Origin of the sequence: Planococcus beigongshangi (assembly GCF_016820495.1) — a bacterium.
GTDB lineage: Bacteria > Bacillota > Bacilli > Bacillales_A > Planococcaceae > Planococcus > Planococcus beigongshangi.
Genome location: NZ_JADHDU010000001.1, coordinates 517,783 through 748,468 on the forward strand (window position 1 = coordinate 517,783; position 230,686 = coordinate 748,468).

General features: G+C 47.0%; 222 protein-coding genes, 1 tRNA gene, 1 pseudogene and 4 other annotated features (1 of these 228 cut by a window edge). Of the genes and pseudogenes, 180 read left to right on the plus strand and 44 right to left on the minus strand.

Features of this window, described 5'->3' with window-relative positions:
- A protein-coding gene (locus IQ294_RS02395) for an ATP-dependent Clp protease ATP-binding subunit (RefSeq protein ID WP_203332741.1) crosses the window boundary here: on the plus strand, positions 1 to 1,006 show its 3' portion. It extends 1,076 nt beyond the left edge of the window; only the last 1,006 of its 2,082 coding nucleotides appear in the window; its start codon lies beyond the left edge, outside the window; it ends in the stop codon at positions 1,004 to 1,006.
- A 31-nt stretch (positions 1,007 to 1,037) separates the two neighbouring features.
- On the opposite strand, the gene IQ294_RS02400 is transcribed toward IQ294_RS02395, so the two are convergent.
- A complete protein-coding gene (locus IQ294_RS02400; RefSeq protein WP_203332410.1) occupies positions 1,038 to 1,223 on the minus strand; it encodes a DUF2929 family protein in 186 nt (61 codons plus the stop codon).
- Positions 1,224 to 1,411: 188 nt separating this feature from the next.
- Between IQ294_RS02400 and IQ294_RS02405 the strand changes: the two genes are divergently transcribed.
- The 7 genes from IQ294_RS02405 to opp4C all read left to right on the plus strand — a co-directional run bounded on the left by IQ294_RS02405 (position 1,412) and on the right by opp4C (position 9,758).
- Positions 1,412 to 2,344: a beta-ketoacyl-ACP synthase III gene (locus IQ294_RS02405; protein WP_203332411.1), complete on the plus strand. Its 933-nt coding sequence runs from the start codon at positions 1,412 to 1,414 to the stop codon at positions 2,342 to 2,344.
- A 26-nt stretch (positions 2,345 to 2,370) separates the two neighbouring features.
- A complete protein-coding gene (fabF, locus tag IQ294_RS02410; RefSeq protein WP_203332412.1) occupies positions 2,371 to 3,609 on the plus strand; it encodes a beta-ketoacyl-ACP synthase II in 1,239 nt (412 codons plus the stop codon).
- Between the two features lie 265 nt (positions 3,610 to 3,874).
- A complete protein-coding gene (locus IQ294_RS02415; RefSeq protein ID WP_203332413.1) occupies positions 3,875 to 4,921 on the plus strand; it encodes an ABC transporter ATP-binding protein in 1,047 nt (348 codons plus the stop codon).
- The gene (locus IQ294_RS02420; RefSeq protein ID WP_203332414.1) at positions 4,918 to 5,928 is read left to right on the plus strand and encodes an ABC transporter ATP-binding protein; all 1,011 of its coding nucleotides are present in this window, start codon (positions 4,918 to 4,920) and stop codon (positions 5,926 to 5,928) included. The genes IQ294_RS02415 and IQ294_RS02420 overlap by 4 nt, the downstream gene beginning before the upstream one ends.
- 27 nt (positions 5,929 to 5,955) lie before the next feature.
- On the plus strand, positions 5,956 to 7,710 hold the full coding sequence (gene opp4A / locus IQ294_RS02425) for an oligopeptide ABC transporter substrate-binding protein (protein WP_203332415.1): 1,755 nt from the start codon (positions 5,956 to 5,958) through the stop codon (positions 7,708 to 7,710).
- A gap of 152 nt (positions 7,711 to 7,862) precedes the next feature.
- Positions 7,863 to 8,828, plus strand: coding sequence for an oligopeptide ABC transporter permease (gene opp4B, locus IQ294_RS02430; RefSeq protein WP_203332416.1), 966 nt, complete (start codon positions 7,863 to 7,865; stop codon positions 8,826 to 8,828).
- A 12-nt stretch (positions 8,829 to 8,840) separates the two neighbouring features.
- Positions 8,841 to 9,758 (plus strand): oligopeptide ABC transporter permease, encoded by a 918-nt coding sequence (gene opp4C / locus IQ294_RS02435; RefSeq protein WP_203332417.1) that lies wholly within the window; start codon positions 8,841 to 8,843, stop codon positions 9,756 to 9,758.
- Positions 9,759 to 9,801: 43 nt separating this feature from the next.
- On the opposite strand, the gene trpS is transcribed toward opp4C, so the two are convergent.
- Positions 9,802 to 10,788, minus strand: coding sequence for a tryptophan--tRNA ligase (trpS, locus tag IQ294_RS02440; protein WP_203332418.1), 987 nt, complete (start codon positions 10,786 to 10,788; stop codon positions 9,802 to 9,804).
- A gap of 46 nt (positions 10,789 to 10,834) precedes the next feature.
- Positions 10,835 to 11,046: a binding site (T-box leader), on the minus strand.
- A gap of 42 nt (positions 11,047 to 11,088) precedes the next feature.
- Entirely contained in the window at positions 11,089 to 11,430 is a 342-nt protein-coding gene (locus IQ294_RS02445) for a DUF3899 domain-containing protein (protein ID WP_203332419.1), read from the minus strand.
- Positions 11,431 to 11,669: 239 nt separating this feature from the next.
- Between IQ294_RS02445 and IQ294_RS02450 the strand changes: the two genes are divergently transcribed.
- The 10 genes from IQ294_RS02450 (at position 11,670) to pepF (ending at position 23,674) form a co-directional block, all read left to right on the plus strand.
- Positions 11,670 to 13,406 (plus strand): ABC transporter substrate-binding protein, encoded by a 1,737-nt coding sequence (locus tag IQ294_RS02450; RefSeq protein ID WP_203332420.1) that lies wholly within the window; start codon positions 11,670 to 11,672, stop codon positions 13,404 to 13,406.
- A 195-nt stretch (positions 13,407 to 13,601) separates the two neighbouring features.
- On the plus strand, positions 13,602 to 14,537 hold the full coding sequence (gene opp3b / locus IQ294_RS02455; RefSeq protein WP_203332421.1) for an oligopeptide ABC transporter permease: 936 nt from the start codon (positions 13,602 to 13,604) through the stop codon (positions 14,535 to 14,537).
- Positions 14,537 to 15,556: an oligopeptide ABC transporter permease gene (opp3C, locus tag IQ294_RS02460; protein WP_203332422.1), complete on the plus strand. Its 1,020-nt coding sequence runs from the start codon at positions 14,537 to 14,539 to the stop codon at positions 15,554 to 15,556. Before opp3b ends, opp3C begins: the two co-directional genes overlap by 1 nt.
- Positions 15,557 to 15,571: 15 nt before the next feature.
- Positions 15,572 to 16,627, plus strand: a complete 1,056-nt coding sequence (locus IQ294_RS02465; protein ID WP_203332423.1) for an ABC transporter ATP-binding protein — start codon at positions 15,572 to 15,574, stop codon at positions 16,625 to 16,627.
- Positions 16,627 to 17,565, plus strand: a complete 939-nt coding sequence (locus IQ294_RS02470; protein ID WP_203332424.1) for an ABC transporter ATP-binding protein — start codon at positions 16,627 to 16,629, stop codon at positions 17,563 to 17,565. The genes IQ294_RS02465 and IQ294_RS02470 overlap by 1 nt, the downstream gene beginning before the upstream one ends.
- 105 nt (positions 17,566 to 17,670) lie before the next feature.
- The gene (locus IQ294_RS02475) at positions 17,671 to 18,879 is read left to right on the plus strand and encodes a putative glycoside hydrolase (protein WP_203332425.1); all 1,209 of its coding nucleotides are present in this window, start codon (positions 17,671 to 17,673) and stop codon (positions 18,877 to 18,879) included.
- 363 nt (positions 18,880 to 19,242) lie between these two features.
- Positions 19,243 to 19,638, plus strand: coding sequence for a transcriptional regulator SpxA (gene spxA / locus IQ294_RS02480; RefSeq protein ID WP_008429739.1), 396 nt, complete (start codon positions 19,243 to 19,245; stop codon positions 19,636 to 19,638).
- A gap of 257 nt (positions 19,639 to 19,895) precedes the next feature.
- The gene (mecA, locus tag IQ294_RS02485; RefSeq protein WP_203332426.1) at positions 19,896 to 20,555 is read left to right on the plus strand and encodes an adaptor protein MecA; all 660 of its coding nucleotides are present in this window, start codon (positions 19,896 to 19,898) and stop codon (positions 20,553 to 20,555) included.
- Between the two features lie 160 nt (positions 20,556 to 20,715).
- Positions 20,716 to 21,819, plus strand: a complete 1,104-nt coding sequence (locus IQ294_RS02490; protein WP_203332427.1) for a competence protein CoiA family protein — start codon at positions 20,716 to 20,718, stop codon at positions 21,817 to 21,819.
- Positions 21,820 to 21,865: 46 nt separating this feature from the next.
- Positions 21,866 to 23,674, plus strand: a complete 1,809-nt coding sequence (pepF, locus tag IQ294_RS02495; protein ID WP_203332428.1) for an oligoendopeptidase F — start codon at positions 21,866 to 21,868, stop codon at positions 23,672 to 23,674.
- A 297-nt stretch (positions 23,675 to 23,971) separates the two neighbouring features.
- Here the strand turns inward: pepF and IQ294_RS02500 are convergent, their stop codons facing one another.
- From IQ294_RS02500 to IQ294_RS02510, 3 genes are all read right to left on the minus strand, one after another.
- A complete protein-coding gene (locus IQ294_RS02500; RefSeq protein ID WP_238942595.1) occupies positions 23,972 to 24,769 on the minus strand; it encodes a ClpXP adapter SpxH family protein in 798 nt (265 codons plus the stop codon).
- On the minus strand, positions 24,766 to 25,164 hold the full coding sequence (locus IQ294_RS02505; protein ID WP_203332429.1) for a globin domain-containing protein: 399 nt from the start codon (positions 25,162 to 25,164) through the stop codon (positions 24,766 to 24,768). Before IQ294_RS02505 ends, IQ294_RS02500 begins: the two co-directional genes overlap by 4 nt.
- Before the next feature lie 104 nt (positions 25,165 to 25,268).
- Positions 25,269 to 25,868 (minus strand): CYTH domain-containing protein, encoded by a 600-nt coding sequence (locus IQ294_RS02510; protein WP_203332430.1) that lies wholly within the window; start codon positions 25,866 to 25,868, stop codon positions 25,269 to 25,271.
- Positions 25,869 to 26,259: 391 nt separating this feature from the next.
- Here IQ294_RS02510 and yjbM point away from each other — a divergent pair, with 391 nt between their 5' ends.
- From yjbM to IQ294_RS02525, 3 genes are read left to right on the plus strand one after another with little or no spacing between them, the layout of a single operon-like run.
- Complete coding sequence (gene yjbM, locus IQ294_RS02515) at positions 26,260 to 26,937, plus strand: GTP diphosphokinase (protein WP_203332431.1); 678 nt, start codon at positions 26,260 to 26,262, stop codon at positions 26,935 to 26,937.
- Positions 26,934 to 27,740, plus strand: a complete 807-nt coding sequence (locus IQ294_RS02520; protein WP_203332432.1) for an NAD kinase — start codon at positions 26,934 to 26,936, stop codon at positions 27,738 to 27,740. The genes yjbM and IQ294_RS02520 overlap by 4 nt, the downstream gene beginning before the upstream one ends.
- A complete protein-coding gene (locus IQ294_RS02525) occupies positions 27,737 to 28,615 on the plus strand; it encodes an RluA family pseudouridine synthase (RefSeq protein ID WP_203332433.1) in 879 nt (292 codons plus the stop codon). Before IQ294_RS02520 ends, IQ294_RS02525 begins: the two co-directional genes overlap by 4 nt.
- On the opposite strand, the gene prpE is transcribed toward IQ294_RS02525, so the two are convergent.
- Positions 28,608 to 29,345, minus strand: a complete 738-nt coding sequence (gene prpE / locus IQ294_RS02530; RefSeq protein WP_203332434.1) for a bis(5'-nucleosyl)-tetraphosphatase PrpE — start codon at positions 29,343 to 29,345, stop codon at positions 28,608 to 28,610. The genes IQ294_RS02525 and prpE overlap by 8 nt on opposite strands.
- A gap of 99 nt (positions 29,346 to 29,444) precedes the next feature.
- Here prpE and mgtE point away from each other — a divergent pair, with 99 nt between their 5' ends.
- Positions 29,445 to 30,815, plus strand: a complete 1,371-nt coding sequence (gene mgtE / locus IQ294_RS02535) for a magnesium transporter (RefSeq protein WP_203332435.1) — start codon at positions 29,445 to 29,447, stop codon at positions 30,813 to 30,815.
- Between the two features lie 78 nt (positions 30,816 to 30,893).
- Complete coding sequence (gene fabI / locus IQ294_RS02540) at positions 30,894 to 31,664, plus strand: enoyl-ACP reductase FabI (RefSeq protein ID WP_203332436.1); 771 nt, start codon at positions 30,894 to 30,896, stop codon at positions 31,662 to 31,664.
- 59 nt (positions 31,665 to 31,723) lie between these two features.
- Here the strand turns inward: fabI and IQ294_RS02545 are convergent, their stop codons facing one another.
- From IQ294_RS02545 to IQ294_RS02555, 3 genes are all read right to left on the minus strand, one after another.
- Entirely contained in the window at positions 31,724 to 32,158 is a 435-nt protein-coding gene (locus tag IQ294_RS02545; protein WP_203332437.1) for a GNAT family N-acetyltransferase, read from the minus strand.
- On the minus strand, positions 32,159 to 32,677 hold the full coding sequence (locus IQ294_RS02550) for a YjcG family protein (protein WP_203332438.1): 519 nt from the start codon (positions 32,675 to 32,677) through the stop codon (positions 32,159 to 32,161).
- 123 nt (positions 32,678 to 32,800) lie between these two features.
- A complete protein-coding gene (locus IQ294_RS02555; protein WP_203332439.1) occupies positions 32,801 to 33,523 on the minus strand; it encodes an alpha/beta hydrolase in 723 nt (240 codons plus the stop codon).
- Between the two features lie 112 nt (positions 33,524 to 33,635).
- Between IQ294_RS02555 and IQ294_RS02560 the strand changes: the two genes are divergently transcribed.
- From IQ294_RS02560 to IQ294_RS02580, 5 genes are all read left to right on the plus strand, one after another.
- Positions 33,636 to 34,220: a phosphatidylglycerophosphatase A family protein gene (locus IQ294_RS02560; protein ID WP_203332743.1), complete on the plus strand. Its 585-nt coding sequence runs from the start codon at positions 33,636 to 33,638 to the stop codon at positions 34,218 to 34,220.
- A gap of 121 nt (positions 34,221 to 34,341) precedes the next feature.
- Entirely contained in the window at positions 34,342 to 35,334 is a 993-nt protein-coding gene (locus IQ294_RS02565; protein WP_203332440.1) for a TAXI family TRAP transporter solute-binding subunit, read from the plus strand.
- A gap of 81 nt (positions 35,335 to 35,415) precedes the next feature.
- Positions 35,416 to 35,940 (plus strand): DUF1850 domain-containing protein, encoded by a 525-nt coding sequence (locus tag IQ294_RS02570; protein ID WP_203332441.1) that lies wholly within the window; start codon positions 35,416 to 35,418, stop codon positions 35,938 to 35,940.
- On the plus strand, positions 35,930 to 37,963 hold the full coding sequence (locus IQ294_RS02575; protein ID WP_203332442.1) for a TRAP transporter permease: 2,034 nt from the start codon (positions 35,930 to 35,932) through the stop codon (positions 37,961 to 37,963). The genes IQ294_RS02570 and IQ294_RS02575 overlap by 11 nt, the downstream gene beginning before the upstream one ends.
- A gap of 122 nt (positions 37,964 to 38,085) precedes the next feature.
- Positions 38,086 to 38,158, plus strand: a tRNA-Val gene (locus tag IQ294_RS02580).
- 126 nt (positions 38,159 to 38,284) lie between these two features.
- Here IQ294_RS02580 and IQ294_RS02585 read toward each other — a convergent pair.
- Complete coding sequence (locus tag IQ294_RS02585) at positions 38,285 to 38,995, minus strand: thermonuclease family protein (RefSeq protein WP_203332443.1); 711 nt, start codon at positions 38,993 to 38,995, stop codon at positions 38,285 to 38,287.
- A gap of 143 nt (positions 38,996 to 39,138) precedes the next feature.
- Entirely contained in the window at positions 39,139 to 39,282 is a 144-nt protein-coding gene (locus IQ294_RS02590; RefSeq protein WP_203332444.1) for a hypothetical protein, read from the minus strand.
- A 123-nt stretch (positions 39,283 to 39,405) separates the two neighbouring features.
- Between IQ294_RS02590 and IQ294_RS02595 the strand changes: the two genes are divergently transcribed.
- The 6 genes from IQ294_RS02595 to IQ294_RS02620 all read left to right on the plus strand — a co-directional run bounded on the left by IQ294_RS02595 (position 39,406) and on the right by IQ294_RS02620 (position 45,721).
- On the plus strand, positions 39,406 to 40,329 hold the full coding sequence (locus IQ294_RS02595; protein WP_203332445.1) for a Gfo/Idh/MocA family protein: 924 nt from the start codon (positions 39,406 to 39,408) through the stop codon (positions 40,327 to 40,329).
- Positions 40,330 to 40,353: 24 nt separating this feature from the next.
- Complete coding sequence (locus tag IQ294_RS02600) at positions 40,354 to 41,742, plus strand: aldehyde dehydrogenase (RefSeq protein ID WP_203332446.1); 1,389 nt, start codon at positions 40,354 to 40,356, stop codon at positions 41,740 to 41,742.
- Positions 41,743 to 41,804: 62 nt separating this feature from the next.
- A complete protein-coding gene (locus IQ294_RS02605) occupies positions 41,805 to 42,500 on the plus strand; it encodes a response regulator (RefSeq protein ID WP_203332447.1) in 696 nt (231 codons plus the stop codon).
- Positions 42,484 to 43,857: a sensor histidine kinase gene (locus IQ294_RS02610; protein ID WP_203332448.1), complete on the plus strand. Its 1,374-nt coding sequence runs from the start codon at positions 42,484 to 42,486 to the stop codon at positions 43,855 to 43,857. Before IQ294_RS02605 ends, IQ294_RS02610 begins: the two co-directional genes overlap by 17 nt.
- A complete protein-coding gene (locus IQ294_RS02615; RefSeq protein ID WP_203332449.1) occupies positions 43,854 to 44,567 on the plus strand; it encodes a PepSY domain-containing protein in 714 nt (237 codons plus the stop codon). The genes IQ294_RS02610 and IQ294_RS02615 overlap by 4 nt, the downstream gene beginning before the upstream one ends.
- 512 nt (positions 44,568 to 45,079) lie before the next feature.
- The gene (locus IQ294_RS02620) at positions 45,080 to 45,721 is read left to right on the plus strand and encodes a PepSY domain-containing protein (RefSeq protein WP_203332450.1); all 642 of its coding nucleotides are present in this window, start codon (positions 45,080 to 45,082) and stop codon (positions 45,719 to 45,721) included.
- Positions 45,722 to 45,756: 35 nt separating this feature from the next.
- Here the strand turns inward: IQ294_RS02620 and IQ294_RS02625 are convergent, their stop codons facing one another.
- Complete coding sequence (locus tag IQ294_RS02625) at positions 45,757 to 47,328, minus strand: ATP-binding protein (protein WP_203332451.1); 1,572 nt, start codon at positions 47,326 to 47,328, stop codon at positions 45,757 to 45,759.
- A gap of 103 nt (positions 47,329 to 47,431) precedes the next feature.
- Between IQ294_RS02625 and IQ294_RS02630 the strand changes: the two genes are divergently transcribed.
- The 10 genes from IQ294_RS02630 (at position 47,432) to IQ294_RS02675 (ending at position 61,877) form a co-directional block, all read left to right on the plus strand.
- Entirely contained in the window at positions 47,432 to 48,484 is a 1,053-nt protein-coding gene (locus tag IQ294_RS02630; protein WP_203332452.1) for a M42 family metallopeptidase, read from the plus strand.
- A gap of 14 nt (positions 48,485 to 48,498) precedes the next feature.
- Positions 48,499 to 49,959, plus strand: coding sequence for a UDP-N-acetylmuramoyl-L-alanyl-D-glutamate--2,6-diaminopimelate ligase (locus tag IQ294_RS02635; protein WP_203332453.1), 1,461 nt, complete (start codon positions 48,499 to 48,501; stop codon positions 49,957 to 49,959).
- A gap of 105 nt (positions 49,960 to 50,064) precedes the next feature.
- On the plus strand, positions 50,065 to 51,633 hold the full coding sequence (locus tag IQ294_RS02640) for a peptide chain release factor 3 (RefSeq protein WP_203332454.1): 1,569 nt from the start codon (positions 50,065 to 50,067) through the stop codon (positions 51,631 to 51,633).
- Positions 51,634 to 52,383: 750 nt separating this feature from the next.
- The gene (locus IQ294_RS02645; protein ID WP_203332455.1) at positions 52,384 to 55,443 is read left to right on the plus strand and encodes an efflux RND transporter permease subunit; all 3,060 of its coding nucleotides are present in this window, start codon (positions 52,384 to 52,386) and stop codon (positions 55,441 to 55,443) included.
- 149 nt (positions 55,444 to 55,592) lie between these two features.
- Positions 55,593 to 56,678 carry an SDR family oxidoreductase gene (locus IQ294_RS02650; protein ID WP_203332456.1) on the plus strand — a complete coding sequence of 362 codons (1,086 nt, stop codon included), beginning with the start codon at positions 55,593 to 55,595 and terminating at the stop codon, positions 56,676 to 56,678.
- A gap of 217 nt (positions 56,679 to 56,895) precedes the next feature.
- Positions 56,896 to 57,666, plus strand: coding sequence for a TerC family protein (locus tag IQ294_RS02655; RefSeq protein WP_203332457.1), 771 nt, complete (start codon positions 56,896 to 56,898; stop codon positions 57,664 to 57,666).
- Between the two features lie 220 nt (positions 57,667 to 57,886).
- Positions 57,887 to 58,636, plus strand: a complete 750-nt coding sequence (gene sigI, locus IQ294_RS02660; protein ID WP_203332458.1) for an RNA polymerase sigma-I factor — start codon at positions 57,887 to 57,889, stop codon at positions 58,634 to 58,636.
- On the plus strand, positions 58,636 to 59,871 hold the full coding sequence (locus IQ294_RS02665) for an anti-sigma-I factor RsgI family protein (protein WP_203332459.1): 1,236 nt from the start codon (positions 58,636 to 58,638) through the stop codon (positions 59,869 to 59,871). Before sigI ends, IQ294_RS02665 begins: the two co-directional genes overlap by 1 nt.
- Positions 59,872 to 59,992: 121 nt before the next feature.
- Complete coding sequence (locus tag IQ294_RS02670; protein WP_203332460.1) at positions 59,993 to 61,342, plus strand: TrkH family potassium uptake protein; 1,350 nt, start codon at positions 59,993 to 59,995, stop codon at positions 61,340 to 61,342.
- A gap of 91 nt (positions 61,343 to 61,433) precedes the next feature.
- Entirely contained in the window at positions 61,434 to 61,877 is a 444-nt protein-coding gene (locus IQ294_RS02675; protein WP_203332461.1) for a MarR family winged helix-turn-helix transcriptional regulator, read from the plus strand.
- 174 nt (positions 61,878 to 62,051) lie between these two features.
- Here IQ294_RS02675 and IQ294_RS02680 read toward each other — a convergent pair whose 3' ends face one another.
- Positions 62,052 to 62,732, minus strand: coding sequence for a hypothetical protein (locus tag IQ294_RS02680; protein WP_203332462.1), 681 nt, complete (start codon positions 62,730 to 62,732; stop codon positions 62,052 to 62,054).
- Between the two features lie 61 nt (positions 62,733 to 62,793).
- Positions 62,794 to 63,402, minus strand: coding sequence for a CPBP family intramembrane glutamic endopeptidase (locus tag IQ294_RS02685; RefSeq protein ID WP_203332463.1), 609 nt, complete (start codon positions 63,400 to 63,402; stop codon positions 62,794 to 62,796).
- A gap of 189 nt (positions 63,403 to 63,591) precedes the next feature.
- On the opposite strand from IQ294_RS02685, the gene IQ294_RS02690 reads away from it, so the two are divergent.
- From IQ294_RS02690 to IQ294_RS02710, 5 genes are all read left to right on the plus strand, one after another.
- Entirely contained in the window at positions 63,592 to 63,780 is a 189-nt protein-coding gene (locus IQ294_RS02690; RefSeq protein ID WP_203332464.1) for a hypothetical protein, read from the plus strand.
- A gap of 21 nt (positions 63,781 to 63,801) precedes the next feature.
- Entirely contained in the window at positions 63,802 to 64,737 is a 936-nt protein-coding gene (locus IQ294_RS02695; protein ID WP_203332465.1) for an AAA family ATPase, read from the plus strand.
- Positions 64,673 to 65,893 (plus strand): DUF58 domain-containing protein, encoded by a 1,221-nt coding sequence (locus IQ294_RS02700; protein WP_238942596.1) that lies wholly within the window; start codon positions 64,673 to 64,675, stop codon positions 65,891 to 65,893. The genes IQ294_RS02695 and IQ294_RS02700 overlap by 65 nt, the downstream gene beginning before the upstream one ends.
- Entirely contained in the window at positions 65,890 to 67,104 is a 1,215-nt protein-coding gene (locus IQ294_RS02705; RefSeq protein ID WP_203332466.1) for a DUF4129 domain-containing protein, read from the plus strand. The genes IQ294_RS02700 and IQ294_RS02705 overlap by 4 nt, the downstream gene beginning before the upstream one ends.
- Positions 67,105 to 67,313: 209 nt before the next feature.
- On the plus strand, positions 67,314 to 68,201 hold the full coding sequence (locus IQ294_RS02710) for an NAD(P)-dependent oxidoreductase (RefSeq protein ID WP_203332467.1): 888 nt from the start codon (positions 67,314 to 67,316) through the stop codon (positions 68,199 to 68,201).
- A gap of 17 nt (positions 68,202 to 68,218) precedes the next feature.
- On the opposite strand, the gene IQ294_RS02715 is transcribed toward IQ294_RS02710, so the two are convergent.
- Positions 68,219 to 68,680, minus strand: coding sequence for a YkyB family protein (locus tag IQ294_RS02715; protein ID WP_203332468.1), 462 nt, complete (start codon positions 68,678 to 68,680; stop codon positions 68,219 to 68,221).
- 166 nt (positions 68,681 to 68,846) lie between these two features.
- On the opposite strand from IQ294_RS02715, the gene fadH reads away from it, so the two are divergent.
- The 14 genes from fadH to IQ294_RS02785 all read left to right on the plus strand — a co-directional run bounded on the left by fadH (position 68,847) and on the right by IQ294_RS02785 (position 86,733).
- Entirely contained in the window at positions 68,847 to 69,614 is a 768-nt protein-coding gene (fadH, locus tag IQ294_RS02720; RefSeq protein WP_203332469.1) for a 2,4-dienoyl-CoA reductase, read from the plus strand.
- A 99-nt stretch (positions 69,615 to 69,713) separates the two neighbouring features.
- Positions 69,714 to 70,163, plus strand: a complete 450-nt coding sequence (gene cbpB, locus IQ294_RS02725) for a cyclic-di-AMP-binding protein CbpB (protein ID WP_203332470.1) — start codon at positions 69,714 to 69,716, stop codon at positions 70,161 to 70,163.
- A gap of 55 nt (positions 70,164 to 70,218) precedes the next feature.
- On the plus strand, positions 70,219 to 71,697 hold the full coding sequence (locus IQ294_RS02730) for an MDR family MFS transporter (protein WP_203332471.1): 1,479 nt from the start codon (positions 70,219 to 70,221) through the stop codon (positions 71,695 to 71,697).
- Complete coding sequence (gene ccpC, locus IQ294_RS02735; RefSeq protein WP_203332472.1) at positions 71,687 to 72,562, plus strand: transcriptional regulator CcpC; 876 nt, start codon at positions 71,687 to 71,689, stop codon at positions 72,560 to 72,562. Before IQ294_RS02730 ends, ccpC begins: the two co-directional genes overlap by 11 nt.
- A gap of 67 nt (positions 72,563 to 72,629) precedes the next feature.
- The gene (gene dapD / locus IQ294_RS02740) at positions 72,630 to 73,343 is read left to right on the plus strand and encodes a 2,3,4,5-tetrahydropyridine-2,6-dicarboxylate N-acetyltransferase (protein WP_203332473.1); all 714 of its coding nucleotides are present in this window, start codon (positions 72,630 to 72,632) and stop codon (positions 73,341 to 73,343) included.
- A 10-nt stretch (positions 73,344 to 73,353) separates the two neighbouring features.
- Positions 73,354 to 74,469, plus strand: coding sequence for an N-acetyldiaminopimelate deacetylase (locus IQ294_RS02745; RefSeq protein WP_203332474.1), 1,116 nt, complete (start codon positions 73,354 to 73,356; stop codon positions 74,467 to 74,469).
- A 534-nt stretch (positions 74,470 to 75,003) separates the two neighbouring features.
- Positions 75,004 to 77,367 (plus strand): DUF8725 domain-containing protein, encoded by a 2,364-nt coding sequence (locus IQ294_RS02750; RefSeq protein WP_203332475.1) that lies wholly within the window; start codon positions 75,004 to 75,006, stop codon positions 77,365 to 77,367.
- Entirely contained in the window at positions 77,364 to 78,296 is a 933-nt protein-coding gene (locus tag IQ294_RS02755; RefSeq protein ID WP_203332476.1) for an ABC transporter ATP-binding protein, read from the plus strand. The genes IQ294_RS02750 and IQ294_RS02755 overlap by 4 nt, the downstream gene beginning before the upstream one ends.
- On the plus strand, positions 78,296 to 79,135 hold the full coding sequence (locus tag IQ294_RS02760) for an ABC transporter permease (RefSeq protein ID WP_203332477.1): 840 nt from the start codon (positions 78,296 to 78,298) through the stop codon (positions 79,133 to 79,135). The genes IQ294_RS02755 and IQ294_RS02760 overlap by 1 nt, the downstream gene beginning before the upstream one ends.
- A 12-nt stretch (positions 79,136 to 79,147) precedes the next feature.
- The gene (locus IQ294_RS02765; RefSeq protein ID WP_203332478.1) at positions 79,148 to 80,551 is read left to right on the plus strand and encodes a DUF8809 domain-containing protein; all 1,404 of its coding nucleotides are present in this window, start codon (positions 79,148 to 79,150) and stop codon (positions 80,549 to 80,551) included.
- A gap of 18 nt (positions 80,552 to 80,569) precedes the next feature.
- The gene (locus tag IQ294_RS02770; protein WP_203332479.1) at positions 80,570 to 81,562 is read left to right on the plus strand and encodes an AAA family ATPase; all 993 of its coding nucleotides are present in this window, start codon (positions 80,570 to 80,572) and stop codon (positions 81,560 to 81,562) included.
- Positions 81,559 to 82,419, plus strand: a complete 861-nt coding sequence (locus tag IQ294_RS02775) for a DUF58 domain-containing protein (protein WP_203332480.1) — start codon at positions 81,559 to 81,561, stop codon at positions 82,417 to 82,419. Before IQ294_RS02770 ends, IQ294_RS02775 begins: the two co-directional genes overlap by 4 nt.
- 11 nt (positions 82,420 to 82,430) lie before the next feature.
- Complete coding sequence (locus tag IQ294_RS02780; RefSeq protein WP_203332481.1) at positions 82,431 to 84,167, plus strand: vWA domain-containing protein; 1,737 nt, start codon at positions 82,431 to 82,433, stop codon at positions 84,165 to 84,167.
- Positions 84,148 to 86,733: a VWA domain-containing protein gene (locus tag IQ294_RS02785; RefSeq protein WP_203332482.1), complete on the plus strand. Its 2,586-nt coding sequence runs from the start codon at positions 84,148 to 84,150 to the stop codon at positions 86,731 to 86,733. Before IQ294_RS02780 ends, IQ294_RS02785 begins: the two co-directional genes overlap by 20 nt.
- A 50-nt stretch (positions 86,734 to 86,783) precedes the next feature.
- Here IQ294_RS02785 and IQ294_RS02790 read toward each other — a convergent pair whose 3' ends face one another.
- The 6 genes from IQ294_RS02790 to IQ294_RS02815 form a co-directional block, all read right to left on the minus strand.
- Positions 86,784 to 87,995, minus strand: a complete 1,212-nt coding sequence (locus tag IQ294_RS02790) for an MFS transporter (protein WP_203332483.1) — start codon at positions 87,993 to 87,995, stop codon at positions 86,784 to 86,786.
- 209 nt (positions 87,996 to 88,204) lie between these two features.
- Complete coding sequence (locus tag IQ294_RS02795; RefSeq protein WP_203332484.1) at positions 88,205 to 89,281, minus strand: ABC transporter substrate-binding protein; 1,077 nt, start codon at positions 89,279 to 89,281, stop codon at positions 88,205 to 88,207.
- Between the two features lie 2 nt (positions 89,282 to 89,283).
- Positions 89,284 to 90,090, minus strand: a complete 807-nt coding sequence (locus IQ294_RS02800; protein ID WP_203332485.1) for an ABC transporter permease — start codon at positions 90,088 to 90,090, stop codon at positions 89,284 to 89,286.
- Positions 90,074 to 90,892 carry an ABC transporter permease gene (locus IQ294_RS02805; protein ID WP_203332486.1) on the minus strand — a complete coding sequence of 273 codons (819 nt, stop codon included), beginning with the start codon at positions 90,890 to 90,892 and terminating at the stop codon, positions 90,074 to 90,076. Before IQ294_RS02805 ends, IQ294_RS02800 begins: the two co-directional genes overlap by 17 nt.
- Positions 90,882 to 91,988: an ABC transporter ATP-binding protein gene (locus IQ294_RS02810; RefSeq protein ID WP_203332487.1), complete on the minus strand. Its 1,107-nt coding sequence runs from the start codon at positions 91,986 to 91,988 to the stop codon at positions 90,882 to 90,884. The genes IQ294_RS02805 and IQ294_RS02810 overlap by 11 nt, the downstream gene beginning before the upstream one ends.
- A gap of 16 nt (positions 91,989 to 92,004) precedes the next feature.
- Positions 92,005 to 92,544 carry a helix-turn-helix domain-containing protein gene (locus tag IQ294_RS02815; protein WP_203332488.1) on the minus strand — a complete coding sequence of 180 codons (540 nt, stop codon included), beginning with the start codon at positions 92,542 to 92,544 and terminating at the stop codon, positions 92,005 to 92,007.
- Positions 92,545 to 92,854: 310 nt separating this feature from the next.
- Here IQ294_RS02815 and IQ294_RS02820 point away from each other — a divergent pair, with 310 nt between their 5' ends.
- Together IQ294_RS02820 and IQ294_RS02825 are read left to right on the plus strand one after the other, a co-directional pair.
- Positions 92,855 to 93,151, plus strand: coding sequence for a hypothetical protein (locus IQ294_RS02820; RefSeq protein WP_203332489.1), 297 nt, complete (start codon positions 92,855 to 92,857; stop codon positions 93,149 to 93,151).
- A gap of 67 nt (positions 93,152 to 93,218) precedes the next feature.
- Positions 93,219 to 93,878 carry a potassium channel family protein gene (locus IQ294_RS02825; RefSeq protein WP_203332490.1) on the plus strand — a complete coding sequence of 220 codons (660 nt, stop codon included), beginning with the start codon at positions 93,219 to 93,221 and terminating at the stop codon, positions 93,876 to 93,878.
- An 890-nt stretch (positions 93,879 to 94,768) separates the two neighbouring features.
- Here IQ294_RS02825 and rnjA read toward each other — a convergent pair.
- Together rnjA and IQ294_RS02835 are read right to left on the minus strand one after the other, a co-directional pair.
- Complete coding sequence (rnjA, locus tag IQ294_RS02830; RefSeq protein ID WP_203332491.1) at positions 94,769 to 96,436, minus strand: ribonuclease J1; 1,668 nt, start codon at positions 96,434 to 96,436, stop codon at positions 94,769 to 94,771.
- Positions 96,437 to 96,438: 2 nt separating this feature from the next.
- The gene (locus IQ294_RS02835; RefSeq protein WP_203332492.1) at positions 96,439 to 96,651 is read right to left on the minus strand and encodes a DNA-dependent RNA polymerase subunit epsilon; all 213 of its coding nucleotides are present in this window, start codon (positions 96,649 to 96,651) and stop codon (positions 96,439 to 96,441) included.
- A gap of 287 nt (positions 96,652 to 96,938) precedes the next feature.
- On the opposite strand from IQ294_RS02835, the gene IQ294_RS02840 reads away from it, so the two are divergent.
- Positions 96,939 to 97,709 (plus strand): Cof-type HAD-IIB family hydrolase, encoded by a 771-nt coding sequence (locus IQ294_RS02840; protein WP_203332493.1) that lies wholly within the window; start codon positions 96,939 to 96,941, stop codon positions 97,707 to 97,709.
- Positions 97,710 to 97,751: 42 nt separating this feature from the next.
- Here IQ294_RS02840 and def (IQ294_RS02845) read toward each other — a convergent pair whose 3' ends face one another.
- Positions 97,752 to 98,318, minus strand: coding sequence for a peptide deformylase (gene def, locus IQ294_RS02845; protein WP_203332494.1), 567 nt, complete (start codon positions 98,316 to 98,318; stop codon positions 97,752 to 97,754).
- A gap of 147 nt (positions 98,319 to 98,465) precedes the next feature.
- Between def (IQ294_RS02845) and IQ294_RS02850 the strand changes: the two genes are divergently transcribed.
- The 6 genes from IQ294_RS02850 to IQ294_RS02875 all read left to right on the plus strand — a co-directional run bounded on the left by IQ294_RS02850 (position 98,466) and on the right by IQ294_RS02875 (position 105,369).
- A complete protein-coding gene (locus IQ294_RS02850) occupies positions 98,466 to 99,110 on the plus strand; it encodes a YkyA family protein (protein WP_203332495.1) in 645 nt (214 codons plus the stop codon).
- A 256-nt stretch (positions 99,111 to 99,366) separates the two neighbouring features.
- Positions 99,367 to 100,479, plus strand: a complete 1,113-nt coding sequence (gene pdhA / locus IQ294_RS02855) for a pyruvate dehydrogenase (acetyl-transferring) E1 component subunit alpha (RefSeq protein ID WP_203332496.1) — start codon at positions 99,367 to 99,369, stop codon at positions 100,477 to 100,479.
- A 3-nt stretch (positions 100,480 to 100,482) separates the two neighbouring features.
- On the plus strand, positions 100,483 to 101,460 hold the full coding sequence (locus IQ294_RS02860) for an alpha-ketoacid dehydrogenase subunit beta (protein WP_203332497.1): 978 nt from the start codon (positions 100,483 to 100,485) through the stop codon (positions 101,458 to 101,460).
- 28 nt (positions 101,461 to 101,488) lie between these two features.
- On the plus strand, positions 101,489 to 102,871 hold the full coding sequence (locus tag IQ294_RS02865) for a dihydrolipoamide acetyltransferase family protein (protein WP_203332498.1): 1,383 nt from the start codon (positions 101,489 to 101,491) through the stop codon (positions 102,869 to 102,871).
- Between the two features lie 4 nt (positions 102,872 to 102,875).
- The gene (lpdA, locus tag IQ294_RS02870) at positions 102,876 to 104,285 is read left to right on the plus strand and encodes a dihydrolipoyl dehydrogenase (protein WP_203332499.1); all 1,410 of its coding nucleotides are present in this window, start codon (positions 102,876 to 102,878) and stop codon (positions 104,283 to 104,285) included.
- A gap of 241 nt (positions 104,286 to 104,526) precedes the next feature.
- Positions 104,527 to 105,369: a polysaccharide deacetylase family protein gene (locus tag IQ294_RS02875; RefSeq protein WP_203332500.1), complete on the plus strand. Its 843-nt coding sequence runs from the start codon at positions 104,527 to 104,529 to the stop codon at positions 105,367 to 105,369.
- 924 nt (positions 105,370 to 106,293) lie between these two features.
- Here the strand turns inward: IQ294_RS02875 and IQ294_RS02880 are convergent.
- Positions 106,294 to 107,763, minus strand: coding sequence for an aminotransferase class I/II-fold pyridoxal phosphate-dependent enzyme (locus tag IQ294_RS02880; protein ID WP_203332501.1), 1,470 nt, complete (start codon positions 107,761 to 107,763; stop codon positions 106,294 to 106,296).
- Positions 107,764 to 107,896: 133 nt separating this feature from the next.
- Here IQ294_RS02880 and IQ294_RS02885 point away from each other — a divergent pair, with 133 nt between their 5' ends.
- Complete coding sequence (locus IQ294_RS02885) at positions 107,897 to 108,862, plus strand: NAD(P)H-dependent flavin oxidoreductase (protein WP_203332502.1); 966 nt, start codon at positions 107,897 to 107,899, stop codon at positions 108,860 to 108,862.
- Positions 108,863 to 108,875: 13 nt separating this feature from the next.
- On the plus strand, positions 108,876 to 109,154 hold the full coding sequence (locus IQ294_RS02890; RefSeq protein ID WP_203332503.1) for a UPF0223 family protein: 279 nt from the start codon (positions 108,876 to 108,878) through the stop codon (positions 109,152 to 109,154).
- Positions 109,155 to 109,201: 47 nt separating this feature from the next.
- Here the strand turns inward: IQ294_RS02890 and IQ294_RS02895 are convergent, their stop codons facing one another.
- Positions 109,202 to 109,822 (minus strand): YktB family protein, encoded by a 621-nt coding sequence (locus IQ294_RS02895; protein WP_203332504.1) that lies wholly within the window; start codon positions 109,820 to 109,822, stop codon positions 109,202 to 109,204.
- A gap of 164 nt (positions 109,823 to 109,986) precedes the next feature.
- On the opposite strand from IQ294_RS02895, the gene IQ294_RS02900 reads away from it, so the two are divergent.
- Together IQ294_RS02900 and IQ294_RS02905 are read left to right on the plus strand one after the other, a co-directional pair.
- Entirely contained in the window at positions 109,987 to 110,181 is a 195-nt protein-coding gene (locus tag IQ294_RS02900) for a hypothetical protein (RefSeq protein WP_203332505.1), read from the plus strand.
- 87 nt (positions 110,182 to 110,268) lie between these two features.
- Positions 110,269 to 111,060 (plus strand): inositol monophosphatase family protein, encoded by a 792-nt coding sequence (locus IQ294_RS02905; RefSeq protein ID WP_203332506.1) that lies wholly within the window; start codon positions 110,269 to 110,271, stop codon positions 111,058 to 111,060.
- 39 nt (positions 111,061 to 111,099) lie between these two features.
- On the opposite strand, the gene IQ294_RS02910 is transcribed toward IQ294_RS02905, so the two are convergent.
- Positions 111,100 to 111,285 (minus strand): DUF5325 family protein, encoded by a 186-nt coding sequence (locus IQ294_RS02910; RefSeq protein ID WP_203332507.1) that lies wholly within the window; start codon positions 111,283 to 111,285, stop codon positions 111,100 to 111,102.
- Between the two features lie 109 nt (positions 111,286 to 111,394).
- On the opposite strand from IQ294_RS02910, the gene typA reads away from it, so the two are divergent.
- Together typA and IQ294_RS02920 are read left to right on the plus strand one after the other, a co-directional pair.
- Positions 111,395 to 113,242 carry a translational GTPase TypA gene (gene typA, locus IQ294_RS02915; protein WP_203332508.1) on the plus strand — a complete coding sequence of 616 codons (1,848 nt, stop codon included), beginning with the start codon at positions 111,395 to 111,397 and terminating at the stop codon, positions 113,240 to 113,242.
- Between the two features lie 23 nt (positions 113,243 to 113,265).
- Positions 113,266 to 113,592: a YlaH-like family protein gene (locus IQ294_RS02920; protein WP_203332509.1), complete on the plus strand. Its 327-nt coding sequence runs from the start codon at positions 113,266 to 113,268 to the stop codon at positions 113,590 to 113,592.
- Here the strand turns inward: IQ294_RS02920 and IQ294_RS02925 are convergent.
- From IQ294_RS02925 to IQ294_RS02935, 3 genes are read right to left on the minus strand one after another with little or no spacing between them, the layout of a single operon-like run.
- Positions 113,586 to 114,035, minus strand: coding sequence for a hypothetical protein (locus tag IQ294_RS02925; RefSeq protein WP_203332510.1), 450 nt, complete (start codon positions 114,033 to 114,035; stop codon positions 113,586 to 113,588). The genes IQ294_RS02920 and IQ294_RS02925 overlap by 7 nt on opposite strands.
- Positions 114,035 to 114,238, minus strand: coding sequence for a YlaI family protein (locus IQ294_RS02930; RefSeq protein ID WP_203332511.1), 204 nt, complete (start codon positions 114,236 to 114,238; stop codon positions 114,035 to 114,037). The genes IQ294_RS02925 and IQ294_RS02930 overlap by 1 nt, the downstream gene beginning before the upstream one ends.
- A gap of 12 nt (positions 114,239 to 114,250) precedes the next feature.
- On the minus strand, positions 114,251 to 114,757 hold the full coding sequence (locus IQ294_RS02935; protein WP_203332512.1) for a peptidyl-prolyl cis-trans isomerase: 507 nt from the start codon (positions 114,755 to 114,757) through the stop codon (positions 114,251 to 114,253).
- A 167-nt stretch (positions 114,758 to 114,924) separates the two neighbouring features.
- Here IQ294_RS02935 and IQ294_RS02940 point away from each other — a divergent pair, with 167 nt between their 5' ends.
- The 3 genes from IQ294_RS02940 (at position 114,925) to pyc (ending at position 119,947) form a co-directional block, all read left to right on the plus strand.
- Positions 114,925 to 115,206 (plus strand): Fpa/YlaN family protein, encoded by a 282-nt coding sequence (locus IQ294_RS02940; protein WP_203332513.1) that lies wholly within the window; start codon positions 114,925 to 114,927, stop codon positions 115,204 to 115,206.
- Between the two features lie 118 nt (positions 115,207 to 115,324).
- Positions 115,325 to 116,491: an FtsW/RodA/SpoVE family cell cycle protein gene (locus IQ294_RS02945; protein ID WP_203332514.1), complete on the plus strand. Its 1,167-nt coding sequence runs from the start codon at positions 115,325 to 115,327 to the stop codon at positions 116,489 to 116,491.
- A 15-nt stretch (positions 116,492 to 116,506) separates the two neighbouring features.
- Positions 116,507 to 119,947 carry a pyruvate carboxylase gene (gene pyc / locus IQ294_RS02950; protein WP_203332515.1) on the plus strand — a complete coding sequence of 1,147 codons (3,441 nt, stop codon included), beginning with the start codon at positions 116,507 to 116,509 and terminating at the stop codon, positions 119,945 to 119,947.
- Between the two features lie 36 nt (positions 119,948 to 119,983).
- Here the strand turns inward: pyc and IQ294_RS02955 are convergent, their stop codons facing one another.
- Positions 119,984 to 120,895: a COX15/CtaA family protein gene (locus IQ294_RS02955; RefSeq protein WP_203332516.1), complete on the minus strand. Its 912-nt coding sequence runs from the start codon at positions 120,893 to 120,895 to the stop codon at positions 119,984 to 119,986.
- 343 nt (positions 120,896 to 121,238) lie between these two features.
- On the opposite strand from IQ294_RS02955, the gene cyoE reads away from it, so the two are divergent.
- From cyoE to IQ294_RS02990, 7 genes are all read left to right on the plus strand, one after another.
- Positions 121,239 to 122,156, plus strand: a complete 918-nt coding sequence (gene cyoE / locus IQ294_RS02960) for a heme o synthase (RefSeq protein ID WP_203332517.1) — start codon at positions 121,239 to 121,241, stop codon at positions 122,154 to 122,156.
- A 47-nt stretch (positions 122,157 to 122,203) separates the two neighbouring features.
- Complete coding sequence (coxB, locus tag IQ294_RS02965) at positions 122,204 to 123,295, plus strand: cytochrome c oxidase subunit II (protein WP_203332518.1); 1,092 nt, start codon at positions 122,204 to 122,206, stop codon at positions 123,293 to 123,295.
- 33 nt (positions 123,296 to 123,328) lie between these two features.
- On the plus strand, positions 123,329 to 125,218 hold the full coding sequence (locus IQ294_RS02970; RefSeq protein ID WP_203332519.1) for a cbb3-type cytochrome c oxidase subunit I: 1,890 nt from the start codon (positions 123,329 to 123,331) through the stop codon (positions 125,216 to 125,218).
- Positions 125,205 to 125,831: a cytochrome (ubi)quinol oxidase subunit III gene (locus IQ294_RS02975; RefSeq protein WP_203332520.1), complete on the plus strand. Its 627-nt coding sequence runs from the start codon at positions 125,205 to 125,207 to the stop codon at positions 125,829 to 125,831. Before IQ294_RS02970 ends, IQ294_RS02975 begins: the two co-directional genes overlap by 14 nt.
- 1 nt (position 125,832) lies before the next feature.
- Positions 125,833 to 126,165, plus strand: a complete 333-nt coding sequence (gene ctaF / locus IQ294_RS02980) for a cytochrome c oxidase subunit IVB (protein ID WP_203332521.1) — start codon at positions 125,833 to 125,835, stop codon at positions 126,163 to 126,165.
- Between the two features lie 205 nt (positions 126,166 to 126,370).
- Positions 126,371 to 127,294 carry a cytochrome c oxidase assembly factor CtaG gene (gene ctaG, locus IQ294_RS02985; protein ID WP_203332522.1) on the plus strand — a complete coding sequence of 308 codons (924 nt, stop codon included), beginning with the start codon at positions 126,371 to 126,373 and terminating at the stop codon, positions 127,292 to 127,294.
- A 72-nt stretch (positions 127,295 to 127,366) separates the two neighbouring features.
- Complete coding sequence (locus IQ294_RS02990) at positions 127,367 to 127,828, plus strand: DUF420 domain-containing protein (protein ID WP_203332523.1); 462 nt, start codon at positions 127,367 to 127,369, stop codon at positions 127,826 to 127,828.
- Between the two features lie 47 nt (positions 127,829 to 127,875).
- Here IQ294_RS02990 and ytvI read toward each other — a convergent pair whose 3' ends face one another.
- Positions 127,876 to 128,931 carry a sporulation integral membrane protein YtvI gene (gene ytvI, locus IQ294_RS02995; protein ID WP_203332745.1) on the minus strand — a complete coding sequence of 352 codons (1,056 nt, stop codon included), beginning with the start codon at positions 128,929 to 128,931 and terminating at the stop codon, positions 127,876 to 127,878.
- Positions 128,932 to 129,080: 149 nt separating this feature from the next.
- Complete coding sequence (locus IQ294_RS03000) at positions 129,081 to 129,446, minus strand: YugN family protein (RefSeq protein ID WP_203332524.1); 366 nt, start codon at positions 129,444 to 129,446, stop codon at positions 129,081 to 129,083.
- Between the two features lie 141 nt (positions 129,447 to 129,587).
- On the opposite strand from IQ294_RS03000, the gene IQ294_RS03005 reads away from it, so the two are divergent.
- On the plus strand, positions 129,588 to 130,652 hold the full coding sequence (locus IQ294_RS03005; RefSeq protein ID WP_203332525.1) for a CAP domain-containing protein: 1,065 nt from the start codon (positions 129,588 to 129,590) through the stop codon (positions 130,650 to 130,652).
- A gap of 6 nt (positions 130,653 to 130,658) precedes the next feature.
- Here IQ294_RS03005 and IQ294_RS03010 read toward each other — a convergent pair whose 3' ends face one another.
- Positions 130,659 to 131,141 (minus strand): PaaI family thioesterase, encoded by a 483-nt coding sequence (locus IQ294_RS03010; protein WP_203332526.1) that lies wholly within the window; start codon positions 131,139 to 131,141, stop codon positions 130,659 to 130,661.
- Positions 131,142 to 131,214: 73 nt separating this feature from the next.
- Here IQ294_RS03010 and IQ294_RS03015 point away from each other — a divergent pair, with 73 nt between their 5' ends.
- Positions 131,215 to 131,661, plus strand: a complete 447-nt coding sequence (locus IQ294_RS03015; RefSeq protein WP_203332746.1) for a YlbF family regulator — start codon at positions 131,215 to 131,217, stop codon at positions 131,659 to 131,661.
- A 359-nt stretch (positions 131,662 to 132,020) separates the two neighbouring features.
- Here IQ294_RS03015 and IQ294_RS03020 read toward each other — a convergent pair whose 3' ends face one another.
- Positions 132,021 to 132,926 (minus strand): glycerophosphodiester phosphodiesterase family protein, encoded by a 906-nt coding sequence (locus tag IQ294_RS03020; protein WP_203332527.1) that lies wholly within the window; start codon positions 132,924 to 132,926, stop codon positions 132,021 to 132,023.
- Between the two features lie 161 nt (positions 132,927 to 133,087).
- Between IQ294_RS03020 and IQ294_RS03025 the strand changes: the two genes are divergently transcribed.
- Positions 133,088 to 133,360 carry a YlbG family protein gene (locus tag IQ294_RS03025; RefSeq protein WP_033541048.1) on the plus strand — a complete coding sequence of 91 codons (273 nt, stop codon included), beginning with the start codon at positions 133,088 to 133,090 and terminating at the stop codon, positions 133,358 to 133,360.
- On the opposite strand, the gene IQ294_RS03030 is transcribed toward IQ294_RS03025, so the two are convergent.
- The gene (locus IQ294_RS03030; RefSeq protein ID WP_203332528.1) at positions 133,361 to 133,741 is read right to left on the minus strand and encodes a DUF7147 family protein; all 381 of its coding nucleotides are present in this window, start codon (positions 133,739 to 133,741) and stop codon (positions 133,361 to 133,363) included.
- Between the two features lie 82 nt (positions 133,742 to 133,823).
- On the opposite strand from IQ294_RS03030, the gene rsmD reads away from it, so the two are divergent.
- Genes rsmD through IQ294_RS03045 form a run of 3 tightly spaced genes read left to right on the plus strand, consistent with a single transcriptional unit; the run spans position 133,824 to position 135,953 of the window.
- Positions 133,824 to 134,399, plus strand: a complete 576-nt coding sequence (gene rsmD / locus IQ294_RS03035; RefSeq protein WP_203332529.1) for a 16S rRNA (guanine(966)-N(2))-methyltransferase RsmD — start codon at positions 133,824 to 133,826, stop codon at positions 134,397 to 134,399.
- On the plus strand, positions 134,392 to 134,871 hold the full coding sequence (gene coaD, locus IQ294_RS03040; protein WP_203332530.1) for a pantetheine-phosphate adenylyltransferase: 480 nt from the start codon (positions 134,392 to 134,394) through the stop codon (positions 134,869 to 134,871). The genes rsmD and coaD overlap by 8 nt, the downstream gene beginning before the upstream one ends.
- Positions 134,872 to 134,927: 56 nt before the next feature.
- On the plus strand, positions 134,928 to 135,953 hold the full coding sequence (locus IQ294_RS03045) for a SepM family pheromone-processing serine protease (RefSeq protein WP_203332531.1): 1,026 nt from the start codon (positions 134,928 to 134,930) through the stop codon (positions 135,951 to 135,953).
- On the opposite strand, the gene IQ294_RS03050 is transcribed toward IQ294_RS03045, so the two are convergent.
- Positions 135,926 to 137,140: a nucleotidyltransferase gene (locus IQ294_RS03050; RefSeq protein ID WP_203332532.1), complete on the minus strand. Its 1,215-nt coding sequence runs from the start codon at positions 137,138 to 137,140 to the stop codon at positions 135,926 to 135,928. The genes IQ294_RS03045 and IQ294_RS03050 overlap by 28 nt on opposite strands.
- 127 nt (positions 137,141 to 137,267) lie before the next feature.
- Between IQ294_RS03050 and IQ294_RS03055 the strand changes: the two genes are divergently transcribed.
- From IQ294_RS03055 to pyrE, 39 genes and pseudogenes are all read left to right on the plus strand, one after another.
- On the plus strand, positions 137,268 to 137,801 hold the full coding sequence (locus IQ294_RS03055) for a YceD family protein (RefSeq protein WP_203332533.1): 534 nt from the start codon (positions 137,268 to 137,270) through the stop codon (positions 137,799 to 137,801).
- Positions 137,802 to 137,825: 24 nt separating this feature from the next.
- Positions 137,826 to 138,002, plus strand: a complete 177-nt coding sequence (gene rpmF / locus IQ294_RS03060; RefSeq protein ID WP_033541041.1) for a 50S ribosomal protein L32 — start codon at positions 137,826 to 137,828, stop codon at positions 138,000 to 138,002.
- A 267-nt stretch (positions 138,003 to 138,269) separates the two neighbouring features.
- Positions 138,270 to 139,022 carry an enoyl-CoA hydratase/isomerase family protein gene (locus IQ294_RS03065; RefSeq protein ID WP_203332534.1) on the plus strand — a complete coding sequence of 251 codons (753 nt, stop codon included), beginning with the start codon at positions 138,270 to 138,272 and terminating at the stop codon, positions 139,020 to 139,022.
- 195 nt (positions 139,023 to 139,217) lie between these two features.
- Positions 139,218 to 140,567: an acetyl-CoA carboxylase biotin carboxylase subunit gene (locus IQ294_RS03070; RefSeq protein WP_203332535.1), complete on the plus strand. Its 1,350-nt coding sequence runs from the start codon at positions 139,218 to 139,220 to the stop codon at positions 140,565 to 140,567.
- Positions 140,564 to 140,779, plus strand: coding sequence for an acyl-CoA carboxylase biotin carboxyl carrier protein subunit (locus IQ294_RS03075; RefSeq protein WP_203332536.1), 216 nt, complete (start codon positions 140,564 to 140,566; stop codon positions 140,777 to 140,779). The genes IQ294_RS03070 and IQ294_RS03075 overlap by 4 nt, the downstream gene beginning before the upstream one ends.
- Before the next feature lie 30 nt (positions 140,780 to 140,809).
- The gene (locus tag IQ294_RS03080; RefSeq protein ID WP_203332537.1) at positions 140,810 to 142,360 is read left to right on the plus strand and encodes an acyl-CoA carboxylase subunit beta; all 1,551 of its coding nucleotides are present in this window, start codon (positions 140,810 to 140,812) and stop codon (positions 142,358 to 142,360) included.
- A 248-nt stretch (positions 142,361 to 142,608) separates the two neighbouring features.
- A complete protein-coding gene (locus IQ294_RS03085) occupies positions 142,609 to 143,469 on the plus strand; it encodes a ketopantoate reductase family protein (protein ID WP_203332538.1) in 861 nt (286 codons plus the stop codon).
- Positions 143,469 to 143,849: a DUF3397 family protein gene (locus tag IQ294_RS03090; protein ID WP_238942639.1), complete on the plus strand. Its 381-nt coding sequence runs from the start codon at positions 143,469 to 143,471 to the stop codon at positions 143,847 to 143,849. Before IQ294_RS03085 ends, IQ294_RS03090 begins: the two co-directional genes overlap by 1 nt.
- Positions 143,850 to 143,994: 145 nt before the next feature.
- Positions 143,995 to 145,571, plus strand: a pseudogene (gene bshC / locus IQ294_RS03095) (bacillithiol biosynthesis cysteine-adding enzyme BshC).
- Between the two features lie 148 nt (positions 145,572 to 145,719).
- A complete protein-coding gene (gene mraZ / locus IQ294_RS03100; RefSeq protein ID WP_203332748.1) occupies positions 145,720 to 146,151 on the plus strand; it encodes a division/cell wall cluster transcriptional repressor MraZ in 432 nt (143 codons plus the stop codon).
- 21 nt (positions 146,152 to 146,172) lie between these two features.
- Positions 146,173 to 147,111, plus strand: coding sequence for a 16S rRNA (cytosine(1402)-N(4))-methyltransferase RsmH (gene rsmH / locus IQ294_RS03105; protein ID WP_203332539.1), 939 nt, complete (start codon positions 146,173 to 146,175; stop codon positions 147,109 to 147,111).
- Positions 147,112 to 147,122: 11 nt separating this feature from the next.
- Entirely contained in the window at positions 147,123 to 147,485 is a 363-nt protein-coding gene (gene ftsL / locus IQ294_RS03110; protein WP_203332540.1) for a cell division protein FtsL, read from the plus strand.
- Positions 147,482 to 149,719, plus strand: a complete 2,238-nt coding sequence (locus tag IQ294_RS03115) for a penicillin-binding transpeptidase domain-containing protein (protein ID WP_203332541.1) — start codon at positions 147,482 to 147,484, stop codon at positions 149,717 to 149,719. Before ftsL ends, IQ294_RS03115 begins: the two co-directional genes overlap by 4 nt.
- A gap of 23 nt (positions 149,720 to 149,742) precedes the next feature.
- Positions 149,743 to 150,711: a phospho-N-acetylmuramoyl-pentapeptide-transferase gene (gene mraY, locus IQ294_RS03120; protein ID WP_238942598.1), complete on the plus strand. Its 969-nt coding sequence runs from the start codon at positions 149,743 to 149,745 to the stop codon at positions 150,709 to 150,711.
- Positions 150,712 to 152,073: a UDP-N-acetylmuramoyl-L-alanine--D-glutamate ligase gene (gene murD / locus IQ294_RS03125; RefSeq protein ID WP_203332542.1), complete on the plus strand. Its 1,362-nt coding sequence runs from the start codon at positions 150,712 to 150,714 to the stop codon at positions 152,071 to 152,073. It begins immediately after the preceding gene.
- Between the two features lie 135 nt (positions 152,074 to 152,208).
- Positions 152,209 to 152,994 carry a cell division protein FtsQ/DivIB gene (locus tag IQ294_RS03130; RefSeq protein ID WP_203332543.1) on the plus strand — a complete coding sequence of 262 codons (786 nt, stop codon included), beginning with the start codon at positions 152,209 to 152,211 and terminating at the stop codon, positions 152,992 to 152,994.
- Positions 152,972 to 153,697: a DUF881 domain-containing protein gene (locus IQ294_RS03135; RefSeq protein WP_203332544.1), complete on the plus strand. Its 726-nt coding sequence runs from the start codon at positions 152,972 to 152,974 to the stop codon at positions 153,695 to 153,697. Before IQ294_RS03130 ends, IQ294_RS03135 begins: the two co-directional genes overlap by 23 nt.
- A gap of 16 nt (positions 153,698 to 153,713) precedes the next feature.
- Positions 153,714 to 154,430 (plus strand): DUF881 domain-containing protein, encoded by a 717-nt coding sequence (locus IQ294_RS03140; protein ID WP_203332545.1) that lies wholly within the window; start codon positions 153,714 to 153,716, stop codon positions 154,428 to 154,430.
- Between the two features lie 2 nt (positions 154,431 to 154,432).
- On the plus strand, positions 154,433 to 154,795 hold the full coding sequence (locus IQ294_RS03145; protein ID WP_203332546.1) for a small basic family protein: 363 nt from the start codon (positions 154,433 to 154,435) through the stop codon (positions 154,793 to 154,795).
- Between the two features lie 105 nt (positions 154,796 to 154,900).
- On the plus strand, positions 154,901 to 156,202 hold the full coding sequence (gene ftsA / locus IQ294_RS03150) for a cell division protein FtsA (RefSeq protein ID WP_203332547.1): 1,302 nt from the start codon (positions 154,901 to 154,903) through the stop codon (positions 156,200 to 156,202).
- Positions 156,203 to 156,701: 499 nt separating this feature from the next.
- Positions 156,702 to 157,883, plus strand: coding sequence for a cell division protein FtsZ (ftsZ, locus tag IQ294_RS03155; protein WP_203332548.1), 1,182 nt, complete (start codon positions 156,702 to 156,704; stop codon positions 157,881 to 157,883).
- A gap of 287 nt (positions 157,884 to 158,170) precedes the next feature.
- Positions 158,171 to 158,839: a YggS family pyridoxal phosphate-dependent enzyme gene (locus IQ294_RS03160; protein ID WP_203332549.1), complete on the plus strand. Its 669-nt coding sequence runs from the start codon at positions 158,171 to 158,173 to the stop codon at positions 158,837 to 158,839.
- The gene (locus tag IQ294_RS03165; RefSeq protein ID WP_203332550.1) at positions 158,839 to 159,303 is read left to right on the plus strand and encodes a cell division protein SepF; all 465 of its coding nucleotides are present in this window, start codon (positions 158,839 to 158,841) and stop codon (positions 159,301 to 159,303) included. Before IQ294_RS03160 ends, IQ294_RS03165 begins: the two co-directional genes overlap by 1 nt.
- A gap of 25 nt (positions 159,304 to 159,328) precedes the next feature.
- Positions 159,329 to 159,595 (plus strand): YggT family protein, encoded by a 267-nt coding sequence (locus tag IQ294_RS03170; protein WP_203332551.1) that lies wholly within the window; start codon positions 159,329 to 159,331, stop codon positions 159,593 to 159,595.
- A 62-nt stretch (positions 159,596 to 159,657) separates the two neighbouring features.
- Positions 159,658 to 160,443 carry a YlmH family RNA-binding protein gene (locus IQ294_RS03175; RefSeq protein WP_203332552.1) on the plus strand — a complete coding sequence of 262 codons (786 nt, stop codon included), beginning with the start codon at positions 159,658 to 159,660 and terminating at the stop codon, positions 160,441 to 160,443.
- A gap of 93 nt (positions 160,444 to 160,536) precedes the next feature.
- Positions 160,537 to 161,058: a DivIVA domain-containing protein gene (locus IQ294_RS03180; RefSeq protein WP_203332553.1), complete on the plus strand. Its 522-nt coding sequence runs from the start codon at positions 160,537 to 160,539 to the stop codon at positions 161,056 to 161,058.
- A gap of 55 nt (positions 161,059 to 161,113) precedes the next feature.
- Positions 161,114 to 161,325, plus strand: a binding site (T-box leader).
- Positions 161,326 to 161,368: 43 nt separating this feature from the next.
- Positions 161,369 to 164,131 (plus strand): isoleucine--tRNA ligase, encoded by a 2,763-nt coding sequence (ileS, locus tag IQ294_RS03185; protein WP_203332554.1) that lies wholly within the window; start codon positions 161,369 to 161,371, stop codon positions 164,129 to 164,131.
- Positions 164,132 to 164,316: 185 nt separating this feature from the next.
- Positions 164,317 to 164,793, plus strand: a complete 477-nt coding sequence (gene lspA, locus IQ294_RS03190) for a signal peptidase II (RefSeq protein WP_203332555.1) — start codon at positions 164,317 to 164,319, stop codon at positions 164,791 to 164,793.
- Complete coding sequence (locus IQ294_RS03195; protein ID WP_432419942.1) at positions 164,793 to 165,725, plus strand: RluA family pseudouridine synthase; 933 nt, start codon at positions 164,793 to 164,795, stop codon at positions 165,723 to 165,725. Before lspA ends, IQ294_RS03195 begins: the two co-directional genes overlap by 1 nt.
- Before the next feature lie 188 nt (positions 165,726 to 165,913).
- Positions 165,914 to 166,453, plus strand: coding sequence for a bifunctional pyr operon transcriptional regulator/uracil phosphoribosyltransferase PyrR (pyrR, locus tag IQ294_RS03200; protein ID WP_203332751.1), 540 nt, complete (start codon positions 165,914 to 165,916; stop codon positions 166,451 to 166,453).
- A 17-nt stretch (positions 166,454 to 166,470) separates the two neighbouring features.
- On the plus strand, positions 166,471 to 167,760 hold the full coding sequence (locus IQ294_RS03205) for a solute carrier family 23 protein (protein ID WP_203332556.1): 1,290 nt from the start codon (positions 166,471 to 166,473) through the stop codon (positions 167,758 to 167,760).
- A 126-nt stretch (positions 167,761 to 167,886) separates the two neighbouring features.
- Positions 167,887 to 168,756 (plus strand): aspartate carbamoyltransferase catalytic subunit, encoded by an 870-nt coding sequence (locus IQ294_RS03210; protein ID WP_203332752.1) that lies wholly within the window; start codon positions 167,887 to 167,889, stop codon positions 168,754 to 168,756.
- Positions 168,757 to 168,759: 3 nt separating this feature from the next.
- The gene (pyrC, locus tag IQ294_RS03215) at positions 168,760 to 170,040 is read left to right on the plus strand and encodes a dihydroorotase (RefSeq protein WP_203332557.1); all 1,281 of its coding nucleotides are present in this window, start codon (positions 168,760 to 168,762) and stop codon (positions 170,038 to 170,040) included.
- Positions 170,037 to 171,131 carry a carbamoyl phosphate synthase small subunit gene (locus tag IQ294_RS03220; RefSeq protein WP_203332558.1) on the plus strand — a complete coding sequence of 365 codons (1,095 nt, stop codon included), beginning with the start codon at positions 170,037 to 170,039 and terminating at the stop codon, positions 171,129 to 171,131. The genes pyrC and IQ294_RS03220 overlap by 4 nt, the downstream gene beginning before the upstream one ends.
- The gene (gene carB, locus IQ294_RS03225; protein ID WP_203332559.1) at positions 171,124 to 174,312 is read left to right on the plus strand and encodes a carbamoyl-phosphate synthase large subunit; all 3,189 of its coding nucleotides are present in this window, start codon (positions 171,124 to 171,126) and stop codon (positions 174,310 to 174,312) included. Before IQ294_RS03220 ends, carB begins: the two co-directional genes overlap by 8 nt.
- Positions 174,309 to 175,076: a dihydroorotate dehydrogenase electron transfer subunit gene (locus tag IQ294_RS03230; RefSeq protein ID WP_203332560.1), complete on the plus strand. Its 768-nt coding sequence runs from the start codon at positions 174,309 to 174,311 to the stop codon at positions 175,074 to 175,076. Before carB ends, IQ294_RS03230 begins: the two co-directional genes overlap by 4 nt.
- Positions 175,073 to 175,987 (plus strand): dihydroorotate dehydrogenase, encoded by a 915-nt coding sequence (locus IQ294_RS03235; RefSeq protein WP_203332561.1) that lies wholly within the window; start codon positions 175,073 to 175,075, stop codon positions 175,985 to 175,987. The genes IQ294_RS03230 and IQ294_RS03235 overlap by 4 nt, the downstream gene beginning before the upstream one ends.
- Positions 175,984 to 176,676 carry an orotidine-5'-phosphate decarboxylase gene (pyrF, locus tag IQ294_RS03240; protein WP_203332562.1) on the plus strand — a complete coding sequence of 231 codons (693 nt, stop codon included), beginning with the start codon at positions 175,984 to 175,986 and terminating at the stop codon, positions 176,674 to 176,676. Before IQ294_RS03235 ends, pyrF begins: the two co-directional genes overlap by 4 nt.
- Entirely contained in the window at positions 176,676 to 177,305 is a 630-nt protein-coding gene (gene pyrE / locus IQ294_RS03245; RefSeq protein WP_203332753.1) for an orotate phosphoribosyltransferase, read from the plus strand. Before pyrF ends, pyrE begins: the two co-directional genes overlap by 1 nt.
- Before the next feature lie 103 nt (positions 177,306 to 177,408).
- Here pyrE and IQ294_RS03250 read toward each other — a convergent pair whose 3' ends face one another.
- On the minus strand, positions 177,409 to 178,020 hold the full coding sequence (locus IQ294_RS03250; RefSeq protein ID WP_203332563.1) for a GntR family transcriptional regulator: 612 nt from the start codon (positions 178,018 to 178,020) through the stop codon (positions 177,409 to 177,411).
- A 191-nt stretch (positions 178,021 to 178,211) separates the two neighbouring features.
- Between IQ294_RS03250 and garR the strand changes: the two genes are divergently transcribed.
- From garR to IQ294_RS03305, 11 genes are all read left to right on the plus strand, one after another.
- On the plus strand, positions 178,212 to 179,102 hold the full coding sequence (gene garR / locus IQ294_RS03255) for a 2-hydroxy-3-oxopropionate reductase (protein WP_238942599.1): 891 nt from the start codon (positions 178,212 to 178,214) through the stop codon (positions 179,100 to 179,102).
- Between the two features lie 75 nt (positions 179,103 to 179,177).
- Complete coding sequence (locus IQ294_RS03260) at positions 179,178 to 180,548, plus strand: four-carbon acid sugar kinase family protein (RefSeq protein WP_203332754.1); 1,371 nt, start codon at positions 179,178 to 179,180, stop codon at positions 180,546 to 180,548.
- Positions 180,549 to 180,609: 61 nt separating this feature from the next.
- A complete protein-coding gene (locus tag IQ294_RS03265; protein ID WP_203332565.1) occupies positions 180,610 to 181,449 on the plus strand; it encodes a class II fructose-bisphosphate aldolase in 840 nt (279 codons plus the stop codon).
- 41 nt (positions 181,450 to 181,490) lie between these two features.
- Positions 181,491 to 182,834 carry a GntP family permease gene (locus IQ294_RS03270; protein WP_203332566.1) on the plus strand — a complete coding sequence of 448 codons (1,344 nt, stop codon included), beginning with the start codon at positions 181,491 to 181,493 and terminating at the stop codon, positions 182,832 to 182,834.
- A gap of 182 nt (positions 182,835 to 183,016) precedes the next feature.
- On the plus strand, positions 183,017 to 183,343 hold the full coding sequence (locus tag IQ294_RS03275; RefSeq protein ID WP_203332567.1) for a PadR family transcriptional regulator: 327 nt from the start codon (positions 183,017 to 183,019) through the stop codon (positions 183,341 to 183,343).
- A gap of 2 nt (positions 183,344 to 183,345) precedes the next feature.
- Positions 183,346 to 184,014 (plus strand): DUF1129 family protein, encoded by a 669-nt coding sequence (locus tag IQ294_RS03280; RefSeq protein WP_203332568.1) that lies wholly within the window; start codon positions 183,346 to 183,348, stop codon positions 184,012 to 184,014.
- A 739-nt stretch (positions 184,015 to 184,753) separates the two neighbouring features.
- Positions 184,754 to 185,016 (plus strand) — a binding site (T-box leader).
- A gap of 50 nt (positions 185,017 to 185,066) precedes the next feature.
- Entirely contained in the window at positions 185,067 to 186,710 is a 1,644-nt protein-coding gene (gene metG, locus IQ294_RS03285) for a methionine--tRNA ligase (RefSeq protein WP_203332569.1), read from the plus strand.
- Positions 186,711 to 186,857: 147 nt separating this feature from the next.
- Positions 186,858 to 187,289: a hypothetical protein gene (locus tag IQ294_RS03290; RefSeq protein WP_203332570.1), complete on the plus strand. Its 432-nt coding sequence runs from the start codon at positions 186,858 to 186,860 to the stop codon at positions 187,287 to 187,289.
- A gap of 62 nt (positions 187,290 to 187,351) precedes the next feature.
- The gene (locus IQ294_RS03295; protein WP_203332571.1) at positions 187,352 to 187,813 is read left to right on the plus strand and encodes a helix-turn-helix transcriptional regulator; all 462 of its coding nucleotides are present in this window, start codon (positions 187,352 to 187,354) and stop codon (positions 187,811 to 187,813) included.
- A 55-nt stretch (positions 187,814 to 187,868) separates the two neighbouring features.
- Positions 187,869 to 188,174 carry a hypothetical protein gene (locus tag IQ294_RS03300; RefSeq protein ID WP_203332572.1) on the plus strand — a complete coding sequence of 102 codons (306 nt, stop codon included), beginning with the start codon at positions 187,869 to 187,871 and terminating at the stop codon, positions 188,172 to 188,174.
- A 16-nt stretch (positions 188,175 to 188,190) separates the two neighbouring features.
- Positions 188,191 to 188,634, plus strand: a complete 444-nt coding sequence (locus IQ294_RS03305) for a hypothetical protein (RefSeq protein ID WP_203332573.1) — start codon at positions 188,191 to 188,193, stop codon at positions 188,632 to 188,634.
- Between the two features lie 47 nt (positions 188,635 to 188,681).
- On the opposite strand, the gene IQ294_RS03310 is transcribed toward IQ294_RS03305, so the two are convergent.
- Complete coding sequence (locus IQ294_RS03310; RefSeq protein WP_203332574.1) at positions 188,682 to 189,269, minus strand: hypothetical protein; 588 nt, start codon at positions 189,267 to 189,269, stop codon at positions 188,682 to 188,684.
- A gap of 139 nt (positions 189,270 to 189,408) precedes the next feature.
- Here IQ294_RS03310 and IQ294_RS03315 point away from each other — a divergent pair, with 139 nt between their 5' ends.
- From IQ294_RS03315 to IQ294_RS03345, 7 genes are all read left to right on the plus strand, one after another.
- Positions 189,409 to 190,299, plus strand: coding sequence for a peptidase MA family metallohydrolase (locus IQ294_RS03315; protein WP_203332575.1), 891 nt, complete (start codon positions 189,409 to 189,411; stop codon positions 190,297 to 190,299).
- A gap of 116 nt (positions 190,300 to 190,415) precedes the next feature.
- The gene (locus IQ294_RS03320; RefSeq protein ID WP_203332576.1) at positions 190,416 to 191,333 is read left to right on the plus strand and encodes a DMT family transporter; all 918 of its coding nucleotides are present in this window, start codon (positions 190,416 to 190,418) and stop codon (positions 191,331 to 191,333) included.
- A gap of 64 nt (positions 191,334 to 191,397) precedes the next feature.
- Entirely contained in the window at positions 191,398 to 192,735 is a 1,338-nt protein-coding gene (dsdA, locus tag IQ294_RS03325; RefSeq protein WP_203332577.1) for a D-serine ammonia-lyase, read from the plus strand.
- Positions 192,736 to 192,762: 27 nt separating this feature from the next.
- Positions 192,763 to 193,062 carry a hypothetical protein gene (locus IQ294_RS03330; protein ID WP_203332578.1) on the plus strand — a complete coding sequence of 100 codons (300 nt, stop codon included), beginning with the start codon at positions 192,763 to 192,765 and terminating at the stop codon, positions 193,060 to 193,062.
- On the plus strand, positions 193,059 to 193,367 hold the full coding sequence (locus IQ294_RS03335; RefSeq protein WP_203332579.1) for a TIGR04104 family putative zinc finger protein: 309 nt from the start codon (positions 193,059 to 193,061) through the stop codon (positions 193,365 to 193,367). The genes IQ294_RS03330 and IQ294_RS03335 overlap by 4 nt, the downstream gene beginning before the upstream one ends.
- Positions 193,368 to 193,382: 15 nt before the next feature.
- Positions 193,383 to 193,587 (plus strand) — a binding site (T-box leader).
- Positions 193,588 to 193,637: 50 nt separating this feature from the next.
- Positions 193,638 to 195,329: an arginine--tRNA ligase gene (gene argS, locus IQ294_RS03340; RefSeq protein ID WP_203332580.1), complete on the plus strand. Its 1,692-nt coding sequence runs from the start codon at positions 193,638 to 193,640 to the stop codon at positions 195,327 to 195,329.
- A gap of 394 nt (positions 195,330 to 195,723) precedes the next feature.
- Positions 195,724 to 196,104: a hypothetical protein gene (locus IQ294_RS03345; protein WP_203332581.1), complete on the plus strand. Its 381-nt coding sequence runs from the start codon at positions 195,724 to 195,726 to the stop codon at positions 196,102 to 196,104.
- A gap of 219 nt (positions 196,105 to 196,323) precedes the next feature.
- Here the strand turns inward: IQ294_RS03345 and IQ294_RS03350 are convergent, their stop codons facing one another.
- The 3 genes from IQ294_RS03350 to IQ294_RS03360 form a co-directional block, all read right to left on the minus strand.
- Positions 196,324 to 197,001, minus strand: a complete 678-nt coding sequence (locus IQ294_RS03350) for an amino acid ABC transporter permease (protein WP_203332582.1) — start codon at positions 196,999 to 197,001, stop codon at positions 196,324 to 196,326.
- A 253-nt stretch (positions 197,002 to 197,254) separates the two neighbouring features.
- Complete coding sequence (locus tag IQ294_RS03355) at positions 197,255 to 198,100, minus strand: transporter substrate-binding domain-containing protein (RefSeq protein ID WP_203332583.1); 846 nt, start codon at positions 198,098 to 198,100, stop codon at positions 197,255 to 197,257.
- A 176-nt stretch (positions 198,101 to 198,276) separates the two neighbouring features.
- Complete coding sequence (locus tag IQ294_RS03360) at positions 198,277 to 199,941, minus strand: Rqc2 family fibronectin-binding protein (RefSeq protein ID WP_203332584.1); 1,665 nt, start codon at positions 199,939 to 199,941, stop codon at positions 198,277 to 198,279.
- Between the two features lie 132 nt (positions 199,942 to 200,073).
- On the opposite strand from IQ294_RS03360, the gene gmk reads away from it, so the two are divergent.
- The 12 genes from gmk to IQ294_RS03420 all read left to right on the plus strand — a co-directional run bounded on the left by gmk (position 200,074) and on the right by IQ294_RS03420 (position 212,370).
- Positions 200,074 to 200,703: a guanylate kinase gene (gene gmk / locus IQ294_RS03365; protein WP_203332585.1), complete on the plus strand. Its 630-nt coding sequence runs from the start codon at positions 200,074 to 200,076 to the stop codon at positions 200,701 to 200,703.
- On the plus strand, positions 200,703 to 200,927 hold the full coding sequence (rpoZ, locus tag IQ294_RS03370) for a DNA-directed RNA polymerase subunit omega (RefSeq protein ID WP_203332586.1): 225 nt from the start codon (positions 200,703 to 200,705) through the stop codon (positions 200,925 to 200,927). The genes gmk and rpoZ overlap by 1 nt, the downstream gene beginning before the upstream one ends.
- Positions 200,928 to 201,001: 74 nt before the next feature.
- Positions 201,002 to 202,207, plus strand: a complete 1,206-nt coding sequence (coaBC, locus tag IQ294_RS03375; protein WP_203332587.1) for a bifunctional phosphopantothenoylcysteine decarboxylase/phosphopantothenate--cysteine ligase CoaBC — start codon at positions 201,002 to 201,004, stop codon at positions 202,205 to 202,207.
- On the plus strand, positions 202,197 to 204,593 hold the full coding sequence (priA, locus tag IQ294_RS03380) for a primosomal protein N' (protein ID WP_203332588.1): 2,397 nt from the start codon (positions 202,197 to 202,199) through the stop codon (positions 204,591 to 204,593). Before coaBC ends, priA begins: the two co-directional genes overlap by 11 nt.
- Positions 204,594 to 204,610: 17 nt before the next feature.
- The gene (gene def, locus IQ294_RS03385; protein ID WP_203332589.1) at positions 204,611 to 205,120 is read left to right on the plus strand and encodes a peptide deformylase; all 510 of its coding nucleotides are present in this window, start codon (positions 204,611 to 204,613) and stop codon (positions 205,118 to 205,120) included.
- Complete coding sequence (gene fmt, locus IQ294_RS03390) at positions 205,117 to 206,049, plus strand: methionyl-tRNA formyltransferase (RefSeq protein ID WP_203332590.1); 933 nt, start codon at positions 205,117 to 205,119, stop codon at positions 206,047 to 206,049. Before def (IQ294_RS03385) ends, fmt begins: the two co-directional genes overlap by 4 nt.
- Positions 206,046 to 207,392, plus strand: a complete 1,347-nt coding sequence (gene rsmB / locus IQ294_RS03395; RefSeq protein WP_203332591.1) for a 16S rRNA (cytosine(967)-C(5))-methyltransferase RsmB — start codon at positions 206,046 to 206,048, stop codon at positions 207,390 to 207,392. Before fmt ends, rsmB begins: the two co-directional genes overlap by 4 nt.
- Before the next feature lie 39 nt (positions 207,393 to 207,431).
- Positions 207,432 to 208,181, plus strand: a complete 750-nt coding sequence (locus IQ294_RS03400) for a Stp1/IreP family PP2C-type Ser/Thr phosphatase (RefSeq protein ID WP_238942640.1) — start codon at positions 207,432 to 207,434, stop codon at positions 208,179 to 208,181.
- A gap of 2 nt (positions 208,182 to 208,183) precedes the next feature.
- Positions 208,184 to 210,163, plus strand: coding sequence for a Stk1 family PASTA domain-containing Ser/Thr kinase (gene pknB / locus IQ294_RS03405; protein ID WP_203332592.1), 1,980 nt, complete (start codon positions 208,184 to 208,186; stop codon positions 210,161 to 210,163).
- A 14-nt stretch (positions 210,164 to 210,177) separates the two neighbouring features.
- The gene (rsgA, locus tag IQ294_RS03410) at positions 210,178 to 211,074 is read left to right on the plus strand and encodes a ribosome small subunit-dependent GTPase A (RefSeq protein ID WP_203332593.1); all 897 of its coding nucleotides are present in this window, start codon (positions 210,178 to 210,180) and stop codon (positions 211,072 to 211,074) included.
- Positions 211,067 to 211,732 carry a ribulose-phosphate 3-epimerase gene (gene rpe / locus IQ294_RS03415; RefSeq protein WP_203332594.1) on the plus strand — a complete coding sequence of 222 codons (666 nt, stop codon included), beginning with the start codon at positions 211,067 to 211,069 and terminating at the stop codon, positions 211,730 to 211,732. Before rsgA ends, rpe begins: the two co-directional genes overlap by 8 nt.
- On the plus strand, positions 211,729 to 212,370 hold the full coding sequence (locus IQ294_RS03420) for a thiamine diphosphokinase (RefSeq protein ID WP_203332595.1): 642 nt from the start codon (positions 211,729 to 211,731) through the stop codon (positions 212,368 to 212,370). Before rpe ends, IQ294_RS03420 begins: the two co-directional genes overlap by 4 nt.
- A gap of 338 nt (positions 212,371 to 212,708) precedes the next feature.
- Here IQ294_RS03420 and rpmB read toward each other — a convergent pair whose 3' ends face one another.
- Positions 212,709 to 212,897, minus strand: a complete 189-nt coding sequence (gene rpmB / locus IQ294_RS03425) for a 50S ribosomal protein L28 (RefSeq protein ID WP_203332596.1) — start codon at positions 212,895 to 212,897, stop codon at positions 212,709 to 212,711.
- Positions 212,898 to 213,117: 220 nt separating this feature from the next.
- On the opposite strand from rpmB, the gene IQ294_RS03430 reads away from it, so the two are divergent.
- The 17 genes from IQ294_RS03430 (at position 213,118) to IQ294_RS03510 (ending at position 230,426) form a co-directional block, all read left to right on the plus strand.
- A complete protein-coding gene (locus IQ294_RS03430) occupies positions 213,118 to 213,480 on the plus strand; it encodes an Asp23/Gls24 family envelope stress response protein (protein ID WP_203332597.1) in 363 nt (120 codons plus the stop codon).
- Positions 213,481 to 213,498: 18 nt separating this feature from the next.
- Complete coding sequence (locus IQ294_RS03435) at positions 213,499 to 215,151, plus strand: DAK2 domain-containing protein (protein WP_203332598.1); 1,653 nt, start codon at positions 213,499 to 213,501, stop codon at positions 215,149 to 215,151.
- Between the two features lie 198 nt (positions 215,152 to 215,349).
- The gene (sdaAB, locus tag IQ294_RS03440) at positions 215,350 to 216,012 is read left to right on the plus strand and encodes an L-serine ammonia-lyase, iron-sulfur-dependent subunit beta (RefSeq protein WP_203332599.1); all 663 of its coding nucleotides are present in this window, start codon (positions 215,350 to 215,352) and stop codon (positions 216,010 to 216,012) included.
- Between the two features lie 17 nt (positions 216,013 to 216,029).
- Entirely contained in the window at positions 216,030 to 216,929 is a 900-nt protein-coding gene (gene sdaAA, locus IQ294_RS03445) for an L-serine ammonia-lyase, iron-sulfur-dependent, subunit alpha (protein WP_203332600.1), read from the plus strand.
- Complete coding sequence (recG, locus tag IQ294_RS03450) at positions 216,919 to 218,961, plus strand: ATP-dependent DNA helicase RecG (RefSeq protein ID WP_203332601.1); 2,043 nt, start codon at positions 216,919 to 216,921, stop codon at positions 218,959 to 218,961. The genes sdaAA and recG overlap by 11 nt, the downstream gene beginning before the upstream one ends.
- Positions 218,962 to 219,051: 90 nt before the next feature.
- A complete protein-coding gene (gene fapR / locus IQ294_RS03455) occupies positions 219,052 to 219,636 on the plus strand; it encodes a transcription factor FapR (protein WP_203332756.1) in 585 nt (194 codons plus the stop codon).
- Complete coding sequence (gene plsX / locus IQ294_RS03460) at positions 219,633 to 220,625, plus strand: phosphate acyltransferase PlsX (RefSeq protein ID WP_203332602.1); 993 nt, start codon at positions 219,633 to 219,635, stop codon at positions 220,623 to 220,625. Before fapR ends, plsX begins: the two co-directional genes overlap by 4 nt.
- The gene (gene fabD / locus IQ294_RS03465) at positions 220,622 to 221,557 is read left to right on the plus strand and encodes an ACP S-malonyltransferase (protein ID WP_203332603.1); all 936 of its coding nucleotides are present in this window, start codon (positions 220,622 to 220,624) and stop codon (positions 221,555 to 221,557) included. Before plsX ends, fabD begins: the two co-directional genes overlap by 4 nt.
- Complete coding sequence (gene fabG / locus IQ294_RS03470) at positions 221,554 to 222,300, plus strand: 3-oxoacyl-[acyl-carrier-protein] reductase (protein ID WP_203332604.1); 747 nt, start codon at positions 221,554 to 221,556, stop codon at positions 222,298 to 222,300. Before fabD ends, fabG begins: the two co-directional genes overlap by 4 nt.
- 40 nt (positions 222,301 to 222,340) lie before the next feature.
- The gene (locus IQ294_RS03475) at positions 222,341 to 222,577 is read left to right on the plus strand and encodes an acyl carrier protein (protein ID WP_033543709.1); all 237 of its coding nucleotides are present in this window, start codon (positions 222,341 to 222,343) and stop codon (positions 222,575 to 222,577) included.
- A 134-nt stretch (positions 222,578 to 222,711) separates the two neighbouring features.
- Positions 222,712 to 223,467: a ribonuclease III gene (rnc, locus tag IQ294_RS03480; protein ID WP_203332605.1), complete on the plus strand. Its 756-nt coding sequence runs from the start codon at positions 222,712 to 222,714 to the stop codon at positions 223,465 to 223,467.
- A 3-nt stretch (positions 223,468 to 223,470) separates the two neighbouring features.
- Positions 223,471 to 227,019: a chromosome segregation protein SMC gene (gene smc / locus IQ294_RS03485; protein ID WP_203332606.1), complete on the plus strand. Its 3,549-nt coding sequence runs from the start codon at positions 223,471 to 223,473 to the stop codon at positions 227,017 to 227,019.
- Between the two features lie 15 nt (positions 227,020 to 227,034).
- Positions 227,035 to 228,051, plus strand: coding sequence for a signal recognition particle-docking protein FtsY (gene ftsY, locus IQ294_RS03490; protein WP_203332607.1), 1,017 nt, complete (start codon positions 227,035 to 227,037; stop codon positions 228,049 to 228,051).
- Positions 228,052 to 228,118: 67 nt separating this feature from the next.
- Complete coding sequence (locus IQ294_RS03495) at positions 228,119 to 228,442, plus strand: putative DNA-binding protein (RefSeq protein ID WP_203332757.1); 324 nt, start codon at positions 228,119 to 228,121, stop codon at positions 228,440 to 228,442.
- A gap of 12 nt (positions 228,443 to 228,454) precedes the next feature.
- Positions 228,455 to 229,813: a signal recognition particle protein gene (gene ffh / locus IQ294_RS03500; RefSeq protein ID WP_203332608.1), complete on the plus strand. Its 1,359-nt coding sequence runs from the start codon at positions 228,455 to 228,457 to the stop codon at positions 229,811 to 229,813.
- A 93-nt stretch (positions 229,814 to 229,906) separates the two neighbouring features.
- Entirely contained in the window at positions 229,907 to 230,179 is a 273-nt protein-coding gene (gene rpsP, locus IQ294_RS03505; protein ID WP_033543714.1) for a 30S ribosomal protein S16, read from the plus strand.
- 13 nt (positions 230,180 to 230,192) lie between these two features.
- Positions 230,193 to 230,426, plus strand: coding sequence for a KH domain-containing protein (locus tag IQ294_RS03510; RefSeq protein ID WP_203332609.1), 234 nt, complete (start codon positions 230,193 to 230,195; stop codon positions 230,424 to 230,426).
- Positions 230,427 to 230,686 lie beyond the last annotated feature (260 nt).

The window sequence follows — 230,686 nt, forward strand, 5'->3', positions numbered from 1 at the left end:
GCGCTTGCTGCGGGAAGAAGTGACCGAAGAAGAAATTGCAGGGATCGTAGCGCGGTGGACTGGAATACCGGTGACGAAGCTGGTGGAAGGTGAACGTGAAAAGTTATTGCGGCTTGATGACACACTTAAAGAGAGGGTGATTGGACAGGATAAAGCTGTCGCCCTTGTTACAGAAGCTGTCTGGCGTGCGCGTGCAGGCATAAAAGATGAACAGAAGCCGATTGGTTCATTCATATTCCTGGGCCCTACAGGTGTCGGAAAAACAGAACTGGCGAAATCCTTAGCTGCAAACCTGTTCGACTCGGAAGATCATTTTATCCGCATCGACATGTCGGAATATATGGAAAAACACAGTGTCTCCCGTCTGGTCGGAGCGCCTCCAGGCTATATCGGTTATGAGGAAGGCGGTCAATTGACGGAAGCTGTCCGAAGAAACCCTTATTCGGTTGTGCTGCTGGATGAAATCGAAAAAGCCCATCCGGATGTCGCGAATATACTATTGCAGATTCTCGACGATGGACGCATCACCGACAGCCAGGGAAGACTTGTCAACTTCTCGAATACCGTCGTCATTATGACGTCGAATATCGGTTCTGCGCATATACAGTCGAATAGCGATGAACATGATATAGAAGATATCGTCATGATGGAACTGCGAAAACATTTCAAACCTGAACTGCTGAACCGGATAGACGACATCGTCATTTTCCACGCGCTCGATAATAGCCACTTCTACCATATAGCGAAGAAAATGATCAATGAATTGGCGCAACGCCTGCAGCAGCAGGACATCACGCTCGAAGTGGATGACTCAGTGATTCAATATGTCCTCGAGGCGGGGACAGATCCGTTATTCGGTGCGCGGCCGCTGAAAAGATTTATTCAGCGCGAGATTGAAACGCAGATTGCACGTGAACTGATCAAAAGTGAAATTATGCCGAATACAGTGATGCATCTTGAAATGGCAAAAGACAAACAATTGAAGATAACAAAAAAAGAAGCATAGGCCAAGGTGGCCAATGCTTCTTTTTTTTGAATTAATGCTTCTCCGGAGCTGGTGATTCCGGGATGATGGCACTGATGACGAAAACCAGGACGGATACAACGAGGGACATATATAATCCCGTCATAAGATTAAAATCTACGTTTTGAACTGCACTTACTACATAGTTCAGTGTTGTGATCAATAAAGCTGACCAGAAAAAAGTTCCGATAAATTGCATCTGTTTCACCTCTGCATAAAATGTCTAGATTAATCATAGCATAGCTTCGTGTTTCCAGAAAGAAAGTTTCCTCTTTATTGAAAGAATTTGTCCGAAATATGTCGGCTGCTTGAAATAAGAACTCCAATGACGTATTATTAATACCAGGTACTAAATCCATAAAAGTTTAGTGAAAAGAGGGAAAATATATGAATGCAGGCATAATTGGAATTGGACGATGCCTCCCCGATAAGATACTGACGAATTTTGAACTGGAGCAGCGTTTGGATACATCCGATGAATGGATCCGGACAATGACGGGAATTGAACAGCGCCGAATTGCGGAAGATGAGCAAAATACCTCCCACATGGCGCGTGAAGCGGCACGACAGGCTATTGCGGATGCCGGAATCGACCCTGCTGAAATCGGTTTGATCCTTGTCGCCACTGTTACTCCGGATCAGCCGTTTCCTTCTATATCATGCATGATCCAACAGGAAATCGGCGCAGTGAATGCCGCTGCGATGGATATATCGGCCGCCTGTACGGGTTTTATGTACGGCATGGCCACGGCTAAACAATTCATCGAATCGGATGTCTATAAATATGTATTGGTAATCGGAGTCGAAAAGCTTTCAAAAATCACAGACTGGGAAGACCGCAATACAGCCGTACTTTTCGGAGACGGAGCTGGAGCAGCGATTCTCGGGAAAGTCTCTGAAGGAAGAGGGATCCTGTCATTTGAACTGGGCGCTGACGGAAGTGGCGGTAAACACCTTTACCAGGAAGAATTCCTCGTAATGAACGGGCGTGAAGTTTTTAAGTTCGCCGTACGCCAGATGGGTGAATCAGCAGAAAATGTCATAAAAAAAGCTGGACTTGTGAAAGAGGAAGTTGATTTCCTGATCCCGCATCAGGCGAACATCCGCATAATGGAGGCATCCAGGCAGCGTCTGGAACTGCCGGTAGAAAAAATGTCCAAAACCATTCATAAATATGGCAACACATCAGCCGCTTCGATTCCGATCTCCCTCGTGGAAGATGTGGAAGAAGGCCGGATCAAAGACGGCGATGTGGTCGTCATGGTCGGATTTGGCGGAGGATTGACTTGGGGCGCCCTTGCAATGCGATGGGGCAAATAATCAGAAATGCGAAAGGAACGATTGGAATGGCGAATCGCCGTGTTGTAATTACAGGAATTGGAGCGGTCACACCGCTTGGAAACAATATTGAAACAACCTGGGAAGCCATCAAAGAGGGCAAGTCTGGCGTAGGACCCTTAACCAGATTAAATCCGGATGACTATTCAGCTAAAATTGCAGCAGAGATAAAAGATTTTTCCATCGAAGATTATATTGAGAAGAAAGAAGCCCGGAAAATGGATCGCTTTACACATTATGCGCTGGCAGCTTCCATCATGGCGATGAAGGATTCAGGTATTGAGCTCAGTGAAGAATCAGCTCTCAGAACCGGCGTATGGATCGGTTCCGGCATCGGCGGTATGGAAACGATCGAAAATCAGATGAATGTATTGAATACACGCGGCGTTCGCCGGATCAGCCCATTCCTGATTCCGATGATCATTCCTGATATGGCGTCCGGCCAGGTATCGATCTATTTTGGAGCTAAGGGCATCAACTCTTGTTCAGTGACCGCCTGTGCTTCAGGCACGAATTCAATCGGTGACGCTTTCCGCGTGATTCAGCGAGGAGATGCGGATGTCATGATCTCAGGAGGAGCTGAAGCGCCTATCACTCAATTATCCGTGGCTGGCTTCACGGCAAATACGGCACTTACAACCAATCCGGATGTCAATACTGCTTCTCGTCCATTTGATAAAAATCGTGATGGCTTTGTCGTCGGCGAAGGAGCGGGCATTGTCATCCTCGAAGAATATGAACAGGCGAAAGCACGCGGAGCCAAAATTTATGCGGAAATCGTCGGCTATGGTTCTACAGGGGATGCCCATCACATTACTGCTCCTGCACCAGGCGGCGAAGGAGCTGCCCGCGCCATGGATCAGGCTCTGCAGGATGCAGGCATCGATAAAACATTGATCGGCTATATCAATGCCCACGGGACGAGCACACCGTATAATGATTTATTTGAAACCACTGCAGTTAAAACTGTTTTTGGTGAACATGCCTATAAACTTGGCATGAGCTCCACTAAATCGATGACTGGGCATCTGCTGGGGGCGGCTGGCGGCATCGAAGCCATTTTCACAGCTCTTGCATTAAAAGAGGGCATCATGCCCCCAACGATAAATTATGAAACACCAGACGAAGAACTTGACCTGGATTATGTGCCGAATAAAGCACGAAAAGCTGATTTCAATTATGCGATGAGCAATTCATTAGGGTTTGGCGGACATAATGCATCCCTGGTCTTTAAAAAATATGAGTAAGAAAAAAGGTATCCTGCAATCAAAGCAGGATATCTTTTTTTTGATATTCTGTTAGATTTTCTCAGAAACAATACGAATAAATAAAAAATTATAAAAATTATATAGGTCTTGAAACCTTGTCGTCACAAGGATTTCTACTCTTAAATCATTTTAAATTGACAATAAATTTTTAAAATTTCAAAAAAGCCATTGATTATGTAATGTTTTTGTAATAAACTTTATGGAAGTTGAATTAACAGAAAAAAAAGAATCTTGAGGTGTTCGCATGACAGCAAAAAATATAACAGACAGATCAACACCCCTTCTACAGGTAGAGAACCTTCAAACAGGTTTTAAAATAGACGGTGACTTCTACAATGCAGTGGAAGGTGTTTCGTTTAACGTAAACCGTAAACAGATTGTTGGTGTAGTGGGAGAGTCAGGATGCGGCAAAAGCGTAATGTCACTTTCCATCATGCAGCTGCTGCCACAGGGAATCGGAAAGATCCGTGGCGGAGAAGTGAAATTCGAAGGACAGAACATATCAGAGCTATCAGATAAAAAGATGAATGAAATTCGTGGTAAAGATATTTCAATGATTTTCCAGGAACCGATGACATCCCTGAATCCAGTGTTCACCATCGGCTATCAGATCGAAGAAGTTATTTTGAACCATGAAAAGATCTCGAAAAAAGAAGCACGTCTCCGTTCAGTGTCATTGCTGAAAAGTGTAGGTATTCCACGGGCAGATAAAATCGTTGAGGAATATCCGCACCAATTATCAGGAGGTATGCGGCAGCGGGTCATGATCGCCATGGCGATCGCCTGCCAGCCGAAACTTCTGATTGCAGATGAGCCGACGACAGCACTTGACGTGACGGTCCAGGCGCAGATCCTGGATCTGATGAAAGGCATCCAGGAAGCAAATGACATGGCAATCATCCTGATTACTCACGATTTAGGCGTAGTTGCTGAAATCTGTGATGAAGTGCTTGTTATGTATGCGGGTAAAATCGTGGAAAGAGCGACTGTCGAGGAATTATTCAATAATCCAAAACATCCGTACACAGATCTTTTGATGAAGGCCATTCCGCGGATGGACGAAGATGTTGAAGTGCTGGCAACGATCGATGGTCTGGTTCCATCGGTCATGAATATGCCGCAAGTCGGCTGCCGGTTCGCTAACCGCTGCCCGGCGGCAATGCCCGAATGTCTGACAGTGACACCGCAACTTGGCGAAGTCGGGGTCAACCACGAAACTGCCTGCCTGCTTTATGAAAACAGCTGGCCGGCAGATGCCAAATCTCAAAGAGAAGGAGCGTCCATGGCATGACAACCAGAGACTTTATACAAGACAGAATTGACAGCCTCGAGAACCGGGACGTCCTCCTCGAGGTCCAGAATCTAAAAACATATTATCCCGTGACCGGCGGTTTTTTCAAAAGAACCATCGGGCACGTCAAAGCGGTAGATGATGTTTCATTCACCATCCGAAAAGGCGAGACACTCGGTCTTGTTGGTGAATCAGGCTGCGGTAAGTCGACGACCGGAAGAACCGTTCTCCGGCTGATGAAACCGACAGGCGGCAAAATCCTTTTTGAAGGAAAGGAAATCACGAAAGTTTCGGGATCGAAGCTCCAAAGAGCCCGCCGTGATTTCCAGATGGTTTTCCAGGATCCTTATGCTTCTCTCAATCCGATGCAGATGGTCGGCGATATCATCGCTGAACCGATTCTCAACTATGAGAAACGCGACAAGAAAGAGCTGGAGAAGGAAATAAAAGCTTTACTTACCAGGGTTGGACTGCCGGAAGCGGCATATTATAAATACGCTCATGAATTTTCTGGCGGCCAGCGTCAACGTATCGGGATTGCCCGTGCACTTGCGTTGAATCCAAAATTGATTGTGGCGGATGAGCCGGTTTCGGCACTCGATGTTTCCGTCCAGTCGCAAGTATTGAATCTGCTGAAAGAGTTGCAGATTGAATTCGATCTTACTTATCTGTTTATCGCACACGATCTCAGTGTCGTAAAACATATGAGTGATCGAATCGGAGTCATGTATTTGGGCAGCCTCGTAGAGGTTGCTTCAAATAGAGATTTGTACAAGGAGCCGTTGCATCCTTATACACAAGCCTTGATTTCTGCGATCCCGGAACCAAATACGGCGATCAAGAAAGAAAGAATTGTGCTGGAAGGGGATGTTCCAAGTCCGCAAAATCCTCCTACCGGCTGCCCGTTCCATACGCGGTGCCCGATGGCAATGGAGATCTGTTCGAAAGAAAAGCCTCCATTGAAAGAAGTGCGACCAGGACATCATGTAGCTTGCGTCTTGTATTAAATCAAAAAAAGTTATAGGGGGAAAATCATGAAGAAGAACAAATCGTTATTATGGCTTTTCGCTTTGATTCTCGTCCTGTCTGCATTCCTTGCAGCATGTGGCGGAGATGACGAAGAGGCGACACCAGCAGACACGGAAACAGAAACTGAAACAGAAACAGAAACAGAAGAAGAGGGCGATGGCGCAGCTGAAGGCGAGCCACAACAAGGCGGAACTTTAGTTTACGGTATCGATGCTCCACCTGAAGGATTATTCTCTTCTGCTTTCTACGGTATCGCTACTGATGCTGAAGTAATTGCTCTTTTCGATGAGCCGCTTATCGACTACAACGAAAACTTGGAGCCAGTTCCAAACGTAGCTTCATGGGAAACTGAAGACAATAAAGTCTTTAACTTCACATTCGAAGAAGGCGTAAAATGGCATAACGGCGAAGAACTTACAGTAAATGACTGGGTTTTCGCACTTGAAACAATCGCTGATCCGGATTATGACGGTCCCCGTTATACGAACGTTCAAACAATCGAAGGCGCTGAAGCATTCCGCGCTGGAGAAGCAGATTCCATCTCAGGGATCGAAGTTGTTAGCGATTATGAAATCACGATCACTTTTGATGAAGCACGTGTAAACAACTTGACTAACCTTTGGGCTTACCCGCTTCCAGAAGCAGCTATGGGCGATATCCCTGTAGCAGAAATGTCAGCTTCTGAGTTTGTAATCACAAACCCAATCGGAATCGGGCCTTTCAAAGTTGATAAAATTGTACAAGGTGAATCTGTAGAATTCTCTAAAAACGAAGACTATTGGAATGGCGATGTAAATCTTGACAAAATCGTCTTGCGCGTAGTTGACAACTCTTCTGTTGTTGGTGCTTTGCAAAACGGTGACATCGACATGATCTCGCTTCAGCCAGTATCTGGTCCAGAAGTTGAGCCATTGGAAAACGTTGAAATCACAACATATCCTGGCCTTTCTTACTACTATGTAGGATTCAAGCTTGGTAAATTCGACAACGCAACACAAACGATCTCTGAAGAACTTCCAAAATATCAGGACAAACAGCTTCGTCAGGCTATGATGTACGCTCTTAACCGTCAGGAATGGGTTGACGCATTCTTCTTCGGTTATGCAAACGTAGTAAACGCTCCAGTACCAAGCTCTCACTGGAACTCTGCTGATGACAGCGAATTGAACACGTACGAATACGATCCAGAAAAAGCGATGGAATTGCTTGATGAAGCTGGTTACGTAGATACAAACGATGACGGTTTCCGTGAAGATCCAAATGGTGAAGAATTTGTTGTTAAATTCTCTCACTATGCTACTGGTAACCCAACGTTCGAATCTCGTGCACAAGCTATCACTCAATACTTCGAAGAAGTCGGACTTAAATCCGAACTTGAAATGGTAGAAGTTAACTTGTACTATGACATGATTGAAAAAGATGATCCATCAATCGAAACATTCTTCGGCGGATGGGGAACTGGCGCAGATCCGGATCCATCAGGACTTTGGAAATCTGACCAGCTTTGGAACTACCCTCGTTACAACAACCCTGAATCGGATCAATTGCTTGACGATGCTTTGAACATTGACATCGTTGGTACTGATCAGGACAAACGTGCTGAATTGTACATCGAATGGCAAAAAATTGTCAACGAAGATCTTCCAATGCTTTACATTGCAGAGCTTGAAGAAATCGTTGCTTTGAACAAACGCGTTGGCGGAATTGAATTTGACGTTTCTGGTCAAAACAACCCGGCTGAGTGGTTCGTAACTGAATAATACCAGTACCAAACCTTCAACGATGGGCTGATTACAGCCCATCGTTGAAAAATTATATAAGGCTCTTATGCACGGTAAGGGACGTTTGGCACAAATTACTCTTACCGTGCCGAAGAGTGCAGCAGAGAACTTTACAGACAAGGAGAGTATATATGTTAAAATATTCAATCAGAAGATTACTTGGAATGATTCCTATGCTCATCCTTATTTCCATAGTGGTTTTTACATTGGCAAAACTTATGCCTGGTGATTCGTTGAGCGGTGAAATCGATCCGAATAACACAAACCCTGAGTATATTGCGGAAATGAGAGAAAAGCTTGGCTATAACGATCCATTGCCTGTTCAATATTTTAATTGGATCACTGGCTTTGTACAGGGGGATTTCGGTAAGTCCACAAAATACAAGAGACCGGTATTTGATGTAATTATGGAGAAAATTCCCAATACATTATTCCTGGGAATCATGTCTTTGATCATTACATATATTCTGGCCTTCATGATGGGGATGTATTCCGGGCGAAAACCTTATACACTCGGTGATAATGCCATTGCCGGCATAAACTATATCATGCTCGCTATTCCTTCATTTGTAGCTGCTGTGTTCGCTATCTATTTCTTCGCTTTCAACCTGAACTGGTTCCCATTCGGTGGTTCAGTGGACATCCTGGTAGAAACGGGATCGGCTGAATATTACTTGAGCAGACTGCACCATGTGCTCTTGCCGGCACTTGTCCTTGGAGCGATGAGTACGGCGTCGTATACCCAATTCCTGCGTAATGATATCATTGAAAACTCGCGTAAGGATTTCGTACGTACAGCCAGAGCAAAAGGGACGCCGATTAAAAAGATTTACAATGTCCACATTTTGCGTAACTCAATCATTCCTTTGGTGACATTCCTTGGATTTGATTTTGCTGCGTTAATCGGTGGAGCTATCATTACTGAAACGATATTTACATACCCTGGCATCGGGATGCTGTTCCTGGATTCAGTAAACGTTCGTGATTATCCGACATTGATGGCTTTAACAATGCTTTTGTCATTCCTGACATTGGCAGGGAATTTAATCGCAGACTTACTGTATGGAATCGTGGATCCACGAATCCGTCTGGAATAGGAGGAAGCAGAAATGGCATCATCTAATACAATAACCCAACAGCAGAAGCCGGAACGCAGCTTGTCTCCGTGGCAGATTGCGCGCAGGAAGTTCCTAAGAAATAAATTGGCAATGATCAGTACAGTGTTTATCATTATCGTAACGGCATTATCTTTTGCAGCACCATTTCTCGCACCATTCTTATCACCGCTTCCGGATGTGGCGCGGGTCAATATCGGTTCAATGAATATTCCACCGAACAGTGAGCATATACTCGGGACGGATAAAAGTGGACGTGATGTATTAACCAGATTGTTCTACGGTGGCAGGATTTCATTATTGGTAGGCTTCAGTGCTACATTAATGGTAATTACACTGGGGACATTGGTCGGCTCCATCGCTGGTTTCTTCGGTGGATTTGTCGACAATATCTTGATGAGATTCACGGATTTTGTCCTGAACTTCCCATTCCTGGTATTTGTTATCGTTTTGAATACGATTCTGCGCGATACGATCGACGGAGTATCCGTATTGATCATCGTTATCGGTGTTCTTAGCTGGGGTGGCGTTGCCCGTCTTGTACGAAGCAAGGTATTGGCGGAAAAAGAGAACGAGTATGTTCTTGCAGCATTATCGATCGGCTGTTCACCATTGAAAGTTATCCGCAAACATCTATTGCCTAACGTTATGTCAACCATCATCGTTCAGGCGACGTTGATCTTTGCAAGTATGATTGTAGTGGAATCAGCCTTAAGTTACCTGGGCTTCGGGGTTCCGCAATCCGTTCCGAGCTGGGGCAATATGCTGTCTTCAGCAAACGAACCGGATGTCCTTCAAGGCAAGCCATGGATCTGGATGCCACCCGCATTGGTTCTGACATGCACAATCCTTTCCATCAACTTTATCGGTGAAGGTTTGAAAGATGCTATGAACCCAAAATCATTGAGATAATAAAAAAGTTCCGCACATTTACTTGTGCGGAACTTTTTTCTATTCAGCGCTTTCTGCCAAGCCCCATCGCATTTTCCATCTTATTCAGCGTTTTGTTTGCCAATACCGATGCTTTTTCGGCACCTTCATCCAAAATGCGGTCAAGCTCGTCTGATTTCAACAGCTGGGCGTAGCGTTCCTGGATCGGAGCAAGGTGTTCGGTCACAGCTTTGGCAACTGAGGCCTTGAAATCCCCGTATCCTTTCCCTTCGTATTTTGCAACCAACTCTTCAATCGATTCACCGGTCAAAGCTGCTTCGATCGTCAGCAGGTTAGAGACACCCGGTTTGTTTACGGGGTCGAATCGAACTATCCCTTCTGAATCCGTAACTGCACTCTTGATTTTCTTCTCGATTGTTTTCAGATCATCAAGCAAGGTGATGATGGCTTTTTTATTGTCATCCGATTTACTCATTTTTTTCGTCGGATCCTGCAGTGACATGATGCGTGCCCCGTGTTTCGGGATACGGATCTCAGGGATCGTCAGCACATCATTGTATTTCTTATTGAATCGTTCGGCAAGGTCACGAGTCAGCTCGATATGCTGTTTCTGGTCATCACCGACAGGAACGATATTTGTCTGATAAAGCAGGATGTCCGCTGCCATCAACGGCGGGTAAGTCAGAAGGCCGGCAGAGACGGAGATATTCTTCTGGGATTTGTCTTTATACTGGGTCATCCGTTCAAGTTCACCGATGGTGGCAATACACTGGAGCATCCAGCCGGCCTGAGCGTGAGCAGGAACCTCTGATTGAATGAACAGCGTCACTTTATCGGGATCGATGCCGACTGCCAGATAAAGTGCGGCCAGCGCTTTAATGTTTTTACGAAGTTCCAGCCGGTCTTGCGGCATGGTGATTGCATGCTGATCGACGATGCAGAAAATGCAGTCGTATTCGTCCTGAAGCTCTGTGAATTGTTTGAACGCCCCAATGTAATTTCCAAGTGTTACCGTACCTGTAGGCTGAACGCCTGAGAAAATTCTGTTCATCTGTATTTTCCTCCTCATAATAAAAAAAACACAGCATGCATCCCTGCGAAGGGACGAAGCTGTGTTTCCGTGGTACCACCCTAGTTGCCGTTTAAGGCCACTCTTCTTCTATAACGTGAAGATGACGGAACAAGCTACTCGAAGTTCACCCGTTCAGCTCGAAAGCCCATTCAATGAATCCCTCTGCCTGTTTCCACCAGCCACAGACTCTCTATTATAGAAGGAACTCCATTTACTCTTCTTTCTCATCGCTTACTATATTGTTTTCATTATAGTATAAGCTGGAAACGAATTGCAATATTACGATTCATAAATAACGAGTGAAATGCCCATCAGCAAAATGGTCACAACTCCAATCAGAAGGAGGGGGACGGCGGAAAAGGGAATAATTTCAGAAGGCAGGCGCATTTCATCGTCTTCCAATGTCGTTTTCTTTTGGAAGAACTTCCTCATACTCACGGTAAAGATATCAAACGCCCCAGTCTGGACTACGAATATCCAGGCTCCGATAAACACCAGTACGCCACCGTATACAAATGATGTATTAATATACGATAAAAGCGACAAGTTTTCCGGACGGATTAAGATCGTCAGAAAAATTGCTAACTGGACTATTAGGATCCATATAAATGTTTTTTTCAAGTTGACACTCTCCTCTTGTTGATTGTAAAAGGAATTCAAAAAAAAATCAAAAAATATTGAAGTTTTTTTAAAAATGTTAATCGCTTACAAACTTAATATTCGCGCCATTTCCGCTGTAATATTTGTCATGATTTTAATATAAAGTTTTCTGACATTTAAAAAAACACTGTACAAGCCTTCTAGAATATGTATAATAAACAGTGTACCAATTTTTCAGAAAATTTAAGGGGGACAACTAAGTGAAGAACAGCAAGTTATTTTGGCTACTAGGCCTTGTTCTTGTTCTAGGCATGTTTCTAGCTGCATGTGGCGGCGGAGACGAAGCTGAGGAAGAAGGAACAGACACACCGACAGAGACAGAAACTCCTGCAGAAGGTGAAGGAGAATCAGAAGGAACTGAAACAGCAGGCGAGCCTGATGCTGAGCAAGTTCTTAACCTTGTTGAAAGCGCGGATATCCCAACAATGGATTCAGCAATCGCTGAAGACGCTGTAGCTTTCAATATCTTGAACAACGTTAACGAAGGTTTATTCCGTCTTAACGAAGAAAACGTAGCGATCCCTGCTTTAGCTGAAGGCGAGCCGGAAATCTCTGAAGATGGCTTGACTTACACATTCAAATTGCGTGATGCTAACTGGTCTGATGGTACACCAATCACAGCAAATGATTTCGTATTTTCATGGCAGCGTGCTCTTGACCCTGCTGTAGGATCACCTTATGGTCCATATATGATGGCCGGCACAATCGCTGGTGCTACTGAAGTATCTGAAGGCGCAGACCCATCTACACTTGGAGTTGTTGCTGAAGATGACAAAACTCTAGTGGTAACACTTGAGCGTCCGACTCCTTACTTCATGTCATTGATGGCGTTCGGAACTTTCTACCCGCAAAATGAAGAATTCGTAACTGCTCAAGGAGCAGATTACGCACAGACTTCTGAAAACCTTCTTTATAATGGACCGTTTGTATTGTCAAACTGGGACATTACACAAGGTGGCGGCTGGACAATGGAGAAAAACCCAGAGTATTGGGATGCAGAAACAGTTACTCTTGAAACAATCAACGTAAGTGTAGTAAAAGAAACAGCTACTGCTATCAACTCATATGACACTGGCGACATCGACCGTGCAGGTCTTTCTGCAGAGTACGCTTTGCAGCGCGGTGAAGATCCAGACGTTGTTAAAGAACTTGAACCAACATTGTTCTACTTGAAATTTAACCAAGAACGTAACGGTGAAGAAACACCACTTGCAAACGTAAACATCCGTAAAGCACTTTCTATGGCTTTCAACAAACAAGATTTGGTTGATGTAGTATTGGCTAACGGTTCACTACCTGCAAACTATTTGGTACCAACTGAGTTCGCATTCACTGAAAATGGAGAAGATTTCCGCGAAGTAAATGGCGACTTGACTGAATTCAATGCAGAACAAGCTAAAGAATTCTGGGCTACTGGTCTAGAAGAAATTGGCGAAACAGAAGTGACTCTTGAGTTGCTTGGAGGCGACAGCGAACTTGCTGGTAAAATGGACGCTTACTTGAAAGATCAAATGGAAACTAACCTTGAAGGTTTGACTGTAAACCTTAAAGCTGTACCATTTGCAGTTCGTCTTGAACTTGATGAATCACAGGACTACGACATCCAAAACTCTGGCTGGGGCCCTGACTTCCAGGATCCAATGACATTCATCGACTTGTTCGTTACTGGATCTTCTCATAACTTGATGTCTTATTCTAACGAAGAATTCGACAGCTTGGTTGAGCAGGCTAAAGGCGAATTGGCTACAGATTTGGAAGGGCGCTGGCAGGCAATGGCTGACGCTGAAAGAATCCTGATTGAAGAAGATGCAGCAATCGCACCGATTTATCAGCGCGGTTTGATGTCACTTCAAAAACCATATGTAAAAAATATCATTTCTCACCCATTCGGTGGAGATTATAGCTACAAATGGGCTTACATTTCAGGTAAAGAGTAAGACAACTTAATGTCACTGGAGTAAAAAGAATAGCAAGAGAGTATATCGATACTTCGGTTTGATATACTCTCTTTTCTAATGCAGGAAAGTTCACCGAAAATTTTCCCTTTTCTGCTAAATTTGAAAGTAAAAGTTTTAGTTTTCTTTGGAAAATTAAGCTTATATAATAGAATTATTCTATTTTGGAGGTGCACCATGGCACGATATATCGGTAAAAGAATGTTTTATATGTTAATTACGTTAATCCTGATTGCCACTTTTACATTTTTCCTAATGAAAATATTACCTGGTTCCCCTATTGCTTCCGCAGATAGATTATCTCCTGAACAAAGGGCAATCGTTGAAGCTTCTTACGGTCTTGATCGCCCCCTTCCGGTTCAATATTTTGACTACATGTTCGGTTTGGTGCAAGGAGATCTGGGAGTCTCCATCAACCAGTTTAAAGGTGCCCCTGTTACGGATATCATCCTTAACCGTATCGGACCTTCAGCGCAAATCGGATTCCAGGGTATGCTATTCGGCACCATAATCGGAATCTTGTTTGGAATGATCGCAGCCGTCAAGCAGAACAGCTGGATAGATTACACCAGTACGACTGTGGCGATCATAGGTATATCGATACCATCCTTCGTATTCGCTTCACTGCTCCAATATTGGCTGGCGGTGGAATGGCAGCTCTTCCCAGTAGCTTTCTGGAAAGATGGATTCATGTCCAGTGTCTTGCCGTCGTTGGCGTTAGCAATGTTCCCGTTAGCTACTGCAGCACGTTTCATCCGTTCAGAAATGATCGAAGTGCTGGGTTCCGATTACATTACGCTGGCAAAAGCTAAAGGGGCCAGCGGTTCTGAAATCGCATTCAAACATGCTTTCCGAAATGCATTGATCCCATTGATCACGGTTCTTGGACCGATGGCGGTCAGCATTTTGACAGGATCACTTGTTGTGGAACAGATTTTCGCGATTCCAGGGATTGGTGAGCAATTTGTCACTTCAATCATCGTTCAGGATTTCTCGATCATCATGGGTACAACGATGTTCTTCTCAATCTTTTTGATCCTGGTAATTCTATTAGTGGATATTTTGTACGGTGTAATTGATCCTCGTATCCGTCTTTCAGGAGGTAAGAATTAATGACCCAAAATCATGAAAAATTGCCTCAAGGATCTTTTGAAAGAATTCCAAGAGATACCAAGCAGGCAGAACGTATTTCTAAACCCAGTGTCAGCTTCTGGCAAGATGCATGGCGCAGACTTCGGAAAAATAAAGGAGCCATCTTCAGTATCATCCTATTCGGATTGATCGTAATCATGTCTCTATTGGGGCCAATCATCAGCCCTTATGAACCAAATGCTCAGACAATCACGCATGCCAACCTTCCACCAAAAATTCCGGTGATTGAAAAACTGGGAATCTTTGACGGTGTCGGTGAACTTGGCGGTAAAGAAGTGGATCTGTATGAACTAAAAAATGTCGATCAGAATTATTGGTTCGGAACTGACGGCCTCGGCCGTGATATGTTCTCCCGTGTCTGGAAAGGTACTCAGGTTTCCCTGTTCATCGCTTTTGCTGCAGCAGCAATTGATATGGTGATCGGGGTAGTCTATGGGGGGATTTCAGGATACTTTGGCGGCCGTGTGGATGATGTCATGCAGCGGATCGTCGAGATCCTTTCAGGTATTCCAAACCTGGTAGTGGTTATTCTATTCATCATGATCATGGACCCAGGGATACTCGCCATCATCATCGCACTGACCATAACCGGTTGGACCGGTATGTCACGGGTAGTGCGTGGCCAGGTTCTGAAATATAAAAATCAGGAATTCGTTCTGGCAGCCCGCACATTAGGTGCTTCTGACGGACGGATTATCTGGAAACATCTGATGCCAAACGTTTTAGGTGTCATCATCATCAATACAATGTTCACGATTCCTGGAGCTATTTTCTTCGAAGCATTCCTGAGTTTCATCGGACTTGGTTTGCAGGCTCCGGATGCTTCACTTGGAACACTCATCAATGATGGGTATAAATTGATCCAGTATCAGCCGCATATCTTAGCGATTCCTGCATTTGTATTGAGTTTAATCATGATTTCATTTAACTTGATCGGTGATGGACTCCGCGATGCGCTCGATCCTAAGATGAAAGATTAAGGAGGAAAGCCGAAAATGGAGAAAATTCTACAGATAAAAGACCTCGAACTTTCCTTTAATACTTTTGGCGGGGAAGTTAAAGCAATTCGAGGTGTAAATTTCGATCTATATAAAGGTGAAACTCTGGCAATCGTTGGGGAATCAGGTTCCGGTAAATCCGTAACTTCTAAATCCATCATGCGTTTATTGCCTGAAAGTTCAGCTGAATTTAAAAACGGGGAAATTCTTTTTGGCGGCAAAGACCTGACCAAATTGTCCGATAAAGAGATGCAGAAAATCCGCGGAAAAGAGATTTCAATGATTTTCCAGGATCCGATGACTTCTTTGAATCCGACTATGCCGATAGGCAAGCAGATTACTGAACCGTTATTGAAGCACCAGAAAATCAGTAAACCGGAAGCGCGCAAAGTGGCAATCGACCTTTTGCGCCTTGTCGGAATGCCGAAACCGGAACTTCGCATGAAACAGTATCCGCACCAATTTTCCGGGGGACAGCGCCAGCGTATCGTTATCGCGATTTCACTTGCCTGCAACCCGCAAATTCTGATTGCGGATGAGCCGACAACAGCTCTTGATGTAACGATTCAGGCGCAGATTCTGGAATTGATGAAAGATCTGCAAAAGAAAATCGATACTTCCATCATCTTCATCACACACGACCTTGGTGTTGTAGCAAACGTGGCAGACCGGGTAGCCGTCATGTATGGCGGGAAAATCGTTGAGATCGGAACAGTGGATGAAATTTTCTACAATCCACAGCATCCTTATACTTGGGGTCTCCTAAGCTCGATGCCATCACTTGATACTGACGAATCAAAACTATATACGATTCCTGGAACACCACCAGATCTTTTGGATCCTCCAAAAGGAGATGCATTTGCACTTCGCAGTGAATATGCGATGAAGATCGATATGGAGATGGATGCACCATTTTTCAAAATCAGCGACACGCATAAAGCGGCTACATGGCTGCTGCATCCGGATGCTCCTCAAGTTGAGCCTCCGCTAAGTGTCATTGAAAGAATGAAAAAGTTCCCGGGAAGCCGCTATTATGAAGGGAGCGCAAATTGATGGCTGAGAAATTACTTGAAATCAAAAATTTGAAACAGCATTTCAATGTCGGCAAAGCAAACGAAGTAAAAGCAGTCGACGGCATCTCTTTTGATATTTACAAAGGAGAAACTCTTGGCCTTGTTGGAGAGTCGGGATGTGGCAAGTCCACAACCGGCCGTTCCATCATCCGCTTGTATGATGCCACTGATGGCGAAGTATTATATGAAGGCGAAAGCGTACATGGCAAGAAGTCGAAAAAGGAATTGAAGAAATTCAACCGCAAAATGCAGATGATTTTCCAGGATCCCTATGCTTCATTGAACCAGCGGATGAAAGTCATGGATATTATTGCTGAAGGCATTGATATCCATGGTCTGGCGAAAGATGCAAAAGAACGCGAACAAATGGTTTTTGACCTGTTGAAAACTGTCGGCTTGAACAAAGAACACGCTAACCGTTATCCACACGAATTCTCGGGTGGACAGCGCCAGCGTTTAGGGATTGCCCGCGCACTGGCTGTAGACCCGGATTTCATCATTGCTGATGAGCCGATCTCGGCACTGGATGTTTCCATCCAGGCGCAGGTAGTAAACCTGCTGAAAGAACTGCAGGAAGAAAAAGGCCTGACGTATCTTTTTATCGCCCATGACCTTTCGATGGTTAAATACATTTCAGACCGTATCGGCGTTATGTACTTTGGCAGAATGGTGGAACTGGCACCAGCTGAAGATCTTTACAATAATCCGATGCATCCATATACTCAATCCCTGCTTTCAGCCATTCCGCTTCCAGACCCGAATTACGAACGCAACCGCGTGCGTAAATCATATGATCCTGCTTCCCATAATTATGCGGAAGGCGAGGATGTCCGGATGAGAGAAGTTTCTCCAGGGCATTTCGTGGATTGCTCTGAACGTGAATTTGAAGCTTTGAAAGCTGGTATTATAAAAGGATAGGAAATGGCAATGCCACTTAGTGGCATTGCCATTTTTTTGTTTCATTTTGTCAAAATGATGATAAAATAGAAGGAGAAAGACAACTGAGAGGGTGTAATCGCGAATATGAAGAAATTTAAGATGGCTGCAGCAACGGCTTTGCTTTTTAGTGGGCTGGCAACTGGGACGGCACTCGCTGCAGAGGAACAGGCACAGGATTTTACCACACGTACATATAATGCTGTAGAAATTCCATCGGAAGTTCTGGCAAGCTCACAATTATTCAAGTACAGCTCAGGTTTGAATTTTGAATACCCTGATGCAGTCCGTGGAATTTTCGTTACCGGGCATTCAGCAGGAGGGGCGCGTTTTGAAAGTCTTATCGATTTGATCGGCAGTTCAGATTTGAATGCCATGGTCATTGATATCAAAGAAGATTTCGGCTATATGACTTACGTACCGGAAGAAGGATCGAAACTGGCGGAATATGAAATCGGGCAACCCTATATCAAAGACCCGCGTGCAATGCTGGAGCGTTTGGAACAGGAACAGATTTATCCGATCGCCCGGGTTGTCGTCTTTAAGGATTCGGCACTCGCCGAAAGAAAACCGGAATGGTCATTCGTGGATGGCGGGGCCATCTGGAAGAACGGCAGAGGTGAATCTTTCGTCAATCCTTACATGCAGGAAGTTTGGGATTATAATGTAGAAATTGCAATTGAAGCAGCAAAAATGGGCTTCAAGGAAATCCAATTCGACTATGTGCGTTTCCCGGAAGGATTTGAGAACCGTGCGGATACGCTTCAATATTCAAAAGGTGAATATGGCGGAGATGAATATGACGGCACACAGAGCCGTGTAGCGGCCGTTACCGATTTCGTGGCATATGCCCGAGAGCAGCTGGAACCGTATGACGTAGATGTATCTGTCGATATTTTTGGCTATTCCGCTACTTTACCGGAGGCACCAGGCATCGGGCAGAACTTCTCGATGATTTCCGAAAACGTGGACGTCATTTCTTCGATGATCTACCCAAGCCACTGGACATCTTACTTCGGTATTGCAAAACCCGATTTGGAACCCTATAACTTAGTGGCAGAGTATTCAAAAGTTGAAAATGCAAAACTCGCTGAACTTGAGAATCCTCCGGTATCACGGCCATGGCTGCAGGACTTTACAGCTTCCTATCTGGGTGCAGGTAATTATCTGAGATACGGCAAAGCTGAAGTGGAAGCGCAGATAAAGGCGTTGAATGATAACGGCATCGACGAGTTCCTGCTTTGGAATGCCGGCAATTCCTATACACCAGGGGTAGACTATACGCCATTGGATTAAATCGGGAAGAGACTGATTTTTTTATCAGTCTCTTTTTTTATGGAACTTTCCAGTCTTTGAAACGTACTATATAATAGAAAGATTATTTTCAAGGAGTAAAATCTAATTGAGAATATTATTTTTTATATATTGGGTTTAACTGTTAAAAGGAACGGGTAAAATTAGGATATAGAAATTAATAGAAAAGACCAATTATAGCCATAATGTGACAAGTATACAGCATATTTTCTATAAATATGCGATTTCTATATTCAAAGAAAGATAGATATTGTATAATGATTGTAAAGCTTCTAAATTATATTCATTCTAATTTAGTAACAGCAAACGAAATTCCCCTAATCCGAAAGGAAGTGTTCAATTATGATGGTTACGCTATTTACTTCCCCAAGCTGTACGTCATGCCGAAAAGCTAAAGCGTGGTTGGAAGAACATGATATTCCATATACAGAACGCAATATTTTCTCTGAACCTTTGACAATCAGTGAGATAAAAGAAATATTACGTATGACTGAAGATGGCACAGATGAAATCATCTCTACCCGTTCTAAAATCTTCCAGAAGTTGAATGTTGACGTGGAAAGCCTTCCACTGCAACGTCTATACGAATTGATCCAGGAACATCCTGGTTTATTGCGCCGGCCAATCATCATGGACGAAAAAAGACTCCAAGTCGGTTATAACGAAGATGAAATCCGCCGGTTCCTACCTCGTAAAGTGAGAGCATATCAATTGCTTGAAGCACAGCGAATGGTGAACTGAAAATAAGCTGAAAGCTGTCCGGCCTTTATGTCAATTCATAATGGATCTGTGGCAGCTTTTCTCTATTCATTTGTATTAAAAGTCTTGCAATTCTAACTTATTTGGACTACACTCGTAAATAATTATCTGCCCTTGGATTTTTGGCATCAAGCATTTACTTTCTCATATAGTTCAAAACGCGATATAATAAGTAGAGCAACACACCGCACGGCTTATGAGGAAGATCCTCTGGTCCAATTCGAAAGGAGAGGTGTAAAATGGAAATAGAACGCATTAATGACAACACAGTAAAATTTTACATTTCCTATCTCGACGTTGAAGAACGTGGGTTCAGCCGTGACGAAATATGGTTTAACAGAGATAAAAGTGAAGAGCTTTTCTGGGAAATGATGGATGAAGTCAATGAAGAAGCAGAATTTGTCATGGAAGGCCCACTTTGGATTCAAGTGCAGGCACTGGATAAAGGGCTGGAAGTGACAGTTACACGTGCCCAACTTACAAAAGACGGCCAAAAACTGGATATGCCGGATGATATAGAAGAGCGCCGCAAAATGTTCAGCAGCGATGATGCAGCAGGAGAAACGGATTTTGATGAGTTTGAACCTGTCTTCAATGAACCGGATACAAAATCCTTGCAGTACAGTTTTGTATTCTCTGAAGTTGACGAACTGATTCCGTTATCACGCCGCCTGCAGTATGTGCCGCTTGAAACTGCTCTCTATCATTTTGAAGGGAAATATTTCCTGCATGTAAGCTTCGATGAAATTCTTCATTCTGAAGATGACATAAAAGATCATATGAGTGTATTCACTGAATATCTCCAGAGTTCACCTGTTACCATTCATCGTCTCGAGGAATATGGTAAAGAAATATTCAAAGAAGATGCATTGGCGAATGTTCATCATTACTTCGCTTGATGGCAACTTTATAAAAGAATATCTATATCTATAAGGCCGGAAAGGAAAATTAACTGTTTTCTTTCCGGGCTTTTTTATTTTGCCTAGATGTATGTCTAGTTAACTGAAAAATCAATATTGTTTTATATGCCACTGTACTTCTATAATAGAAGAAAAGGGAGTGAGCGGTATATTAATCGCCAGGACAGAAGACGGAGCGCTAATCTATTTGAATGAATCCATGAACCGTAATATTTTGAAAAAAATGCGACTGACCGAGGAATTCCAATGTCCGGATTGCGGCAATACAGTGCTTTTGAAAATCGGCGATGTGAAGATACCGCATTTTGCACATAAATCGCTGTCCACGTGCGGATCCAGTGAACCGGAATCTGAACTCCATCTCAGCGGGAAGATGGTGTTGCACCAATTTTTTTCTGATCAAAAAATAGCCGTTGAACTTGAAAAATACTTACCGGTTATCCGGCAGCGGGCAGATTTGTTTGTGGACAATTCTACTGCGATCGAGTTTCAATGCAGTTCGATTGCATCGTCTGAAGTAAAGCGCAGGTCTGCTGCTTATCGGAGCCAGGATATCCGGTTTACCTGGATAAGCGGAAGCTCTGAAAAAAGAGGGAATGCCATTCAAATTATCAAGCTGATGGATTTTCAGAAAGAAATGCTGGTCGATCACAAAGGGACCGGTCATCTATTGCTGCTGAATCCAGGTGAACAATATTTTTATTATTATTCGAATCTGTTTCCGATCAGCGGCAACCGATGGGTGGGGAAAGTCTCGGCATTGCCGGTCAGCAGGCAAACCTATCCTTTTGCTGTTCCGAAACCCCTCAATCAGCAGGATTTTAAAACAGTGTGTACTGCCTATGAATCTGCAAAAGCAGCTTTTGTCCGTTCACAGCTGTTTGCCAAAAACCGCTACCAGAACCCCTTCTGGCAGCTGTGCTATAACCTTGGCTTCGATAAGCGGAATCTTCCTTCGACGGTCGGCGTGCCTGTCTTCGGTTCTGACTGCATAGCGGAACATACCGTCATCTGGCAATTAAAAATGATCCAGGCATTGAAGGGCGGAAAGTGTCCAGCAGAACTTAGCTCCTCAGGCAGCATAAAGCTGCACAGGAATGGGACAGCCCATCAATTACAGAGAGTTTTGGAGGCCTATACAGGATTTTTGGAGGAAATGTCCTCAAAAAATAATAAGGCTCAAAAGCAAGAGGAACTTTTATATCTTATCTATTGCAAAACCGTTCGAAAATTGAGAAAATGAGAGGTAGTTCGACTCCCGAAAGAGAAGGACAGAGGAGGAAAAGATAATGGCCAATAAATTATTGAAACGAGATGAAGTACCTGCTGAATTGACTTGGAAGCTGGAAGATATATTCGCTTCAGATGAAACGTGGGAAAGCGAATTCAAAGAAGTGGGGACTCTGGCTGAAAAGGCGGAATCATATAAAGGGAAACTGAAGGAAGGGGCAGATGCTCTTTTTGAAGTTTTGACCTATAAGGACGAATTGTCTGAGCGTGTAAGAAGATTGTATACATACTCCCATATGCGCTACGATCAGGATACGACAAACGCAAAATATCAAGCGATGGATAGCCGGATGAAGGCCCTGTATGCAAAAATTTCTACAGGCCTGTCGTTCCTGACGCCTGAAATCCTGGATCTTGATGAAGAGATCCTGAACAACTATGTGGAAAATCATGAAGGTTTGAAATTATACAAGCATGCGCTTGATGAACTGAATGCGATGAGGCCGCATGTCCTGCCGGCAGAACAGGAGTCCCTGCTTGCCCAGTTATCGGAAGTGGTGAGTTCTCCTTCTGAAACATTCGGCATGCTGAATAATGCAGATTTGGAATTCCCGGAGATCAAGGATGAAAACGGGGAAAGTGTTCAAATCACCCATGGCAATTACATCCGCTTCCTGGAAAGCGACGACCGCCGAGTGCGGGAAGATGCATTCAAAGCGGTCTATGCGACTTACGGCAAATTCCTCAATACCTTTGCCTCTACTCTGGCCGGCACGGTAAAACGGGACAATGTGAATGCGCGTGTCCGCAATTATGACTCAGCGCGGCATTCCGCCCTGTCGGATGATCATATCCCGGAGAGTGTCTATGATAACCTGGTGGGTACGATCAACAATAACCTGCATCTGCTGCACCGCTATGCGGCGCTCCGCAAAGAAGTGCTCGGCCTTGATAAAGTCCATATGTGGGATATGCACACACCGCTTGTCAAAGAAGTCGAGATGGAGATCCCTTACGAAAAAGCGACAGGGATGATGCTGAAGGGCTTGGCTGCGCTGGGTGAGGAATATACCGGTATCGTGGCAGAAGGCATTCAGAACCGCTGGGTGGATGTACTTGAGAACAAAGGAAAACGGAGCGGTGCCTATTCATCAGGCGCTTACGGCACAAACCCTTATATTCTCATGAACTGGCAGGATAATGTCGAGAACCTCTTCACTTTGGCCCATGAATTCGGCCATAGCGTCCACAGTTATTATACGCACGCAACGCAGCCTTACGTATACGGCGATTATTCGATCTTCGTGGCAGAAGTCGCTTCCACGACAAACGAAGCTTTACTGAATGAATACATGGTCAATGCGGCTGAAAGTGATCAGGAGCGCATCTATCTATTGAATCATTGGCTGGACGGTTTCCGTGGTACGGTTTTCCGCCAGACGATGTTTGCGGAGTTTGAACATGCCATCCATAAGATGGACCAGGACGGCGAAGCGTTGACAGCTGAGCGCCTGACGGAGGTCTATTATGAGCTGAATAAGAAATATTTCGGTGAAGATGTGGCAGTGGATGAGGAAATCGGCATGGAATGGGCCAGAATTCCACATTTCTACTACAATTACTATGTATTCCAATACGCTACAGGGTTCAGCGCGGCTACAGCACTCAGCAAAGGCATTCTGGAAGAAGGCCAGCCGGCGGTGGAACGTTACATCAATGAATTCCTTAAAGCCGGCAGCTCCGACTATCCGATAGAAGTACTGAAAAAAGCCGGTGTTGATATGACTTCTTCTGAACCAGTGGAAGAAGCCTGCAAAGTATTTGAAGGAAAACTGGCAGAACTTGAAAAATTACTGCTGAATAAATAATGGATCTGGAGCAGTCACTGAAAATAGTGGCTGCTTTTTAATTATCTTGAAATAGTTAAATTCATATAATAGATAGAGCCAATATGACAAATTTGTGAATTCACTTGTGAATTATTGCATAAACAATTATTCCGTGATAAAGTAAGGTTGTGAAATAAATCACATACAAACATACACCCCTTTGTTTGAGCGTGAACATTTCTCCCATCCCCTTTGTGTAATAAGAAACGCCTGCCGGACGTGGCAGGCGTTTTCTTTTGGATAAAAATAAGCACGGTGCCGATTCAGGCACCGTGCTTATTTCGCTTTCCATAAAGTTTCATTGGCCAGTGGAATACGTTCCACTTTTTGTTGAAGCATCTGCTTTTTCAATTCGCGTTCAGCCGTTTCCGGTGAGATATTGTAAATGGAAGCAATTTCCCTTGTCGCAATAGTCGTGTATTTCGTAAATAATTTCTCCAGGGGAGGAGGTGCCTGTCTATTCAAAGTTTCATTGCCGAGCATTTCCTGAAGAATCGTAAGATAGACATCGTATGAATGCAGTCCGGAAATCTTGACGCCTTCGTCTTCAATGCATTCATTGAAAAAGACGATGCTTGGCACTTCGGTTATTTCCATTTCACGTGTAATCTTGAGATCACATTGAAATGCTTTGGCTGTATGGACAGAATGAAAATCTTTCTTGAATTCAACCTGATCCAATTTGGCTTCATCTGCAATCTCCAGCAGGACTTCATAGGAAGAAACGTCCTTGGTCTGAAGGAAAAGATGCTCCTGCAATTTATGGAGAAACTGGTTCCCGGCCCGCTTGCCTTGAAGCTCAGCTGCTTTGACGGCTACTGATGCAAGCACAGGATGTGCCAGGCTGTCGGTTTCGACTGCCGAAGTTTTATACTGGCTGTTAAGGTTCAGAAGCTTGGTGCTGAGTACCACGCGCATCGAGAAATAATGGCCATATTCAATCTGCAGCTTGCGCATCACGGATTGAAGCTCCCAGCATTCCATGTTGAGGGGATCTAAGAACACGTATAATTCCATCGGTTTTAAAGGAGCCGGGCTGTCATAGATCCCTTTTGCCAAATCCAGGTTATTCAAACCATTTCCTCCTCACTGTCCGGTTCGTTGACCATGTGGTGAGCAGTCAAGACCAACCGATTATAGAAGGTTTCACGGAATTGCCCTGTCAGTCCTATTTCATCCATTGCCTCACTCATGCATTCGAGCCAGGCCTGTGCCCGCTCTGGTGTTATCGGAAATGGATGGTGTCTTGCCTTGAGCCGGGGATGTCCGTGCTCTTCCGAATATATATTGGGTCCGCCTAAATACTGGGTAAGAAACTGTTTTTGCTTTCTTGCAGTTTCTGATAGATCATCAGGAAAAATCGGCTTTAGCTTTGGATGCATAGCGACACGGGCATAAAATGCGTCCACTAATCGGGACAGCCGTTCCGCACCGATTTCATCGTACGGAAGTAAGGGTTTTCCAGTCATCATTATGTCTCCTTTGCTGTAGCTGTAAACCCATTCTATCAACGAGTCGGAAATATCTCAAATAGTTCGCTTTTCTGATTTCCAAATTATGGTCCTAAATACTTTTATTCAATAATTTTTTTTGCTGGCTGCTCTGTTGCAGCTGTCATGAAGCGCGCAATTTTTTTGTCTGTCGGACGCACGGGAATGCCATGATCCTGCAAGAGGGAGGTGAACTTCTTTTTGCCTTCCGCATAGTCGGTTACCTCGTATTCCATTTCAAAATCCTCCATATCCAGGTATTCGGAATGGTCGAATACGAGCAATCCGTTTTCATATGGGAATTCGATGCGGTGTGTAGTCAGGTTCCCAAGCAGCTCCAACTGTCTGGAGAGGATGCCCATCTCTTTCAAAGCGGCCGCAACTTCCGGTGCTTCAAAGCTCCTGAGTTCAATCAGCTCCTCCGCCTGTTTCCGGGTAAGCTGATCCGTTATTTCATAATAGCCGGTTTCGGCCGGCGTCTTTAATGTGCATTCGAAGCCATCTTTCTTTTTGCGGATGCGCAATGCCGATTTCTGTTGACGCAACAGAAAATCCGCTGTATCAAAATAATAATTGATTTGTTCTTTTGCATCGTCTGCCGTATATCCGAAAAAAGCCGACAACCGGTGATATTCCTCTTTGGTCAATAAATTCTTGAATTCAATTTCCAGTTCTTTCGACAAGTCCAGCACCTCACTTGAATTTATTATGGGATAATCCGGGTCAAACTGCAACGAATGACACTGCTGTGTTAAAATATGTCTATATAAGTTGAAAGATATAGCCGATATTCCGCAAAACAGCTTCGCTTTCCTGGCTGCTCGCAAAGAGCCGGCCGAACTGCCTTCGGCCAACTCTTAGCTAACTCGGACCTTCGTTTGAGTGGGTGCCGGGCGCTACGCTGGTACTGTAAGGATTCTTATCTGCTTCCCTTCATATTCAGAAGTGGACCTAAGCGAAGGCGCGGCTCCGGACTGGGTGGAGCATAATCTTTGCACTGTCCAAAACGCCGAAGCGGTATTTATTAATTTGTTACAATAAAAAACGCAAAGATACAGAAGTGGGGGACCGGTTATGGGACAATGGGATCGATTTTTAGCGCCTTATAAGCAGGCTGTTGATGAATTGAAGATAAAATTCAAAGGTATGCGGAGACAGTATGAAACAGACAATACAAATTCGCCGATCGAGTTTGTGACCGGCCGGGTCAAACCGATTGCAAGCATCTATGATAAATCACTGGAGAAAGGGATACCTTTTGAACCTTCGGATGAATTGGCCAAAGAATTGCCCGATATTGCCGGAATCCGGATGATGTGCCAGTTTGTCGGAGATATCGAGACGGTCGTATCGCTGCTGAGAAAGCGGAATGATCTTAGGATTGTGGAAGAAAAAGATTATATTTCCCGTGAAAAACAGAGCGGCTACCGCTCCTATCATGTCATCGTCGAGTATCCTGTACAGACCATCAACGGGGAGCAGCTGATCCTTGTTGAAATCCAGATCCGCACATTGGCGATGAATTTCTGGGCATCGATCGAGCATTCATTGAACTATAAGTATAAAGGTGTTTTCCCGGAAGAAATCCAGCACCGGCTTCAGCGTGCTGCAAAAGCCGCATTCCAGCTGGATGAAGAGATGTCGCAGATCCGCGACGAAATACAGGAAGCCCAGGCTTATTTTACAGAATTCAAAGAATCGCCGGGCACTCATTTTCCAAGGGACCAAGAAGGAGGCAGAACACAGAGATGAAATTTTTCATTATGTCGAGAAGTGATGACCTTTCAAATGAATTGATGGATAAGGCCCGAGCCTACCTGAATGATTTTGGCATGGAATGGAATGAAGAAAATCCGGATATCGTCCTTTCCATTGGCGGAGACGGGACCATGCTGCATGCCTACCACAAATACTCGAATCAATTATCGACGGTCGCTTTTGTCGGGATACATACGGGGCATCTTGGTTTCTACGCTGACTGGAAACCGATCGAGATTGAAAAACTCGTCCTGTCGATAGCAAAAAAAGAATATGAAGTCATTGAATATCCGCTGCTCGAAGTAAGCATCCATTACCGCAATAAAGAAGAGCCGGCTGTCTATCTGGCGATGAACGAATCCACTGTGAAATCGCCCGATGTCACACTTGTCATGGATGTCTTCCTGAATGAAAGCCATTTCGAACGCTTCCGCGGCGACGGACTCTGCATGTCTACGCCTTCCGGCAGTACGGCATACAATAAAGCGCTGGGCGGCGCAATCATCCACCCATCACTGGAAGCCATGCAATTGACTGAAATGGCATCGATCAATAACCGGGTTTTCAGGACAGTGGGTTCACCACTTGTGCTGCCGTCTCACCATCGCTGTGCGCTGCGTCCGGTCAAGGCACCCGATTTCATGGTGACGGTCGATCATCTTCAATTGCTCCATAAGGATGTGCGTTCCATCGAATACCGGGTGGCTGACCAGAAAGTCCGATTTGCACGTTTCCGCCCATTCCCGTTCTGGAGACGCGTGCACGATTCCTTTATCGACAGCGGGGAATACAAATGAAACCTTTTGAACTGACTTATACCGCCTCAGGCAATAGCCTGCTCCGGGAAGCGCTCCATGGATGGGGCATTTCAAAACGGACGCTGGCTTCCGTAAAATACGGTGGCGGCCAGATATTGGTCAACGGCAGGGAAGTGACGGTCAGGCATCCTCTCGAAACCGGGGATGCCGTGACCGTTATTTTTCCGTTGGAGGAGTTCGGCAAAGGGCTGCAGGCGGAATCCGGCGAATTAAAAATTATCCATGAAGATGATGCCTTGCTGATTGTCGATAAACCGCCTTTGCAGAATACGATTCCATCACGCGAGCATCCGAACGGCAGCCTGGCGAATATAGTCGCCGGCCATTTCGAGGATCATCAAATACCGGCGACCTTGCATATTGCAACCAGGCTGGACCGCGATACAAGCGGACTTGTCTGCATCGCGAAAAATCGCCACATCCACCATATGCTGTCATTGCAGCAGCAGGAAAAGAAGATGACGAGACGCTATGACGCATTGGTGCATGGCCAGGTTGAATCCGGAAAATTCGTCATCACAGCGCCTATTGGCAGAAAAGATTCGAGTATCATAGAAAGAGAAGTGCGGCCTGATGGGCAATTTGCTGAAACTGAAGTTGAACTGATCCATGCGTATCCGGATTACAGCCATGTCCAGTTGAAACTTAATACGGGACGTACCCACCAGATCCGCGTCCATCTCGCCCATATCAGCCATCCCCTTGTCGGTGATGATTTATACGGCGGAAAGAGAGAATTGATGAACCGCCAGGCACTTCATTGCCGTGAGCTTCAAATGATCCATCCAGTTACCGGCGAAGCACTTGTTTTCGAATCGCCGAACAGGGAAGACATGGCTGGCCTGATCACGTGAAGCGGTGGAAGCGATCCGGCTGATATGGCTGTTTTGAATCGACTGCTACCAACTCCTGTTCCGGAAAACGGAAAGCTGTTAAAGAGCCGCCGAACACACAGCCGGTATCCACATTGACAGTGCGGTTTACAAAATACGGTTTTTCTGTAGGCGTATGGCCATATACAATCCAAGGATCACCGCCATAGGATTTCGCCCAATCGCGCCGGACGGGCCGGCCGTCGGCATGGAATTTTCCGGTTATATCTCCGTACAGGGTGAAAACCTCGATTTTGCGCGTGACAGGCACATCGATCATGTGCTCTTTCAGTCCGGCATGGGCTACAATGAGGTCGTCACGCAATACCTGATATTGAGGCAAATCTTCATAAAACCGAATATAGCGCTTCCTGAATTTCTCCTGCCCTTTTTTTGGCAATGCCTGCCATTCGGCTAACGTCACTTCAAGGCCGTGGGCGATCTGGACCGAATTACCCTTCATGAACCGGTAAAGTTTATTGCAATGATTCCCCGGGGAATAGTACAGGATGCCCTGGTCCTGCCTTCTGAATAATAAGTCCAGTACTGCAAGGGAATCAGGGCCCCTGTCCATGGCATCTCCGACAAAAGCGGGCTGTCTACCTTCCGGGTGGGTGTGGATGCCGTTATTGAATTCATAGCCAAGTTTTTCAAGCAATTCCATGAGCTCTTCAAAACAGCCGTGGATATCTCCGATAATATCAAATTTCATCTCTTACACCTCATTATTGAAAATTTACTGTACATACTATTAGTGTAACGTATAGAATACCAAAGCGGCTTGTCGTAAATTCGAAAGGAGGGAGCGCTTATGCTGGAAGAAAAAACGATGCGGGATGATGAACTTGATGAAGAAATGCTGATGCGTTTCCTGGAGCGTGGGGAAGTGGAGGAGTTCAGGGAAGAGTTCCTGTCCCATCACCCTTACGACCAGTCGGGATTTTATGAAAATGCAGATCTCAAAACACGCCGGCAGCTTTATGAGTACCTGTCCCCTAAGGAAATGGCGACTCTTTTCGAGGCGATCGAACTGGACGATGATGAATACGAAGATCTGTTCAAGGAAATGAATTCCATGTATGCTGCAGATCTCCTGTCATTCATGTACAGGGATGACGCGGTGGATGTGCTTAATAATTTGACGAAAGATCAGGTCGCGAGCTATTTGACGATCATGCCGAAAGAGTCGGCAAGAGAGATCAAGGACCTGCTCCATTACGAAGAGTATACGGCCGGTTCGATCATGACGACTGAATTCGTAGCCATACCGAAGAATTCCACTGTGCGGTCGGCGATGAATATCTTAAGGAACGCCGCACCGGATGCTGAAACGATCTACTACGTCTTTGTCATAGACGATGAAAAGCGGCTTGCGGGAATTGTAACGCTGAGGGATCTGATCATCGCTGAGGAAGATACATTGATCGAATCCATCATGAACGACCGTGTCGTGAGTGTGTCGGTCGGGGAAGACCAGGAAGAAGTTGCGCGCATGATCAAGGACTATGACTTCCTGGCAATGCCGGTTGTCGATTTCCAAAACCATCTTCTTGGCATCATCACAGTCGATGATATCATCGACGTACTTGATGAAGAGGCTTCAGACGATTATTCCAAGCTTGCCGGTGTTACGGATATGGATAATTTTGATAAAGGTCCGCTCAGCGCAGCAAAGAAAAGGCTGCCCTGGCTTATTCTGCTGACATTTCTGGGGATGCTGACAGCCAATCTGATGGGAATGTTCGAAGCTACATTAGATCAGGTGGCCCTCCTTGCAGTATTCATCCCGCTGATTGCGGGTATGGCAGGGAACAGCGGGACTCAGGCTCTGGCAGTAGCAGTACGCGGTATCGCTACAGGCGATATCGAAGAAGAAAGCAAGATCAAACTCTTGTTCCGTGAAGCGGGTACCGGCCTCATCACAGGCCTTGTCTGCGGGACGGTCGTTGTCGGCCTCGTTTATTTCTGGAAAGGCGAATTGCTGATCGGGCTTCTTGTCGGAACCGCAGTGGCAGGCTCCATTTTCGTGGCCACACTTGCGGGTTCATTTATCCCGCTGCTGATCCACCGGATGAAAATCGACCCGGCGGTAGCATCGGGTCCGTTCATCACTACGCTGAACGACATCATTTCGATATTGATCTACTTGGGACTGGCTACAACTTTCCTGAGCAACCTCTAGAAAAGTGCAAATTGCACTTTTCTTTTTTATGATGTAATATTAGTACCAGGTAATAAAAAGAGCTCAGGGGGAATAAAAATGACGATTTCATTGAAAGGCAAAACTTTCGTAATCATGGGAGTGGCCAATAAACGCAGTATTGCATGGGGAATTGCCCGGTCACTTGATCAGTCCGGAGCAAACTTGATCTTTACATATGCAGGCGAACGTTTTGAAAAATCCGTCCGTGACCTGGTGGCGACACTGGAAGGGAATCATGATATCATCCTGCCTTGCGATGTAACAAGTGATGAAGACGTGGAAAAATGTTTTGCTTCCATCAAAGAGCAGGTTGGTAAAATTGACGGTCTCGCACACTGCATCGCCTTTGCAAAAACGGAGGAATTGGCTGGCGATTTTTCGGAAACTTCAAGAGAAGGGTATCTGCTGGCGCAAAATATCAGCGCCTATTCTTTGACGATCATTTCAAAATATGCGAAACCGCTGATGACAGATGGCGGCAGCATTGTCGCGCTGACTTATATCGGAGGCGAACGCGTTCTGCCGAACTACAACGTCATGGGTGTTGCAAAAGCGGCTCTTGAAATGTCCGTCCGTTATTTGGCAGCTGATCTCGGCAAACTCGGCATCCGCGTCAATGCGATTTCTTCTGGCCCGATCCGTACCTTATCATCCAAAGGAGTCAGCGACTTTAATTCCATCCTGCATGAAATCGAAGAAAAAGCTCCGCTTCACCGCAACACGACACCGGAAGAAGTCGGCGACACCGCCGTTTTCCTCTTCAGTGAAATGTCACGCGGGATTACAGGCGAGACAATCCACGTCGACAGCGGGTATCACGTTCTATAAAGAGAAAACTCTTTTATAAAAATGAAAAATCCAGTCCTTTTCAACAAGGACTGGATTTTTTATGCGTGAAGATTCTTTTCCATTGAACGGTGCGGTATTCCGGCATCGAGGAATTCGGGAGAAGTCACCGTGTAATTCAGTTTTTCGTAGAAAGGGATGGCGTAGGATTGGGAATTCAATTTTAGGACGGCCATTCCTGCTGAACGGGCATATTGCTCCATCGCTTCCATCATCAGGACCCCGACATGCTGTCCCCGGAATTCGGATAGTACAGATACCCGTTCGATTTTGCCGATGCCCTGTTCAATTTCACGGATTCGGCCGGCAGCTATCGGCTGCTCCAGGTTATAGCCCACAAAATGAACTGCATCATCATCATACTCATCCATTTCAAGATGCAGTGGCACTTGCTGCTCATCTACAAAAACTTTTCGCCGGATATCAAAAGCCTGTTCTTTTTCCAGTTCGCTTTCAACGCGTTTGACCTTCTGCAATTATTGCTCATCTCCAGTCAGGCGGAAAGTGTCATAGACAGTCCATGACCCATCCTCGAGTTTATAGAGGAGGTGAAAACGGTCGATGGTTTCTTCGTGATCGATGCCGGCCATTTTCATCTGGCCGAAAATATCCGAATGCTCGGAGTCGGACAATTTCTGCGCAATTGTGATGTGAGGCACGAATGAATAACGCGGCATACCGCCGAAGAAATCGGAATGCAGGTCTTTATGGATGGACAGGATCTCTTCAGTCGGTTCCACTTTAAAGTAAAGCGTGTTTGTAACCGGAGAAAATGAGCTTACACGAGTTGCATGCAATGTGAATGGCTTATGGCGTTTCGCCACATTTGCCAGTTCTTCTGTAATCGCTTTGATCTCTGTATCATCTGCCTCGAACTCATCCTTTAAAGTTATATGAGGTGTGATCAGCTCATAATGAGGATCATAACGTTTGCGGTAAGAATTGGCGATGTCCTGCAATTGTTTTGATGGAAATGCTGCAATACCGTATTTCATTCAAAAAACCTCCTCTTAAATTATCTATCATTTCTTATTACAGTATAACAAAAGAAAGCTGGAAATTGCGAATGCGTTTACAAAGCGCTGTGGTGTCCCGCGAAAAATAAAATAGATCCGAGGCTACATGCCGAAGTTTTGGAGCAAAGCCCGTTTGAAATCCGGCTGCCAGTATTTCCATGTGTGGTCGCCCTCAAACTCATCATAGAATACCGGAAAAGATTTTTCCTTCATTAACTGATGGAGTTCACGGTTTGGTTCAAGGAAATCAGCTGTTTTACCCGAAGTCAATTTCACTTCCGTTTCGCCCGTTCCGATCACATGATAGACCGTAAAGGCGTTGGCCGAATTGAAATTCGAAACGGCCTCCATCAATTCAGGCCCGACTTTCGGAGACTGGAGAATGACACGGCCAAAGATATTCGGATATTTCAAAGCGCCCATCAGACTGACCGTCGCGGCCAAAGAGTCGCCGATCAGCGTACGGCCCATTCCGACTTGGTAAGTCGGATACTTTTCATCGAGATACGGAACGAGTTCATGAGCCAAAAACCTTAAATAGGCTGCATGCCGGGAACCAGCCGGTTCGTATTTATTGTTGCGGTCTTCTACGTTCTTGTAAGGGATGCCCACGAAAATGATATTTTCAATTTCCCGGTTCTCCAGCAGTTCGTCAACCACGCGGGGAACTCTTCCCAATTGGAAATAATCTTTGCCGTCGGAAGCGATCACCAGGCTGTATTTATATAAAGGTGAATAATTATAAGGAAGATACACCAGCAATTGCATATCTTCCTGTAATTCTTCACTGAAAATCGTAATATCCTCTACATTCCCTTTGTTCATGGTAGTGCCTCCTCGATGTGTATTGTATAAAAATTGTATCACATTCAGACTGCAAGGTATAATGGAGGAGCAACCATCAAATACAGAAAGAGGGGATTTTGATATGAAGGGAATGGATGGCGGGAATTTCCGGGTACATTCGGACGAAGTGGCGAAAGCGGCGCATGATGCGCTGGAAAAACGCGGGGTCACAATAGAAGGAATTGCTGAAATCGTATTTGAAATGCAGGAGCCTTATAATGAGGGCCTGAAAATGTCCCACTGTATAGAATCGGTGGAAAGCGTACTGAAAAAAAGGGAGATGCAGCATGCACTTCTAGTGGGCATTGAACTGGATGTTCTGGCGGAACAAGAAAAATTGTCCCGACCGCTGCAGCAGATCATCGATACGGATGAAGGGCTGTTCGGCGTCGATGAAATGATCGGCCTAGGTGCCGTTTTGACATACGGCAGCATAGCTGTTACGACATTCGGTCATCTGGATAAAAATAAAGTCGGAGTCATTAAAAAACTTGATACAAAAACAGGAGGCCAGGTACATACTTTCCTGGATGATCTGGTGGCAAGTGTGGCAGCCTGTGCCAGTGCGCGGATTGCCCATAGGCAACGGGATCTTGAAGAAGCCGGAAAAGACTTCAAGGATATTACTGCGGACCAAACGGCACCTGAAACACATGTGGAAGGAACAACGACATGAATCCGTGCCAGCAGTCCTTTGAAAACGGTTACTAAATTCAAATTTGATTGACACTTGGATAGAAAGTCATGGTATCATGGATTTAGAAACACGAATAATTACGATAAGGGGAGGTCAAATTATGTTGAAAAAGAAATTTGGTTTAGTCATGGGATTGACGCTTGCAGGGTCAGTATTTCTTGCTGGATGCGGTGACGATTCTGCTGACACAGATTCAGGGGAAAACGGTGGAGAAAGCGGAGGTTCTGAAACTCCGGAATTCGTCAGTATCCTGACTGGCGGAACCACGGGAACATATTACCCGCTTGGGGGAGCAATGGCTCAAATTATTGAAGACGAAACAGGCATCGATACTACTGCTGAAGTTTCGCAGGCATCTGCGGCGAATATGACAGCGCTTGCTGACGGCACTGCCGAAATCGCATTCGTTCAGACGGATACAGCTTTCTATGCATCTGAAGGAACGAATATGTTCGACGGTGAAGTCATCGATACGGTTTCTGCCATCGGTGCACTTTATCCTGAAACCATCCAGTTGGTTACAACTGCGAACTCTGGAATCACTTCTTTCGATGACCTTGCAGGAAAATCCATTTCTGTCGGAGCTCCTGGATCAGGAACTTACATCAACGCGGAGCAGCTTCTTGAAATCCACGGGATGACGATGGATGACATCAACGCTCAAAACCTCGACTTCGGTGAATCACAGGAAAGCCTTCAATCCGGCCAGATCGATGCTGCGTTCATCACTGCAGGGACACCGACAGGCGCTGTTGAAAGCTTGGGCGCGACTGCTGAAGTAGTGATCGTACCAGTCGAGAAGGACAAAGCGGATGCATTGATCGAGAAATATCCATATTATGCACACGATACGGTGCCATCAGGCATTTACGGTTTGACGGAAGAAGTTCCGACTGTATCCGTACTGGCTATGCTTGTTGTTCAAAATGAACTTTCTGAAGATGCTGTTTATGACATTACAAAAGCCATCTATGAAAATACCGATAAAATTCAGCATGCCAAAGCGGAATTCATCAAAGCTGAAACGGCACTTGATGGTATCGGAATCGATATCCACCCTGGTGCACAGAAATATTTCGATGAAGTAAATTAATAAGGCTTTACAACATAATTGACGATAAGGCGCAAGCTTTATCGTCGTTATTTGTTTAGATTCTACGGAGGAGAATGGATTATGCGATTAATTTCCAGACAATATCTTCTTCTGATTCTGTTTGTCCTCATTTTAATCAGCTCCGCATTGATCTTTATCCCACTAAAAAGCAGTATTACTTTTATCGAAAGTGACACAGGACACCTTGCAGCTTATTCACTATTGACTCAGCCCCGATTTCAGATAAAATATACACATTCCATACATTTATCCGACGTTGTCGAAAGTTTTGAAGTTTTGGATGACAATACATTGAAGCTGGTTGAACTTGAATACGAGGATTTTAATATCGGAATGCCTTCCAATGCTGGGGAAGGGGAAGTTTTCATCGAAGAAAACGGCAAGTATTACATAAAGAATATGGACAGGCGACTGCCGGAATTCCGAATGTTGATCGGCGATGTCGATGCCGGATTGTTTTTGATAAAAAACAACAGAGAATATGATTTGAAAAAGACACTCGTCAGAGGGGAAACCTATATATTCCGAATTCAGCGGCTGTCATTTTTCGATCGATTAAAAGGAGTGAATATTGATGAGCAATAAATTACCGCCGGAAGAAAGAGAAGAGATGAAATTGCCTCCGGAAGATGATACATACATTTCAGAAGAAAAACAAAAAGAGATCCTGCAAAAATATGACCCGGAATCAAATACCCGCGATTTAGCAGGCATTATAAAATATGTGGTATTCTTCGGTCTTTTGGCATTCTCATTATTTCAGTTATATACCGCAATCTTCGGGCAATATACAGCCTATATCCAGCGTTCCATCCATCTTGGATTCGCGTTATCGCTAATATTCCTGCTGTTTCCCGCCTTTAGGAGAAAAGGGATCAAACATACAGTTGCCTGGTATGATTATATTCTAGCCCTTCTGGCAATCGGAGTCGGTGCTTATTGGCCGATCATGTATCAGGATCTGGTATTCCGTATTGGACGGGTTAGTGAACTGGATTTAGTTGTCGGTATATTGGCAACTCTATTGGTGCTTGAAGCGACACGTCGGGCGGTTGGCTTACCTATTACAATCATTGCTTCGAGTTTTCTTGTGTATGCGTTTTTCGGCCCTTATTTCCCGGGCTTTCTGCGCCACCGCGGGCAGGATATCGACTCACTCGTCCAGTTGATGTTCTTTACGACAGACGGCATTCTCGGTACTCCACTCGCTGTTTCTTCCACATTCATTTTCACATTCCTGCTTTTCGGGGCATTCCTCGTTAAAACAGGTGTAGGACAATACTTTAATGATCTGGCTGTTTCCTTTGCGGGACACTTGATCGGTGGGCCAGCAAAAGTGGCGATATTCTCAAGTGCCCTTCAAGGAACGATATCAGGGAGTTCGGTTGCAAACGTAGTGACTTCAGGTTCCTATACGATTCCTATGATGAAAAAACTTGGTTATAAAAAGGAATTTGCCGGAGGAGTTGAAGCGGCTGCGTCTACAGGAGGTCAGCTTATGCCCCCGATCATGGGTGCCGCTGCATTCCTGATGGTTGAATTCATCGGCGGTATCACTTATTGGGAAATCGCAAAAGCCGCTGCAATTCCAGCTTTACTATATTTCACAGGTATATGGATCATGACACATTTCGAAGCAAAACGGATCGGTTTGAAAGGGCTTCCGAAAGAGGAACTTCCTGATCGAAAAGAAGTATTGAAAAAGATTTATCTGCTTCTTCCAATTGTGGCGATCATCGTATTCCTGTTGATCGGTGTGCCTACGATGCAGGCTGCACTTTATGGTATTGTCCTGACTATTGTTGTCAGTGCATTTGATAAAGAAACCCGCATCAATTTTAAAGATATGATCGATGCACTTGTAGACGGTGCCAGAACAGCCCTGGCTGTCGCAGCAGCAACAGCTGCTGCAGGTATCATCGTCGGGGTAGTCGTAAAAACAGGTCTCGGTCTGAGTTTAGCGAACGGCCTCGTTTCAGCCTCAGGAGGAAATGTATTATTGACATTGTTCTTCACGATGCTTGCAGCAATCGTCCTTGGAATGGGCTCGCCTACAACAGCGAACTACGTCATTACATCGACAATCGCAGCACCGGCAATCATTACTTTATTGATGCTGGAATATCCTGAGGGAGCAGCTGTGCCGATCGTTGTCGCATTGTCAGCACACTTATTCGTGTTCTATTTCGGCATTATCGCCGATATAACCCCTCCAGTTGCGCTCGCCGCATTTGCAGCATCAGGCATCTCGGGCGGGGAACCGATTCGAACAGGCGTCACAGCAGCAAAACTTGCGATTGCAGCGTTCATCATTCCTTATATGTTTGTTCTGTCACCGGAATTATTGATGATCGATACGACTGTTCCAGAAATAATACTGGTTCTCATAACTGCAATATCGGGAATGATTGCTATAGGAGCAGGAATGATTGGTTTTTGGTATCGCAAACTAGTATGGATTGAACGAATCATACTTGTAGCAACTGGTTTAGCTCTGGTCTATCCGGAAGGGTATTCAGACATAATCGGAGCAGTAGTATTTATCATCATGTTCGCGATCCAATGGTTGGGACGCGAAAAGAAAGCACCAAAAGTGAAAGAAGCCTGAAAAAGCGCCTGAAAACTCTGGTTAGAGTTTTCAGGCGCTTTTATTTTGAAATAAGATTTTTTAAAGAGGAGTATTGACTTTATTCGCTAGGGCGCTATAATTAGAAATGTCCTAGTAATTGCGATTCCTTAGCTCAGCTGGGAGAGCGCTACCTTGACAGGGTAGAGGTCGCTGGTTCGAGCCCAGTAGGAATCATTGGGTGCCAAACCCACAGCAGGTTTTAGGAACAGAATCTGCTTTGAAAAAGCCGTCACTTTCGGGTGCCGGCTTTTTTCTATGGATTTTTATCCATCCATCCATTCAAATTCTTTTATTGACCCTTTATTGACCCGCACTCCTGAAACCGTTATCCCGCGCCTCCTGTTCCGAACAGAACCATTCTTCGGGATTGGTTTGCTCATAAGAAGGGCTGCCGGGCATGTGATAGATTTTATCCCCTTGTCGGTTGATGTTTCCCTTGATATTGCAGTCCCCGGAATCTTGGCCGGTATCCGACTTTTCTTCTGTATTGAAAGCGTTACTGTCGAACCCGCGGTCAGTAACGTAATTTTCAGATTCCCAAACACCCAGATTTTGATCTCTGGCCTCTTGTTCTGCCTCTTCGAATTCAGCCTGATAACGGGTGTTTGGAGGGAAGACATAGGCAACGCGCGCGAGGCCGGATGCCAGCAGCTGCTCCTGTATACTTTCGCCGTCAGCATAAATATATGCGAGGAGCCGGTCATAATCATCATAATGATCCCCTTCATCCAATTCGATCGTTACGTCACCTGCTTCGAGAAGCCTTCGATTTTCTTCAGTTGCTTCCTTTCCGAGAGGCTGCTCACCGAAACGGGGATGGTTGGTCTCCGGTGTATCAATCAATAAATAACGCACAGTCGTTTCTTCGCCTTCGTACATGATGCGGATGGTATCGCCGTCAATCACCGACAGGACTTCTGCCGGAATGCGGCCACCTTCCGTTTCCGAAGTTTCGAATAGAGTGCAGCCGGAAAGCAATAAAGTTAAAAGGATGAATGCTGCCATTCTCATTAAATCACCTCTTTCATTATTCCAGTATATTGTTCGTATGATATAGATTCAATATTGACAACAGCAAAACGCCTTTTTCAATGACTGGATTGAAAAAGGCGTTTTTATGTAGGCTCTCGACGGGATGCGTATTGTCCGCTCAATTAAAGCTGAGACTCCATTTCCTGATTCTGCTGTCCGTAATACAGGAATGCTTCCTCTTCCATATCCTGGATTTTCTCTTTGTTCAATCCAATTTCCAATTCACCGCTGAATACAGGTTCCCACCAATTCGTGTTTTCACTCATAATAATTTCCTCCTTTTTTAAATAGCTGGTTTAATTGTTTGACTATTCCATACCCTTAAAGGTTACACTAATAAACAGATAGACTGAAAAATAAGCCTTATGGCCTTATGGGAGAGGAAATCCATGATATCGATAGCGATAATAGGTGCGGGAATAGTAGGCGAACGCATCATCAGGCAGATTCAGCAAGGGAAAGGCGTAAACATTGCAGCTGTTTATGATGAAGATCCAGCTCGTCTCCAGCATCTGAAAGAGAGCTACAATGTACCGGTTTCAGCCTCCCTTGATGAAGTTCTTTACTCGGATGCTGATTGGGTATATATTGGAACTCCGCCGGCATCGCACGCTTCAATAGCCCGAAAAGCGGCGGATGCCGGATTGAACATTCTGAGTGAAAAACCATTGGCGCATGATGTTCAGGCCGGTGAAGAGATGGTCGCGTCAATCCATAAAAATAAAGTAAGTTCGGCCATGCATTTTCCGTTGATGTACAGTGCTCCAGTCCATGAGATGGCAAAGCGTGTAAAAAACGGAAGCATCGGTGACATCCGCCGGATTGAATTGCAGACCGTATTTCCGGTTTGGCCGCGTCCGTGGCAGCAAACAACGTGGATCGGATCCAGGTTGGAGGGGGGCTTTGTGCGGGAAGTATTTCCGCATTATCTGCAATTGATCGAAAGGATTTTCGGCACGATAGAAATTACCGCCCATGACGTCACGTATCCGGACGATCCGGAACTTTGTGAAACAGACCTTACCGCTCTGGGAAAAGTGGACGGGCGGGTGCCGCTCCTGTTGAATGGATTTAGCGGTGTCGGCCAAAAAGAATTGCTGCAATTTAAAGTCTATGGCAGTAAAGGCGTCCTGACTCTGGAGAATTGGTCACGCCTGTTTTTAACTGAAGCGGACAGCGACCGCATCGAATTGCTCGATTTTGAAAACGTACCGGGCCTGTTTGAAGAGCTGAAGACCATGTCGACCGCTTTGGTGCCGTTTGAAGAAGGCTTGGCTGTCCAGCGCCTGATCGATCAGCTGGTCAGCGAATAAACTACTATTACAGGAGGCTATTCGATGAATTTTAATGCCCATGATGTTGAACGCATGATACAGGAACAACGTAATTTCTACTATACAGGTGCGACACGCCCGACGGATTTCCGGAAAGCGCAACTGGAAAATCTGAAGCAGTCGATCCTGGCAAATGAAGAAATCATTATTGAAGCACTTGAACGTGATCTCGGGAAAAGTGAGTTCGAAGCCTATGCGACTGAAATCGGTTTTGTCCTCGACAGCATCGGCAATATGCAGAAGAATCTGGAAGACTGGATGGAGCCTGAAAAAGTGAAAACACCGATTCATCTGCAGCCGGCCAAAAGTTTCATCATCCGCGAACCTTATGGCTCTGTACTGATCATCGGCCCCTTCAATTATCCATTCCAGTTGGTGATGGAACCGTTGATCGGTGCCATTACAGGCGGAAATTGTGCGGTTGTTAAGCCATCTGAAACGACACCGAATGTAGCCCGTGCTATACGGATTGTTCTCGAAGAGGCATTCCCGACCTATTACGTCCGGGTTGTGGAAGGGGAGCGCGAAGAAGTCACTGCGTTAATCCATGCATCATTCGACTATATCTTCTTCACAGGCAGCGTTAAAGTCGGCAAAGTTGTCATGAAGGCAGCTTCAGAGAGACTGACGCCTGTGACGTTGGAACTTGGCGGGAAAAGTCCGGCGATTGTCGATCAGACCGCGGATATCGATCTAGCCGTGAAGCGTATCGCATGGGGCAAATTGATGAATACGGGCCAGACTTGTGTGGCACCGGATTATGTCTGTGTCCATGAAAAGGTCAAAGACGAATTCTTGAAGAAATTAACGAAAACCATCAGTTCGTTTTACGGAAAAAATGCGCAGGCAAGCCCTGATTACGGGCGGATTGTTTCCACTTCGCATTTTGACCGCCTGGCTGAGCTGATTGAAAGCGAATCGGAAAATATCATTTACGGCGGGAAGACGGACCGTTCGAATCGTTATATCGAACCGACAGTCCTGGATAATATCAATTGGAACAGCCCCTCCATGGAAGATGAAATTTTCGGGCCGATCCTGCCGGTCATCACCTACGAGGACCTGCCATTGCTCCTTCGCCAAATTCGTCAGCTGCCGAAACCGTTGTCAGCCTATATGTTCTCTGAAAATGAACGGGCTATCAACTTCTTCCTAGAAGAGCTGCCGTTCGGCGGCGGATGCATCAACGACACCGTATCACATGTGGGAAGTGCGCACCTTCCGTTCGGTGGAGTCGGACCTTCCGGCATGAATTCCTACCACGGTAAGTATAGTTTTGAAACATTCACACATGCGAAGTCGATTTTGAAGAAATCAACGAAGATTTCAACGAATATCCTATTCCCACCGTATAAAAACAGAGTGAAATATGTGCGGGGATTATTGAAATAAGCGGCCTGCGGGTCGCTTTTTTCATTTTGTACCTGCTAAGATGATTCTAAGAGGTGATTGGAGTGGCAGAACGCATTTTAATTATTGAAGATGAAAAGAATATCGCCCGGGTTCTGGAATTGGAACTGAATTATGAAGGCTATGAAACAGCTGTTGCACATACGGGATCGGAAGGGCTGATCAAGTTCCGGGAACAGGAATGGGATTTGGTGCTCCTGGATTTGATGTTGCCTGAAATACACGGATTGGACGTGTTGAAACGGATCCGTTCGTCCGAAGAAAAATTGCCGGTGATCCTGTTGACTGCCAAAAATGATGTGAAAGATAAAGTGGCAGGTCTCGATCTTGGAGCCAATGACTATGTCACAAAGCCCTTTGAAATCGAAGAACTGCTGGCCCGGATCCGCGCTAACCTGCGTCTCAAAAGCAATGGCAATTCAGAAAAGCATCGGTTCCATGAACTGGAACTGGATGAAATTTCGCGTGCCGTCACAAGAGGCGGGAGACAGATCGAACTGACTCCGCGCGAATTCGATCTTTTATTGTTTCTGATGGCGCATCCGAAACAGGTGCTGACGCGTGAGCAGGTCTTGAATGCAGTCTGGGGTTATGATTATTTCGGCGATACGAACGTAATAGATGTATATATCCGGTATTTGAGAAAGAAAGTGGATGCAGGTGAAAGGACGACTTATATCCAAACGGTCCGCGGTGTGGGTTACGTGTTAAAGGAGCAGGACAATGAAGCTGCGAAATAGGATCCATATCTATTCCACATTCCTGACACTGGTGATCCTCATCATCCTTACGGCTGTCATTTATTTTTCATTCAGTTCACTGACATACTCGACGGAAGTCGAAGAACTTGAATCGGTCAGCGATGCACTGCTCCGCACCTACAACAGCAGCCAGGTTTCGGATCCCAACGAAGTGCTGAGGGGCTATGTCCCGGTACTCGGCATGATAACGGTGAGAGACAGTGACCGGAATGTCCTCGAGCTGATTCAAAAACCCGAAATCACCGAGCAGCTTCCGGAGCGATTGGATGGACGCTCCGGCACAGTCGTTGTGGAGGGGGAACGATTCGCCTATACACATTCCCCGATAATCTGGTCAGACGGCACCGTGGCAGAAATGCAGATTGCAAAATCTCTGCGGGAAGTGTCCGGGAATATGGACACATTGCGGCTAGTGCTCGCCATTGCGGTGCTGATTGCCATGATCCCGGTGATCGTATCCGGCGCGGTGCTGGCAAGAATCGTCACCGGCCCGGTAACCGCTCTGACCGACACGATGAGGAACATCCAGAAAAGCGGCAAATTCGAGAAGCTGCCGATTTCCGAGCAATCCAATGACGAGATCAATCAGATGGGTATGACGTTCAATGAAATGATGGCGTTGCTGGAAGTAAACTATCTGAAGCAGGAGGAATTCGTCTCCAATGCATCGCATGAATTGAAAACGCCGCTGACGATCATCGGCAGTTACGCCAAACTTCTGGAGCGCCGCGGGCTGGAGGATCAGGCAGTGGCGAAAGAAAGCATCGCTGCGATCCGCACAGAGACCGACCGGATGACCAGCATGATCGAACAGTTCCTGCTGATTGCCAGGAGAAATGAAACATCGCCGGTTTATCAGGAAGTGGAGCTTGGCGATTTCCTATCGGGAACAGTAGCCGCTTTTAATCAGGCATACAGCCGGGATTTTCTGCTGGAAGTGGAAAACGGGCCATTGACGGTATCGACGGATCCCGTAAAGCTGAAGCAATTGCTTTACATCATTCTCGATAACGCCAGGAAATACAGCAGCGACCGGATTGAAGTCATTGCGAAATTCGACGGGACGGCCATCATCCAGATCCGCGATTACGGAGAAGGCATCCCGAAGGAGTCGCTTCCATATATATTCGACCGCTTTTATCGTGTCGATAAAGCCCGCAACCGTGAGACTGGGGGATTCGGGCTGGGACTGGCACTCGCGAATCAATTGGCTGACATCATGAAGTTGAAATTGGAAGTCGAAAGCATCGAGAAATTGGGTACGACAGTTTCCATTGTATTCTCATCAGATTTTAATGTTCCTCCCTTAGAATTGAATCAGGAGGGATCGAGATGAAAAAATGGATTGGCATACTGGCCGCATCAGCGATTCTGAGCACCGCGATCGTGTTCTTCCTGCTTAATTCCGCCAACAACACCGACCGGCTGACCGAAGCGGAAGCAATGGAAAAAGTCGTTGCACTATACGGAGGGACTGCTGAGAAAGCGACCGTATCAGGAAATGAAATCCTTGTCGAGTTCACAAATGGCGAAGGGCGTTACAGTGCTGCAGTCGCCCGAGATTCTGGACATGTCGCTTCAATGGAAATGGTCGAACAGACAGGGCCTGCAAAAACTGTAACGGAAAAGCAAGCGGAAGAAATCGCTTTGGCGGAAGTCCAAGGAAAGATAAAAGAAACCAGTTACCAGAAGGGTCAAAATGAGTTTGAAGTGAAAGTGGAAAGCGAAACTGAAATCTCAACCCTTCTGATTTCAGCGGACTCAGGAGATATCAGAAAAATATCTTCGGAAGAAATCGCAAAAGCTGATCCTGCACCTGAAAACCAGCCGGCTCCACCTGAAGCCGGCAAGGTCATTTCAGGCAACGAGGCAATTGCCATTGCCAGACAGACGCTGGACGGTGAAGTGCAGGAAGTTGAATTTATCGAAACACAGGACGGCGGCTATTATCTGGTGGAAATCGAAAACGACGCCACAGATCAGGAAGCGACCATCCAAATTCACGCAATCCGCGGAGATACCATGACAGTCGACTGGGATGATTGATAAGCGAAAAGCGACGGCACCCGTTCAGCTCTGACAGGCATAAGACAGAATAGCAGAGCGGCGCCCTTTGCCGCATAGCTGGGCTGGCTTATGACCCGAAGAGCTGGGTCGCCGGAGTCTGGACATAGAAAAGCGACGGCACCCGTTCAGCTCTGACAGGCATAAGACAGAATAGCGGAGCGGCGCCCTTTGCCGCATAGCTGGGCTGGCTTATGACCCGAGGAGCTGGGCCGTTGGAGTCTGGACAATAGAAAAGCGACAACGGCCGTTCAGCGCCGACAGGCTTAAGATGAACTTCCGAAGCGGCGTCTTTTCGGCCGCGCAGGAAGGGCAGCTTAAGTCCGAGGAGTTGGCCAGTTGGAGTCTGGACAATAGAAAAGCGACGGCACCCGTTCAGCTCTGAACTATGTGAAAGTCTTCATGAACTTCTCATTAAATTCTAATCTTGCTCTTAGCGACCACTCAGAATCGGGGGCTATGATAAAGATAGAACAATAAGAGGAGGAAAAAACATGAAGAAAATCATTTTAATCCCGGCAGCAGCAGGCATCTTGGCATTTGGAGGAATCGTTCTGGCGAATACGGATTCGAATACAGGTGCAAACCCGGCAACAACCGATTCACAGGAGATGAACACAGCTCCATCAACACCGCAAAAAGAGGCTTCCAAAGAATTGATCGGATTTGAGAAAGCGACATCGATTGCCCTTGGCATTGCTGAAGGCAAAGTGACGGACGTCGAATTAAGTGAAGACGGCGGACGCCAGGAATACGAAATTGAAATCCATACAGCGGAATATGAATATGATTTTGATATCGATGCCTTTACAGGTGAAGTGCTGGAACAGGATCGTGAGCGGTTGGACAAAGGCATAAAAGGGAAAGATGCTGTAACACAGAACAACGCAAATACAGGTCAGACAGACAATAAAGTCGGAGGAACTGCTGAGGCACCTGCCATTCCTGCCGATAAAGCTAAAGAAATCGCCTTGAAAGAAACAGATGGCGGCACGATTACTGACTTTGAGCTCGACAGTGATGACGGCCGCAGCTATTATGAAATCGAAATCGCCAAAGGCAATATGGAATACGAACTTGAAATCAACGCTGCAGATGGATCCATCATCGAATTCAAAATGGATGACGACCGTTAAAAAGCAATCAAAAAAAGAGCCCCCGGGCTCTTTTTTTAGTTTACCGGCAAAATCACTTCGACGATTGTCCCTTTTCCTGTTTCACTTGAGATCACCAATGAGCCGCCGTGGTCCTGGATGATTTTTTGTGAAACGAGTAAGCCGAGACCCGTACCACTGTCCTTCGTGGTATAGAAAGGTTCATAGATCCGCTTCAATCCCTCTGGAGAAATACCGCTGCCGTTGTCGGTGATCTTAACGGAAATCATCTTATCCGATGAATGGAAACCGGACAGGTTGATCGACCCTTCAGGCGGCATCGCCTCGATTGCATTTTTCAGCAGATTGATGAACACCTGTTTGAGCGCATGTTCTTCGCCGGATATCTTGAAGTCTCTTTCACTGTTCCACTGCTCGGTAAACTGGATACCTTTCAAATTGAATTCGGAACTGAACAATAAAATGATGTCACTGACGAGCTTCCGCAGGCTCAACTCCTTGATTACGGGAGCTTGGGGCTTGGCCAGCACAAGAAATTCACTGATGATCAAATTGATCCTTTCAAGTTCCGACTGGATGAGCTTTGTATATTGCGGGTAAGGATGCGACGGATCCTGCTGAATGATTTGGATGAAGCCGGAAATGACCGTCATCGGGTTGCGGATTTCATGGGCGACACCGGCGGCAATCTCTCCCGCAAGTTTCAGCTTTTCACTTTGGAGGAGCCATTGCTCCGATTCCTTCTGATATGTTATATCGCGTGAAATGAGTGACGTCGCAATGACATTCTGCTGTTTATCGAAAATTGGGCTGAGCGTAAGATGTGCATGGAAGGAAGTACCGTCCCTCTTCATGTCGACAGTATCATGAAGGGTGATGCTGTGGCCTTCTTTCAGTTTCTTCACTTGCTGTTCTGCGATATTTTTCTTTTCTGCCGGATACGGCTGGATCACTTTTCCGTAGGAATCTTCAGCTGACCAGCCATACAGTTTTTCGAACGCAGGGTTGATGGCGATCACCCGGTTTTCTGTATCGAACACTGCCATTGCGTCTCCGGCCGTCTGGAAGAATAATTGCAGATAACCTTCACGTGAAATAAGCGCTTCTTCCATAGATTTATGGCGGTCCTGCATTTGCTGCCACAGCCTGCTGAAAAAGAATGTGTGGAAAAATGTGAACAGGACGATGACTGTAAGGAACGTTAATATGGACAGATTATCATATTGAATCGGCGCTGTTTTTTCGAGCTGTCCAAAAAAGAAAATAAGCACAAGCACTTCGATGACGGTGGCGCTCAGTAAAAGGAGCATCGCACGCAATTCATTCAACAATGCAGCAGCGATCAGCGGAATCGTAAAATAGATCAAGGTGATGGCTGATATGGACTCGATATTCAGGATCAGCAGGTAGATATTCATCGCATATAATAGAAGGGAACGAAGAATACGATCGCTATAATTCTTTTTTGATATCAGCAGCAGGAGATAGGTGCCTAGACCGAAAGCGGGGGCAATCCCTGATTCGTTGAATGAGAATACTGCATTTAGACTAATATGGAAAAGGGTGGCAAAGCCGAATAGATGCAGAATGAATAAATTCTTCAGGCGGTTCGTGTTTGGTTGATTCATAAATGCACCTCTGGTTTCCGTCGATTACTTAATAATACTATAGTCGGGACTGTCCGAGAACGTCCGATTTTGATATGATTAAGCTATTAAGGGGGCTTTACGCATGACATATCAATGGGATTCAAAAGAAACGATTAAGTTATTGGGTGACTTGACAAGCATTCCTAGCCCTTCCGGGTATACAATGGAAATAATGGAGTCGATCAGAAAAATGATGGACAGCTGGAACGTCGAGCACATCACCACAAACAAAGGCGGCGTCATCGCCACCATCAAAGGAGAAAACGATGAGCGGCACAGATTATTGACGGCGCATGTGGATACGCTCGGTGCCATGGTCAAAGAGATCAAACCGTCCGGCCGCCTGAAACTTTCGCTTGTAGGAGGCTTCACTTTCAATGCGATTGAAGGGGAAAATTGCCTCATACATACAGCTTCCGGAAAAGTCGTCTCAGGTACGATCGTATTGCATCAGACGACTGTACATGTCTATAAAGATGCCGGCACTGCTGCGCGGACTGCAGACAGCATGGAAGTTCGGATTGATGAGAAAGTGTTTTCGGCAGACGCAGTCAGGGAACTTGGAATTGAAGTGGGGGATTTCATCTCATTTGACCCGAGGTTCACTGCTACAGACTCCGGATATATAAAATCACGCCACCTGGATGATAAAGCGAGTACAGCATTACTCCTTCAATTGGTGAAATACTTCAGCGGCTCATCAGAAAAGCTGCCTTACACAACGCATTTTTATATTTCAAATAATGAAGAAATCGGTTTTGGCGGCAATTCCAATATCCCACTTCAGACTGAAGAATATATTGCGGTGGATATGGGAGCGATCGGAGATGGCCAGGAATCCGATGAATATACAGTGTCCATTTGTGCAAAAGATTCAAGCGGGCCCTATCATTACGGATTGACCCGCCACTTGGTCGACCTTGCAAAAGCCAATGCGATTGCGCATAAAGTGGATATTTATCCGTACTACGGATCTGATGCTTCGGCAGCGATCCGCGCAGGGTACGATGTGAAACATGCATTATTCGGTCCGGGAATAGAAGCTTCCCATTCCTATGAACGGACTCATACAGATTCATTAAAAGCCTCGGCCGCATTGCTTTATGCTTATGTAATGTCACCGCTGGTTTCCTGATTAGGAGGATTTTCATGAATAGCAGGGAGTTACTCGGAAATATTCCTTATAAATTGATATCAGGTGAACTGCCTGAAAAAATTGAACATATCACAATGGATTCCCGGGATGCAGTTCCTGGATCTTTATTTGTCTGCATAGAAGGTTACACAGTGGATGGGCATGACTATGCCGATCAGGCGACCAAATGTGGCGCAACGCTGATTCTTTCAGAAAAGCCGATCGCCATCGACGGTCCGGCAGTGCTTATTGTCGATGACACGGTACGGGCCTTGGGGCAATTGGCGGCGAAATTCTATGATTATCCTTCAAAAGCCATTGAGATGATCGGCGTAACCGGTACAAACGGAAAAACGAGTGTGGCGGGTATGCTTCATGCAATGCTGATGAAGTTAGGTGAGAAATCGGCTTTGACTGGAACAATCGGCTTCGATCTGAACGGGGAGATGCATCCTTCCGCCAATACGACGAGTGATGCGCTGACGACCCAAAAGATGATTGCACAGGCGAAAGACGCAGGCTGTTCCCATATGACGATGGAAGTTTCATCCCATGGTCTGGTGCTGGGACGGCTTGCCGGGGTGGAATTCAATACAGCAATTTTTACAAATTTGACCCACGATCACCTCGACTTCCATGGAACGATGGAGGAATATGGGCATGCTAAAGGTTTGCTGTTTTCCCAATTGGGCCAGGATTTGAGCGAGAAGAAACGGGCTGTGCTGAATGCGGATGATCCTTGGTCCGATCAGTTTGCCAAAATGACTTCACATCCTATTTATACTTACGGCATCGAAAAAGATGCCCGGTTTAAAGCGGATGATATTTCCATGGATCAATCCGGCACAACATTCCTGTTGAATTGCCCGGAAGGTGAATATGAGGTTTCCATGAAATTACTCGGCCGGTTCAATGTATCGAATGCACTGGCGGCCATTACGGCTTTATATGCCGAAGGATATGCATTAGCTGATATTCTTTCTGCCCTTGCGGCAATCGATCCGGTTGAAGGGCGCATGCAGAAAGTGGAAATCGATGCGCCGGTGACGGTCTTCATCGATTACGCCCATACTCCGGACGCCATTGAAAAAGCATTGGCGGCTGTGTCCGGTTTTGAAAGCAATAAAACCATTTTCCTTGTCGGAACCGGTGGCAACCGCGATAAATCGAAGCGGCCGGATATGGCGAAAAAAGCTTCTGCTGCAGGATATGTGGTTCTGACAACGGATGATCCTCGCGATGAGCCTTATGACAGTATTCTGAAAGATCTGGAAGTGGGCATGACCCATTCCAATTATGCCTGCATTGGGGACCGGGAAGAAGCTGTCAGACATGCGATACAGCAATCCGAACCAGGCGATATCATTATTCTGGCCGGCAAAGGCCATGAAGATTACCAGATAATCGGGTCTGTAAAATATCCGCACAGCGACAAAGAGATCGCTCTTCAGGAAGCGTTGAAAAAGTATAGCTGAAAAGAGGCCGCTTGCGGCTTCTTTTTTATGGGACAGGACAAAATCTCTTGTTTTTTCGGGGTCCCTTCTCTAATATGAAGAGAGTAGATTAAAGGAGCGTAAATTATGTCAGTACAAATTAAAAACGAAATAGAAAATAGAAGAACGTTTGCAATCATCTCCCACCCGGATGCCGGGAAAACGACTTTAACGGAGAAACTGCTGTTATTTGGAGGCGCTATCCGTGATGCGGGTACCGTCAAAGGGAAAAAAAGCGGTAAATTTGCCACATCAGATTGGATGGAAATTGAAAAGCAACGGGGGATTTCCGTAACTTCGTCCGTCATGCAATTTGATTATGATGACCACCGCGTCAATATTCTGGATACGCCCGGACACCAGGATTTCAGTGAAGATACTTATCGCACATTGATGGCAGTTGACAGTGCCGTAATGATCATCGATGTGGCAAAAGGAATCGAGGCGCAGACGGTAAAATTGTTCAAAGTCTGTAAAATGCGCGGTATTCCTATTTTCACATTCATCAATAAGATGGACCGTCAAGGTAAAGAGCCGCTTGAACTGATGGAAGAATTGGAAGAAGTTCTCGGCATCCAGTCGTATGCGATGAACTGGCCGATCGGTATGGGGAAAGAGTTTCTCGGAATCTATGACCGCTTCAACAAACGGGTGGAACCTTTCCGGGAAGAAGGCGAAAGATTCCTTCCAATCGATGAATCAGGTGAACTGGCAGTCGATCACAAGATGAAGCTAAGTTCTTATTACACGCAAGCGATGGAAGATATTCAATTATTGAACGAAGCCGGTAACGAATTTTCATTTGATCGGGTTAAAAAGGGAGAATTGACGCCTGTATTCTTCGGAAGTGCATTGGCTAACTTCGGGGTCCAGACTTTTCTGGAGACATATTTACAGTTTGCGCCATCACCACAGCCAAGAATGACACAGGAAGAAGATTATGTCGATCCCGTTGAAACACCATTTTCCGGTTTTATCTTTAAAATCCAGGCGAACATGAATCCGGCCCACAGAGACCGAATTGCATTTGTCCGCATCGTTTCAGGCAAGTTTGAAAAAGGGATGAACGTGACCCTTTCAAGAACCGGAAAATCTTTCAGGCTGTCACAGACGACCCAATTTTTAGCGGATGACCGTGAAATGGTTGCTGAAGCTGTTGCCGGGGATATTATCGGTCTGCATGATGTCGGGAATTATCAAATCGGCGATACGATAACAAGCGGGAAGAAATTCCAGTTTGAGAATCTTCCACAGTTTACACCGGAACTATTTGTAAAAGTGAGCGCCAAGAACGTTATGAAACAAAAGCATTTCCATAAAGGGATTTTGCAGCTTGTGCAGGAAGGTGCCATCCAGTATTACAAAACGCTTCATATGGAAGAAGTTATTCTGGGGGCAGTCGGCCAATTGCAGTTTGAGGTTTTCGAGCACCGGATGAAAAACGAATACAACGTTGAAGTCCGAATGGAGCCGATCGGTTCGAAAATTGCAAGGTGGATCGAAAATGAGGGAGACGTCAAAGAATCTATGTCGAGCAGCCGTTCCATGCTTGTGAAGGACCGGTACGATAATTATGTATTCCTCTTTGAAAATGATTTTGCTACACGCTGGTTCCAGGACAAGAACCCTGGCATCAAACTATACAGTTTATTGTAAAAATCAGCTATTAATTAAATGAACTTCTTCAAGATTTTTAGAACCTGCCGTATGGCGGGTTTTTTTAATATATAAGTTGAACTAAATACTCTGCAGAAGTCGATATTCCGCAAAACAGCTTCGAAGATCTGGCCGACGCCTGCGAGGCCGGATCTTTGCGACGAAGTGCGCAGCACTGGTGGAGCACGGTTCTAAGCAATTTGGGTTTTCTCTATCGAGTAAATCTCCTCACTTGGACTGGTCGCTTGGGAGTCTTCGCTGTTTTACTCCTTATCTTCGAAATCCTTCTAGAATTGAAGTGGTTTCCGTAAGCCCACTCGAACCGAGGTCCGAGTGCAATACACCCCTTTGCCTGTTTTAGAGGAGTCTCCGGTTTTCTTGCATTTCAAGAAAGTGACTCCAGCGAAGGAGCGCCGCCGGACCGGCTGGAGCAATAAGCCGAGTGCTCTTCTCGGCTTATTGGGGGATGGAAGGTCGCCATACATGGATGGCGCACCTTTGCGACGAGCGCAGCGGTGGAGTATAATCTTTGCACTGTCCAAAGCGACGACTCGGCAGATAAATGTCGTTTCTTTAATTCAATTTAGTATAGAAGAAAACTATCTGCAGATGCTTATATAAAAATTATGCAAAAATGAATCATTTGTTCACATTTCCTTATTTTTTAGCCTATATGAATGGTTTAAGTTTGCGGTGGAAGGCAGATTTTCTTATGATAAAAGAACGAAGTTACAGAGAGGGTTTGACACCATGCATATAAGTGATTTTTCGATTAGAAGGCCGGTTTTGACGGCTGTCACCATGTTTTTAGTGATTATTTTGGGAACCATTTCGTTTCTCCGTATACCGGTTACGCTGATTCCGGAACTGAATCCGCCAATCGGGGTCGTGGTGACAAGTTACCAGGGAGCAAGTCCGACAGAGGTAAATGAAAAGGTCACCAAGCCTTTGGAAGCCAATCTGTCTACATTGCCTGGTATAGAGTCGATTCAATCGATTTCCCAGGAAGGGTCGAATTTCATTCTTCTGGAATTTGACTGGTCCACTCAAATAAATGACGTGCAAAGTGATATTCTGCAGCGCATCGATCAAACACCGGTGCCGGATGAAGCCGGGACACCGCGGTTCCTAAAATTCGATCCATCCCAATTTCCAGTTTTGCAATTGTCGCTTCGGGCAGTTGAATCTGATGTTGATGTAAGGGTGCTGGCGGAGGAATTGGAAACGGAATTGCTGCAGACTGAAGGTGTGGCTAACGTTAACATTTCCGGTACTTTAATAGAAGAAATACTCATTTCTCTTGACCAGGAACAACTCGAAGAAAATGGGCTTCAACAATCCGATATCATCCAGGTGATCCAGGGAAGCAATATTTCACTTCCAGGTGAGCCGATCGACAGTGAGGATGGACGAAACCTGACAACCCGGATCATCAGTACATTGAACAGCCCCGAAGAGATTGCGGATCTGGTTGTGACAGTAAATCCCCTGGATGGGGAAAACCTGACAATCGGGGATGTAGCAGAAGTGACGCTGGGTGAGCGTGAAAGCAGCAGTGAGACCCGTGCCAACCAGGAACCTGCAGTCCTTTTGTCGGCTCTTCAGGAATCAGGTGCAAATACAGCAGATGTATCGTCAGCATTCCAGGAGCGGCTGAATGAGTTGCTGGAAGAAGAGAGGTTCAGCGACGTTGAAGCGGATATTCTTTTTGACCAGGGTGATTACGTCAAGCTTGCAGTAGGGAATATTGGTCAGACCCTTATTTTCGGGGGCATCTTTGCCATGCTGGTCCTATTCTTCTTCCTGCGTGGCGTGAAAAGCCCGATCATTATCGGCATAGCCATTCCTTATTCAGTGATCGTAACTTTTGTCCTGATGTATTTTGCCGACTTTGCGCTTAATATCATGACTTTGGGGGCTCTGGCTCTAGGGATCGGGATGCTTGTGGATAACGCTATCGTCGTCATTGAAAATATCGAACGGCATCTCGCCATGGGCAAAAATTCCAAAAAAGCGGCTTCTGATGGCTCGAAGGAAGTGGCCGGGGCAATCACAGCTTCTACACTGACGACTGTCGCAGTATTTGTCCCTGTCATTTTCATCTCCGGGCTGATCGGCGAGATATTCTTCGAATTCGCTTTGACGATTTCATTCAGCCTGTTTGCATCATTGGCAGTGGCTTTGACCGTCATTCCGATGCTTGCTTCCAGAATGCTTGAAAAACCGAAAGCGAATATCGAGGCACGCAAGAGAAGGTCGAAGGGGCTTAAAAACTTTGAGAGATCTGTCAGGTGGGCGCTGCGTCACCGCGCCATTGTATTGCTTGTCACTTTGATATTCCTTGTTGCCGGAGCTTTCGGAGTATCTCAGGTGGGAACGGAATTTCTGCCTGCTACTGATGAAGGGTTTGTCAGTGTCTCAGTCGAACTGGAGAATGGAGCTTCCACTGCTGCTACTGATGAAGTTGTAACCATGATTGAAGAGGAACTTCAGACTGAGGAAGACGTGGATGTCTACGTCAGTCTGGTGGGCACTTCACAGCAGGGACAAGCACAGGGGTCAGCAGAATCCAATGTGGCGGAAATTTATATCAAGCTCGTCGATCTGGCTGATCGGGAGCGTTCAGTTTTCGAATTTGTCGATGATGTCCAGCCGGAAATCATAGAAAAAGTGGGAGAACGGGCAGAAGTTGGCTTTAACCTTCAAACTGCAGCCGGTTCTTCACCGAATACGCTGACATTCACCGTTACAGATACGGATCCAGTGAGACTGGATGAGTCCATTGAAAAGATCGATGAAGCACTCAGCAACTTATCGACAGTCACTGAATTGACCACTGACCGTGATGAGACCATCGATGAAATTCTGGTTACGATCGACCGGGAGGCAGCAACTGAATACGGGATGGCCCCGGTCCAGATTGCACAAACGGTGAACAATATTACCCGAGGTGTTCAGGCATCCCAAGTGATCACTGAACAAGATGAAGTGCTTGGCGTTTTTGTGGAGATCGGTGAAGAATATCGCGATAGTTATGAGAAACTTCAGCAACTGCGCCTCCGTACCCCTTCTGGAACGTTTATCGAATTGCAGGAACTGGCCAATATTGAAATTGCCAAGGGTCCCGTTAGTATTCAGCGGGTTGACCAGGCTGGCAGTGTATCATTCACCCTGCAGCATCAATCTGACGTAACCATGGGAGATATGTCACGTGAAGTCGACGAAGCTCTCGAATCATTGAATCTTGATGAAGGGACGATGATCTCTTTTGGCGGAGACCGTGAACTTTTTGACAATGCGATAAATGATATGATCATGGCGGTTATACTCGCAGTGATTCTTGTCTATCTGGTAATGGCTGCTCAGTTCGAGTCCTTCAAGTATCCATTTGTCATCATGTTTACCGTTCCTTTGATGGTCATTGGTGTGGCAATCGCCTTATTTGCCACTCAAACACCTATCAGTATCACCGCAGTCATCGGGATCCTGGTGCTGGTGGGTATTGTCGTCAATAACGGAATCGTGCTTGTCGACTATATCAATAAACGGAAAGAAAGCGGAATGGAATCGTTTGATGCCATTATTACTTCCGTCCGTGACCGATTGCGGCCGATTTTAATGACGGCCCTGACAACAATCCTAGGGCTTGCGCCGCTTGCAGTCGGCATCGGTGAAGGAACGGAGATCAATCAGCCGATGGGGATAGCGGTTATCGGCGGTCTGATCAGTTCAACATTCCTGACGCTCTTTGTCGTACCGATTGTCTATAGCCTGTTTGATAAGGAAACAAGGTCGATGAACAAGAAGTGAGTGGAGGTCAGCCGCATCAGGAGCAAGGCTCGTGATGCGGCTGGCTTTTTCTTTTTGCCATTTTTATTGGAATATTTAGTATAATGGAAGCTGTAGGAATAAAATGGATTCGAAAAACAGACAAGCTCAATATGATAGGGGGAATCGGCGTGACCGAAGTGGTATTTACTGGCTTTCCAGGTTTTATTGCAAGCCAGCTTATCCGAAAATCGATCCAGGAACATAGGGAAGACGGAATCACAGCGATTATATTGGCATCTGAACGCATTAAGGCTGAACAGGAAGCGGAACGGATCCGACGGGAAACCGGCTGTCCGCCCATCCGCCTCATGGACGGAGATATTACGAAGCCGGGTTTGGGGCTGCAGCAGGAAGATCTGGCGTTCTTACAGGACAGCAAAATCATTTTCTGGCATTTGGCAGCAATATATGATCTGGCGGTGCCACAGGACCTGGCCTGGAAAGTGAATGTTGAAGGGACGAAACATGTAAATGCTTTTGTTGCGGAGCTTTCGGGGTTAGAGCGCTATATGTATTTCAGTACAGCCTACGTCGCCGGAAAACGGGAAGGTGTGCTGCGGGAAGATGAATTGATCCGCCCCGAGAAGTTCAAGAATCATTATGAAGAAACAAAATTCGAAGCGGAGCTATTGGTCGAATCGATGAAGGCGGATCTTCCTGTGACGATCATCCGCCCGGGTATCGTACGGGGACATTCCAAAACCGGCGAAACCATCAAGTTCGACGGGCCTTATTTTTTCCTGAATATGATTGACCGGATCCGTAATATGCCGGTTATTCCCTTTATCGGAAAAACTTCTTCCTATATAAATGTTGTGCCGGTTGACTATATTCTGGAAGCTTCCATGTATCTCAGCAAATTGGAGGCAGCAGCAGGAGAAACGGTCCATTTGACGGACCCCAATCCTCATCCGGTGGAAGAAGTGTACAGGTCCATGGTTTATCATCTGGCGGGTAAAGTTCCAAAAGGCCGTTTGCCGAAGCAGCTTGCGACGGTCGGCCTGAAAAGCAAACCGGTGAGAAAGCTCCTCGGAGTGGAATCGGAAACGCTGGATTACATGGACTGGCCGGCTTCATTCGATACCGCAAATGCAGAACGGCTGTTACAAGGAAGCGGCATAAAATGTGCTGATTTCCTGGAAACCATGCCGGCGATGGTCGCTTTTTACGAACTTCATAAAACTGAAAAAAAATATCATATCCCGATACAATAAAACTATGCATTTTAAAAAAAGGTGCTATAATCTAGGTACAACTAAATTTACTTTGACGTATGTCAAAGGGGAGTAGCTGTAGGGAAACCTATTTCACAGTCGTCAAGACATGGTTAGTAGCCATCGGTTGTGATAGCGATTTTAATTGCTTAGCGAGACCTTTGCCTTTTATTAGGCAGAGGTCTTTTTTGCTGGCAAAAATTAGGAGGAAGAGAAGATGGACACAGTTTTATTGGAGTATGGATGGGTACTGCTTGTGCTGATTGGGCTTGAGGGTTTACTGGCTGCGGATAACGCGGTCGTAATGGCAGTGATGGTGAAACATTTACCGAAAGCTCAACAAAAGAAAGCTCTGTTTTATGGTTTGGCAGGAGCGTTCGTCTTCCGCTTTGCCGCATTGTTCATGATTACGCTGCTGGTTAATATTTGGCAGATCCAGGCACTCGGAGCGGCATATCTTTTGTTTATCTCCTTTAAACATATCTATGATCAGCGAAAAGGACAGGAGCATTCGATTGAACCTGAAGCGACAAAAGGTTCCGGTTTCTGGATGACAGTGCTGAAAATTGAACTGGCGGACATCGCGTTTGCCATCGATTCCATGCTGGCTGCTGTCGCATTGGCTGTGACGCTTCCGCATTTGAATGTCCTCGGACTGGAAGATATCGGGGGCATCAACTCCGGACAGTTCCTTGTCATGCTTGCCGGTGGTCTGATCGGTGTCGTCATCATGCGTTTTGCCGCTCATAAATTTGTGCGATTGCTGGAGAAGTATCCTCAATTGGAAACCGCGGCATTCGTCGTTGTGGGATGGGTCGGCGTCAAATTGCTCGTCATGACACTGTCGCACGATAAGCTTGGCTATTTGCCGCATGATTTCCCCCACTCAACACCTTGGACGATCATCTTCTGGACTGTCCTGGTCGGAATCGTCGTTGTTGGAGCATTGGTCGGAATGAAAAAGAACAAAGAATCTGAAGCAAGTTAATGGATGAAAGGACACCTTCAATTTGAGTGAAGGTGTCCTTTTTCTATTGCGAAAGATATCCAGTATAAATTCACGCCTCCCCGTTCATGACCCCCACAAAATGGAATGGCCCATTCGAATCATATCAATGAATGCAGAGGGTGAAACTGTTCTTTCTTTTCAATTTTTCTTTTTCTGGTTACACTGAGAATATTGAAGTTGAAGAGAAGAGGTGAACCCGATGCTGTTGACTGTATTGTCCGGATATTTCGGCCGTGAAGAAAAGAATAATGCTGAATTATTGGCGGTGCAGGCTCAGAGCGGGGACCAGGAAGCGCTGGACTATCTACTGCGCTCCTATTCACCTTTTATGAAGAAGACGGCGGGCCAGGTCTGCAAAAGGTTCATCAATGACCATGACGAAGAGTACAGCATTGCATTATCCGCTTTCCACGAGGCTGTAAATGGATTCAACCGTGAAAAGAACGCTTCTTTTCTGACATTTGCCCATATGGTTATCCGCCGGCGGGTCATAGATTTCATCAGGAAAGAAGTCCGGCACAATGATTTTCCGCACGATTTCCAAGGGATATCGGAAAAAGATGAACCGGGCTATGGCATCGAAGCCACGGTATCGGTCAAACGATATTCCGAGCAGCAGCAGGCTGTTGCCCGGGCGGAGGAAATAGCTGAATATGAAAAGGTGCTATCGGATTACGGAATGTCATTCAAGGATCTGGTGAAAGTTTCCCCGTCCCATGAAGATGCCAGGGTGACGGCGATACAGATTGCACAATTGGTGGCTGAAACCGAGGAGTACCGGGAATTTCTCTTGAATAAAAAAAAGTTGCCGGTCAAAGAGATCGAACAGCTGGTCGAAGTATCAAGAAAAACTATTGAGCGTAACAGAAAATATATAATTGCGATCGCATTATTACTGATGAGCGATCTGCATTATTTAAAGGATTATTTGAAGGGGCGATTACGCTGATGAGGATGCAAAAAGGCTTGTGCATTGTATTGAATGATAAGTCTTCCATTTTTCTGGGACCCAGCGGCGAATTCGTCGAAGGGAAACCGGTCGGTGAGATGGCTGTGGGAGATCAGGGCTATTTCTATCCAAGGCAGGCTGTTGCCAGGAAAAAAAGGCAGATGTTGAATCCGGTAATGGCCCCGGTCATTGCAGCGTTGGCGGTTGCTGCTTTATTCCTTTCGGTGCTGCTGCCGGAACCGGAAGCCTATGCCTATGTCCAGGTTCAAGTGAATCCTGGCATTGAACTAGGGATAGACGATGACTGTAAAGTCATTTCGGTCCGTGGGCTGAATGAAGATGGAAACGAAATGATCGAAAGGCTGCCTGAATGGGAGGATCATCCGCTTGAAGAGGTTCTCGGCACTGTGGTCAGCCTTTCGTTGAAGAAAACTACGGATGAAATTGTCATCACGACGGTAGCCAGTGAAGAAGACAGACTGGCTGATGAGGCAATCGCTGATTCGGTTTTGGCGATCTCTGCAAAAGCAGTGACGGAAAATATCACTGTAAGGCTGAAAGAAGCATCCAAAAAGCAGTGGAGAAGCTCTGTTGAAAAGCAGATACCTGTAGGGCAGATGATCAGTCATTCAGAAAAGCTACAGAAGAAAGAGATGAAAAAAGAGAAGATGGAACAGCCCTACCCGGTGAAGGAACCGAAACCCGCCGCTGATGAATCCCAGCAAAAAGGTCAGAAAGCGGATGGTCGATCCGAGAATGAAGATAAGCCTGCCAAAGGGGCTGAAGATAACAACAGCAATGCAGGAGAAAAAGATGGCAGCAAGAAAACACCTCCTGCAAAAGAAAAACAGGCTCCGCCAGGTCAGGACAAACGCAAAGAAACACCTGCAGCGGATAAAGGCAATCCGAATCCGCCAGGTCAGGATAAACGCACCACCGTGCCAGGCCAGGATAAAAAGCCGGTTCCTCCGAAACAGCCTGCCGGTAAAGGCAAAGGGGAGGCTCCTGGCCAGCAGAAAAAGAAAGAGGATAACGGAAAAAATAATGGCAATAACGGAAACGGCAATTCTCCGCAGAAAAAAGGTCCGGAGAAAAAGCCGGAACCGGCAAAACCGAACGGTAAAAATGATTCCGGAAAGCAAGGTCCGCCTTCAGACAAGGGCAATAAGGACAAACCCGGCAACAATGCGGGGAACGACAAAGCCAACAACAAAAATGGCAATGACAATCAATAAACAGCAGATAATTTCTTCTGCTGTTTTTTGCTTTAAAAAAGGAATTTCCAAATATCCTATCTTTTTTTATCCAGTTTCACTAGAATAAGAAGATAATCGAAGTCGAAAGGATTTCCTGCATATGAATAAATCATTTTTAAAAATCCGGAATTTGACGCCTGCAAGGGCAATCGCGGCTTATTATTTTGCCGCCATCAGTATTTCATTCCTATTATTAAGGCTTCCTGGAGTCCATCAGGAAGGAGTCAGCATTCCTTTGATCGATACCTTATTTACAGCAATCAGTGCCGTTAGCGTTACGGGGTTATCTGTTGTTAATCTGTCGGAAACCTATACGGTGTTCGGCATCGTCCTGATTATGGTCATCCTTCAGCTGGGTGGAATCGGCATCATGTCGATCGGTACGTTCTTCTGGCTGCTGCTCGGCAAACGGATCGGCCTCCGTGAACGTCAATTGATCATGGTCGACCACAATCAGCTGTCGATGGCTGGTGTTGTCAAATTGATCCGCAATATCATCAGCATCCTGCTGCTTATCGAACTCGTAGGGGCGATCATCCTTACGCTCTATTTCACGCAATTTTACCCTACTTTCAGTGAAGCGCTGCTGCACGGTGTTTTCGCATCTGTTACAGCGACGACGAATGGCGGATTTGATATTACCGGCAATTCGATGATACCGTTCGTCCATGATTATTTTGTGCAGATCATCACGATGATCCTCATTATTCTGGGTGCAATCGGATTTCCTGTGCTGATAGAGCTGAAGGAATTTCTATCGAATAAAAATAAGAACTTCCGGTTTTCCCTGTTCACTAAAATCACCGTCAGCACGTTCGGGATTTTATTGGCGATCGGAACACTTGGCATCCTGATCCTTGAATCGTTCAAAGCTTTCAAGGAAATGTCGTGGCATGAAACGCTGTTCGCTGCGATGTTCCATTCAGTATCCTCGCGTTCAGGCGGTTTGGTCACTGTCGATATCACTCAGTTTGATGAAGCCACGAATGTTTTCATGAGTGTCCTGATGTTTATAGGGGCGTCACCAAGTTCAGCCGGCGGAGGGATAAGAACCACTACGCTGGCGATTGCGATTCTGTTCCTGATCAATTTTGCAAAAGGCAAGAACACCATTCAGATTTTCAAACGTGAAATTCAGCTGATCGACGTATTCCGTTCTTATGCGGTGATCATCCTTGCGGGCTTCATGGTCATCGTTTCTTCCATGATTCTATTCATCACTGAACCGGAGGCAACTGCCATTGAAATCCTATTTGAAATAACAAGTGCCTTCGGAACTTGCGGAATGTCCCTTGGCCTGACGGATGATCTTTCTTCAATCGGCAAGATGACGATCATGGTCCTGATGTTCATCGGGAGAGTCGGGCTGATCTCATTCCTGTTTACGATCGGCGGTAAAACGGACCCGACGAAGTTCCATTATCCTAAAGAACGTGTGATCATCGGGTAATCGCGAATAAATTCATGGGGATGTGAATTTATTGAAAAAAGGGCTATAATCTTACTTATAGCATTTTAATAAGTGGAAAAGAGTGGATCGTATGAACGAAGAAATCAGGAAATCATTAAAGCTATTTATCGTCATGTCACGCGCCCATAAAGCCATATCAGAGCAGACCAACCAGTTTTTTCAGGCGAACGGATTGAATCCGACAGAATTCGCTGTGATGGAACTGCTTTATCATAAAGGCAAACAGCCTCTTCAGAAAATTGGCGGTAAAATTCTGCTGGCCAGTGGATCGATCACCTATGTCATCGATAAACTGGAAAAACGCGGTTATATTTCACGGGTCAACTGCCCGACAGACCGCCGGGTGACGTATGCGGAGATTTCAGAAGAAGGAAAAGAATTCATGGCAAACATTTTTCCCGAACACGAACAGCACCTGCACGAATTGACAGGCGCTCTCTCTTCGGAAGAAAAAGATGAAGCGATAGAATTGATGAAAAAATTAGGGCTATCCATTAAAGATCTTTCTTATTAAACAGAAAACGGCCGACCTGGAATTCCAGGTCGGCCGTTTCCGCTTTTCTTGTTGTCCAGACTTCAACGGCCAACTCCTCGGACTTAAGCTGCTCTTCCTATGCAGCAAATAGCGCCGCTTCGGAAGTTCATCTTAAGCCTTTCGGAGCTCAACGGCCGTTTCCGCTTTTCTTGATTATTTAGCTGAAATGGTTTTACCCATGCTCAGGAAGTCTTCCGTTGCATCAGCTTCGGTAAGATCAAAAATGGTAAGACGGACAATCAGGTCTTCTTTTTCAAAGACGGCGCCGGTTACTTTTCCGTTATCCGTTGGAATTTCAGCCACCGTGGAGTTCATGAAATCCGCTTCATCAAGTGCAGGCAACTCTGTCAGCTCAGCGTCCTGATTCGAAGCTTTTAGATTTTCAAGCATCATTTCTTCCATGAAAGCAAAGTCAGAATCCTCTTTGCTGAATGTTTCCACCCGCATGGACAGGGCATCGTTTTCGCTGGCGAAAACCAGATCTTTATTCGGTTCTTCTGCTGTCAGCTCATAACCAGGCAATAAATAAAGTTCATATGTGCCTGCATCACTTGTCGTCAATGTACCTTCGGCCATTGCAATATTCTCTTCTGCAGGTTCTGCGCTTTCTTCTTCGGCAGGCTCATCGGCAGAGGATTCCTCTTCCGCATCTTCTGTTTCCTCAGCGCTGTCTTCAGCCGCATTGTCCTCAGCACCGGTCGAATCAGTTTCTGTCTGTTCCGTTTCAGTCTCAGTCACAGGGTCCGTATTTTCAGTTGCTTCATCGGTCCCACAGGCAGCCATAAAACCGCTGACTGCCAGAATGGATGCTGCAAAAAATAATTTCTTAGCCATTAAAAATTCACTCCCTTTTCAAAGTAGACGCATGAAGCTGCTGAATGTTTCATTTTTATTATCAGAACGGGAAAATTATAAATACTAGAACAAGCAGCAGCAGGTGCGCGATGATCAGCATAGGCATGCTTTTTTTCTTTTCGTAGAGATATCCTAAAATAATTCCGACGGTGATGCCAGCGAAAATTCCCGGCCAGAAATCAGCCAGCCAGAAAGTCAGGCCAAACAAGACCGCGCTGACTCCGATTGCGGCATAAGCGGGCATGTATTGTTTCAGCTGCTGCTGTACGAAGCCTCTCCAGAACAATTCCTCCCCGGGAACAACGATAAACATCAATAGCAATAAATGCCATACCGATTCCGGGGTGTACGAGGACAGGAAGCCGTCAATCGAATTTGCGGCGCTGGCACTGAGGACCCAGACGAGATGATAGCCCCCGAGCAGGATCGCGTACATTGCAACAGCTGCCAGCAGGCCATAAAGAAACGATTGCCAGGTGCGAAGTTCTTCTTTGATCTCACTGAACATCGTGGCGGCGGACATCAGAACCAATATCGCAAAGGTATACATATACCAAAAGATATCGGCATCCTTGAACGCCAGGTTGTACAGCCCGAAAGCGATGGGCAGCATATAAATAAGTTTGTGTTTCGCCAGGAAACGAAGCATGAAAATATCCTCCTATAATTAAAAAAAGACAGACTTTACCGATTATTTTAATTTTTGGTAATGTTGTGGCGGCAGGCTTGCTGTATAATGGACATGATGGGACTGTGTTCTTCATCTGAAAACTCTGTTTCAGTTATGTATTATAGCAGACTTCTTACGCTGACAAATATACAAAAGGAGATTTACAAAATGACAGACTACAATGAATTATTAGATCGATTGAAAACCGGGGAACTTGAATCTTTAACTGTAGAAAAAGAAGATTTCCTGGATTTTCGGTCAGTCTTGATCGGGCGCGAAGATTTTAAGCATTTCCGTGGAGAGGCATTTCACCATGGAACGACGATTTATAAATATACTGAAGAGCCAAGTAAATGAATTTGATAAGGGGTGCTGAGAATGGGGAATTTGACAGAGGTAAAAAAGCATTTGAATGAATTGGTGGTTGGACGCGAGAAAGAAATCGACTTCATGTTGATCGCATTGATCCAGCAGGGCCATGTCCTGCTTGAAAGTGTGCCGGGCTCAGGTAAGACCTGGATGGCAAAAGCATTTGCCGGATCGTTTAACGGCCTTTTTCGCAGGCTGCAATTTACACCGGATGTACTGCCGTCGGATGTTACGGGAATCCGTTTTTTCAATCCGCAGACACAGGACTTCGAACTGCGTCCGGGTGCGGTGATGACGAATATACTATTGGCTGATGAGATAAACCGTGCGACGCCAAGAACTCAATCGAGTTTACTGGAATCTATGGAAGAAAAGCAGGCGACGATCGACGGTGAAACACTCCAGCTGCCAGAACCATTCATGGTCATTGCCACACAGAATCCGGTTGAATCACAGCAAGGGACTTTTCCGCTTCCTGCAGCCCAGCTGGACCGTTTCCTGTTCCGTCTGGAAATAGGCTATCCTGATTACGATGAGGAAATGAGCATCCTGAAAAATTTCAGGGGGAACGTATCGCATAAAAAAGAAATCCGGAGCATTGCATCCATAGATGATGTCGCCGCTTGGTCAAAAGCGGCAGCGCAGGTGACAGTCCACGAGGATGTCGAACGGTATATTTTGAATCTGGTACGGTCAACCCGCGAGCATCCAGCGATCGAACTCGGACTCAGTTCGAGGGCAGCACTTGCCCTTGTTCATGCAGCGCAGGGCAAAGCGTATCTGGATGGCCGTGATTTTGTCACGCCGGATGATGTCAAATACATCCTCGAACCGGTCGCTGTCCATCGTCTTCTTCTGACAGTCGAGGGAATGCTCGTCCATGAACCTGAAAAGCTGCTGCGGGAAATTTCCGCATCTGTCGAATCCCCGGTCGAGGCTTACTGAAATGGTGTGGGTCCGGCATGATTATGGCATGAAAAACATGAGATGGGCTTTTGCCTTCCTGTTCGGGATCTTCGTATCCTTCCTGGCTCTGATGCAATTTTCCGCAGCGGCTTTGATCGCTTTTATCATGGTGGTCATCGTACTGCAATTGCTTTACTTCCAAAGGATCGGGAATAAATTGCACTTCAAGAATAGTAAAAGCAGGAAACGTGTACTGAACGGCGGAGACTCTGAATGGGAATTGGCCTTTGATAATAAAGGGCTTCCGATTTGGGGCGGAAATTTAAAAATATGGTTTACCGATACGGTGCTGCCATCAGGCAAAGAGGCGGGAAACTTTACGGAGCTCATCGAAATCGATATTCCGTTTACAGTCGGGCATAATGAGGTGATTGCATTAAAGGTCCCGCTTACCGGCAGCAGAAGAGGTTTATCACGCATCAAAAAAATGGAGCTGTCGGTTCCGCATCCGTTTGGCGCAGGCCTGCTGGTGCTCGAATACGCGCCGATGATCCTGCAGGAACAGCTGGTTTATCCTAAGCTGCGCAAATTCCAGTTCCGATATGCACCGTCCAAACAAAAACCGGGACAGTTCAATTTGCGCCATTCACTTTTTGATGATCCCTTCCAGCCGATCGGCACACGCGATTATGTGCCGACGGATCAATTCAACCAGATCCATTGGAAAGCGAGTGCACGGATGCAGACCTATCAGACGAAAGTGTATAACCATGTGGCAAATGAAGCGATGTTCTTCTTGCTGAATGTCGCTGACCGGTATTCGTCGATTTCGAATCTGGAGGAACGGATCGAGGAACTTGCGTCCTATATTGAAAATTGCTTCGCTGAAGGGGTTCCGTATGCAGTGGCGATCAATGTCCGATCAGCAGGAAAGACTCCTTACCTTTATCTGCCTGCTGGAGAAGGGAAAAAGCAAAGGCAGAATGCTCTCGAACTTCTTTCGATCGTATCAAAGAACAACTCGACGATGCCTTTCAAATCGATGCTTGCCCACCTGGATCTGCATACAGAGTTGCCATACACGACATATCTGATGACCGATGACGTGGAAAGCATCCGTAACTTCATTCCGAAATGGAGCAGGAAGACAGAGTTGAAGATTTTAGGCAATACGGAAGGGCGGGTGTCGGCATGACAGCAAGAATTTCGTCTGCTTCGTCCTATGTCCTTGATGCTTTTCTGATTTCATTCATCCTGCTGTTCCTGGAAGGGGGCAGTTCAATTCCGCTCGCTCTTATCTGGATGACAGCAGTTATCCTCACAGCCATAACTGCTGTATGGATCAGCTGGGGGAAACCCTATAATCCGATGCCCGCCATGATTGCAGGGGCTGTAATCATGCTGGCTTCAATCGCAGTCGGAGTCGATCTCGGCATCGTGCTGGTATTGACAATCCTTTCTTTATACCGGCTGCATGCCAGATTTTCAGAGATCAAAGACAGCAGCAGCGGAGAAGGATCTTTTCTCACTTTTTATCTGATGATCATGACGGCCGCATTAATAATTACACTTGTCAACCGGAATACCGATCCGCATAACCTGATCTGGGGACTGGCGATTGCTGCAATCATCTTCTATACGGCATCAAAGCTCCATTTCCGATATATGCAAGCCAGAAAAGACGGCGCGAAACTAAAGGATGCATTAGCCGCTGCAGCCGGAATTACGTTTTTTGCCGGTGGAATTGCTGCCTTCGTCTATCTGGTGGCGGATGAAGCGCGATACCTAGCAGGCGAAGCCCTGGGCATTCTCATTGCCATCGTATTCTGGCCATTCAGGGGTGTATTTGACTGGGGACTCAACATCCTGATCGACAATAAACCGGAGGAAGTGGAAAGTTCAGGGAATGTGGAAACAGCCCCTGTGGAAGCAACTGTGTTTCCGGAATCCGAACCGCTGGAATTCAATTATCCGATTGGTACCGCTGTTGTCGTCGCCCTTCTTTTGATCGGCGGGTTTATCTTGATCCGCAGAATCCGGGGGGATAAAACGTTTGAGAAGAAAGAGGCGCCTATTGCAGAAATAAGCCGCTTTTCATCAGTTGAAGAAACGGTTGAAGATGAAGTTTCCCGGTCGAACGGGACCTACTCGATGGTCGATATCCATGAAATCCGCCAGGCTTACCGGAATTTTGAATCTCATGCTACAGCTTCGGATCATGGGCGGATGCCGCACGAAACAGTAAGGGAATGGGCAGAGCGGATAGGACTTCCATTTTCAAGTTCATTTTTCAGCACTTATGATAAAGTAAGATATAGTGACGGGCAGATAGCTGCCAGTGAAGCCACTCCCTTCCTTCATGAACTGGAAATTGCAAAAGAAAAAAATTTTAAGAAACAGGTTTAAGTCCATCTGCAAGTGGGCATACTAGTAAAGAACACAGCAACATTCTCATTTCCCCCTTTTGTGGTCGATCCTGAAACATGGATCGGCTTCTTTTTTGTCTTTTTTAAAGGGTGAATGATTGGCGGAAGCATTCGCTTTTCTTCATTATATAGTGAATATACAGAAGATTTTTGCTACACTGAAACTAAGTAAGGAAAAGGGGGATACATATGAAAGTCGGTTTTATCGGAACGGGAGTAATGGGCAACAGCCTGGTTAAGCATTTGCTGGAAGGCGGGCATACTGTCTCGATTTATACGCGTACGGCTTCGAAAGCGGCAAATCTGCTGGAGGCCGGGGCAACCTGGAAAGAATCTCCTGGACTTCTGGCAGCGGATGCGGAAGTGATTTTCACGATGGTGGGATATCCGTCAGACGTGGAAGAAATCTATTTTGGCGATAACGGCATCATTGAAAATGCTAAGGAAGGTACGGTATTAGTGGATTTGACAACGTCGAAACCCGAGCTTGCCCGCACAATTTTTGAAGCTGCCCGCAAAAAAGGGGTGAGTGCACTGGATGCACCTGTATCCGGAGGGGATATCGGAGCACGTAATGGATTATTGTCCATCATGGTCGGAGGAGAACAGGACACATTCAAGAGCATTCAGCCTTTGCTTGACCTGTTCGGCGGGAATATCGTCTATCAGGGGCCGGCTGGCTCAGGTCAGCATACAAAAATGTGCAATCAGATCATCATCGCTTCCAATATGATGGGAGTGTGTGAATCCATGATCTATGCATTGAAGGCAGGGCTTGATCCGGAATCTGTCCTATTGTCCATTTCTTCCGGCGCAGCAGGATCCTGGTCGTTATCGAACCTGGCACCGAAAATGATATCACGTAACTTTGAGCCTGGCTTCTATATCAAGCATTTCATCAAAGATATGCGGATTGCAGCCGAAGAGGCGGAAATCATGGGACTTGAACTGCCATCCCTCCAGTTGTCGCTGCAGCTTTTTGAAAGTTTGGCAGAAAGAGGATTCCAGGATAAGGGTACCCAGGCGCTGATTGTGGAATATGAAGAAAACAATATGGAAAAGCCAGAGATTTCTTGATCCCTGGCTTTGCCGAATTAATCGAAATATGATTTTTTAGGTGAATAGAATCTGTTCATTTCGCGCGGTTCATAGGACTTGGAAGTTTTCATCACTGCAGATTCCTTTTTAACGGGTTGAAGTCCGGTCAATTCGCTAAGAATCTCCTTGGCAGAGCGCAGGTTCATCCTGCTTGCGGGATTGCGGTAGGATTCATCCAGATGGCCCAAATGCTGAAGATTTTCAAAGTCTTCTTTTTTGGGCAGCATATGGAAATAGTAATCGCCGCATTTTACGAGGACAGAAGATTGCTGTTGACTTTTTCGGGGGTTTTTACTGAAGTGAAGCCCTAATTTCTGAGCGCGGTCCTGGAGAATCATTTTATTCAATGCTTCTTTTTTCAAGGCATATAAATACTGATTGTCCGATGCAGTCTTTGCGTGCCGGTTGACCGTAAAGATTGCCTGAGAAATTTCGTGGTCCGATCTGGAGTTTGGCATGGGTTCATTCCTTTCAACTATTATTCACTAGCATAAAACATCTTCATTATATCAAAATTTTCTATCAATGTGTAGCACGGGGCTATATAAATCCTGTGTTTCAGCACATTTCTTATCAGGTATCATGCTTCTTGAAATACACAATAAGGTAAAGGGAGGAAATAAGATGTTCCAGGGTCAAACGATTATTATAACGGGTGGTTCAAGCGGTATGGGTTACCATATGGCGGAAAAATTCGCTTCTGAGGGCGCCAATGTCGTCATTACTGGCAGGGATATGGAGAAATTGAATGATGCCGTGAAAAATATGGCGGATTCAAAAGGCAATGTGGAAGTTTTCCAGATGGATGTACGGGAGCCGGAGCATGCGAAAGCGATGGTAAAATTTGCCCATGAAAAATTTGGACGCATTGACGGGTTGATCAATAACGCTGCCGGAAATTTCATCGTACATGCCGAAAAGCTTTCACCGAACGGCTGGAAGTCAGTAGTCGATATCGTTCTCAATGGAACCTTCTTTTGTTCGCATGCGGTGGGTAATTATTGGATCGATCAGGGCGCCAAAGGCAATATTTTAAACATGCTTGCCACCTATGCATGGAACGCCGGAGCAGGAGTTGCCCATTCAGCAGCAGCGAAAGCGGGCGTAATGTCACTCACCCGGACACTTGCTGTGGAATGGGGCACACAATTCGGAATCCGTGTAAACGGCATTGCACCGGGACCTATTGAGCGCACCGGCGGAGCCGATAAATTATGGGAGTCTGAAAAAGCGGCGAAACGCACGCTTGAATCCATCCCGCTTGGCCGCCTCGGCAAACCGGAAGAGATTGCGGAACTTGCTGCCTTCATCATGTCGGATAAAGCGTCCTATATGAACGGGGAAATCGTCACGCTGGACGGCGGTCAATGGCTCAACAAATTTCCTTTTTAAGTAAAAATGGTTTCTTTTAAATAGTTTCAGGTTTGGTGATGTGTTATGATGAAATCGGAGTGATTAGCGTCGGTTTGTGATGCAAAAGGAGTAGAGTGCATGATTTCATTACCAAGCAAAGACTTTCTTGAAACTCAAATAGAAGAATACATTATATCGTCTGAAAAAGTTGCACACGTCCAGTTAGGGAACAGCGCCGAGCATGCATTGCTTGTATTGACCAAAACGGGTTATTCGGCAATTCCGGTCCTGGATATGAAATACCGTTTCAAGGGCCTGATCAATACGCAGCGCATCACCGAATCCATTTTAGGTCTTGACCATATCGAGTACGAGAAATTACCGGAGATCAAAGTCCAGGAAATTATGCAGACCGATATTCCATTGATAAATATCAACGAACGATTCCAGCGTGCACTGGACCTGCTCATCAACCAAAACTTTCTTTGTGTTGTCGATGAAGACGGGATGTTCATGGGAATTTTGACGCGTCGCGTTGTATTGAAACAATTGAAAAAACAGATCTATCAAATCCGAAATAATCAATGAACGAAAGGCCTCACAGGAAGAGGCCTTTTTTGTGTCATGAAAGAGGTAGTGAATTATGAAGACGACTAACCGTCCCCTTGTTTTGGCAGCGGTCATGCTGGCGATGTCCGTCGGTGCTGTCGAAGCGACGATTGTGGCTACAGCCATGCCGAGCATCGCGGCTGACCTTGGAGGCTTCTCAAAATACAGCTGGGTGTTTTCCGCCTATCTGCTGATGAATACTGTAACCGTCCTGATTTATGGAAAACTGTCGGATATTTTCGGCCGCAAACCGATTTTTGCTTTTGGCATCATCCTTTTTCTTTTCGGTTCCCTGATGTGCGGCCTTGCCGATTCAATGGATCAATTAATCTTTTTCCGGCTGATCCAGGGAATGGGCGCAGGGGCCATGCTGCCGATAGCGACGACTATCGTGGGAGATATCTATTCAGCTGAAGAACGTGCAAAAATCCAGGGATACCTTTCCAGTGTCTGGGGCATATCAGCTGTGTCGGGACCGGCAATCGGCGGAGTCCTCGTCGCAACTGTAGGCTGGGAATATGTTTTCTGGGCCAATATTCCGCTGGGCATCCTCGCGCTTTTGGGTGTGCTGATTTTCCTGCAGGAACCGAAGAAAAACGGCAAACCGGTAATCGATTATACCGGGGCATCATTGCTGACCGTCGGATTGGTCAGTCTGCTTTATTTCCTTATTGAAGGAGGTGTCGGTTTCAAATGGCTATCGCTGACTGCAGGCATCCTGCTGTTGACAGCCGTCATTTCACTCGCTTTGTTCGTTTGGGTCGAGCGCCGGGCAAAGGATCCGATTATGCCTTTTGATATCTGGAAAAATAAAACGATTCTTTACGCCAATCTCGTGTCACTTGCGACAGGCGTCATCCTCATAGCCGTTTCAAGTTATTTGCCGACTTACGTGACCGGTGTCATGGAGCAGCCTGCTGCAATCGCTGGATTCACTTTGACTGCCATGTCAATCGGATGGCCGATCGCCTCGACAATGGCCGGACGGCTGCTGATCCGATATGGAAATTTCCGTATCTCTCTTGCCGGCGGAATTTTTCTTGTTACGGGCGCATTGTTATTTGTTGCCATGCGTCCGGAAGCGGGCCCGTGGTGGGCAGCGTTATCAAGTTTTGTTATTGGTATCGGAATGGGCTTGACGAGCACTTCGTTCATCGTTTCGATCCAGAGTGCTGTAACTTATGAGAAACGCGGCGTCGCGACGGCTTCGAATATGTTCATGCGGAATCTCGGCAGCACAATCGGAGTGGCGCTTCTTGGTACAGTGTTGAATACATCATTGTTGAATTATTTTGCCAAGAGTGGAGAAGGTTATGATCTTGACTCGATCAATTCACTTTTGACTGTTGACAGCCGTGAAGGGCTGGGGGCTGACACGCTGCACTACCTGCAGGAGGGTCTGTCATTGGCGCTGCAAAACGTCTATACGGTAATGGCCGCATTTGCCCTCATCAGTATCCTGCTGATTTTTGGGCTTCCACGGGGTAAAGGGGAGAGAAAAAATGTCGAATGAAGAAATGATCATAAAAATCCTGGCTGAAGAAGGCAATATGAGAAAGGCTTCTGAAAGGCTTTTCCTGTCTCAGCCTGCGTTATCCCAAAGATTGCAATCCATCGAAAAGGAATGGGGGCAGCAATTATTCATCCGATCCCAAAAAGGATTGACCCCCACGCCTGCCGGGGAGCTGGTCATCGATTATGCCAATGACATGCTGCAGCGCAAAGAGGAAATTTTTGAAGTGCTCCATACCCTGACATCGAAAGTCCATGGCACATTGAAGATTGCCTGTGCAACGATTATCGGCCAGAACTGGCTGCCGAAAGTGCTGAAGGATTTTGTCACGCTTTATCCGCATGCCAAAATCCAATTGATCACCGGATGGAGTTCCGAAATTACACGGGCGCTCTATGAAGGTGAAGCCCATGTGGGGATTGTGAGGGGCCATACAGATTGGAAAGGGAAGAAGATCCATCTGTTCCGGGATACCTTATATCTGGTCGACAAGGAAATCGATTCATTGGAAGAAGTGCTGGAGACCGAACGGCCATTTATCCAATTCAAAAGTGATTCCAATTATTATGAAGAAATTCAGCACTGGTGGCAAAAGCATTTCGCTTCCAATCCGAAACGGCAGATCACCGTGGACCAGATTGAAACATGTAAACAGATGGCAGTGAATGGGATTGGCTATGCCATTCTGCCTTCCATCACATTGAACGGCACCGAAGATGTCCATACAGTTCCTTTGGTGAACAATGAAGAGGAGCTGGAATTGACACGGGACACGTGGTTGATTGGCTATGATTCCGCCTTTGATTTGCGTCAAGTTGCCGCATTTGTTGAAATTGTTCAAAAGCATGCCGCTTTATTGAGGTAGAGTGATGAATTTTCCATCTGTATCCGTTATAATTACAACATCAACTATAGAAAGAGGTTCTTGACTAATGAAACAAATGGATGCCAATGAAATCATTTCGTACATACAGAATGCAAAAAAATCAACACCCGTAAAAGTTTACGTAAAAGGGGAAGGTGTAGCCTCCCTGAATTACGGTGAATCGGCAAAAGTTTTCGGTGAAGGCGCGCATGCCACAGTTTTCGGCGAATGGGCTGATCTTGAAAAAGCTTTGAAAGACAATGAAAATGCGATTGAGGATTATGTAGTTGAAAACGATCGCCGCAATTCAGCGATTCCAATGCTGGACCTGAAAGGCATCAACAGCCGCATCGAACCGGGGGCATTTATCCGTGAAAACGTGGACATCGGCAATAACTGCATCATCATGATGGGGGCTGTCATCAATATCGGCGCTGTGATCGGCGACGGGACAATGATCGATATGGGTGTGATCATGGGTGGCCGTGCAACGGTCGGTAAGAATTGCCATATCGGAGCAGGTGCAGTGCTTGCGGGCGTTATCGAGCCGGCATCAGCGACACCGGTTATCGTGGAAGACAATGTAATGATCGGAGCTAACGCTGTTGTTCTTGAAGGCGTACGCATCGGTGAAGGGGCAGTGGTAGCAGCAGGCGCCATCGTCATCGAAGACGTACCGGCAAACTCAGTAGTAGGCGGCACACCGGCACGTGTTTTAAAATTGATGGATGAAAAAACACGTTCGAAAACGGAAATCAAACAAGAATTGCGTCAGTTATAAGGGCTCGGATATGGACCTTATTGAAATCAGACGTGAACTGCATGCGATACCGGAAATCGGATTCCGGGAATTCAAAACGCAGCAATATCTTTTAAAACTGATCCGGTCGATGCCTCAGGAACGTTTGGAAATTGTTGAATGGAAGACAGGACTGGCCGTGAAAGTGAGGGGCTATGATGCAGACCGGCTGATAGCCTGGCGAACGGATATTGACGGCCTGCCGATCGAAGAGCAAACAGGTTTGGCGTATCGTTCGCTTCACGAAGGCTATATGCACGCCTGTGGACATGACATCCATATGGCGAATGCCATCGGATTGCTTCGGCAGCTGGTGGAAAAGCCGGTGAAACAGGATGTGCTAGTGATTTTCCAGCCGGCGGAGGAAGGTCCGGGCGGCGCATTGCCGTTCAGGGACTGGCTGAAAACCGAGCGTCCGGATTTATGGCCGGACCAAATTTTTGCGATGCATATTGCACCGGAACTGCCGGTTGGAACGGTTTCGACCAGACCTGGTCTGCTGTTCGCCAATACATCGGAATTGTTCATCGATCTGCATGGCAAAGGCGGGCATGCGGCATTTCCGCATCATACGGAAGACATGGCTGTAGCGGGCGCCAATCTTTTGATGCAGCTCCAGACGATTGTCAGCCGCAATATCAACCCGATGGATTCTGCCGTGCTGACTGTCGGGAAATTTACAGCCGGCACAGTGCAGAATATTATCGCGGAGCATGCGCGACTGGAAGGCACGATCCGCACATTGAATAATGAATCGATGCAGAAGGTGAAGGAACGTATTGAAGCGATCTGCAAAGCGGTGGAAATCGGTTTCAATTGCCGCATTTCGATCGATTACGGGGCTTCCTACAGGGAAGTTGAAAATAATGAAGCGCTGGCTGAAGATTTTCTGGATTTTGCCGCATCAGCTGACGGCATTGCTGCTGTCCGTGCAGTTGCCGCGATGACAGGCGAAGATTTCGGCTACTTCACAGAACAGATTCCTGGATTGATGTTTTGGGCAGGCGTGAATTCGGAGTTCGGTCTTCATCATGCGAAATTGAATCCCGATGAACGGATCCTTAACTTCATGCCTCTGTTTATCCATCATTATTTCAGCAATCTTTAAAACGGACAGCACCCTGCTGTCCGTTTTTTTCAGGTTGTCGAGAAAGAGGTAAAGGTGAGTAATCGATATTGCGCAAAACAGCTTCGCTTTCCTTGAGGCTTGCACTGAGCTAACTCGGACTCGGTGCCCTTCGCCCGAGTGGATCTCAGCCCTTCGTCGGCATTCGCCTGCTCCCTTGGGAGTCTCGCTGTTTTGCTCCATATCTCAGAGTCACTTTCTATAAAGAGAGAGCCTAAATATTTTGGTTTCTGAGAAAAATATCCTTATTTTTCTACAGCTATAAAATGTAGCAGCAGGCGGCGACTCCTGCAGGATTCAGAGCGAGTCCTGAGACCCCGCAGGAGCAAAGCGACGGCTCCCTGCGGAACGCGTCCGTCTGTCTCTGCACCGCTGCGCTAGCTTCGAGACATGAAAAGATTTGCAGCGAAATGATTAAAGAAGAGTATGTTTTTTAACAGCTTTTTATTTTGTATCAGAAGGAACTATTCGATAGGTCAGGCGTACTAATCTATAGATAGGTAAAGGAGGTTCAGCATGGAAAGAAAATTCGTATACGCCCTTATTATTTTATTCGCATCCATATTATGCACTTTTCCCATACAGGCATTGGCCGAAGCTGACATTACTATAGATGCTGAAGCGGGTTTTCAAAACAAGGTGAAAGCCGATAAAGGTGTTCCGATCCGAATCACCGCCACCAATAATGGCAAAGCGTTTACGGGAGACCTCGTCCTGGATTATTCCGAAAGCTACAGCATCGGCTCAGGAGTGAGTGTGCCGCTTGACCTTGCTGCGGGGGAAACGAAGACCATCCAGCTCTCAATGCCGGGGCTGATGGATAATGTGTACGCGGGCGGGCCGAACACTCAGACGATTTTTCTGTATGAAGGCGGCTGGGAAGAAGGGCAAGCCACCGATTTTAAAGGAAGAAAATCGCTGCAGCCGAATTATTTTAGTCAGGACACTCTTTTTATCGGTGTGCTGACAGACAATGCTGACCGCTTGCGCGTCTTGAATGAACTGCTGTCTTCCGGTACTGGACCGGGCAGTGAGCTTTTCTTTTTTAATCAGGATGATCAGCTGTCTTTGCCTGCAGATGTGCTTGCTCTCGACAGCCTGGACTATCTCATCATCGACGAGTATCCCTTCAGTGATCTGCCGGCAGCCAGTCAAGCAGCGGTGGAAAACTGGGTTTTACAGGGAGGCAACCTTATTATCGGAGCAGTGGGCAATATGGAAGCGGCGGCAGGGAACCTTGCCCCGCTGTTGCCGCTTGATCTTTCAAATCCTGCAGATAAAAGTGTTCCAGGGTTTGAAAATCCTTTTGCCGTATACGGCGCTACATTAAAAGAAGGGGCCCAGCCGGTGCTTATTGAACAGGATCAAATATTTGCCGCGCAAAATGCTGTAGGTTCAGGATCTATCATACAAACCGCATTTTCAATCGGTGATGAGCCGGTCGTTTCACAGGAAGGCTACGGCGCATTTCTGTTATCGCTGATGGACTCTCAACAGGTGCCCATGCCGAATTATCAAGGTGAATCCATCAAACAGAGGATAAGCTATGAAATTGGGACGGCCAATGAATTATTCGAAAGTTTTGCAGTGTCACGAACGGCCATGTTCCTCATCATTCTTGTGTATCTCATTTTAACTGTACCTGTGCTCTATCTTTTCCTGAAGAAAAAAGACAAACGTGAATTAGCCTGGCTGGCGATTCCAGCTTTTGCGGTACTAGCGTCGATCGGTATTTTTGCTGCCGGAGCGAAAGACCGGATCGGCAATCCGCAAATCCAGCAGACGGGATTTTTTGAAGTGGATAGGGACGGAGGATTGAATGGTTACTACATGAATACATTGCTGTCAAACCGCGGTGGGGATTATAAATTCACAGCACCTTCAACTACGACGATGTCTGCAACTGCAGGCAATCAATTCGCTGGCGGCAATACACATAATAATGCGATTCTGGAAAAATCTGTGGAACACTCAGCGTTGACAGTACGGGATATGCGCTATTGGTCAGTAGCTTCCATAATAGGGGAGTCTTATATCAAGGAAAGCGGAGCGTTCGATATTCAATTGATGGTGGAAGATGATGTGTTGAAAGGCACTGTCCGAAATGATTTTCCATTTGCAGTCCATGATGCCGCGATTTGGTCCGGGACCCGGTTAATTGCTTTAGGTGATCTGGCTCCGGGGGAAGAGGTGCAGGTGTCTGAACAGCTGCAAACGGATTTCCTTCCTTCGATTTCACCGATTGGCCAGATGATGGCCGGGCAGCAGCCGTTGGCGAATCAGGAGGATCTGATTGAGGAGAGAAAACAGAGTGCGCTGAGGATGGCGCATGAACATCTGAGCCGGAATGGAAGTTTACCTTATGTCATTGCATATACGAATGATGCCATCATACCTGTCCAGCTCGACAATCAGGATGCCAAAGTGTCGGCAGTCCATCTGCTGGCCGAAAGCTTTGAACCGGATGTGGATTTTGCTGGAGACTTAAGCTTAAATTCCGAGAACTTTAATGTGGAGATCACTACGGCAAGCGCTCAGGGCTATTTTCATGAATATCCGGATACACCGGGTTTCATAGGTTTGGAAACAGGCGAATACCTGATTGAATATCAGCTTCCTGCTGCTTTACGGGAAGCAGATGCTGATTGGTCGGAATTTAATGTGTCCACAATGGCTTCGGATGTCAGTTACTCCATTTTATCCGGGGCAAGCGGGGAGTATGAAGAGCTGCCGAATGGATCAGGGGAAAGTCTGGATAACGGCACTGATTATATATCTGAAGATGGAACGATTGAAATTATGCTGAAAGTGGACAGCCGCACAGGGTATGCTGAAATCAATCTGCCGAAAATAGAGTTGAAAGGAGTGGCGGGCCCATGATCGAAATCAAAGGATTGACGAAGAAATACGGATCTTTCTATGCGTTGAAAGGTTTGGATCTGACGATTGAAGACGGGACGGTTTTCGGATTTGTAGGAGCTAATGGTGCCGGCAAATCCACCACTTTTTCCATTTTGGCGACTTTGCTTCAGCCGACTGCCGGAGAAGCATGGATCAATGGCATCAGCATTTCGCAGAATCCTCAGGAAGTACGCCGCCAGATCGGCTATATGCCCGACTTTTTCGGCGTCTATGATCAGTTGAAAACAGAAGAGTATCTTGATTTTTATGGTGCCAGCTATGGGCTTGATGCAAAACAGCGGGAGGCCTTGATCCCGAAACTGCTGGAATTGGTTAATTTAAGCCATAAACGCCAGGACTATGTGGATCTGCTGTCGCGGGGAATGAAACAGAGGCTCTGTCTGGCACGGGCGCTGATCCACGATCCGAACATCCTGATTTTGGATGAACCGGCATCCGGTCTCGACCCGCGTGCCCGTGTGGAAATGCGGGAGATTCTGAAGGAATTGAAAGCGATGGGGAAAACCATTCTGATTTCCTCCCATATCCTCCCGGAGCTCGCAGAAATGTGTGATAGCATCGGCGTGATCGATTCCGGGGAATTGATCGCCCACGGTTCAGTTCAAAGCATCCAGGAAAAACTGCAAAGTGAAAAAGTGATCCATGTCAAATTGGCAGGCCCACTGGCAGATGCTGTCACCTTTTTTGAGAATGATCCGCGTGTCACGCAAGTCGACAGTATCACTGAACGTCAGACTGTACAATTCCTGTATAAAGGCACCGATGAAGAGCAGCTCGCTCTACTGCGTGAAGCCATGGCGTCCGGTCTTCGTATATTGGCCTTTTCCGAAGAAGAAACCGATCTCGAAGATGTCTTTATGGAAATTACGAAAGGAGCCGGTGCCTGATGAAAGAGCTCCTCGCGAATCCAGTGCTTGTAAAAGAAATCAAACTCCGGTTCCGCAGCGTGAAAAGCTTTACCGGATTATTCTTCTATCTATTGATCATGGGTGTCTTTGTATTCGGATTCATCAATTTGACCAGTTCGTTATCAGGGGCCGGCTTTTTCAGTCCCGATGAAAGTTTTCTGCTGTTCACCATGCTGAGTTATATCCAGCTTGGACTGATCCTGTTCATCACCCCGGGGCTTACGGCTGGCACCATCAGCAGCGAACGAGAAAAACAGACATTGAATATCCTGCTGACCACAGCCCAGAGCAGTTTTCAGATCATCTTCGGAAAATTGCTGTCATCGATTTCGTTTTTATTGCTGCTGCTCGTATCCGGCCTGCCCATCTATAGTATGGTATTTTTATATGGAGGAGTATCACCGGGCCAGATTGCCGTGATTTTCCTGTTCTACTTGTTGACGCTGTTGGCGATCGGGAGTCTGGGCGTCATGTATTCCACCCTGACGCGCCGTACGATCGTCTCGATGATTTCAACATATGGAACGATGATTTTCCTGACCGCCGTCACCGGTTTTTTCCTGGTCTTATCCATTTCCATTTCTGCTGTATCGATGGGAATGGGCCTGTCGCCTTTCAGTTATTTCTGGGCAAGCATTAATCCGGCAGTGGTGCTGCTGACACTGCTTGAACCAGGGTTTAGCGGTGAAATTGTACGGATGACCGGCATTTCGGTGCCGCTTTGGGTGACTTACACCATCTTCTATCTGTTGGTGTTTGCCGGGTCCATGTGGCTGTCGGTCAGTAAATTACGGGTCAATATGAATAAATACAAATAAGGAGAATGCCTGATGGACAGTCGGAAAATCATTGTTTTCACCAATAAAGCGAATCGCCGTCTGAAACTGCAGTTTTGGGTGAAATTGCTGCAAATCGCCGTGAGCATCGGCCTTGCCGCTGCACTGCTGGTATTTTTGGTTTCGAGACTGTCCGTCTTTCCTTATTATGGATTTTATGCATATTGCGCAGCCGTCCTGTCCATCATCATCTTTTGCATATGGAATATCCGTCATATGCCCCGCCGAAAGCAGGCAATCGCCGAACTCGACGAATTTACGCCGCACAATCAATTATTGACCTTGACGCAATTGCCTGCAGATCATCAATTCAGAGCGGATTTGACAGCCAAAACGGAAAAAGAGCTGCATCTAAGTTATCAACTGTTCAAAAAAGAACGGAATGAATGGTTTTTGCCGAAATCGCTTTTGATTTCTCTCGGACTTGCGGTCTTGCTGTTGCTGTCAGGGTTATTCCCTGCTGCTGCCCAACTTGAGGCAAAAGAGCAGGAGCAGGAACTCGAGATTATGGAAGAAATAGTTGAAGAAGTGCAAAAGCAGAAAGAACTGGCCGACTCGCCGCTAGTCAAAGAGCAATTGGAAAGTCTGGAAGAAAGATTGGAAGACAGCGAAACACCGGAGGAAGCACTTCGTGAACTGGTGAAAAAACAGAAAGAATTGGAGCTGCAAAAGAAGGAGAAAATGGATCAGGATTCAGAGGTGGCACAACATGAAGCAGAAGAGCTGAATGATGCTTCATCGCAATTGGCGAAGCAAGCTGGAAAAACCCAGACCGCTTTAAGTGAAATGGGGAAACCGGTGGCTTTTGACCTGCAGCAAGCCCTTGCCGCCAATGAGCTTGCCGAAAATCTACAGGACTCAAAGGACTCGGACGCTGAGTCTGAAGATGGGTCAGATGATGAATCAGCACCTGAAAGCTCTTCAGACGGAGAACAAGGGAATTCTGCCGGCAGTGAGGGAGAAGGTACATCCGGAAGCGAAAGTCCGGAACAGGCTGGAAGTGAGGAAGCTGGAGCCGGCCAGGGTGAAAGCGGTTCAGGTGCTGCTCCAGGAGAAGGAGAAGGACACAGTGAAGGGGAAGGCCAGGGGCAAGACGGAGAAGGTGCTGGAATGGGGACTGGAGCTGGAGCCGGCCAAGGCAGCCGTGAATTGCTGACTATTCCATCAAGGCTTGGTGGCGGCGCTGATCCGACGTTAGACAATGGTGAATTGTCTGAAGGCGCTGAAGGTTCATTCGAAGAAGGGCCCGTGAACGCAGAACGGGGAACTGTCCGCCCATATCAGAATATGGTCGGTGCTTACAGTGATTCTTATTTTTCCAGTGCGCAGCGCATGAAATTGCCCCCGGACCTTCAGAATATCGTGGAGCAATACTTTTCAGCAATCGAGAGTGATTAAACGAAAGTGGGGATGACGATGACCGTTACAGCGGAGCAGTTTACGGAGATGAGTACGAAAATACAGCAGGTAAGGGAGGAAATTGGCCGTTTTATCGTAGGACAGGAGGAAGCGGTCGAATTCTCCCTGTATGCGATTCTTTCCGATGGCCATGCATTGCTCGAAGGCTTGCCGGGTTTAGGAAAAACGATGCTCATCCGGACGATAGCGGAAGTGTTGGACCTGTCGTTCTCACGGATCCAATTCACTCCTGATCTGATGCCTTCAGATATCACCGGTACCAGCCTGCTCGAACGCGATTCGGCAGGCAGGCAGCAATTCACATTCAGGGAAGGGCCGATTTTCAGCCAGATGGTGCTGGCGGATGAAATCAACCGTGCCACGCCGAAAACACAAAGTGCGCTGCTTGAAGCAATGGGGGAGAAAACCGTTACAGTTCTTGGTGATACGAAGAAAATGGCAAGACCATTCTTCGTCCTGGCCACCCAGAATCCGATTGAAATGGAAGGGACCTATCCGCTTCCTGAGGCGCAGATGGACCGTTTTATCTGTAAAATAAAGATCCCTTCCCCGACAAGAGACCAGATGGCGGAAATTGTCAGAAGAACGACGGGCAGCCAAGAGATTCAGCTCGTTAAAATGATGGATGCCACTGAATTGATTGCCGCACAGCAACTTGCGAAAGAAGTGCTGATTGCTGATGACATCCTGATGGTTGCTGTCGATATTATACAACAGACAGACCCCTCGAGGACAGATCTAGAAGACATCAAGCGGTTTGTCCAATACGGCAGCGGGCCCCGCGGTTTGCAGAGTTTGATCAGAACCGCCAAAGCGCGTGCATTGGCTGATGGACGTTACCACGTCTCAATCGGGGATTTGAAATATGTCGCAAAACCAGTGTTAAGACACCGTATGCTGATGAATTATGAAGGGGAAGCGGAAAGTGCCGACATTGACGGCTTGATCGGCTTGGTGCTGGATGCCGCCGGAAGAGGGAATTCCAGATGAATTTTCTTCAACTGCCTAAAGACTGGGTCGCCCGTCTGAGTCGCTATTCAATCGGCACTAAATCTAAAATCCGGGGACATCACAAAGGATCCAGCCATTCCCGAAGATTCGGAGCTTCCATGGATTTTTCCGATTTCCGCGAATACCATCCAGGCGATGACGTCCGGCATATCGACTGGAACGTCTTTGCCAGAACAGAAAGGGTTTATATCAAGCGGTTTTTGGATGAACAGGAAATGCGTGTACATATAATGATGGATGCTTCGAAATCGATGAAGGATAAATGGCTGTTCAGCCGTCAACTGGCCTTCTCACTCGGCTCCATAGCGTTGATGAATGATGACAGGCTTTCAGTTTCAATGGGGCGCGGAAGCCATGCGCCTTTCCGGAGAAAAGGAAAATCTGCGCAAAAGCTGTTCAGCCATTTTCTCCTGACTTTTTCGGAGGCTGAAGAAGATGGTTTTGTGGAAAGCGCGGATTTTCAATCAGCAAAAGATTCGACGGTCCTGTTCATCCTGTCTGATGCCCTTGAATCACTGGAGAAATGGCAGCTTTTCTTCAGCCGGGCTGCAAAATACTCGAAAGATATCCGCTTTCTGCATATTTCCGATGAAAATGAACGCAACCCGTTATTTGAAGGGGACCTCCGGTTGATCGACAGGGAAAGCAAGGAGTCCTTCAATGTGACGTTGAATAGCCAGGCCGTCCGTAATTATCAGCGGCAGCGGCAGAAACATCTGCAAGGATTACAAGCGCTATGCCGCAGATATGGCGTCCATTATCTGCCGGTCCAGGTGGAAGATGGCATTCAGCACACAATCATGCGTCATGTGGCAAAACAAAAATGGATCAAGTGAGGTGACACGGAATGGGTATGACAAACTGGGGGATGATCTGGACATTTGTTATGCCCATTGCCCTCATCCTCTATTATTTCTATAGGAAAAGATACAAAGACCAGCCGGTTTCTTCTATTATCCATTGGCAACAAATGATGAAAGAAATGCAGGCCTCGCCGTACCTCAAAAAATTGCAGCAGAATGCCCTGTTTTATTTGCAGCTGGCTGCCCTGTTACTTTTGGTTTTTGCATTGCTCGATCCATACATCAAATCCCAAAGCCTGGAAGGCGGGGAGTTCATCTTCGTCATGGATACATCCGCATCGATGCTGGCGGGTTCGCCGACTCAGCTTGAACGGAATAAAGAGCTGATGAAAGATCTTTCCGAAAAAGCCGAAGGCAAACCGGTAACCATCATCACGGCCGGGAGCACCCCGGAAATTTTGGTGCGAAAAGAGACATCGGCGAGAAAGCTTCAGCAAGTGATAGACGGAATCATTGCCGGATATGAATCCCCTCAGATGGAAAAGACCCTATTTTATGCTGAAACGCTTGTTGAAGACGAAGCGGCTGCCATTCATGTATTTACGGATTCACTCGACCGCAGCATCATTGCAAATAAAACGGGGGCAGCTTACACAGTGCATGCCAACAATATACCGCTTGCCAATGTTTCAATTCGGCAATTTGGCATAGCGCAGGGAGACGCGGGCAACCGCGCCATCGTCCAGCTCTTGAATGACAGCGAAGAAAGGGTGGAGGGTACGCTCGAATTGATCGGGGCTGATGATTATGCCGTGAATACCGATATAAGCCTTGAGCCGGGGGAAGAGCAATTGATCCCTTTTGATAATCTTCCGGAAAGCGCTTTATGGCAGGCGAACCTGAAAGCAAATGATGATTATTCACTGGATAACCAGGCATATGCATATAACAGCCAGTCCATCGATACCGTCATCCTGGATAACACGTTGCACGGACTTGTAGCCAAAGGGCTGGATTCCATCGGTGTCACGGTAAACACGGCTGAGCCGGATCAGCTGCCTGAATTTACAGGAATGCCGGTGATCACGAATCAAAGCGGGATGCTGGCCAGTGAAATGCCGGTTTTATTGATCGGACGAGACGATGAAGAGTCCTTTGAAGCGGCGGGGCGTGTTGAAATGCTTGCTCATCCGTTATTCGCGTTTGCCCCGCTTGAAGACATCTACATAGCGGAACTCTACCCGCCTTTTGAGGAGTTTGAAACTGTTGCATCTGTCGGCGGTTCTCCATTTATCCAACTGTCGCCTGAAGGGGATATTATTGTACTGGCCGATATTCAGGCAACAGACTGGCCATTGAATCCTTCTTTCCCGTTATTTCTTTGGAGCGCCATCAACGAAATGACTGGCAGCGAAGATTATTTGGGAACGTTCTGGCCCAATGAACAGCGTTCTGTCAATCTGGCATCCACGGGCGGGGAATGGGAAATTTTCAAAGGGCAAGAGTATCATTCTTCATATATTGAAGGGCAACGCAGTTTCCAGGCACCGAACGAGCCTGGAATCTACCGGGCTGTCAGCGATGAAGCAAGCAAAAACTTCATCGTCCAATTGAGCAATGAGGAAAAAACAATCGCAACAGGGCAGAATTTTACAGCGGGCAAAGCGGTCGAAACAGAAACATCCACTGAGCATTCGGCAGTTCCGTGGCTGTTGCTGCTGATATTAATCGTGATTCTTGCAGAATGGGAGGTGTACCGCCGTGGAACTTCGCTTAGGTGAACCTTTATGGCTGCTGCTGATCGTTCCGGTGGCGATCTATTTGCTCATGACGGGATGGAAAAGATTCCGTAAGGCAGAAGCTCTTTTCAGAACCTCTTTCATTCTCAGGCTATCGAGTATTTTTCTTCTTATTATTGCATTGGCATCTCCGGACATCCATCGGCCGATAGATGAAGAGCAGGTTATTTTCCTGTGGGATCGCTCTGCCTCCATGGCGCCAGCGGAATCCGGCATCCAGCAACTACTGGACCAGGCACTGGGCGACAGCGGCGGACATCAGGCGACAGCGGTCTATACATTTGCCGAAGATTTTCAAACATTGGTGCCGTTGGCGCCGGGAATAGAAGCTCTGCCACTGGATTCAGCCCAGGTTCAAGATGGCCATACGGATATCGCCCAGGCGCTTGAACTGGCAGCGAACAGCGGTGAAAAGAGTCTGGCCACCCGCATCGTGCTGCTGAGCGACGGCAATGAAACCCGGTCTTCGGCACTGGAAAGCCTGATGCGAGTCACTGACGAGCGGCTTAGCATCGATGTGTTTCCGGTTGAACCCCCATCAAGCAATGAAATCATCCTGACTGAATTCCAAACGCCCGCCCAGGCGATTGTGGGTGAAGAATTGAATTTTTCACTGATCATCGAAGCTGACCAACAGAGCAGCGGAGAACTGGTATTGTCTGTCAATGATACAGAAATAGACCGCATTGCAGCGGAGCTGGCGGAAGGACGGAATATTTTGTCCTATCGTTATACCGCCCAGCAAGAAGGGTTGCTGAAAATTGAGGCGGCCATAGAAGTTGCTGACGATGGATTTTTACAGAATAACCGGCTGACGAGTTTGACGGAAGTGGAAGGGCCGCCTGAAATCCTCATTGTCAGCGAAACCGGCGAGAGTCCCATCGGCGATTTGGCAGACACTCAAAACATCCGCATAGCAGAAAGTTCAGCCTCGACGCTGCCAAGTAATCTATCTTCCATCATTGCCTTTGATGCGATCATTTTCGATAATGTTTCAGGTACCCAAGTCAGCGGACAGACAATGGACGTCATCGAACAGGCAGTCAAAGAGTTCGGGACGGGCTTTATGATGGTCGGGGGGGATCAAAGTTTCGGCCTCGGAGGATATTTCAAAACCCCGATTGAAAAAATCCTGCCGGTCGAGATGGAAGTGAAAGGGCAGCATGAGCTGCCATCGCTCGGCCTGGTAATCGTCATGGACCGTTCCGGGAGCATGGCAGGGCAGAAATTGGAACTTGCGAAAGAGGCGGCGGCACGGTCGGTCGAATTATTGCGGGAAGATGATAGGGTAGGGGTCATCGCATTTGACGACCAGCCATGGGAAATCATTCCGACGCAGAAACTTGGGGATCCGCAGCAGGCGATCGACGATATTCTGACAGTCGCTCCGGGCGGCGGCACCGAAATCTATTCCTCACTCGCGGAAGCCTATAGTCAATTGGAAGATCTCGAGCTGCAGCGGAAGCATATCATCCTCCTTACGGACGGTCAATCGGGTACACGGAATGACTATACGAATCTGATAGAAGAAGGCAGCGATGATAACATTACACTCTCAACCGTGGCGATCGGCCAGGATGCGGATCGTGCATTACTCGAATCCCTTTCTGAAACCGGCAGCGGCCGTTTCTATGATGTCGTGGATGCGACGACCATCCCGGCAATCCTGTCGCGCGAAACCATCATGATGTCACGCACCTATATCGTGGATGAGCCTTTTTATCCGGTCATCTTTGAGAGTGCCTGGAGCCCTTTATTCGAAGAAGGGGTTCCTCAGATGAACAGCTATATTGCGACTACTGCAAAAGACACGGCGAGAGTGGCGGCAGAAAGCGGTCAGCAGGATCCGATACTTGCCGAGTGGAATTATGGGCTCGGTAAAACGCTGGCGTTCACATCTGGCAGCGGCGCATGGAGCGGAGGGTTTCAAAGTTGGCAAAACTGGCCGGCTTTCTGGAACCGCAGCATTTCACAAATGCTCCCGTCATTTACGGAAGCCCCGTTTTCAATCAGCCGGAAAGCTCAGGGGATTTATACAATCGAAGATCCTTCCCGCTCGTCGGCTATTTTAAATGCTGCTGTGGTCAATGACAGAGGAGAGGAACTCGAAGTTCGTACAGAGCCGACAGCACCGGGCACCATCGATATCCATCTCGTCGAAGAACCGGGGCTTGTCTTTTTCAGCGTATCCAATGAATCCGGCGATGTTTATCAAACGGGGCTGACAATACCATACGGTGATGAATACCGCAGCAGGGCCGCTGACACGGAGCTTCTCTCATCGATCGCTGCGCGTGGAGGCGGACAAGTCCTGGAAACGCTTGAAGAGGCTTACCGGGATATTCCGTATCACAGCACGTCCATCCAGCAAATTCGGATTCCGCTCATCCTGCTTGCCATGCTGCTGTTCTTTGCGGACATTACAATTCGCAGGTTCGGCCTTAAAATGCCCGCCTTTCCGAAAAAAGAGAAGGTACGACCGGAATTCGGCGGCAGCAATGAAGGCATTGAACAGTTACTGAAAGCAAAAAGTCGGAACACAAAATAAAACCTGTCCAAAGAGGACAGGTTTTTTGTATGTTCTGCTATTAAATGGACTCAGCTTTTTACAGACGGTGCGGCTGTCCGGGTTTCCTGCAGCAATTGCTGTTTTCTGCCGGCCCATGCCGATGCGATGAAGAAACAGATCATCAGGATGGCGGTTCCCGCGATATAAGGGAAAATTACGTTGATATCAAAGAGGATACCAGCCAAAGCAGGTCCGATCATATTCCCTAAGCTCATATACGCATTGTTCATCCCTGCGGCGTAACCCTGCTGATCTCCGGCAAGCTTCGATATCAGCGTATTGATCGCTGGGCGGAGGAGGGAAGCGGCTGTGAAGAACACGGCTGATACGATAAGAATCGTCCAGAAGGTATTGACGAACAGGATCCCGATCGTCGCGGCAGCGGAAATGACGAGGTTCACCAGGATTACATTCATTTCCCCGAAACGTTTGAACAGCCGGTCGATGACGAAAGTCTGGATGATGACACCGACAAATCCACCGACCGTTATCAGGATGGATATCTCTTTCGGTGTAAAATTATGTTCTTTATCAACATACAGTGCGATGGTCGACTGGAAATTGGATAAGCCGAATGCGAAGATGAACATTACGATTAGCATGACAAAATATGGCATGTAAATGGAGCGTTTCATCTGCTGGATCAGATTTTCCTTTTTATTTTGCTGTTGCTGGATGGTCGGCGGCACATCCGGTAGCACAATATAGGACATGATGGCTGCAAGAGTTGCTACGAGCGCCGCAATATAGAATGGGAATTGGAGACTGACTTCTGCCAGGAATCCTCCGAATCCGGGCCCGATCATAAAGCCGAGGGACATGGATGCACCAAGCAGCCCCATCCCTTTGCCGCGTTCTTCATAAGTGGTGATATCGGCTACGAAAGCCATCATCGGCGGAATGAGGAAGGCTGCTCCCAGTCCGCTGAAGAACCGGGCAGCATACAGGATCCAGAGTTCACTGGCCAGGCCGAAAACAAGTTGGGAAATTCCGAAAACAACCAGGCCGAAGATGATCAGTTTCTTTCTTCCGTATTTATCGGAGAGCTGTCCTGACAATGGTGAGAACAGGAATTGAGCAAAAGCGAAAGTGGCGATCAATGTGCCGAGCACTTGGCCGGCGACACCGAATGTATCAAGATAGGCAGGCATGATCGGAATGATCAGACCGATCCCGCTCATGGCAATGAACATGTTGAACATAAGGATGTAGAGAGCGAATTTATTTGATTTTGATGCCATTGGGCGTCCTTCTTTCATAAGATACTTCGTGTGACTAAATTTTATCATAATGAGCTTAGTAACTATACCCCATTTCCAATAAAAAAAACAGCCAAAAATGAGCCGGGCAAAAGAATCTTCCCGGCTCATTTTGCTGTTGAGATGTATCATGTGCTCCAATCATTCCGTTTCCGCTCTTCGCTTTCTGCAGAATGTTCGTATGACCTTGTTTATTTCTCCATATCCATTTTGAATTCCAAAAATAATTCATTGTAGATGCCGAGCATTTCAAGGCCCAGGTTTTCATAGACTTCGAGGCGTTCCCGCAGGTCTTCGGTTGGGTAGAACCGTTCATCGCCTGTCACTTCCGGGTCCATCAATTCCATTGCAGCTTCGTTTGGCGTGGAATAGCCGACATAATCAGCGTTTTGTGCCGCTACTTCAGCATCCAGCATGAAATTGATGAATTGGTGTGCCCCATCGATATTATCGGCAGTCTTTGGAATGATCATATTATCGAACCATAGGTTGGATCCTTCTTCCGGCACCGAAAAGTCGATGTCTTCATTGATCCACATCATGTCGGCTGCCTGGCCGGACCAGGTGAGGGCGACAGCGGCTTCTTCTGCACGCATCATTTCGACGATTTCATCGCCGATGATGGCCTTGACGTTCGGTCCGATGGTTTTCAGCTTATCGGTTGCCTCACGAAGTTCGTCGGCGTCCCGTGAATTCAGGGAATAACCGAGGCTGTTGAGGCCCATCCCGATCACTTCTCTCGCAGAATCGACAAGGATCACTTCCTGTTCCAATGTCGGATCCCAAAGGTCGTCCCAGCTTTCGAATGTCTGGCCATCGAGCAGGGTAGGATTATAAGCGATCCCGACTGTTCCCCAGAAATAAGGGATGGAATATTCATTGCCGGGATCGAACGCCAGATCCAGGAAATAAGGGTCGATGTTTTCAAGGTTGGTGATCTGCTCCAGATCAATCGGCTGGAGAAGGTCCGTCTCCTTCATTTTTTCAATCGCATATTCAGACGGCATCGCTACATCATAGCTCGTGCCGCCCTGTTCGATTTTCGTCATCATCGCTTCATTGGAATCGAAGGTTTCATAGACGACAGTAATGCCGCTTTCTTCTTCGAATTGGCTGATCAGTTCAGGATCGATATATTCACCCCAGTTGAAGACGGTGATGGTTCCGCCGCCCCCGGCTGAAGAGGAATCTTCGAGAATGGAGACGACATACATCAATATACCTGAAGTCACGATGATCGCTAAACTAGCGCGTATAAGGTCTTTCATGGTCAGTTGCCTCCTCCTGGTGGTCGGATGGTCATGCGCGCGCGGTTACTGAAGAAGTAATAGCCGAGCACAAGTCCGAGAGTCACTAAGAATATCAGTGCGGACAGGGCATTGATGGTCAAAGTGATGCCGGCCCGTGCCATCGAATAGATTTCAACGGATAAAGTCGCAAATCCGTTTCCTGTAACAAAGAACGTGACTGCAAAATCATCCAGTGAATAAGTCAGTGCCAGGAAGAAACCTGCAAAAATACCGGGTTTGATGTATGGCAGGATGACTCTTGTCAGGATATCACGTTTGGATGCACCGAGGTCCGTAGCGGCATCGATGAGGGAATCGCTCATTTCCATCAGCTTCGGCAATACCATGATGACGACGATCGGAATACTGAAGGCGATGTGTGAAATAAGTACGGATGCAAATCCGAGCTTGACGCCGACCATCGTGAACAGGATCAGGAAAGAGGCACCGATGATGACATCGGGACTGACGATCAGGATTGTGTTCAGCGATAGCACGGCATTGCGCATTTTACGGTTGCGGATAAAAACGATTCCGATGGCGCCGAGCACACCGATCGCAGTTGATATAAGTGCAGACAGCAAAGCGACAATGACCGTATTCAGTACGATGATGATCAGTCGCGTATCGTTGAATACTGCTGCGTAATGTTCGAGCGTGAAGCCTTCGAAGGACGACATGGTGCCTCCGCTGTTGAATGAATAAAAAATCAGATAGAAAATCGGTGCGTAAAGGATGAGAAAGACAATGGCCAAATAGACGCGTCCCATTTTACTTAATTTTTCCATTGACTGTACCTCCTTTTTCACCGGTCACCATCATGATGATGATCATGAATAGGATAAGGAACACTGCAATCGTTGAACCCATGCCCCAGTTCTGGGTCACGAGGAATTGCTGTTCGATGGCAGTTCCGAGTGTAATGACTTTATTCCCCGCGATGAGTCTTGTAATGACAAACAGCGACAGGGCAGGGATGAAGACGACTTGAATCCCGGCTTTCACCCCGTTGATGGCAAGCGGGAAAATGACGCGTCTGAACGTCGTCCATGATGAAGCGCCGAGATCCCGTGAAGCATCGATCAGTGCCGGGTTGATGCGGTCAAGTGAGTTGAAAATCGGCAGCACCATGAACGGGATGAAAATATAAACCGCTACGAAGATGAAGCTGAAATCCGTGAACAGGATCTGCAGGCGTTCAGAGCCGATGGAAGCGATCAGATTATTGGCAGGTCCATATAAACCGAAGATCCCGATGAAGGCATAAGCTTTCAGCAGCAAATTGATCCATGATGGAATGATGATCAGCAGGAGCCATAATTGCTTGTTCTTTGTCTTTGTCAGCCAATAAGCTGTCGGATATGCCACTAATAGAGATATCAGTGTAATCAGGAATGCGTACCAGAAAGAACTCAGCGTAAGCCGCAGATAAACGGAAGAGAAGAAGTTCTTATAGTTGTCAAAAGTCAGGTTGCCGGAAATGTCGAAGAATGAATAATAGACAACCAGCGCGATCGGCGAAATGACGAACAACACGATCCAAAGGTAATAAGGGATAAGATAGAAAGGATTGGTTGAGTTATTTTTCATGGCCAGGTGCTCCATAAGCTTCGAGTCTGGCGTCAAATGCCTCTTCAGATTCATTCAAGCGCATGACATGGATGGCTTCCGGTTCGAAATCGAGGCCGATGCGCGATCCGACTTCAACTTTTTTCGTCGAATGGACAAGCCATTCATTGCCGACCTCATCCACTGTTGAAATTTCGTAATGGACGCCGCGGAACAGCTGGCTGTCGACAGTGACCGTAATTTTTCCTCTTTCAAGAGGGGAGATGTGAAGATCTTCCGGACGGATGACGATTTCGACTTTCTCATTTTTATTCAATCCCTGATCGACACATTCAAATTCCTGGTTGGCGAAGCGGACGCGGTAATCATCGATCATCACGCCATCGACGATATTCGATTCTCCGATGAAATCAGCGACAAAGCGGTTGATCGGCTCGTCATAGATGTCCAAAGGTGTTCCGCTTTGCTGGATTTCCCCGGATTTCATGACGAAGATTTCGTCTGACATGGCCAGTGCCTCTTCCTGATCATGGGTGACAAAGATGAATGTCTTGCCGAGACGCTGCTGCAATTCGCGCAGTTCATACTGCATTTCCGTCCGCAATTTCAGATCGAGTGCGGATAATGGTTCATCGAGAAGAATTACTTCAGGATCATTGACGATTGCACGTGCGATTGCCACCCGCTGGCGCTGACCGCCTGACATTTCCGAGATATCCCGTTTTTCGTAACCGTGCAGATTGACGAATTCGAGTGCTTCCAGGACACGGCGCTCAATTTCAGCTTTTTTCAATTTTTTGATGCGCAGGCCGAATGCCACATTCTCGAATACGTTTAAATGAGGAAACAGGGCATAATCCTGAAATACCGTATTTACCTGGCGCTCGTTGGCAGGTGAATTATTGACGATTTGCCCTTCGATGTAGATATCGCCTTTTGTCGGTTTGATAAATCCGGCGATCAAACGGAGGATCGTGGTTTTACCGCAGCCCGATGGTCCGAGCAAGGTATAGAATTTCCCGCGCTCCAACTCAAAACTGACGTTGTTCAGTACATTTCCAGCCCCTTCATAGGCTTGTGTAACATTTTCAAAACGGATGATTGAATCTCCGGACATTTTATTACCTCCTGAATTATAAATATGAATGGGTGGCGCTGATGATCATTTCACATTTGCCTTTGCCGGCGTTATGCAATTGGTGGTGCTGGGAAGCTTCATAATAGATGGAATCCCCTGCGACCGCAATATATTCTTCTGTTCCTAGAACCAGGCGGACTTTTCCTTCCAGGACATAGATGAATGTCTCCGCCTGGGAAGGTTCGAATTGTTTATAATGACCTTCTTCGAATAAGGTGAGGTAAATCGGCTCCATTTCTTTCTTATAAGAAGTGGGGATGAGCCAGTCGATTTCATATCCGGCTTCCTCATCCGTATGGATACGGTGATCTTTGGACGAATAGATGACTTGCGGCGTCTCACCGTCTTCAAAGAATTCCTTAGGTGTCGTACCTAATACCTCCAGCAGTGTAAAAAACGTTTCCAGGGAAGGGGAGTTCATGTCCCGTTCCAGCTGTGAAATAAAACCTTTGCTCAAATCAGTGCGTTCGCCAAGCTCTTCCTGGGTCAATCCGTTCTGTAGACGGAGGCTTTTGATCTTAGCTCCGATATCCATATAAAACTCCTCTCCTTGTATTTGAGGGTTCTGATTCTGTTTATCTTAAGCAAACTTCAAGTATTGAAAGTTTAGTGAAAATATACTTACAGTTTACAATCACTGTTTAGTATTATGCAATAATTCCTTTCAAAAATAAAGAAAAAATATTTAAACTAAATGGTTCATTTCTATTGCATTCTGCTGGGTGTATTTACTATCATAGAGAATGTGTAAAAAGATTATTTTATTATAATGTAACTATTAGCCGCATTTTGGATTATCCGTCATGTGAAAAATAGCCTGTCCCACTAATTTAGGAGTGACTTTAATGAATGACAAAATGAATTTTTTCCTGGATCCGAAAAATCGGGCAGTGCAAAAAACCACTATTATGAACTATAAACAGGACCAGCAGGGTCTTTACCTGATGGCCAATAAGAAACTGATCAATTGGATGGAAGTCCATACTTATTGCCACCATTGCCTGTCACCGTTGACATTCGATGATGAATTCGATGCGAGTTACTGTGCAGGATGCAATGAATGGCGCGAAGAGGCATGCAGCGATATCGACTGTGAATATTGCGAGAACAGACCGAAACGACCACTTGACCCCCGCCGATGAGCGGGTTTTTTTATTGATTGGAAGGTTATGATAAACTGTAGGTATGGCAGGAATTTGGAGGCAGGATATGAAAAAGGAATTTGTAGTGATAGGCCTTGGCCGTTTCGGAGGAAGCATCGTCCGGGAATTGATCGAACAGGACGCCGATGTAATGGCGATCGATATCGACCCGGAGCGGGTGGATGAATTTGCAACCATCGCAACTCAGGCGGTTGTTGCCGATACGACGGATGAAGCGGTGCTGAAATCTCTGGGCATCCGAAACTTTGAACATGTCATCGTGGCCATCGGGGATAATATCCAGGCCAGCATCCTGACGACCTTGATGCTGAAGGAAATTGGCGTCAAAAAGATAACGGTGAAAGCCCAGAATGATTACCATGCAAAAGTGCTCCACAAAATCGGAGCCGATAAAGTGGTCCATCCTGAGCGTGACATGGGGATCCGGATCGCCCATAATATGCTTTCCAATAATGTTCTCGATTATCTGGAACTATCGGATGAACATTCGATCATGGAAGTCAAAGCGAATGAAAAACTGTCAGGATATACGCTTGTCGGTCTGGATATCCGTGCGAAATATGGCATCAATATAGTGGCCATCAAACGGGGGAAGGATATCATCGTATCGCCGCAGGCGGATATGGAAATTGAAATCCAGGATATTCTCATCATCATCGGCTCAGACGCGGACATCAACCGTTTTGAGAAGAAGATGCTGAATTAGATTTTGGGATTTGGACTAGGTGAACTAAAGAATCGCTGTAAATATGTCGCTTCGTCGCTTTGGACAGTGCAAAGATTATGCTCCTGCGCACTGCTCGCCGCAAAGGAAGCGCCTCAAGTTCATGGCGCACCTTGCCTTTCGTAACAAGCCGTGAAGAGCACTCGTCTTATTTCTTCGCCGTGGTCCACTTCTAGAGATTAAGTGAAGCACTGAAGACTCCTCATATACTAAGGGTAGCTGAGCACCCACTCGGTCGAGGGTGCGAGTTGGCATTTGGAAACCACTTCAACATGAGAAGAGTTTCTCAGATATGGAATAAAACATCGAAGACTCCCATGGGATCAGGTAAGCCCCTAGGAAAGCGAAGCTGGTTTACGCAATAGCGGTTTCTTATATCTTATCTTTAAACAATCAAAAAAGGAGGTCCCAAATCGGGACCTCCTTTTCAATTTGTTGAGGAGGAAATATAAATGTGTAATCGATATTACGCAAAACAGCTTACTTTCTATAATAAGCAAGACCAAGAATATCTTAGTTTTTAGAGAAGGCATTTCAATTCTTCACAGAACAAAAATGCAGCGGAAGGCGGCGACTCCTGCGGGAAACAGAGCGTATCCTGAGACCCCGCAGGGAGTGCAGCGACTGAGGAGGCTCAGGCCGCTCCCCGCGGAAAGCGTCCGCCCAGAGCGCAATGATTATAGAAAGTATCAGTTTCCTGATGGACAAAAAGGAGGCCCCGGATCGGGACCTCCTTTTGTTTTTCACTTATTTGTCCAGACTCCGGCGACCCAGCTCTTCGGGCCATAAGCCAATCCAGCTGCCGTGGCCAAGACCGCCACTCTGCTGTTCTGTCTTATGCCTTTCAGAGCTTAACGGGTGCCGTCGCTTTTCTAGACTTCCATTATAACCGGAAGAATCATCGGACGACGTTTTGTTTTTTCGTATAGATAAGGTCCGAGCACATCTGATATATCATTCTTCAGTTCAGCCCAGTCCGCATCTTTGCCATGGATTTTCTTCTTCAGGTGACGGTTCAGCATTTGCTGTGCCTCATAGATCATTGTGCCGGATTCACGCATGTAAACGAAACCGCGGGAAATGATATCAGGGCCCGACACCATTTTATTGTTGGCCATATCGACACTGACTACAACGATGACCAATCCTTCTTCTGAAAGGACGCGGCGGTCGCGCAGGACAATATTGCCGATATCACCGATGCCGCTGCCGTCGATGTAAACATCTCCGGAAGGGATTCGGCCGGCTACTGAAGCTTCATCAGCACCCAGCGCCAATACATCACCATTTTCCATGATGAATGTATTTTCTTCTGGAACGCCGCAATCGACAGCAAGTTTCGCGTGCTGTTTCTGCATGCGGTATTCGCCGTGGATCGGCATAAAGTATTTAGGATTGATCAAGCGAAGCATCAATTTATTCTCAGGCTCTGAACCATGTCCAGAAGTATGGACGTTATTCAGGGAACCGTGGATGACATCCGCTCCTGCACGGAATAATAGGTTGATGGTTCTGTTGACGCTGCTCGTATTCCCGGGAATCGGGGAAGAAGAGAAGACGACCGTATCGTTCGGCTGGATATGGATCTGACGGTGCGTGCCGCTTGCAATGCGCGACAGGGCCGCCATCGGTTCACCCTGTGAACCTGTGCAGAGGATAAGTGCTTCATTCGCTGGCAGGCGGTTCAGCGTCTGCGTATCGACAAAGGCATCTTCAGGTGCATTGATATAGCCGAGTTCACGGCCGATCGTCATCGCATTTTCCATGCTGCGGCCGAAAACGGCAATTTTTCTGCCTTGGGCTACAGCTTCGTCAGTCACCTGCTGAAGACGGTAGATGTTCGATGCAAAAGTAGCGAAAATCAGGCGTCCATCAACTTTGCGCATGATGTCTTTGATCGATTCGCCGACTTTGCGTTCGGACATCGTGAATTCAGGGATTTCGGCATTTGTGCTGTCCGACAGCAAGCAAAGTACACCTTCGCTGCCGATCTGTGCCATTTTCAATAGGTTGGCCGGTTCGCCGACAGGAGTGAAATCGAATTTGAAATCTCCGGTATGGACGATATTGCCAGGTGGTGTTTTGACGACAATCCCGAAAGCATCAGGAATACTGTGGGTCACACTGAAAAAACTGACAGAAGTCTTACGGAATTTAATGACGTCATCTTCACCGATTTCAATCATTTTTGTCTGGCGAAGAAGACCATGCTCTTCCAGTTTTTTACGGAGCAGCCCTAAAGCAAGTTTACCGCCGTATACCGGGATGTTGATTTTCTTCAATAGATAAGCGACACCGCCGATATGGTCTTCATGGCCATGTGTGATGAAAAGGCCTTTGATCTTATCTGCGTTTTTAACTAAATAAGTGTAATCCGGAATTACATAATCGATTCCGAGCAAATCGTCTTCCGGGAATTTGATGCCGGCATCGATCAGGATGATTTCATCCTGGAATTGGACACCGTACGTATTTTTGCCGATTTCACCCAGTCCGCCGAGCGCGAAAACAGCTGTTTGATCATTTTTTACAAATTTCATAATCAGTCAATGCTCTCGACTTCGTAGTTTTCGGCTGCCTGTTCATATTCAAGGTGGCTGCCTTCAAGCAATTGCACAAGCTCGATGTTGTAATTGCGGTCTTTCAGGTGATGTCTTACTTCACGCTCGGTTGAAGCTTCAACATATAGGCTCTTAGTGTTTTCGCGAACTGGTACCTCATGGCGGTTCTCTTGGTAGTAGACTTTAAAAATCATAATATTTGCTCTCCTTTTTCCACGTTCAAAATAAATTCACTTTCTTTATATTATCATGTCATTGTTTTAAAATAAAGAATAGCCCTTCTTTTTATGAGCAGAAGGGCTATAATAGCTATGCTATTTTCTTTTTGTTCATAATACCGTTAAGCCTTCTGAGAAGTTTTCTTTTCAAACGTTTCAGCATGGCTGCTCACTCCTTATGTAAATAATACTGTATTTTCTGACAAAAGTAAAGGGGAAATGGCTGTTCAAGCCTGTACCAGAAAGGATTGAAGATAGACGATATGGGAAAACTATTATTGCTTGATATCGACGGAACTTTATTGAATACGAAAAAGGAGCTGCCTGCTTCAGCAGCCGAGGCTCTTCAAAAAGCGAGGGCGAATGGCCATGAATTGGCAATCGCGACTGGCCGCGCGCCGTTCATGATCAAGGAACTGCGGAAGGAGCTGGATATCGATACATATATCACATTCAACGGCCAATATATCGTCCATGAAGACAAAGTGATCCATACAGAAGCTCTGGATCCCGATCTGCTTGAGAAAGTGATGCTGTTTGCAGAGGAACGGGATCATCCGATGGTCTTCATGAATGGCGAAAAAATGATTTCTTCCATAGATTATCATCCGGATATCGATGAAAGCCTGACAAGCCTGAAATTCCCTCATCCGGAAACGGAAATCGATTTCCACCGGGACAATGAAATCTATCAGTCATTGGTGTTCTGTACAAAACAGGAAGAACAGCAGTATCATGAAAACTTCAAAGAATTCGATTTTGTGCGCTGGCACCGAGTGTCCTGTGATATCCTGCCGAGCGGCGGCTCGAAAGCGGCCGGCATTGAAAAACTGATCGCCAAAACGGGCCATGCAATCGAAGACACCATCGCGTTTGGAGACGGCTTGAACGATCTTCAAATGATGCAAGTGGCCGGTTTCAGCGTGGCATTGGAGAACGGCCATCCTGAAACCAAGAAAGTCGCTTCTTACGTGACCTCCCATGTGGATGAGGATGGCCTTGCAAAAGCTTTTAAACATTTGGGGCTGATCTGAATAAAACAGGCTGCCAGAAAATTTCCCGGCAGCCTGTTTAAATTATTCTTCTGTTTCCCGTGCAATCGGAATCGCATTTTCGATTTCTGCGAACGGATTATCCGGGTTGATGTGGTCAAAGAACATGACGCCATTCAAGTGATCCAGCTCATGCTGGAAAGCGATGGCGGGAAGCCCTTTGAGGCGCATTTTGAATTCATTGCCTTCTGCATCGAAAGCTTTTACGGAAATACGGGCATATCGTGGAACGTACCCCGGTATTGCGCGGTCAACCGATAGACAGCCTTCCCCTGAGGATAAGTAGGCCTTCTCGACGGAATGGCTGACGATTTTCGGATTGATCGCAATCATACTCAGATTTTCGCCGGACTCTTCATCGAAATGGAGTGCAAATATCCTTTTTGCCACATTGACCTGCGGAGCCGCAATTCCGACGCCCGGCCGCAAATCATATTTTTCGATCATTTCATCATTCTGGCTGTTGATGACATATTCCAACAGATCCTGCGCCAGTTTCTTGTCATCTTCAGAAAGCGGGAGCTGGACTTCTTCAGCCCGCTTGCGAAGTGTAGGATGACCTTCGCGGATAATATCTTTCATTAAAATCAATTGGTTTCCATCCTTTCAATCATGTTGCATCTGCCTTTCAGTATAACCCAAGGCACACTGCCCGCAAAACAAAAAAATACTTTGTTGGCAGTTGTAATTTTTTGAGCATCATAATATAGTTGAAACATGCAATAAGGAGGGTTTCGATTGAAAAGATACATATTGGCAGCAGGAATTTCAAGTGCGTTGCTTTTGAGCGCGTGTTCAGGTACATCAACAGAGGAACAACTGGATGCGGTGCTGAAAGAGACATTTGATGCAGAAAAGGATTACCGGGACACACAAAGTGAAATGGAAAAGCTGGAAAGCAGTGAACAGGAAAAATTTGAAACCATCATGGCTTTGACGCAAGAAGAGCAGGAAGAGGTCAAGACAAATGCAGAGGAAGCGATTGCTTCTGTGGATGAACGCCTCGAATTGCTTGAAACAGAAAAGTCCTCTATGGGTTCCGCTGAAGAAGCCTTCCAGGAGATCGATACTGTAATTGAAGAAACAGAAGATGAAGCAATGAAAGACGATTTGACAGCATTAAAGACGAAGATGCATGAGCGTTTTGATGCCCATGCTGATTTTGCAGCGGCCTATGAAGGATTGGCAGCTGAACAAAAAGAGCTATATGAAATGCTTTCTGACGAAGAAACCGAATTACAGGTGCTGCAAGAAAAAACGGCAGCAGTGAACGATATGAATCAGGAAGTCCAAAACGCTGTTACAGTATTTAATGAAAAAACTGAACAGTTTAATGAGATGAAGAATAACCTGATTGAAAAATTGAATGCAGATAACGAATGAAGCGGCCCTGAAAGCCGCTTTTTTCTGTGCTATAAAAGAATTTATTATTTATACTGTTATATAGTACAGTCGGTTGGCAGTGGGTAATACAGTTTCGTGAATCTATAATATTCTGTCTAATAAAAAGCCTTGCTGCGTTAGGATTCCCTATGATTGACCCTGCAATTAAGGTAACGTATACTGGAAAAGAATACGTTCTTGTATTACTGGAAAATGGCTAGTATTTTAATACAGATAAAAAAGGAGAGTTGCTTTTATGGCTGCGAAAAAATCACAGCAGTTCGATCCAGTGGAAACACTGAATGCAATCGAAGAAAAGTTTGAAATGTTCCAGATATTGAATGAAGAAGGCGAAATCGTCAATCCGGATGCAGATCCGAAACTTTCAGATGAAGACCTGCAGGAATTGATGAGAAGAATGGTGTACACGCGCATCTTGGACCAGCGCTCCATTTCTCTTAACCGCCAGGGCCGTTTAGGTTTCTATGCGCCGACTGCCGGACAGGAAGCTTCTCAGCTGGCTTCACATTTTGCTTTGGAAAAAGAAGACTATATCCTGCCGGGATACCGTGATGTTCCGCAATTGATCTGGCACGGCTGGCCGTTGCACCAGGCATTCCTATTCTCCCGTGGACATTTCATGGGGAACCAGATGGCTGATGACTTGAATGTATTGCCTCCTCAAATCATCATCGGAGCCCAGTTCATCCAGGCTGCCGGTGTGGCACTTGGCATACAGAAACGCAAAAAAGAAGCGGTAGCGGTCACTTATACAGGTGATGGCGGATCGTCACAAGGCGATTTCTATGAAGGCATCAACTTTGCAGGTGCATTCAGAGCGCCGGCGATCTTCATCGTCCAGAATAACCAGTATGCAATTTCAACTCCTCGCGAATTGCAGACTTCGGCAAAAACGATCGCACAAAAAGCGGTAGCAGCCGGAATCCCGGGTGTATTGGTCGATGGAATGGATCCACTGGCGGTTTATGCAGTGACCCGCGATGCACGTGAACGCGCAATCAAAGGCGAAGGCCCGACGATGATCGAAACAATGTGCTACCGCTATGGCCCGCATACAATGGCCGGCGATGATCCGACACGCTACCGTACGTCGGATATCGACAGCGAATGGGAAAAGAAAGATCCACTGGTCCGTTTCCGTAAATACCTGGAAGCGAAAAACCTATGGAATGAAGAAAAAGAGAACGAAGTGATCGAACAGGCGAAAGAAGAGATCAAAGCTGCGATCAAACAAGCGGATGCTGCACCGAAACAGAAAGTAACTGATCTGTTAGGTTTGATGTATGAAGAAGTTCCTTTCAACGTTCAGGAACAATTAGATATTTATAAAGCAAAGGAGTCGAAGTAACCCATGGCACAATTAACGATGATCCAAGCGATTACTGACGCTCTGAAAACAGAGATGAAGAATGATGAAAACGTCCTTGTTTTCGGTGAAGACGTCGGAAATAACGGCGGTGTATTCCGCGCAACTGAAGGTTTACAGAAAGAATTCGGCGAAGATCGCGTATTCGATACGCCGCTTGCTGAATCCGGGATTGGTGGTCTCGCAATCGGTCTTGCCCTCCAAGGATACCGTCCGGTTCCAGAAATCCAATTTTTCGGTTTTGTCTATGAAGTGATGGATTCGATCAGCGGCCAAATGGCACGTATGCGTTTCCGCAGCGGCGGCAGCCTGAACTCACCGGTTACGATCAGATCTCCTTTTGGGGGCGGAGTCCATACACCGGAAATGCACGCAGATTCACTTGAAGGCCTGATGACTTCACAGCCAGGGCTTAAAGTTGTAATCCCGTCCACTCCGTACGATGCAAAAGGCCTTTTGATCTCTGCAATCCGTGATAACGATCCGGTCATTTTCCTGGAGCACATGAAATTGTATCGTTCATTCCGTCAGGAAGTTCCTGAAGAGGAATACACAATTCCACTCGGCAAAGCGGACGTGAAGCGTGAAGGGAAAGATTTGACGATCATCACTTACGGTGCGATGGTGCAGGAAAGCATCAAAGCAGCTGAAGAACTGGAAAAAGAAGACTATTCGGTCGAAGTCATCGACTTGCGCACTGTCCAGCCTTTGGATATTGAAACGATCATCGCTTCAGTTGAAAAGACAGGACGGGCAATGGTCGTCCAGGAAGCTCAGAAACAAGCTGGAATTGCGGCTAACGTTGTAGCGGAAATTACAGACCGCGCTATCTTGAGCCTGGATGCGCCGGTATTGCGTGTGACTGCTCCTGACTCGATCTTCCCATTCTCCCAAGCAGAGCAAGTTTGGCTTCCGAATGCGAAGGATATAGTAGAAACAGCTAAAAAAGTACTGACTTTTTAAAATAGATAGAGTTGAAAGGGTGAAACTGATGGCTTTTGAATTTCGTTTACCGGATATCGGAGAAGGTATCCACGAAGGTGAAATCGTAAAATGGTTTGTTAAAGCCGGTGACACGATCGAAGAAGATGACGTTCTTGTCGAAGTGCAAAATGACAAAGCGGTCGTTGAAATTCCATCTCCAGTGTCCGGAACAATTGAAGAAGTTTTGGTTGAAGAAGGCACAGTTGCAGTTGTAGGCGACGTGCTGGTAAGAATTGATGCACCGGATGCCGGTGATATTCACTTCAAAGGCGGTCATGATGACAAGAAGGAAGCAGCTCCGGAAGTAAAAGAAGAAACTGAAGAACAAGTTCAGTCAGGCACTGCTGAATCCGGTCAGGATGTTGACAAGGCACCTGCTGAAGAACAGCCGGCACAAGGTGATACTGGAGCTGGAGCTCAGCCGCAGGCAACTGCTGAATCGGATCCGACCCAGCGCATCATCGCAATGCCTTCCGTCCGCAAATTTGCCCGTGACCAGGACGTTGACATCAGACAGGTCAAAGGTTCGGGAGACAACGGCCGCATCATGAAAGCGGATGTGGAAGCATTCCTGAAAGGCGATCAGAAACAAGTAGAGCCGGCGAAGGAAACTGAAGCTCCTCAAACCGAAACGGCAGAAGAGGCAGCTCCTAAAACTGAAGCTGCTGCGCCTGTACTTGAAGGCGAATTCCCTGAAACACGCGAGAAAATGTCCGGGATGCGCAAAGCGATTGCAAAAGCGATGGTTCATTCTAAACACACAGCTCCGCATGTTACTTTGATGGATGAAGTAGATGTGACGGAATTAGTCGCACACCGCAAGAAATTCAAGGATATCGCAGCTGAAAAAGAGATTAAATTGACTTACCTCCCATATGTAGTAAAAGCTTTGGTCAGCACATTGCGTGAATTCCCGGCGCTTAATACATCTTTCGATGATGAAACAAGCGAAGTGATCCAGAAGCATTATTTCAATATCGGTATTGCAGCTGATACAGAAAAAGGCTTGCTCGTTCCAGTCATCAAAAATGCAGACCGTAAATCAGTATTCGCCATTTCAGATGAAATCAATAAGCTTGCGACGAAAGCGCGTGACGGCAAATTGTCTTCTGCTGAGATGAAAGGCGCATCCTGCTCGATCACGAATATCGGTTCAGCCGGAGGCCAGTGGTTTACACCGGTCATCAACCATCCGGAAGTGGCGATTCTTGGAATCGGCCGCATTGCAGAGAAGCCAGTAATTAAAAATGGTGAAATTGTAGCTGCACCTGTGTTAGCATTATCATTGAGCTTCGATCACCGTATGATCGATGGAGCGACAGCGCAGCATGCGCTGAACCACATCAAACGTTTATTGAGCGAACCAGAATTATTATTAATGGAGGCGTAAAATTATGGTAGTAGGAGATTTTCCAATTGAAACAGATACGCTCGTCATCGGCTCGGGCCCTGGCGGATACGTAGCAGCAATCCGTGCAGCACAGCTTGGCCAAAAAGTGACGATCGTTGAAAAAGAATATATCGGCGGCGTTTGCCTGAACGTGGGCTGTATCCCTTCAAAAGCGATGATTTCTGTCGGCCACCGTTTCCATGACGCAAAACATTCGGACGACATGGGTGTTGTAAGCAATGAAGTGACATTGAACTTTGAAAAAGCGCAAGCTTTCAAAGACGGCGTCGTGAAAAAGCTTACAGGCGGAGTTGAATCTTTGCTGAAAGGCAATAAAGTTGAAATCGTCCGCGGCGAAGCTTATTTCGTTGATGAAAACACTGTAAAAGTAATGGACGATAAATCTTCTCAGACTTATAAGTTCAAGAATGCAATTATCGCAACAGGATCACGTCCTGTTGAGATCCCGACTTTCAAATTCACAAAACGCGTCATCAATTCCACAGGTGCATTGGCACTTACAGAACTTCCTAAAAAGCTTGTCGTTATCGGCGGCGGCTATATTGGGACAGAACTTGGGACAGCTTATGCAAATATGGGATCTGAAGTGACGATCATCGAAGGTGGAAACGACATCCTTGCCGGCTTTGAAAAACAAATGACGGCAATCGTCAAAAAAGGCTTGAAGAAAAAAGGCGTTGAAGTGATCGTTAAAGCTTCCGCTAAAGGCGTAGAAGAAACGGATACAGGCGTTACAGTGACGTATGAAGCAGGCGGAGAAGAGAAATCTGTCGAAGCGGATTATGTATTGGTGACTGTCGGCCGCCGTCCGAACACAGATGAAATGGGCCTTGAAGAGCTTAACCTGAAAATGGGCGAGCGCGGACTTATCGAAGTCGACAAACAATGCCGTACGAGCATCCCATCAATTTATGCTATCGGTGATGTAGTACCTGGTCTTCAATTGGCACACAAAGCTTCTTATGAAGGCAAGATTGCTGCTGAAGCGATTGCTGGCGAAAAATCTGAAGTCGATTACCTGGCGATTCCGGCAGTATGCTTTACAGATCCTGAGCTTGCAAGTGTCGGTTTGACGGAAGAGCAGGCAAAAGAAGAAGGTTTCGAAGCTTCTGCTGCGAAATTCCCATTCGGTGCAAACGGCCGTGCGCTGGCGCTGAATGCTTCTGAAGGATTCGTTAAACTTGTATCACGCAAGAGCGACGGCTTATTGCTTGGTGCTCAAATCGTCGGTGCAGGCGCTTCTGATATGATCGCTGAACTTGGTTTGGCAATCGAAGCTGGCATGACGGTGGAAGATATCGCTATGACAATCCATGCTCATCCGACTTTGGCTGAGATTACGATGGAAGCTGCTGAAGTGGCTCTTGGAACTCCAATCCACATCATCAAATAATGAATCATTGCACTCCCTGCGCCGGATTTCACAGTTCCGGCACTGGGGGTGTTTTTTGATGGATAAAAAAGGATCACTGTTTTCAGGCGAAGCTCGCAGAAGGAAGTGTTGACCTGTCCAGGCTCCAACGGCCAACTCCTTTCGCAGCTGAACGGCCGTATCCGCTTTTCCTGTTTTGCTTTGATAACAGTTGTAGAAATGTGCTAATATTATGTGCGAAAGGGCTAAAGGTGATAAGGTAATGGCGAAAGCAAAATGGATATTAATGGCAGCTGGCTTGGCTCTTTTGACTGCTTGTTCAAGCGGCGAAGACGATAGCTCGGCAATTGAAACAAATGATACCGAACAAGAGACAGCTTCAGAGACTGCAGAAGAATCGACTGATGTGATTGAAGAAGAAGTGGCAGAAGAAGTTGAAGAAGAGGTGGTTGAAGAAGTGCCTGAGACCGAACCGTTATACCGGGTAAATCCGGCCAATTCATCGGTTGAACCGATTTCTGACGCCAACGCGCAGGCAGTTTTGCTGACGATCGACGATGCTCCGGATAAACAGGGGGTCGCAATGGCGGAGACCTTGAAGGAACTGGGCGTTCCGGCAATCTTTTTTGTAAACGGTCATTTTATTGACACGGCCGAAGAAGAAGAGAATCTGAAGAAGATTCATGAAATGGGATTTGCGATCGGCAACCATACATATTCCCACCCGAATCTGAAAACAATTCCGGAAGAACAGCAACGTGAAGAAATCGTTTCATTGAATGACCGCATTGAAGAGATCATTGGTGAACGTCCGAAATTCTTCCGTGCACCACATGGCGTCAACACGGATTTCAGCAGAGCTGTGGTGGAACAAGAGGGCATGGTCCTGATGAACTGGACTTTTGGCTATGACTGGGAACAGCAGTACATGGAAGCGGCAGCGCTTGCCGATATTATGGTGAATACGGAATTTATGCGTAATGGGGCGAATCTGCTGATGCATGACCGTGAATGGACAGCAGAAGCCCTGCCTGCCATCGTGGAAGGCCTAAGCGAAAAAGGCTATGATTTCATCGACCCTGAAACAATCGAAGGCGTTGAATAGAGAAAAGCGGAAGCGCCCGTTAAGCTCTGAAAGGTATAAGACAGATCAGCAGAGTGGCGTTCTTCGCCGCGGCAGCTGAGTTGGCTTATGACCCGAAGAGCTGGGCCGCTGGAGTCTGGACAAGAGAAAAGCGGAAGCGCCCGTTAAGCTCTGAAAGGCATAAGACAGATCAGCAGAGTGGCGTTCTTCGCCGCGGCAGCTGAGTTGGCTTATGACCCGAAGAGCTGGGCCGCTGGAGTCTGGACAAGAGAAAAGCGGAAGCGCCCGTTAAGCTCTGAAAGGCATAAGACAGATCAGCAGAGTGGCGTTCTTCGCCGCGGCAGCTGAGTTGGCTTATGACCCGAAGAGCTGGGCCGCTGGAGTCTGGACAAGAGAAAAGCGGAAGCGCCCGTTAAGCTCTGAAAGGCATAAGACAGATCAGCAGAGTGGCGTTCTTCGCCGCGGCAGCTGAGTTGGCTTATGACCCGAAGAGCTGGGCCGCTGGAGTCTGGACAAGAGAAAAGCGGAAGCGCCCGTTAAGCTCTGAAAGGCATAAGACAGATCAGCAGAGTGGCGTTCTTCGCCGCGGCAGCTGAGTTGGCTTATGACCCGAAGAGCTGGGCCGCTGGAGTCTGGACAAGAGAAAAGCGGAAGCGCCCGTTAAGCTCTGAAAGGTATAAGACAGATCAGCAGAGTGGCGTTCTTCGCCGCGGCAGCTGAGTTGGCTTATGACCCGAAGAGCTGGGCCGCTGGAGTCTGGACAAGAGAAAAGCGGAAGCGCCCGTTAAGCTCTGAAAGGTATAAGACAGATCAGCAGAGTGGCGCTCTTCGCCGCGGCAGCTGGGCTGGCTTATGACCCGAAGAGCTGGGCCGCTGGAGTCTGGACAAGAGAAAAGCGGAATAAAAGAAAATCCGGAAGCAGGGGAATTCCCGCTTCCGGATTTTTTATCTGATAGCCTGTTGTTCTTTGATGACACGAAGGCATTGCAAGGTATCATCTTCTGGTCCCTGTACAGGTAAACCGGCTTTCACGTTCATGTGGATGTATTCGATATTTTCCTGCGTGATGATTTCGCCCGGAATAAAAATCGGGATGCCGGGTGGATAGACCATGATGAACTCCGCTGATATGCGGCCAACCGCATTATCAATATTCACCACTTCAGTCGTGGCGTAGAAAGCATCGCGCGGCGTCATTGCCAGCCGGGGGATATCCGGCAGCAGCACGACAGGCTCGACAACAGCCGCTTCTGTATCGAAAGCTTCACTCATGCGCTGAAGTGCATTGACGAGAAGGTTTAATTCTTTTCGGCTGTCACCGATTGTGACAAGGCACAGGATATTATATAAATCGGAAAGTTCGATTTCGATATTTGCATTTTCCCGCAGCCATTCTTCTGCCTGATGGCCGGTAATGCCGAGGTTCTTAACGCTGATGAGCAATTTTGTCGGATCCATATCGAAAGTGGCCGAAGTTTTAAGCAATTCCTTGCCGACACAAAACAGATGCGGAATTTTATTGATGCGTTTGCGCGCATCGCTTGCCAGCCGGATTGTCTGGTCGATCAAATCATATCCGTGGATCGCAAGCTGTCTTCTCGCTGTATCCAATGAAGCAAGGATCGGATAGGAAGTGGATGTAGTCGTCAGCATGGACAGCGTAGATTGGACCCGTTTAGCAGAGACCAGTCCTTCGCGGACGTTCAACACCGAACTTTGAGTCATGGAACCGCCCAGCTTGTGGACCGATGTAGCTGCCATATCAGCGCCTGCAGACATCGCTGAAACAGGCAGCCCTTTATGGAAATGAATATGGACGCCGTGCGCTTCATCTACAAGAACTGGGATATCCCGGTCGTGTGCGATATCGACAATGCGCTTCAAGTCAGCGGCAATGCCGAAATAAGTCGGATTGATGACCAGGACCGCTTTTGCATCCGGGTATTCATTCAATGCCTTTTCGACAGCTTCGGCAGAAATCCCGTGAGAAATCCCTAGTTCGGGATCCACTTCAGGGTGGATGAAAATCGGGATGGCGCCGGCAAAAACGATGGCTGACATAATGGACTTATGAACGTTTCTGGGAACCAGTATTTTGTCATTTGGTCCGACGACACTCAGGATCATTGTCATGATGGCGCCGCTTGTGCCTTGGACAGAGAAAAACGTGTGGTCTGCACCAAAAGCCTGCGCAGCCAAGTCCTGCGCTTTTTTAATCGCGCCTTTTGGAGAATGCAGATCATCGAGAGGTGCAATATTGATCAAATCTATGGAAAGAATATTATCGCCGACAAATTCACGGAAAGCCGGGTCGACGCCCTGCCCCTTTTTATGGCCGGGAATATGGAATTGGATGGGATGACGGTTGCGGTGCTTCAGCAATGCATCGAATAATGGAGTTTCTAATTGTGACAATGGATGACCACCTCGCTATAAAAATGAAAACAAGATGAATTATAGCATGTACATACGGGCTATTCTATAAAAATAAAAGGATTTTGAATTTCTTCATCGAATAGAGGATAGGCAGACAGAAAGGAGTGGCATCATGCGTTTTTCAACACGTATTACAGAGTTGCTTGGAATCGAATTGCCCATCATACAAGGGGGGCTGGCTTATTTGGCTTATGCAGAGCTTGCAGCTGCCGTGTCGAATGCCGGAGGCCTCGGGCAAATAACAGCAATGAGCCTGCCGTCACCTGAAAAACTGAGGGAAGAAATCAGGAAAGTCAGGGAACTCACTGATAAACCGTTCGGTGTCAATTTTGCAATCGGCGACCACGGCAGACAATTTTCACATATGCTTGATGTGGCCATTGAAGAAGAAGTGCCGGTCATATCGATGACTGGAGGAAACCCGACGCCGATCTTCACGCAGTTGGAAGGGACCCCCATCAAGAAACTCGTACTGGTTGCTGCAAGGAAACAAGCCATTAAGGCAGAATCGCTCGGAGCGGATGCAGTGATGGTAGTTGGGCATGAAGGAGGCGGGCATCTTGGCCGGGACGACATCGGCACGATGGTCCTGATTCCGCAGGTCGTCGATGCTGTTTCCATTCCGGTAATCGCCTCCGGCGGCATCGGGGATGGCCGCGGCCTGATGGCGGCTCTTGCCCTAGGCGCCGAAGGAATCGAAATGGGGACGCGTTTCATCGCAGTGAAAGAATGTGTCCATGCATCAGAAGCATATAAAAATGCCTTGATAAACAGTACGGAAAACGATACCGTTATTATTAAAAGGAGCATCGGGGCACCGGCAAGAACCCTGAAGAACGGTTGGACCGATAAAATACTCGAAATCGAACATGAGACGCCGACATATGAATCCCTAAAGGATTATATCAGCGGAGAGGCGAATAAACGCTATATTTATGAGGGCCTGAAAGAACAGGGATTCGGTTGGGCGGGGCAAGTGACTGGCATGATCCAGGATGTGCCGACGGTCCGGGAGCTGTTTGACAGGATGCTTGCCGATGCCGAGAAAATCCGCCGCAAATGGGGAACACAGAAATAAAGGAGGAAGCGAATTGGATTATTCATATCCATTTTCAATCGATTGGACCAAAGAAGAAATCATCGACGTCGTCACATTTTTTGAAGGCATTGAAATGGCCTATGAGGGTGGAATCAGCCGCGAAGACATGATGGCCAGATACAGAAAGTTCAAAGCGGTAGTGCCATCAATCTCTGAAGAAAAGACCTATTTCAAGGAATTTGAAGAAGAAAGCGGCTACGCCAGCTTTCCGGTCATAAAAGAAGTGAAAGCATCACCGGCTGGCCCTGTGATCAAGATGGTCAAACGGTAGATGAAAAAGGACCTGCAGCGATAATATTATCGCCGCGGGTCCTATTTTTATTGTCTGTTCAGCATGATGCTGTAAAGCGGTAAAAGCTCGTCGAACGTTTTCTCGGCCAGTTCATCGAATTGGCTTTTGGTCAGACGGTCCGCATCTTCCCGCTGTAGATGGCGGCCAATGACAAACTCGCCTTTTTTCACATCGCGCAGGCGGCAGAGGAGGTTTTCGACACCTTCTTTGCCTAATTCACCTATTGAATGGGCTTCGGGTTTCATATGGTCGCCTGACACGACCATGTCTTCCGGCAGGTTAGCGAGCTGCTTTGATTCCAATAGGCGCTCCGCCATTGCGGATTTGCCGGAAGCTTCATAGATGACGGCCAATATGATGAATACATGGCTGTCCCACAAACCGATCTGGAAATGCGGAACCGCTTTATAGCCTCGTTTATGAGGGGCAAAAGCGACCCAGCTGTCGTTCGGGGGGTTAACGGTACGGCGCATATGTTTTGCGACATGAGGATAAAATTCTTCGCCGGTGATCCCGGAAAAATAAGCGGAATACTGTTCTCCCAGCTCCTCGAATTTCGGACGCACTTTTTCTGTAAGTGCAGCCATCCGCGCTTCGAGGCCCGGCGTTTCAAATACTTGAAAATGTTTTTCATTCCAATAAGACATGGTGTCGGTTTCCTCCTTAAAAATACAACTATCATATAATTTTACAGGACTTTGGCAAAAATTTATAGAAAGACGTTTTTGTTTTTGGAATATCGGGTAAAAGATTGATAACCACCTTGATAATTCAGAATTATTGGAATCAATAAAGGGAAGGGGTGCTAAAGATGAAACAGATGATACAAATTATCCGCAAGGCCGAGGTCGAAAAAGAATATATCAACGTCTTGAAGCTTGAATTGGATTATGAACTTGCTTCCCTGTTTGATGCAATGCAGCAAAATGATGAGCAGGAAATGACTAAAAGCAAAAAACGGCTTCAGGAAATACATGTTGAACTGGAGGCACTTCATGCGCTTTAATATCATCCAATTATAGGGGCACCTGCTGGAGTATGACAGTAGGTGCCTTTTGACGTTATAATAGTATAAACAGAGGGGGCAATTTTTATGGATTTGCACGAAATGGACCGTTATATCAAATCCATCATTAAAGAGGCGGGACATAAAATAAGAAACTCTTTTTTGACGGATATTTCAATCGAATCGAAATCGGATGCCAATGACCTGGTGACGAATATCGATAAAGAAATTGAACAGTTCTTCATCTCGCGCATCAATCGTGATTATCCCGATCACCGCATCTTTGGTGAAGAAGGGTTCGGCGATGAGATCAAGGATACAAACGGCGTCATCTGGATGCTGGATCCGATCGATGGTACCATGAACTTCATTCATCAGAAACGCAATTTCGCCATATCACTTGGCATTTATGCGGACGGCGTGGGGAAACTGGGATACATATACGATGTTGTGAATGACGATCTGTATTCCGGCATTCAGGGAGGCGGCGCGTATTATAACGATGAAAGGCTGCGGCCGTTGCAGGATACGGAAATCGGTGAATCGATCCTGGCCATGAACGCTACCTGGGCAGTGCCGAACCGCCATTTTGACCATAATGGGACCTTGAAGCTCATACAGGATGTCAGAGGCATCAGGTCATACGGTTCTGCGGCCATCGAACTCGCTTATCTCGCAAGTGGGCGGATCGATGCGTATATATCGATGAGGCTGTCCCCTTGGGATATTGCCGGTGGCATGGTGATTGCGAAAGAAGCCGGAGCAGTTGCCACCAATTTTAAAGGCGAACCTGCAAACCTGTTGGAGCAGGATACGTTTTTAGCGGCCAATCCGTCCATCCATGCAAAGATACTGGACCGTTATATTCTTCCAAAATAAAAAAGGATGCGCTTAAGCATCCTTTTTTTCTATTGATCCCTATAATAATCCGGCATTGATCATCGCGCGTTTTTTCTTGAATCCGCTAACCATGATCAGTCCCAGAATGGCAAGTGCGAGAAAGATCAGCGGGAAGCTGCGGTAAGCAACGGCCAAGCCGACTCCCACCATCGCCAGTAAAGCGGCCAACGAATAAAGGACAAAAATCCATTTGATATTTTTCATATATAATCCTCCTGCTGATAATTGCTGAAATAAAATCTTAGGGTTTTCCCCCTATATGTGCTATACTAGCACAGTTATAGACATGAAAAAAGAATATTGGAGTGAAATTATGACTAACCTACGAAATGATTTAAGAAACATTGCGATTATTGCCCACGTTGACCATGGTAAAACGACGCTTGTGGATCAGCTTCTGCAGCAATCAGGTATCTTCCGTTCAAATGAACACGTGGAAGAACGTGCAATGGACTCTAACGATATTGAAAGAGAACGCGGTATTACAATTCTTGCTAAAAACACTGCGATTCAATATAAAGAAGCTAAGATCAACATTTTGGATACCCCTGGACACGCTGATTTCGGCGGAGAAGTGGAACGTATCATGAAAATGGTTGATGGAGTCCTTTTAGTTGTGGACGCATATGAAGGCTGTATGCCACAAACACGCTTTGTATTGAAGAAAGCTTTGGAGCAGAACTTGAAGCCTATCGTTGTGGTAAACAAAATTGACCGTGATTTCGCACGCCCTGAAGAAGTGGTTGACGAAGTCATCGAATTGTTCATCGAACTTGAAGCAAATGACGAGCAACTGGAATTCCCGGTAGTTTTCGCATCAGGTATGAACGGTACTGCAAGTCTTTCATCAGATCCTGCAGATCAGGAAGAAAACATGCAGGTAATCTATGATGCAATTATGGAACACGTGCCAGCGCCAGTCGATAACAGAGATGAGCCTCTTCAATTCCAGGTAGCGCTTCTTGATTACAGCGATTACGTTGGACGTATCGGTATCGGCCGCGTATTCCGCGGAACGATCGAAGTTGGACAATCTGTAGCATTGATGAAATTGGATGGTACGGTCAAAAACTTCCGCGTAACGAAAATCCATGGTTTCATGGGATTGAAACGTGTTGAAATCCAAAAAGCTGAAGCTGGCGATTTGATTGCCATCTCAGGTATGGAAGATATCAACGTTGGTGAAACGGTTTGTCCGGCAGATCACCAGGAAGCATTACCGGTACTTCGCATCGATGAGCCGACTTTACAGATGACATTCCTTGTCAACAACAGCCCGTTTGCCGGTAAAGAAGGTAAATGGATCACTTCACGCAAAATCCAGGAACGTCTGGATGCTCAGCTTCAAACGGACGTATCACTTCGTGTAGAGTCTACCGGCTCACCGGATGCATGGATCGTTTCAGGACGCGGCGAGCTCCATTTGTCGATCCTTATCGAGAACATGCGCCGTGAAGGATTCGAATTGCAGGTTTCAAAACCTGAAGTTATCGTTCGTATGATCGACGGAGTTCGCTGTGAACCTGTTGAACGCGTACAGGTAGATGTACCTGAAGAGTATACAGGCGCAATCATCGAATCACTTGGAGAACGCAAAGGTGAAATGCTGGATATGGTAAACAACGGAAGTGGACAAGTCCGCCTGGTGTTTAACGTACCTGCTCGTGGTTTGATCGGCTATACAACTGAATTCCTTACGCAAACACGTGGTTACGGCATCATCAACCATACATTTGACAGCTATCAGCCAGTAGCTTCAGGCCGCGTCGGCGGACGCCGTCAAGGTGTTTTGGTATCCATGGAGCGCGGTAAAGTTTCGACTTACGGCTTAATGGGGATCGAAGACCGCGGAACTGCATTCGTTGAAGTCGGTGCTGAAATCTATGAAGGCATGATCGTCGGTGAACATAACCGCGACAACGATCTTACGGTCAACATCGTTAAGATCAAAGCGGCGACAAACATCCGTTCAGCCAACAAAGATCAGACGACTACGATGAAAAAAGCACGTCTGATGAGCCTTGAAGAAGCACTTGAGTATCTGAACGATGATGAGTATTGCGAAATTACTCCACAGACAATCCGTCTGCGCAAAAAAATCCTTGATAAAAACGAACGTGAGCGTATGGCTAAGAAGAAAAAAGTTGCCATCGAAGAATAACATAATGGAAGGATGTATAATCCATGGATGAACGAGCCTTTGTCTATGATAGTATGTATCCGGTAGCCCGAGTGCTGTATGAGAATTTGCCGCTTGAAGCGGCAGGGTATGCGTTATTTGCGGTCATCCTGCTGCTTTCGGCTTTTGTCTACAAACTGGGCTTCGCAAAGAAATTGCCGCTCGGAAAAAACATCATCATCGGGCTGTTCCTTGCTGCCGGTGGATTAGGGCTGACATTTTTAGCTATTTTCCTGCCGGTTGTCGAAGGGCTGGTTATTGCCGCTGTTATCCTGATTCTTTATAAAATCCGCTTATGGCGCGAAAAACGCGAAAACGCTGCATCTCATTGAGATGCAGCGTTTTTTCTTTCGAACATTTTATACAGGATCGGCAGCAGCAGTGAATAGGCCAGGTGACCGAAAACCCAGTACAGGATAGCCTCCCAGTCGGTGAGTCCCGGAACCTGGTCCGTTATCGCCAGTGACGACAGGATAAAATAGAGAAAATAAGTAGGGATACATAGAATCAGGCTCAATACAGTGAGTTGTCCGAATGTATAGGGACGCCTTTTCGCCAGATATACATACACAATGCCGATCGCGACGGAAACCGCTATATGGAACATGAACTCGGTCAATTCCGACCAGTCGATTTCTCCGATGACCGGTATGAAGTCGACATTAAGCAAAAGCAAATAGACATTTACACCGGTTACAGACTGGATCCATTTAAATAATAGACCCAGGATCAGCCCGCTCCAAAATCCTATCCAGACCCCTTTAAGGAATTTCATCAGAAATCTTCCTCGATTTTACGCGAACTCCGGTAAAAATGGAAGTTGCCCGTAGCTATCCGTTCTTTTGTGCGCTGCTCGATGCGATCATGGCAATTACTGCACATATGGGTATGGATCGGGCGGTTTCTGAGGCGTTTAGCTTCCAGCGTGTCATCCACCAATTCTTCGATAGTGTCACAGATTACACATTTGACGCGCATATCAATTCACTCCTATTCTACCCGGATGGCTGTTACATCGGTTATCGGATTGTCGACATTGCTTCCATCAGGCAGCAGGATGTGGACAGGTCCGTCTTCACGGAGCGGTTGGCCTTTATCGCTGAATTTGAACACCAGCTCTTTTGCCTCTTCGAAAGAGAAGCTGAATTCACCATGCGCTGTTTCGAAAACCACTGTTTCAGCATTATCGTATGGTTCAGCATTCTCAAGGAAAGGCCGGAAGAGAATGCCAAAAGTGCCTGTCAGCATTTCCTTCTTTTCCTGTTTCTTATATGTCTTTTCGGAGTTCAAAGTAGGCGGCACCGTCGCGCCTTCCATGATTTCGCGCGACCAGTGTTCGCCCATGCCGCGTTTATATTCTTCCAGCTCATCGCGTTCGATGCGCTTTTCAGTAAAGTATTTCTCAAGATCCAATTTACGGTCATCAAAAATCCAGACCGTCGGATCCAAAGTCAGTTTAAATTTAACGTTTCCTTTGAATTGAATGATAAATTCCATTAATAAACCCTCCATCATGATATCGACTCTCCTCTAAGTATACCTGTCTTTGTCAAGTTCCAAAAGCGATTGATTCTGATGTAAGAGCAGGCTTGCAATTTCATTGTTTAAAAGATACACTTTAAACAAGTCGAAGAGATGAAATATCAGTAAATGGGGGAGTCCTCATGGAACATACAGAAGAACAAACTTACCAGCAGAAGGCATTGGACCTCCTTAGGGCCGATGCAGAAAAAATAGAGCAATTGATCAAAGTCCAGATGGACAATCTTACTTTGCCATCCTGCCCTTTATATGAAGAAGTCCTTGACACGCAGATGTTCGGACTTTCCCGTGAAATCGATTTTGCCGTAAAACTGGGCTTGATCGAAAAGGAAGAAGGAAAAAATTTAATGGATACGCTTGAAAAGAAACTTTCCATTCTTCATGAAGCGTACACGAATAAGTAAAGCAAACTCAAACGATCCTGTTTGAGTTTTTTTACTAACATAAAATAGAAGGAAATTTCAAATTATAATATAGTTGGAATTCGTCGCTACCATCAATAAGATAAAATGAGGTATACATATGAAACAATACATAAAGCGGTACGCCGCTAATTTTGATTATTCCCTGCTTTTCGCTTATCTGGCATTATCCCTTTTCGGCCTCGTAATGATATACAGCGCCAGTATGGCCTGGTCAGTTTACCGGTACGGCTGGGAACCCGATCACTTTTTCAACCAGCAGCTTATAAATTTAGCATTGGCAATACCGGCTTTTATCGTGGGTGCCATTTTCCCGTACAAGCATTTCAGCAAGAAATGGATGATGATGTCCGTTCTGTTCGTCGTTTTCACCGGTCTTATCCTGGTGCATTTCATCGGTTATGCCGGAGGCGGAGCCCGCAGCTGGATCTATGTCGGTTTCGCGAGCATCCAGCCGTCAGAAATTGCGAAAGTCGGCCTCATCTTTTATTTGTCAGGTGTGTTTTCCAATAAATACAAAAAAGGGACAATCAATAAACTGAACGAATCGATCTTCCCGCCTGTGATAGTGCTGGCATTTGCTTTATTCCTTGTCTTCAGGGAACCGGATATCGGATCAATGGGCATTATCGCCCTTGTGGGGCTAAGTGTCATGGCTGCCAGTGGAATCCGCTTCGGCATGTTCATGAAATTGGCGGGGCTTGTTGCAGTAGCGGCGGCAATTTTCATTGTGCCCTTCATCGTTTTTGCGCAGGATATGATTTTTACAGAAAAACGAATGGGCCGTCTCGAGGCATTCTTGAACCCGTTCATCGATGAACTCGGTTTCGGCATGCAGATCGTCAATGGTTATCTTGCGATCGGGTCAGGGGGCATAGGCGGCCTGGGTCTGGGCCAGTCTATCCAGAAATTGGGCTATCTTCCGGAACCGCATACGGATTTCATCATGTCGATCGTTGCTGAAGAACTCGGCATCCTAGGGGTCGTTTTTGTTATCGGAGGGCTCGGGTTTATTGTACTGAAAGGCCTGTCTATAGCGATGACCACCAAAGATCCGCTTGCCCGTATGCTTGCAGCAGGCATCGCGAGCATGATTGGCATCCAGACATTCGTCAATCTCGGCGGCCTGTCAGGACTGATTCCTCTTACGGGGGTCACGCTGCCATTTATAAGTTATGGCGGAACGTCCGTAATTTTGTTATCGTTAGCTATGGGTGTATTGATGAATGTTTCAATGTTCCATAAATATGAAAAAACAAGAAAATAAGGGGTGTGCTGTATTGTGAAAAAGATCGAAAAGATTTTGGTAGCAAACCGCGGAGAAATCGCTATTCGGGTTTTCCGCGCCTGTACAGAACTGAAAATTCAAACAGTTGCAATTTATTCACAAGAAGACAGTGGATCCTATCACCGCTATAAAGCGGATGAATCATATTTAGTGGGAAAAGGGAAAAAACCGATTGATGCTTATCTGGACATTGAAGACATCATCCGCATCGCAAAAGATACTGGAACGGATGCGATCCACCCGGGATATGGCTTTTTATCAGAAAATGTGCATTTTGCAAGACGCTGCGAGGAAGAGGGGATCCTGTTTATCGGCCCGACTTCTGCCCATCTCGATATGTTCGGCGACAAAGTGAAAGCGCGTTCACAGGCGATCGCTGCCGGGATTCCTGTAATTCCAGGAACCGATGGACCAGTGGAGTCACTTGAAGAAGTGGAGGAATTCAGCAGGACGGCAGGGTTCCCGCTGATGATCAAAGCATCTCTCGGCGGCGGAGGGCGCGGTATGCGCATCGTCCGAAAACAGGAAGAATTGGCATCAGCTTATGAACGGGCAAAGTCGGAAGCAAAAGCGGCTTTCGGTTCCGATGAAATGTATGTAGAAAAGTTCGTTGAAAAACCGAAGCATATAGAGGTTCAGATCCTGGGTGACCAATACGGCAATATCGTCCATTTATATGAACGTGATTGTTCAATTCAGCGCCGCCATCAGAAAGTGGTGGAAATAGCGCCTTCAAATTCCATCAGCAAGGAGCTGCGCAATGAAATCTGTGACGCAGCAGTAAAATTGATGAAAAATATCGACTACATAAATGCGGGTACAGTGGAATTCCTTGTTTCAAACGATGAATTTTATTTTATCGAAGTGAACCCCCGCATTCAGGTGGAACACACGATCACCGAAATGATTACGGGCATCGACATCGTACATTCACAAATTCACATTGCGAGGGGCCATGACCTGCACGGAGACGTCATTTCCATTCCGTCACAGGATAAAATTCCGTTGTTCGGTTTTGCCATCCAGTCACGGGTAACGACGGAAGATCCGGTGAATGACTTCATGCCCGATGCCGGAAAACTGATGGTGTATCGCTCAGGCGGCGGTTTTGGCGTGCGTCTGGATACAGGAAATGCATTCCAGGGAGCGTTAATTTCACCGTATTACGATTCTCTGTTAGTGAAATTATCCACCTGGGCATTGACTTTCAAAGAGGCTGCAGGGAAGATGGACCGCAATTTACAGGAATTCCGTATCCGGGGCATTAAAACGAATATTCCTTTCCTTGAAAACGTCGTGAAGCACCCTAATTTCATCAAAGGTGATTTTGACACGAGCTTCATCGATTCAACACCGGAACTTTTCCTGTTCCCAGTGCGCCAGGACCGGGGCACGAAGCTTCTGAGCTATATCGGCAACGTCACTGTTAACGGATTCCCGGGAATCGAGAAGAAGAAAAAGCCGATCCATGCGGCACCAAGAAAACCTGAAATCGATCTGTTGACCACGCTGCCTCCAGGAACGAAACAGATTTTCGATGAACGGGGAGCAGAAGGGCTGGCAAAATGGATCCATGAACAGGAGGATGTCCTGCTCACAGACACCACTTTCCGCGATGCCCACCAATCGCTGCTCGCGACGCGCCTGCGTTCATATGATATGTTCGCGGTCGCAGAGGAAACGGCTCATTTGCAGCACGATCTTTTCTCAATGGAGATGTGGGGCGGGGCAACTTTCGACGTCTCATACCGTTTCCTGAAGGAAGATCCTTGGCACCGTTTGATCCGTTTGCGGAAACAGATGCCTAACGTTCTGTTCCAAATGCTGTTCCGTGGTGCTAATGCGGTGGGGTATAAAAATTATCCGGATAATGTCATCCGCGATTTCGTGCGGAAATCCGGTGAAGCCGGAATCGATGTATTCCGGGTTTTCGACAGCCTCAACTGGATCAAAGGCATGGAAGTGGCCATCGATGAAGTGAGGCAAAGCGGCAAAATCGCTGAAGCGGCGATTTGCTACACAGGCGATATTCTGGATCCGAGCCGGGATAAATATACGGTTCAATATTATAAAGATATGGCGAAAGAGCTGGAAGCATCAGGAGCCCATATTCTGGCTATCAAAGATATGGCGGGCCTCTTAAAACCGGAAGCCGCTTATCGGCTTGTTTCTGAACTGAAAGATACCGTTTCCTTGCCGATTCACCTGCATACGCATGATACAAGCGGAAATGGCATTTACATGTATTCAAAAGCGATCCAGGCAGGCGTCGATATCGTCGATACGGCACTGGGCTCCATGGCCGGACTCACATCTCAGCCGAGTGCCAATTCGCTTTATTATGCGATGAACGGCAGCGGCCGTGAAATTCGCATGGACATCAGAGCGGCTGAAAAACTATCGCATTACTGGGAAGATGTCCGCAAATACTACGGTGATTTCGAGAGCGGCATGAACAGCCCGCATTCTGAAATCTATGTGCATGAAATGCCCGGCGGTCAGTACAGCAACCTGCAGCAGCAGGCGAAAGCGGTCGGCCTCGGCATGCGCTGGGAAGAAGTGAAGGAAATGTACTCCCGCGTCAATATGCTCTTCGGGGATGTTGTCAAAGTGACGCCTTCCTCAAAAGTTGTGGGGGACATGGCATTGTTCATGGTCCAGAACGACCTTGATGAGAAAACGGTGATTACGCGCGGAGAATCGATCGATTTCCCTGAGTCGGTCATCGAATTCTTTGAAGGCTATATCGGCCAGCCGCATGGCGGATTCCCAGAAGAACTGCAGAAAGTTGTGCTGAAAGAGCGCAAACCGATTACGGTTCGCCCAGGCGAACTCCTTGAGCCGGCGGATTTTGATGAAATCAGCAAAATGCTTTTCGCCAAACTCGATCGCCCGGTGACCAGCCACGAGGTGCTGGCGTATGCCCTTTACCCGAAAGTGTTCGATGAATACACGGTCACCAATAAAACCTTCGGTGATGTTTCGGTACTTGACACGCTGACTTTCCTATACGGTATGCGTCTCGGTGAAGAAATTGAAGTCGAAATCCAAAAAGGGAAAACCCTCATCATTAAAATGGTATCCATCGGTGAAGCCCAAAAAGACGGCACGCGCTCGATATATTTCGAATTGAACGGGCAGCCTCGGGAAGTCTCCATTCTCGATATGACTGTTGAAACGGACAGTGCCGCCAAACCGAAAGCGGATCCGACCAATGAAAGCCATATTGCGGCAACAATGCCGGGAACTGTGTTGAAAGTGGTTGCTGAAAAAGGTGCTAGAGTAAAACGCGGGGATCACCTTCTCGTTACTGAAGCGATGAAGATGGAAACGACTGTTCAGGCGCCGTTCGATGGAACGATTTCTGAAATCTATGTAAGTGCCGCAGATGGCATTTCCACAGGCGATCTTCTAATTGAAATGGATCGGATATAAAAAAACAGCGGGCGCATCCGGATGCGCCCGCTGTTTTTATGATTTGTTGCTGCTGCGTGAAACTAAAAGCAGCATATAACACAAAAGTCCGAATAATAAACTGATGAAAAGGGAATGCAATAGAGCAATAGCAAGATTTAATTTTGTCAATACTACGAGCATGCCTGTCGTTGCCTGAAGCATGACGATAGTGAAGGCGATGATCCATCCCCAGTAGATTGCCCGCTGATCTTTATAATTCTTGATGGCATGCCACATGATGTATCCTATCCAGATGACGATCAAGCCGGCAGCTGCCCTGTGCCCCATCTGCACCCATTCATACATATTGGCTGGGAGCGCAAAGGAATCGTTCCGGCAGAGCGGCCAGTCTGAGCAGATCAGGCTGGAGTTCGTATGCCGGACCAGTGCGCCGGTATAGACGACGATATAGGAATATAAAAGAACACCGATGGTATGGAATTTCAACTTACTTCCGATGACCAGCTTTTCTGCGTCAAATTTACGGTCCACTTCAAATACGAGAAGTGTCAGCAATAGCACAGACGCAAAAGAAATGAGGGAGATGCCGAAATGAAGAGCGAGTATGAAGTCGCCTTGCCCCCATAAAACCTGTGCAGCACCGATCAGTGCCTGAAGTACAAGGAAGAAGACAGATGTAATCGCCAGGAATTTTGTTTCTCGCACATGTCCGAATTTTCTCCAGGCCATTATTGCGAGACCCACTATCAGAATGCTGACAGCGCCTGTTACAAGACGATGCGAGAACTCGATCAGGACTTCCGCTGTTATGACGTCGGGTATCAGCTGCCCGTTACAGCCTGGCCAATGGCGTCCACAGCCCATGCCGCTGTCTGTTTTAGTGACGAGTGCGCCGCCGAGCAGTATGAAGAGCATACCGATGGTCGCTGCGACTGCAAAAGCTTTTATGAATTTATTTTGCCGCAAGAATTTCACCTTCTTCTATATATAGATACATGTAAACGACCTTAACCTGCATACTCGATAATAGCGAAAGTGAGCTTAAAACACAACGGAAAATCAGTAATAGCGGAAACTTTCGATATTTGGACATATAAACTGCCGCCTTCACAAACTGTTCAAAATCTCTTCCTTTTCAATCTTAAAAATGAACTTGAGGTAAGGTATGATAGGAGGAGTGTAATGAGGCAAAAACACCGTAACCACAGCTTTTATCAGGAAATTTCAGTTATATGTAGAAAAACAGCCGGAATTTAGATATAGTTATGGTTAGCGGAATATGCTTACAACTTTGAAAGGAGGAGGTTAAATGTCAAACGGCCGGTCTCTGTCTGCAGAAGCAAACGGGACGACTGAAACCACGACCTTTGTCCAGGATTTTTTGGCACTTATAAAAATCGGGATTGTAAATTCAAACCTGATTACAGTATTCACTGGGCTTTGGCTGGCATTTCAGTTCTCTGGCAGGCATTTCCTGCAGCATTTGGACATCCTCGTCTACACCTTGGTCGGATCAGCATTGATCATAGCAGGTTCTGCTGCCATGAATAACTACATTGATACAGATATTGATCCGTTAATGGCGAGCAAAAAATCACGGCCAACGGTAACAGGGAGGTTTAAACCGCCTGCTGTTTTGGCACTCGCCATTTCTTTCATCGTTTTAGGCGAAATCTTTCTGTTCTCCGCTTCTGTTTCAGCAGGGTTTCTGGGAATTGCCGGAATTCTAGCGTATGTGGTCCTGTACTCCATGTGGTCAAAAAGGAAACATGTCAGCAATACAATTGTGGGCAGTATTTCTGGTGCCATCCCGCCGCTTATCGGCTGGGCGGCAGTTGAACCTGCACTGGGTGCAGGTGCCTGGGCACTGTTCCTGATCATGTTCATCTGGCAGCCGCCGCATTTCTATGCGCTGGCCATGAAACGGACTGAAGAGTACCGGGCAGCAAACATCCCGATGCTTCCGGTGGTGAAAGGTTTCCACCGGACAAAGAAATCCATGCTAGCATGGGTGGTCTTCCTTTTCCCATTACCATTCCTTTTGCCGGAACTGGGAACAGGTTTCTTCATCTTAGCAACGCTTCTGAATCTTGGATGGTTGATCCTTGCTATCCGCGGATTCAAAGTGGAAGATGATTTAAAATGGGCAAAAAGTATGTTCATCTATTCATTGAATTACATGACGATCCTTTTCGTCTCGATGATCATATTTGCTGTTTTTGTCTAAATACCAATACTTAAAAATTTTTTAATGAGAGAGGGGTAAGAAAAGCTATGATGAAAGGACTTACTAACTGGCGTCTTTTCGCTTTGATGACAGCATTGCTCGTCTTTCTATCGGGCTGCGGGCGTGAAGAGATTTCAACTCTGATCCCTGCCGGTAAGGTTGCACAGGATCAATTCAACCTGTTGTTGCTGTCTACTGCAGTTATGACTTTTGTAATTATTGTCGTAACGATCATCTTCGTATTGGCAATAGTGAAGTTCCGCCGTTCTAAATTAGGGGATGATATGATCCCTGAACAAGTTGAAGGCAGTGCCAAACTAGAGTTTATCTGGACTGCAGTGCCGATCGTACTACTGCTTATCCTTGCTGTTCCTACTGTCTATTCAACATTCGATCTGGCTGATGTAACGGCTATGGATTCGATAGACGAAGAAGGAAATCAAACAAGCCTTACTGTCAACGTAACTTCTTATCTTTACTGGTGGGAATTCGAATATCCTGAACAGGGTATCGTAACGGCTCAAGAGCTGGTAGTTCCTACTAACGAACGCGTTTATTTCAATTTAATCTCCGCTGACATCAAGCACTCATTCTGGATTCCTTCCATTGGTGGTAAACTTGATGTAAACCCTGAAAACGTCAACAAATTCTATCTTGAATTTGATAAAGAATCTGCACTTCTGGATGATGGCGTATACTACGGTAAATGTGCCGAGCTTTGTGGACCATCTCATGCTTTGATGGATTTCAAAGTCAAGTCCGTTGACCGCGAAGAGTTCGATCAGTGGGTAGCTTCCATGCAGGAAGAGCCGGAACCTGCTTCTGAAACTACTGCTCAAGCCGGTGAAGAACTATTCGGCCTTGAAGGTGCCAGCTGTATCGGCTGTCACGCAGTATCAGGAACTGCTCCTGCTGGAATGCCAGGTCCGAACCTTGCGACATTCGGTGACCGTAACCGTGTAGCAGGATTTATGGAACACACTGAAGAAAACATTAAAAAATGGATCCAGGATCCACAGAAACACAAACCAGGAAACTTGATGCCTGATGCTAAAACACTCAATGGTGGAGAAGACTTCACCGAAGAGGAATTGGATGCGCTTGCTGCGTATTTGATGAGTCTTTCTGTTGAGCAATAATAGCGTCAGAGTGTAAAAAGGGAGGTATACAGTGTGAGTTCTTTAGCTCAAAAAAAGGGAGTCGGCGCTATCATATGGGATTATCTGACAACAGTAGACCATAAGAAAATCGCGATCCTCTATCTTATCTCAGGCGGCATTTTCTTCCTTATCGGTGGACTGGAAGCAATGCTTATCCGGATTCAGCTGATGAAAGCTGGAAATGATTTCCTGAGTGCCGGATTATATAATGAAATGATTACAATGCACGGTACTACCATGATCTTCTTGGCAGCGATGCCGATATTATTGGGCTTTATGAACGCCGTTATGCCGCTTCAAATCGGAGCGCGTGACGTTGCATTCCCATTCTTGAACTCATTAGGCTTCTGGCTGTTCTTCTTCGGGGGAATTTTCCTGAACCTGTCATGGTTCATGGGCGGGGCACCTGATGCAGGGTGGACAAACTATGCTTCACTCGCACTTGCATCTGAAAGTCATGGGATTGATTTCTATGCGCTTGGACTAACGATTTCAGGTTTCGGTACGTTGATCGGTGGGATTAACTTCCTTGTAACGATCATCAATATGCGTGCGCCTGGTATGACGTATATGAGAATGCCATTGTTCACATGGACGACTTTTGTCGCTTCAGCCTTAATCCTTTTGGCTTTCCCTCCATTGACTGTAGGATTGTTCTTCATGATCTTTGACCGCATGTTCGGCGCGAATTTCTTCGTTGTCGAAATGGGCGGAAACACGATTATCTGGGAACACTTATTCTGGATCTTCGGTCACCCGGAAGTTTATATCTTGATCTTGCCGGCATTCGGTATCTTCTCTGAAATCTTTGCGATTTTCTCGAGAAAGCGCCTGTTCGGTTATACAGCTTTAGTATTTGCTACAATCCTTATCGGTTTCTACGGCTTCATGGTTTGGGCTCACCACATGTTTACAGTAGGTCTTGGACCGACTGCGAACGCAGTATTTGCCTTGGCTACCATGATTATCGCAGTTCCAACCGGTATTAAGATCTTTAACTGGCTCCTTACCATTTGGGGAGGAAGCATCAAGTTCACTGTTCCGATGGTATATGCTGTTGCTTTCATTCCGTCGTTCGTTGCCGGTGGTGTCACAGGGGTTATGCAAGCCATTGCTCCGCTTGACTATCAATTGCACGATTCTTACTTTATCGTTGCCCACTTCCACTACGTAATCGTAGGTGGGGTAGTTCTGGCAATCTTAGCTGGTGTGCACCTGTACTGGCCGAAGATGTTCGGAACTATGCTTAGTGAAAAACTTGGAATGGTGACATTCTGGTTCTTCTTCATCGGTTTCCACTTGACGTTCTTCATCCAGCATTTCCTTGGACTTCTTGGTATGCCACGCCGCGTTTATACATTCGGCGCAGACCAGGGCTGGGATTTGTTTAACGCGATCAGCTCAGCTGGCGCACTTTTGATGGCGATCGGTGTAATCGTTCTGCTTGTCAACGTTGTCATTACTACTGTTAAAAATGTACGTGTCGGCAATGACCCTTGGGAAGATGGCCGTACACTTGAATGGGCAATTCCATCACCACCGCCATTCTATAACTTTGCACAAACTCCATTGGTCCGTGGTCTGGATACTTACTGGATCGAAAAAATGGAAGGCAATAAAAAAGGCATGGTATACGCTGAGCCACTTGGTGATATCCATATGCCTAATGGTTCCATCATTCCGTTCATCATGTCATTCGGTATGTTTGTTGCATCATTCGGTGCGCTATACTTCCAGGATGATTCTAAACCTTGGACGCTGGCAGTTTTGATCATTGGTCTTGCGATTCTTTTCGGTTCCATGTTGGTCCGTTCATTGAAAGATGATCTTGGATTCCATATCACTAAAGAAGAATTGATGGAAGATCTTAAGAAAGGAGGCAACACCGATGGATCTAAATAAGCGATATACACCTCAATCCTGGCCGGATCATCCTGAAACGGCAACGCTTGAAGGTAAAAACAAGTTCATCGGTTTCTGGTTGCTTCTGGCTGCTGAAACTGTAACATTCGCTTCTCTGTTCGCCACTTATCTTGCCCTTAAAGACAGAGGGCCGAGCGGAATGGAATTTACATCTTCAGGATTATTTGAACTTCCACTTGTATTTGCGATGACGATGATTCTATTGACGTCTTCACTTACGAGTGTGTACGCGATACATCATATGAAAAACCATAATTTCAAGGCAATGCAAGCTTGGCTTGGTATAACCGTTTTACTGGGAGTTGTGTTCCTTGGACTTGAAATTTACGAGTTCAACCATTACGTTCATTTAGGTTTCGGTTACACTAACAGTGCTTTCAGTGCGGCATTCTATACGCTTGTGGGAACTCACGGTGCTCACGTACTTTTCGGACTCAGCTGGTTTATTGCATTGATGATCCGCAACTCAAAACGTGGACTGAATACGTACAACGCACCTAAGTTCTATCTTGCAGCATTATACTGGCACTTCATCGACGTAGTATGGGTCTTCATCTTTACTGTAGTCTATTTGATGGGAGCGATCAGTTAATATGGCACACGATACGACTGAAAAAATCAGATCACATGCAGAGCACGATTTTCTGAAGAGAAAAAGATCCGCAGAAATGCGCCATCAATTGACTTCATTCGCAATCATGATTTTCTTGACTCTGATTGCTTTTACGATGGTCGCAGCCGGATTCTCCACTTACCTGATTGTTCCAATCATCCTTTTGTTGGCCGGAGTTCAGGTAGTACTTCAGCTTTATCATTTCATGCACTTGAGCAATAAAGGCCACGGCATGGTAGCATTCTTCATGTTCAGTGGAATATTCGTCGCTTTCATCACGGTTCTGGCACTTGTCACAATCGTTTGGTGGTAAACAGACAGCAAAAAGCCCCTTCACATTTTGTGAAAGGGGCTTTTTTCCATTTTAGGACTTTACAAATCAGAGCATAAATGAAAACACTTGGATACTTGTGGGAGTAAAATTCAGTGCCACAATCAATTGTCATGATTCGTTCATTGATATGAAGGCGCTCACGCTATATAATGGGGGTACTTGAGGAAAAGGAGGTATGGTTGCCATGCCAATCAGCATTTTCGGATTTCAGGCTTTGTGGAGTCCGTATTTCTTGGGAGCCGTTGTCTTGATCACTCTTTTTTATTTTTGGGTAACGACCAAATGGAGAGGGAAATTTAAAGACAGTGAACCTTTACAAAAGAAAGAAGCTTTGCTGTTCGTTTCCGGAATGGCGTTGTTATATATCATCAAAGGATCACCAGTCGATCTTTTGGGACATATCATGTTCACGATGCACATGGTGCAGATGGCGTTCCTTCTGTTATTAGTTCCGCCACTGCTGATCATGGGTATTCCAACATGGCTGTGGAGATGGATTATCGACCTGCCAGTCGTTCGGCCGCTCTTCCTGTTTTTCACTAAACCGATGCTCGCATTGATCCTGTTCGGTCTGGCATTCTCCTTCTACCATTTACCGATGGTGTTCGATTTTGTGAAACAGGATATATGGCTGCATACTGCAATGAGTACGACCTTGTTCATCGCAGCAATTTTCTATTGGTGGCCATTGGTCAATAAACTGGAGGGCATGCATAAATTCCATGGCCTGAAGAAACTGGGATATCTGTTTGCCTTGAGTGTGCTGATGACACCAGCATGTGCACTTATCATTTTCAGCGATTCGGCATTTTATCAGACATATACGGACTCGGCTGCATGGCAGCAGGCGATGGCGTTATGTGTTCCGGCTGGAACGCTTGCTCAGCTGACATTATCAGGTCCAGAAATGTTTTCATCGATGTCGCTGGTCGAGGATCAGCGTACCGGTGGAATCACGATGAAGATTTTGCAGGAATTGGTGTTCTCCGTATTCATTTGGCTGGTGTTCTATGAATGGCTCCGCAATGAAAACGAAAACGCAGATGAAATCACTGCAAAAGTTATGCAGGATAGAAAAGATATGGCTTATCACCGGCATAACGGATAAAAGATGTGACTATCTTTATTTCAGCCGGAGTCTTACTGACCGTTGAATCGGGATTAAAGGGGATTGTATAAAATGGATTTACCGTTATTGCCAACAATCAGTACGTTCTTTATCGTATTAAGTGCTATCTTCGTAGCAATCGGCTGGAATCTGATCCGGCAGCGTAAAATCGAGGCGCATAAAAAGGTGATGTTATTGGCGGGTGCGTCAGCCCTGACCTTTTTCATCATCTACGCTTCACGCACCATATTTGTAGGAAATACCGCGTTCGGCGGGCCGGAGGAATACAAGATCTTTTATACGATCTTCCTGATATTCCATATAACCCTTGCGACAACGGGCGGTGTTATGGGGCTCCTGACCATCTGGCTTGGATTGAAGAACCGCTTGGATAAACACCGTAAAATCGGTCCATACACAAGTGTGATCTGGTTCTTTACCGCTATCACCGGTGTAATGGTATACCTGCTCTTATATGTGATTTACCAAGGCGGACCTACGACGTCCGTTTTCAAAGCAATATTGGGCAATTAAAAAGGAGAACCCATCTGGGGTTCTCCTTTTTTGCTGTCATTTGGCTGTCATATCTTAAAGTCGATTTTGATAATGCCTGCTTCGCGGGCAGAAGTGAACAGGATAACGATCAGCGGACCGATAAAGAATCCAAGGAATCCGATCAGCTGCAAGCCGATGAACATGGCGATCAAAGTGGCGAGAGGGGAAAGGCCGATATGCGAGCCCATCACTTTCGGTTCAACCGTACGGCGGATGATCAGAAGCACGAGTGCCAGTATGACAAGTTGTGTGCCCTGCGCAATATCGCCGGAGATGAATTCATAGATGAACCAAGGCGTCAGAACGATGATGGAGCCTAAAATCGGAATGAAATCGATGACCCAGATGAGCAGGGACATGACAATTGCCACTTCCGGCGCGATAAACAGCAGTGCTACAAATGACACAAGGAAAATGATGACACTCACAAGGAACTGTGCCTTCAAAAAACCGAAAATGACATTATTAAGCCTGGATGCCATGAATCGTACTTTCTCCGCTGTAGAATCCTTTAGCATACTGAAAAGAATTCTTTTCAGATCATCGAGGTCCAGCATGAAAAGGAATAGGGCTATCAGAAAAACGATGAAGCTGACAAGGAAAGAAGGGATGCCAGTCAACAGATTTGTGATGGTGTCATAATTGATGATGGATAGAATCCAATCCCGGACTTCTTCAAGAAAAAGGGCTAATTCGCTTTCAAAAGAAGTAATCACTTCGACTGGCATATCTTCGGATGAGCGCAGGAAGAAAGCTTGTATTTCTTCCCAGATTGCAGTTAAACCATTTATGTATTCGGGCATGTTTTGAGAAAATTGGATTATTCTTCCGATTAGATAAGTGACCGTCCAATACAGGAGTCCGGAAATGAGCAGCATAAAGACGATAAAAGCTGTTATGACTGCAGATTTTCGCTGCCATTTAAATCGCTTTTTCAAAAAGTCGACAAAAGGTTCAAGGAAAATGGCTGTAAGTAAAGCCAGGATCAGTGGAATCACGATCGGAATTATATAGATGGAGACAAGTACTATTAACGCGATAACAAGTATGATTGTAAAAGTTTTTTTATTCCACCACTTTATCACAATGAACCTCCCTAAATCTTTTTATAATTATTATATCAGTAGAAGTAAATAAAGATAAAGTTTAAAAAAATCCGCAGTTCATAATTGAACTGCGGGTTTTTCATGTGTCCAGAAGCTCCCTGCCCGGAACGGGCGTGACTGCTATTCTAGACTTGAATTTCAAATGCTTTTATTTCGGATTTGATCGTCGCTAAAATATCAGCGCAAGTTTTCAGAAGGTGTTCCGGGAAATGCTCATCTTCGCCGTATTCAACGCCGAATGGATAATAGTATTTACCGATAACCGGCTTCTTGACGATTACCGTTGCGTCGCCCGCATCGATGTCGCCTTCGACTGCATAAGCGAAAACGCGCAAGTAAAAGCGGCCTTCACGGACATCGAATTTACGGTCGAATGTTACACGCTCGTAATCCCATTGCCCTTCTTTGGTCATTCCGTGTTTAGCCATAATGTCTTGGAGTAAAGTAAAGTCTACTCGAATGTCCTCAAGTCCTGTATTTTCAAAATACATAGGATCTCCTCCTCTATCTAAAAAACTGACTCAATGCTCCTTTAATAATAGATGAAATTCCCGCTTGTTGCAATGGCTAGATTGTGTCAGTATAGAGGCGGCTGTTATAATTGATAAAAAGAGAGAAAGAGGGGGATACGATTGAAGAACTTAATGCGGATTATGATTTTTCTTTCCATTATCCTCATTACATTCTTTTATTTTGATTCATCGATCAATGAGAATGATATTCTGGAAGCTCCACGTAAAGCAGACCCATTGCCTGCTGAGCAAATCATAGAAAAACCACTGGAAGTTGAACGTCCGGCAGAAGGTGTATCTGTCTATATAGGCGGGCCCTCCCAGGACTGGATCGATGATTACGGCCAACCCGCACGCATCGAACCTTCAGCATTCGGATATGAATGGTGGATTTATAATCAGTCCTATTCCAATTATAAGATGGTCGGCGTAAAAGATCAGAAAATCGTACAAGTCTATACAGCAGGCACTGCTACGGATGCAGCACCGTATACAATCGGCCAGCCGGCAGACGAGCTGTATCGATTTACTATCATAGACAACGAAATCACAGCAAAACTTGGAAATAATATCTATACTTTCAATCTAAGCGGAGAAGACCGTGAAACGCGTCTATTGGTCCGTTTCGAAGATATCTATGCCCAGCTGTATATGGACTCGAAAGATGGCATATTGGAAGCTGTCCGCTTCATGGATGCAGAAACATTAGTGCGCCACCAACCGTACGATATGATGTATGCCGGTGATTTGCTGGTTCCGATTACACCGTCATCCGCACTGCAGGCTTCCATCGATAAGGCCAATGCGCAGCAGGTGATCGATTTGACGAATGTCTATCGCCTGCATCATCAGCGGTTGCCCTTAAGTGTCAATCCATCAGTCGGCATGATTGCGCAGAAACACAGCCGCAATGTGGCACGCCAACAATTTGAGACTGATAACAGCGAACCTGAAAGCCTGGAAGAACGGCTGGAATCTTCCCGGATCGTCTACGAGGAAGCCGCAGAAAATACGGCTTCACAATATTTTGACGCAGCTGAAGCTGTCAATGGCTGGGTCAATTCCGATGAGCACCGGGATACGTTCTATTCCAGCCGGTTCAACCAGCTGGGAGTCGGCGTTTTCGGGAAATATTATACACAGAGCTTTTTACGCCAAAAACCGGCACAGGCCGAAAAAAATTAGCGGGGGTCATGCTTTCGGGACGATGAAAAATGAACCGGTGGAAGTAGCGATATGCTTGCCCCCTGATTCGAAAATATTGCCTTCGATTACCATCGTATGACGGCCCTGCCGAATGATTCTTGCCTCGGCCTTGATGGTTTCTTCTGTGGCAACAGTCAGGTAATGGATTGCCAGATTGGTGGTCACTGCGCCAAAACCTTCGGGGCATTTACTGTTAGCGAGCGTCCCCATTGCGGTATCAAGGAGTACGGCGAGAATGCCTCCATGAGGGATGTCGATCGTGTTATGGATGAACGGGGTATTGGGAATGCTGACTGACCAGGTGTCATTTTGCTGCTCCCTTGTCATGCCAAGTGCGGCGCTTAAATAAGTAGTGAATGCTCCGGCCTGTTTCTTTTCGAGATTTTCAAGAAACTCGGAGAGGATCCTGATATCTTCCGGTGAACCGTTCTCAATGATCTTTTCGAACTGGATTGATAAATCCTTCATGATGACAACCCTTTCCTATGTATGAATATGGATGTAAATTTGTTATAATTGAACCGTTGAGGAGGTAATGGATGTGTTAATGACCTACGAATGGGTTCAAATTACTGACTCTGCTGAAGAGTTAAGTAGAATGATACTACAATCAGAGCAGGCTGAGCAATATCGTCAAGCTTACCATGCTGTTTACAATAATAAAGTACTGGCTGACGAAATTGCAGCGTTCGCCCGTTTGAAAGAGCTATATGAAGAGGTGCAGCGCTTCGGCAAGTATCACCCTGATTATAAAGAAGTGATGAAAAGGATCCGTGTCGACAAACGGAATCTGGATCTGAATGAGCAGGTTGCTGAACTGAGGCTTGCGGAAAATGAAATGCAGGACCTGATCGATCAGGTTAGCTTCATCATTGGCCGTTCCGTCTCAGAAGCAGTCAAGATCCCTTCAAGCAATCCTTTCTTTTCTTCAGATTCCTCCTGTGGTGGAAGCTGTGGAACAGGCGGCGGCTGTTCCTGCTCAGCCTAAAAGAAAAAGACGGAGAAAAAGCACTTTGCTTTTTCTCCGTCTTTTTTTGTTTCTATATAGGTTGAATTAAAGAATCCAATAAATATGCCGCTTCGGCGCTTTGGACGGTGCAAAGATTATGCTCCACCGCTACGCTCGTCGCAAAGGCGACGCCACCTGCGTTTGGCGTACCTTGCCTCCCACGATAAGCCGAGAAGAACACTCGTCTTATTGCCCGGTCGGCATTCGCCTGCTCCTGAGCCGCGCCTTCAGCTAGAGAAAACTCTCTAGATATGGAGTAAAACAGCGAAGACGCCCCCGGCAAGCGAGCAGTTTTGCGGAATATCGACTACTAAAAATTGTCAGTTCAAAGTATATATTTATTTTCCTTCTTTTATTGCTTCAGCTGCAAGATCAGGACGGTTCGTAATGATGCCTTTTGCACCGGCTCCGATCAACGTGCGCATCAATTCAGGATCATCGATCGTCCAGTAGTGGACTGGTACGTTCAGATTGCCTAGAAACGCGATGAAACGGGGTGACACAAGATTGAATACGGACGAGCGCAGCGGAATCTGGAACATATCTGCCCGCGGCTTATATAGATGGCCGAATTGGCTGTTGAAGGCGGTGTATGCTTTTCGGATTTCGTTTTCGCCGGCACCCAGGGCAACACGGTTTTGTGCATACAGGTTGAAGCGGTCGATCTGTTCGTCAAAGAAACTGGTGACGCCGACACGGTCTTCTGCACCGGCGGCTTCAATCAGACGCCATAATTTTGAAGGCATCAGGCTGCCTTCGTATGTCTCGGGTGAATCTTTCATATCGATATTGATATACATTTCCGGGAAGGCTTCCAGTAATTCGCGCAGGCTGACTACTTTCTCATTTTTGCCCCGATAGGAATTTTTTCCTTCAAGGTCTGTAAAATGATAGCCGAGGTCGAATGTACGAAGCTTATCAAGCGAATAATCCGCTACTTTTCCGGCTCCGTCCGTTGTCCGATCGATAAATTCATCATGGAAGACGATCAACTCTTCGTCGCTTGTCAGGCGGATATCAATTTCAAATCCATCAACCCCGAAGGATTCGGCCATCTTGAATGCCGCCATTGTATTTTCAGGCGCAAGAGCGGAAGCGCCGCGATGTGCAAGGATAACCGGGCGATCATATTCAATTGCAACTTTCTTCTGGCGAGGCTGCGCTGTTGCCAAAGCTTTCGATCCTGCCCAGGCAGCTGCGCCGACTGCCGCCGCCGCTATACCGATTTTCGTTTTTTTACCCATGGCTGTGTAACCCCCTTGTATAGTAACGCTAAAGTCATTATATCGGATTTTAAAATGCATTGTCAGTTAATTGTTCTGTGATGGCTGTAAGTTCCCATAATCGCGGTTGCGGCTCTTTTCTTTCCTATGGTATTCTAGAAGCTAAGAAAAGAGGGATGGCTATGCATGATCGCCAGGGACTCATTGTCTATGTGCATCATTTGAAACAGGCAAAATCATTGCGTAAATATGGACATGTTCATTTCATTTCGAGGAAATTGAAATATGTTGTGCTATATATGGACCAGGATGTTATCGAAACGACGAAAGCCAAATTACTGAAATTGCCTTATGTCAAACAAGTGCTGGAATCCCAGCGGCCTTTCATCAAGACGGAATATGAAAACGCCAAACCCGATAAAGCCAAAGAATACGATTATAAAATCGGTCTTTGATCATTGCATCGGTGGGATATAGTGATTAAGGCGCAGGACCGAGATCAGGTGGCTGAAATAGAATTTCCGGTCGGCATAGACGCTTGAATGCTTGACGTCCATATGGATGGCCACAGCTCCAAGCTCCTCGACCGCCGATTCGAATAACGCCAGGCGTTTCGAGTCCGCCGGTATGCCTTCACGGCATATGTAAATAGGCATGAAATTGCCTTCTGCTGCTGGTTTGAAGGCAGCTGCTACCGATAATACAGGTTTTCCATCCATGTCTTTAGAAGTGAATACAAAACCGTGCATAAAACGGCTGCGGTTGGAATTCATCAACTCGCGGAGTTCATAAATGTCTCCGTAACCTTCTCCAAGCTCTACAAATCGCTGGATCATTTTAACACGTCCTTTCCAGTAACCATTCTACCATTTAAAGGGTGGATTGCATCAATAAAATATATCACTGGGAGGCATGAATATGCGCGTAGTGGCAGGGAAAGCCAAAGGGTTGCCGTTAAAAGCGGTTCCCGGTGACTCTACAAGACCGACGACAGATAAAGTGAAAGAATCCGTATTCAATATGATCGGCCCATTTTTCGACGGGGGCAATGCACTTGACCTGTTTGCCGGAAGCGGCGGTCTCGGCATCGAAGCATTGAGCCGGGGCATCGACAAGACCGTTTTTATCGACAAGGATGGGAAAGCGGTGGAAACGATCCGCGCAAATCTGGAGAAGACCCGCTTATCTGGACAGGCGGAAGTCTACCGTAATGACGCAAAACGGGCGGTCAAGATCCTTAGGAAAAATGAATTTCAGGCGCGTCTGCTGTTTTTGGATCCGCCCTACCAGAATGCGGAAGCTTATGGTCTCATGGATTTTGCTGCAGAAACGGGAATTCTGACGGATGATTCGATTGTTGTCTGCGAACACGATAAAGGCGTCAAGCTGGCAGACCGGACCAAATATTTCGAACGCTACAAACATGAAAATTACGGCGGTATCTCCATTTCGATTTATCGCTATACAGGGGAAGAGGGAGAAACCAGTGAGTAAGATAGCTGTAGTGCCAGGAAGTTTCGATCCGATAACGATGGGGCATCTGGATATCATCAAAAGGGCATCCAAGATTTTCGATGAAGTGAAAGTGGTGGTCATGAATAATTCTTCGAAAAATCCGCTCTTTAATATAGAAGAAAGAATTGCGTTGATTTCCGAAGTGACCGATTCGATTCCGAATGCCACAGTCGATTCATTTGGCGGCTTATTGATCGATTATGCAGTCGAAGTAGAGGCAAATGCCATCATCCGTGGTCTTCGTGCTGTATCGGATTTTGAATACGAAATGCAGATCACGTCCATGAACCGTTTCCTTAACGAAGATATCGAAACGCTCTTCATGATATCGAACAACCAATATTCTTTCCTCAGCTCGAGCATCGTCAAAGAAGTAGCCAAATACGGGGGGAATATTTCCGGACTGGTGCCTGCAGCTGTTGAAAAGGCATTAAGGAAAAAATTCGATTAAGTCACGTTTTGCGTGGCTTTTTTGTTATTCAGTTTTAAATAAGCGAGGGTTCGTCCATGAAAAACAAGAAATTGGTCTTTTATCTCATACTTATCGGCATCATTGTATTCATTTCCTATTTTCCGATGGACAGTTATGTGACACGTCCAGGCAGTGCTTATGAGCTGTCTCCGTTAGTTGAAGTCGAGAACGGGGATATGGATGATGAAGGGACCTTCAGCCTGATGACTGTGTCGATGCTGAACGCCACCCCTGCAATCTATTTATATGCCCAGTTCAAGGACGGCTATAAGGTGCTGCGGCCTGAACAAGTGCGCAGTCCCCACGAAACGGATGAAGAGTATAACGTCCGTCAGCTGAAATTGATGTCAGATTCGCAGATCAACGCACTGAAAGCGGCTTTCGAAACGGCGGAGCTGCCTTATGACATTGAAACGGCCGGTGTATTCGTCCTGAATGTGCTGGAAGGCGGGGCTGCAGATGGCATTTTGTCTCCCGGTGACCGTGTGCTGTCGATCGATGGCAATAAATTCGAGACCCAGCAGAATTTCATCGATTATCTTTCCGGCAAACAAAATGGGGACGCAGTGGAGTTGGTTATTGAACGGAAAGAAAGGGAAATGATCGAGACGATCGCCCTTCAGCCGCTTCCGTCTGATCCGGAGCGGGTTGGGCTTGGTATCTCATTCGTGGAAGACAGGAAAATTACCACAGAGCCTGAAGTGACGATTGATTCGGAACAGATTGGCGGTCCTTCAGCGGGACTGATGTTCACGCTGGAAATCATCAACCAGCTGCTGGAGGAAGATCTCTCAAAAGGCTATGACATAGCCGGTACGGGTACGATGGAAAGTGAAGGGGAAGTTGGGCGTATTGGCGGTATCGACCAGAAAGTGATGGCGGCGGATAAAGATGATATGGATATTTTCTTTGCTCCTTACGACGGAGAGGCAGATAATGCGGAGAGCAATTATGGACTGGCGGTCCAGACTGCAGAAAAAATCGGCACGGATATGGAAATCGTGCCGGTAAAAACACTGCAGGATGCGCTTGATTATCTGGAAGGTCTTCCGCAAAAATAAATCGGGGGAGTCGTAAATTCTTTTTTAAGATTATGCGCGCCGAGACCCAGTAGGTATAGATTGCTTGCGTGAATATCAAGTTTGCCCATGTTGTCCGCCAAATCTGCTGCGCGGCTGATGACGGGCAGGCTGATATTCTTTTTTTGTGCATTCAAGTAACTGCGGCCCTTGTCTGTCATGCCAAGCAGGCGGAGATAGGTAGGCTGATCAAACGATTTTAACTGCTGCCATGTAAAGCCGGTGAAAATGTGGGTCAGCATACGCTGAATGCGGGTGCGGGTAAATCGCTTGGATTTGATGCGGGCAAGAAATGGTTCGAAATCCTGTTCTTTGGCGGCCGCTTCGAAAATCAGATTTTCAATTCCTTCTGTCACTTCTGCGAATTGACGGAGCCTTTCTGGACGATCGCGCAATATGATGAATCGCAGCATCGGATAGAAAGTTTCCCAGCTGCCGAAACCGCCATATTGATCTTTAAAATCTGTCAGTGCCTTCATTGACGAAGCCGGAAGGTAGGAGGACAATCCGTCAAGGGAACCACCTTCAAAAAAGGCTTTCCTTATGCCGGTGGCGCTGGCAATCGACAAACCTTCCGTAATCGGGTCGTGATAGCCTGAGCCGATGCGCTGGATGGTGAGCGGCTGCATGGACGATGAAATCCGGTCGGCTGCTTCCATATAATGATAGCCTAATATATTATTCGGTTGGGTGAGGTCTGCATAGCCCTCCAGCCCTCCTGTAAGCGCCTGGTAAGCGCTGTTCAGTGCTTTGGGATAACTTATGCCGGATTGGACGGCTTCGCGGATAGCGTGCTGGTAGAGCTCGTTTTTGGCCACCAGCAGCTGCCGTGTATTCAGAAAAGGTTCGATGGCTCCCTGTTCACTGCCGAAACAGAACGATTCGCACCCGATCGCGTCGAGCAGAGCAATCGCGCCTTTTGCGAAATCAGATGCCTGGGCAGTGGCATAAACGTACGGCAATTCAAGGACGATGTCGACGCCGCCGGCTAAAGCCATTTCAGTGCGTTTCCATTTATCGGCGAATGCCGGCTCCCCCCGCTGGAGAAACTGCCCGCTCATGACAGCGATAATGGTATCGGCGCCTGAACTTTCTTTGGCACTCCGGGTATGGTGTAGATGTCCGTTGTGAAATGGGTTATATTCGACTACGATGCCTGCAGCTTTCATTCGTACAGCTCCTTTGGTAAACTTAAGTCTAAGTATAACGATGTTGGGAATCGTGTGACAAGATTTTTTCTTGACATCTTTTTCTGCTCATTATATAATCAACTTTGTTGTCTTGAGGTGATTACTTATGAAAATAGCGATTCAACAGCTTCAAAAGCATCGCAGAGACGGGATGAAGATCGACCAGATGGTCAATCTTGAAGATGTGAAAAAACGCAATAGCGATATTCGCGAAGTCTCACCCATCCACGTCACAGGACATTGTACTATTGGTTCGCAGCAACTCACGTGCCAGCTTCAGCTCAAAGGTATGTTAATATTACCTTGCGCACGGACTTGGGAAGATGTCGAGTTCCCGATAGACATTGAATCGGTGGAAATCTTCACTTGGTCAGAACATGGCCTTGGAGATAAAGATGATAACGTTCACAGAGTCGAAACGGAAACGATTGATTTCCAGCCAGTCCTCGAAGAACTTATCCTTCTGGAAATACCGATGCAGGTCTTCAAGGAAGATGCCGATCAAGCCGTCATCAAAGGCGGCGAAGAATGGTCATATTCGACAGACGAAGAAGTTCAGGCGGAGAAAGAAGAAGCACAACCAAAACCGGATCCAAGACTTGCTGATTTAGCAAAGTATTTCGATCAGTCAGATGAATAGAATCACTGTAAGGAGGTGTCACCAATGGCTGTACCGTTCAGAAGAACGTCCAAAACCGTTAAGAGAAAACGCCGTACGCATTTCAAATTGTCCGTGCCGGGCATGGTAACTTGCCCAAGCTGTGGCGAATCGAAATTGGCTCACCACGTCTGCAAAGCATGTGGATCATACAAAGGGAAAGAAGTAGTAGCAAGCAAATAAAACAGTATTTGCTGCTGAAAGGCTATTGAGGGGCCATGGCCCTCGATAGCCTTTTTCTCTATACATAATTATTATATTATTCTCATTCAATAAATAACTTCAGTATACCGCTTCGTCGCTTTGGACCAGGTTCCCACAATAAGCCGAGAAGACCACTCGTCTTATTGCTCCACCCGGTCCTGAGCCGCTCCGGCGCTGGAATGAACTCTGAAGATATGGAGCAAAACAGCGAAGATGGTTACTGACACACTCACGAGGTGAATTGAAATGGCTTATACAATAGAAACAAAAGAAGAGGTCATGACCTTTACAATCGACCGGCCTGAAATCCGCAATGCGATCAATGAGGAAGTCATGCACGGCTTCGAGGAGCTGGTCGAACGGGCAACAACTGAACTGCCGAGGCTTGTTATCATTACAGCGGCCGGTGACAGAGCATTTTGCTCCGGCGGCGACCTGTCCGTTTTTCATGCCCTTGAGACTGAAGACGAAGCCTATCCGATGCTGAAACGGATGGGCGATGTGCTTTATAAGATCAAAACATTGCCGGTTCCTGTTGCTGCGCTTGTAAATGGCACGGCAGTAGGCGGCGGCTGTGAAATAGCTACGGCCTGCGATTACCGGCTCGTCCGCAGCCACGTGCGTGCGGGTTTCATTCAGGGAACACTGGCCATCACCAGTGGCTGGGGAGGCGGCACGTACCTTTTTGAAGCGCTTCAGCATGACCATGCTTTGAAGATGCTCAGTGAGGCCCGCCTTTATACGGCGGAAGAACTGCTGGAAAACGGTTGGGCGACCGCCATTATCCGTGAAGATGGAGATATTGAAGATTTTATTGCCTCATTTCAAAATGTTCTTCCTGAGGTGCATCGTGCCTATAAGGAAATAGCAGTAAGAAAATGGCACGGGGCGAATCTTAAGGAACGTGTGGAAGCTGAAATCTGGCGCTGCGCCCAGTTGTGGGCAAGCAAAGCCCATCATGAAGCTGTAGCAAGATTCCTTGAAAAATCCAAAAAATAATATCAGCCGAACCTGCCGCTTACTGAGTGGCAGGTTTTTCTTTGATTAATATTAACAATAATAAATCAGCCTAAGATCGATACAAAAGAATAACCGATGCCCGTATATTCAGAAATTTTTTCAGCCAATAGTTGAAATCGCTTACAAATATCATATAGACTATAGAAGGGAGAAAACATAGGGGGTATTTCTGATATGAAAAAAATCCTGATTGCAAACCGGGGAGAAATTGCGCGTCGCATTATCCGTACATGTGAACGCCTCGGTATTGAAACTGTTGCAATCCACTCGGAGGCAGATGGGGATCTGCCTTATGCGAAAGAAGCGACAGAAGCTGTGCTGATCGGGCCAAATCCGGTTGTGCAGTCCTATTTACAGGCAGATAAAATACTTGAAGCGGCGAAACAGCATAATGTGGATGCGATCCATCCCGGTTATGGGCTGTTGTCCGAAAATGCAGGATTTGCACGTAAAGTAAAAGAAGCAGGTTTTATTTTCATCGGTCCGGACAGTGATATCATCGACATGATGGGGGATAAGATCGAATCCCGCCGCGCCATGATCAAAGCAGGCGTGCCGGTTGTTCCGGGCACAGAAGAAGGTGTCGCGTCCTTGGAGGAAGCGATTGAAGAAGCGGCTAAAATCGGTTATCCGCTGATGTTGAAAGCAAGTGGAGGCGGTGGCGGAATCGGAATGGTGCGCTGTGAAAGTGAGCAAGCGCTCAGTCAGCAATTCGATTCAGTCAAAAACCGTGCCAAAGCTTATTTCGGCAACGATGTGGTCTATCTCGAAAAGTTCATCGCGGATGCACGCCATATCGAAGTCCAGATCTTCGGCGATTCCCACGGCAATATCGTGCATCTTTTCGAACGTAATTGTTCCGTTCAGCGCCGTAATCAGAAAGTGATTGAAGAATCACCTTCTCCGCATCTGCCGCAGGAAGTGCGTGAGCGTTTATGCGAAGCTGCCATCCGTGCCGGTAAGGCAGTCGGATACAGCAACGCCGGAACCGTTGAATTCATCGTTGACCAGTCAAATGAGTTTTATTTCCTGGAGATGAACACACGGCTGCAGGTGGAGCATCCGGTTACGGAAGAAGTGACGGGACTCGATTTGGTTGAATGGCAGATCGACGTTGCGAGAGGCGGAAGGTTGCCTTTGCAGGAGACGATCACTTCAAAAGGGCATGCGATTGAATACCGTATTTACGCAGAAGATCCTAAAACGTTCTTCCCGTCGCCCGGTAAATTGGATAAAATTGTATGGGGGGAAGAGGCGCGGATTGAAACCGGTTATGAGGAAGGCAACTCCGTAACGCCTTTTTATGACCCGATGATCTCAAAAGTGATCATTACCGGGGACAACCGGATCGACGCCCTGGCAAAATCCCAGAAATTCTTTGCTCATACTTCAATCGACGGGGTAAAAACGAACATTCCATTGTTCAGGGAATTTATCGAATCACAGGAATTCATCTCAGGGGAATATGCGACAGCTGTATTGCCGAAATGGATGGAAAAATCAAAGGAGGAGAAAACAGTATGAAAGAACTTAAAGCGACAATGGCAGGAACAGTATTGAATGTAATGGTAGGGGAAGGCGACGCAGTTTCAGCGGGCCAGGCAATTTTGACGATCGAATCAATGAAAATGGAAATCCCGGTCGAAGCGGAATTTTCAGGGTCAGTGGAGAAAGTGAATGTGGAAGTCGGCGGTTTTGTTAACGAAGGCGATACATTGGTAACTTTGGCAGAGTAATTTCAGCAACGAGCAAAGGGGATGGGCATGATGACCAAAACAACTGAAACAATGGGGTATAATGAACGGCTCGAAGAAAAGCTGGCGAAAATCTTTGCCGGTGGGGCACCGAAATATCATGAAAAAATGAAAGAGAGCAACAAGCTGTTCGTCCGCGACCGCTTGAAACTGCTTTTCGATGATGAAAAATACGTGGAAGACGGCCGCTTTGCGAATGTTGAAGCGGAAGGCCTTCCGGCTGATGGCGTTGTGACGGCAATCGGCAAAGTCAATGGCCAGACGGTTTGTGTCATGGCCAACGATTCGACTGTCAAAGCCGGATCGTGGGGTTCACGGACGGTGGAGAAAATCATCCGCATCCAGGAAACGGCTGAAAAAATGCAGGTTCCGATGCTGTATTTGGTCGATTCCGCTGGAGCACGCATCACAGACCAGCTGGATATGTTCCCGAACCGCAGAGGGGCAGGGAAGATTTTCCACAATCAAGTAAGGATGTCCGGCATGGTGCCGCAGGTCTGCCTGTTATTCGGACCATCAGCTGCAGGCGGAGCTTACATACCAGCCTTCTGTGATATCGTCATCATGGTTGAAGGAAATGCTTCGATGTATCTTGGCTCTCCGCGCATGGCGGAAAAAGTCATCGGTGAAAAAGTGACGCTTGAAGAAATGGGCGGCGCACGCATGCACTGTACCGTAAGTGGTGTTGGCGATGTGCTTGTATCAACAGAAGAGGAAGCAATTTCAGAAGCCCGACGCTACTTGACGAATTTCCCGGCTAATTTCGCTGTGAAACCGGAAAACATTGAAGCGAAGGCTGCCAAAGCAGGGCGTTCACTGGAAGCGATCATTCCTGAAAACCAAAATGCGCCATTTGATATGTATGAATTGATCGATCAGCTGATTGATGAAGGATCGTTCTTTGATATCAAAAAACTTTTCGCACCGGAATTGATCACTGGACTTGCCCGCATTGACGGACAGGTAGTCGGGATCCTTGCCAACCAGCCGAAAGTGAAAGGCGGCGTATTATTCGGGGATTCTGCGGATAAAGGCGCGAAATTCATCACTCTCTGTGATGCATTCTCGATCCCGCTCCTCTTCCTTGCAGATGTACCCGGATTCATGATCGGCACAAAAGTTGAACGGGCGGGCATCATCCGCCACGGGGCAAAATTCATCGCAGCCATGAGCTCTGCGACTGTGCCGAAAATTTCGGTCATCGTCCGTAAAGCGTACGGTGCCGGATTATATGCCATGGCAGGTCCTGCATTCGAACCGGACGTCTGCATCGCCCTCCCGACAGCGCAAATCGCTGTCATGGGACCGGAGGCTGCGGTAAACGCAGTCTACTCGAATAAAATCGAAGCGATCGAAGACCCGAAAGAGCGCTTGAAATATGTACAGGAAAAACATCAGGAGTATAAAGAGGAGATCGATATCTATAAACTGGCTTCTGAACTCATCATCGATGAAATCGTAGCGCCATCCGATCTCCGTGAAGTCCTGTCGCAGCGTCTGGCATTCTACGAAACAAAAGATATGCCGCTGCCGTATCGAAAACATGCGGTCACTCCTGTATAATGGATAATATGGATGTGAAGTCTGCCTTGCCGGCAGGCTTCTTTTTTAAAACTACATATCAAGGGAATAGCATAAATATACCGCTTCGGCGCTAGAGAAGTCTCTAGAGATATGGAGCAAACCAGCGAAGACTCCTTGAGGAGAAAGCCCCCCGGAAAGCGAAGCTGTTTTGCGGAATATCGGTTACTATACTTATTTATTCATTTAATTTATCTTTATACATGGTTTATTAATATGGGAGGGATATCATGAATTTTGCGATCGTAGGCGCAGGTGCGGTGGGTATGCTAACTGCTTCTTTACTTAAGGAAGCGGGTTGCGGCGTCCGGTTGATCACCCGGAGGCCGGAACAGGCAGAGCGCATCAATGCAGAAGGCATCAGCAGGGACGGCAAAGTCCAATACATACAAGCTTCCAGCGGATGGGAGTCGATTCCATCGAATGCGTTTATCTTCGTCACTGTAAAATATGGCCAGCTGCCGGAAGTCATTGAGAAGCTCAAAAGCAATTGCCTGGCCAATCCAATCGTTTTTCTGCAAAACGGGATGATGCATCTGGAAATGCTCCGCCATCTTCCGCAGAAGAATATAGCTGCCGGTGTCGTTGAACACGGTGCATTGAAAGAGGGCGACACCCATGTCCGCCATACAGGCAAAGGAACATACAGGCTGGCGCTTCTTGCAGGCGATGAAGAGCGTTTTCTTCCCTTGCTGAACATCAACGGAGTCGGTTGTGAATGGCAGGAAGATGCGGATCGGCTGCTGTTCCGGAAAGTGCTGCTGAATTGCCTGATTAATCCGCTGACAGCGTTGCTGTCGATTAAAAACGGTGAGCTGCTCAGCAACGTGCATGCCTATGAATTATTAAAGAATGTTTATACGGAATTGTATTCCGCATTCCCGGAAATTGATGCGCTGCTGCCGTTTGAACAGGTTACAACCTTATGTGCCTCTACTGCCGGCAACACTTCATCAATGCTTGCTGATAAATTGGCTGGGCGTAAAATGGAATTGGATACGATCCTGTTATATACCATCAAGCGCTCCCGCTATACACTGCCGACCTTACAGACTTTCTATCATCTATTGAAGGCGGTTGAAGAAGAGTGATGAACATCCTTCAAAATATGGGCGCGGTCTTGGTGTTTGCGCCATTTCTTGCATTTATCCTATTATTATTTGCCAGCCGTAAAAGACTGAAAAAAAGAGCCATCGGGTTTTCGGCCGACCTGACCACCTTTCTTTTATTTCTGTCAGTCCCGGTGTCGGTCGATGCTTTATGGGGTATACAGATTTCTTTCGGCCTGTATGTGGCAGCGATCCTGATCGCCATCATCCTTCTTGTGATGGAATGGAAAGGATCTAAAGAAATCGAAGTGCTCAAGTATATCCGGAAAACGTGGCGACTTTACTTTTTATTATTATCATCTTCGTATATCCTCATATGGGTTGCGGGCCTAGCATTGACCGTCATCAGTTTTACTGGATGACAGTCGATGCTTTTTTGAATGCTTTTATCAGGCTGATTTTTTTAAAACCGATGCCGGGTCTGATATAGTAGGTGTTATGTAATGGGAAAAGGGGATTCGTAAGATGAAATTAGCAGAACAATTCGTATCGCCTACAAGCGATTTGATGAATGATTACATAAACGGCGAAGAAAAGCTGCGCCGCTATTTTTCGTACAGCCCGGATCAGGCATCATTTGCTGCGAGACAGCAAAAACTCCGGGAACATAAGGTCGACCGCAAAGATCTAAGTTCCATCATCCGCAGCTATATGGAGCCGTTCGGCATATCCGAAAAAGCCGAGCAGCATCTGAAGGATTTCACCGATGGAGCATCCGTGGTGATTACAGGTCAGCAGGCGGGTCTTTTGACGGGTCCGTTGTATACGGTCCATAAAGCCATATCGGCTATCCTTCTCGCAGAAGAGGCCAGCCGGCAGCTTGGCGAAAAAGTGATTCCAGTATTTTGGATTGCCGGAGAAGACCATGATCTCGCAGAAATCAGCCATCTGTACCGTGAAGTGAACGGGCGGGTTGAAAAGCTCAATTTCCCGCATGCGGAATACGGCAAGAAAACAGCGTCCACTGCACAACTCAATAAGACGGAAATCGAAAGCTTTCTTTCGGAATACTTTAGAAGCCTGCCGGAAACTGTCCATTCCAAAGAGTTGCAGCAACTATTATTCGGTTTTTAGAAACGGCTGAAACCTTTACAGAGTTCTTTTCAGTCATGCTTAATCACTTTTTCAAAAAAACGGGATTACTGTTCATTGACGCAGCTTTTTCTGGCTTAAGAAGATATGAATCGGAATATTTTGTGCAGCTGATCGAGCAGGCGCAGGGAATCGCTGAACGTGTTCACGGAGCGGAAGCGGAATTGATTGCCATGGGTTATAATGCGCCGCTTTCAGCAGAAACTGACGCAGCCAATCTGTTCATCACGGTGAAAGAAGAGCGCATCCTGTTGAAAAGGGAAGGCGATGAATTTATCGGCAATAATGGCAGCGTCCGTTTCAGCAGGAATGAACTGCTGGCCATTGCAAAGAATAATCCTGAAATCCTAAGTAATAACGTAGTGACACGGCCTTTGATGCAGGAAATGGTATTTCCGGTACTGGCTTTCGTCGGCGGGCCTGGGGAAATCGCCTATTGGGCTGTGTTTAAAAGTGCTTTTGAATTGATGGGGATGGAAATGCCGGTCATCATGCCCCGTTTGGGAATGACCCTTGTCAACCGCCGCGTCCAGGTGCTGTTTGAAAAATACAGCCTGACTTTTAAAGATTTGGTGGTTGATCGAAAAGCACTCCAGCTGAAAGCGGACCTGCTGGATAGCGTAAGGGAAAAAGAAGCGGAACAGATGGTCGAGGACCTGGTGAAGAAACTGGAGCGGGATTATGCAGAGATTCAAACCGTGTTCACCGAAATCAGTAAAGGATTGACACCTTTGGTGGAAAAGAATCTGCAATTTCACTTGAAACAGCTTAACTTCCTGAAGCATAAACTGGAAGACGAAGTGGTGCTTCAAAACAGTGTGCAATTCGGGCATTATGATTACCTTGAAAACGAATTGATTCCAAATGGCACGCCCCAGGAACGAATTTATAATCCGATTCCTTATCTGAATGAGTATGGACCGGATTTAATCGACAAATTATTGGACCTTGAGTTGAAATATGACAAAAATCATAAAATCATCTATTTTTAATGCTGAAAAGCCTGCTGTAGCAGGCTTTTTTTTGTTTCAATAAGTTCATTTGAGACATGTGTTTGTAACATACATGAAATATTTCAAAAACAAGTGGTGGGAAGTGGGGGATTGTGGTACATTAATTACAATAAGCGGGGTGAAGGGTATGTTCATGGGCGAATATCAACATAGCGTTGATTCAAAGGGACGATTGATCGTTCCGGCTAAATTTCGTGAACTTCTGGGAGATAATTTTGTTATCACCAGAGGCCTGGACCAATGCTTATTTGGATACACGATGGATGAATGGCAGAAGATCGAAGAGAAGTTGAAAGAACTTCCTGTCACCAAAAAAGACGCCCGGGCATTTACCCGCTTCTTCTTTTCAGGAGCCACGGAAGTGGAACTGGATAAGCAAGGACGCGTCAACATCCCATCAACTTTGGTGTCTTATGCAAAGCTCGAAAAGGAATGCATCATTCTGGGAGTTTCCAACCGCTTTGAAATCTGGGCGAAAGATTCCTGGGAAGAATATTTTGCAGCTTCTGAAGACTCGTTTAACGACATCGCAGAAAACCTAGTGGATTTTGACTTTTAAATTAGAAACGGAGGGAATGGATTGTTCAACCACACCACGGTTTTACTCCATGAGACTGTCGATGGACTGAACATTCGTCCTGACGGCATATATGTGGACTGCACTTTAGGAGGCGCAGGACACAGTGAGTATCTGGTCCGTCAGCTTTCCGATGAAGGCCATCTGTATTGTTTCGATCAGGATGAAACAGCTATCGGCCATGCGAAGGAAAAGCTGAAAGACTATGTACATAGAATTACGTTTATCCATGCCAACTTCAAAGATCTTAAAAATGAACTTGAACAGCGGGGCATTGAAAAAGTTGATGGGATCCTATACGACCTAGGCGTTTCATCTCCACAGCTGGACACTCCTGAGCGCGGCTTCAGTTACCATAATGATGCACCGCTTGATATGAGGATGGACCAAAGTGCCCCACTCAGCGCTTATGAAGTGGTAAATGAATGGGCTTTCGAAGAGCTGGTCCGCATTTTCTACCGTTACGGTGAAGAAAAATTTTCCAAGCAGATTGCCCGGAAAATTGAAGCCGCACGGGAAAAGGCACCGATTGAAACAACCGGCCAATTAGTTGAATGCATTAAAGAAGGCATACCGGCATTCGCAAGAAGAACTGGAGGCCATCCAGCCAAACGCGTTTTCCAGGCCATTCGGATTGCAGTTAACGATGAACTCGGCGCAGCCGAAACTTCGCTGCAGGATGCTATCACGCTGCTTGCTCCTAAAGGGCGGATCAGTGTCATCACTTTCCATTCACTGGAAGACCGCATTTGCAAAACGATTTTTAAAGAAGCTTCGTCGCTTCCGGAATTGCCGCCGAACTTCCCGGTTATTCCGACAGGACAAGAACCTTTATTGAAACTTATTACCCGGAAGCCGATCCTCCCGAGCGAAGAGGAATTGGAACATAATAATCGGTCACGGTCAGCGAAATTAAGGATTGCAGAAAAAATTAGAGAATAGGACGTGTTTTTATGGCGTTGAATGCAAGAAAAGAGACTTATATCCAACAGCCGGCCGTTCCTCACACTCCGAGTCACCAGCCGGGCAGAAAAAAAGCCCTCATTACAAAAGGGGAAAAGGTTTTGTATCTATCTTTCTTGGCTGTATTCGTAATGTGCGCATTGCTGGTTCTTCAAAATCAAGCCACAATTCAGGCTACCACCCATGAAATTCAGACAATTGAAAATGATATCAGTGAAATCCAGAGACAAAATACCGATTTGACAGTGCAAGTAAGCGAACTTTCTACATATGAGCGCATTTGGGCAAAAGCCAAAGAGCTGGGCCTTACAATGAAGGATGAAAATGTAAAAGTAGTGGTGCCTGGACAATGAAGAAGAAGTTTCGATTTCAATGGGGAGCCTTTCTGCTGTTTTTAGTTTTCGCAGGGCTCTTTTTCCTTTTATTGGCAAGAATTGTCAGTATTCAGGCAACTGGACAGGTCGAAGGTCAGGAGTTGGCTGCAAAAGCTGCAGCCAAATATAGCCAGGAAGAAGTGCTTACGGCGGAACGGGGAAAAATTCTCGACCGCAGCGGTGAAGTCATAGCAGAAGATACGCTTTCCTATAAACTCGTTGCTGTTCTGGATGAATCGGCTACCCAAAAAGCTGATGATCCGCGCCACGTGATAGATATTGGCCAGACTGCAGACGTTCTGTCGGAATACATCAGCCTGTCCAGAGAAGAGATTTACGATATTCTGCAAAAAGGGCAGGCAGAAGACCGCTACCAGGTCGAATTCGGCTCGGCAGGGCGTGAAATCAGCCATACGGAAATGCTGGAGATGAAAGAAAGGGAATTGCCCGGTCTCCTGTATGTCCGCAATCTAAAAAGACTTTATCCAAATGGAGTATTTGCCTCCCACTTAATCGGTTTTGCGATGAAAGAGGAGCTGGAAGACGGCGAGATGGCCACCAAAGGGAAAATGGGGCTTGAATTGATCTACGATGATATTCTGACGGGTGAAAACGGTAAAATGCAATTCGATACGGACAGATGGGGCTTTTTGCTGCCGAATAGCGAAACAGCCGTTACACCGGCAGTGGATGGCTCGGATATCAAGCTTACGCTGGATAAGACATTGGAGAACTTTTTGGAAGATGCCATGTCTTCCGTACAGGACAAATATAATCCGAAACGGATGATCGCTCTGATAGCGAATCCGAAAACCGGAGAATTACTTGGGATGTCACAGCGCCCTTCATTTAATCCGAATACACGCGAAGGTCTATCTGAAAACTGGCTTAACGAAAGCATTCAGTTGACGATCGAACCGGGGTCGCCGATGAAGATGTTCACGCTGGCGGCTGCTGTCGAAGAAGGGAAGTGGGATTCGAATGCCACTTACCAATCGGGGTCCTACCAATTCGGCAGTTCAACAATCGGAGATTATAACGGCAGGCAAGGGTGGGGCACGATCACTTTCCTGGAAGGTTTTCAGCGCTCGTCCAACGTAGCGATGGCCTATCTACTTGAACGCATCGGACCTGACATCTTCATGGATTATATCGATGCATTCGGCTTTGGCCATAAAACGGGCATCGATCTTCCCGGCGAATCAGCAGGAAAAATTCTTAAAGAACGCGACATTAATAAATTGACGATGACATTCGGCCAGGGCTCAACGGTGACTCCGATACAGTTGATCCAGGCCACTACGGCTTTCGCTAATGATGGTGTCATGATGAAACCGTATATTATCGATGAAATAAAAAATCCGGATACGGGTGAAGTGACACAGAAAGGTGAACCTGAAGAAGCGGGTCAGCCGATTTCAGCTGAAACGGCGAAAATCGTTCGGGAAATCATGGCCTCTACGGTGACGGATGAGAATGGTTCAGCGAAACGTTTTGCGTTGCAGGATTATACAGTTGCAGGTAAAACAGGAACGGCACAGATTCCTGGTGAAAATGGCAGATATATGACCGGCAAAGACAATTACCTGTTCTCTTTTGTCGGCATGGCGCCTGCCGAAGATCCGGAACTGATCATGTATGTCGGTGTTCAGCAGCCTCAGATGGAAGTGACGGGACATGGTTCTCAACCCGTCGCGGAGATCTTCACATCTGTAATGGAAAATGGATTGAAATATATGAATATCGAACCGGAAGAAACTGAGGATACACCAACAGTGGAACTCGGTGATTATATCGGCAGGTCTTCTGCAGAAGTGGCTTCAGAACTTCAATCGCAGAATGTCAACGCCGTTATAACCGGAAGTGCGGGAGCGGTTACTGCACAATACCCTGAACAAGGGCAGGTCATAGTGGCGGGAGCAACAGTGATCCTTCAAAGTGAAGGAGAAGCCGTACTGCCTGATTTCACAGGCTGGTCCAAGCGGGAATTGCTTGCATTTCAGACGCTCAGCGGATTATCATTGGAAATTGTGGGGCAGGGATACGCTGTAAATCAGAGTTTATCCGCCGGATCTGCTTTGACTGACGGTGAACCGGTTGTCGTCAGGCTGCAGACACCTGCTGATTCGTATAAGGTGCAGATGACGGACGGCCCTGAAGGCATACCTGAAGAAAATACCGATGAAATCATTATAGAAGACACATCTGAATAGGAAGATGTTTAAAGGAGATAATTATGGACGTTTATTTATTTATCGGATTTGGAATTGCTTTACTGCTCTCTGCTGGATTGATGCCGGTTTTCATCCCGTTGCTGCAACGGATGAAATTTGGCCAGAGCATTCGGCAGGAAGGACCTGAATCACATATGAAGAAAACAGGCACCCCGACAATGGGCGGCCTTGTTTTCCTCATTTCCATTATATTGACAGCTCTAGGCGTGGCCGCTTTCACGGACATGCTGACAGTGGAATTGTCGATCCTTCTGATTGTGCTGTTCGGCTACGGATTGATCGGGTTTTTGGATGATTTTATCAAAGTGGTATTAAAAAGAAACCTGGGTTTGACTTCTCTGCAAAAACTGATCGGACAGATTGTTATAGCCGTCATATCATTCCTGCTGCTGGGAATGATCGAATTTGATACCGGGTTATTCATTCCATTCACTTCCATTTCCATCGATCTGTCAGTTGTATATGTATTGTTCATCATTTTCTGGCTGGTGGGATTCTCGAACGCAGTCAATTTGACTGACGGTCTGGATGGATTAGTGGCAGGTACAGCATCCATCGCTTTCGCGGCATTCGGACTGATAGCCATCAAACAGGATCAGGACGCAATTGCGCTGTTCACATTCATCGTGGCGGGCGCATTGATCGGATTCCTGATTTTCAATAAATACCCGGCAAAAGTATTCATGGGTGACACGGGATCACTGGCTCTCGGTGGCGCACTTGCCATGGTTTCAATCCTGCTGAAACAGGAATTGCTGCTTCTGTTGATCGGATTGGTTTTTGTCATCGAAACAGCTTCCGTTATTTTGCAGGTCGGCAGCTTTAAGTTAAGGAAAAAACGGATTTTCAAGATGAGTCCGATCCATCACCATTTTGAATTGAGCGGATGGTCTGAATGGAAAGTGGTAACGGTATTTTGGCTTGCAGGTTTAATTGCCGCAGCAATTGCCGTTCTTCTGGAGGTGTTATAGATGAAAGACGCAGCACAGCTTCATCAAAAGAAGGTCCTTGTTTTGGGTCTGGCGAAAAGCGGATTTACAGCTGCCCGTCTCTTACATAAGATCGGCGCATTTGTCACAGTGAATGATTCTAAGCCATTTGAAGAAAATCCTGATGCCCAGGAATTATTGAATCTGGGTGTGACGGTCATATGCGGCCGCCATCCGGAAGATTTACTGGATGAAGGCTTTGAACTGCTGGTGAAGAATCCTGGGATCCCTTATTCAAACCCAATTATTCAATCAGCGCAGGAAAAAGGAATTCCAATCTGGACGGAAGTAGAACTTGCTTACCTCATAAGCGAAGCTCCTTTTATCGGAATAACAGGGTCGAATGGGAAAACGACAACGACGACTTTACTGTTCCATATGCTCCATCAGGATGAAAAGAAACCATTGATCGCCGGCAACATCGGAACAGTGGCAAGCGGCGTCGCTGAACATGCGGAACCCGAAAATGTCATTGTGACAGAATTATCGTCATTTCAGCTGAAAGGGACGGAGTTGTTCCGCCCGCATATCGCTATTGTCACCAATCTCTACGAGGCCCATCTCGATTATCATGGGTCACTGGAAGATTATGAAATGTCCAAGATGAAATTGACACAGAATCAGACAGCGGACGACTATTTCATCTATAATGCCGACCAGCCGCATTTGGCTGCTTATGCCCAGAAATGCAAAGCGAAACTCATCCCTTTTACATTGAAAGGGAAGACGGAAGACAGCATCAGTGCAGATGACGAATTTATCTATTGGCAAGGAAAAGAATTAATCGAGCGCTCGAAAGTTCTCCTCGGCGGCCAGCATAATCTCGAAAACATTCTTGCAGCATCGGCCGCAGCCCTCCTTTGGGGCGGTACGGAAGAAACCATCATCCGGGTGTTGACGTCATTTACTGGAGTCAAGCACCGTTCTCAATTCGTCACGAATTGGAAAGGGCGGAATTTCTATAACGATTCCAAAGCGACGAACGCACTGGCTACGAAAAGCGCGTTGGAAGCTTTTCCGGGGAATATTGTGCTATTGGCGGGCGGACTTGAACGGAATCATTCGCTTGAAGAGCTTCGGCCCTATATGAACCGGGTGAAAGCGCTTGTAACATTCGGTGAAACTTCCGACCGATTCGAGCGGTTTGCAAATGAATGCGGTGTAGCCGCAGTGGAAAAAGTCACGGATATGTCCACGGCAGTTGAAACAGCCGTGAATCATTCAGCCGAAGGCGATACGATCCTCCTGTCACCGGCATGTGCCAGCTGGGATCAATATGACAATTTCGAAATACGCGGAGACGCCTTCATCGATGCAGTCAGAAAAGTGACTGAGGAACAATGAAAGCGAAGGCGCCCTTAGTCATTACCGGCAAGACCGAAGCGGCTCGAGGGACTGGGCAGCCGGAGTCTGGATAGATAAAAGCGAAGGTGCCCGTTAAACGTGGAAGTCTGAACAAACGAGAAAGGAGCAGCAGGCATGGATAAAGTGATTGATATAGAAGAACGCATTCCCACGCTCCGTGAGCGCAGGCGGAAAAGGACCAATCGCAAATTCCTGGCATTGCTGTTCATTTTTCTCTTATTACTGGCGGGCTTGATCTACAGCCAGACAAAATACAGCAAAATTCAAACGATCAAAGTTACAGGTGAAGAATTATATTCGGAAGAAGAATATATCAAAGCAAGCAGGTTGACGCTGGGGGATTCCATGTGGTCATTTTCGGAAGATGAAACCGGCGAAGCCATTTCAGAACTGGACTGGGTGGACACGGCAAAAGTCGAAAAAAGATGGTTGACCGGAGTGGAGATTTCAATTGCTGAGTATCCGCCGATCGGCTATCTCGAAACTGATACAGGCTATCAGGAACTATTGGCTAATGGTCACGCAGTGGCATTGCCGGTGGATGGGGTGAATGGCCCCATTTTTACGGATTTCGTAAATCAGGAGACGCGTCTCGAGCTTGCCGAACAATTGCAGGAGCTTGATGCTGAGGTCTCGAACTTGCTGTCCCAGATCATAGTGACTGAAGGGGAGAGTGCCTCCTCCAGAATTACGCTGTATATGACAGATGGCAATGAAGTTCGGGCAAGATTGAATACGCTGGCTGAAAAACTTGCTTATTACCCGGCGCTCATCGCTCAACTGGATGACGGGGTAAAAGGGGTCTTCGATATGGAAGTGGGCATCACGTTCCGTTCCTTCGATGATGTTTATGGTCCGCCAAAGGAGGTTTCGGAAGATGAAGAAACCATCGAGCCGTAAACAGGGGAAGGTCAGCAAATCGATTGTCTTTTCGCTTGTCTTTCTGGTATTGGGGTTCATCCTCTCCTATTCCTACAGTAATTCCCTGTTAGCTGAACCCAGTGAAGAGAACTTCCTGAGTTCCGACTTTGAAAAAGAGGAACGTTACCGGGAAGAATTGATCGAGCAGCTGGAGCGCAATAAAACACTGCGCGAGGAAATGCAAGTAAAGCAAGAGGAACTGCAGAATTATGAAAGTTCTTTTTCAGACGGTGCAGAAGCTGTCAGCGATATGGCGACAGAGGCTGAGAAGCTCCGCCGCTATGTCGGTCTGATGCCGGTGGAAGGGACGGGTTTGAAAATTGTGCTGGAAGACGGCGAATACAATGGACAATCCGCCAATCCAAATAATTATATCGTGCATGAAAGCCACGTTTTCCAGGTGATTCATGAGCTTTATATTTCCGGGGCAGAAGCGATTGCGGTGAACGGTCAACGGATCCATGCGAATTCAACAATCATTTGCACGGGCCCGGTGATTGAAGTGGACGGTGTTCAATATCCTGCCCCGTTCACGATTGAAGCGATCGGCAAGCCTGATGTCCTTTCTGCCTCATTTGAATTATCAGGTGGAGTTCTCGATCAATTGGTCAATGACAATATTGTGGTGACCATGGACGAGGGGCTGGCGATTCAGATGCCGGCTCTGCTGTCGGAATCATGATTGAGGGGGAAGTTGCATGAAAAAGAAAGTCATTTCCCGGTTCACGATGATTTTATTCGTCATCGGCCTGATGACTGCCATCCAATATAATACAATCAACGAGCCGGATACGCGTGATACACGGGATATCTGGGAGATCAGGCAGGAGTTATCCAGGGAAAAGCAGCTTCACTCTGAGTTATTATCAGAAATCAGCGCATTGGATGAAACATTGGCCAAATATGAAAAGGCTAAGGATGATAGCCCGGAACAGGCGTTGAAAGAGACTGTCGAGGAATTGAGGGAAACAGCGGGACTGACAGAAATAACAGGTCCAGGCCTCCAGATTTTCATCGAACCTTCAGCGGAAGCCATAGTTACCGGACAGAACATCGAACAAGTATCACCGGAATTGCTGATCCGTCTGATCAATGAAATAAACCGTTTCAATGATATCGAATTGTCGATAGACGGAAAACGGTTGATCAATACAAGCCCGATACGGGATATCAACGGAAGAACGACAGTCAATGGCTTGCCGGTCGGTACGCCGCCGTTCGAGATCAAAGTGGCTGCGGGCACTGCCGACAATGCCGAAAAACTATATAACCATTTAAAAGCATCTTCAATACTTGACAGTTTTTACATCGATAATTTATCGGTCAATGTGATTCAGCCACAAGATGAAATCACTGTGGAAGCATATGATGAAGAGCTCGGCATCAATTACTTAAATGCAATGGAGGAGGAATAACGATGTGGCTCGCCATTTTAGGGCTGATACTCGGCGTATCGCTCGGGCTGTTGACAGATATACGAATTCCTCCCGAATATGCCAATTACCTGTCGATCGCAGTTCTTGCTTCTTTGGATACCTTATTCGGAGGCATCCGGGCACATCTGCAGCAAGTATACGACGACAAAGTTTTTGTTTCAGGATTCTTCTTCAATATTTTGCTGGCAGCCGGGCTGGCATTTCTCGGAGTCCATCTTGGAGTCGATCTTTACCTTGCGGCGATATTCGCTTTCGGGGTCAGATTATTCCAGAACATCGCAGTTATCCGGCGAATATTATTAAGTAAATGGGCAGAAAAAAAGGAGATTCGGGAATCAGTTTGAATTTTCTGATCAAATAAAGAAATATTGCATCAAATTACTTAGACAAGGTGTATAATTTACAATAGAATATATAATAACTGCAATAAAATAAGGAGGTGCCACGAATTGAGCCAATCAGAATTGTATGTGAGTTTAGATATTGGATCTTCGTCGGTTAAAGTATTGATCGGAGAAATGGCCAATAAATCGTTGCACGTCATCGGTGTCGGCAACGTCAAATCAAATGGCATAAAAAAAGGGGCTATCGTTGATATAGATGCTACTGTACAGTCCATCAAAAAAGCGGTAGACCAGGCGGAGCGGATGATCGGCAAATCGATCCACGAAGTTGTACTTGGAATCCCTGCCAATAAGATGGTGCTTCAGCCGGTAAAAGGAGTAGTCGCCGTAAACAGTGAAAATCGTGAAATTACAGATGATGACCTGGACCGTGTGCTCGAAGCGGCACAAGTCATGTCGATTCCGCCCGAACGAGAATTAGTGAATGTCATACCAGAGCAATATATTGTAGACCATTTGGATGAAATTAAAGATCCTCGAGGTATGATTGGGATTCGCCTTGAAATGGATGGTACAATGGTGACAACGTCCAAGACCATTCTTCATAATATACTGCGGTGTGTTGAAAGGGCCGGCCTTGAAATCAGGGACATTTACCCTCAGCCGCTGGCAGCGGGATATTATGCGTTGACCGAGGATGAAAAGAATCATGGAACAGCCTGCATCGATATCGGCGGAGGCTCTACCTCAATCGCTGTATTCCGGGACGGACACCTCTTTGCTTCATCAGTCATTCCTGTCGGCGGCGACCATGTAACAAAAGATTTATCAATCGTTTTGAAAACCCCGACCGATCAGGCTGAGAAGATTAAGCTTGAATACGGCCACGCTTTTTATGACAATGCATCTGAAGATGAATTGTTCGAGGTGCCTGTCATCGGCTCTGATACAAAAGAGCAGTACAGCCAAAAATACATATCTGAAATAATCGGAGTTCGCCTGGAAGAACTTTTCGAATTGATTTTGGATGAATTTTACCGCCTTGGTGTCCAGGACCTTCCAGGGGGCGTAGTTCTCACGGGTGGCATGGCGAAACTTGAAGGTCTTCCGGAACTTGCACGCAATATCTTGCAAACGCGTGTGCGTCTGTTCACACCTGAATATATCGGAGTCAGAGAACCACAGTACACGACTTCTGTCGGGTTGATCCAGTATGCTTATAAAGAAGATGTCTTTTATGGACATATCGGCAGCGGAGCCGCATTGGGCAATGCCCAGAAGGTCGAAGCCGAACCAAAACCGAAAGCTGAAAAGCAAAGGCCTCAAAAACAGCCGAAACAGCCTAAAGAAAATGGCGAAGGTGTCGTAACAAAAGCCAAGAAGATGTTCGACAGATTTTTTGAGTAAGTAACGAAAAGCGACGGCGCCCGTTAAGCTCTGACAGGCATAAGACGAAACAGCAGAGTGGCGATTTTTGCCACGGCAGCTGGATCGGCTTATGACCCGAAGAGCTGGGCCGCTGGAGTCTGGACAGAGAAAAGCGACGGCGCCCGTTAAGCTCTGACAGGCATAAGACAGAATAGCAGAGCGGCGCCCTTTGCCGCATAGCTGGGCTGGCTTATGACCCGAAGAGCTGGGTCGCCGGAGTCTGGACAGAGAAAAGCGACGGCGCCCGTTAAGCTCTGACAGGCGTAAGATGAACTTCCGAAGCGGTGCACTTTGCCGCACAGGAAGGGCAGCTTAAGTCCGAGGAGTTGGCTGGTTGGAGTCTGGACAACGAAAAGCGACGGCGCCCGTTAAGTGCAGCATTCAAATGCTTAAAATTAATAGTTAATCTTTCTTAATCAATAAAAAAACATTGCATCATGCTTCATCATAAAGCTGGGCAATTTTAGGAGGAAAAAGAATGTTGGAATTTGATACATCAGTTGATGCTATGGCAGTTATAAAAGTTATCGGTGTCGGCGGCGGCGGTAACAACGCTGTAAACCGCATGATCGAACACGGTGTCCAGGGTGTGGAATTTATCGCAGTCAACACGGATGCCCAAGCTTTGAATTTATCAAAAGCTGAAGTCCGCCTTCAAATCGGCGGCAAACTGACTCGCGGTCTTGGCGCCGGCGCCAACCCGGAAGTCGGAAAAAAAGCGGCGGAAGAAAGCAAGGAACAGATTGAAGAAGCACTCCGCGGCGCGGATATGGTCTTCGTGACAGCAGGCATGGGAGGCGGTACCGGAACAGGTGCAGCTCCAGTCATCGCTGCAATCGCTAAAGAACTTGGCGCATTGACGGTGGGTGTTGTGACACGTCCATTCACATTTGAAGGACGCAAGCGTTCGACGCAAGCAATCGGTGGGATCGGCCAGATGAAAGAATCGGTGGATACGCTGATCGTCATTCCGAACGACCGTCTGCTTGAAATCGTGGATAAAAATACGCCGATGCTTGAAGCGTTCCGTGAAGCGGATAATGTGCTCCGCCAAGGTGTCCAGGGTATTTCCGATTTGATCGCTGTACCGGGTCTTATCAACCTTGACTTTGCCGACGTTAAAACAATCATGTCGAATAAAGGGTCAGCATTGATGGGAATCGGTGTTTCTTCGGGTGAAAACCGTGCTTCGGAAGCTGCGAAAAAAGCAGTTTCAAGTCCACTTCTTGAAGTATCTGTCGACGGAGCCAAAGGTGTCCTGATGAATATCACAGGCGGCTCGAATCTCAGCCTTTATGAAGTCCAGGAAGCTGCAGATATCGTCGCTTCCGCTTCTGATGAAGATGTAAATATGATTTTCGGTTCCGTGATCAACGATAACTTGAAAGATGAGATCGTCGTTACGGTTATTGCGACCGGATTCAATGAAGAACAGCTTCAGCCGAGAACGCCAAGAGGCTCTGGTTTGAATTCAAGCCGTGTGCAGTCTATCCAGCAACAGCAAGCACCGCAGCCGACGCTTCGTGAAGCGCGCCGTGAGGAACAGCGCCGCGAAGAACAAGCGCCAGTTTATCAGCAGGAACCGGCTCGTCAGGAAAAGCAGCAGGATGATGCACTTGATATTCCGACGTTCCTCCGCAACAGACAAAAGAGACGTTAATCCGAACAGCTGCCATAGTGGCAGCTGTTTTTTTTGTGGATAAGAAAGTGTGCCTTTCGGAGCTGAACGGCCGTTATCGCTTTTCTTTGTCCAGACTCCAACGGGCCAACTCCTCGAGTCGTAAGCCCTCCCGGCTGTGCGGCTGAAAAGATGCCGCTTCGCCGGAATGTCTTACGCTTGTCGGAGCTGAGCGGCCGTTGTCGCTTTTCTTGCTAATATGACACAATTGATAAATGGCGGCATACTTGGTACAATAAACTGAACATCTGAAGAAAAGTTGTGAATTCATGAAACCCATCAAACCGATATATAAAATGATAAGAAACGAACTGGATGAAGTACGTGAAGGCATCGAAGTCATCGCAGTAACAAAGCAAGTGGGCGTCGAGCGGACGAAAGAAGCAATCGAAGCCGGCATCGTCCATCTTGGTGAAAACCGTCCGGAAGGCTTCCTGAAGAAATATGAAGCAATCGGAGACGGCGCCACCTGGCATTTCATCGGAAATCTTCAAACCCGAAAAGTGAAGGAAATCATCAATCAGATCGATTACCTGCATTCACTTGACCGGTTAAGTCTGGCAAATGAAATTCAGAAGCGTGCGGAGCATACCATCAATTGTTTTGTACAGGTCAATGTTTCAAAAGAAGACAGCAAAAGTGGTGTCTTACCTGAAGAAACGGTCGATTTCATCAAGACACTCGAAAAATATGATAAAATCAATATTATCGGATTGATGACGATGGCACCGAATACTGAAGATGAAGAAGTGTTGCGGGACGTTTTCAAGGGATTAAAAACACTGCAGCAGCAGGTGGCTGAGAAAAATTGGCCACACGCTCCATGCACCGAATGTTCCATGGGAATGTCCAATGATTACTTGATAGCAGCGCAGGAAGGGGCGACTTTTGTTCGCGTCGGAACTGCATTAATCGGTTCAGAAAGTGAGGCAGAATGATGAGCATTAAAAATTCATTCAAGAATTTCTTTTATTTAGAGGAAGAAGAAGATCAGCCACAGCAGCAAAACCAGCAGGCTCCCCGCTATGAAAAGCCGTCAGTCAATCAGGAAATCCGTAAATCGCCAAAAGAACGTCGGCAGAAAGCGGCTGAAACGTCTGTTCCGAACCTGGTGAGCATTCAAACAGCAGCATCCAAATCCTCAAAAGTGAATTTGGCGGAACCTCGGGTCTATGCAGAAGCGCAGGACATTGCTGAACATCTGAAAAGTAAACGTGCTGTTGTCGTAAACCTTCAGCGCATTGAAAAAAGCCAGGGACTTCGCATCATCGATTTCCTGAGCGGCACGGTCTATGCACTGGGCGGAGATATCCAGCGCATCGGTACGGATATTTTCCTGTGCGTACCGGATACAGTGGAAGTGGACGGCGCAATATCCGACTTTTACTATGACGAAGACTAATTTTATAGAGGAGCAATATTAACCTATGGTATTAATTGTAACTTTGCTTTTAAATGCAATTCGGATATATACGTATATATTGATAGCCGGGGTTCTTATGAGCTGGGTGCCGAGCATCAAAGAGTCAAGCATCGGCCAGATCATTTCAAGAGTGACTGATCCCTACCTGGATATATTCCGCAGATTCATCCCGCCGATCGGTATGATCGACATTTCACCGATCGTAGCGATTATCACTTTGCAATTGGCATCGGAAGGAATACTGGTTTTATTCAGAATGTTTTATTTCTAATAACCTCACGCTTAGTGAGGTTTTTTTCTTGAAATGAGTTGAACTCGGGAAGGAGCAGGCTAATGGATTCCATATTTCAGCATTTTCGAAAAGAAGAACAGCAATTTATCGAACAGGTTTCCGGCTGGTTGAATGAAGTCGAAGACCGCTATACACCTAAACTTACTGACTTCCTGGATCCGCGTGAACGGTTCATCGTGCAATCCGTGCTCGGCTCGAGTGAGATCGGGATGGAGTCGCTCGGCCTGTTTCCAGACGCGGAACGGCAGAGGGTCCTATTATATCCATCGTATTATGAGCCGACAGCAGAGGATTTCAATATCACTGTATTCGAGCTGAAATATCCTGTGAAGTTCGTAACGCTCCGCCATCCGGATATTCTGGGGTCTTTGATGTCGGTGGGGCTTGGCCGGAGTAAATTCGGTGATATCCGGATCGAAGGCGAACGCATCCAATTTGCTGTGGCGGACGAAGTGGGGCTATACCTGCTGACCAATTTCGTTTCTGCGGCAAAAGTGAAAGTCCAGCTGATCGAAGTGGAAGATACAGCCGACATGCTGACGGTGACAGAAGATTGGTTTGAGGAATCCCATACGGTCAGTTCGATGAGACTCGACACAGTCTTGAGCTCCGTCTACAATATTTCTCGGCAAAAGGCATCTGCTTTGATCCACGGGGGCAAAGTGAAAGTCAACTGGACTGTGCAGGAGCAGCCTTCATTCGAATTGCATGAATCGGATATGATTTCATCGAGGGGCTTCGGGCGGGTCAAGGTGCTGATGATCGAAGGCAGGACGAAAAAAGATAAAATCCGTCTTCAGATCGGAAGGCTTGAACAACGGAAATGACGCTTGCATGGAATGTTGAAAATTATACTGATATTTCATGCAATGGGCGTTATAATGAAAAGTAACAAACATATATGAAGGAGAGTGCACTGAATGCCATTATCCCCGTTGGATATACATAATAAAGAGTTCAGTAAGGCGTTTCGCGGATATCAGGAAGATGAAGTGAACGATTTCCTGGATCAGATCATCAAAGATTACGAAATTCTGCTGAAAGAGAAAAAAGATCTGGAAGAACGTTTGAAACAGACCGATGAGCGCGTTGGCCATTTCACTACAATTGAAGGAACTTTGCAGAAATCGATCGTCATCGCTCAGGAAGCAGCAGAAGAAGTGCGCCGCAACTCCCAGAAAGAAGCGAAGCTCATCGTCCGCGAAGCTGAAAAGAATGCGGACCGCATCGTCAATGAATCGCTCACTAAAGCGCGCCGCATTGCAATGGAAATCGAGGAATTGAAAAAGCAGTCCAAAGTTTTCCGCAACCGCTTCAAAATGATCGTAGAAGCCCAGCTTGACCTGATCGATACGGATGACTGGGATTCGCTGATGGAATATGATGTGGACACGACGACCCTGGACCGGCTTGAAGATCCCAACGAAGATTACCGTCCTTGACTATAAATGCAACACTCTTTATAATTACGACATACTGGAAATAGCAATTATCATAACAAATGCGTTGATGGAGACAGTAATCACAGCCATTCAGGAAAGCGAGCCGGGGACAGTGGAAGCCCGGTGCTGAAAGCTAGGATGAAAATCACTCCTGAGCAGAACCGGGGAAATCGAGTATCCGGTTCCGTCCCGCCACGATACGGTGTTCGAGTGGCAGCATTCAGCTGCAACAAGGGTGGTACCGCGAGTAAGCTTCTCGTCCCTTTCCAGGGATGGGGGGCTTTTTATTATGTTTACAGGAGGAATTATGATGGATTACAAAGACACGTTATTGATGCCGAAAACAGATTTTCCGATGCGCGGCAATTTACCGAACCGGGAACCGGAAATGCAAACAAAATGGGAAGAAATGGAAATCTATAAGAAAGTTCAGGAACGCACAAAAGGCCTTCCATATTTCATCCTTCATGATGGACCGCCATATGCTAACGGCGATTTGCATATGGGACACGCACTGAACAAAGTGCTGAAGGATATGATCGTCCGTTCCCGTTCAATGATGGGCTTCCATGCCCCGTATGTTCCAGGCTGGGATACACACGGTCTGCCGATCGAGCAGGCATTGACGAATAAAGGTGTGAACCGAAAAGAAATGTCCTTGGCTGAATTCCGTAAACTCTGTGAAGAGTATGCGTATGAGCAGATCGACAGCCAGCGCACTCAATTTAAACGCATCGGTGTCCGAGGCGACTGGGAAAATCCGTATGTCACATTGAAGCCTTCGTATGAAGCGCGCCAAATCGAAGTTTTCGGCTCCATGGCGAACAAAGGGTATATCTACAAAGGATTGAAACCGGTCTACTGGTCGCCATCAAGTGAATCGTCGCTTGCTGAAGCGGAAATCGAATACCACGACAAGAAATCACCATCCATCTATGTTTCATTCCCTGTAACAGATGGTAAAGGTGTTCTTGCTGAAGGCACGAAACTGATCATCTGGACGACGACTCCTTGGACGATCCCGGCAAACCTTGGAATCACGGTCCATGAAAAACTCGACTATGTCGAAGTGGAAGTGAATGGATCAAAATATGTCATCGCACGCGAATTGCTTGATGACGTCGCATCTGAACTGAAGTGGGAAGATCCTAAAGTCCTGCGTGAGATGAAAGGTGCGGAACTGGAAAACATCCTGACGAAGCATCCTCTATATGACCGCACATCGCTGGTCATGCTCGGAGACCATGTCACCGTCGATTCAGGGACAGGCTGTGTCCATACAGCACCTGGTCACGGGGAAGATGACTTTTTGGTCGGTAAAAAATACGGCCTTGATATTCTTTGCCCAGTCGATGAAAAAGGTGTATTCACAGAAGAAGCACCAGGATTCGAAGGCCAGTTCTATGATAAAGCCAATAAAGCGATTACGGAAGCGTTGGATGCAGCAGGAGCTCTTGAAGCCTTGACATTCATCACGCACTCGTATCCGCATGACTGGCGCACGAAAAAACCGGTCATCTACCGTGCTACGGCACAATGGTTCGTATCGATTGACGCATTCCGTGATAATATCCTGAAAGCGATCAACGAAACGACGTTCACGCCGGCATGGGGCGAAACGCGCCTGTTCAATATGCTGCGCGACCGCGGCGACTGGAACATTTCGCGTCAACGTGTATGGGGCGTGCCGATTCCTGTTTTCTATGCAGAAAATGGCGACCCGATCATCACTGACGAAACAATTGCCCATATTGCCGGCCTGTTCCGTGAACATGGATCGAACGTATGGTTCGAACGCCCGGCTGCAGAATTATTGCCTCCAGGATTCGAACATCCAAGCAGCCCGAACGGCATCTTCACGAAAGAACTGGATATCATGGATGTCTGGTTCGACTCAGGATCATCGCATCAAGCGGTTCTTGACGAACGCGAAGACCTTCAATATCCGGCAGACCTTTATCTTGAAGGCTCTGACCAATACCGCGGATGGTTCAACTCATCTCTTACGACAAGTGTTGCCATCAACGGAATTGCTCCTTATAAAGGCGTATTGAGCCATGGTTTTACACTTGACGGCAATGGCAAAAAAATGAGTAAGTCTCTAGGAAATGTTATTCTTCCGTCGAAAGTGATGAATCAGATGGGGGCAGATATTCTGCGCCTGTGGGTCGCTTCTGTCGACTACACGGCTGATGTCCGCGTATCCGACGAGAACTTCAAGCAAGTTTCGGAAGTATACCGCAAAATCCGTAACACCCTGAAATTCCTTCACGGAAATCTAGCTGATTTCAATGAAAAAGAGGACCGTGTCGCATTTGAAGATATGCGTGAAATGGATCAGTATATGGTCATGAAACTTCAAAAGATGATCGATACTGCACGCAAGGGTTACGAAACATATGAGTTCGCGACCATCTATAATGCGTTGAATAATTACTGCGCGAATGATTTGAGTTCATTCTATCTGGATGTGGCGAAAGATGTGGTATACATCGAAGGCGCCGATCATCCGCACCGCCGCGCAATGCAGACAGTCATGTTCGACTCGTTGATGGCCATCCTGAAATTGGCATCGCCGATCATTCCGCATACGGCTGATGAAATGTGGTCATATCTTGGATTCGTCGAAGAAGACAGTGTCCAACTGACTGATTTCCCTGAAGTCGAAGAACATAGCAGCTTCAAAGATCTTGAAGAGAAGTGGACACGCTTCATGGCAGTCCGCGACGATGTGCTGAAAGCGCTGGAAGAGGCCCGTGCTGCGAAAACAATCGGTAAATCTTTGGAAGCGAAAGTTACTGTCTACGGTTCAGAAGAAATTCAGAGCCTGCTCGCATCCGTCGATGAAAACGTGGCTCAGCTCCTGATCGTTTCGAATTATGAATTCGGGGGATCCGCTGAGAGTGCTCCTGCTGATGCATTGGCATTGAATCATGTCACTGTGGCAGTTGAAAAAAATGAAGGCGAAAAATGTGAGCGCTGCTGGACGATTTCCGACAAAATCGGCGAAAGCGAAGCTCATCCGACGTTATGCCCAAGATGTGCGGACGTAGTGGAAAAACATTACGCATAATTGAAAATAAACCGATATTCCGCTTTGCTTGCTCACTATGGAGTCTATGCAGCGCCGAAGGGGCAATAACAAATAGCAATAAACTATAAGGTCTGGAGAAACGGCAAGTCCGTTCTCCGGGCCTTCGCTTTTTTCCGCGAGATTGTGTTAAAATAGGAAGATAGATGAGATGACGGGGGAAACGTATGTTTATTTATTATGCAATTGCAGCAGCAATCATCGCTGCGGATCAATTTACAAAATGGCTTGTCCTGCAGAATATGGAGCTCGGGGAACGGATTCCGGTCGTTGAACCTTATTTTGCATGGCTGTCACACCGCAACCGGGGTGCCGCATGGGGGATGCTGGAAGGGCAGATGTGGCTGTTCGCCATCATTACGGTAGCTGTCATAATCGGCATCCTGTATTATTTCCATAAATATTCCAAAGGGCAGCCGCTGCTGCAGCTGAGCCTGATGATCATTCTTGGCGGAGCGGTCGGCAACTTCATCGATAGAATGCTTCGCGGCGAAGTCGTCGATTTTGTCGATGTGCTGATTCCAGGCATTAATTACCATTTTCCGATATTCAATATTGCTGATGCTGCACTGACAATCGGGGTTATCCTGATGATCATATTCGTGATCTATGACGAAAAACAACAAAAGAAAAAGGTGTCTTAATGGAAGAATTAACTACTCAAATCGAAGATTTAACAATTGAAATCACGGAAGAAATGGCCGGTGAGCGAATCGATAAGGCAGTTTCGTCATTAGACCCGGACTGGTCACGTTCGCAGATCGCCAATTGGGTAAAAGAAGGTGCGGTCAGTGTAAATGGCGAAACGGTCAAGCCGAATTATAAAGTGCGCCTTGCTGATGTGATTATCGTAACACCGCCCGTACTTGAAGAACTTGATGTCGTACCGGAAGATCTCGATCTGGAAATCGTCTATGAAGATACAGATGTATTGGTCGTCAATAAACCTAAAGGAATGGTAGTCCATCCGGCACCGGGCCATGCAAAAGGCACACTGGTGAACGGTTTGATGCATCATTGTACGGATCTGTCAGGGATCAACGGAGTCGTCCGTCCGGGTATCGTCCACCGTATCGATAAAGATACGTCCGGCCTGTTGATGGTAGCGAAAAACGATGCATCACACACATCTCTCGTAAACCAATTGGTTAAGAAAAGCGTGACACGCAAATATATCGCGCTGGTGCATGGGCACATCCCGCATGATAAAGGGACGATCGAAGCTCCGATTGCCCGCGATCCTCGTGAACGCCAAAATATGGCAGTTGTCGATAAAGGCAAGCATGCCGTCACCCATTTCCGGGTATTGGAACGTTTCGGCGATTTCACGTTGGTGGAATGCCGTCTGGAAACAGGACGCACGCACCAGATCCGCGTCCATATGAAATATATCGGTTTCCCGCTTGTCGGCGATCCGAAATATGGGCCAAAGAAAACAATGGATATCGGCGGCCAGGCGCTGCATGCTGAAGTGATAGGATTTGATCATCCGAAAACAGGCGAATACATGGAGTATTCAGCTGAAATGCCCGAGTATTTCGCAGAACTTCTGGAATCTCTTCGCCAGAAGGATTGACAAACCCGCAAGTCGTTCATTATACTTGAAAAAACCAATCGAATAATAACACCTTTAAAAACAGTCCAGAGAGGCTGAGAAGGTATTTACGCAAGCCGGGAGTCTGTCTTCCGTGCTGGATTTTTCTGCGCATCTATCCTCCTGCCCTCTGGCAGGAGGTTTTTTATTTGTCTGAAGGAGTGAAAAAAATGGTGGAAAAAGCGGATATTCTGGATGAGCAGGCAATGGCAAGGGCCATTACACGCATCGCCCATGAAATTATTGAAAAAAATAAGGGCATCGATGATATCATCCTCGTCGGCATCAAGACGAGAGGGGCCTTCATAGCGAAACGGCTGGCTGAGAAAATCGAAAAAATCGAAGGCAAGGCGATTAAGACAGGAGAACTCGATATTACGCTCTACCGGGATGATCTGAGTGTCAAACACAATAATAATGAACCCCTGGTCCAGCAAGTGGATATCGAACACTCGATTGAAGGCCGCAAAGTGGTGCTCATCGATGACGTCCTTTATACAGGGCGCACAGTGAGAGCCGCAATGGACGCCGTGATGGACCTCGGCCGTCCTGCCCAGATCCAGCTCGCGGTCCTGATCGACCGGGGACACCGCGAATTGCCGATCCGCTCGGATTATGTCGGAAAGAACATCCCGACATCAAGCAATGAGCGCATCGTCGTACAGATGAAAGAAAGTGACGGCAAAGACCGCGTCGCCATCCACGAATAGGACAGGAGAGAAGAATATTGAGTGACGCTATATTGGATATTCAGGATAAACCGAAAGCCGGCCAGTGGATCTCACTGAGCCTGCAGCACATGTTCGCGATGTTCGGTGCGACGATCCTTGTGCCGCAATTGGTCGGATTGAGTCCGGCAATCGCTTTGCTGACGAGCGGTATCGCAACAATCGTATTTTTATTGATCACCCAATTCAAAGTACCTGCGTATTTAGGGTCATCTTTTGCATTTATCACCCCTATCATCATCGCCACTGAATCGGGTGGCATCGGCTCAGCCATGATCGGTGCGATGTTCGTTTCCGCGGTGTATGCCATCGTGTCACTCATTATTTGGCAAACGGGCTATAAATGGCTGATGAAAATTCTGCCGCCGATTGTGGTCGGCCCGGTCATCATCGTCATCGGTCTGGCACTGTCTGGGATAGCGGTCAGCAACGCCATGACGATCCCGACAGCTGATGGTGGTTCAGAATACAGTCTTCTCCACTTTTCGGCAGCTCTTGTTACTTTGCTGACGGCAATCATCTGCACAATTTACTTTAAAAACATCATTTCATTGATGCCGATTCTTATCGGTTTACTGGTCGGCTATGCGTACTCAGCAGCGATCGGCATCGTCGATTTTACAGCAATCGGTGAAGCCCAGTGGTTTGCAGTTCCTGACTTCCTTATTCCAGGAGTCGATTATTCATTCACCGTAACAGGAACGCTGATCATGGCCATGGTGCCGATCGCCATCGTCACGATTTCTGAACATATCGGGCACCAGCTCGTGCTCGGCAAAATCGTAAACCGTAATTACATAAAAGATCCGGGACTCCACCGCTCGATTCTTGGTGACGGACTGGGAACTTTCCTGTCGTCCCTGATTGGTGGTCCACCCAAAACGACATACGGGGAAAACATCGGCGTCCTGGCGATTACCCGCGTATACAGTGTCTATGTCATCTTAGGTGCAGCAGTATTCGCCATCTTCTTTTCGTTCGCCGGTAAATTGATGGCGGCGATCGACACGATTCCAACGGCGGTGCTCGGCGGAATTTCAATTCTGCTGTTCGGCATCATCGCGTCATCCGGCCTGCGCATGCTGGTCGACAATAACATCGACTTCGGCGATAAGCGGAACCTGGTCATTTCATCAGTCATCCTGGTCATCGGAATCGGAGGGGCTAAACTGGAATTCACGCCAACCTTCGTCATTGAAGGAATGGCTCTTGCAGCAATCATCGGCGTTATTCTGAACCTGGTGCTGCCAGGAAGAAATAAAGAAGAAATTGATGACGGAACTTTATAATCACCTTTTAATGAATGTCCAGAGAGGCATGGAAAGGGATGAACAACAAGGGATCCGTATACCCTTTTGTTTCTTCGCACCTTCCTGCCCTCAGGAAGGTGTTTTTTTATGGAAGGGGACAGTGAAATGCCGAATCTGTTGACAATGAACAACCTGACGAATGAAACGATCATGCAGCTCCTGCAGCGGGCAGCGGAGTTTGAACAAGGAGATTTGTTGAAACTTGGCGGAACGGTTGCGAATTTGTTTTTCGAGCCGAGCACCCGGACTAAAATGAGCTTTGAAATGGCCGAGCATAAACTGGGCATTGCCTCCTTGCCGTTTGAAACCGGATTTTCGAGCGTGCTGAAAGGCGAGACACTATACGATACGGTGAAGACGCTGGAAGCGATCGGGGTTGACGCAGTTGTCATCCGCCACAGTGAAGAAGAATATTATCGGCAGCTGGAAGGCGTCGGGATTCCGGTGATCAACGGCGGCGACGGCTCCGGACAGCATCCTACGCAATCCTTACTCGATCTGTACACGATCTGGCAGGAGTTCGGCCGTTTTGAAGATGTGCATGTGACGATTGCCGGCGACATTGCGCACAGCCGGGTGGCGAAATCGAATGCCGCAGCGCTTACCCAATTAGGGGCGAAGGTATCGTTCGTCTGTCCGCCGGAATGGAGCGGCGGATTCGAAACGTCGAATCGGATGGATGATTATATAGAAGAAACTGATGTGATGATGCTGCTTCGGGTACAGCACGAACGCCATGCTGGCGGAGAGCTGCTGACGAAAGAGCAATACCATGAGCGATACGGGCTGACAATAGAACGTGAAGGGAAGATGAAAAGTTCGGCGATCATCATGCACCCGGCTCCGATCAACAGGGGCGTCGAAATTGCTGACAGCCTCGTCGAAAGTGAACGTTCCAGGATTTTCAAACAAATGGCAAACGGAGTTTTTGTCCGGATGGCAGTTCTTGAATACACGATGAAAGGGAGAGATTGAGAAATGAACTTATTCATTAAAAATGTAAACATGCTGCAGAACGGAGAATTGGCTCCGGTAAATATACGGATTGCAGAAGGAAAGATTGAAGAAATAGGTAAAGAGCTTGCACCACAGGGAGAAAAAGAAATTGACGGCAAGGGCCGCATGGTCGCACCAGGGTTTGTCGACGTTCACGTGCATTTGCGCGAACCGGGCGGCGAACAGAAAGAGACGATCGAAAGCGGGACGAAATCTGCGGCACGCGGCGGCTACACGACCATCTGTGCAATGCCGAATACACGGCCGGTGCCGGACACGAAAGAAAATCTGCAAAAGGTCAATGCGCTGATTGAAAAGAATGCGCTCATCCGGGTTTTGCCGTATGCCTCCATCACCATCAGGGAAGCAGGAAAAGAACGGACGAATTTGACGGAGCTGAAAGAAAACGGCGCGTTTGCGTTCACAGATGACGGCGTCGGAATTCAGGAAGCCGGCATGATGTTCGAAGCGATGAAAGATGCGGCAGCAATCGATATGCCGATTGTCGCACACTGTGAAGACAACAGCCTGATCTACGACGGCGTGATGCATGACGGCAAACGCAGCCGGGAGCTCGGCTTGAAAGGCATTCCTTCCATTGCGGAATCGGTGCACATCGCACGGGATATATTATTGGCTGAAGAGGCCGGTGCACATTACCATGTCTGCCACGTATCGACGAAAGAATCAGTGCGCGTCATCCGTGATGCGAAACGAGCAGGTGTGAAAGTGACGGCGGAAGTGACGCCGCATCATCTGCTCCTGACTGAAGATGATATTCCGGGAGACGATGCCAATTACAAGATGAATCCACCGCTTCGGGCAAAAGAGGATTACGATGCACTTCATGAAGGGCTGCTTGACGGAACGCTCGATTTTATTGCCACGGACCATGCACCGCATACGGCAGAAGAAAAAGCGAACGGCATGGACAAAGCGCCGTTTGGCATCGTCGGATTTGAAACGGCTTTTCCGCTGCTCCACACAAAATTTGTCGAGACCGGAGTATGGACGCTCGCGCAATTGATCGACTGGATGACACGGAAGCCGGCGGAAGTATTCGGTCTGCCGTACGGTACGCTTGAAAAGGGAGCGGCAGCGGATCTGGTGCTGCTCGATCTCCAAAAAGAACAGGCAATCGATGTGGAGAAATTCCATTCTAAAGGCAAGAACACACCATTCGGCGGCTGGAATTGCAAAGGCTGGCCGGCAATGACAATATTCGGCGGCGAAATCGTCTGGCAGGAGGAGGCTCATCAATGAAACGTTATCTCATATTGGAAGATGGCACGGTTTTTGAAGGGACAGCATTCGGAAGTGACGACGCATCGGTCGGGGAAATCGTCTTTAACACAAGCATGACGGGCTATCAGGAAATTTTGTCGGATCCGTCTTACTGCGGGCAGATCGTCACAATGACATATCCGCTGATCGGCAATTACGGCATCAACAGCGATGATTTCGAATCGATCGAACCGGCAGTGAAAGGAATGGTCGTCCGTGAACTGGCGGAGCATCCATCCAATTTCAGAAGCAAGTCGACACTTTGTGAATTACTGAAAATGAAAGGCATTCCGGGGATTTCCGAAATCGATACGCGCAAACTGACACGGCTGATCCGCTCAAAAGGCGCGATCAAAGGAATTCTGACTGCGGCCGGTGAAGAAGTGGTGATTGATGATGTCGTGGAGCAGCTAAAAGGAACACCATTGCAGACGGATCAAGTGGCGCAAGTTTCAACGGCGCGTCCATATCCGAGCCCGGGCCGCGGTAAACGCGTCGTGCTAATCGACTACGGCATGAAGCACGGCATTCTGCGTGAACTGAATAACCGCGACTGCGATATCATCGTTGTTCCCTATAACACGAGTGCGAAAGAAATTCTCGCCTGGGGACCGGACGGCGTCATGCTGTCAAACGGTCCTGGAGATCCGAAAGACGTCGAAGAATGTGTCGCGGTCGTTGGAGAATTGATCGGCCAGGTGCCGCTGTTCGGCATCTGCCTTGGCCACCAATTGTTCGCGCGCGCCTGCGGAGCCGATACATTCAAACTGAAATTCGGCCACCGCGGCGGCAACCACCCTGTGCGTAACCTGGCCACAGGAAAAATCGAAATCACTTCACAGAACCACGGCTATGCCGTAGATGAAGATACCTTGCAGGGAACGCGTCTAAAAGTGACGCACCAGGCCTTGAACGACGGCACGAATGAAGGCCTTGAACATTTGGATTATCCCGCTTTCACTGTGCAATACCATCCGGAATCGTCACCGGGACCGGAAGATTCGAATTACCTGTTTGACCGTTTTATTGAGATGATGAGTGCAAATCGAAAGGAGCAGCAATATGCCTAAAAGACAGGACATCCAAAGTATACTCGTGATCGGGTCAGGCCCGATCGTCATCGGACAGGCTGCAGAATTCGACTATGCTGGCACACAGGCGTGCCTTGCTTTGAAAGAGGAAGGCTACCGCGTCATTCTGATCAACTCGAATCCGGCGACCATCATGACGGATACGGAAATCGCCGATAAAGTCTATATCGAACCGATTACGCTGGAATTTGTCAGCCGCATCCTGCGAAAAGAGCGTCCTGACGCTGTTCTTGCAACGCTCGGAGGGCAAACTGGACTGAATATGGCGATTGAACTGGATGAATCCGGAATTCTTGATGAACTGGGAATCGAAATTCTCGGTACGAAACTGGAAGCGATCCATAAAGCGGAAGACCGGGACCTGTTCCGGACGCTCATGAATGAACTCGGGGAACCGGTGCCGGATTCCGATATCATCCATAATCTCGATGAAGCGAAAGCGTTCGTGGAGCGCATCGGCTACCCGGTGATTGTGCGCCCTGCGTTTACGCTCGGCGGAACAGGCGGCGGCATCTGCCATAACGACGAGCAATTGCAGGAAATTGTCACAAGCGGATTGAAATACAGCCCGGTGACCCAATGTTTATTGGAAAAATCGATTGCAGGATTCAAGGAAATCGAATACGAAGTGATGCGGGACGCCAACGATACGGCGATCGTCGTGTGTAATATGGAAAACATTGATCCGGTGGGCATCCATACGGGAGATTCGATTGTTGTGGCACCGAGCCAAACCTTGTCTGACCGTGAATACCAGATGCTGCGGAATGTGTCGCTGAAAATCATCCGTGCCCTGAAAATCGAAGGTGGCTGCAACGTGCAGCTGGCGCTCGATCCCCATACATTCAATTATTTCATCATTGAAGTGAATCCCCGTGTCAGCCGTTCATCGGCGCTCGCTTCAAAAGCGACGGGTTATCCGATTGCCAAACTGGCGGCGAAAATTGCCGTCGGGCTGACTTTGGATGAAATGATGAATCCGGTGACGGGACGCACTTATGCCGCTTTTGAACCGGCACTTGATTATGTCGTAACGAAAATTCCACGCTGGCCGTTCGATAAATTCGAAGCAGCAAAACGCAATCTTGGGACACAGATGAAAGCGACGGGGGAAGTCATGGCCATGGGCCGAACTTTTGAAGAATCGATCCTGAAAGCGGTCCGTTCACTGGAAACCGGCCAATTCCATCTGGAGTTGAAGAATGCGGATGCCATGAGTGACGAATGGATTGAAAAACGGATCCGCCGGGCAGGCGATGAGCGTTTGTTCTTCATCGGTGAAGCGCTGCGCCGGGGTGTTACGATTGAAAAAATCCATGACTGGAGCCAGATTGACTTGTTCTTCCTGAAGAAATTTGAGAACATTGTCAGCTACGAACCGGTGCTTGCCGAAAATCCATCCGATTTTGATACGGCAAAACGGGCAAAACGCCTGGGCTTTGCAGACTGCACCATCGCCAAACTGTGGAATACAACCGAACAACAGGTATACAACTGGCGCAGAGAACAGAACTTGATGCCGGTCTATAAAATGGTCGATACATGTGCAGCGGAATTCGAATCGGAAACGCCTTATTTCTACGGCACTTACGAAGACGAAAACGAATCAGTCCGCACGGATAAGGAGAGCGTCATCGTTCTTGGTTCGGGGCCGATCCGCATCGGCCAGGGCGTGGAATTCGATTATGCGACAGTCCATTCGGTCTGGGCGATCAAAGAAGCGGGTTATGAGGCGATCATCATCAACAACAACCCGGAAACGGTCAGCACGGATTTCTCGATATCCGACAAACTGTATTTCGAGCCGCTGACGATTGAAGACGTTATGCATGTGGTCGACCTGGAACAGCCAAAAGGCGTAGTCGTACAGTTCGGCGGACAGACAGCCATCAACCTGGCAGAAAAGCTTGAGCAAAACGGTGTGAAAATTCTTGGGACGACGCTTGAAGATACAGACCGAGCTGAGAACCGCAATAAATTCGAAGCGACGTTACGTGACATAAACATCCCGCAGCCGCTCGGCAAAACGGCGGTATCAAAAGAAGAAGCGGTAGTGATCGCAAATAACATCGGTTATCCAGTTCTGGTGCGGCCTTCTTATGTATTAGGCGGTCGGGCGATGGAAATCGTCTACAACGAAGAAGATCTGAACTATTATATGGAACACGCCGTGGAAGCGAGCCCTGAACATCCGGTGCTGGTCGACCGCTACCTGACAGGGATTGAAGTGGAAGTGGACGCGATTTCAGACGGTGAAAACGTTTTGATTCCAGGAATTATGGAACATATCGAACGCGCCGGCGTGCATTCGGGTGACTCGATTGCGGTTTATCCGACACAGAACATTTCACAGGAATTGATCGATACGCTGGTGGACTACACGACACGTCTGGCGAAAGGCTTTAATATCGTTGGTTTGCTGAATATCCAGTATGTCATTTCAAATGGTGACATTTTTGTCATCGAAGTGAATCCGCGTTCCAGCCGGACGGTGCCGTTCATGAGCAAGATCATGTCGATTCCGATGGCCAATATCGCAACCAAAGCGATTCTCGGGCACAGCATCATCGAACAGGGTTACACGCCAGGGCTAGCGCCGCTGGTTAACGGCGTTTATGTGAAAGTTCCCGTGTTTTCATTCGCGAAGCTGCGCCGGGTCGACATTACGCTCGGACCTGAAATGAAATCGACCGGCGAAGTGATGGGCAAAGATACGACATTGGAAAAAGCATTGTACAAAGGGCTGGCAGCTGCCGGCATGGAAGTGAAAGACCACGGCACGGTGCTGTTGACCGTAGCGGATAAAGACAAAGCCGAAGCGGTCGGACTTGCGAGACGCTTCAAGTCGATCGGCTACCAGATCATGGCGACAGGCGGAACAGCCGCTGCATTCGAAGAAGCGGGAATTGCCGTTGCGCCGATCGGTAAAATCGGTTCAGAAGGCAGAACGCTGCTCGATGTGATTCAAAGCGGTGATGCGCAAATCGTCATCAACACGCTGACGAAAGGCAAACAGCCGGAACGCGACGGTTTCAGAATTCGCCGGGAATCGGTGGAAAACGGCATTGCCTGCCTGACTTCGCTTGATACGGCTGAAGCGATGCTGCGCGTCATCGAATCGATGACATTTTCTGCAGAAGAAATGGGGGCTGCACGTTGATCAGACAGGAAAAGATGAAAGTGGTTGCCCAGCATTCCATTGCGCGGAATATTTTTGAGCTGACGGTTGAAGGCAGTTTGGTCGATGAAATGGCTGAACCGGGGCAATTCGTCCACATCCGTGTGGCGGACAGTTTTGAGCCATTGCTGCGCCGTCCGATTTCAATTGCTTCCATTAATAAAGAAAAGAAACAGTTTACGATGATTTACCGGGCTGAAGGACGGGGCACACAAATTTTGGCTGACAAGAGAGCTAGAGATGAAATTGATGTACTCGGTCCGCTTGGCCATGGGTTTTCAGTTGAAGAGGCTGAGAAAAAAGCCTTTTTGATCGGCGGCGGAATCGGAGTGCCTCCTCTTTATGAACTGGCGAAGCAGTTGAAGAGCCGAGGAATCGAAACGGTGCATATACTGGGGTTTGAAAGCAAAGAAGCGATTTTCTACGAAGACAAATTCAAGGCACTGGGCGACACCCATATTGCCACGGTAGATGGCTCACACGGCACCGAAGGTTTTGTCACGCATATTTTGAACGGCTTGCCGACTGACTTCGACACGTATTACAGCTGCGGTCCGACCGCGATGCTGGAAGCGGTGCAATGGGCCTATCCGCAAAAACGGGGTTTCCTGTCCTATGAACAGCGGATGGGCTGCGGCATCGGGGCCTGCTTCGCCTGCGTCTGCCGCACGACGAAATCAGAAACGGATTACATCAAAGTCTGCTCGGACGGACCTGTATTTCCAGCGGGAGTGGTGATTGCATGATCGATTTAACAGTAAATATTCCAGGACTCGAATTAAAAAATCCAATCATGCCGGCATCCGGCTGTTTCGGTTTCGGCAAAGAGTATGCACAGCTGTACGATCTTTCGCAGCTCGGTGCCATCATGATCAAAGCGACGACCGTGGAAACGCGTCTCGGCAATCCGACGCCGCGCGTCGCCGAAACCTCATCCGGCATGCTGAATGCCATCGGGCTGCAAAATCCGGGACTCCAGGGAGTATTCGACAATGAACTGCCGTGGCTCGATCAATTTGATGTGCCGATCATCGCGAATGTGGCAGGTACGACAACGGAAGATTACGTCGAAGTGGCACGGGAAATATCAAAAGCGCCGAATGTCCACGCGCTGGAAATCAATATTTCGTGCCCGAACGTCAAAAAAGGCGGCATCACGTTTGGAACCGATCCGGCTGTTGCACGTGAATTGACGCGGGCGGTGAAAGACGTTTCATCGGTGCCCGTCTACATCAAATTGTCCCCGAACGTAACGGATATTGTGTCGATTGCGAAAGCAGTCGAAGAAGGCGGCGCGGACGGCATCACGATGATCAATACGCTGCTCGGCATGCGGCTTGACCCGAAAACGGGACGTCCTGTCATCGCCAATATCACAGGAGGCTTGTCGGGACCTGCCATCAAACCGGTGGCGCTGCGGATGGTTTATGAAGTCAGCAAACAAACCCGGTTGCCGATCATCGGCATGGGCGGCGTCACGAATGTGGATGACGTCATCGATTTTCTGTCCGCCGGAGCCAGCGCCGTAGCAGTCGGCACAGCCAATTTCGTCAATCCGTTCGTGTGCCCGGAAATCATCGGCAAATTGCCGGAGCGGCTGCATGAGCTCGGATTTGATTCTGTACAGGAACTTATCGGAAGGAGCCACCGTCTATGAGAAATGACAGACCGATCATCGCACTGGATTTTGCATCGAAAGAAGAGACGATGGATTTTCTTTCAAAGTTTGACGAGACATTATTCGTGAAAATAGGAATGGAATTATTTTATCAGGAGGGTCCGGATTTAGTGCGCGCTGTCACAGAACTGGGGCATGATGTATTCCTGGATTTGAAGCTTCATGACATTCCGAATACTGTGGAATCAGCCATGCGGGGAATTGCCAAACTGGACGTAGCCATGGTCAATGTCCACGCAGCGGGCGGGCTCCAAATGATGAAAGCGGCAAAACGCGGTTTGAAAGGCAGTCGGACGCAACTGATCGCCGTGACGCAATTGACTTCGACAAGTGAAGAAGAGATGCGAAACGGCCAATTGATCCCTGTAAGCCTGGAGGAATCCGTTGTCCATTATGCGAGACTGGCGGATGAAGCAGGGCTTGACGGTGTCGTTTGTTCGGTACTTGAAGCAGAAGCAATAAGCGATGCCTGCGGGGAAGAATTCCTGAAAGTGACGCCAGGCATCCGGCCCGAACAGGTTTCAGCTGATGATCAGAAAAGAATTGCGACACCGGCCGAAGCCCGTGTGCAGGGTTCAACACATATCGTTGTGGGGCGCGCCATTACAAAATCGGTGGATCCTACCGAAAGTTATCGTCAAATTTCTGCGGAATGGAGTGGTGAATGATGAAAAGGGCAACGGCAAAACATTTACTGGATATCGGGGCGGTGGAACTGCGCCCGCAGGATCCGTTCACATGGGCATCCGGTATTAAGTCACCGATATACTGCGACAACCGGCTGACGATGTCGTATCCGGCAGTGCGAAAAGAAATCGCAAAAGGGCTGGCAGACACCATCAAAGAATTCTATCCGCAATGCGAAGTTGTAGCAGGCACGGCGACTGCCGGCATTCCACACGCTGCATGGGTGAGTGACCTGTTGGAATTGCCGATGGTCTATGTCCGTTCCAAACCGAAAGAGCACGGCCAGGGCAATATGGTCGAGGGCAAAGTGGAACCGGGCAAAAAAGTCGTCGTCGTAGAAGATCTGATTTCAAAAGGCGGATCTGTCCTTCAGGCGGCACAGGGTCTGCAGCAGGCCGGTTTCGAAGTGCTGGGCATCGTCGCCATCTTTACATATGATCTGCCGCAATCGGTCGAAGCGATCGAAAACGCAGGTTTCACGTCCCATACGCTAACCGATTTCCCGGCACTGGTCGAAGAAGCTGTCAGTTCAGGAGCTATTGAACAGGAAGACCTGCCGATGCTGAAGGAATGGCACGAAAGTTTAAAGGCAGGGACGTTAAAGCGCTGATACTTAAAATGAAATAATGAAAACACCTTCGATCCAGGCCGCTTTGGCTGATGAAATCGAAGGTGTTTTTGGTTATAGATATTATAGAAATTTTCAGCAGATCTCACATGCGGTTCAGACAAAACTCCAGGTCCTTATACAGATGTTCTTTCATCAACTTCTCCGCTTCGTCCGCATCGTTCTGGCGGATGGCCTCGTAAATACCTTGATGTTCTTCGATCAGCATCGGTCTCTTCTGATAGACGACCGTTTTGCGGAATAAATAGATGATGGACTGCATCCGGTCAATAATATCGATCATCACAGGATTGTTAGTGACTCCGACAATAATTTCGTGAAATTCTTTATTTGCTGCCATCACTTCTTCGCTTGTACCCATACTGCCAATCTCCACACAATGGTTTAGCCTTTCGAGCGATTCCTCTGTGATATAGGTTGCGCAGTGGCGGGCAGCAAAGCCTTCCAGCAGGATACGAACTTGAAAAACATGGCGGAGATCCATATCACTGGGGTTAACTACCCGCTTCTCTTTGATGAGACCTTCCTGTTCAAGTTTTCGAATGGAATCCCTAACTGGCGTGCGGCTGATGCCCATTTCCTCTGCCAGCCGTTCTTCGACTAATTTAGTCCCGCGTTCCAGTTCACCGCTCAATATCCGATCGCGTATATATTCATAAGCCTGCACATAAGCAAGTTGCGTTGCTTTATTTGCCAAGTTTATCGACTCCCAAATAAATATTTTCTTATCTACTAGTATAAGTATAACAATAATAATAGAGAAGGAATAATTTAGTATACAAATAATATAAAATTGTATACAAAATTATAAGTAATGTGTACAATGGATGAGAGTTAAGAATGAAAGCGCTATCTATGAGATTTCAACGTTTGAAAGGAGAAAAATTCATGAATAAACATATAGGATTTATTGGATTAGGCATTATGGGGAAACCGATGGCATTGAATTTACTGAAGGCAGGATTCAATCTGACAGTCAATGACCTCAACAAAGAAAGTGTTAATACGTTAGTGGAGGCAGGGGCGAAAGAAGGCACATCTGCTGAAATGGGAACAGAATGTGATGTAGTCATTACAATGCTGCCGGCATCACAGCATGTGAAACAAGTCGTGCTCGGTGAAAATGGGCTTTTAACAACAGCAAAAAAAGGCTTGATCATCATTGATATGAGTTCGATTTCTCCAGTGGTGTCAGTTGAAATCGCCGATGAAGCAGCAACATATGGTGTAGAAATGCTGGATGCACCGGTGAGCGGAGGAGAAGTGAAAGCGATCGATGGAACGCTTGCGATCATGGTGGGCGGAAAGGAAACCGTTTTCGATTCCGTTAAGCCGATTTTGGATGCTGTCGGAGCAGAAGTCACGCTTGTCGGCAAAAATGGCAGCGGTGTCACAGCTAAATTAGCCAATCAGATTATCGTCAATTTAAATATTGCGGCGATGTCAGAAGCGCTCGTCCTTGCCGCTAAAGCCGGAATAGATGTAGAGAAGATGTATCAGGCCATCCGGGGCGGACTTGCTGGAAGTGCAGTCCTGGATGCGAAAGTGCCATTGATCCTCGACCGGAATTTTGTAGCCGGCGGGCGTATCGACATCAATTTGAAAGACATGACGAATGTAATGGAAACGGCCCATGATATTGGTGTACCGCTACCACTTTCCAGCCAGCTTGTTGAGATTTTCCATGCGCTGAAAGTCGATGGCAAAGCGGCAGATGACCATGGCGGCATCGTTCAATATTACGAAAAACTGGCGAACGTTGAAGTAAGGAAGGTGTAAAGGACAGTGGAGAAATATACGCGTTTAAAGGCTGCAGAAACATTGGCGAATCTTCCGGCCATTCCAGATGAAGCGATGCTTGATGATTTATTGGCAAATGCATTAAAGGATTTCAATAAAAAGATCATCGTTTTGGATGATGATCCAACCGGAGTGCAGACTGTCCACGGCGTCTCGGTTTATACCGACTGGACAGCTGAAAGCATCGAAGCCGGTTTTAGCGAAGAGAATTCGATGTTTTTCATTCTGACAAATTCAAGAGGCTTTACCGCTGAAGAAACAAAACGGGCTCATGAGGCAATTGCCACGGCCATCCAAAAAACTGCAGAAGCGCAGGATAAAGAGTATATTATCATCAGCCGCGGAGATTCTACGTTGCGCGGGCATTACCCGCTGGAGACGGAAGTATTGAAAAATACGGTTGAAATAAAATCCGATGAGCTTTTCGATGGTGAAGTCATCATGCCATTTTTCAAGGAAGGCGGACGCTTCACGATCGGGAACGTCCATTATGTACAGGAAGAGAATGAGTTGATCCCAGCCGGTGACACGGAATTCGCAAAAGACCGGACATTCGGCTATACTTCCTCACATCTTGGTGACTGGGCGGAAGAAAAATCAAAGGGTGCTTTTAAGGCTTCCGATGCGGTTTATCTTTCATTGGAAGACATCCGCAATTTGAATATTGAAGGTCTGACGAGTCAGCTTATGGCAGTTGAAGACTTCAATAAAGTGATTGTGAATGCAACAGAATACGCTGACGTAAAAGTTGTCGTCATTGCCCTCATCCGTGCGATGAAAGCCGGAAAGCGCTTCATGTTCCGGAGTGCTGCCGCGCTGACAAAAATCATGGGCGGCATCAGTGACAAAGGACTGCTGTCCAGAGAAGAGCTGATGATGGAGCAGTCGGAAAATGGCGGATTGATCATGATTGGCTCCCACGTAAAAAAAACGACGGAGCAATTTGCAGAGCTTCAAACATGTGATTTCATCGAGTTTATCGAATTTGATGTTCATCTGGTATTGGATCCCGTGAAATTTGAGAACGAAATTCAGCGAGTGATCGAAGCCAGCGAAAATTTCATACGAAATGGCCAAACAGTGGCTGTCTATACGAAACGAGAACGCCTCGACCTCGGAGAAGATAAAAAAGAAGAGGAACTGAAGCTGTCAGTGAAAATTTCCGAAGCTGTAACGAGCATCGTCCAAAAGCTTGATGTGCGTCCGAGTTTCATCATCGCCAAAGGCGGCATCACTTCCAGTGATATCGGCACAAACGGTTTAAGCGTAAAGCGGGCGACTGTGGCCGGTCAGATCAAACCCGGCATTCCGGTTTGGCTGACAGGAAGTGAAAGTAAATTCCCGGGTTTGGCGTACGTCATTTTCCCTGGGAATGTCGGTACGAAAACGACTTTGAAAGAAGTGGCTGAATTGCTTCACGGATAAGTAAGGCGATTTGAACTTATATCATCACTTTCAGAGAAAAGATTGAAAAGGCGGTGTCTGAATGCTAACTAGTACAAAAGAAATCCTTGCTGCGGCACAACTTAGGAAATACGCTGTCGCTGCATTCAATGTCTATAATCTCGAAACCCTTCAGGCAGCGATCCGTGTGGCCGAAAAAGAAAATCATCCTGTCATCATCGCTTTAGGCGAACGATATTTTGATACAGTCGATGTAGAAGGCTTTGCGGCGCTGACAAAAGCATTGGCGGAGAAAGCTTCAATTCCTGTTGCACTTCACCTCGATCATGCGTATCAAAAAGAATCGATAGTCCGGGCGATAGACTGCGGATTCACCTCTGTTATGTATGATGGCTCGAAGTTCAGTCTGGAAGAGAACATACAATATACAAAGGAAATTGTTGAAATCGCGCATAAGGCGGGAGTCAGTGTGGAAGCTGAAATTGGCTCTGTAGCCCGGGGAGATTTCTCTGATGAAGAAGAGGGTGAGGGAACGTTGACTGACCCCAAGTCCGCTAAAAAGTTTGTCGATGAAACAGGGGTCGACTTTTTGGCGGCATCCATCGGCACCGTCCATGGCATGTATAAAGGAGAACCGAATATCGATCTTGGACTGTTGGAAGAGATCCAACACGCTGTTCAAATTCCTTTAGTGCTCCACGGTGGGTCCGGGACGCCGGACAACATCATGACGCAGGCTGTCGCAAAAGGGATTTGCAAAGTGAATGTCAATACGGAAGTATCGCTGGCTGCTGTATCTTATCTGAAACAGGCTATTGAAGAAGGTAGACAGGTCCACTTGTCGGATATGATGTCCGGCATGCAAAAAGCGATGGAGCCGGTCATGACAAAATTCATCCGGTTGCTGAAAAATCAGCAATAACGAATAAAAAATAATGAGTTAATGGATCAGGGGGATATTCTATGGTAACAGGTAATTTATTGATTGTAATTTTCGTCCTTTCACTTGCTGTCTTGTTTTTTGCAATTTTAAAACTGAAAATCGAACCGTTTCTTGCACTGATCACGGTAGCGATCCTTACTGCACTTGCCATCAGGATGCCCCTTAATGAAGTGGCGTCGACGATTACGACCGGTTTCGGTAATACACTGGCCGGCGTCGGGATTTTAATCGGACTGGGTGTTATATTCGGTCAATTTTTAGCGGCATCCGGTGCGGTCGAAAAAATCGCTCAGGCAGTATTGAAGGTTTTCGGGATTCAGAAATCTCCAGCGGGTCTCGCATTGACGGGTACTGCTGTATCCATTCCGGTATTTTTTGATGCGGCGTTTGTTATCTTAAGCGGACTGATCCGCTCGCTTGCCACGAAAACCGGTATTTCAGTCGTCAGTTTTGTCACAGCACTCGGCGTCGGTCTGATCGTATCCCATAATATGATTGCACCGACACCAGGTCCGCTTGTTGTTGCAGAAAATACAGGAGCAGAACTTGGATTATTTATCTTATATGGTATTATCGTCGCCATTCCAGCTACTCTGGTCGGTGGTTATTTGTACGGGATGTTCATCGGAAAACGTGTTAAACACTCTGGTGAAGTCGAAGAAGTGATTGTCGAAAAAGCGGACCTTCCGAAAAAGGAAATTGGTACGGGCTTGAGCTTTCTGATGCTTGCGTTGCCGATTGTGCTGATTCTGGCAAATACAGTTTCTCAGTTATTGGTGCCTGGAACATCGATAGCCAGCTTCTTCGGTTTCGTCGGTGAGAAAAACGTAGCGCTGCTAATCAGTGTGTTTGCAGCAATCATCCTTTTACGCCCTTATATTTCCATTCCGAACAGCCGCCTCTACTCTGAGGCGATCAGTTCTGCCGGCATCATCATCCTGATCACAGGAGCGGGTGGGGCATTCGGAGCAGTCATCAATAATAGCGGCATCGGAGATCATTTGATCACGACTATGCAGAGCTGGAGCATTCCTGTCCTGCTGCTGGCTTTCATATTCTCACAGATTTTACGGGCTTCACTCGGTTCTGCGACAGTGGCGCTTGTCACCACTTCCAGTATCCTCGGACCAATGGTAGCTGAACTTGGTGTTTCGCCAATTCTTCTTGGGCTTGCCATCTGTGCGGGCGGTATCGGCCTTTCGCTGCCGAACGATTCCGGTTTCTGGGTTGTCAACCGTTTCGGCAAACTTACTGTACCTCAAACATTGCTTGCATGGACTGGTGGAGGTTTTATCGCCGGTTTAACGGCCATCATAACCGTGTTTATTCTTAACTTATTTTCAGGAATACTGCCGGGATTATAATTGGCATAAACCATGAAGAGCTGACCCGCGGGTCGGCTTTTTCTTTTTCAGAAATACGCATCATAAATCTATTGACAATAAATTTAGACAGTTTTATACTTTGGTTAACTACTTGGTAAGACAAGGTAGTTAAATTTTTACCAACTATCTTGTTAGACCGAGTACTGGAAGAGGTGGACGCATTGGCGCTGAGAAGCCAGTTGTTAAAGGGAGTGCTTGATGCCTGTGTCATGGCGGTAGTGGAAGAGGAAGCGGTGTATGGTTATGAATTATCGCAAAAACTGCAAAAGATCGGGTTGCCGGACATCAGCGACGGAACGATTTATCCTGTTTTATTGCGGCTGCAGAAAAATGGTTTCATTCGGGGGGAAATGAGACCTTCAGCATCAGGACCGAACCGGAAATATTATTTTTTGACGGAGAGCGGCAGGGATGAGCTGAGGCAGATTGCGGCTGAATGGGAAGAAATTGCAACACCGGTAAGCAACCTATTGAAAAGGAGTGAATAGGGATGAGGACAGCAGCAACATTGATCGAAGAAAATAATGGGAAACGTGAATTGCTGAATGACGAAAACCTGGCTCTGTATGAAGAATTCCTGCTTTACATCCGAACGGATCTGCGGGTCGATGAGCAGGCAGGCGAAGAAGTATTGATGGATTTGCTGGACCATCTGCTGGAATCGCAGGCAGATGGAAAATCTGGCAAGGAGTTATTCGGCGACAGACCCCAGGATTATGCAGATGAGGTGATAGAAGCCTTACCGAGGGAGAAAAAGCGCAATGCAGCGGTATTCATCATTTCCCAGCTTTTGTCTCTCGCTGGCTGGTTCAGTATCGCGTATGGTGTAGTCTATATCCTGCTGTCATTTTTCACTGAAGTGGACACAGCGATCTCACTGGGCAACATCCTGCTTCTCCTGACAACCGTATCCTTTGTTGCGTTTATCGCAGTCTGTCTGATTTTCAAAATGGTGCGTTCGACTCTCTTCCGTCCGAAAAAAAGCCGGACGATGGAATATGTCAAAGCAGGCGCATTCGGCGCAGCTGCTTTCGGTATCATCATGCTGCTGGCGTGGCTGATTCCTGAATTCGGTCCGATCATTCAGCTCGAATGGTGGTTGTATGTGCTGACTGGACTTGTATTGATGGCTGCGGCAAAATTGCTGAGCCGCATTTAATAAAGAAACATGAAGAGGATCCCATCAGAAAAATTACTGGTGAGATCCTTTTCATTGGGGAAACATCCAATGGCCGTTCGTAAACGTGTAAGCAGAACTGCGAACGTTCGTAAATCCGGCTGATGCGTTCACGGATGTTCTTTAGACATTTCAGATTTATGCAGTGTTCGGAAAGGGATAGTTTTGCGAACGCCATTTATTTGTATAGCACTGATTTTAGTAACAGGTTTTTATTCTTAAGAACGATTGCTATACTAAAATGAATGAATTATTCGTTTTTTCTATTTATATCCAGTTGAAAATAATGAAATGCAAGGAGGAGAACTTATGGAGACGATATTTTTATTTTCTTTAATAATGCTGATTTTAGCTATAGCAATACTTAATACGACCAAAGTTGAAAAGTTAGAAAAAAGAATAAAGCAACTCGAGGAACAACAATAACATTCAAGGTTTTCAAACTCCTGACGCATAGTTATTAATTTTCGTTTTCACCACTATCTTTTAACCAAGATGATCGAGTTAAGCATGCGTCATAATCAAGGATTAAACGAGCTGCAAACTGTATAAGAACGAGTGGACTGACAGTATTATATATGGGATCTTAAACCCTGGATCAGAGGAGAAGCTAAAAGCGAAATTAGTACTTCAATTCGAAAATAAGATTCGGTTTTTCGATTATCTTTATTGCTTGTTATTGTAATAAGTCCTTGCAAGAGATATACTATTCTAAATAAATAATCAGGCGTTGATGAGAAAAGTAGATTGACTGCATTTTTCCAAGAGAGCTTCGGCAGCTGAAAAGAAGCAAAAATGCGCAATCGAAAAATGGTCTCGGAGCTTCGGTTTGAACGTTCCTTTATGGAACCAGTAGGATGCGACAAGTGTTGGTACTTGTTATCAAAACCACAGTATAGGAGCAGCGGCTTTGTACTTGTTGAGGCTGTCAATGTGAGTTGGCGGCAAATTAAAGTGGAACCACGGGCGAACCCCGTCTTTATCGATTTCGGATAAAGACGGGGTTTTTTATATGTTAAGGAGGAATGGAAAAGATGAGTGTATTTATTGGAGGGGCATGGCCCTATGCGAACGGCTCTCTGCATTTAGGACATATCGCGGCATTATTGCCGGGGGATATACTGGCCAGGTATCACCGGCTGAAAGGGGAGAAGGTGCTGTATGTATCCGGCAGCGACTGCAACGGCACGCCGATTGCCATCCTGGCGAACCAGGAAGGCAGGACCATCAAGGAAATTGCAGACCATTACCATCAGGAGTTCGTAAATAACTTTTCAAAGCTGGGTTTCACGTACGACCTTTATACGCGGACGGACGGCGCGTTTCACCATGAAACGGTCCAGCGCATATTTTTAACTTTAATGGAGAATGGCCATATCTATAAGAAAGAGATTGATCAGATGTATTGTGAGCATGACCGGCAGTTTCTCCCGGACCGTTATGTGGAAGGCATCTGTCCGGTCTGTTCCCACCCTTCCCGCGGAGACCAGTGCGATAATTGTTCCACCATTCTGGACCCGCTGGATTTATTGGAACCGACATGCAAGATTTGCGGGAACCGTCCGGCCGTCAAGAAAACGGAGCATTTCTATTTCGAGCTGAGTGCCTTCCAGGAAGAGCTGCAGGCTTATGTCAATGGAGCAAAGCAACAGGATGCCTGGCGTGAAAATGCCATCCACTTGTCTGAACGGTATCTGAAGGAAGGATTGCTGGACCGGGCGGTGTCGCGGGATTTGCCGAATGGCGTCCCATTGCCGGTGAAAGGCTACGAAGACAAGAAAGTGTACGTGTGGATTGAAGCGGTTTCGGGCTATTATTCAGCGAGCCGTCAGTGGGCTGAAGAAAATCAGCAGGATGACGGCCCGTTTTGGCAGGAAGATACGACCGCTTATTATGTGCACGGCAAAGACAATATTCCGTTCCATACCATCATCTGGCCGGCCATTCTAAAAGGGATCGGAGTTGCAGGCTTGCCGACCCACATCGTTTCCAATGAATACTTAACACTCGAAAAGCGGAAAATATCGACGAGCAAAAACTGGGCGGTGTGGGTGCCGGATATCCTGGAGCGGTATGATCCGGATTCCATCCGTTATTTCCTGGCCATCAATGCACCGGAAAACCGCGATACGGATTTTTCCTGGAGGGAATTCATCTACAGCCATAACGGTGAACTGTTGGGGGCGTACGGCAATTTCATCAACCGGACGCTTAAATTCGTCGAGAAAAGCTATGCAGGAATCATTCCGCAGGCGGAAATTGATCCGGAAATTAAAGGCAGGATCGAAGCCCTGTATGCGAGCGTTGGCCAAAAAATAGAAGAAGGTTATCTGAAACTGGCTATTGAAGAGATTTTCGCTTTCATTCGCTATGCCAATAAATACTTTGACGAAAAAGAACCGTGGAAGGAATTAAAAGAGAACAAGGTTTCATGTGATCGAACCATCGCCAATTGCATGGTGATCATCACGAATGTCATCCAGTTATTGAATCCGTTCCTGCCGTTTTCAACGGAAAAAGTAAAAGGCATGTTAGGGATGGAGAAATTGAATTGGCATTATGTGCCTTGTGGAACTGAAAAGATAGCGGACATCAAGCCGCTGTTTGAACGGTATGATGTGAAGCGGATTGAAGAAGAACTGGAGAAGTTGATAGGCGGGTCTGGAGAAGCATCTTGATAAAAAGTTGGAATTCTTAATGAAGAAGGAAAGGGGAGGAATTTCCTCCTCTTTCCTTCTTTATTTTTCCGAGTTGTATATTTTACACTTTAGGTGTAAAATTACACTATCAAAAGAATGTTATTTTTTTTTAAATGGGGGAGCTGAATGGAGAAACGAGTAGCTTTATCGATTTTGTTGATAGTTATCACGTTTATTGTCTGTCTTGTCCTGAATTTCCCAAACGCATTGATGGGAGATCCGCCGACCGTCAAAAATGCAGGGATCACTTTTATATATGCTGCAATCTGGACTTTCGTGTATGCGGTGGTTATATGGGTTAAAGACCAAGCGGCAATGAAGTTTTTCGGGATGTTCTGGCTGCTGACTTTATTTTTTTCAGTGCTGACGATTCTTGTTAATGTACAAGTTTTGGATGCTTTTTGGGCAACACCATTTGTAGCATTATTCATAACCCCGTGGTATGGAATCGAATTATTTACAGGCGACTTCCTGATTACGGCAAGTATCATTTCTTTCCTATCCTTGCTGTTCCTTTTTGCCGCTTTTTCCTCCCTTAGAAAAGCCCGAAGTATTTGAACGGGTTATCCCGGAATGTTTCATTGTATCAAAAACAAATAAAAAAGAATGGAGGTGATGGAATGAACCAGGAAGAACTGGTGGATATCGTATCCCAGAAAATAAGGTTAATCCGGTTGGAAAAGGAATTTTCGCAGGAAGAAATGTCGAAGATTCTCGGGATTTCCAAAAAGACTTTGATCCAGATTGAAAAAGGCAGAGTGGCAGCCGGCTGGAACGTGGTCGTGACGTGCATAGCATTATTTGAGCAGAGTGAAATCCTGCGCAACGGACTGGGAGATGATGGATTGGAGGTCGTACGGCTGATCACTTTCAACAATATTGAGCAGCCTGTCATGAGAACGATGGGTGGAAAAATCTGGTGGAAGGAAATAGAAAATCGTGGCGGATTTAAGCTCCAGCAGAATGTCGTCAGTCAGCATTTTCGAATCATTGACGAGTCAAATTATCGCTGGTTCAGTTCATTTGAATTGGAAGAGGCTATGCTTCATCTGAAGTATTTGGAAAAGATAAGGGGAAAATGATATCCATTTGTTTTGGTGATGCTTTTTAAACGAATAAACAGGAAGAGGTGAGAGGATGAAAACGTTTTACGGTTTCCTGATCGGCAGTTTTTTGCTGGCAACTATCTTCAGTGTGTTTGGGCAATCGATAGCTTATTTTTTATCCGAACACTTTATACCGATTTGGCCAGTTTATTACCTGACCGCATTGACAGGATTGGGATTTCTGCTGTATTTGCTTACAGCTTTTTTGATATTCCGTTCATTCAAGAAAAGGCAGCCGGCTTATCAATATCTGGAACCCATCGCCGTGTTGCTATTCATCGCAGGATTGAGTGCATCGGTTTGGTCGATTATCGTGACGGCCATGTGGTGGGGGTAGGGAAGGAGATGATAGAATGACGTCCAAGATTTATGTATGGCTGATAAGTTCGTATCTGCTCGCTTTTTCCATAAATCTGATTCCATCACTCAAGCATCCGGATTCCCATCTGACATTCATCAATCTATTGGCAGCCAGTTTATTGCTGCTGGCATTTCTGGCTGGTATCAAACGTATGCTTTTTCAGGCTAAATACCATAAAAGGGCAAAAGGAATCTTAATGGCCGGTTTCCTGTCAGGCTTACTTGTATTTGGCATTAAAATGCTGGAAGAAACTGTGATGAATAACATGGCCCTTGATGCAATAGCTTCCATTCAATATCCATTATATCTCCTGTTCATCACACCGTTTTTTGGTATGAACTATCTGCTGGACCTGGGATATGGAACTTTTTCGTTGTTGGTCTCGATCGTGTATCTCCTTATGTTCGCTGCTGTAATTGCTATTAAGAAATGTTGAGGGAAATAAATGGAGATTATTAGAGGTTGCTGCTTGGCGTCCTCTAATCATTTCGTTAGTCCTAGCTCTAAAACAAGATGCTTCACTTTTATAAAGCGTTCTTTAAAAACAATTAAATTCTGAGTCCGCGTATCTTTTTCCCTAAAGGATAGGTATGTACCGGCACTGTCTAAAAGCTCATGCAGAAATTCGGTTTCATCCAGGGTTGCCTTTGTTTCAATTGAGGCAGGGGTCCCTGTTCGGCCATCATAATGAGCATTAGGACGTTTTGCATGGAATGAAAGCAGATTTTTCGGCTGAGTCTGAATTCTGTTCAACGACCATTCCAATCCGTTCAGTGACAAGTCGGCAGTTCCATACTTATTATTTTTCAGATAATCCAGCACCATCGTTACGAAGCCGGTCCAAAGTAAATCCAAATCATCCCAATCTGCAAAAGTAGTAACGTATTTTTGTGCCGCTTGAATAGTAATTGCACCGTATAAAGCGCGGTCTATATCACGGGATGAAAATGACTGAATCACTGCCGGAGCATCTTCTGAAGTGATTGCAACAAAATATGATTCTGCAGAATCTTTGTTTTCCTGGTAGTAACTTAAATTTTTTCTTGCTAGAAAAGTGGTGATTGTGAGCATTGGCAATCTGCCTCCTTCAGGTGTTGACCTGATCGTTTCATTTATAAGTGGAAAATTCAAACTTGTTCTATTTTATCTGGATTTAATTGATACAATGGTAGGCAGATACTAAAGGACATGTAAGGAAAAGGAGCGTTGCATGAAAAAATCCACAAAAATAATCCTGTTGATTTCAACGATCGTATTATCCACCCTGTTTTTAATCATGCTGGGAGGAAGTTATATTGTCTATAAGGTGGCAGTAGAGCCTCTTGGCACAGATCTTACCTATGTCCAGACGATGAAAGGTTTTATCACCGGAAAGGCAGAAGGTGAAAGTGTCAGAGAGCTGAAAGCATCTTCCATGCGGGAAGATCACCGGCACATTTCCATCTATTATGAAGAGAATTTCTCAGAGTTGCTGCCGCTTACGAAAGAGGTTTTGGATATGGCCATCGAGAGGAATGAGGAACTTCTTGGAAAGACAGAAGAAGTTCCGGTCGATTTGCTGGTTTATGAGAATTTTATGGAGATGAACGGCTTCCAGATGCGTGAAGTGCAAGATGCCTATTATTCAGATTTCCAAAAAATCATCGCTATACATAATTCAGGGAAAGAAGTTTTATTGGCAGCAGATGAACTTGCACTCTACAGTTTTCGGCAGATTCTCCTGCATGAGTACAACCATTATGCATTTTACCGCAAAGTATCGAACGCAAACCGTTATCCGATGTGGTTTATAGAGGGATTGGCTGAATATGCAGGCAATGATCCGGAACGTGTATATCCACCGCATTTCCAGAGCGTCCCTTTTGCGGAATTGCACAGTCCGGGACAATGGGAAGCGGCATTTTCAGCGTCACTTGCGAGTCCATATTCGCAGAGCTATTATGCACTAAAGTTCCTTGCCGAAGAGTTCGGAGAAGAAGTCATCACGCAGCTTATTGACGCGGTCGAAGAATCCCGCAATTTCGAAGAAAGTTTTACAGCCGTCACCGGCTTGACGCTTCTTGAGCTGGAAGACGACTATCTGAGTTCTTATAAAGAATGAAATTTTTTATCATACTTAAGAATCTGCTCAGCACAAGCCACAAGGAAAAATGAAGTATCAGAGGACTTTCTTGAACCGATCCTATGAATTGCTTAAACAGGAGAAGGAGGGTTCTTATGAATCGGTTGAAAGGAATTGGAATGATACTGAGCGGAGCGGCTCTTTGGGGAGCTACGGGTCCGCTGATGGAATGGATCATGGGCGTCTACGGGATATCGGTTTCGTTCATGCTGACGCTGCGGCTGATCATCGCAGGTATGTTGCTCCTTGCTTTCCTGAAAATGAGGAAAGTCAAAATCCTTTCCGTGTTTCAGGGCGGTATTTGGGTCCGGCAATTACTGATCTTTTCAGTGCTCGGCATGCTCGGGGTCCAGTTCAGTTTTGTGTCATCCATTGAATCGAGCAACGCAGTAGTCGCCACCTTGTTTCAGTTCTTGGCACCACTTTACATCATTATTTTCATATCGCTGCAACATAAAAAGTTTCCGCCGATATATCAGATTGTAGGGATGGCGGGAACACTTGCCGGTCTTTTCCTGCTGCTCACGAATGGCAGGCTCGATGAACTGACAATCAGCGGGCCGGCTCTTTTCTGGGGATTGATGGTCGGTATCACATTCGCTTTTTATACCCTTTATCCTGGCCGCTTAATGGCGGAATGGGGCGTGCTGCTCATTGTCGGCTGGTCAATGCTGTTCGGCGGCATATTCCTAGGGATGATCAATCCTTTGTTCCTGTCGCCAGATTGGCCGCTATTGGCAGAACCGGGGGTATCCATCGGGATTTTTGCAGTCATCATCATCGGGACATTGGCGTTCGTCCTATTCCTGAGCAGCATGCGTTTCATATCGCCTGTCGAAACAAGTATTCTGTCTGCATTCGAACCCTTGACTGCGATGATCATCACGGCTCTCTGGTTCGGCCAGTACCTGGCTCCCGTGCAGCTGGCAGGCACCATCATCATGCTGATTTTCGTTACATGGCTTTCACTATCAGGCTCAGGAAATAAAGAAGAGCGGCAGGGAGAAAACTGAAAAGATTGTTTTTTTCCTGTATGATGTGAGTAGAAGCAGTCATATAGCAGAAAGGATGATTCCAATGGCGTTTACTCAACATCAACTCACGGATTGGCAGCAGCAATTTCCTCTATTGACAGATATCATGGATTTTCAGCCGGTGTTCTGGCTGAACCCCAAGCTGCAAGAAGGAACAACGAGTAGCGAGTTTGCCGTTTCAAAAGAGGAGATGCAGCAGGCTGAAGAACTTTGGCACAGATTTGCGCCATTTCTGTCGAAGGCATTTCCGGAAACGGCTGAAGCCGGCGGAATCATCGAATCGCCTTTGAAGGAAATTGCAGGCACCAAAAAAATTCTTCAAGAAAAATATGAGACTCCTATCTCCGGGAAACTATTGCTTAAATGTGATAACGATCTGCCGATTGCGGGATCGATCAAAGCCCGTGGAGGATTTTATGAAGTGCTTCATTTTGCAGAGCAATTGGCATTGGACCAAGGGATGGTCAAGGAAGATGACGATTACAGTAAATTCGGAAGCGCCGAATTCAGGGAGTTTTTCAGCCAGTACTCGATAGGTGTGGGATCGACGGGCAATTTAGGCCTCAGCATCGGGATCATCAGCGCGAAACTCGGTTTTTCGGTTTCGGTTTATATGTCGTCAGACGCAAAAAGCTGGAAGAAGGATTTGCTGCGGGCTAAAGGCGCGATCGTCCACGAATTTTCAGGTGATTTCGGAGAAGCGATCCTGGAAGGGCGCAAGCAGACCAAAGAGAATCCGAAAGCATATTTTGTCGATGATGAAAGTTCGAAGCATCTTTTCCTCGGCTACAGCACGGCCGCTTTCAGATTGAAGGAGCAACTCGGTGCTTTGGATATTCAGGTGGATGCGGATCATCCGCTGATCGTCTATCTGCCATGCGGTGTCGGAGGGGCACCCGGGGGCATTGCATTTGGTTTGAAACAAATTTATGGGGATGCGGTCCACTGCTTTTTTGTGGAACCGACGCATTCACCTGCCGTATTGATCGGGCTGATGACCGGCGAAAAGGAAAAAGTCTGCGTACAGGATTTCGGCATCGACAATCAGACGGAAGGTGATGGGCTCGCAGTCGGCAGGCCTTCGAGTTTTGCCTCTTCCATCAGTGAAAAATTGGTGAGCGGTATTTACACACTGGAAGATGAGGAGTTATTCAAATTGCTGGCGCTGCTTGCAGATGGAGACGGAATTTACGTGGAGCCTTCAGCTGCTGCCGGCTTGCTGGGGCCTTCCCGGCTCGCTGCTACCGAGTATCTGGAGAGCCGTTGGTTTGATGCTGCCGATGCAACCCACATTGCGTGGGCGACAGGCGGTGCCCTGGTTCCGGACGAAGACATGAAAATGCTTTATCACAAAGGGCATGAAAAATGGAAAAACACTTGATCTGAAGAGAGGAGAGGGGGAACTGATATGGATCAGTCATGGTTTTTGATAATTGCCTCAGCAGCGGTTTTATTCGCGTTTGTTTTCTATAATTCGGTTCAGAAAAAATTCGAAATGATGGATAGGAAAATCTCTAAACTAACTGCTGAAGTGAAGAAGCTGCAGAGTGGTGACGCTTATGAAGAGCCGGCTGTCAATGGCCGCCTGCGTGAATTGCTGAAAGAAGGAAAGAATGTACAGGCTGTGAAAGAAGCCAGGGAAGCATTCGGTTACTCCCTGTTGGAAGCGAAACAATACGTCGATGGCCTGTCAGGGGAGAACCGATGATCCAGAAATGTGAACATTGCAGAACCCCTTTTGCATGGGGACAAATTTTTAAATCTCTCTGGTTTGCCTTTCAACCGGTTACGTGCCGGAATTGCGGAACTGAGCATAAAGTCGCCAATGCTTCACGGCTAATGGCTGTAATGTTGCTGCTGGTACCGGTGATCGTTGTTTTCATTTTCATGGAAAATTCATCGATTGTGATGCCGCTGCTGCTGATAATAGCTGCGGATTCCTTGCTTCTTCCTTTTATACTGAAATATGAGAAGCTTGAAAAGCAGCTTGACACAAATAATGGAAATCGGTAAGATAACAAAAATACATGAAATTCTATGAAGATAAGAGTAGGTATGGGGAAGGCGAAAGCGAGCGGGGGATGGTGCGAGCCCGGCGGCCGGAATATACTGAAGCGCATATCTGAGAAACCGCCTGAACGTTCAGTAGGGCTGGTCGGCCGACGCCGTTACCGTTTCAAGCTGGCCCGTAATGGGCAATCAGAGTGGTACCGCGGGAAATCCCGTCTCTAATTTCGATTAGAGGCGGGATTTTTTATTTTGATGAAAATGGGGGAAATCGGAATGAACTACAGTCAATTGTTTGCTGAAGAAATCCATAAAAAACTGGGAGGGTTACTTGCTGTTGAAACAGTGATGGAGCTGGTGGAAAAGCCGAAATTCGGCAATCAAGGCGATTTGGCTTTTCCTTGTTTTTCATTGGCGAAGCTGAAGAGACAGGCTCCCCAAAAAATTGCACAGGAGCTGGCGGAACATTTGGTGCATCCGGATTTTGAAAAAGTGGTTGCGGAGGGTCCGTACGTCAATTGTTTTCTGGATAAAAAGACAGCCAGCCGACAGGTAATGCAAACGATCCTGAAGGAACAGGCGGAATACGGCAAGAATGATATCGGGCAAGGGAGAAATATCACGATCGATTTTTCGTCGCCGAATATCGCCAAGCCATTTTCGATGGGGCATTTAAGGTCAACGGTCATCGGCAATTCCATGGCGAAAATTGTGGAGAAAGTCGGTTTTAAAGCTGTAAAGATTAACCACCTCGGTGATTGGGGCACTCAGTTCGGAAAATTGATCGTCGCTTATAAAAAATGGGGCGAGGAAAGTCGGGTAAAAGAAAATCCGATTCCGGAATTGCTGGCGCTGTACATTAAGTTCCATGAAGAAGCGGAACACGAAACAACGCTGGCAGAAGAAGCCCGGATGTGGTTTAAGAAATTGGAAGACGGCGACGCCGAAGCAGAGGAGTTATGGACCTGGTTCAAAGATGAATCATTGAAGGAATTCAGCAAAATCTACGAGCTGCTCGGAGTCGAATTCGATTCCTACTCGGGCGAAGCGTTTTATAATGGCAAAATGGAAGCGACTATCAGGCTGCTGAAGGAAAAGGACCTGCTCGTCGAATCAGAAGGGGCAGAAGTCGTTGATCTGGCCGAGCACAATCTGCCGCCGTTTTTAATCCGAAAAAGCGACGGCGCTACGCTCTACGGCACGCGCGATTTGACAGCTGCCCTGTACCGGAAAGAGAATTATCAATTTGCGGAATCGCTGTATGTTGTCGGCCAGGAGCAGACGCTTCATTTCAGGCAATTGTTTTTGACGCTCGGGAAAATGGGCTTTGACTGGGCCCGCCACATGAAGCATATTCCGTTCGGTTTTATCTTGAAAGAAGGGAAGAAGATGTCGACGAGAAAAGGCAAAGTGGTTTTATTGGACCAGGTGCTGAAGGAAGCGATCGAGCTTGCAGAAAAGAATATCAACGATAAAAATCCGGCACTTTCAAATAAAGAAGAAACTGCAAAAATGGTCGGGGTCGGTGCGGTCATTTTCCATGACCTGAAAACCGAACGCCAGAATAATGTCGAATTTTCACTGGAGGATATGCTCCGTTTTGAAGGAATGACGGGGCCTTACGTGCAATATACGCATGCCCGGGGCTGTTCGATCCTGAGGAAGTCGGGCGTGGCGCCGGAAACCCTGACGCCTGAAGGATTGGATGACCCCCACAGCTGGGAAGTGATCAAAACACTGATGGCTTTTCCGGATGCTGTGCTGAAAAGCTATCAGCAAAGCGAGCCTTCTGTTATTGCAAAATTTGCTGTAGAGCTGGCGCAGGATTTCAATAAATACTATAGCCACGTTAAAGTGCTGGAAGAAGATTCCGAGAGGGAAGCGCGTTTGGCGCTCGTCTCCGCCGTTACGGTTGTTTTGGAGGAGAGCTTGCGGTTGTTAGGCGTACAGGCGCCTTCCGCAATGTGAAAAATAATTTCAGGCGCAGGCTATTTCAGAGGTTTCCGGCATACTTCAGGCGAAAGAAATTCATGTATACCTTCCGGCGGATCTGCTTCAAGAGAATGAATAGATGTATACCTGAAGTTTCCAGTATATCGACCGACATTCATGGGAAGTGATGTTTACGGCGGGTGGCGATGATGCTGGGAAATGGATTTAAGGTTAAGAGAGCAAATCGACGATAAAGAAGGTAGAATCGACGATAAACCGAAGAAAATCGACGATAAACTAAATAAAAATGGCCGTCACAATTTTGTGGCAGCCATTTCATCATTTGTAACTATCTCAGTGCATCCCCGTCTATAACAGTAATCAAATGATTATTTGAAGGGAGTGGGAGATGTTGCGAAGAGGTCTGGTGTTGATTTTAATAGTGAGTTTGCTGGCGATGACGGCTTGCACAGATGCGGAACCACAATCATTGGAAGAATTATATTTGGAAGCAGGGATTCAGACTGCTGATAAAATCACCATCCAGGATGGCTCGACAGGCTATAGTAAAACATTGGTAGACAAGGAAAAAATGGATGGATTTCTTGCTTCGATTGACGATATCATGTTTATTCCGGAAGCTGATCAGGAAAAGCGGGAAGGCTGGCGGTATAGTGTATCTCTTTTCGACGGTGAAGAAGCGTTCAATTTTACACTGAATGAAATCGAAGGAACATATTATTATACAGAGCCGGATATTTTTCCCATTGTCGATCGCTACTATAAAGAGTTGGAGTTGTCCGAACAATGATTTCCTTGAGAATCGCTGATAAAGGGGGAATAATCGCTGATAAACCGAAAATAATCGCTGATAAACCCTGAAAAATCGCTGATAAACTCAAAATAATCGCTGATAAAATATTTGCGATGTACTTATAATTTACAAATGTATATTTATTCCATACAAAAACATTTTTCATTCCACATAAAAAAGGCAGCCACAAAAATTTCGAGGCTGCCTTTCAATCTTTTATAGATAATCCGCATACCGCTTTTCAAGATAATTCTGCAGCACGGTCATGACCGAACAGATGGCCCAGTAGATCAGCGCTACCAAAATCAATAATGTCAGCAGATCGTATTCCCGGCCGCCGATGATGCGGGCTTTTTGGAAAATTTCCGGCACTGTGATCATCGCGGCGAGTGAAGAAGCTTTGATAAGGTCGAGGTAGACGTTGGATAATGGCGGCACCGCAATCCTCACCGATTGGGGAAGGATGATGCGGCGCATTGTCTGCCAATAGGTGAGGCCGAGAGCCGTCGAAGATTCCCATTGCCCCTTATCGACGGATGCCAGGGCAGATCTGAAAACTTCCGCTATATAGGCGGCTGAGTTGATGGTGAATCCGATCAAAGCTGCCTGGACTGCTGTAAATTCGATGCCGATGACCGGCAATGCGAAATAAAGGAGAAACAGGATGACAAGAATCGGAACGCCCCGCATGAACGATATATACAGCCGTGCGGGCCATTGCAGAATCTTCAGCGGCGATGTTCTGGCGAGTGCCAGGAAAAAGCCGATGATGAGTCCCCCCAGCATACTGACGATTGAAATGAGCAGCGTATACCATATTCCTTCAAGTACGTAAGGGAGGGATTCGATCGCGAGTACCGGATCGAATAATAACTCCCATTGTATATCGTTCATCGAATCCCTCCTTCAATATTCGGTCATAAGCCAGCTCAGCTGCGCGGTCAGGACCGCTGCGCTGCTCTGTCTTATGACATTCAGAGCTTAACGGGCGTTGCCGCTTTTCTAATGTCCAGACTCCAACGGCCCAGCTCTTCGGGTCATACCAAAGTGATTTCGTTAAAACTCTCTGTGCTCCACCAGCGCTTTGCGCTTTGTCGCAAAGAGATATCCCAAATTTCATTTGGTCTATCTTTTCGTTGCCGCTTTTCTATTCTTCAATATCTACTTCTACAGAAACATCTGCTCCGCCGAAGAATTCTTTTGAAATTTCAGTGATGGTGCCGTCTTCCAGCATCTCATCGATGACGCGATCAACGTTTTCAGCCAGTTCATCATTGTCTTTATTCATGACCAGCCCGACTTGTGATGGCAAATACTTGATGTCCGGATGGATCGTGATGTTCAATTCCGGGAATGCGGCTACGCCGAATGTGGACAGGTAATAGTCGTTCAAGATGACATCCGTGCGGCCGATGGACACGTCACGCAGATAGACTTCATTTGTCGCGTTATCGTATGTCACTTCTTCTGCACCGTTTTCACGGGCGATTTCCATGTAGATGGAAGTGGCGGCACCGGCAGCTTTTTTGCCTTCCAGGTCTTCAAGTGAAGAGATGCCGGAAAGGTCATCTTTACGTACAACAGCAGTGCCGTATGAATATTTGATAGGCGTGGAGAAGATGAATTCCTTCTCACGGTCCTCGGAGATTTCTATATCGTTTGCAGCTATATCAACCTGGCCTGTCTGAACGCTTGTCAGCATTTCATCAAAGCCCATTTCTTTGAAATCGATATCTAGCTCGAGGCGCTCCGCAACTTCGCGGGCGACTTCCACTTCAAAACCTGTTAACTCGTTGGACTCTGAATCGTGGAAAGAAGTCGCAAGCAATGTTCCGGACGTAGCAACAGTCAATTTGCCTTCTTCCTGAATTTCATCCCAGGCAGTCGTGTTTTCAGATGTATCATCGTCTGAATTTCCGCCGCACGCCGTAAGGACCAGCAGGGACGAAGCAATCAATGAAGCAAGCGGAAAAAATTTTTTATTTTTCAACATGATGAAGAAACCCCCTATATTTTTTTAATCCTTTAAAAACATAGCATTAAGCAGAAGGAAGGGCAATATATGAAGCCGCTTTTCCAAAACGCAGAAGATTAAATCAATTTAGAATAAAATAATTATATTATGTAAAGAAGAACAGCCGCCCTTAAATCAGGGCGGCAGTTCATGAGTTATTTCTTTAATTTAATGACGAGTTCTTCATCCGGCGTCACAAAAACGGTTTTCTGTTCAAAATAAATGACGAATCCGGGCTTGGCGCCATTCGGCTTTTTCACTTGGCGCACTTCCGTGTAATCCACGGGGACTGAAGACGACTCACGCGCTTTGCTGAAATAGGCGGCAATGGTCGCAGCTTCCATAATCGTCGTTTCGTCCGGTTCCGGATGATGGATGATGACATGTGAACCGGGAATGTCTTTTGTGTGGAGCCAAGTGTCGGATTTCGCGGCAACTTTAAAGGTCACGTAATCATTCTGTTTATTGTTTTTGCCTACTGAAATCGGGATTCCCGAGCTTGAAACGTAGGGTTCCACGGAAGGTTTCACCGGCTTTTTCTTTTTCTTCGATTTTTGAGCTTTCATATAACCCTGCTCAGCCAGTTCTTCGCGGATTTCTTCAATATCGGAAATGCCTGCCTGCTGCACCTGTGACATCAATGTCTCAAAATAAGAGATGTCCTCTTCGGTTTTATCGATCTGCTCCTGCGTTTTCACCACAGCGATTTTGGCTTTCTGGTAACGCGAATAGAACTTTTGGGAGTTTTCGATGGGAGTTTTCCGCGGATCCAAAGGAATCAGCACTTTTTCTTCATTATAATAGTTGTCGACTTCGATTTCCTTCATGCCTTTTTGTATGCGATGGATATTCGCCATGAGGAGTTCGCCGTTCAATTGGAGCTGGTCACGCTTTTCGGCCTGGTCCTGTTCTTTTTTCAATTTCTTCAACTTCAGTTTGAGTTTTGAAATTTCGTTCTGCAGCCAGCGTTCCAGATCGCCTGCCTGCTGTTTGACGCGGTCGCGTTCAGCTTTTGCAAAATACATGCGGTCAAGCAATTCACCCAGGTTCTGGTAAGTCAATCCGGCACCGGCAATATGGGTAAGGGGTGTTGCAGAAAAATAGCTTTTGCCTTCGTGCTCGACGTAATAGCCGCCGGGTGAATCCTTACTGAAATCCTGCAGGAAGTTTTCTGCGGCGGTTTTTTTATCTTCGGTGCCTGAGAAGCGGTGATGCAGTTCGCGGGCAGTCAGCGGGGAAAATCCGGCAAACGTGCTGACGATTCCTTTTTCGTCCAGAGTCGATAATGCATCGCTGTATGTAAAGGGATCTTTTTTATCCTGGGACGGCGGAAATACATACGTCTGCCCGGGCAAAATCGTCCGGAACGAGTTTACGCTCGGCGGCAGATGTTTCAAACTGTCGAGGATCATCATGCGTTCGGCGTCGACAAGGATGACGTTCGAATGGCGGCCCATCATTTCGACGTGCAGTTCGCGTTCGATGTCATCGCCGATTTCATTTTTCGCCTTGATCTTCAGGATGATGAGGCGGTCCATCCCGTGCTGGGAAATTTCTGTAATGACACCTCCCTCGATATGTTTGCGGAGCAGCATGCAGAACATCGGAGGCTCGGATGGATTGATATTGGCCTCTTTTGTGAGATGGATCCGGGAGTAGGACGGGTGGATCGATATCAGTAATTTATGGTTGGCTCCTTGTGCGCGTATGTGAAGCAATAGTTCAAGCTGGTTGGGCTGATGAACTTTTGAAATTCTGCCGCTGACCAATTGCTGCAGTTCGGTGGTCATCGCTTTTGTAAATAATCCATCAAATGCCATGAAAATCCCTCTTTCAAATCGTTTTGTTCCATCTTATCATTTTCAGCGTGTATTATGATATAATAAGACAGTTAGTTACAAAACGAAGAATATAGACCGGATGTATTGGCGGTGGTTAAGGTGGGTAATGAAATGAGAAAACAACGCGGACAACGCGGACTGCTGATCGTGCTATCAGGACCTTCCGGGGTCGGAAAAGGCACAGTCAGAAAAGAGCTGTTCTCACAGCCGGATACGAATTACGAATATTCCATCTCGATGACGACACGTTCGCCGCGTGAGGGCGAATTGGACGAAGTGGATTATTTCTTCAAGACGCGTACGGAGTTCGAAGAGCTGATCGAACGGGATCAGCTGCTTGAATACGCGGAATTTGTGGGGAATTATTATGGCACGCCATTGGAGTATGTCAACAAAATGCGCGATGCCGGCCGGGATGTGTTCCTGGAAATCGAAGTACAGGGCGCTGCCCAAGTGCGCGATAAGGTGCCTGATGGGCTGTTCATCTTTTTGGCTCCGCCAAGCCTCACGGAACTTGAAGAACGTCTTGTTGGGCGCGGCACAGAGTCCGATGAAGTAATCGCATCACGCCTCAGTGCAGCAAGACAGGAACTTGAAATGATGAACCTTTACGATTATGTGGTTGAAAATGACGAAGTCGAAAATGCCTGTGACCGGATCAATGCCATTATCATTGCAGAACATTGCAAGCGTGAACGTGTTGAAAAAAGATATTTTGATATGCTAAAGGAGAATGCATGATGTTATATCCATCAGTTGATAAATTAAAAAGCCGTATTGATTCAAAATACTCTTTGGTAGCCCTTGCTTCCAAGCGGGCCCGCCAATTGCACGAACATGGCGACGACAAATTGGAGAGCTACACTTCAGCCAAACCTGTCGGTAAAGCGCTTGAAGAAATCGCAGAAGGTGCTTTGACTCAAGAGCGCCAGGATGAATCTGCAATCTACGATGACGAAATTTAACCATTAATGACAATTGACGACTCCCAGAGCAACTTTGTTCTTTGGGAGTTTGTTGTTTAGAAAGGGTGTTTGCATTGTTGGCAAAACGCAAAATTCTATTGTGCGTGAGCGGTGGGATCGCTGTTTATAAGGCGGTTGCACTTGTCAGTAAACTGTCTCAGGCAGGAGCGGAAGTGAAAGTCATCATGACTGAATCGGCTCGCCAGTTTGTCCAGCCGCTGACGTTCCAGGTCATGTCCAGAAATGATGTCTTTTATGATACGTTTGATGAAAAGGATTCATCGGTAATTGCCCATATCGATCTTGCCGACTGGGCGGACCTGATCATCGTGGCCCCGGCGACAGCCAATGTCATCGGGAAACTTGCGAATGGCATCGGTGATGATATGGTCACGACCACTTTGCTGGCGGCGACGGCACCGATCTGGATTGCCCCGGCGATGAACGTCCATATGTACAACCATCCTGCTGTAAAGCGCAATATTGCGCAGCTGCATGATGACGGGATCCGCTTCATTGAGCCGTCGGAAGGATTTTTGGCATGCGGTTATGTCGGTAAAGGGCGTCTTGAAGAACCTGAGAAAATTACGGAATTGGTTACAGGCTTTTTAAGCCGTGAACAGCTGTTGAAAGGCAAAAAAGTCGTAGTGACGGCTGGGCCGACGCGCGAACGCATCGATCCCGTCCGCTTCTTGACGAATTTTTCAAGCGGCAAGATGGGCTATGCGATGGCGGAAGCGGCAGCTGAACTGGGGGCTGAAACGATTTTGATCAGCGGTCCGGTGTCATTGCCTGTGCCTTCAGGCGTAAAACGGATTTCTGTCGAAAGTGCCGAAGAGATGTTCCAGGCTGTGAAGGCTGAATTCGAGACAAGTGATTTTGTTATCAAAACTGCAGCGGTAGCGGATTACCGGCCGAAAACGCTGCACGATCGGAAGATGAAGAAACAGGAAGGCGATTCATCGATAGAACTAGAGCGGACAACGGATATACTTCAGTATCTGGGTTCGGAGAAATCCAGCCAGGTGCTGATCGGTTTTGCCGCTGAGACGAATGATGTCAGCCATTATGCGAAAAGTAAGCTGGAACGGAAAAATGCGGATTATATCATTGCCAATGATGTCACGGAGGCACAGGCGGGGTTTGAATCCGATACGAACCGTGTGACCGTTTACGGCAAGCAGGAGTTTGAAAAAGCGTTCGAACTTCTTCCGAAACAGGAATTGGCACGTGAATTACTGAAGCTTATTGCCGAAAGGGAAATGCGAAATGATCGCTGAAGTTATTGTTGATGTTGCTGCCCATCCGATTGACCGGCCATTCGACTATGCCATTCCAGAAAAGCTGGAAGCTTTGGCTGAGCCGGGTATGCGGGTGAAAGTGCCTTTTGGAAACAGAAAAGTGCTCGGTTTCATCACCAATATCAAAGAATCGTCCGATTTTGATCCAAGCCGCCTGAAACCCATCCATGAACTGATGGATGTGGTCCCGGTGCTGAACAGCGAATTGCTCCAAATGGCTTCGTGGATGAAAGAGCAGACGGTCTGTTTTGAAATCGACGCACTCCAGGTGATGGTTCCGGCTGCGCTGCGTGCGAAATATGAAAAACGGTTTGTGTTAAATGGAGCTCTGGAAGAAATCGATTCCAGGCTTCATCCATATTTCGGCGATAAACCCTTTATCCGCAGCCAGGAAGCGGAAGATGTCTATGCTCTTATAAAGAAAGAACTCGATAAAGGGACGATTTATGCAGATACGAACATCCAGCAGCAGACCGCCGTGAAAAAGGTGCGCATGGTGCATATCGCTGAGTCGGAAGAGGCACTCGAGCAGATCGACATACGGCCGAATGCCAAGCAGCAGTTGAAACTGATGGCCTTCATGAAAAAAAATCCGGGCCTTGCCATCGAATCTTCCGAATTGCAGAAAGCGGCGGGAGTGACTCTGCCGGCAATATACAGCTTGGTGGAAAAAGGGGCCGCGACTCTTTCGAATATGGAGACCTATCGTGACCCGAAAATGCTGGCTGAAGTGGAGAAAAAAGAAAATCTCATCTTAACTGAAGCGCAGCAGCGTGCGTTCGACGCAATCGACCGGTCGCTGAATTCACCGACGACGTTCCTGCTGCACGGAATTACAGGAAGCGGCAAAACTGAAATTTATCTGCAGACCATCGATCAGGTATTGAAGGAAGGCAAAGAAGCCATCATGCTCGTTCCTGAAATTTCCCTGACACCCCAGATGACACTTCGCTTCAAAGAACGTTTCGGTGATATGGTCGCTGTGCTGCACAGCGGCTTGTCTGCCGGTGAAAAGTACGACGAATGGCGCAAGATCCAGCGGGGTGAGGTGAAAGTTGCGGTAGGGGCAAGATCTGCCATCTTTGCTCCGTTTCAGAATCTCGGCCTGATCATTCTCGACGAAGAACATGAATCGAGCTATAAACAGGATGATTCTCCGCGTTATCACGCACGTGATATAGCGATTTGGCGCGGAAACCATCATAATTGCCCGGTCATTTTGGGCAGTGCCACACCATCACTGGAATCCTATGCAAGAGCGCAAAAAGGGGTCTATGAGCTGCTCGTCCTTGAAAAACGGGCGCGGAACCAACCGTTGCCGGCTGTTCATATTGTCGATATGCGTGAAGAGCTGAGAACCGGCAACCGCTCGATGTTCTCGGTCCAATTGGCTGAGGCCATAAGGGACCGCTTGGAGAAAAAGGAGCAAACGGTATTATTCCTGAATAAACGCGGCTATTCATCCTTCGTTTTGTGCCGGGACTGCGGAACGGTCATGCAATGTCCGAACTGCGATATTTCCCTGACATATCACCGGGCGAGTGAAATGATGAAATGCCATTATTGCGGATATGACGAGCGGGTGCCACATAACTGCCCGGAATGTGAAAGTGAACACATCCGCTTTTTTGGAACAGGGACCCAGAAAGTGGAAGAAGAGCTGGCGAAACTTGTTCCGGAAGCGCGGGTGTTGCGGATGGACGTGGACACGACAAGAAATAAAGGCGCGCATGAAAAGATACTCAACGCATTCGGTGAAGGAAAAGCCGATATTTTACTGGGCACCCAAATGATTGCGAAAGGCCTGGATTTTCCGAATATCACCCTTGTCGGTGTCTTGTCGGCTGATACGACTTTGCATTTGCCTGATTTCAGGGCGGCTGAAAAAACCTATCAATTATTGACGCAGGTCAGCGGCCGGGCAGGCAGGGATGTGTTGCCGGGAACGGTTTTTGTGCAGTCATACACACCGGAGCATTATGCCATCACCTTAGCAAAAGACCAATTATATGAACCATTCTATGACCAGGAAATGGCGATGCGGCGGGCAAGCGGCTATCCGCCATATTATTATGTGGTGAATATCCAGTTTACCCATGAAGATTTGATGACTGTCGCCGAATATGCTGAACAGACCGTAGAGTATCTCAGGTCGCAATTGTCCCAGCAGACAATCATCATCGGCCCTTCGGCGTCGCTGATCGCCCGCGTCAACAATAGATATCGCTATCAATGTTTGATAAAATACAAAAAAGAAACGAAACTGCCCGAAGTGATGCAGCAATTGATCAAGATCTATCGTTCTGAGTGGCTGAAAAAAGGAGCGACACTTGCGATTGATATGAATCCGACTTCGGTGATGTAAAGAAAAGAGGAAATCCGATGACAATAAGACCGATAGTAAAACACCCGAGCGACGTGCTGGAAAAAGTCTGTGAACCCATCACGAATTTCGATAAGAACCTGGCCGTCCTATTGGATGATATGTATGAAACGATGATCGAAGCAGATGGAGTGGGCATCGCAGCTCCGCAGGTGGGCACCGCGGTTCGCGCCGCAATCGTCGACTTCCGCGAAGGGCAGGATCCGATTGAAATGATCAATCCGGAGCTTGTATTATATGAGGGATCCGACACGGACATCGAAGGATGCCTGAGCTTCCCGGGGATATTCGGTGAAGTTGAACGCTATGACCATATTAAGATCAAAGCGCAGGAACGGGATGGTTCGTGGTATGAACTCGAAGCGGAAGGCTATGAAGCCCGTGCGATCCTGCACGAAATGGATCATCTGGACGGCGTTTTGTTCACCAGCAAAATCACAAAATATGTGACGCAGGAAGAACTGGATGAAATGATCCGTTTGCAGGAAGAAGAGGAGGAGCCCATTTGACCAGAATCGTATTTATGGGAACTCCGGCTTTTTCCGTGCCGATCCTCCGTATGCTCGTTAATGAGGGATACGACGTCATCTCTGTTGTGACGCAGCCGGATCGTCCGGTTGGCCGCAAAAAAGTATTGACGCCTACACCGGTAAAAGAAGAGGCCTTGCGCCTCGGATTGCCGGTATATCAGCCGCAGAAATTGAAGAATCCGGAAGAGCTGCAATCCGTATTGGATCTGAATGCGGATTTGGTGGTGACTGCGGCTTTCGGGCAAATTCTGCCTTCTGAAATTCTGGAGACGCCGAAACTCGGTGCGATCAATGTGCATGCATCTCTGTTGCCTGCCTACCGGGGAGGAGCTCCGATCCATCAGGCGATTATCGATGGCCAGAAAGAAACAGGCGTCACCATCATGTATATGGTCGATCGGCTGGATGCGGGGGATATCATTTCGCAGACGACGGTGCCAATTGAAAAAGAAGATCATACAGGGTCGATGTTCGATAAGCTCAGTACGGCAGGGATGGAATTGCTGAAAGAAACACTTCCTTCTATTATAAATGGCACGAACGAGCGTATTCCTCAGGATGAGTCGCAAGTGACGTTTGCCCGTAATATTTCACGGGAACAGGAACGCCTGGACTGGAACCGTTCAGCAGAAGACCTTTATAATCAGGTTCGCGGTTTGCATCCATGGCCGGTAGCCTATACCAGTTTTAAAAACGGCAATATGAAAATCTGGTGGAGTGAAGCCGTTGAAGGATCAGCGACAGGGCGTCCCGGCGAAGTGATTCGCCTCACGGATGATGCCATCCACGTCCAAACAGGCAATGGCATTCTGGCAATTACGGAATTGCAGCCGGCCGGCAAAAAACGAATGACGGCGAAAGAATATTTGACAGGACCCAAAATCCAGGCAGGAGATTTATTTGAATGAAAAATAAAAAATTGCAAGGCAATGTCCGCGATGCAGCTTTCTCGATTTTGTGGGCTGTCGAAAACAAACAGGCTTACAGCAACCTTTTGCTGCATCAGACTATTGAGAGTTATGGCATTTCCGCTAAAAACCGCGGATTGCTGACTGAAATCACTTACGGCACATTGCAGCATCAAATGACGCTCGATTATTACCTCGAACCGTTTTTAAAAGGCAAAGTGGAACCGTGGGTCAAGACATTGCTCCGCATGTCGCTCTATCAGATCGTTTATCTGGACCGCATCCCCTCTCATGCCGTTGTTCATGAAGCGGTGGAAATTGCGAAAAGACGCGGTCACGGAGGTGTGGCATCTCTCGTAAACGGCGTTCTTCGTTCGGTGCAGCGGAACGGCGTCAGATCGTTCAATACGATAGCCGATCCGATTGAGAAAGTTTCCATCGAAACCAGTCATCCGGCTTGGATGATCAAGCGCTGGGCAGAACAGTTCGGTCTTGAAAAAACGCGGGAAATGGCGCTCGAGAATAATAAGACACCGGACCAGACCGTACGCGTGAATACTGTGCGGGCAACAGTGGAAGAAGCGATCGAGATGCTCGAATCCGAAGGACTTGAAGCGGTGAGGAGTGACATCATTCCGGAATGCCTCGTTGTGACGAACGGACAGCCTGCCCGGACTACGACGTTTGAAAAGGGATTCATCACGATCCAGGATGAGAGTTCGATGCTCCCTTCCTACGCACTTCAGCTGGAGCCGGGGATGAAAGTACTGGATATGTGTGCAGCACCCGGCGGAAAGTCGACGCATATTGCAGAAAAATTGAACAATAAAGGCGAGCTTTATTCACTGGACCTGCATCCGCATAAAGTGAAGCTGATAAAAGAATCAGCTGAACGTCTCGGGCATACGGTCATCACCGCTGAAACCGGAGACGGCAAAAAGAGCGTCGAGCGTTTCGGCACCGGACAATTTGACCGTGTGCTGGTGGATGCACCCTGCAGTGGGTTGGGTGTGATCAAACGGAAGCCCGATATCAAATACACGAAAAAAGAAGAAGATTTCGACAGGCTGCAGGAAATCCAGATCCAATTGCTGGACCAGGCAGCCCAATTGCTGAAGCCTGACGGAATTTTAGTCTACAGCACGTGCACAGTCGATAACGCGGAAAATCGCGGGACGGCTGAAAAGTTTCTGAAGGCACATCCGGACATGGAGAAAATCCAGGTTTCGCTGCCGGCGGCACTGGGCATCAAGCACACAGGATTCGTTCAAGTGTTTCCGCAGGATTTCGGAAGCGACGGATTCTTCATTGCCGCTTTCCGCAAAACTCAGACAGAGAAATAATCAGCAATACAAATGACTTGGGATGAGGTGTAGAGATTGTTGTTTCATTACGTCATGGAAAGTGATACTGGTAAAAAGCGGGAAGTGAATGAAGACCGTGTGGCTGTCCACAAAAGGCCTGATGGATTGCTGCTGGCGCTGGTCGCAGATGGCATGGGCGGCCATAATGCGGGGGATGTTGCAAGTGAAATGACAGTCGCCGCAATGGGCCGCCTGTTCATGGAAGCGGACAGCGGCCATTTCGTATCGGCTGCATCCAAAAAGAAGTGGCTCGATGAAAAAATCAGGCTCATCAACTCGGATGTCTTCCGTTACGCAGGGGAACATCCTGAATGCAAAGGGATGGGGACCACCCTGATTGCTGCTTTGATTGAACAGCAATCCTGCATTATCTGCCATATCGGCGATAGCCGGGTATACACATTCAACGGCAAGGCAGAGCAGATCACACGTGATCATTCCTATGTCAATGTGCTGGTTGATAACGGAGAAATCAGTGAAGAAGAAGCTGAAGGCCATCCGAAAAAGAATTGGATCGTGCGGGCACTTGGAACTGAGCCGGGCATCGAAGGCGAAATGTTGGAACTGGAGCTCAAGGATCCGATGTACCTGCTGATCTGCTCTGATGGCCTCAGCAATAAAATCACAAAAGAAGAAATCGCGGAAATTGTCCGTTCCTCGGCTCCTCTGTCCCGAAAAGGGAAGGACCTCGTGGACCTTGCCAACGACAAGGGAGGAGAAGACAATATTTCCTTTGTGCTTCTTGCCTCGAAAGCTGAGGAGGTGTAGGTATGTTGATCGGCAGAAACATCAATGGCCGTTATAAAGTTTTGGAATTGATCGGTGGAGGCGGCATGTCGAACGTTTATCTGGCGCATGATATGATACTCGACCGCGATGTTGCCATAAAGATCCTGCGATATGATTTTTCCAATGAAGAAGAATTGCGCAGAAGGTTTCAGCGGGAGGCACTGTCAACCACCAGTCTTGCCCACCCGAATATCGTGAACATTTTCGATGTAGGGGAAGATGGGGCGATGCCTTACCTGGTGATGGAATATGTGCCGGGAAGGACGCTGAAAGAATACATAATCGAACATTCACCAGTAGCTCCTGAGCGGGCTGTGAAGATTATGAAGCAATTGGCGTCAGCACTTGCGCACGCCCATCATAACCAAATTGTTCACCGTGATATCAAACCGCAGAACATTCTGATGGATGAAGAAGGCAATGTGAAAATCTCTGATTTCGGAATTGCCATGGCGTTAAGTGCGACATCATATACGCAGACGAATTCCGTGCTCGGCACCGTCCATTACCTTTCTCCGGAACAGGCAAGGGGCGGCAATGCCACCAAGAAATCGGATATTTATTCCCTCGGTATCGTCATGTATGAACTGCTGACTGGCCGACTGCCGTTTTCGGGTGAATCTGCAGTGTCGATCGCATTGAAGCATTTGCAGACAGAGACACCGTCGCTGCGTGATATCGTTCCTTCGATACCGCAAAGCCTGGAAAATGTAGTATTGAAAGCTACTGCGAAAAATCCGCAGCATCGCTATCAGTCGGCTGATGAAATGGATGAAGATTTGTCGACCGTATTATTGCCGGAACGTTTGGATGAACCGAAATTCATGGTGCCGATCGACATGGATGCCACCCGCGCAATGCCGGCGATCAAAGATTCCTCTTCCTATATCAATGCTGAAGAAACGATCACCAATACGGTACCGCTCCAAAAGAGCACGAAAGACACACCAAAGCAGGCCGCGCCGAAAAAGGAAAAGAAAAAGAAATGGCCATGGATCGTTGGCATCCTGCTTTTGACCGTCATAGCGGGTCTGGTCATTGCGCTGGCATTTCCGAATCTTTTCGGGCCGCAGCAAGTCGCTGTTCCGGATGTATCCGGTTTAGAACGGGATGTAGCCGTCGAAGAGCTTCGATCTGCCGGGTTTGTGCTCGCTGATGAACAAGAGCGTTATTCTGAAGAAGTGGAAGAAGGACATATAATCCGTACGATTCCTGAAGCCGGAAAATTAAGGGATAAGGAATCGGAAATCCAGCTCTTCATAAGCCTCGGCAAGGAATCGAGTGAACTGGCGGATTATGTCGGCCGGAATATCGAGCAGACCGTCGAATTGCTCGGCACAAGATTCGAAGACATCACTCAAAAAGAACAATTTTCAGATGAGCCGGCCGGCACCATCTTGGAGCAGAGTCCGGAAGCTGGAAGCGAAGTCGTAGCCAGTGAAACGGTGCTGGAATTTACAGTGAGTAAAGGTAAGGACATGCGGACTGTTGAAGATCTGAGAGGCCGCGATGAAGCTGAACTCAGTGAATATGCGCGCTCAACAGGGTTCCATATCAATATTACTGGGGACGAGCCTTCGTCCGAAGTTGCAGCCGGCACCGTGTTGTCCCAGTCGCCGGCAGCTGATAGCGAGCTGGAAGCGGGATCGGAAATCAATGTGGTCCTGTCGTCAGGCCCGCCTGCAATGCCTCAGAAAACGTATATCCATACCGTCACGATTCCATATGAACCGGAAACTCCTGCCGAAGAAGGCGAAGAGCAGGTTGAACAGGTGATTCAAATTTATATTCAGGATGAGACCCGGACCATGGCTGAACCGGTGGAAGAGTTCACGATCACCGAGGATACCGAACGCCGGATCCAATTGGAGATAGCAGAAGGGAACCGGGCCGTTTACCGTATTTTACGCGACGGCACCATGATCGATGAAGAAACGATCGAATACAATAACGTAGAATAAGAAGGAGGAAATTTATGCCGAAAGGTCAAATAAGAAAAGCGCTAAGCGGGTTTTATTATGTCATGGATGACAACGGTGAACGATATATTCAATGCCGTGGCCGTGGTGTATTCCGTAACAGGCAGATCTCGCCGCTGGTTGGAGATATTGTGGATTATAAAGCGGATAATGATCTGGAAGGGACGATTTTGCATGTTCACGAACGCAAAAATGAACTTGTCCGTCCGCCTATAGCAAACATCGATCAGGCGATTCTTGTTTTTTCGGCGAAACAACCTGATTTCCATCCGTTATTATTGGATAGATTTTTAGTCGCCATCGAACAGCACGGCATTCAGCCTGTCATCTGCCTTACGAAAATGGATTTGGTGAGTGAAGAGGAAAAGCCGGCATTGCAGGCTTTTATCGCAGATTATGAAAAAATCGGCTATGAAGTCATACCGACATATATCGATGACCCGGCACTTCAGCAGCGGCTGATGCCGGTGCTTGAAGATAAGATCAGTGTACTGGCCGGACAGTCGGGCGTAGGGAAATCGACGATGCTGAACACCATTCTCCCGTCACTCGAATTGAAGACGGATGATATATCGAAAGCGCTGAACCGAGGCAAGCACACAACGCGTCATGTAGAACTGATTGAAGTGAACAGCGGCCTTTTGGCGGATACGCCCGGATTCAGTTCATTCGATTTCGATACCATTGAAAAAGAGGAGCTGTCGGGCTGTTTCCCGGAAATGGCAGACCGTTCCAACAGCTGTAAATTCCGCGAATGCCTGCATTTGAATGAACCCAAATGTGCCATTAAAGCAGCGGTGGATGCCGGAGAGATCCCGGATTACCGGTATAAGCATTATTTGAAATTTTTGGAAGAAATTATGAGCAGAAAGCCGAGGTATTCCAATGATTAAGATTGCACCATCTATACTCGCCGCAGACTTTTCGAAGCTGGGCGAAGAAGTAATGGAAGTTGAAAAAGCAGGGGCCGACTGGATCCACATCGATGTGATGGATGGCCATTTCGTACCTAATATTTCATTCGGCGCCGTTGTGATGGATGCCATCCGTCCATTGACGAAACTGCCGTTTGATGTCCATCTGATGATTGAAAATGCAGATCGGTATATAGAAGATTTCGCCAAAGCGGGGGCGGATTACATCACCGTACACGTGGAAGCGAGTCCTCATCTGCACAGATCCATCCAGCTGATCCGTTCTTTCGGCGTTAAACCGGGAGTCGTACTGAACCCTCATACACCGGTTGAGTCGATCTTACCTATACTGGAAGATATCGACCTGGTGCTGTTCATGACCGTGAATCCTGGATTCGGCGGCCAGAAATTCATCTCTTCGGTCCTGCCGAAAGTGGAGCAGTTGTCAAAAATCATCAAAGAAAAAGGACTGGACGTCGATATTGAAATCGATGGGGGCATCAATGAAGAAACAATAGCAGACTGCGTGAAAGCGGGCGCTAATGTTTTTGTTGCCGGCTCCGCAATTTACGGGAAAGAAGATCGCGCTGCTGCACTTCAACGCATCAAAAAGGCGGGCGAAGAGGCATTATCGTGAATGTGGTCATTTTAGCGGGAGGTCCGGCAGAAGAACTGCCGGATTTTTCCGTATGGTCAGATGTAATCTATATCGGAGTGGATGCCGGAACTTCCGCCCTTCTGGAAAGAGGCATCCAGCCGGCAGCTGCGGTAGGCGATTTTGATTCCGTCTCAAAGGAGCAATTCGAAGAGATCAAGGGGATATTTCCGGATCTGCAGCCTGCCGATTCCGAAAAAGATGAGACCGATGCAGAGCTTGCGCTGGCGGCAGCGATGGGATATCAGCCGGATACGGTCATCGTGACCGGTGTCACGGGGGGAAGGCTAGATCATTATATGAGCGCCCTCCATGCCACCTTTGATTATCAGATGAGGTATCCGAATACCAGCTTCTTTCTCGTCAACAGGCAGAACCGGATCCGTTTCCTTAAAGCCGGGGGCCATGCTGTTCAACGTGACAGCCGTTACCGGTATATCTCCTTCTATCCGTTCGCCGAAGAAATTAGAGGCTTCAGCCTGACAGGTTTTAAATACGAAGTAGCGGACGAAACGATTCCCTTCGGATCCACGCGTTTCATCAGCAACGAACTTGAACATGCAGGAGTTGTCTCTTTTATAGAAGGAAACTGCATCATGATTGAGAGTGCGGATGAATGATAGGCTGAGTTGAGATTGGAAAGAGAAAAAATCTAAATTAATCATGGACAAGTCGCTTCGCCGTTTTGGACAGTGCAAAGACTGTGCTCCACCGTTGCGCTCGTCGCAAAGGTGAGCCATCTCCGTGTGGCTGCCTTGAATCCCACAATTAGCCGAGAAGGGCACTCGGCTTATTGCTCCATCCAGTCCTGTTTTCGCAAGCTGTTTTGCGGAATATAGCGTTCGTAATAACTCCTAACTTATAGAGAATATTCAGTTCAACTTATATATAAAGAAAAATCCCCACGAAAAAATGCCAGGCTGACGTTAGTCAGACCTGGCATTATTCATGAGAACGATTAAACGCGCTCAACTTTTCCTGATTTCAGAGCTCTTGCAGAAACCCATACGCGTTTCGGTTTACCGTCAACAAGGATGCGAACTTTTTGAAGGTTTGCTCCCCATGTACGTTTAGTCGAGTTCATCGCGTGTGAACGGGCATTTCCAGCGCGAGCTTTGCGTCCGCTTATTGCACATACTTTAGCCATGTAAGTACCTCCTCACAAGTGAAGCTGAAAATTATTATTGAATTTCAGTTCGTTTTTCATTTCACATACTTTAATAATTTACCATAGAAAAAATGGGTTTGCAACTAATTTTCATGCCCTTTAAAGAAAAAAACCTTTACACCCTAAAACGTCCGCTTTTATTATATACTTGTTTGTTGTAGAATGAAAAGAGTGAAATAGGACTCAAGGAGGAATTCTGATGTCGATTGAGATTAAAAACGATTACGGCCAAATCGATATTTCAAATGATGTGATAGCGCAAATTGCCGGCGGAGCAGCAATCGAATGCTACGGGATTGTCGGAATGGCGACAAAACATCAAATACGTGACGGCCTTACTGATATTTTGCGCAAAGAGAACTTTGCCAAAGGTGTGATTGTTCGCCAGGAAGACGGCGATCTGATAATAGATATGTATGTCATCATCAGTTATGGAACGAAGATTTCCGAAGTCGCGTACCAAGTTCAGTCAAAAGTGAAATATACGATTACGAAAACCCTTGGCATGCCGGTTAAGGCAGTCAATATCTATGTTCAAGGTGTTCGCGTTACGAACCCGTAGGAGGAGGAAGAAGCGGTTATGAAGTCATTAAACGGAATTAAGTTCGCTGAAATGATTCAGATGGGGTCACATCATCTGTTTCAAAATGCGGATTATGTAGATGCGTTAAACGTCTTTCCGGTGCCTGACGGCGATACGGGGACAAATATGAATTTATCCATGACATCCGGAGCGAAAGAAACAGAAGCCAATGCCCAGGAGCATATCGGAAATACAGCAGCGGCATTGTCTAAAGGGCTGTTGATGGGGGCGCGCGGAAACTCCGGCGTTATCCTGTCTCAATTATTCCGTGGTTTCAGCAAGTCGATTGCAAATGAGCCTGAGCTTTCTGCAAAACAATTGGCTGGGGCGTTTCAGCATGGCGTAGAAACGGCTTATAAAGCAGTCATGAAACCGGTCGAAGGAACGATCTTGACTGTAGCGAAAGATTCGGCTGCGAAAGGGATGGAACTGGCTGACAACGAGACGGATATCATCGCTTTGTTCGAAGGCATCGTTGAGGAAGCTAAAGCATCGCTGGAACGTACACCTGACCTACTGCCGGTTTTGAAGGAAGTTGGCGTAGTGGATAGCGGTGGACAAGGCCTTGTTTATGTATATGAAGGCTTTTTGGCATGCTTAAAAGGTGAAGAACTGCCGGAGAAGCATGTCACCAATTCGATGAATGATCTTGTCAGCGCTGAACACCACAAAAACATAGCCGGTTTTATGGATACAGCGGATATTGAATTCGGCTACTGCACAGAATTCATGGTGAAATTCGAGGACGGTAAAAAAGAGTTCAATGAAGCGGAATTCCGTTCGGATCTGAGCGCTTACGGCGACTCACTTCTTGTTATCGCTGACGATGAAGTGGCGAAGATCCATATTCACTCCGAAGAGCCGGGAAAAGTTCTTACATACGGCCAGGATTACGGCAGTCTGATCAGCATGAAAATCGAAAATATGCGCCAGCAGCATATTGACATTGTCGGAGAAGACTTTAAAAAAGATGACAATAAACAAAGTGTTAAGCATCCATACGCAGTGGTTACGGTTGCTATGGGCGAAGGCGTTGCGGAATTGCTCCGCTCAATCGGTGCATCTTACGTAATCGAAGGCGGCCAGACGATGAACCCTTCTACTGAAGACATCGTGAATGCCATCCGTTCGGTTTCGGCTGAACGCGTGCTGATTCTGCCAAACAATAAAAACATTATCATGGCTGCTGAACAGGCAGCTGAAATACTGGATATTGAAGCGGCGGTGGTGCCAACCAAAGATGTGCCGCAAGGAATGGCTGCGCTTCTGGCATTCAATCCGCAGGCGAGCGTCGAAGAAAACCGCAAATCGATGGCGGGGGCATCCGCGCACGTGAAGTCAGGTTCTGTGACATTTGCAGTCCGCGATACTTCAATCGACGGAATCACGATTAAGAAAGGCGACTTCATGGGCATTTCAGAAGGCAAAATTGTCGTATCCGATAAGAGCCTAGTGAATGTTACAGAAGAGTTGGCCAAGAAGCTGATCGATTCGGATGCTGAAATTGTCACGATCCTCTACGGTGAAGATGTGACTGAAGAAGACGCTGAGAAACTTGGTGAATACATCGAGTCGCTGAATGATGAAGTCGAAGTGGAAATCCACAACGGCAAACAGCCGCTTTATCCATTCATCCTTTCGGTGGAATGATTTTTCTGCTATTTTAATATGTATTCCTTTCGGAACAGGCACCGGGAAGCTCAGCGCTTTCCAGTGCCTGTTTTATTGGTATCACTGAACTGGAAACGCTTACGCCATTCGGCCGGAATGCTCTGTTTTCTTTGTCTAAAGTGTGAATATCGTGTAGACTGATAGTATACGCAAACTTAAGGGAGAGGGGTTTGAGCCATGAAGTTCAAATCTGTTTTTGATGTTATCGGGCCGGTCATGATCGGACCGTCATCTTCACATACAGCGGGAGCAGCCCGCATTGGAAGAGTAGCCAGGGATCTATTCGGGCGTCAGCCGGAATGGGCAAAGATCCATCTGTACGGCTCTTTCGCCGAAACCTATAAAGGACACAGCACGGATGTCGCAATTATCGGCGGCCTGCTTGATTATGATACAGACGATGAACGGATAAAGACTTCTTTTGAAGAGGCGGAACGGGCAGGGATGACTTTCGATTTTATTCCTGAGACTGGTCATACAGAACACCCGAATACAGCGCGTGTTGTCATCGGCGACAGCCAATTTGAAATGTCGATGATGGGCATTTCGATTGGCGGAGGCAAGATTGAGATCACCGAACTGAACGGCTTCCCGCTCCGATTGTCCGGAAACCATCCGGCTATCCTGGTGGTACATGATGACCGTTCGGGCTGTATCGCGAACGTCGCCAACTGCCTGTACCGGTATGACATCAATATTGGGCATATGGAAGTGTCGCGGCGGCAAAAAGGCGAAATGGCTTTGATGGTCATCGAAGTGGATCAGACAGTGGATGCAGTCGTCATGGATGAACTTCGGCAGCTTCCGAACATCACGCAAGTGACCAGGATCGCCGATTGAAGAGGAGGATGTTTTAAATGGATGTATTATTCCGTAACGTTAAAGAATTGGTCGAACGGGCTGAATCTGAAAATAAATTGATATCTGAAATAATGATTGAACAGGAAATTATGATTACCCAGCGCACGCGTGAAGAGATCATGGCGCAGATGGAGCGAAATCTTACGGTCATGGAAGAAGCGGTGGAAAAAGGTCTGAAAGGTGTCCAGTCGGTTTCCGGATTGACTGGCGGAGATGCTGTATTGCTGCAGGCTTATATCGATAAAGGAAATACATTGTCGGGGCCGCTTATGCTGGATGCTGTCAGCAAAGCTGTAGCGACAAATGAAGTAAATGCGGCGATGGGAACGATCTGTGCCACGCCGACTGCAGGTTCTGCAGGCGTAGTGCCGGGGACATTATTTGCAGTCAAAAACCAATTGAACCCGACACGTGAACAGATGATCCGTTATTTATTCACATCAGGAGCATTCGGATTTGTAGTGGCCAATAACGCATCGATTTCCGGTGCGGCGGGCGGCTGTCAGGCGGAAGTCGGTTCAGCAGCGGCGATGGCAGCAGCGGCCATTGTTGAGATGGCAGGCGGATCACCGCAGCAGAGCTCGGAAGCTTTTGCCATCACGATGAAAAATATGCTGGGCCTGGTCTGCGATCCGGTGGCGGGATTAGTGGAAGTTCCTTGTGTTAAGCGGAATGCCATGGGAGCTTCGAATGCAGTGGTCGCAGCTGATATGGCGCTGGCGGGAGTAACAAGCCGCATTCCGACCGATGAAGTGATCGGTGCGATGTTCGAAATCGGCCAATCGATGCCATCAGCATTGAAAGAAACCGCAAAAGGCGGACTTGCGGCGACTCCGACAGGCAAATGGCTTGAGTCGAAAATCTTTGGCGGCTCGGTAGTCGGCAGTGGCAGGTAAAGATTCTGTCGCCGCCTTGAAAGGCGTCGGCAAACAGGCAGCTGAAACATTGAAGGAAATGAACATTGAAACCATCCATGATCTGATCATGACATTTCCTTTCCGCCACGAAGATTTTCAGCTGAAAGATCTGGTGGACACACCACATAATGAACGTGTAACTGTGGAGGGAAGGGTCGAAAGCGAGCCTTCCGTCCTTTTTTTAGGAAAAAATAAATCCCGTACTACAGTCCAGGTGATGGTTGGCCGCCATTTGATCAAGGCTGTTTTCTTCAACCAGCATTATGTAAAAGCTAAACTTCATATCGGTGAGATCATTACGTTGACCGGCAAATGGGATCGCGGCCGCCAGATCATCACGGTGTCGAGCCATACCCTTGGTCCGCGCATGGATGGGGCTGATTTTGAACCCGTATACAGCCTGAAGGGTTCGATGCATCAGAAGACGTTCCGGAAGCTGATGCGCCAGGCGCTGGATCTCGCGAAGGATGACCTCGAAGAATGCATCCCTTCAAAATATCTGCATGAATATAAATTGGTGCCACTTGCTGATGCATTGGAATGGGTCCATTTTCCGCCGGACGGCGAATCGCTAAAACAAGCGCGGCGACGCTTCGTTTATGAAGAGCTTTTAATGTTCCAATTAAAGATGCAGGCGCTGCGTAAAAAGAACCGCGAAGAAGAAGGCGGCTCGTTCATTGATTACGATGTGGAAAAAGTCCGCAGGTTCGTTCAGTCGCTGCCGTATGAATTGACTGAGGCGCAGAAACGCGTCGTCAACGAAGTTTCCAAGGATATGAAAGAACCGTTCCGGATGAACCGGCTTCTTCAGGGGGATGTAGGATCCGGTAAAACGGTGGTCGCCGCAATCGCCCTGTACGCCACTGTTACGGCGGGACTGCAAGGTGCGCTGATGGCGCCGACTGAAATCCTTGCGGAGCAGCATGCCAATACACTGGTGCAGTGGTTCGGTGATTTTCCAGTGACGATCGCTCTATTGACAGGTTCCGTGAAAGGAAAGAGAAGACAGCTGATCCTGGATCAACTGGCGGCAGGGGAAATCGATATCCTGATAGGGACCCATGCGCTGATCCAGCCTGATGTGAAATTCAAGAACCTGGGTCTCGTCATCACGGATGAACAGCATCGTTTTGGTGTGGATCAGCGGCGTGTCCTGAAAGACAAAGGCTATAATCCGGATGTCCTGTTCATGACGGCTACGCCGATTCCGAGAACACTGGCGATTTCTGCATTTGGGGAAATGGATGTTTCGGTCATCGATGAAATGCCGGTCGGCCGAAAAGAGATCCAGACCTTCTGGATGAAGAAAGATATGTTCGGCAAAATTGTAGGGCGTATGGAAAAAGAGCTTGCTGCCGGGCGGCAGGCGTATGTGATCTGTCCGCTGATCGAAGAATCGGATAAACTCGACTTTCAGAATGCGGTCGAATTATACAGCCAATTATCGAGTTATTTCCACGGCAAATATACAGTCGGCCTCATGCACGGACGCCTCCATTCGGATGAAAAAGAGGAAACGATGCGTTCGTTTTCTGAAGGTGAAATCGCCGTGTTGGTATCCACTACCGTGGTGGAAGTCGGAGTCAATGTCCCGAATGCTTCGTTCATGCTGATATATGATGCAGAGCGTTTCGGTTTATCGCAGCTCCACCAATTAAGAGGCCGGGTCGGACGCGGCAGCGAACAATCCTATTGTGTGCTGCTGGCTGATCCGAAAACCGAAATTGGGAAAGAGCGGATGACCTCGATGACGGAAACGAATGATGGATTTGTGCTCGCTGAAAAGGATTTGAAATTGCGGGGGCCAGGGGATTTCTTCGGTCGGAAGCAAAGCGGGTTGCCTGAGTTCAAGATGGCGGATCTGATCCATGATTACCGGGCCCTCGAAACAGCAAGAAAAGATGCCGAGAGTCTCGTTAACAGCGAAGAATTCTGGACGAGCGATGGAACCGCATGCCTGCGGAGGATGCTCGAGGAATCCGGTGCTTTATCGATGTCCCGGCTCGACTGAGGATGCATTGGCATTATTTGCCCTTGCATTCTTTTTTTTATTTCCATATACTGATGTTAGTACCAAGTGCTAATAGCGGGCGGTGACATGATGAAACGTACAAAAAGAGAACGCCAGACAGCGTTGAAAAAATCGATAGAAGAAAATCCATTCGTGACGGATGAAGAATTGTCTGCTGAATTCGATGTCAGTGTTCAGACAATCCGGCTCGACCGGATGGAACTCGCTATACCGGAATTGCGTGAGCGCATCAAACACGTGGCCGTAAAGACATTTGAAGACGAAGTGAAATCCCTTCCGATTGACGAAGTGATTGGTGAGATCATTGATATCGAGTTGGATGAAAAAGCGATTTCAATATTTGATGTCAAAGCGGAACATGTTTTCCAGCGCAATCAGATTGCCAGGGGACACCATCTTTTTGCCCAGGCCAACTCGCTGGCGGTGGCAGTGATGGATGAGGAATTGGCGTTGACCGTGAAATCCGAACTGCAATTTCTGCGTCCGGTAAAAGCCGGGCAGCGAATTGTGGCCAAAGCGACAGTGATTGAACGGCTGCCGGAAAAAAACAGGGCATCTGTAAAAGTCGTTTCGACGGTTGATCAGGTGACTGTATTTATCGGCACATTTGAAATGTACCGAATGACAGAACAAAGTGAAGGTGAAGTTGGATGAAAATAGCTGTGGACGGCATGGGTGGAGACAACGCCCCGAAAGAAATTATCGAAGGTGTATTTAAGGCTTTGGAAGAATATCAGGATTTGGAAGTCCAGCTTTTCGGCCATCAGGATAAAATGCAGCCATACATAAAAGAGCACGACCGGTTAACGGTTTTTCATTGTGAAGAGATGATTGAAGCGGAAGACGATCCAGTCCGTTCAGTCAGACGAAAAAAAGATGCTTCTATGGTGCGCATGGCACAGGCTGTAAAAGACGGCACTGCCGATGCTTGTGTATCTGCAGGCAATACAGGCGGTTTGATGTCCGCCGGTTTATTCATCGTTGGACGTATCGACGGCGTCGACCGACCTGCACTCGCTCCGACTTTACCTACGATCGATGGCACAGGTTTTGTCATGCTCGATATGGGGGCGAACGCAGAAGCTCGACCGGAACACCTCGTACAATACGCGATCATGGGCAGTATCTATGCAGAAAAAGTGCGGGGTATCCAAAATCCGAGAGTCGGACTCTTGAACATCGGAACGGAAGAGAAAAAAGGGAACGATCTGACCAAGGCTGCTTTTCCTCTATTAAAGGAAGCTCCTGTCAACTTTATCGGCAATGTGGAATCGCGTGACCTGTTGAACGGAGTCGCGGATGTTGTCGTGACGGATGGTTTCACGGGCAATATGGTGCTGAAAACAATCGAAGGCACCGCGATGAATGTATTTGCGATGATCAAAGATGTATTCATGTCATCGATGAAAACAAAGATTGCAGCTGCTCTTGTAAAAGAAGATATACGGGGATTGAAAGGTATGCTCGATTACAGTGAATACGGCGGTGCAGGTTTATTCGGCTTAAAAGCGCCTGTCATCAAAGCGCACGGATCTTCCAACAGTACAGCCCTCTTCAATGCAATCCGCCAGACCCGAACAATGGTTGAATTTGACGTAACCGGCACCATCTACAACACGTTGAAAAAGGAGCAGGCAGAATGACTAAAATAGCATTTATCTACCCGGGACAAGGCTCCCAGACAGTCGGAATGGGCGCATCCTTTTTAACTGATGAAAGAAGCAAGGGGTTCTTCGATATTGCAGATGAAGTACTGGGCATTCAGCTGTCGAAACTGATGCTGGAGGGACCTGCTGAAGAGCTGACCCTTACTTATAACGCCCAGCCGGCTCTGCTGACAGTCAGTTCAATGATTACTGAGCGGCTGGCACGTGCCGGCATCGTCCCTTCCTATACGGCTGGCCATAGCCTGGGGGAATACAGTGCGCTCGAAGCATCGGGCGTCATGAAATTCGAGACGGCTGTGGATATCGTACATAAACGGGGACTTTTCATGAATGAGGCGGTTCCTGCGGGTGAAGGGACAATGGCGGCCATTCTTGGCATGGCCAGTGAAGAGCTTCAAAAGGTGACGAATGAAGTCACGGATACGACTGGCGTTGTCCAATTGGCCAATTTGAACAGTCCTGGACAAATCGTCATTTCAGGAACAAAAGCGGGTGTCGAGGAAGCTTGCCGCCTTGCGAAGGAAAATGGCGCAAAACGTGCAATTCCGCTTGATGTCAGCGGTCCGTTCCATTCGGAATTGATGCGTCCGGCTTCCCAGGACCTGGCAGAAGTGTTGAGCAAGGCGTTCCTCTTGGATGCCCACGTTCCGGTTATCGCCAACGTAACGGCGGAGCCTGAAACGAATGCTGCGCAAATTCAGGATCTGCTCGTGCGCCAATTATATTCTCCGGTATTATGGGAGCAATCGGTGCAGAAGATGATCGAATTGGGAGTTACAGTATTTATTGAAATCGGTCCGGGGAAAGTATTGAGCGGGTTGGTGAAGAAAATAGACCGTTCGGTGACCGTGTTGCCGGTTAATGATTTGGAATCCTTGGAAAAAGCGATTGAGGAGCTGAAGAAATGAGCGATCTTACGGGTAAGACAGCCATCATAACAGGTGCTTCGCGGGGCATAGGGGCAGAAATCGCCCGTCGTTTTGCGCAGGCAGGGGCGAAAATCGTCGTCAATTACAGCGGCAGCCAGTCTAAAGCGGAAGCAGTCGTTGAATCGATCAAAGAAAATGGCGGTGAGGCAATCGCCGTCAAAGCGAACGTTGCAGATTCCGCTGATGTCAAAGCGATGGTGGATGCAGCGATGGAGGCCTTCGGTTCCGTCGATATCCTGGTGAATAACGCAGGCATCACCCGTGACAATCTGATGATGCGCATGAAAGATGATGAATGGGATGATGTCATCAATACCAACCTTAAAGGGGTGTTCGTCTGCACGAAAGCAGTGACGCGCCAAATGATGAAGCAGCGGGCGGGCCGAATCGTCAACATCGCATCGATTGTCGGTGTCATGGGCAACGCCGGCCAGGCCAATTACGTCGCTTCGAAAGCAGGCGTCATCGGGCTTACAAAAACGACGGCACGCGAACTGGCTTCGCGGGGCATCACAGCAAATGCCGTGGCGCCGGGATTCATCACAACAGATATGACAGACAGCTTAAATGAAGACATTCAGAAAACGATGATGGGGCAGATTCCGCTTGGCCGGTTCGGCAAGCCGGATGAAGTGGCGAAAGCGGCGTTGTTCCTTGCGTCGGATGAAGCTTCCTATATGACCGGACAAACGCTCCATATCGATGGCGGCATGGTCATGTAAATTATTTTTCAGGATACCGCATTGAGGGGAGGTGACGACATTGGCAACAGTACTGGAGAGAGTAACGAAAGTAATCGTGGATCGTCTGGGTGTAGAAGAGAACGAAGTGAAACTTGAAGCTTCATTCACAGGAGACCTTGGTGCAGATTCATTGGATGTAGTTGAACTGGTTATGGAACTTGAAGACGAATTCGACATGGAAATTTCTGATGAAGATGCAGAAGGCATGTCTACAGTAGGAGACGCAGTTTCTTACATTGAAAAGAAGCAAGCATAAATAAATTTGAATGATGAATGACCTTGACGCATGACTGCCCGAAGCTGGAGCAGACATGCGTCAATTCATTTTTTGCGTTAAAGCGCGAAAACAGGTAAAATTGACTGAAGAACAATACAGGAAGGCAGATAAAAATGGCAATGAAAAAAAACCTTAACCAACAGAAGCCGGGAGTGCTGAAAGAAAGTGTGAAAGATGCATTCAGCCAGCTTCAAACTGAGTTGAATGTCACCTTCCGAAACCCCGCATTATTGTATCAGGCTTTTACCCATTCATCTTATGTGAATGAGCATCGGCGGAAAAAATTCACTGACAACGAGCGTCTCGAATTTCTTGGTGACGCAGTATTGGAATTATCGGTTTCCCATTACCTCTATATGAAGTACCCGGATATGAGCGAAGGTGAATTGACGAAACTGCGGGCATCCATTGTCTGCGAACCGTCACTTGTACTTTTCGCCAATGAACTGGATTTCGGTAAATATATATTGCTCGGCAAAGGCGAAGAGCTGACCGGCGGAAGAACGCGTCCGGCACTTCTGGCTGATGTATTCGAGTCGTTTATTGGAGCTTTGTATCTGGACCAGGGACTGGAACCGGTCGTTTCGTTTTTAGAAGTGATTCTTTTCCCCAAAGTGGAAATCGGTGCTTTTTCGCATGTGATGGATTATAAGAGCCAGCTGCAGGAAATCGTGCAGCAGAAAAACTCCGGAGCATTGACTTATGAGATCATCGAAGAAAAAGGGCCCGCCCACAGCCGGGTTTTTGTAACGCGTGTCACCCTGGCCGACCAGGAACTTGGTGTAGGAAATGGACGGTCCAAAAAAGAAGCGGAACAGCAGGCAGCCCAGCTGGCAATCCGTAAATTGCAGCAAGCAATGGAGGACTAGAGAATGTTTTTGAAGAGATTGGAAGTAATGGGGTTCAAATCGTTTGCTGATCGCATCGGCATCGATTTTGTTCCGGGTGTTACAGCAGTCGTAGGACCGAATGGCAGCGGAAAAAGCAATGTCACTGATGCGATCCGCTGGGTTCTGGGTGAACAATCCGCAAAATCCCTTCGCGGCGGGAAGATGGAAGACGTCATTTTTGCCGGCAGCGATTCAAGGAAACCCCTTAATTTTGCGGAAGTTACTTTAGTTCTTGATAATACGGATGGACGCGTCCCTCTTGATTACACTGAAATCAGTGTGACGAGAAGGGTTTTTCGCAGTGGGGAAAGTGCTTATTTATTAAATAAACAAAATTGCCGGCTGAAAGACATTACAGATCTGTTTATGGATTCGGGGCTTGGCAAAGAAGCATTCTCGATCATCTCGCAAGGCAGGGTCGACGAAATTCTCAACAGCAAAGCCGAAGAACGCCGTTCGATTTTCGAAGAAGCGGCAGGCGTACTGAAATATAAGCAGCGCAAGAAAAAAGCGGAAGTTAAATTGAACGAAACAGATGAAAACCTGAACAGGGTGCTTGATATCCTGCATGAACTGGACGCCCGAATGGAACCGCTTCAGATTCAGGCATCGACAGCCAGGGATTACCTGACGATGAGTGAAGAACTGAAAGATGCGGATATCGCGCTGTTGGCATTCGACGCTGAGCGTCTATACAGTGAACTTGGGCAATTAGGTGAAGATGCAGAAGCACAAAGCGCTAAAGAACAGGTGTTATCAGCGGAAATCGCTGAAAAAGAACAGGCGGTTGCTGAAATCCGCAAAACGCTGAATCAGCTGGATGCGCAGATCGATACTGAACAAAGCAGCCTTATCGAAGCCAGTTCCGAAACGGAAAAATGGGAAGGCCGCAAATTACTGATGTCGGAGAAAAAGTATAATGCGGACCGGCAGGCAAAACAGCTGCGTGAAAATCTGGAAGCCGAGCTGTCTGAAAATGGATTGTTAGCTGAAAAGCATGAAGAACAGCTGAAATTGCTGCAGGAACGAAGAGCTGAACAGCAAAAGATAAGGGATTCCATCAGACAGCTGGAAGACCAACTAAGCAAAACGCCTGCTGATATTGAAATCGAGATCGAATCGTTCAAATCGCTGTATATCGAGCTGATGAACGAGCAGGCGACGGTCAGGAACGAACTGAAAAATATCGGTCTGCAGGAGCAGCAATTGTCTGAATCGACAAGCAGGATTGCCTTTCAGCAGGAAAATTTCAGCAGTGAACTGGACAGGCTTGAAAAGGAAAAGCAGACAGCGGAACAAAAATACGAGACGATCAAAGGTTTATTGGAAGAGAAACGCCGTTTATACAGAGACATGGAAAAAGAATTCATTGATTTGAAAAACGGCTTTGATAAAAAACAGAATTTGCTGTTTCAGGCCTATCAATCACAAAAACAGCTGGATTCCAGAATCCAGACCTTGCAGGAATTGGAAGCTGACTTTTCCGGGTTTTTCCAAGGTGTCAGGGAAGTCCTTCAGGCACGTGAAAAAGGGCAATTAGAGGGGATCGTCGGTGCAGTGGCGGAAATCGCCCAAGTAAACCAGGATTATGCGAAAGCGATCGAAACCGCACTTGGTGCTTCCAGTCAGCATATTGTCGTAAAAAATGAAGAAAATGCGCGCCGCGCCATCAATTTCCTGCGTGAAAAGAGGGCTGGCCGCTCCACTTTCCTGCCGATGACCGTCATGAAACCGAGAACGATTCCGGATTATACGCTGACTTCTGTGCGTGAGCATCCGTCGTTCATCAAAATGGCATTTGAACTGGTGGATTATGATCCGGCCTACAGCATGATCATTGAAAACCTGCTGGGCAACGTCATCATTGCAGAAGACCTGAAAGGTGCAGGGGCGATCGCTAAAATCACCGGCAACCGCTACAGAGTTGTAACGCTGGATGGGGATATCGTCAATGCCGGCGGATCGATGACGGGCGGAGCCAATAAAACACAGGCATCATTCTTTACGCGAAAAGCGGAATTGGAACAACTACTGGTGCAGGCTGCGGAATTGAAAGATACGATTGCAGTCGCTGAAAAGACAGTCCAGCAGGAACAGGCAGTTGTACACGCAACGGAGCGGAAACTGAATGACCTTCGTTCTGAAGGTGAAAAGTACCGTGATCTGGAATCCGAGCGTGCGATGACCCTGCGCGAGATAAGTGCTGTCCTTAATACGACTAAAGACCGTTTCAAAGTCTTTCAGGCAGAACAGAAAAACAAGGATTCCGATCTGGATGCCATGACCCGCCGTAAACAATCGGCCGCGGACCGGCTCGGTGAAATTACGGCGGAACTTGGCGGCACTTCAGAGAAAATTGAAGAATTGACTCAGTTCAAACAGCAAAATGAACACGCACGGGATGCCGTGCTTGTTAAATTCGCAGACCAGAAATCCCGTCTCGCAGTTATGAAAGAGCGTGTCAGCCAGCTGACTTCAAGCGAAGCGGAATTATTGGAACGAAAAACCAAAAGCGACCGCAAACTTGCTGACATCCGTACGGAACTCGAATGGCTGCAGTCAGAAGAAGCTGCAAAGGTTTATTCGGATGAGGAAATCGTTTCGGAGATTAAGAAGTGGTCACAGAAAAAACAGGCTGGCCAGCAGATTGTCGAACAGCTGAAATTAGAGCGTACTGAAAATCACGGCCGCCTGACCAATCTTGAACAGGAATTGAAGGAAATTCAGCGGCTTCATAAAGGATTTGTTGAAGCGGTGAGGATCAGCGAAGTCAAAGCGACCCGCCTTGAGGTTCAGATCCAGAATCTGCTCGGGCAGCTCGAAACGAATTATGGCATGACGCTTGAGAAGGCTGCTGAATTTGAACTGGCGGACGACGAAGAGATCGTGCGCAAAAGTGTGAAATTGCTGAAACGGTCGATTGAAGAGCTCGGACCGGTCAATATCGGTTCGATCGAAGAATTCGACCATGTGTCGGAGCGCCATAACTTCCTGACTGAACAGCGCAATGACCTGAACGAAGCGAAAGATACCCTTCGTACAGTCATCCGTGAAATGGACGAAGAAATGACCGCGCGTTTCGATGACACGTTCCACGCGATCCGTTCGCATTTCCAGCGCGTCTTCAAGGAATTGTTCGGCGGTGGATCTGCAGATCTGGTGCTGACCAATCCGGAAGATCTGCTGACGACGGGTGTGGAGATCATTGCGCAGCCGCCAGGCAAAAAACTGCAGAATCTGAGTTTATTGTCCGGTGGCGAACGTGCATTGACCGCTATCGCCTTATTGTTTGCCATCCTGAACACCCGCCCGGTGCCGTTCTGTATACTGGATGAAGTGGAGGCGGCGCTCGATGAATCGAATGTTGTGCGCTACAGCCAATACTTGAAGAAATTCAGTGAAGACACGCAGTTCATCGTCATTACGCATCGCAAAGGGACGATGGAAGGCGCGGATGTCCTCTACGGCATCACGATGCAGGAATCAGGTATTTCCAAACTGGTTTCTGTTAAACTGCAGGAACAACTATAACTGAGGAGTGATCTGGTGAGTTTCTTTAAAAAGTTGAAAGATAAATTTGCCGGCAATGCCGAGCAGGAGAAATCCACAGAAAAATACAAAGATGGCCTGGCGAAAACACGTACAGGATTCACATCGAAGATAAATGACCTTGTAGCGAAATACCGTAAAGTGGATGAGGACTTCTTTGAAGAACTGGAAGAAGTGCTGCTCCAGGCCGATGTCGGTTTTGAAACGGTCCTGGAACTGATGGATGATCTGCGTTTTGAAGTTCAACGCAAAAACGTGAAGGATACCTCGAATGTCCAGTCAGTCATCTCCGAAAAACTGGTGGAAATCTACCAGTCGGGTGACGAGGAACTGAATGAGATCAATTTTGCGGACGGCCTGACTGTTATTTTAATGGTGGGAGTCAACGGTGTCGGGAAAACGACGACGATCGGAAAATTGGCGCATCGCCTTAAAAATGAAGGGAAGACGGTCCTTCTTGCAGCGGGGGACACTTTCCGCGCAGGCGCCATCGAGCAGCTGGATGTATGGGGGAAACGTGTGGGCGTGGATGTCATCAAGCAAGCTGCGGGTTCCGATCCGGCGGCAGTCATGTATGATGCAGTCCGGGCGGCGAAATCACGCGGCGTGGATGTCTTGATCTGTGATACGGCGGGACGCCTGCAGAACAAAGTCAATTTGATGAATGAACTCCAAAAGGTCCACCGCGTCATTTCCCGGGAAGTGCCGGGCGCACCTCATGAAGTGCTGCTGGCACTCGATGCCACAACAGGACAGAATGCGATGATCCAAGCGCAGACGTTCAAGGAAGTAACAGAAGTTACCGGCATTGTCTTGACTAAATTGGATGGCACAGCCAAAGGTGGTATCGTGCTGGCTATCCGCAGCAAATTGAAGATACCGGTGAAATTTGTCGGACTCGGTGAGCAGATGGATGACCTGCAGCCGTTTGATCCGGCGAAATATGTCTATGGATTGTTTGCGGAAGGGCTCGACAAAGAAGATAAGCTGGAAGCTGAACGGGCAGACAAGTAAAATTACTTGACGGCTGATTTTTATTTCAGTATTGTTGGATGTAGTATGAACGGGGTGAGCAGACATGATGGGTTTGGAAAAAACGACGCGAATGAATTATTTATTCGATTTCTATCAGGAATTGCTGACGCCAAAACAGCGCAGTTATATGATGCTGTATTATTTGGATGATCATTCATTAGGCGAAATTGCCGAAGAATACAATATTACGCGCCAGGCGGTCTATGATAATATCCGCCGCACTGAAGCGATGCTGGAAGAGTATGAAACGAAACTGCAGCTGTTCGATAAATTTCAGCGGCGGCAGGAGCTTGTTGCTTCATTTGAGAAAAAGCCCTTCACTGAAGAAAATATCCATCAATTCCTCAGTGAATTAAAAGAATGGGACTAGGAGGCGGAACGAATGGCATTTGAAGGTTTATCCGAACGCCTGCAAGGCACGATGACCAAGATCAAAGGCAAAGGGAAAGTGTCTGAAGCAGATGTTAAAGACATGATGCGTGAAGTCCGCTTTGCGCTGATCGAAGCGGATGTCAACTTGAAAGTCGTCAAGGAATTCGTCAAGAAAGTCAGCGAACGCGCTGCCGGTTCGGATGTTATGGAAAGTTTGACGCCGGGCCAGCAGGTCGTAAAGATCGTCAAGGACGAATTGACTGAGTTGATGGGCGGCGAAGAAAGCAAGATCAATTTTTCGACAAAACAGCCGACAGTCATCATGATGGTCGGTCTGCAAGGTGCCGGTAAAACGACCACTACAGGAAAATTGGCGGGATTGCTCCGTAAAAAACATAACCGTAAACCTTTATTGGTGGCAGCAGACGTATACCGTCCGGCAGCGGTCCAACAGTTGGAAACAATTGGTAAACAGTTGACGATTCCGGTGTTTTCGAAAGGCACGGACATCTCGCCGGTGGAAATTGCACGCCAGGCGATTGAACATGCCAAAGCGGAACATCTGGATACAGTGATCATCGATACGGCGGGTCGCCTGCATATCGACGAAAATCTGATGCAGGAATTGAAGGATATCCGTTCTTTGAAAGAACCGGATGAAATCTTCCTGGTTGTCGATGCGATGACCGGGCAGGATGCGGTCAATGTCGCTCAAAGCTTTGATGAAGCGATTGGCATCTCAGGGGTCGTCCTGACTAAACTGGACGGCGATACGCGAGGCGGGGCTGCGCTCTCGATTCGTACTGTTACCCAGAAGCCGATTAAATTTATCGGGATGGGCGAAAAAATGGATGCACTCGATGTATTCCATCCGGAACGCATGGCTTCGCGTATTCTGGGCATGGGCGATATGCTGTCGCTGATCGAAAAAGCACAGACCAATCTCGATGAGGAAAAAGCGAAACAGCTGGAAGAGAAATTCCGTACGTCTTCATTCACTTTTGATGATTTCCTCGAGCAGATGGCACAGGTCAAACAAATGGGACCGCTTGATGAAATCCTGAAAATGCTGCCTGGCGCCAATAAAATCAAAGGGCTTGAGAATGCAAAAGTGGATGAAAGTCAGATGGGCCGTGTTGAAGCGATCATCTATTCGATGACAAAACAGGAGAAAACCACTCCTGAGATCATCAACTCAAACCGCAAAAAAAGAATTGCGCGCGGATCCGGAACATCCATCCAGGATGTCAACCGTCTGCTGAAACAATTCGAGGACATGAAGAAAATGATGAAACAAATGTCAGGAATGAACACGAAAAAAGGCAGAAAAAAGATGTCGATGCCAGGTTTGGACTCGCTTTTCAAATAATTTTTTAAGGTGTTAAGAAAAAATACTTTACAAACTATTTAAAGCTTGCTAATATAATATCTTGTGTGAAACTATTCGGAGGTGCTTTAAGAAATGGCAGTAAAAATTCGCTTAAAACGTATGGGAGCTAAAAAATCTCCTTTCTATCGTATTGTTGTTGCTGACTCACGTGCTCCACGTGACGGCCGTCAAATCCAGACAGTAGGTACTTACAACCCGCTGACAGTTCCAGCTGAAGTGAAAATCGACGAAGAATTGGCGTTGAAATGGCTTCACGATGGTGCTAAACCATCTGATACTGTTCGTAACTTGTTTTCTCAAAACGGCATTATGGAGAAATTCCATAACGACAAATTAAACAAGTAAGGGAGTTTTTCTTGTGAAGCAGCTGATTGAAACCATTGTGAAACCGCTGGTCGATCATCCGGAAGAAGTTCGTATTGAAACTGACGAAAATAACAGCCGTATTGTCTACAAGCTTTCCGTGCATCAAAGCGATACAGGGAAAGTGATCGGTAAGCAGGGCCGTGTGGCGAAAGCCATCCGTGCCATCGTGTATTCAGCAGCAGGCAATCATCATAAGAAGAAGACTTACCTCGATATCGTGGATTAAGTAAAAGGAAGGAGCCCCGGTTCCTTCCTTTTTTCTTGGAAAAGCTGATATTAATTTTTAATAACCGATATTCCGCAAAACAGCTTCGAAGACATTAGCCGACGCGTGCGAGGCTATGTCTTTGCGACGAAGCAGCGTAGCGATGCAGGAGCACGGTTTTTCATCCGTCACCCTGGGAGTCTCAGCTGTTTTGCTCCATATCTAAGAAATCCTTCTCGTGCTGAAGTGGTTTCCAGAAACGAACTCGGACCTTCGTCCGA

Bases quoted from the DNA above. Each gene is read 5' to 3' on its own strand.
- murD (WP_203332542.1), top strand. From the start codon at position 150,712: ATGAAAGACGCAGCACAGCTTCATCAAAAGAAGGTCCTTGTTTTGGGT.
- IQ294_RS03305 (WP_203332573.1), top strand. From the start codon at position 188,191: ATGACGTCCAAGATTTATGTATGGCTGATAAGTTCGTATCTGCTCGCT.
- typA (WP_203332508.1), top strand. From the start codon at position 111,395: ATGACTAACCTACGAAATGATTTAAGAAACATTGCGATTATTGCCCAC.
- IQ294_RS03495 (WP_203332757.1), top strand. From the start codon at position 228,119: ATGGGTTTGGAAAAAACGACGCGAATGAATTATTTATTCGATTTCTAT.
- IQ294_RS03360 (WP_203332584.1), bottom strand. From the start codon at position 199,941: ATGGCATTTGATGGATTATTTACAAAAGCGATGACCACCGAACTGCAG.
- IQ294_RS02655 (WP_203332457.1), top strand. From the start codon at position 56,896: ATGGACACAGTTTTATTGGAGTATGGATGGGTACTGCTTGTGCTGATT.
- pdhA (WP_203332496.1), top strand. From the start codon at position 99,367: ATGGCTGCGAAAAAATCACAGCAGTTCGATCCAGTGGAAACACTGAAT.
- IQ294_RS03140 (WP_203332545.1), top strand. From the start codon at position 153,714: ATGAAAAAGAAAGTCATTTCCCGGTTCACGATGATTTTATTCGTCATC.
- IQ294_RS02815 (WP_203332488.1), bottom strand. From the start codon at position 92,544: ATGGATATCGGAGCTAAGATCAAAAGCCTCCGTCTACAGAACGGATTG.
- IQ294_RS03010 (WP_203332526.1), bottom strand. From the start codon at position 131,141: ATGAAGGATTTATCAATCCAGTTCGAAAAGATCATTGAGAACGGTTCA.
- sdaAB (WP_203332599.1), top strand. From the start codon at position 215,350: ATGAAGTTCAAATCTGTTTTTGATGTTATCGGGCCGGTCATGATCGGA.
- IQ294_RS02405 (WP_203332411.1), top strand. From the start codon at position 1,412: ATGAATGCAGGCATAATTGGAATTGGACGATGCCTCCCCGATAAGATA.
- fabD (WP_203332603.1), top strand. From the start codon at position 220,622: ATGACTAAAATAGCATTTATCTACCCGGGACAAGGCTCCCAGACAGTC.
- IQ294_RS02705 (WP_203332466.1), top strand. From the start codon at position 65,890: ATGACAGCAAGAATTTCGTCTGCTTCGTCCTATGTCCTTGATGCTTTT.
- IQ294_RS02775 (WP_203332480.1), top strand. From the start codon at position 81,559: ATGAATTTTCTTCAACTGCCTAAAGACTGGGTCGCCCGTCTGAGTCGC.
- opp4A (WP_203332415.1), top strand. From the start codon at position 5,956: ATGAAGAAGAACAAATCGTTATTATGGCTTTTCGCTTTGATTCTCGTC.
- ftsL (WP_203332540.1), top strand. From the start codon at position 147,123: ATGGCGTTGAATGCAAGAAAAGAGACTTATATCCAACAGCCGGCCGTT.
- IQ294_RS02715 (WP_203332468.1), bottom strand. From the start codon at position 68,680: ATGCCAAACTCCAGATCGGACCACGAAATTTCTCAGGCAATCTTTACG.
- IQ294_RS02795 (WP_203332484.1), bottom strand. From the start codon at position 89,281: ATGAAAGACCTTATACGCGCTAGTTTAGCGATCATCGTGACTTCAGGT.
- IQ294_RS02990 (WP_203332523.1), top strand. From the start codon at position 127,367: ATGGATTTACCGTTATTGCCAACAATCAGTACGTTCTTTATCGTATTA.
- rnjA (WP_203332491.1), bottom strand. From the start codon at position 96,436: ATGAAATTTGTAAAAAATGATCAAACAGCTGTTTTCGCGCTCGGCGGA.
- IQ294_RS02820 (WP_203332489.1), top strand. From the start codon at position 92,855: ATGAATGACAAAATGAATTTTTTCCTGGATCCGAAAAATCGGGCAGTG.
- IQ294_RS02865 (WP_203332498.1), top strand. From the start codon at position 101,489: ATGGCTTTTGAATTTCGTTTACCGGATATCGGAGAAGGTATCCACGAA.
- rpmF (WP_033541041.1), top strand. From the start codon at position 137,826: ATGGCTGTACCGTTCAGAAGAACGTCCAAAACCGTTAAGAGAAAACGC.
- opp4B (WP_203332416.1), top strand. From the start codon at position 7,863: ATGTTAAAATATTCAATCAGAAGATTACTTGGAATGATTCCTATGCTC.
- priA (WP_203332588.1), top strand. From the start codon at position 202,197: ATGATCGCTGAAGTTATTGTTGATGTTGCTGCCCATCCGATTGACCGG.
- IQ294_RS02790 (WP_203332483.1), bottom strand. From the start codon at position 87,995: ATGGCATCAAAATCAAATAAATTCGCTCTCTACATCCTTATGTTCAAC.
- IQ294_RS03080 (WP_203332537.1), top strand. From the start codon at position 140,810: ATGACCAAAACAACTGAAACAATGGGGTATAATGAACGGCTCGAAGAA.
- ileS (WP_203332554.1), top strand. From the start codon at position 161,369: ATGGATTACAAAGACACGTTATTGATGCCGAAAACAGATTTTCCGATG.
- IQ294_RS02615 (WP_203332449.1), top strand. From the start codon at position 43,854: ATGAAAAAATGGATTGGCATACTGGCCGCATCAGCGATTCTGAGCACC.
- IQ294_RS02630 (WP_203332452.1), top strand. From the start codon at position 47,432: ATGACATATCAATGGGATTCAAAAGAAACGATTAAGTTATTGGGTGAC.
- IQ294_RS02685 (WP_203332463.1), bottom strand. From the start codon at position 63,402: ATGCTTCGTTTCCTGGCGAAACACAAACTTATTTATATGCTGCCCATC.
- garR (WP_238942599.1), top strand. From the start codon at position 178,212: ATGAATAAACATATAGGATTTATTGGATTAGGCATTATGGGGAAACCG.
- IQ294_RS02860 (WP_203332497.1), top strand. From the start codon at position 100,483: ATGGCACAATTAACGATGATCCAAGCGATTACTGACGCTCTGAAAACA.
- IQ294_RS03030 (WP_203332528.1), bottom strand. From the start codon at position 133,741: ATGATCCAGCGATTTGTAGAGCTTGGAGAAGGTTACGGAGACATTTAT.
- IQ294_RS02770 (WP_203332479.1), top strand. From the start codon at position 80,570: ATGACCGTTACAGCGGAGCAGTTTACGGAGATGAGTACGAAAATACAG.
- IQ294_RS02585 (WP_203332443.1), bottom strand. From the start codon at position 38,995: ATGAGAATGGCAGCATTCATCCTTTTAACTTTATTGCTTTCCGGCTGC.
- plsX (WP_203332602.1), top strand. From the start codon at position 219,633: ATGAAAATAGCTGTGGACGGCATGGGTGGAGACAACGCCCCGAAAGAA.
- IQ294_RS02925 (WP_203332510.1), bottom strand. From the start codon at position 114,035: ATGAAATTCCTTAAAGGGGTCTGGATAGGATTTTGGAGCGGGCTGATC.
- mgtE (WP_203332435.1), top strand. From the start codon at position 29,445: ATGCTGGAAGAAAAAACGATGCGGGATGATGAACTTGATGAAGAAATG.
- pyrE (WP_203332753.1), top strand. From the start codon at position 176,676: ATGAAAAGGGCAACGGCAAAACATTTACTGGATATCGGGGCGGTGGAA.
- IQ294_RS02680 (WP_203332462.1), bottom strand. From the start codon at position 62,732: ATGGCTAAGAAATTATTTTTTGCAGCATCCATTCTGGCAGTCAGCGGT.
- opp4C (WP_203332417.1), top strand. From the start codon at position 8,841: ATGGCATCATCTAATACAATAACCCAACAGCAGAAGCCGGAACGCAGC.
- IQ294_RS02805 (WP_203332486.1), bottom strand. From the start codon at position 90,892: ATGAAAAATAACTCAACCAATCCTTTCTATCTTATCCCTTATTACCTT.
- IQ294_RS02940 (WP_203332513.1), top strand. From the start codon at position 114,925: ATGGAACATACAGAAGAACAAACTTACCAGCAGAAGGCATTGGACCTC.
- IQ294_RS02525 (WP_203332433.1), top strand. From the start codon at position 27,737: ATGAAACCTTTTGAACTGACTTATACCGCCTCAGGCAATAGCCTGCTC.
- IQ294_RS02975 (WP_203332520.1), top strand. From the start codon at position 125,205: ATGGATCTAAATAAGCGATATACACCTCAATCCTGGCCGGATCATCCT.
- lspA (WP_203332555.1), top strand. From the start codon at position 164,317: ATGTTTATTTATTATGCAATTGCAGCAGCAATCATCGCTGCGGATCAA.
- IQ294_RS02465 (WP_203332423.1), top strand. From the start codon at position 15,572: ATGGAGAAAATTCTACAGATAAAAGACCTCGAACTTTCCTTTAATACT.
- IQ294_RS02885 (WP_203332502.1), top strand. From the start codon at position 107,897: ATGCGTTTTTCAACACGTATTACAGAGTTGCTTGGAATCGAATTGCCC.
- IQ294_RS02550 (WP_203332438.1), bottom strand. From the start codon at position 32,677: ATGAAATACGGTATTGCAGCATTTCCATCAAAACAATTGCAGGACATC.
- IQ294_RS02400 (WP_203332410.1), bottom strand. From the start codon at position 1,223: ATGCAATTTATCGGAACTTTTTTCTGGTCAGCTTTATTGATCACAACA.
- IQ294_RS03295 (WP_203332571.1), top strand. From the start codon at position 187,352: ATGAACCAGGAAGAACTGGTGGATATCGTATCCCAGAAAATAAGGTTA.
- IQ294_RS02570 (WP_203332441.1), top strand. From the start codon at position 35,416: ATGCGATTAATTTCCAGACAATATCTTCTTCTGATTCTGTTTGTCCTC.
- yjbM (WP_203332431.1), top strand. From the start codon at position 26,260: ATGGGACAATGGGATCGATTTTTAGCGCCTTATAAGCAGGCTGTTGAT.
- ctaF (WP_203332521.1), top strand. From the start codon at position 125,833: ATGGCACACGATACGACTGAAAAAATCAGATCACATGCAGAGCACGAT.
- IQ294_RS03135 (WP_203332544.1), top strand. From the start codon at position 152,972: ATGAAGAAACCATCGAGCCGTAAACAGGGGAAGGTCAGCAAATCGATT.
- IQ294_RS02895 (WP_203332504.1), bottom strand. From the start codon at position 109,822: ATGTCTTATTGGAATGAAAAACATTTTCAAGTATTTGAAACGCCGGGC.
- def (WP_203332589.1), top strand. From the start codon at position 204,611: ATGACAATAAGACCGATAGTAAAACACCCGAGCGACGTGCTGGAAAAA.
- IQ294_RS03280 (WP_203332568.1), top strand. From the start codon at position 183,346: ATGAGGACAGCAGCAACATTGATCGAAGAAAATAATGGGAAACGTGAA.
- IQ294_RS03175 (WP_203332552.1), top strand. From the start codon at position 159,658: ATGGATTCCATATTTCAGCATTTTCGAAAAGAAGAACAGCAATTTATC.
- IQ294_RS02905 (WP_203332506.1), top strand. From the start codon at position 110,269: ATGGATTTGCACGAAATGGACCGTTATATCAAATCCATCATTAAAGAG.
- fabG (WP_203332604.1), top strand. From the start codon at position 221,554: ATGAGCGATCTTACGGGTAAGACAGCCATCATAACAGGTGCTTCGCGG.
- IQ294_RS03310 (WP_203332574.1), bottom strand. From the start codon at position 189,269: ATGCTCACAATCACCACTTTTCTAGCAAGAAAAAATTTAAGTTACTAC.
- IQ294_RS02810 (WP_203332487.1), bottom strand. From the start codon at position 91,988: ATGTCCGGAGATTCAATCATCCGTTTTGAAAATGTTACACAAGCCTAT.
- IQ294_RS03165 (WP_203332550.1), top strand. From the start codon at position 158,839: ATGAGCATTAAAAATTCATTCAAGAATTTCTTTTATTTAGAGGAAGAA.
- IQ294_RS02635 (WP_203332453.1), top strand. From the start codon at position 48,499: ATGAATAGCAGGGAGTTACTCGGAAATATTCCTTATAAATTGATATCA.
- IQ294_RS03335 (WP_203332579.1), top strand. From the start codon at position 193,059: ATGATCCAGAAATGTGAACATTGCAGAACCCCTTTTGCATGGGGACAA.
- fabI (WP_203332436.1), top strand. From the start codon at position 30,894: ATGACGATTTCATTGAAAGGCAAAACTTTCGTAATCATGGGAGTGGCC.
- rnc (WP_203332605.1), top strand. From the start codon at position 222,712: ATGGCAATGAAAAAAAACCTTAACCAACAGAAGCCGGGAGTGCTGAAA.
- IQ294_RS02710 (WP_203332467.1), top strand. From the start codon at position 67,314: ATGAAAGTCGGTTTTATCGGAACGGGAGTAATGGGCAACAGCCTGGTT.
- IQ294_RS02800 (WP_203332485.1), bottom strand. From the start codon at position 90,090: ATGGAAAAATTAAGTAAAATGGGACGCGTCTATTTGGCCATTGTCTTT.
- IQ294_RS02875 (WP_203332500.1), top strand. From the start codon at position 104,527: ATGGCGAAAGCAAAATGGATATTAATGGCAGCTGGCTTGGCTCTTTTG.
- IQ294_RS03160 (WP_203332549.1), top strand. From the start codon at position 158,171: ATGAAACCCATCAAACCGATATATAAAATGATAAGAAACGAACTGGAT.
- IQ294_RS03235 (WP_203332561.1), top strand. From the start codon at position 175,073: ATGATCGATTTAACAGTAAATATTCCAGGACTCGAATTAAAAAATCCA.
- IQ294_RS03330 (WP_203332578.1), top strand. From the start codon at position 192,763: ATGGATCAGTCATGGTTTTTGATAATTGCCTCAGCAGCGGTTTTATTC.
- rsgA (WP_203332593.1), top strand. From the start codon at position 210,178: ATGCCGAAAGGTCAAATAAGAAAAGCGCTAAGCGGGTTTTATTATGTC.
- cyoE (WP_203332517.1), top strand. From the start codon at position 121,239: ATGTCAAACGGCCGGTCTCTGTCTGCAGAAGCAAACGGGACGACTGAA.
- IQ294_RS03130 (WP_203332543.1), top strand. From the start codon at position 152,209: ATGGATAAAGTGATTGATATAGAAGAACGCATTCCCACGCTCCGTGAG.
- IQ294_RS02620 (WP_203332450.1), top strand. From the start codon at position 45,080: ATGAAGAAAATCATTTTAATCCCGGCAGCAGCAGGCATCTTGGCATTT.
- IQ294_RS02520 (WP_203332432.1), top strand. From the start codon at position 26,934: ATGAAATTTTTCATTATGTCGAGAAGTGATGACCTTTCAAATGAATTG.
- ftsZ (WP_203332548.1), top strand. From the start codon at position 156,702: ATGTTGGAATTTGATACATCAGTTGATGCTATGGCAGTTATAAAAGTT.
- IQ294_RS02750 (WP_203332475.1), top strand. From the start codon at position 75,004: ATGGAAAGAAAATTCGTATACGCCCTTATTATTTTATTCGCATCCATA.
- IQ294_RS02560 (WP_203332743.1), top strand. From the start codon at position 33,636: ATGGATGGCGGGAATTTCCGGGTACATTCGGACGAAGTGGCGAAAGCG.
- IQ294_RS02930 (WP_203332511.1), bottom strand. From the start codon at position 114,238: ATGCGCGTCAAATGTGTAATCTGTGACACTATCGAAGAATTGGTGGAT.
- IQ294_RS02555 (WP_203332439.1), bottom strand. From the start codon at position 33,523: ATGAACAAAGGGAATGTAGAGGATATTACGATTTTCAGTGAAGAATTA.
- IQ294_RS02780 (WP_203332481.1), top strand. From the start codon at position 82,431: ATGGGTATGACAAACTGGGGGATGATCTGGACATTTGTTATGCCCATT.
- IQ294_RS03115 (WP_203332541.1), top strand. From the start codon at position 147,482: ATGAAGAAGAAGTTTCGATTTCAATGGGGAGCCTTTCTGCTGTTTTTA.
- IQ294_RS03090 (WP_238942639.1), top strand. From the start codon at position 143,469: ATGAACATCCTTCAAAATATGGGCGCGGTCTTGGTGTTTGCGCCATTT.
- prpE (WP_203332434.1), bottom strand. From the start codon at position 29,345: ATGAAATTTGATATTATCGGAGATATCCACGGCTGTTTTGAAGAGCTC.
- spxA (WP_008429739.1), top strand. From the start codon at position 19,243: ATGGTTACGCTATTTACTTCCCCAAGCTGTACGTCATGCCGAAAAGCT.
- sigI (WP_203332458.1), top strand. From the start codon at position 57,887: ATGCTGTTGACTGTATTGTCCGGATATTTCGGCCGTGAAGAAAAGAAT.
- IQ294_RS02730 (WP_203332471.1), top strand. From the start codon at position 70,219: ATGAAGACGACTAACCGTCCCCTTGTTTTGGCAGCGGTCATGCTGGCG.
- pepF (WP_203332428.1), top strand. From the start codon at position 21,866: ATGGCCAATAAATTATTGAAACGAGATGAAGTACCTGCTGAATTGACT.
- ffh (WP_203332608.1), top strand. From the start codon at position 228,455: ATGGCATTTGAAGGTTTATCCGAACGCCTGCAAGGCACGATGACCAAG.
- opp3C (WP_203332422.1), top strand. From the start codon at position 14,537: ATGACCCAAAATCATGAAAAATTGCCTCAAGGATCTTTTGAAAGAATT.
- IQ294_RS02595 (WP_203332445.1), top strand. From the start codon at position 39,406: ATGATATCGATAGCGATAATAGGTGCGGGAATAGTAGGCGAACGCATC.
- IQ294_RS02575 (WP_203332442.1), top strand. From the start codon at position 35,930: ATGAGCAATAAATTACCGCCGGAAGAAAGAGAAGAGATGAAATTGCCT.
- dsdA (WP_203332577.1), top strand. From the start codon at position 191,398: ATGGCGTTTACTCAACATCAACTCACGGATTGGCAGCAGCAATTTCCT.
- IQ294_RS02475 (WP_203332425.1), top strand. From the start codon at position 17,671: ATGAAGAAATTTAAGATGGCTGCAGCAACGGCTTTGCTTTTTAGTGGG.
- smc (WP_203332606.1), top strand. From the start codon at position 223,471: ATGTTTTTGAAGAGATTGGAAGTAATGGGGTTCAAATCGTTTGCTGAT.
- IQ294_RS03085 (WP_203332538.1), top strand. From the start codon at position 142,609: ATGAATTTTGCGATCGTAGGCGCAGGTGCGGTGGGTATGCTAACTGCT.
- IQ294_RS02670 (WP_203332460.1), top strand. From the start codon at position 59,993: ATGAATAAATCATTTTTAAAAATCCGGAATTTGACGCCTGCAAGGGCA.
- IQ294_RS02755 (WP_203332476.1), top strand. From the start codon at position 77,364: ATGATCGAAATCAAAGGATTGACGAAGAAATACGGATCTTTCTATGCG.
- mraZ (WP_203332748.1), top strand. From the start codon at position 145,720: ATGTTCATGGGCGAATATCAACATAGCGTTGATTCAAAGGGACGATTG.
- IQ294_RS02920 (WP_203332509.1), top strand. From the start codon at position 113,266: ATGGATGAACGAGCCTTTGTCTATGATAGTATGTATCCGGTAGCCCGA.
- IQ294_RS03020 (WP_203332527.1), bottom strand. From the start codon at position 132,926: ATGGGTAAAAAAACGAAAATCGGTATAGCGGCGGCGGCAGTCGGCGCA.
- dapD (WP_203332473.1), top strand. From the start codon at position 72,630: ATGAAACAAATGGATGCCAATGAAATCATTTCGTACATACAGAATGCA.
- IQ294_RS02420 (WP_203332414.1), top strand. From the start codon at position 4,918: ATGACAACCAGAGACTTTATACAAGACAGAATTGACAGCCTCGAGAAC.
- IQ294_RS03220 (WP_203332558.1), top strand. From the start codon at position 170,037: ATGAAACGTTATCTCATATTGGAAGATGGCACGGTTTTTGAAGGGACA.
- ctaG (WP_203332522.1), top strand. From the start codon at position 126,371: ATGCCAATCAGCATTTTCGGATTTCAGGCTTTGTGGAGTCCGTATTTC.
- IQ294_RS02745 (WP_203332474.1), top strand. From the start codon at position 73,354: ATGGACCTTATTGAAATCAGACGTGAACTGCATGCGATACCGGAAATC.
- IQ294_RS02825 (WP_203332490.1), top strand. From the start codon at position 93,219: ATGAAAAAGGAATTTGTAGTGATAGGCCTTGGCCGTTTCGGAGGAAGC.
- IQ294_RS02610 (WP_203332448.1), top strand. From the start codon at position 42,484: ATGAAGCTGCGAAATAGGATCCATATCTATTCCACATTCCTGACACTG.
- IQ294_RS02695 (WP_203332465.1), top strand. From the start codon at position 63,802: ATGGGGAATTTGACAGAGGTAAAAAAGCATTTGAATGAATTGGTGGTT.
- IQ294_RS03070 (WP_203332535.1), top strand. From the start codon at position 139,218: ATGAAAAAAATCCTGATTGCAAACCGGGGAGAAATTGCGCGTCGCATT.
- rpe (WP_203332594.1), top strand. From the start codon at position 211,067: ATGATTAAGATTGCACCATCTATACTCGCCGCAGACTTTTCGAAGCTG.
- pyrF (WP_203332562.1), top strand. From the start codon at position 175,984: ATGAGAAATGACAGACCGATCATCGCACTGGATTTTGCATCGAAAGAA.
- pyrR (WP_203332751.1), top strand. From the start codon at position 165,914: ATGGTGGAAAAAGCGGATATTCTGGATGAGCAGGCAATGGCAAGGGCC.
- IQ294_RS03430 (WP_203332597.1), top strand. From the start codon at position 213,118: ATGTCGATTGAGATTAAAAACGATTACGGCCAAATCGATATTTCAAAT.
- rsmD (WP_203332529.1), top strand. From the start codon at position 133,824: ATGCGCGTAGTGGCAGGGAAAGCCAAAGGGTTGCCGTTAAAAGCGGTT.
- rpoZ (WP_203332586.1), top strand. From the start codon at position 200,703: ATGTTATATCCATCAGTTGATAAATTAAAAAGCCGTATTGATTCAAAA.
- carB (WP_203332559.1), top strand. From the start codon at position 171,124: ATGCCTAAAAGACAGGACATCCAAAGTATACTCGTGATCGGGTCAGGC.
- IQ294_RS03195 (WP_432419942.1), top strand. From the start codon at position 164,793: ATGGAAGAATTAACTACTCAAATCGAAGATTTAACAATTGAAATCACG.
- pknB (WP_203332592.1), top strand. From the start codon at position 208,184: ATGTTGATCGGCAGAAACATCAATGGCCGTTATAAAGTTTTGGAATTG.
- IQ294_RS02765 (WP_203332478.1), top strand. From the start codon at position 79,148: ATGGACAGTCGGAAAATCATTGTTTTCACCAATAAAGCGAATCGCCGT.
- IQ294_RS03210 (WP_203332752.1), top strand. From the start codon at position 167,887: ATGCCGAATCTGTTGACAATGAACAACCTGACGAATGAAACGATCATG.
- IQ294_RS03300 (WP_203332572.1), top strand. From the start codon at position 187,869: ATGAAAACGTTTTACGGTTTCCTGATCGGCAGTTTTTTGCTGGCAACT.
- opp3b (WP_203332421.1), top strand. From the start codon at position 13,602: ATGGCACGATATATCGGTAAAAGAATGTTTTATATGTTAATTACGTTA.
- IQ294_RS03180 (WP_203332553.1), top strand. From the start codon at position 160,537: ATGCCATTATCCCCGTTGGATATACATAATAAAGAGTTCAGTAAGGCG.
- IQ294_RS02565 (WP_203332440.1), top strand. From the start codon at position 34,342: ATGTTGAAAAAGAAATTTGGTTTAGTCATGGGATTGACGCTTGCAGGG.
- fabF (WP_203332412.1), top strand. From the start codon at position 2,371: ATGGCGAATCGCCGTGTTGTAATTACAGGAATTGGAGCGGTCACACCG.
- IQ294_RS02700 (WP_238942596.1), top strand. From the start codon at position 64,673: ATGAACCTGAAAAGCTGCTGCGGGAAATTTCCGCATCTGTCGAATCCC.
- sdaAA (WP_203332600.1), top strand. From the start codon at position 216,030: ATGGATGTATTATTCCGTAACGTTAAAGAATTGGTCGAACGGGCTGAA.
- IQ294_RS02600 (WP_203332446.1), top strand. From the start codon at position 40,354: ATGAATTTTAATGCCCATGATGTTGAACGCATGATACAGGAACAACGT.
- IQ294_RS03320 (WP_203332576.1), top strand. From the start codon at position 190,416: ATGAATCGGTTGAAAGGAATTGGAATGATACTGAGCGGAGCGGCTCTT.
- IQ294_RS03265 (WP_203332565.1), top strand. From the start codon at position 180,610: ATGCTAACTAGTACAAAAGAAATCCTTGCTGCGGCACAACTTAGGAAA.
- IQ294_RS02470 (WP_203332424.1), top strand. From the start codon at position 16,627: ATGGCTGAGAAATTACTTGAAATCAAAAATTTGAAACAGCATTTCAAT.
- metG (WP_203332569.1), top strand. From the start codon at position 185,067: ATGAGTGTATTTATTGGAGGGGCATGGCCCTATGCGAACGGCTCTCTG.
- IQ294_RS03350 (WP_203332582.1), bottom strand. From the start codon at position 197,001: ATGAACGATATACAATGGGAGTTATTATTCGATCCGGTACTCGCGATC.
- IQ294_RS02625 (WP_203332451.1), bottom strand. From the start codon at position 47,328: ATGAATCAACCAAACACGAACCGCCTGAAGAATTTATTCATTCTGCAT.
- IQ294_RS02665 (WP_203332459.1), top strand. From the start codon at position 58,636: ATGAGGATGCAAAAAGGCTTGTGCATTGTATTGAATGATAAGTCTTCC.
- IQ294_RS02415 (WP_203332413.1), top strand. From the start codon at position 3,875: ATGACAGCAAAAAATATAACAGACAGATCAACACCCCTTCTACAGGTA.
- pyrC (WP_203332557.1), top strand. From the start codon at position 168,760: ATGAACTTATTCATTAAAAATGTAAACATGCTGCAGAACGGAGAATTG.
- cbpB (WP_203332470.1), top strand. From the start codon at position 69,714: ATGATTTCATTACCAAGCAAAGACTTTCTTGAAACTCAAATAGAAGAA.
- IQ294_RS03050 (WP_203332532.1), bottom strand. From the start codon at position 137,140: ATGAAAGCTGCAGGCATCGTAGTCGAATATAACCCATTTCACAACGGA.
- gmk (WP_203332585.1), top strand. From the start codon at position 200,074: ATGAGAAAACAACGCGGACAACGCGGACTGCTGATCGTGCTATCAGGA.
- fadH (WP_203332469.1), top strand. From the start codon at position 68,847: ATGTTCCAGGGTCAAACGATTATTATAACGGGTGGTTCAAGCGGTATG.
- IQ294_RS02645 (WP_203332455.1), top strand. From the start codon at position 52,384: ATGCATATAAGTGATTTTTCGATTAGAAGGCCGGTTTTGACGGCTGTC.
- IQ294_RS02840 (WP_203332493.1), top strand. From the start codon at position 96,939: ATGGGAAAACTATTATTGCTTGATATCGACGGAACTTTATTGAATACG.
- IQ294_RS02760 (WP_203332477.1), top strand. From the start codon at position 78,296: ATGAAAGAGCTCCTCGCGAATCCAGTGCTTGTAAAAGAAATCAAACTC.
- IQ294_RS02675 (WP_203332461.1), top strand. From the start codon at position 61,434: ATGAACGAAGAAATCAGGAAATCATTAAAGCTATTTATCGTCATGTCA.
- IQ294_RS03065 (WP_203332534.1), top strand. From the start codon at position 138,270: ATGGCTTATACAATAGAAACAAAAGAAGAGGTCATGACCTTTACAATC.
- IQ294_RS02910 (WP_203332507.1), bottom strand. From the start codon at position 111,285: ATGAAAAATATCAAATGGATTTTTGTCCTTTATTCGTTGGCCGCTTTA.
- IQ294_RS03045 (WP_203332531.1), top strand. From the start codon at position 134,928: ATGAAAAACAAGAAATTGGTCTTTTATCTCATACTTATCGGCATCATT.
- IQ294_RS02935 (WP_203332512.1), bottom strand. From the start codon at position 114,757: ATGGAATTTATCATTCAATTCAAAGGAAACGTTAAATTTAAACTGACT.
- IQ294_RS03270 (WP_203332566.1), top strand. From the start codon at position 181,491: ATGGTAACAGGTAATTTATTGATTGTAATTTTCGTCCTTTCACTTGCT.
- fapR (WP_203332756.1), top strand. From the start codon at position 219,052: ATGAAACGTACAAAAAGAGAACGCCAGACAGCGTTGAAAAAATCGATA.
- IQ294_RS03435 (WP_203332598.1), top strand. From the start codon at position 213,499: ATGAAGTCATTAAACGGAATTAAGTTCGCTGAAATGATTCAGATGGGG.
- IQ294_RS02900 (WP_203332505.1), top strand. From the start codon at position 109,987: ATGAAACAGATGATACAAATTATCCGCAAGGCCGAGGTCGAAAAAGAA.
- IQ294_RS03170 (WP_203332551.1), top strand. From the start codon at position 159,329: ATGGTATTAATTGTAACTTTGCTTTTAAATGCAATTCGGATATATACG.
- rpmB (WP_203332596.1), bottom strand. From the start codon at position 212,897: ATGGCTAAAGTATGTGCAATAAGCGGACGCAAAGCTCGCGCTGGAAAT.
- IQ294_RS02945 (WP_203332514.1), top strand. From the start codon at position 115,325: ATGAAACAATACATAAAGCGGTACGCCGCTAATTTTGATTATTCCCTG.
- IQ294_RS03000 (WP_203332524.1), bottom strand. From the start codon at position 129,446: ATGTATTTTGAAAATACAGGACTTGAGGACATTCGAGTAGACTTTACT.
- IQ294_RS03315 (WP_203332575.1), top strand. From the start codon at position 189,409: ATGAAAAAATCCACAAAAATAATCCTGTTGATTTCAACGATCGTATTA.
- lpdA (WP_203332499.1), top strand. From the start codon at position 102,876: ATGGTAGTAGGAGATTTTCCAATTGAAACAGATACGCTCGTCATCGGC.
- mecA (WP_203332426.1), top strand. From the start codon at position 19,896: ATGGAAATAGAACGCATTAATGACAACACAGTAAAATTTTACATTTCC.
- coxB (WP_203332518.1), top strand. From the start codon at position 122,204: ATGATGAAAGGACTTACTAACTGGCGTCTTTTCGCTTTGATGACAGCA.
- ccpC (WP_203332472.1), top strand. From the start codon at position 71,687: ATGTCGAATGAAGAAATGATCATAAAAATCCTGGCTGAAGAAGGCAAT.
- IQ294_RS02505 (WP_203332429.1), bottom strand. From the start codon at position 25,164: ATGACTGGAAAACCCTTACTTCCGTACGATGAAATCGGTGCGGAACGG.
- rpsP (WP_033543714.1), top strand. From the start codon at position 229,907: ATGGCAGTAAAAATTCGCTTAAAACGTATGGGAGCTAAAAAATCTCCT.
- IQ294_RS03290 (WP_203332570.1), top strand. From the start codon at position 186,858: ATGGAGAAACGAGTAGCTTTATCGATTTTGTTGATAGTTATCACGTTT.
- IQ294_RS03260 (WP_203332754.1), top strand. From the start codon at position 179,178: ATGCTTGATGATTTATTGGCAAATGCATTAAAGGATTTCAATAAAAAG.
- trpS (WP_203332418.1), bottom strand. From the start codon at position 10,788: ATGAACAGAATTTTCTCAGGCGTTCAGCCTACAGGTACGGTAACACTT.
- IQ294_RS03025 (WP_033541048.1), top strand. From the start codon at position 133,088: ATGCATGATCGCCAGGGACTCATTGTCTATGTGCATCATTTGAAACAG.
- IQ294_RS03355 (WP_203332583.1), bottom strand. From the start codon at position 198,100: ATGTTGAAAAATAAAAAATTTTTTCCGCTTGCTTCATTGATTGCTTCG.
- IQ294_RS02640 (WP_203332454.1), top strand. From the start codon at position 50,065: ATGTCAGTACAAATTAAAAACGAAATAGAAAATAGAAGAACGTTTGCA.
- IQ294_RS03145 (WP_203332546.1), top strand. From the start codon at position 154,433: ATGTGGCTCGCCATTTTAGGGCTGATACTCGGCGTATCGCTCGGGCTG.
- mraY (WP_238942598.1), top strand. From the start codon at position 149,743: ATGGACGTTTATTTATTTATCGGATTTGGAATTGCTTTACTGCTCTCT.
- IQ294_RS02690 (WP_203332464.1), top strand. From the start codon at position 63,592: ATGACAGACTACAATGAATTATTAGATCGATTGAAAACCGGGGAACTT.
- IQ294_RS02590 (WP_203332444.1), bottom strand. From the start codon at position 39,282: ATGAGTGAAAACACGAATTGGTGGGAACCTGTATTCAGCGGTGAATTG.
- argS (WP_203332580.1), top strand. From the start codon at position 193,638: ATGAACTACAGTCAATTGTTTGCTGAAGAAATCCATAAAAAACTGGGA.
- IQ294_RS02835 (WP_203332492.1), bottom strand. From the start codon at position 96,651: ATGATTTTTAAAGTCTACTACCAAGAGAACCGCCATGAGGTACCAGTT.
- IQ294_RS03055 (WP_203332533.1), top strand. From the start codon at position 137,268: ATGAAAATAGCGATTCAACAGCTTCAAAAGCATCGCAGAGACGGGATG.
- rsmB (WP_203332591.1), top strand. From the start codon at position 206,046: ATGAAAAATAAAAAATTGCAAGGCAATGTCCGCGATGCAGCTTTCTCG.
- IQ294_RS03075 (WP_203332536.1), top strand. From the start codon at position 140,564: ATGAAAGAACTTAAAGCGACAATGGCAGGAACAGTATTGAATGTAATG.